Below are 230686 nucleotides of genomic sequence, written 5' to 3' on the forward strand. Positions count from 1 at the left end.
AAGGTGACGTGGAAGCCCAGCGAACTCATGGCTGTAGCCAAGTCTCAAGTCGGCTACAGGGAGCCGAGCTATCGCAACAACAAGTACAACGACTGGATCAACGGCAACAACGCCTGGTGCCAGGTCTATGTGGCGTGGGTATTCGAAAAGGCTGGCTACCCCGAGTATGTCCCCAAAGAGAAGGCCTTCTCCAACGCGTTTCTCAAGGCAGACGACGTCGGCAAGTACAGCACCTACGTCGGCAAGCTCAACTCCGCCGGCGTCCTTGACCAGAACGTGAGCCTCGGTGACCTCAAGCAGGGCTATGTGGCCCTGATTGACTGGGGAGGCGGCCACGGGACGTCACACACTGGCATCGTGGACCGCGTTGACGGCAATGGCGCCTGGTTCTATGAGGGAAACACCACCGCTGGAAACGGGAATCCGGCTCCCGGGGTATTCCATCGCTGGCGCCCGTTGTCCTACATCAAGGCCGTCTACGACCCTCGCGACTATTACGACGCCACGCATTAGGGGGCGTGCTCACGAAGTGGTGCAGCGGCTAGGCCGACTGTGCGTCGTAGTCTCCGCGGTCGTATGCGATCCGAACGAGTTCGCGTAGTACCGACTCGTCGAGGTCGCTGAGTCGATTGGCGTAGACACAACCCACACCGAGCGTGTGGCGTCCCAGTTGCTCGAGGTGAGCTTCGGCATCGGCCGAATCCTGGAGTCCATATAGAGACAGCTTGGCTTTGCGGGGTGAGAATCCGACCTTGAGGGTGTCTCCCTCGCGCCCGGTTGCGTAGCGATAGTGCAACGTACCGAAGCCGATCATGCTTGGTCCCCACATGACCCCCTGCTCTCCAGTGACGTCACGCATCAATTCCAAGAGCGCGAATCCTTCCTCACGTCGCCTTTCAGGCTCGACGCCTGCAACGAAGTCCTCGACGGGAACGCTAGTGGGTTGAGTCTTGTTCGCCATCTCAACAGCCTATGCCCTTCGCCACCTGACGGCGCGGCTCCTGGCGCGGGTGCTAACGTCGCAGGCAGTGGGCAAGCGAGTTCGATGGGCGGAGATGCGTGGCACCTAAGCGAAAGCACCAAAAGGAAGAGTCGACGTCCAAGGTTGGCGCGGCACTCGGCGACAGCCTGCGTGGTCGTTTTGATCGCAAGACACTGAAGCAGGACGCCTCCGCGGGGACGGTGCTCGGAATCGAGAGCATCCCCGACGGGCTAGCGAATGGAATTCTTGCGGGCGTCAATCCCATGGCTGGGCTGTACGCGTATATCTTCGGGCTCGCAGGTGGCGCATTCTTCACCGGCTCAGCATTCATGGCCGTAGGCGTCACCGGAGCGATGGCACTCGTAGTCGGCGATACCGACCTTGGTCGTTATGAGGACCCCACTCGCGCAATGTTTACCCTGACATTGCTGGTGGGCGTGGTCATGATCGTTGCTGGTGTGCTCAAGCTGGGCAAATTGGTGCGCTTTGTTCCCACCGCAGTGATGACGGGATTCGTTGCCGCCGTCGGTATCAACATCATGCTCGGTCAACTCGGCAACCTCACGGGCTACGAGCCTGACGAGGGCGGACGCATTCTCAATACCTTGGCCACCTTCCGCCACCTGTTCGATATCAACCTGTGGACCACCGTGGTGGGAGTCGCCACCATCGCGCTGATCGTCGTGCTGAACAAGACGCGCCTGGGAGCCTTAGGAATGGTGGTTGCCGTCGCTCTCGGCACGCTCCTGGCGTTTGGCTTTGATCATTTCCTGAGCGCGGAGGTGGCGACGGTTAGCGACATTGCTGATATTGAGCCCGGCCTGCCTTTCATCGGTGTGCCGGACTTTGGTGCCGTGATTACGCTCATCGTGCCGGCGATGTCACTCGCATTTGTGGGACTGATTCAAGGCGCTGCCGTGACGGCAAGCGTCTCACGGCACGGGTCCGGCCCGCGACGCATGTCGAAGGACTTCATTGGGCAGGGCGCAGGAAACGTGGTGTCCGGTCTCTTTCAGGGTATGCCTGTCGGCGCCTCGATGTCTGGTTCCACTCTGGTGGCGAAGTCGGGGGCGAGATCCCGGACGGCGCTACTCGTCGCATCGGCGGTGATGGCCGCAGCCGTCATCTTCTTTTCCAAGGTGGTGGGTGTGGTGGCCATGCCTGCCCTCGCTGCGCTGCTCATAGTGGTGGGCTGGAGCGCTGTAAAGCCGGAGAAGGTTCGCTCGGTGTTGAAGACGGGTACGTTCCAGACGACGCTCATGGGCATCACCTTTGTGTTGACGCTGGTGATCCCGTTGCAATTCGCGGTTCTCGTGGGTGTCGCGCTAGGGCTAGTGCTGTTTGTCGCTCAGGCGTCAAACAAGCTTGTCGTGCGCCAACTCAACATTCAGGACGACGACTCCATTCGTGAATCCGTACCGGTCGCGACGCTCGAGGCTCACGACGTGGTGGTGTTGCAGCCGTACGGAAGTCTGTTCTTCGCGAGTGCGCCCACCTTTGAGCAGCAGCTGCCCAAAATCACGCGGGCCAGCGAAGGGGCCGTGGTGATCGTACGGCTGCGAGGCGTGGATGAACTCGGGCTATCGCTGATCAGCGTGCTGCGTCGCTACGCGGCGCGACTCATGGCAAACGGGGGCACGCTGAAGTTGGTCATCAGCAGCCAGCACGCCTTGCGACAGCTTGATCGGGAAGGCATTCCGGAGCTCATTGGTGAGGGAAATGTGTACATGGGCGGCGAGTGGCTGGCGAAGACCACCATCCAGGCGTTCCGGGATGCCGTGGCGGCTCAAAGGCCGCCAGACGACTCGGATGAGTGAGGGACGTGTGTGTATTGGCTGGCGACAGTTCCGGACGACGGATGCTACGGCCAGATATGCCCGGAAAGTGTCACGGATAGGGTGCCAGGCACGGTAACATTGGTGACCGTGCCCACCACGGTGGGGACAAGCCACGGGCTGTGGCGCAGCTTGGTAGCGCACCTGACTGGGGGTCAGGGGGTCGCAGGTTCAAATCCTGTCAGCCCGACGTTTTGAAAAGGGACCGCCTCGTGTGGTCCCTTTTCTATTCCCCCAGGCAAACTCCTATACGCCAGTGTGACCTCTGGCGGTTCCTTTCTTCAAGTGCCTGGAACCAATGGACGGTTGGGCTTCTCCATCGACATCGGAATGCCATTGATTCTGGATGTCAGGAATGGTGCGAGTTTCGGCATTGGAAATCACGTTGCCCCCACATCGGATGTCAGTGCCAACGCGTACCTTGCGGGTATGCCTACTCCGAGAACCTACTCCAGTGAGGATCTGAAAACCGCAATTGCAGATTCCGCATCATGGCGCGGTGTGTTGAGGACATTGGGTCTTCTCTCAACTTCGTCTGGAGCGATGCTTTCGGTCCGCCAACGCGCCGACACATTGGGGATAAGTTGCGCCCATTTTCGCGGGCAGCGTCGGTGGAGCGATGCGCAACTTCGGGAAGCCGTAGCCAAGGGCAATACGTGGCCCGATGTGCGAAACCGACTTGGGCTAGCAGGTACGAGGGATCTCGCCGCTATCAAAGGTCACGCCCTGAGGTTGGGATTGGAAACTCGTCACCTTGAACCGATACTAAGAACGCCGAATGTCAGGACGATGAACTCACCCCTGGACAATCTCGATCGTGCGGGGTCGCTACTTGCCGCCTCGTGGTTTACGTTGTGTGGATTTGATGTTGCTTGGCCGCTCGAGCCATGTAGATATGACCTAATTGTTTCGATGGAGTCCGAAGCACGCCGTGTGCAGGTTAAGACCACGACTACCAGAGTAGGTAATACATGGAAGGCCTACCTGTCCACTTCCGGTGAAACGCGGCGGCTCTACGACCCCGACGAGATCGATGATTTCTTTGTCGTAGATGGCGATATGAATTTCTACTTCATTCCCGTCGCGGCGGTTGGCGGCCTATATGCCATTCATCTACGTGCATACGATGAATACCGTGTAGAAAAATGACGGAACACACGCAGTCATCGATGTGACGTATACGGAGCGAAAGTGGTGCCCGGCGTCAGCAAGGGCCGTGCTCAGTTTCGCGAAATGATGCAACACCGGATACGCCTCGTCGTGGGTAGAGTTGCCCGACTCCTTGTCGGCTGGCGCTGTCCTTCCCCTTGTCGCAATTGACTGCCGAGATCCTAGCGCCGCGTCGAGACCGTCACTGTGAACTTGGCGTTGCGAGCAACCTGCTGCGTCGGTCCCACGATTCGTTCGAGTTGACGCCGGTAGTTGAGCGACGAATTCCACACACACCAGAGCTGGCCACCTGGTCGCAGAACCCGTGCGGCATCGGCGAACAGCCGAGGAGCGAGAAGGTCGGTCATGGCAGCCCCGGAGTGAAACGGCGGGTTGAGCGCAATGAGGGAGGCACTGGCGGAGGCTCTCGTGGTAAGCGCGTCGTCCTGCCAGACCTCGACGCGAGCGTCGATGCCATTGGCGGTCATCGTCGCGCGAGCGGATTTGACCGCGGTGGCTGACTGGTCGCACGCGTAGACGTGGAAATTCGGATGCCGCGTCGCCAACCAAGCGCCGACAATTCCTGTTCCGCATGCGAGGTCGATGAGCGGATCATTGGCCGTCCCTCCCTCGAGATGCTCGGGGAGAGTGTCCAGCAGCAACCGCGTGCCGATGTCTAAGTGAGCGCCAGCAAACACGCCGCCAAATGCCCGCACCTCGAGACCCTCGACCCGGGCTGCCGCAGGCTCTGGATCGCGCCCATTGTGTGGCTCGCGTGCCAGCAGCACGCGGGACTTCTGACGGGCGTGGGTGATGTCCAACTTCCCAAAGAACTCACTCAGAATCGTATTCATCGACAGCGACATGTGTTTGAGCCGGCCCCCGGCAATCACCACCACCGCCGGATCCGCATGCGCTGCGATGAGGCCGGCAATGTCTCGGAGTCCATCGAGTGACCGGGGCAGTCGCAACAGGACGATTCGCGCACCGCGCACGAGGTCCGCCTCCAGGGGGAGCGCGCGGTAGTTGTCCGAGAGTCCGGTGCGCTCGGCGTTGGCGGCGAGCGCGCGTTCCCCGTTGAGAGCGTCGATATGTACGCGAACTCCGGTCGCTCCAGCGAAGGCCGCACCGATGGTGAGGGCCCCATAGGCGTCACCGATCACGACGACATCGCCGGACTGCGCGGAAGCGCGCGCTCCTGCCGATTCATCCAGAATCAAGCGGTCTGCAGCGTCGACGGCGACCAGCCCAGGAGCTTCGACGTCGGGCCATCGCCGAAGTTCGTTCAATACGGCACTTGTAGCGCTCACGGCATCAGACCATGGACGAAGCACCGGACCCTCGCCCGCCCGCGGTGCCCGGCGCACGCGCCAAGGTCTTGCCAATGATGTCCGGACATGATGGAAAGCCTATCCTCGCGTGACCACGCCAACTACGGTCCCGACGACGCCCAGATCTCGTTAAAAGCCACAGCGCGCCCAAGAATGTTCTCGGCAGCACGATGTCCCGACATCATTGCGCCAGTGACCGTCGCAGGGTCGTCGGTCCAGGTGGCTTCGCCAGCAAGGTGTAGTACTCCGCCGATTGGCGTTGCAAGAACATCGTGGTCATCTGTTGACGAACCCACCGTCATGTAGGCGTAGGAGCCTCGCGCGAACGGGTCGGCGTGCCAGTCGGTGATGGTCACACTCGTTGGTTTGGTGGCGAGGTCGCCGAAGAGCCGGCGCAATTGTGTCATCACTGAATCGACAACACTTTGCTCGTCCCACCCGCGCGTCTCGGTGGCGCCGCGTCCCGCGGCAAACGTCATCAACGTAGGCGTTCCGTGCAGACGCGTGAGGTCGTACCAGGAGTGCCACCAGCGCCCCTGGGGGCCCTGCTGACGGATGGCATACACGTCGTCGTCCCAGAACTTCTTGGGGAACCGCAAGAACACCTTCTCGAAGTCATTCATCGCGAGACGACTCAAGGCACCAGCGACCGGTTCGGGTAGCGGTGGTTCGATGGCGAACTCGGCGGATTGAAGGACTCCCACCGGGACCGTCACCACGGCTTGCGCCGCCACCAACCGACCTCGATTGGTGGAGGTGACCACGCCATGGCCCGACCACTCGACGCGTGAGACGATGTGCTCAAGCCGCACATCAAGCCCCTCGGCAAGGCTCTCAGGAAGAGCGTCATAGCCGTCGGGGAACACCACCTCGTCGCCCTCAATCTGGTCGTCGTCCAGACCGTGGGCGGCAAGGTCCTCGATTCGCGCACCGTACTGTTCTTCTGAACGGTGTTCGAGGTACTCGCGCACTCGCTGCACACGGTCCTCCGACCAGCCAAAGGTCGCTAGCGCCTCATCAGTGACGTCTCGATAGGAGGCATCGACGGCCGATGCTGCGATCACGTCCACGAGGGCGGCGTCGAGCGCACGAATATCCTCCACGAAGTTCAGTTGAGCGGCGTCGTCCAGCCTGACCCCGTCAGGTCCGTAGTAGGCGATGGGTCGACTGTCAGCCTGGCAGCCCCCGACGGTGAATTCGACGGTACGCATACCGCAGGCTTCTGCTGCCGCGGCGACGGGGGAGTCGGCAATTCCGTGGATCCACGACGCCCCCAGATCGGTGACCAAGCCGTTGGCGCGCTCGGTGCGCACCCGACCACCTACATGATCGCGGGCCTCAAGCACGACGACGCGGTGGCCTGCCTTCGTGAGTAGGCGCGCTGCGGTCAGTCCCGCCACCCCGGCGCCAATGACGAGGGTGTCGTAGCGATCCATGGCTCAACCTCCACTGTTGTGCGCACTAGCGCGCACCCTGAGACTACCGATTTGTGCACCGCTTGGTCCGAATCTAGCCATGGCGATGGGTTGGGTTCGATTGACGTCGCTCGCCCTCGCACACGTCACCTTCTTGAACATGCGTCCTTCTCCCGTTGTCGTCTCTGAAAGGATGAGGGAATGGGTAACCCAGAAGAGAGCGGTGGTGCGAAGCGGTGGCCCGCGCCCGGCACTCGAGTGGTGGTGCGCTATTTGATCGATACTGGCCAGGCGACCGATGCACTCGGAGAACTGCTGAGTGCTGACGAGCACACGGTCGTGATTGACGGAGTGCGCGGCGTCGAGCGGATCGCGGTGGCGGACATCGTCGCGGCCAAAAGGGTTCCACCGCCGCCGATGCGGCGGCCGCAGCAGATGTAACGCGTTCCATGGTGGTCAATAGCGCGCAGGCCAGTACCTGGGTATTGCTAGAGTCAGTAGCGAACCCTCGCCGAACGGTCGTGGAACGTGACGAGGTCGCCGTCCTTGAGTTGATAGCCACGCCGGAGTTCAGGCGCTCCGTTGACGAGCACGTCGCCGTCCACAATGACTTCCTTGGCGTTGGCGCCCGAGTCGATCAGGCTGGCCAGCTTCAGGAATTGCCCGAGCCGAATAACGTCGCCGTCGATGTGAACGTCCTCGACAGAATCATGTGTAGTCATTTCTGAATGCTAACGGTCCTCACCGCAGCGCATGATCTAGAACGCGTTCTGTAGTTCGCAGATGACGTCGGCGTTGACTTCGCTCCCGTCCTCGAGGACACCCGCAAAGCGCACCTCGACGATGTCGCGGCTTCCGTCTGTGCCTCGAGGGCCCTGTTCTGTCATGGTGACGATCTCGCCTTTGGCTGGCGTATCCACTCCCGCCGCGCCCACGAGGTCACGGAACCTGAAGCTTTCCTCGTTGATCGCCACATAGTTCATGGCGATGTCCTCGTGCGCTTTGACGTTGTCGATGGCGATAATCGCCGAGATGTCGCCCTCATTGAGGTTGCCAACGTCCTTCTTGCCGTGCTCGCGGCTGATCTCACAGTCGCCCGTGAAGTCGGTGAACTCGGCTCCGTTGACGTACAGGGTGGCGTTGCCGACGTCGTCGGGGCTCGGTCCTCCTGCGTCGGGGGCCTCGTCAGTGCCGTCATCACTGAGACCCTCGTCCGTCGGGTCTGCCTCCAGCGTGTTGGAGTCCTCCGCGATGGCATCGGTCGCACTGCTGTCGGCCGGACTGGACGGCTGCTCGACCGAACTTGTCGACTCATCGCCTGAGGAAGGCGAGCAAGCACCCAAGGTTGCGGCGAGGGACAAGGCGACCACGGCAGCACGTGATCTGCGCGCCCATGAATGCGGGTTGCTACTGATGGCGGAGTGAGGAATTGTCATGTCATCCAGGTTGCCCACGGCCGCACGGGTCCCGCAATACGCCTTTTGGCGTAGGCGCCCGAGTAGTGTGGAAAGGCATGGGGCTGAGCGACGACGACGCACGAGCAGTGTTGCGTGCCGCCGGGCGTTTGACCGAGTACCCGGTCCTGGGATTTGCCGAGGTTCTCGAGACCCTACGTGAAGTGATCGCCTGCGACAGTGCGTCCTTCAACGACATGGTCTTGGCTACTCGCGATTTTCGGTATGTGATCGTTCCCGCCGCAGACGCTGCGCTTGCGACGCGCCTCAAACCCCAATACGACAAGTACTTCCACGAGCATCCGCTGATCGCGGCCGCAAACTCAACCCATGGACTTGGGGCGATACGGTTCAGCGATATCCCCGGCGGGGCGGACATCACCACCACTGACCTATACCGATACTTCTACGGCCCCTTCAACGTGCGATTCCAGTTGGTCGTCGAACTTCCGTCACCGCCCGATGTTGTGGTCGGCTACGCCCTCAATCGGAGCGAAGGAGGGGGAGAGTTCAGCGACCGCGATGTTTCGGTCATGAACGCTCTTAGCGGACACCTGGCCATGCACCATCGATCGGTGCTCGACGGCGAACGCGCACGGCTCGTCGACGCGGAGATGGACCGCTACGCCTGGGCCGTGGTCTCGGTGCGCTCGGATGGAGTGGTCGAGGCCTCATCGTCCATGGTGTTGAAGGCCGGTACCCGAGTCCCAGACACCCTCCTAACGATAGTCGTCGACAAGGGGACAACGCCGGGGGTGGAGTCGCGACATGAGGTGATGATCGGGTCTCAGCGCTGGCAATGCATCGTTCACCCGGTTCGACTTGGCCCGACCGTTTTGCTTTTACGCAAGCAGCAGGACGTGGCCGCAGATTCCGAGGTCCTCATGAGGGAGGGTCTCACTCGGCGCCAAGCGGACGTCGTGATTGCCCTCGCTCGTACTGGCGGTTCGAACAATGAACTCGGCCGCGAACTGGGCATGTCCGAGGCGACCGTCAAGAAGCATCTCGAGGGGATCTTCCGGATTCTTCGTGTGACGAGCCGAGCGGCAGTGGTCCTCCGGCTACGCGAACTCAGTGGCACTACGCTGAAGCAATGAGCCTCAGTTCCGTGTTGAATTCGGTGCCGCGCACTATCCGCACGCTCGCCGCCACCGGCCACCCTGAGGGATATCACGGGGGCTACCAGCGCGGTAGCCAGTTCTTTGAGGGCTGGTACGTCAAGCTCATTTCCGCGGACAGGAGCGCGCGCATTGCCATCATCCCCGGGGTCTTTCTGGGCGAGCACGACGAGGCCTTTGTTCAGGTGCTTGACGGCGTCACCGGACGGTCCTGGTACGAGGCGTACGACGCACAGGAATTCAGTGGCGCTACCAAGTCGTTCGATGTGAATGTTGCAGGAAACGCTTTCAGCGACAGGGGAGTAGAGGTCAACCTCCCGCTCTCGAGCCTCCACGGGAGCGTGAGGTTCACGTCGCCGATGGATCCCTGGCCGGTGACCGCAGCCTCTCCCGGAATCATGGGACGCTACGGATGGGTGCCGGTGATGGAGTGCTATCACGGGCTGGTCTCGTTTGGGCACGACCTGGCAGGTTCTCTCACGCTCGATGGTGTGGAGCAGACATTCGACGGTGGCCTCGGATACATCGAGAAGGACTGGGGTCGCGCGTTTCCGGCGGGCTATGTGTGGATGCAGACCAACCACTTCCAGATGCGGGGCGTGAGCCTGTCCGCGTCCATTGCGCTGATTCCTTGGGGTCGCAGTCGGTTTCGGGGGTTCATCGTGGGACTGCGCATGCCGGGCCGGGACGGTACCCCCGTCTTGCACCGCTTCGCAACATACACGGGCGCGGAGACCACGCGGCTGAACGTGGACGATGAGTTGGTGACATGGACCTTGCGAAACATTCAGGGTGCGGAGCTGCGCATTCGAGCCGAGCGCCGCCGGGGCGGCCTATTGCACGCGCCCACGCGTACCAAGATGCATCGCCGGGTAGAGGAAACACTCGATGGACGGGTCCATGTCGAACTGGTGAACCCCGCTGGACGCACGGTTTTTGAGGACGTAGGCGAGGCCGCCGGACTAGAGGTCCATGGCGACATCTCTGACCTCATCGCAATGTCCTAGCCCCCAGCCAAGCGCACTCAAGATGTCATTCGATCTCGGCAAGCAGAGCCTTGAGTGAGGCTCGTGTGGACTCCAGCTCTTCGAGCGACTTCATCTTGCTCACGGTGACCGTTACGACGGAATTGTCTCCGCGGGAGCCGACGTCCACGCCTATGGCCCGGCCGTCGTCCAACTTTCCACGCCAACGCCGCCATTTGGCAGTGCTCGAGGTCGTAGGGGTCTGAGTAAGGCCCCGCCCAGCCACAGTCGCTTTCTCGTCGACGTGTCTCATCCACGCGGCAAGTGCGTCGTCGAGTGACCCGGGAAGGGTGCGAGATGCAGACACCTCGAACGTGCCGTCCGCGCGCTGGCCCGGGACGCGACGCCCGATCTCTTGCTCGTAGGCCACAGCGACGCCTTGGCTCCACCATTCGCGGTTGCCTGTCACGGGCGGCATGAATTCCTGGGCGGCGGTGGCTAGTTGGCTGTGATTCAGTTCGCGTCCGCCCAATGAGTTGAGGTGCGTCACCCATTGTGCCCAGGTCAAGCCCGTGGCCTTCGCGATGGCGTCAGTGTTCATGGCCTTGGTCATTTTTCGATGCTAGTGGAACGGCTCTCATTCGAGTCGTCAGTCTCCGCTACAGCCACGATGCGATTCACCATGCCGCTAAAGATGAGGCCGTGGAACGGCAGCATCGTCAACCAGTAGAGGCGACCGGAGAGCCCCCGCGGAAAGAAGACGGCCCGCTGCCAGTATTCGGAGCCCTCCTCGGTGGGCCGCACCCCGAGTTCAAGCCACGCCTTGCCCGGCACGCGCATCTCGGCGCGAAGCCTGAGCAATTTCCCGGGGTCGGCGACCTCGACACGCCACACGTCGACGACGTCACCCACAGTAAGTCGCGAGTAGGTTCGACGCCCTCGCTTGGAGCCCACGCCGCCCGCCACACGGTCGATGAGCCCACGCGACGCCCATAGCACTGAAGCCGAGTACCACCCGGTAGCCCCGCCAATCTGGGAGATGACGCGCCACACCGCGGCCGGTTCCGCGGACGTCCTCTTATGGCGCTCGTCCTTAAAGACGGTGCGGCCAGCCCAGTCGGGGTCGCTCGGCATGGGATCGCTGGGAACCCCAGAAATTCGCGCGTCCAGCGAACTCGTCTCGACCTGATCAATCTCGATACGGCCCAGCGCCAGGCGCACGGACTCGAGATACCCCGTGAGCCCATCGGGCGGGAGAGGGACCAGGCCGTCGATCGCATCGTCCTTCACCACGCACGAGTGCAATAGCGACTCCACGAGCGGCATCGCGAGCGCGCGAGGCACAGGCGTCACTAGTCCAACCCAGTGAGACGCGAGCCAGGGAGTCATCACGGGCAGGGCGGCGATGTGGCGCTGTGGAAGTCCCGCCTCGCGCGCGTAGCCATTCATCATCTCCGAATAGCGGAGGACGTCCGGCCCACCGATGTCATATACGCCGTTGACCTCGCCCTCGGCTCTCGCGGCACCCAGCAGGTAGTGGAGGACGTCGCGCACTGCGATGGGCTGGATGTGGTTCCGCACCCATTTTGGGGCTGGCATGAAGGGCAACACCTCGGTGAGGTGGCGAATCATCTCGAACGAGGCCGAACCGGAGCCAATGACTACACCCGCCTGGAGCACGATGGTCGGCACGGCGGTGGCGAGCAGGATGTCGCCTACCTCCTTGCGCGACTCGAGGTGCGCAGCAAGCTGGACCCCGTCCGGGTGGAGACCACCGAGGTAGATGATGCGGCTGACATCATTCGTGCGTGCGCTGCGCGCAACGTTCAGAGCGATCGTGCGGTCAAGTCTTCCGTAGTCGTGCCCGGCGGTCATGGAATGCACAAGGTAGTAGACGATAGCGACGCCGGCCATGGCCGTGTCCATGGCGTCGGCGTCCGCCGCGTCGCCATCGACGACGTCCACATCATCTCCCCAGGGAAGTGCCTTGACACGCCGGCTGTTTCGCGACAGTGCGCGTACTCGGTAGCCGCCGGCCAGGAGGCGCGGCACGAGCCTGCCTCCGATGTAGCCGGTGGCGCCCAGAACCAGCACGAGCGGAGCGTCGCCGTTGGCCAAGGGTTGGGCTCGTAGCGATTCCTCGGACCCCAGCGGACTACTGAACTCGTCAGCCGTTGGCGCATCGTCGATGTTGCTACTCACCGGTGGGCTCCCGTCTCGCTTGCGTCAGAGAATCTGCGCGCTTAGGTCAACAGAATCGCCCGAGAGGTCATTCCTTGCGCTTCAACCGAGATCCCACCGCACGTGCACCACCCGTTGCCGCCCCCTTGATGGCCGACCCGGTGCGCTTCACCGTTCTGAGCGCGCGGGCCTCGTCAGGAATGCCATCGCCGGTGGTGTCAACAGCGCGGAATACACCGGCCACATCCGTGGCCTTGCCCCACGACGCCTCTCCAAAGTCTGCCGCCTTGTTCTTCGCGGATTGCAAAGCCTTCACCGCGCGAGACGGCTCAACCGAACCCGGCGCGGGCTTGTGGAAATCGACCAGCCCAGAAGGGAAGTCGGTGGGTGGCGCAGGGAAGGCCACGCGGGCTGCCTTCACCACGTCGCTGCCGAACTTGAAACTCGCAAGACCGCCGGCGGCGGCGCCGATGCCAAAAGGAATGACCTTGCCCAACGTGCCGGCTCCGAACCGGGCACCCGCGGTGAGCGCCTCGCGCGCGATCACCGTTGCGACGGGCACGAGGGCTGAATCCGGGAGTTGCTGAGTGAGGACCTTGCCCCAGCCCTCAGGGAGTACCTGCGCCACCGTACCGTCGGCCGCTGTGCGGGCCTGGGTAATGACGCCGGCTCCGGACGCTTGAAGCACGATCTTCGACAGCTGGCTCTGCGACTTCTCTCCCAGCATCACGCCGAGAATGAGTGGTCGGGTGCGCTCGATGTCGCTCACCTCGGTTCCATGGAGTTCTGCGACGGCGAGGACGTACAGCGCCGATGCCTCATAGAAGAACACGAGGTCGGCGACGCCAAGTCCAAGGGCGACGGGAATGCCCACCACGGGGATGGCGGCCGATGCGCCGACACCAGTGCTGGCAACGGTCACGGTGGCGACGTAGCGGCGGTCGAGTTCCTTGAGTATCTGTGAGGGCGTCGCGTGGGGCTTGTCTCGCCTGACCGACTTCAGGTACTCGAGGACGACGGGGCGTTGCACCGCAATCGCCTTGTACAACCGCGACTGGAAGTCGCCCGTGTCCACCGCGCCATCTGGATTATCGGCGACAGCAGCGAGCACGAGCTCCTCGTCCGAGGAAGTGGAGGGTGGTTGATCGGTGGGCATTGGGGCTCCGTTGAGGCTCATGGTCGAGGCAGCAAGTAGTCATTAGTGACTCCAAGCAAGAGTAACGAACAACACCCTTGATCACCGTGATGTGGGCTGTTGTCGCAGGTATTTGCCAAACCACAATCTGCCAGGGGTTTGAGGCTACGTCGGAGCGGGCCCGATGCTATCGTGAATGAACGCCGCTCGCAGTTGTGCTCGTTGCGTGGGTCTTAAGCCCGCTTCATGCACTCCGGCACCTTCTTCGTTGAGGGCGGCCCAAACGACGAGCTGAGGGGTAGAGAAATGGGATTCATTAAGGCCTTCGCGGGTGCCATCGGCGGCACGTTTGCAGACCAGTGGAAGGACTTCCTAGTCCCGCCGTCTGGGCTCGCTCCGACCGCGGCGATCTTCCCGGCGGTGGCGCAAGGCCAGAATGCAGGCCGAGGATCGAACACCAAGGGCTCCGAGCACATCATCACAAACGGCAGCCGCATTGTGGTCCCCGAAGGCTATGGACTGGTGACGTTCCAGGATGGGGCTTTGACCGGCTTTATCGGCGAGCCCGGCGGCTTCATCTTCACGAGCGAGGACCAGAACGCGCAGTCAATGTTTGCGGGCGACGGCATTATCAGTCCCACGGTCAAGACGTCCTGGGAGCGCTTCAAGTTTGGTGGCCAGCTTGCGTCGCAACAACTCGCGTTCTATGTGAACCTCAAGGAGATCCCCAACAACCGTTTCGGAACGCAGTCCGAGATCTATTGGGACGACGCCTACCTAGGCACCCAGGTGGGAGCGATTACGCGAGGCAGCTATTCGCTGAAGATTGTGGACCCCATCCTGCTCGTGAAGAACTTCGTGCCACTTACGTACTTGAGTTACGACGCCAAGGTCTTCGACTTTTCCGACCTCGACAACGACGCGGCGAGCCAACTGTTCAACGAGGTTGTGGGGTCGCTCGCGGCCGCATTCTCGTACTACACCAACGACCCCAGCAAGGGAAACCGGATTGCCAAGATCCAGGGCGACGCGATTGGTTTCGCTCAGTCGCTGAGTGCGGCGGTAGACGACGGCTATCAGTGGACGACAGACCGCGGTCTCACCATCGCAAAGGTAGCGCTTCAGTCCATTGAGTACGACGAGGACACCCGTGCATTGCTGAGCGACGTGAAGAAGGCCGACGCGCTGGGCGGCGCACGCGGCAATTCGTTTATGCAGCAAGCGGCTGCGCGCGGCTTCGAGGCCGCTGGCTCCAACGAGGGCGGTGCCGGCGGGGGAGCAGGAATGGCCTTCCTGGGCATGGGCATGAACGCTGCCGGCGGCGCTGCCGGTGGGCTCCAGCAACCCGCAAACCCCGCTCCTCAGACTCCCGCCGCCCCAGCAGCAGCGGCAGCGGCCGCGCCTGCTGCCGACGACCCCATGGCCAAACTCAAGCAATACAAGGACATGCTCGACAACGGCCTGATCACCGAGGCAGATTACGACGCCGCCAAGGCCAAAGTTCTCGGCCTGTAGGTCGGGATCCCCATGGAGAATCCCGACCCAATGTCGCGCGCGGCCGAGCAGGAACCGGTGGGCCCCGTTCCTCCGTCGGCGCCTGATGTAGCTGCCCCGTCGAGTCCCGCGGCCGACGCTGTCGACGGAAGTCCCCAAGGTTTCGACATTCCTGTCCTTGAGCCTGATGATGACGCTCCGCGCGTGATCCAGACGGACGAGGGTGCATCGGACGGCCTTGCCAAGTGTTCGCGATGCGGTGCGACAGAGATTTCTCTTAATGTCGCTACGGGAAACCTTCGCTGCAATTTCTGCCGTTTCGAGTGGTCAGCGCAGAGCGCTGCCGACGCCTTCGATCTCAATGGTGACATTGGGAAGCTCGCCGGCGTCACCATGGGTTCCGGATCTAGCGACATTGTGCCTTCCACCGATGAGGTGATGACCTTTAAATGCAGCGCCTGCGGTGCGGAGGTACTCATCGACACTGCGAGTAGCACACAGGCCCGTTGTCACTGGTGTCGCAACACGTTGTCGATGAACCAGCAGGTGCCCAACGGCGCCGTACCTGACATGATTCTGCCCTTTAAGGTGGCGAAGGAAACTGCCATCGCCAGCATCAACAAGTTTGTTCAGAAGCGCAGATTCTTTGCGCATCCGCTTTTCCGTGCTGAGTTCACTCCGGAGAATGTCATGGGCGTCTATCTCCCGTACATGGTGGTCGACATCAATGCTCATGCGCGCCTCAGCGGTGAGGGGGAGCACCAGACACGGTCATACACGGTCAAGGTGGGAGATAGCCAGCAGACCAGGTACGACGCGGATCTGTATGACGTAGTCCGCGATTTCGACGTCCACGTTAGCGACCTCACCGTCGAGTCGTCTAGTGAACGCCTGGATCAAATCACCTCCCAGAACGCCAACAACATCATCAACACGATTATGCCGTTCGATGTCGAAAACGCGGTGCGTTACGACTCGAACTATATGAAGGGCTTCACCTCAGAACGCCGCGACAGTAACCTTGACGAATTGTCGCCGATCGCGTTCACGCAGGCGGAGGACATCACACGCCACCGGGTGAATAGCACGCTCACTTTTTACGACCGCGGTGTGCGCTGGACCCAGCAAGACGTCGATGTACGCGGCCAACGTTGGGTTTCCGCCTATCTTCCCGTGTGGCTCTACAGCTACCAACAACGCAAGTCCAACGGCAGCACCTTCCTGCACTACGTTGCGGTGAATGCCCGGACCGGTGAGACGATGGGCAGCGTACCCATCCACCAAGGAAAGTTGCTCCTGGTCTCCGGGGGCGTCGAGGTGGCCGGGATCATCGCCGCAATCGTCCTCACTGCGTTAGGAATCTGATGACTACTTCAGCCATCGTGACGGCGGTTCACGACCAGGTACTCGCGTCGGGCGGTTCGTCCGGTGACGACGGCGGCTTTGTCGGTTTCATCTTCTTGCTGTCGGGATTCGCGTTTTACGCACTCATGTACTTCAGGTATCGCAACGCCGACAAGCGACACCGACATGAGAGTGAGACGGAGGCAACGTTGCTCAACATGAAGGCGGAGGACACCTTCGTTCGCTCAAAGACGGGAATGTCCAACCGCACGATGAATGGAGCAAACAGCCATGAGGTGCGCGGTGCCCGTAAAAAGTTCTTCTGAATCCATCACCCCCCGCGTGCTTCCCGCACTGAATCGAGCCCACCGAGACCACCGGGAGGACATGACGGGAGGTGTCTCCTCGGCGTATCCGATACTCGCCGAGGTGGATCCCGAGGTATTCGGGGCGGCCGTTGTGGAAGTGAGTGGCCAGGTCGCTGAGACCGGTGACTGCGCGGTTGGTTTCCCGATCATGAGCTGTTCCAAGCCGTTTGTCTTTGCCCTTGTCGCACAGGCGCGTGGTCTCGAGCAGTTGCGCGCTCGAGTGGGTTTCAATGCCACGGGATTGCCCTTTGGCTCCGCCGCGGCGGTCGAGCGCGACCCGTCCTCTCGAACCAATCCGATGGTGAACTCGGGCGCGCTGGCCACCATTGCGATGACCCCGGGGTCGACAGTCGACGAGCAATGGGAACGCATCGTCAATTCGCTGTCGGGATTCGCGGGTAGGAGCCTCGTGATTCATCCAGAAGTCCATCTCGCTGTGTCGAGTTCCAACTACCGCAATCGTGCACTCTCCCATCTGCTTGCCACTCGTGGCGCACTCACGGGGAATCCCGACGACGCGACGGAGCTCTACACCCGCGCGAGTTGCCTCGACGTCACCGCTCGTGATCTCGCCGTCATGGGGGCGACCCTCGCCAATAGCGGGATCAACCCCCTGACAGGGATGCGCGTCGTAGAGGAGGGCATCGCCAGGGCGAGCGTCGCGGTGATGACCACGGCAGGCCTCTATGAGACGACGGGTGACTGGCTGATTGACGTGGGCTTGCCTGCGAAAAGCGGAATCGGTGGAGGCATCGTGACGGTAGCGCCGGGCACGTTGGGCCTTGGAAGCTACGCGCCCCGCCTCGATGCCGCTGGCACGAGCGTCAAGGGCGCAAAGCTCGCCCAGAGCCTCGCGCGCGACCTACGCCTCGACATCTTCTCCGCCTAGCAACAACACTAGAGCGCATCGGCGAATGTGAACTAGGCCGAAATCTCGCTCTCGTCGCGAGACGCAATGAACGCTGCTACGCAGCGGCGGATCTCAGCCTCCGAGTGTGCCGCGGAGAGCTGCACGCGGATCCGTGCTTTACCTGTGGGGACCACGGGGTAGGAGAAGGCCACCACATAGATGCCGTGGTCGAGCATTTTGTCCGCCACGCGTGCGGCGAGCGACGCGTCGCCGAACATCACCGGAATAATGGCGTGCTCACCATCCAGTAGGTCGAATCCGGCCTCCGCCATGAGCGATCGGAACAGTGTCGCGTTGTCCATAAGCTTGGTGCGCAGGTCGCCGCTGTGCTCGATGAGGTCCAGCGCCACCAGCGTGGCGGCAGCGACCGCCGGCGCGACGGTGTTGGAGAACAGGTACGGGCGGGCTCGTTGGCGCAGCATCGCGACGATCTCTTTGTGCGCGGCGACATAGCCTCCAGAGGCGCCGCCGAGAGCCTTGCCAAAGGTCCCCGTGTAGATGTCTACTCGATCCGACACTCCCATGAGTTCGGGAGTGCCGCGACCGTGGTCGCCCATGAAACCCACGGCGTGGGAGTCGTCCACGAGGACCAGTGCGCCATACGCCTCCGCCAAGTCACAGATGCCCGGCAAGGGCGCGAGGTAGCCGTCCATCGAGAAGACGCCGTCGGTCACGATGATGCGCTGACGGGCGCCCGATGCTGCCTTGAGTTGTTCCTCGAGGTCACCTAGGTCGCGGTTCTTGTAACGCAGACGCTGCGCCTTGCACAGCCGGATGCCATCGATCAGCGACGCATGGTTGAGCTCATCGGAGATGATCGCGTCCTCGGGGCCGAAGAGGGACTCGAACACGCCACCATTCGCATCGAAGCAGGACGAGAACAGGATGGTGTCCTCGGTGCCGAGGAATGCGGAAACGCGGGCCTCTAGTTCGATGTGTAGGTCCTGTGTTCCACAAATGAATCTGACGCTCGCAAGGCCGAAGCCCCAGTCATCCATGCCCTTCTTTGCCGCGTCGACGAGCCGTGGGTCGTTCGCGAGACCCAAGTAGTTGTTTGCGCAGAAGTTCAGGACCTCCTCGCCCCCTGCTGCCACAACTGACGATTGGGGTCCGCTCAGCGGGCGCTCGCCCTTGAGTGTGCCGGCTGCCTGAATCTCGTCGAGCGCTGTCTGCAACTGTGCCTGCATCGTTCCGTACATGGGGTGTCCTTTCCCGGTCCGGCGTTAGCCCGGAGCCTCGGTCCAATCGAGTACTACCTTGCCGGCAGAGGCCGTGCGTGCGACTGCAAATCCCTGCTCCCACTCGCTCACGGGGAGGCGGTGGGTGATGACCGTGTCGAGCGCAACGCGCAGGTCTGCGCTCGACTGCAGCATGGCGCTCATGGCGTTCCACGTCTCGAACATCTCGCGACCGTAGATGCCCGAGATGGTGAGCATGTGCGTGACGACCTTGGCCCAGTCGACATTGATCGGCTCGGACGCCAGGCCAAGCATGGCAACGCGGCCCCCGTGAGTGAGATTCTCGATCATCTCTGGCAGTGCGGTGGGATGTCCACTCATCTCCAAGCCCACGTCGAAGCCCTCGCGCATGCCCAACATTTCCTGAGCATCGGCGATTTTGTAGTGCGAGACGTTTAAGGCGAGATCGGCTCCAACGATGCGTGCCAGTTTAAGTCGAGGCTCGGACACATCCGTAACGACCACAAATCGGGCACCGATGTGACGGACCACGGCGGCGGCCATGAGGCCGATGGGGCCCGCGCCGGAGATGAGGACATCCTCGCCCACAAGGGGGAACTTCAGTGCGGTGTGGACCGCGTTTCCAAGGGGGTCGAAGACGGCCGCGTGGTCGAGATTCATGCCGTCTGGGTGGACCCACACGTTCGATTCGGGGAGCACTACGTACTCCGCGAAGGCGCCATTGCGGTTGACGCCAAGGCCTGAGGTGCGGTTGCACATCTGCCGGCGTCCCGCGCGACAATTGCGGCACGTACCGCAGACAATGTGGCCCTCACCGGAGACGATCGCCCCCACGTGGACGTCACGTACCGCGGAGCCCACGGCTACGACCTCACCGCTGAACTCGTGCCCCGGCACAATCGGCGGCACTAGCGTTGACGCCGCCCATGCATCCCAGGACTCAATGTGCAGGTCGGTGCCGCAGATACCTGTGCGCAGGACCCGAATGGTGACGTCCGCATCGCCCGCATTCGGCTCTGGCACGTCTGCGAGTTCGAGCCCTGGGCCCGAGGTCGCTTTGAGCAGTGCGCGCATGTCGCCTCTCGTGTCGCAATCGATGCACAATCCCACCGGATTGATTGGCTCCGGAACTGAGTGCAGGTCTGCTCTCGAGTCTATCGACGCGTGAGTGACACAGTCCGAGTGGAACGATGAAGTTGGCACGTCTTGGCCACGATATTGTCGAGGTCACGCTACATGTGAAGGAGTCGTCATGCCGGTACTCGCGATTGTTGGAGCTGGGCCTGGACTGGGTGCGGCAGTGGCACGCCGTTTTGGACGCGAGGGGTATGCGGTCGCGCTCATCTCGCGCGACCATGCCAAGCTCGACGGCCTCGCATCAGAACTTGCTGAACGTGGTGTCACGGCCCGAGGCTACGCCGCCGATGTGCTGGAACCGGAGGCGCTCGAGGACGCTCTTGCGCAAGCGGCCAACGAGCTGGGTCCTATCGACGTTCTGCAGTACAGCCCGCTGCCCGCCCGCACATATCTCAAGCCGGTCCTCGACCTCACGCCAGAGCTCGGGGGGGAGGCATTGCAGTTCTCCGCCCTCGGGCTGATTCGCGCGGTCCGTGCCGTCCTTCCCGCCATGAGAGCGGCGGGCCGGGGCAGCATCGTCCTCATTAACGGCGGAACCTCCATTCAGTCCCGCCCGGACTTTTCCGGTACGTCCGTGGCCTTCCCCGCGGAGACCGCCTACGGCGAGATGCTTCACGCGGCCCTTGAAGAAGAGGGGATTGGCGTGCACCAACTGGTCATCCCTGGAGGTATCCCCAAGCTCCAGTTGCCCAACGGCATTGACGATGTCGCCGACAGGATTTGGCACTTGCGGGATACGCCGGCGGACTTCCGCACCATGCTGATTCCACTGGAGGACGGCCGCGAGTAGAGGTTCGAGTTTGGACTAGCGCATTGGGCATGAGCGATATATCGTTGAGTATCGTTCACAACCGACACGGGAGGTCATCATGAGTGGATCGTTCAAGACCAGCAGTTTCGACCCCAGCAAGGGCGCTGAGAGCATGTGGCAGGCAATGGATCAGTTGCGTTCGCAGTTTGAGAAGCGCGTCGGCACGCGGATGGGACGCGGAGACGTGCGCGTCTCCGTACTCGCGCTGCTCAAGGAAGAGCCGATGCACGGCTACCAGATCATTCGCGAGATTGAAGAACGCACCGAGGGAAGCTGGAAGCCCAGTGCAGGATCGGTCTATCCGACACTCCAGCTGCTCGCCGACGAGGGGCTGATCACCGCCGCGGAGTCCAACGGACGGAAGACGTACACGCTGACCGACGCGGGGCGTGAGGAGGCAGAGGGCGCGGACGCGACCCCACCGTGGGAGGCCACTGGGTCTCGTGATCTTCATGCCATGGGAGAGCTCCCCAAGGCAGGTATCAATCTCGCCCAGGCCGCCGCTCAGGTAGGCCGTCAGGGCACTCCTGAGCAGGTGAAGGAAGCGGCAAGCGTCCTCGACGAGACGCGCCGCCGCATGTACGCCATCCTCGCCCAGGACTAGCGGGTTGACGCCAGCTCCGCCACGTCCGGCCCCGGAATACGCCGGGGCCGGCAACACGCGCGCCCGCTACCGGCGCATTATGAGGTTCGCATCCTGGAACCTCGCGGTGACATGGTGGTACGAAATCCTGTTGACGCGCATTGGCCTGTCAAGGGTCGCTGAACGGACTCGGGCCGCTCGCATGCAGCGCGTCGCCCAGCGGTTCCACGCGCTGGCGGTGGACCTCGGTGGCCTGATGATCAAGGTCGGTCAGTACATGTCGTCACGACTTGACGTCTTGCCGCCTCAAATCACGGAAGAACTCGCGGGCCTGCAGGACGAGGTGCCGCCGGTGCCGTTCGAGTACATTCGCGAACTTGCCGAAGCTGAGCTCGGGGTGCCGCTGGATCGTGCTTTCGCCCACGTTGAGGAGACGCCCGTTGCCGCCGCATCCCTGGGCCAGGCTCATCGGGCACGTCTCAGTCCTCTGGACGCTGCGGACACGGGACTTTCACAGGTCATCGTCAAGGTTCAGCGCCCGGGCATTGACGCCATCGTGGACGTCGACCTTGCCGCATTGCGCAAGGTGGGTGGCTGGCTGAGTCGGCTTCGGGCGGTGAACCGCAGGGTCGACCTGCCCGCACTGATTGAAGAGTTTGCACGTACGAGTCGCGAGGAAATCAACTATCTTCACGAGGCCGCGAACGCTGAGCGCTTCGCCGAAGCATTCGAGGGGGACGAGCGGGTATCGGTGCCCGCAATTGCGTGGGAGCGAACCTCGAGGCGAGTGTTGACCCTCGAGGATGTGACCGCCATCAAGATTTCGGACCTGTCTGGGCTGCGTGCCGCGGGAATAGACCCCGCCGAGGTCGCACACGACTTTGCCGAGGTCATGTATGACCAACTCTTTGGCAATGGGTTCTTTCACGCCGACCCACACCCCGGAAACGTCTTCGTCACGCCAACGCCCGATGCGCCGGGCGAGCGTTCCTGGAGGCTAACCTTCATTGACTTCGGCATGATGGGCGAGCTGCCGAACAGCACCCGCGGGGGACTACGTCAACTTCTCATCGCCGCTGCCACCAGGGATGGCAAGGGCCTGGTCCAGGCCGGCCGCGACCTGGGCGTGCTGTTGCCATCCGCCGATACCGTCGAGCTGGAACGTGTCCTCAAGGAACTGTTTGCACGCTTTGGAGGAATGGGTTTTGCCGAACTGCGCGACGTCGACCCCAATGACTTTAGGGAATTCGCGGTGCAGTTCAACGATGTGGTGCGAACGCTTCCCATCCAATTGCCGGGGCACTTCCTGCTAGTGGGGCGGGCGATGTCGCTCACCTCGGGCGTCTGCAGCACACTAAATCCCGCGTACAACCTGTGGGATTCCGTGGAGCCCTACGCGGCTCAGTTGTTGCGCGAGGAGAGCAGCAACGTCGTCAAGGACTTCGGCAAGGACGCACTCGAGATGGCCACCGTCGTCTGGGGCCTGCCCAACAAGGTTGACGGGCTGGTGTCCAAGATTGACGAGGGTCGACTCGCCATCACCATGCCCCAGCTTGAGCGGCGCATGGAGCGTCTAGAAAACACTGCGCGCCAAGTGATGTCCGGATTGCTGTTCGCGGCACTGCTGTTCACCGGCGCGACCCTCAGACACGATGACCCGTTCCTCGGCAACCTGCTGATGATCGTGTCGGTGCTGCCACTAATGCACGCACTGTTCTCTGGCCGGCGCAGGCGATAGACGATAGACGATCATGGCGGTAGATTCTCGCTTATGACGATGCCGACACAACCATATGTGAGGCCGTTGGTGAGTCTGCCGGTGTTCCGCGATGCATCGGGTGCGGTAGTTGACTACGGAAGTCGATGGGGCATGGCTGGGCCGCCCGAGGATAGCCTTTCCGTGACCTCCCACCTGGAGCGATTCGCGCCGTTGCACTCAATTGCTGATGCACTGATCACCCACCTCACGACGCGGTACGACGCGGTCGCCGATGAGTCTGCCTCCTACGCAGCGGATCTTCTCAATGAACAAGAAGGCGTCACTAGAGCAGTTCGGGTCACTCCGATGGCCGCTGATGCGGCTGGGGTCACGTTTGTGTTCACCTCATTTCCAGGGGTCATTGTGCATGCTGGCGTGCTCCAGGACTTGAGGTTCCCCGACTGCGACTGCGACGCATGCGACGAGTCTGGGGTCGATCAAGCGGGGGAGTTGGAGTGGCAGGTGCTGGCTGTTGCTGCAGGCGGCTTCCGCGAGACGGTGACGTCGAGGCCACGAGCGACGTACACCATGGATCTTAAGTACCCAGGTGGTTCCTTGGGGTCCCACGGTGGACGGCTGTCCGTATACCCCAAGGATAGGGTTCGCGCGGCCAGGGATGCGCTCAAGGGTTTGGCGGATGGCTGGCAGCCCTGGCCAGAACGCGCGCCAAGGCAGTGACATGACCAAGGCGCCCATCGAGGAGTTCATCGTTGCCGACGCGGACGCGTGGCGCGAGTGGCTCGACAGGAACGAGACAGCATCGGACGGCGTGTGGCTGGTGCTGGCAAAGAAGGGCACCGCAAGGCCTACGTCGCTCCGCTACGACCAAGCGCTCGACGAGGCACTGTGCAGTGGCTGGATTGATGGACAGAAGCGTAGCCGTGACGCTCACACCTTCCTGCAACGCTTCACTCCGCGACGCAAGTCGTCGATGTGGTCCCAACGCAACATTGGTATCGTCGCCAGGCTGACTGATCAGGGCCGCATGCGTGCGCAGGGTCAGGCGGAGATCGATCGTGCCAAGTCGGATGGCCGATGGGATCGTGCGTACGCAGGGCAGGCAACAGCGGAGGTGCCGCCTGATCTCACTGCAGCGCTCTCGTCCTCACCAACCGCAGCCGCGGCATTTGCTGCGCTTTCGAAGGCGGAGCGCTACCACCACATCATTCAGGTGGCCACGGCGACGACGCCCACCACACGTGCCCGACGCATTAACAAGAGCATTCGAGCACTTGAGGAGTCGCGGCCAAAGGATCTTGAATAGCGTTCGCACGGTATGTACGGCACGTAGCGTGCGACGATGAGGACATGAACCGCGACGTGAATTCTGAACTTGTCTTGGACGTGACGTCGACAGCCGACATTGTGCTGTCTGTCGCTTGCGCTGATGTGGAGCTGTCCGGCGGTTCCGAGGAACTGATAGTGGAGCTGGACGGCGAGTCGCTACCGACATTGGAACTGCAGGATCGCCACAGCACCCGGCTGCACAGGCTCACCACGGGGCCGGGGGAATTAAAGATCCGCTACTCCGCGAATATTCCTCGCCGTGTAGAGCCGGAGTCGGTCGACGAGGCGGACATCATCCGCTACCTGCGTCCCAGCCGATACTGTGAGTCGGACTCGTTGGGACCTACCGCATTCGCAACCTTTGCTGACCTCAGCGGGAGCCAGTTGCTGGAGGCCGTGGGCTCCTGGGTGGGGACCAAACTCTTCTATGTGTCGGGCTCCAGCCTGCCAACCGACGGCGCGGTGCGCACCCTCTTGGCGCGCGAAGGTGTTTGCCGAGACTTCGCCCACCTGTGCATCGGGCTGTTGCGGGCGATGAATGTCCCCGCGCGCCTTGCCTCGGTGTACGCACCGGGACTGAGCCCCATGGACTTTCACGCCGTATGCGAGGCGCATGTCGATGGGCGATGGCTCGTTGTTGATCCCACCACACTCGCTCCTCGATCGTCCATGGTGCGCATCGCGACTGGGCGGGATGCCGCGGACACCGCGTTTCTTACCGTACTGAGTGGGACGCTTGACCTCGAGTCGCTCAGCGTCACGGCGGTCGTGGACGATCTTCCGTACGACGATGTTCGCGAGGCCGTTCAGCTCGGGTAGGACGACGTGCTAGTCCTGCTCGAGGATCTCCTGCGCGGAATCCTCGTCACCGTCAAGAGTTTCGAACGCGTTCGTGATGGGCTCAAGCAAGGTGGGAGCCTCAGGGGCAACAAAGCGTCCAACCTCGGGCGCGACGTACTCGAGGTGCCACGACTCGGGGAGTGAACCTCCGGGTCGGGCCCAAGCGGGGTGAACCCATCCGAATTTCGCACCGTTCGCCGTCAGCCATGCAGCGGACTCGGGATAGAGATCAACAGCCATGCCCCAGCCGTGATTGGACGTACCGGGAGGGGCAGCCATATGACCCTTGCGTGCCTTGGTAATCACCTGCGACTGGTAGGTGCGGTAGGAGTCGGTCATCCTGAGGTGCGCGCCGGTCTCGGCGAAGTACGCCTCGTCAGCTGCATCCAGCGCAGCCGCGGCGTCACACTGGAGCGAATGCTCAGTAGCGAACGAGACTGCGCAGAGGGAATTGCTTGCTAGGCGACCGTTGGCGCCCACCGTACCCGCGGGAGTCCCAGTCCAACCATTGCTCCGGCTTGCGACAAATTCAAGATTCTGTTGCGTGTGCTCATCCAGCGCGGTCGTGAGCTCTTCCTCGTACTCGTCGGTGCGCTGATCGTTGATCCGCTGGCGTCGTTCGTTCTCCGCGTCGACCCAAGCCTGGTGTGATGTGCTGGCCTTGTCGAGCGAAACGTCGAGGCTGTTGGCTGCACTGGTGATGCGTGCGAGCGCCTTCGTCGCTGCTTCTGGATCGGTACGGTCAATCGTTCCCGACTCCGTGGCGACCTCGGTGAGCTCCTCGATGCTCGTGCGAACTGCTGTCAGCGTCGTGCCGTCATCGACTTGCAAACCCACGGCGCTGAGAATTCCGGTTGCGGACTCGGTGGAGGCCGTGACGTTTTCGATCGCGGCGTCGAGGTCCTTGATGGTGAGGACGAGGTTTGCTTGAGCGGCGACATCCTCCACCGCGGCGGCGTTCGCCTCGACGTCTTCGAGCGCCGCATCGAGAGCATCGCTCACTTCGGTGAGCTTTGCCGTGGCGTCACGCGCCGAGTCGATGTCCTTCACCTCCCCAGCGAGCACCTTCTCGACGTCCTTGTCCTCGACCACTGATACGAGTTCCTCATCGGCGACGGGGGTAGATTCTTCGGCGGCTGGCTGAGGGGTGGTCGGCAGCAACGTGGGAGCCTTGGCCACGGCCGTGGGTGTCACTTTGATGGGCTCGGCTGCTACCTCAACGGCATTCTCGCTAGCGACGGTAATCGCGTCGCTCGAGGCAATCGAGAGCGACGTGGCGGCATTCTGGACCCGCGCATCGTGCGCTACAGGGGCTGCTGAGGTGGCGACATCCTGGGCCCGTGTGAGTGAAGCCTCAAGGGCCTGGCGCTTGTCGTCGACCTCTCGAGCTGCGGCAAAAGCCTGGCCGACGGCCCGATGACGTTCAATGCTGTGGGCGCCATCGGTGCTCGCGTAGCCGGCTCCAAAGCACGCGAGCGCAACACTAGCGACAACAACGTGGGACTTGCGAAAGGGATTACTCATAGATCTCAGAACTCTCGGGGCAGGGAGACGCTCAACGGCGCGATGTAGTCGCGCGTGCGGGTTGAGATGCGGCTATCAAAGGCGCGGTGTCGCTGCGGTGGCTCTAGGCAGCCATCGTGACTGCGCGCGCTGCCCTAATGTGTCCGCACGCCTCCCGAAAGTGGGTTCGAGCGCGCGACACAAGACAAATGCGACATTTCTACAACGCACGAGGGGGGTGAGATGTTCCTTCCCTCATGGGAGGGGGCCGGCTACATCCATTTCCTTCGCTTGAACACCCAGTACAAAACGCTGGCAAAGCCGAGCATCATCGCGAGCGCTAGCGGATAGCCCAACAGCCAGTTGAGTTCCGGCATATGAGTAAAGTTCATGCCATACACGGCGGCGATCAGGGTGGGGGCGAACAGGATGGCGGCCCAGCCCGAGATCTTCTTCATGTCCTCGTTTTGCCGCTGACCGACCAACGTTGCGTTCACCGCGAGGATCTGCGTGAGCGACTCTCGCAGTTCAATCACTTCGGTGTCCACGCGCGCGAGGTGGTCGGACAGGTCGCCAAGGTACGCCTGCAGGTCACCAGTGACATGAAACTTCTTGTAGCCACCCGTGAGGGTCGCGACCACGCCATTGAGTGAGGAGATCGCCTGCTTGAGGTCGATGACCTCCTGGCTCAGGCGATAGATGCGCTCCGCGGCGGCGGCGTCGCCGCTGAACACCTGACGTTCGATTTGGTCCTTGTCTACCGCGAGCCCCTCAAGTACGGGGACGAAGCCATCGACGATGCTGTCGAGGAGGCGGTATGCCACGGCGGCCGGCCCCAGACGCAACATGCTCGGATCCGATAGCAGGTTTCCCGCACGTACGTTTGGCGAGAGTTGGGCGTCGATGTCGAGCGAGGTGATGTCGGTCCCGCCAATCCATCGACCGTCCTGACAGATCACCACGACGGCGTTCTCGCGGAGCAGTACGTGAAACTCCGCGAACTCAACGATCTCGTCCTCGTCGATGTACCAGGCGGAGCGCGCTACGAGGAACACAACATCGTCGTAGCGTTCGATCTTGGGGCGCTGCCTGCCCTTGATCAAATCCTCGACCAGTAGGGGGTGCAGTCCCCAGGTGGCGGCGAGCTCGTCAATGGTGGCCTGTGCGGGCTCTGCGTAGAGCAGCATCGACATTCGATTGGGGGAGCCGTTCGCAAAGTTCAGGGCATCCTCGACGCTGGCATGGTCCGGCGCTCGTGACACCTCACCGTCCTCAACATATCGGGCGAGACGCAGGACGTCCTTGGGAGTCGGGGAGCTGGGGGCGCTGTGGTCGCTGGGGCGGCGTAGGCCGATGTGAGGGCGGTAGAGCTTTCGTCGCGTAGCCATTCGCGGTCTCCGAACGTCGTAGGTGCTGATGGCCAGCCTATGGCACACGTCTTGAGGAGAGGGAAACTCTACGCGTGCAACGAAAAGCACGGCTAGCTGTCCGTCCCAAGGTGCCCGGCAGCCTCGCGAAGTGCCGTCACGACCACCCTGATGGCGGGGTCGACGAGCGACGACTCACGCATTGCGGTGAACACGGTGCGTGTGGGGGCTTGCGGAAGAGAGTGGAGCAGGAGTGCTGGATCTGCGTCAGTGAGCATCAGATCCGGTAGCAGCGCCACCGCCTCTCCTGCCCTCACCAGAGCGACATGAGCTTGCAGGTCAGCGGTGACGAAGCGTACGTCAGGTTCGAACCCGGCGATTCGGCACTGTTGCTCGGCGAAGTGACGCGACGCTGCGCCGTGTGGCTCCATCACCCAAGGAGTCGCCGCACATGATCGTATGGTGGATCCCTCGTGAACCAGGGGAGTGGCGAGACGAACAGCATCAGCCACGAGGGTGTCTCGTACCAGTCCGGCGTAGTGAGGGGCCGAGTGGTGTGGGTACTCCTCGGCAACCACGAGGTCGAAGTCGCGGGCCCACGTGTCCTCCAGCGCCTGCGCCGGCTCGCTCTGGGTGACCTGCACACGCAGGTCGGGTGCGACACGCCGCACATTGCCGAGGGCGAGTGGTAGCAGGGCCAGCGCTGCCGACTGGAACACGGCGAGTCGGACGGTGCCTGTCAGATGGGCTTCCGCCCCGCGGACCGCGGATTGCGCGCGCTCCAACGCTGACAAAACCTCGTCCGCCGATGCTGCGAGACTTTCGCCCGCCGGCGTCAGGATGAGTTTGCGTCCCACACGTCGGGTCAGTGCTGCGCCCGCGGCACGTTCGAGGGTGGTGAGTTGCTGGGAGACGGCCGATGACGTGTAGCCGAGGGCGTCTGCGGTGGCCGCGATGGTGCCGCGGCGGGCAAATTCACGCAGCGTCCTCAGTTGGTTCGCATCGAGCATCATTTAGTTAAGCACAACTTAATGAAATTGTGCAGATAGAGGAACTGGTGCTGTGCAATGAAGAGGTGGACACTGGGGAAATGACCACTTCACACATGAAGTCAGTCGGGCCCAACGTCGTGCCCGACTCACCCAGCGACCAGGCCACGGCCGATGCTGCCGTCGCGCAGGTACGTACGTGGCTCGACGCTGCCCATCGTGAACGGCAACGCCCCGCGGCGAAGATCATGGCGCAGGCGCTCTCCTCACCGGGTGGACTCCGCTACTTGACCGAGGTGGTGGACGGGGTCGTGCGCCCTGAGGACCTCCGGGTGGCTGCGCGGGAATTGGTGCGTGCGAGCAAGGAGGCCAAACTCCACCTTCCGGGCGGCATGGCGTTCCTCACCAAGATCGGCGCAGTAGCCGCGCGGATCGCGCCCGTGCTCACCGTCCGCATCGCCCGCCGCTTCATTCGGGCGCTGGTGGGACACCTGGTGGTCGACGCCACGCCAGCGAAGCTGTCGGGGAACTTGCAAAAGCTCCGTTCGGACGGCGTTCACCTCAACGTGAATTTGCTGGGCGAGGCCGTGCTCGGCAAGAAGGAAGCGCTCAAGCGCGTAGTCGCGACACGTGACCTCATTCGCAACCCCGATGTTGACTATGTGTCCATCAAGGTTTCCGCGGCTATCGCGCCCCACTCGCCGTGGGCATCGGAGGAAGCCGTCGACCCCATCGTCGCTACTCTCACGCCGCTGTACGAGGCCGCGCTCGAGAACCACAACACATTCGTCAACCTCGACATGGAGGAGTACCGGGACCTGGATCTCACGGTTTCCGTCTTCGAAAAGCTCATGCTGACGGAACGCTTCATGCAGTTGAGCGCCGGAATTGTCATCCAGGCCTACTTGCCTGAGTCCAGCATGGCGCTGGAACGCGTACAGCACCTCGCGGAAACCCGAGTGGCCGCGGGCGGACAACCACTCCGCGTGCGCATCGTCAAGGGCGCGAATCTCTCGATGGAGCGGGTTGAATCGGAGGTACGCGACTGGCCATTGGCGACATGGGGCACCAAGATGGAGTCAGATGCCCAGTACAAGCGACTCCTGGACCGAGCGCTGACGCCTCAGCGCACCCGCGCTCTCAAGGTAGGCATCGCGGGTCACAATTTGTTTGACATTGCGCTGGCGTGGTCGCGCGCGCAGGAACGCGGCGTCATGGACGACGTCCAGTTCGAAATGCTGTTGGGAATGGGCGAGCACGTGGCCACCGCTGTCAGCGCGGACGTCGGCACATTGCGCCTGTACACGCCCGTGGTGAACCCGCGCGACTTTGACGTCGCGCTCGCCTATCTGGTGCGTCGCCTGGAAGAGGTGGCGAATCCGCAGAATTTCCTGTCGCGCCTCGCGACGATGTCGAGCAGCAAGGAGCACTTTGACCGCGAGGAGCAGGCCTTCCGCGCTTCGTACGTCTCCTCCCTCAAGCCGCAGAGTGTAGAGACGCGCCGCGACGTCGAATCTCAGGCCATCACCGGGGCAGGGTTCGTCAACACGCCGGACCAGGACCCTGCTCGCTCCGCTATACGCGCCTGCGGACGAAAGATTCTGCGTGCTGCGCAAACGTCGCAGGCGGGCGAAGCGTCATTGAACGAGGCCCACCTTGAGGAGCCCGAGCCGCTCGATCGGGTGATTTCCGCGGCACATGCCGCCGGCGTTCGCTGGGGTGCGGTGCCGGCGTCCGACCGTGCCGACCTTCTTGAAAGTATCGCGGACCAATTGGAACTGCATCGGCACGATTTGATGGAGGTGATGGCATCCGAGGCTGGAAAGACGCTCGATCAGTCCGATCCCGAGGTCTCGGAGGCCATCGACTTTGCTCGGTACTACGCCGCACGGGCACGCGAACTCGACGCCATGGTGGGTGTCGCCGCAGTACCGCGACCCCTCACACTCGTCACACCGCCGTGGAACTTCCCCGTAGCGATTCCGGCGGGATCGGTATTGGCCTCGCTCGCAGCGGGATCGGCGGTCATCCTGAAGCCTGCCCGCGAGTCACGTCGTTGCGGGGCGGTACTTGCCGAGGCGATGTGGGCGGCAGGGGTGCCCAAGGACCTGCTCACGCTGATGACGATCAACACCCGCAAGATTGGGGATGATCTGCTCACGGACGGACGCATCGACCAGGTCATCTTGACCGGTGGGTTTGAGACAGCCGAGTTGTTCCTCAGCAAGCGCCCGGACATGAGGTTGCATGCCGAGACGTCGGGCAAGAACGTGCTCATCGTCACCCCGAGCGCGGACCTTGACTTAGCAGCGAAGGATCTGGTGGCATCCGCGTTTGGCCACGCTGGCCAGAAGTGCTCGGCGGCCTCGGTCGCGATACTGGTGGGTTCCGTTGCCGAATCACGCCGGTTTCACGATCAACTGCTCGATGCAGTCAATTCGCTGCACGTAGCCCGCTCGACGGAGATCACCGCACAGATGGGTCCCGTCATCAGCGAGCCGACGGACAAGTTGCTGCGTGGGCTCACGGAGCTCGAGGGAGATGAGTCGTGGTGGGTCGAGCCTCGACGCCTCGCCGATGCTTTGTGGACCCCTGGTATTCGGGGCTGGGTTGAGCCGGGCTCCTTCATGCACACGGTTGAGTGTTTCGGCCCGGTGTTGGGGATGATGCGTGCCGACACCCTTGACGATGCCATTGATCTGGTGAATCAGATCGACTACGGCCTCACGTCCGGTATCCACACGTTGGAGGAGGCGGAGATTCGCCGCTGGATGTCGGGAATCCAAGCCGGCAACCTGTACGTCAATCGGGGCACCACTGGTGCCATCGTCCAGCGCCAGCCCTTCGGCGGTTGGAAGCGATCCGTGGTCGGTCCCACCGTCAAGGCGGGCGGACCTCACTACGTGCAGACGCTGACCGGATGGGCGCCGACCGATGCGGGCGCACCGAGCTCCCCGGCAGTGCCTATTGGTGTGGCTCCGCTGGTTGAGCTGGCGGGACAGCCCTGGGTGCGCAGGGGAGCGGAATTGGATGCCGCAGCATGGGCGGAGCGCTTTGGAATCGGACACGACCCCACGGGCCTCGTGAGCGAACGAAACGTTCTTCGCTACCTGCCGGCACCGACCGTGATTCGTTGGGACGGCGAGGATGTCGCGCGCCTGGCTCGGGTTGCGGCGGCATCCGTAGCGGCCGGAGTAGCCACCGAGGTCTCGGTCGCGACGAACGTCGATGGCGAGGTCACGCGGGCCCTCACCGCGGTGCACGTGCCCATTGTCGTCGAGGAGGCATCATCGCTGGCCGATCGTGTCGCCGCGGTACCGGGGGGTCGCGTCCGAACCATTGGAGCTGTCGAGAGCGAGCTGCGCGGACGACCCGACGTCGCTGTCTTCGACACCCCAGTCAGTGCGAATTCCGAACTCGAGATGATGCCATTTCTGAGAGAGCAGGCCATCTCCATGACGGCGCATCGCTACGGAACGCCCTTCGCTCCCGCGGAGACGATTGGTGATGAACTGGTAGCGCGCCTCTAAGTGCAGCGGCGGGCATGACCCTGCTCAACGTCGGCGACAATGGTGGTGGCGGCCTCAACCATGGTCGCCATCCGCACCAACGCCTGGAGCAGCATCCGTGTCAGCAGTCGTAGAAGCACCGCGCGCCGAGAAGCACGCCCTCTGGGAAGACGCACTGGCCATTCCCAGTGGCGCCTTTCTCATGGCGTTTGGCCTGTTCCTGCTAGGTCAGATCGGCGGCGTCTCGGGTGGCGTCGCCGGGGTCGCGATCCTTGGTAGTTACTGGACTCACTGGTCCTTCGGCTTGATCTATTTTGTGCTCAACATCCCGTTCTTCGTGCTCGCCATCTGGCGGATGGGGTGGCTGTTTACCTCGAAGACGATCATCACGGTCGCACTGATCTCGGTATTCGAATGGGTTCACGAGCATTTTCTGGATGTGAGCGCCATCAACCCGCTGTACGCGAGCGTCTTCGCTGGCCTGGCCGTGGGCGTAGGCATGATCATGATCTTCCGTCACGGAGCATCGGCCGGGGGATTCGGCATTGTCGCCGCCTATCTCCAGGAACGGAAGGGTATTCGGGCGGGGTATACGCAGGGCGCCTTCGATGTCGTCGTGGTGCTCGCGGCGCTATCCACGGTTTCGCCGTACCTCCTGTTTGTTTCGATTATCGGAGCGGTCTTTCTGAACCTGATCCTCGCGATCAACCATCGCCCCGGTCGCTACTTTGGCTAATGGCGGTCCCGGGGAATCCGTGTGCGAGTGGTGAGCGATGGCGCCCTTTCTACCACCTGGTAAGTGCGGTATCGTTGAAGCGCTCACCGTCGCGCGCTGTCCTTCAGATGTCTCCATTTAGATCGGTGTCGCATGTCCACACTTAGCCCGGCCCGCACCAAGCTCGCGCTCTTCGCGCTTGCATTGGGTGGCTTTGGCATCGGCACCACTGAGTTCGTGGCGATGGGACTGCTACCCAATATTGCGGCGGACTTGCTCCCCGGACTCAATTCGGTGGACCCGGAGGCCGCGATAGCGCAGTCCGGAGCGGTGATCTCTGCCTACGCGCTCGGCGTGGTGGTGGGTGCGCCCACGATCGCCGCGTTCTCGGCACGATTCCCTCGCAAGCGACTGCTCACCGTTCTCGCTATCGCGTTCACGCTGGCGACGGTGGCTTCCGCTTTGGCGCCCACCTTCACCACGGTCCTGGCCGCGCGTTTCCTCGCGGGTCTTCCTCACGGCGCGTACTTTGGCGTGGCCGCCTTGGTTGCGGCGAGCATCATGGGGCCCGGCAAGCGAGGCCAGGCTGTGGCGTTCGTGCTGTCGGGCCTGACCATCTCCAACGTGATCGGTGTCCCCGCCATCACTTTCCTCGGTCAGCACACCAACTGGCGTGTCGCGTACCTGGCCGTGGCTGCGATCTTCGCGCTGACGACGCTTGCGATTCTGTGGTTCCTGCCCTGGCAGCAGGGAGACCCCAGCGCGACCGTGCGTCGCGAGTTGGGTGCCTTCAAGAGGCCCGCCGTCTGGCTTGCCCTCCTGACGGGTGCACTCGGTTTCGGGGGTTTCTTCGCCGTCTACACCTACGTCTCGCCGCTGGTCACCGAAGTTACCGGCGCGAGCGAGTCCTTCGTGCCCATCGCTCTCATTACGCTCGGACTCGGCATGACCCTGGGTAATTTCATCGGCGGACGGCTCGCGGACCGCGGCGCGATGCGCGCGGTCTTTATCCTGTTCGGCGCACTCGCTGCGGCCATGACGGTACTCATCCTGACCGTTCACGGAGTGGCGGGCCTGCTCATGGGAGTATTCCTGGTTGGTGGCGCTGCGGCAGCGCTGTCGCCAGCCATTCAGACCCGCCTCATGGATGTTGCGGGGGACAGCCAAACCATCGCCGCGGCGGTCAACCACTCGTCCCTGAACCTCGGCAACAGCCTGGGCGCATTCTTGGGGGGCGTCGTGATCGCCGCGGGATGGGGCTACGTTGCTCCGGCCTGGCTGGGGCTCGCGCTCTGCGTTCCAGGCGTGCTCTGCGCACTGGCCGGCTGGGCGATCACCAGAAATCGCCCCATCGAACCACACGCCCACTCCGTCGAGGAGAATGCGGACCTGCAGATGGGTGCGAGCGCGTAGTTTTCCCTGGCCTCCGCTATTCGGCGGTGGCGTCCGCGTCCAGATCCTTGAGCGCGCGCCGTAGCACCTTGCCCACGTTGGTCTTGGGCAACTCATCCACGAACACGATCTGGTGTGGTCGCTTGTAGCCGGCAAGGCGCTTCTTGAGGAACTTGCGCAGCTCGTCCGCCGTCAGCGAGTCGTCACGCTTGACGACGTAGAGCTTAGGAACCTCGCCAGCATGCTCATCCGGCACGCCGGTGGCACCGGCTTCCGACACCTTGGGGTGCACCATGGCGGCGTCCTCGAGTTCACCCGGGAAGACGTTGAATCCGGAAACGACGATGATTTCCTTCTTGCGATCGACAATACGCAGGAAGCCGTCCTCGTCCATGGTTGCGATGTCACCTGTGAGGAGCCACCCACCGTCAAAGAGCACGTTGGCGGACTCTTTGGGGTTGTTCCAGTACCCGCTCATGACCTGCGGTCCGAGCACAGCAAGCTCGCCCGGCTCACCAGGCTCAACGTCCTGGTGGTCCTCGTCGACGATTCTCACGTCAGTAGAAGGCAACGGGATGCCGATGGTACCGATACGCGGCGGTATGTGGGTGGGGTTGACGGCGACAACGGGCGACGCCTCCGTGAGGCCGTAGCCCTCGGTGATGTCCTTGCCGGTGATCTTCTTCCACCGTTCACCGACTGACGAGCGCAGCGCCATGCCGCCGGCGACGGTAATGCGCAGACCGCTGTGGTCGTCCTTCGCAAAGTCCTCGTTGTCCATGAGCGCCGCAGCAAGAGTGCTGACCAGCATCAATCCGTCGGGCTTGGACTTGTGGATGGTCTTGACGAAGCCCTTGAGGTCGCGCGGGTTGGTGACGAGGACGTTATGCGCCCCAAAGCGATAGAAGCCAATCGCATTCACGGTGAGAGCGAACACGTGATAGAGCGGCAACGCGGCGATGATGACGGGCTGCTTCTCCTCACCGAGCGTGTTGCGAATCTGCCCCATGAACTGTTCCTGATTGTTCAGCAGATTCCAATGCGACAGAATCGCGGCCTTGGTGCCGCCGGTCGTCCCGCCCGTGTACTGCAACAGCGCAGTGTCACCGGGCGTCAACTCGGGATCCTTCCACGTTGCGGCGGCGCCCTGCTTGAGCGCTGTCACGAACGAGACCGCATTGGGGATCGAATATTTGCGGACCATGTGCTTGATCTTGTCGGCGGCAAAGTTGATGATCGCGCGCTTGGGCTGCGACAGCATGTCGGCGGCATCCGTGATCACGACGTGCTCGAGCGACGAACCTTCGAGCAGTTCCTCGACCTTGAATGCGAAGTTGGAGAGCACCACGATGGCGCGCGGCTGCGCGTCGTGGACGGCCTCCTTGAGTTCCGTGACCGTGTACAGCGGGTTAGCGTTAACGACGATCAATCCCGCACGCAACGCGCCGTAAAACGCGACGGGGAACTGCATGAGGTTGGGCATCTGGATGACGATGCGATCGCCCTTGACGAGGCCGAGTTCGGTCTGGAGAAAGGCGGCGAAGTCCGTTGCAAGGCGATCAACGTCGTTGAAGGTGAGTTTGCCGCCCAGGTTGGAGAAGGCGGTCTTGTCTCCGTGGTGCTTTGCCGCGTTGCGGACCATGTCGCTCAGCGATCGCTCCTCGACCGACGGAATGACGGCAGGCACAGCATCGGGGTAGTACTTGAACCACGGTCGGTCCTCGCCGCCCACCGGGTCGGCGGAGGGGAGCGGGGCGTTGGCGCTAGCAGTCATTGTCATCCTCGTTGATGGGTCGCTTGTATGGGAACAATGATGCTGGTCATTGCCCCTCTGGCACAACTAGGGCGCGCCGGTGACGCCCATCAGCAGGTGGGCCTTGCTTCCGTCTCGGTTGGTGACGGCGGCGTCGTATCCCTGCTCGGTAGCCGAGGTGGCAAAGCCGACGGTGCCAGGCAGCAAGATGGGGCGCAGGAAGCTCACGGAGGTCTCGTATGCCTCCGGTAGGCGGCCCTCGAGCGCCGCCAGCGCGCGGGCGTGCGTCCACATTCCGTGAATGATGGGCCGCGCGAATCCGAAGGCCTTGGCGGCAACCGTGCTGGTGTGAATCGGGTTCGGGTCGTGCGAGACCTTGCGGTAGCGCCGTCCCAGATCCTTGGCCAGTCGCCACTTGGCTTGCGGCTGGAGGGGCTCGAAACTCTGGCGTTCCACGTCCTCTACCTCTCCGGGGGCGCTCATACCAGTCGCTAGGTATGTGCTCGTGCCGTCCCACACTGTCTCGTCGCCCACGCGGACCTGACCGATCAGGTCAATCATTGCGCCCCGCTTGTGAGGACGCAGGTTGTCAATGTGCACACGCACCTGCAATTTCTCCTCGAGTCCGACCGGGCGGTGCAGCGTCATCGAGTTGCTGACGTGCACCGCGCCCACCAGCTTGATTGAGGAGTCCGGAGCACCCAACAGGTGGACGTGCAACGGGAACGTGAGGACGTGGAGCCAGGTGGGCGGCACGGTGTCCCGTAGCGTGAATCCACAGACGCGGTTGTATTCGGCGAGTCGAGCGAGGTCCTGCCGCTGGTTGTCGACGACGGCGACCTGCCGCGGGATTTTGGCCGCCTTGGCACGGCTCGGAACCAGCGCGCGCGCGAAAGCAGTCCCCATCGAGGGCAACTCGTCGAGATGTTGCTCGCGCCGCTCCATTAGGCACCCACCAAGTTTTGTCCGCACACGCGGATCACCTGTCCATTGACACCGGCCGATGCTGGGTCCAGGAGGTAGCCGATGGCCTCGGCCACGTCCTCGGGCTGGCCCCCTTGGCTCAACGAGTTGCTCCGACGGAAGATCTCTCGCTGGATGAACGGGATGCGTGCCGTCATGGCCGTTTCGATGAAGCCGGGGGCCACGGCGTTCGCCGTGATGCCACGGCTGGCGAGATCCGGAGCCATGGCCTCGACGAGGCCCGTCACTCCGGCCTTCGACGCGGCGTAGTTGGTCTGACCCTTGTTTCCGGCGAGCCCGGAGGTGGACGCGATACCCACGATGCGCCCGCCATCCTCGACCGAGCCAGGGATAGCAGGATCAAGCAACACCTCATTCATGCGAATCTGTGCAGCGAGGTTGACGTCCAGCACCGAACCCCAGCGATCGGCGTCTGTGTTCACGAGCATTTTGTCTCGCGTGATTCCTGCGCAGTGCACGACGCCGTAAATCCTCTCGCCGCGCCGAGCGACGTGTTCCGCGATGGCTGCCCCGGCATCGTCCGCAGTGATGTCGAGTTGCAGAGCGGTTCCGCCGACCTCGTTGGCCACCTCAGCGAGCGACTCGCCGGCGGCGGGAATGTCGACGCCCACGATCGTGGCACCGTCACGGGCAAGGATGCGAGCAATAGATGCACCAATGCCTCGTGCGGCTCCCGTGACGACGACGACGCGGTCCTGAAGTGGCTTCTCAATGAGCTCATCGATGCCGGAGGAGGCGTCGCTGACATGCCACGTCTGCCCGTCCACGAAGGCGGACCGACCCTGCAGCACAAAGCCCAGGGTAGAGACCAGGTTGCTTGCCGACGCATCTGCGGCGACGTAAACCAAGTTGGACGTGGCCCCGCGGCGCAGTTCTTTCCCGACAGTCCGGTTGATCCCGTCCAATGCGCGGGTGACCGACTTGGCTTCCCAGTCGCCCGATGCTTCACGAGCGACAATCACGATGCGCCCCGATCCCTCAAGGGCCCGAACGGCGGGACGGAGCACCGCACGCAGGTCCTCGAGGCCGACGATGGTCGTCAGGTCCATCGCGTCGATGACGAGCGCCCCAATGCGCGATCCGTACCCGGGTGGGGAGTCGGCCGGAGCATCGACGATCGGGTCGGAGGATTCCAGACCCAACAGGTCTAGAGTGTCGGCCACCAGCGTCGATGCACCGAGCGGCGCGAGCACCACGGTGCCGTCGGGCCACGTGCGACCACGCCGGAGCTGGGGAGGATCCGCCAGGCCGGCTCGGGTAGAGACCGCGTGACCAACGGGGGAGTAGAAGAGCTTCTCGAGCGCGCCCATCACACTGCCTCCAGAATCGCGACGACGCCTTGTCCACCGGCGGCACACACCGAGACCAGCCCGCGCTTGCCTGGGCCAAGGTCGTGGAGCATCTTCGCGAGGCTCGGGACGATGCGGGCGCCGGTGGCGGCGAAGGGGTGTCCCACGGCGAGCGAGGAGCCCATCGTGTTCAACTTGGAACGGTCGAGGGTGCCAATGGCGCCGTTGAGACCGAGGCTGGTGCAGTATTCCTCCGATTCCCAGGCCTTGAGTGTGGCCAGGACGGTGGATGCGAACGCTTCGTGGATCTCGACCAGGTCGAAGTCCTCGATCGTGAGACCGTTCCGCTCGAGCATGTGACCAACCGCCCCTACTGGAGCGAGGAGCAGGTCCTCACCCGCGGGGTGGTCTACCGCGGCAACGTTGGCGTCCACGAACTTCGCCAGTACGGGCAGATGATTGTCCCGGGCCCATTGCTCGCTACCCAGCAGCACGGTGGCGGCGCCGTCCGACAGGGCGGTGGAGTTCCCAGCCGTCATGGTGCCGTCGGGTCCGCCGAAGGCGGGCTTGAGCTTGGCGAGCTTCTCGACCGAGGTGTCGGGGCGAAGGATGGAGTCCTTTGCGACTCCCAGGTAGGGGGTCACTAGGTCATCGAAGAATCCCGCATCCCAGGCAGCAGCAAGCGAGTGGTGAGATGCCGCGGCGAGCTCATCCTGAGCCTCCCGAGTGACCTCCCACCGCTTGGTGGTGAGCGCCTGGTGCTCACCCATGGACAGCCCCGTGCGCGGCTCGTTGACGCCTGGTGCGAGCGGCTTGAGGTGACTCGGGCGGATGCGTGCAAGGGCCTTGAGCCGCTCACCCGTCGAGCGGGCGGCGTTCGCGGCCAAGAGCGCCTTGCGCAGCGGTTCGCTGACAGTGATGGGGGCGTCGGACGCCGAGTCGGCACCACCCGCGATTCCCGAGTCGATTTGGCCGAGCGAGATCTTGTTCGCGATGTATATGGTCGCCTCGAGTCCAGTACCGCAGGCCTGCTGCAGGTCGCACGCGGGCGTGGTGGGTGCAAGTGACGAGCTCAGCACCGCCTCACGGGTGAGGTTGAAGTCACGGGGGTGCTTGAGGACTGCACCGGCCGCCACTTCTCCGAGTTGCATGCCGCTCAGCCCGTAGCGAGCGGCGAGGCCATCAATTGCGGATGTCAGTAGGTCGTGGCTCGCGGCCTGTGCGTAGGGCCCTCCCGCCTTGGCGAACGGGGTGCGGTTGCCACCTACGATGACGGCGTTGCTGTTCATCATGCCTCCATTGGCTTGTGAATCGAGTGAAGGGACAGCTCGTGAACATGTCTCCGATACTCACGGTAGCAGATACTCAGAGTATCGGTTAAGGTGTGAACATGACTGAAGACGGTCGGAACACTCGCTGGGATGCCCACCGCATCTCACGGCGCCAGGAATTGGTGTCGCATGCCTTGCGTGCCATTCGGGTGAATGGCGCGGGCGTGGGCATGGACGAGATTGCTGCGCGAGCAGGCACATCGAAAACCGTTTTTTACAGGCATTTTGGCGACCGTGCCGGCCTTTATGAGGCTGTGGTGGAATCGGTTCACGACTACATTGAACAGGGCCTCACGACGGCAATCGCTGAACACGAGCCCGAGAACCTGGACCACCTAGCTTCGACACTTGCCGATGCCTATTTGCTGTTGGTGGAGCGTGATCCCCACATCTACCGCTTCGTCATGAATGGCCCGACTCCCGGTACCAGTTCCGCGGATCCGCTGGGTTCCATGCCCATGCGAATTGGAGACTTTGTCGGTGGAGTAATTCTGGCCAGCCCTGGTGCCGCTGGAGTGAGCGTGGAGTGCGCCGCAACCTGGGGTCACGGACTCGTGGGCTTCATCCGGGCCGTGGCCGACAGGTGGATGGACTCCGCACAACGCGAACCCCGCGACCTGGTGGTCGACCACATTTCACGGCTTTTCGCGCCGGCGTTCGCCGGTGCCATGGCCACACCCTGAATTCAGCACAACTAAGGAGCAACAATGACGTTGACCGATGAGAGCCGACCCGTGAAGAACGAGGAACGACTCACCACACTTGGCGCGTCACTGCGCCGCGCCCTCGACGGCCAGTTTGCCGACGTCCGGGCCATGAACAGAGAGAGTTTTCCGGCCGAGGATTTGCTGCGTGATCCGGAGGCCGACATCGAGACCTCCCGCGAGTGGACCCTTAACCGGCTGCGTTACCTGAATGACAACGGTCTCGGTTCGGTGGGAGTGCCTTCTGGCGCCAACACGGTGTCCGACCCGCTCTCCGCCGTCATGGCGTTCGAAATTTTGAGCCATGGCGACCTGTCGGTGACGATCAAGTCAGGGGTGCAATTCGGCTTGTTCGGTGGTGCGGTCACCAACCTCGGAACCGCCTGGCACCACGAGACCTATCTGCCAGATATCACGTCCATGAAGCTGTTGGGCGGCTTCGCCATGACCGAACTTGGCCACGGCAGCGACGTTGCGAGCCTGGAGACGACCATCACGTACCTCCCCGAGACGGATGAGTACGAGATCAACTCGCCGACGCCAACCGCGGCGAAGGCTTACATCGGAAACGTAGCGCGCGACGGCCGTATGGTCGCCCTGTTCGGACAGCTGCACGTAGGTAGCGAGTCTCAGGGCGTGCACACCATCCTGGTGCCGATTCGCGACGAGGATGGCTCAGTCCTGCCGGGCATCACGATCGGCGACCAGGGGCACAAGGGAGGTCTCATGGGCGTCGACAACGGCACCATCCTCTTTGATCACATTCGCGTCCCGCGCCGCATGCTGCTGGACCGCTACGGAGGCGTTGACGAGGCGGGAAACTACGTCTCGACAATTGAGAATCCCAACCGTCGGTTCTTCACGATGCTCGGAACGCTGGTTCGAGGACGCGTCTGCATCGGCGCCGGAGGCGGCATCGCCGCCCGCCGGGGACTATCGACCGCCACGCGCTACGCGCTCAAGCGCCGCCAGTTCCCTGAGGCAGGGCGCCCCGGTGGCGTGTTGCTCCTGGACTACCTGGTGCACCAGCGTCGACTGTTGCCACGCATCGCCCGTAGTTACGCGCTTGGCTTCGCGCAAAACGAACTCACGCAGATGCTCGTCCACATTCAGAGTGGAGGCGAACACACGGAGCGGGATCAGCGGGAGCTCGAGTCCCGCGCGGCCGGACTGAAGGCCGTGACCACCCGCTTCGCGAATGAGACGATGCAGGAGGCACGCGAGGCGTGTGGCGGTTCCGGCTACCTCAGCGAGAATCATCTCACCGACCTCCGGGCCGACGTGGATGTGTTCGCTACCTTCGAGGGTGACAACACGGTGTTGATGCAACTCGTGACCAAGTCGCTGCTGTCCGACTACAAGCGGGCCTGGGGAGAGCTGGACCGTAGTGGCGTGGTGCGCGAGACCGGCCGCGTCGTGAGCGAGACCATGATGGAGCGCACCGCCGCGTCGGTCATGTTGGATAAGCTCGCCGCCTCCGCGCGACGCAAGCCTGATGAGACCAGTGTCATAGATTCGTCGTGGCACGCGCTGATGTTCGAGGAGCGAGAGCGCCACTCGCTGGAGTCGCTGGCACGCCGCTTCAAGGCCGCGTCGCAAGAGAAGGGAGACTCCTTCGAGTCGTTCAATGCCCTAGGCGATCACGTCCAGTTCGTGGCGCGTGCACACATGGAGCGGGTCGCACTCGAGGCCTTCGTCGCCGGAATTGATGCCTGCCAGGACGACGACGCGAAGCAGGTCCTTCACCACCTGTGTACACTCTTCGCCTTGACGAGCATCGAACAGGACCGCGCCTGGTACCTCGAGCACAACCGCATCAGCGGCTCCAAGGCCAAAGCCATTGGCGGCCAGATTAGCGAGATGTGCCGCAAGCTACGCCCCAACGCCCTTGCCATCGTCGAGGGCATGGGAATTCCTGAGGAGTGGCTACACGCCGCAATTCTTGACGACTAGACACCGATGGGCCCGGAGCTCTCCGGCCACGGGCCCATCGGTGTGTGCGTCGTTCGCCGCACCAGTGCGGTTGTGGATCTAGTCCTTGTCGTGTCGGGGCCTACGCGGCGCGCGCTTGTCGTAGTTGCCCTTGTTCGAGTCCCGGTTCAAGGTCCCGCCGCTGTGGGCTCCGCCACCTGAGTGGTGGGAGCCGCGATCGACCTTGAGGTCGATGAGGATGCCGCTGATGCGCGTCTTTTGGAGCTTTCGGAACGTGTCCTGCGACAAGTGAGAGGGCAGGTCAACCAGCGAGAAATTGGGGTGGATCTTGATCGCGCCAAAGTCGCTTCGGCCCAAGCCACCCTCATTGGCGATGGCACCGACAATCTGACGTGGTTCAACCTTGTGTCGCTTGCCCACCGCGATGCGATACGTCGCCATCGGACCAGAAGGCGGTCGACGGTCGTTGCTGCGAGAACCGCGTCCGGTGCCTGATGCAGAATCGCGGGGGCCACCCTTGCCCACAGGACGTTGGTCGAATTCCTGCTTGCGGGGTTCCGCCGCGGGATCAATCAGCAGGGGAGTGTCGCCCTGAGCCATCACGGCAAGCGCCGCGGCGACGTCCGCCTCTGGGACGTCATGGTGTTCGACGTAGTGGTTGATGATGTCGCGGAACTTCGAGATGCGGTCCTGCTGCTGAAGCGCAGCTGAGATCGAGTCGTCGAAGCGCGTCAGCCGAGTGGCGTTGACGTCTTCCGCGGTGGGCAAGTGCATCTGGGTGAGCGGCTGGCGTGTGGCCCGTTCGATGGAACTCAACATCCGGCGTTCGCGTGGCGTGACAAAGCTGATGGCATCACCGGTGCGGCCCGCGCGACCCGTTCGTCCCACGCGATGCACGTATGACTGCGTGTCGATGGGTAGGTCAAAGTTCACTACGTGACTGATCCGGTCGACGTCGAGTCCGCGAGCAGCCACGTCGGTGGCAACCAGGATGTCGAGCTTGCCGTCCTTGAGTTGCTTGATGGTTTTCTCACGCTGTGCCTGCACAATGTCGCCATTGATAGCGGATGCACCGTATCCGCGCGCTCGAAGCTTCTCTGCCACGACGACGGTGTCGTTCTTGGTACGAGTAAAGACGATCATCGCCTCGAAGTTCTCGACCTCAAGGATGCGGGTGAGCGCATCGACCTTCTGTGGGAACCCGACGATGAGGTACCGCTGGGTGATGGTGGCGGAGGTGGTGGTCTTGTCCTTGATGGTGACCTCTGCGGGGTCATTCAAGTACTTGGCAGAAAGGCGGCGGATTTGGGATGGCATGGTCGCTGAGAACAGGGCGACCTGCTTGCTGTCTGGCGTGGACGCGAGAATCGTCTCGACGTCCTCGGCAAAGCCCATCTTGAGCATCTCGTCGGCTTCGTCGAGCACCAAGTACTTGAGCTCGGACAGGTCAAGAGTGCCCTTGTCGAGGTGATCCATGATGCGACCGGGGGTACCGACCACGATGTGCACACCGCGACGCAGCGCGGACAATTGCACGCCGTATCCCTGACCTCCGTAGACGGGGAGGATGTGCACTCCAGCGCTGTGACCAGCGTAAGACTCGAAGGCCTCGCAGACTTGTAGCGCCAGTTCACGCGTGGGGGCGAGGACGAGCGCCTGAGGCTTCTTCTGCGCCCGGTCGAGGCGGTCCAGGATTGGCAGTGCAAAAGCCGCCGTCTTGCCCGTTCCGGTCTGCGCGAGTCCGATGACGTCGCGGCCCTCGAGGAGGTGCGGAATGGTTGATGCCTGAATGGCAGATGGAGTCTCGTAACCGACGCTCTTCAGGGCCTTCAGGACTGCGTCGCCCAGGCCCAAATCGGCGAACGTGACTGCATCGGGGGCTTCAACGGGGCTATCAGGGCTCGCATTATCGGAAGTAGGCATAGGTATACGGTAGTTCGTTCTGCCCGCGGCCGGAGACCTACACCCAACACATCGCGACTATCGAGCCTGTGGGAGGCTCTTCTCATGACTCATGTGCCTCCTCCGCTGGACCCGAATCGCGACCCGGGAGACGCTTGGGTCGAGGCTCCGACGGGTGAGCGGTACTGGGGTCGATTTGGGGCGGCGGGACTGCTTGCGGTCGACGACGAACGCGGCGTCCTGATGCAACACCGGGCGCTGTGGAGCCATCACGGCGGCACCTGGGGCATTCCCGGGGGTGCACTGCACGAAGGGGAACGGGCTATTCAGGGAGCTTTGCGCGAGGCAGGCGAGGAGGCGGGAGTGCCGGCCGATGCTGTGCGGCCCTACGCCACGATTGTCCTCGATCGCGGGGTCTGGATCTACACCACGGTGCTGGCTCGCGTCACGCGATCCTTCACGCCTGTAGCTGGAGACGCAGAATCTCTGGACCTGTCGTGGGTGCCAATTCCCGAGGTGGCCCAGCTCACACTGCACCCCGCCTTCGCTTCGGCTTGGCCCGTGCTGTCGACGCTCGTCGCCGCACGGCCGGTACTTATCGTCGATGGGGCGAACGTGGTCGGTTCAGTACCCGATGGCTGGTGGCATCATCGGCGCCTAGCTGCGGCGGACCTGGTCACGCGACTGGCTGCTCTCGCACGCACTGGAATCTCCGGTCGGGATCTCTCGCTACCCGGCTCACGCTGGTTCTTGGACACGACGGTGGTGCTGGAGGGAAAGGCTCGGGGCGTCGCTCCCGAAGGCTCAGTGAGCGTCATCGATGCGGACGGGTCGGGTGACGACAGCATTGTCGCTCTCGCTGCAGAGTTCGTACGTACGGGTGCGACCGTCACCGTCGTCACCAGCGACACAAGCCTTGCACGACGCGTGGGTGAGGAAGGGGCGACCGTAAGGGGAAGCGGTTGGCTGCTGTCCCTGATGGATTAATCCGAAGTGTGACGCTCGGCACAGTGGTTGTAGACAAATCACCTGGTGCCCGTAATCTCTAAGCGTGTTTGACATCGAGACTTTGCGATTCACCCTGGGGGTGCTGTCCTGCCTTGTCTTGGTGCTGTTTTACGCGGGCGTCTATCGCCCCACCAGGTCGTCGTTCGCTGGCTGGTGGTCACTCGCGCTCCTCAGTTCAGCTGTCAGCCCCGCACTTTTGCTACTCAATGGCACTGATGCGCAGGTCATTGCGAATCCGCTCTCGAGCTTGATCACGACGGTGGGTGGTGCGTCAGTGTGGTTCGCCACACGATCCGTGCGCGGCCTGGCCCCTGTGCCATGGGTGGTCTATGTGACCCCCGCACTCGTCTTTGTCGTCGCAATGTTTGAGGACCCCGCGACCAACCGCTGGGCAGGCAATGGCACGCTCTACTTCCTGATGGGACTCTTCTTTTCACTCGGAGCTCGTGAGATGTGGCTCGCATGGAAGGCTCGACGACTGTCACCGGATTGGGACCACGATGGCGAGGCGCGTGTGGCTCTCATTGTGAGTGCGCTGGCGGCGAGCGTTTTGGCCACGTTTTACGTGTGGCGTTTCATTCTCTACGTGACGCTGGGTCATGAGCATCCACTCTTCGAAACCACGGTGGGCGGTGGGCCCACCGCCGTCGTGTTGATGGTTTCGCTCATGGCCGTGACATTCTCGGCAGCAGCACTGGGATACGACGAGCAAACCCGTGAACTTCGCCGCCGTGTGGCACTCGATGACCTCACGGGCCTACTCGCACGCTCCGCGTTCTTTGAGCGCGCGTCGGTTGCCATTGCGAAGCAGCGGTCCGACGACCACCCGCGTGTCCTTGTGGTCGCAGATCTCGATCACTTCAAGGTCATCAATGATACGTATGGACACGCGGCAGGGGATCGGGCTCTCGAGCTCTTCGCGTCAGTCGTCCGCATCGAACTCGAACCGAGTGAGCTGGCGGGGCGCCTTGGAGGCGAGGAGTTCGCACTATTGTTGTGCGTCGACTCTGAGGAAGAGGCCCGGTCGCGGCTCCACCACCTAGGAGCCAAGTATCTCAAGATGGGCGGCGCAGCTGAGGTACATGTGCCCACCGTCAGCTTCGGTGTGGCGTCGACCGCAGTAGGCTCACCAATAGAGATGACGTTGGCGCAGGCGGATCGAGCGATGTACCAGGCAAAGGCGGCTGGGCGCAATCGTGTGGTTATTTCCGCGACACCCTAGGTAAGGAGAGCTGGTTTTGAGCAACTGGCGTACGGTGCTGGCGCGACTGCCGCAGCGAATCTGGTTCCGGCTCGCGGTGTTCACCGTGATTGCCGTGGCTCTGGCTTTGTTTGCGGGCATTGCCGGTCCCTACCTCCCGGACGCCGTTTCCGTGGAGTTTGGGCAGGACTCCGTAGAGAACATCCTGCAGATTCTCGCGACGTCGATGCTTGCCGTCACCACCTTCTCCTTGACCGCGATGGTGTCCGCCTACGCGTCCGCCGCGGCACGAGGCACGCCTCGCGCCACCCAGTTGCTGATCGCCGATCGCACCTCCCAGAACGCACTGTCGAGTTTCTTGGGCTCGTTTGTCTTCGCGATCGTCGGGATCGTCGCGCTATCTACCGGGTACTACGGTGAGCAGGGCCGGGTCATTCTGTACTTTGGCACGCTCGTCGTCATTGCGGTGGTGGTGGGTACGCTCATGCAGTGGATCAGCCATCTCACCGGCTTTGGCCGCATGGCGGATGTCATTGATCGGGTGGAAATGGCCGCATCCGATGCTGCGTGTGAGTACGCTCGCCACCCTCGGCTCGGCGGCGCGGCCGACGTCGATATCCCCGGTGGCGCAATCGCCGTTGCCTCCACCCGGGTGGGTTGTTTGACAGGCATCTCCATGAGCGTGTTGCAGTCCGTTGCCGAGGAAGCGAATCTCCGACTCCATGTGGCTACCATGCCGGGGGTAGCCGTCGACTATGGAACCGTCCTCGCCTTCGTCGAGGGTTCGCTCACCGACGAGTCACGTGAGCGAATCACGGGTGCGTTCCGGGTCGAGAACCACCGCACCTACGAGCAGGATCCTCGCCTGGGATTCGTGGCCCTGGCGGAAATTGCCAGCCGCGCGCTGTCTCCGTCGACGAACGACCCTGGTACGGCAGTTGAGGTTCTCAACGCCATACAGCGCGTCTTCACCCAGGTACTGACCACTGACGCAATAGCTGAGGTGAAGTATTCGCGGGTTCATGTGCCCGTGACGGCATTCGCTGATCTCGTCGAGGATGCCTTCCGACCTATTGCACGGGACGGTGCGCCCATGGTGGAGGTCGATCTACGGCTGCAGAGTGTGCTCGAGGCACTCGTCCGTATCGCGTCCCCAGCTGAGCGAGAGGCACTTGTCGCGACATCGCATGATGCCGAAACTCGCGCCATCGCGGCACTATCTGCCGCCGCAGATGCCGACTTGGTGCGCAAGCAATCAGCTCAGGCGCGCCGGGAGTAGGTTCGCGCCTACGACGTGGCCTGCTCGGCAGGTAGTGCGGCCTCGATAGCAGCAATGACCTCTGGAGCATCCGGCTTAGTTTTGGGGCGAAAGCGTGAGACCGTGCCGTCCGGAGCCACCACAAACTTCTCGAAGTTCCACTTAATTTTGCCAGCCTTACCGTCCGCATCGGCATGGGCCGTGAGCTCTTCATACAGCGGGTGGCGATGGCGGCCATTGACCTTGATGGTCTCGAACATCGGGAACGTGACTCCCCAGGTAGTCGAGCAGTACTCCTGAATGGCATCGGTGGAACCGAGTTCCTGGTGGAACTGATTGCTGGGGAAGCCCAGCACAGTGAACCCTCGGTCTTCGTAGGTCTTCTGAAGCTCCTCGAGCTGCTCATACTGCGGAGAGAGTCCGCAACGAGAGGCGACATTCACGATGAGTAGCGCCTTGCCGCTGTAGGCGCCAAGCGTGGTGGCAGTGCCGTCAATGGTGGTTAGTTGAATGTGGGCGAGTGCAGTGTCGTGGCTCATGGACCGTTAAACACCGCGCAGTGGCAATGTGTTCCGCCGCGCACTAACGAGGGCCAAGAAACTACCAAGCGGACGGCGCGTAGTCCTTGAGGAAAATTCCGAACAGATCCTCGCCTGCTTCGCCCCGTACCACTGGGTCGTACACACGGGCGGCGCCATCGACCAAGTCGAGCGGAGCGTGGAAGCCCTCTTCGGCAAGTCGAACCTTGGTGGGGTGGGGACGCTCGTCCGTAATCCACCCCGTGTCAACACTCGTCATCAGAATGGAATCGGTCTCGAACATCTCGCGAGCGCTGGTGCGCGTCAGCATGTTCACGGCTGCTTTAGCCATGTTGGTGTGGGGATGGCCAGGACCCTTATAGCCGCGGGCAAAGACCCCTTCCATCGCCGAAACGTTGACGACGTAACTGCGACCGGACCCGTGCTCGCGGGACGCCCGCGCCGCCGCGGCCATCTGCGGCCTGAGCCGATTGATGAGAATGAAGGGTGCGGTGCTATTGCACAGCTGCACCTCGAGTAGCTCGAGCGCATCCACGTTGCCCACGGCCTGAACCCAGGAATTGACGTCGTGGAGATCGGGCACCAGCCCACCCGCATCAATGGCGCTACCGTCGGCGAGCTTCTCAAGCGAAGACGACCCAGGAGCGAGCGCCAGTGAGGTGAGGCGACGGGCATTCTCTGAGGCGGTCGCCGCATCGGCCGACCGTGCCTGACGTGACGCGGAATCCTCATTCCCAGCTTCACCGGCACGATCCTGTCGTTCGACGGAGGGACGACCAACCTCGGCGGAGTGCGCGGAGGCGAGCAGGGGATGGGCGGCAACAGATTCCTCGAGCGCATGAGGGTGGACGTCACTCGCGTGCCCGAATGTGAGCATGGCGGGGCCACGGCCCTCGGGCCACAGGTTGGGCTCCACGGGAACCGACTCAGCATCCGCGAGGGGCGCGTAGGAGCCGGGGGAGCGCCGTACCGTCTGCGCGGCATTGTTGATCAGGATGTCGAGCGGCCCTTGCGCGGCCACTGCGTCCGCGAGTGAAACTACCTGGGACGGATCACGGAGGTCGATTCCAACTACGGTGAGGCGGTGCAGCCAATCACTGGAATCGACCATCGCAGCAAAGCGCCGGACAGCGTCTCGGGGGAAACGTGTGGTGATGGTGGTGTGGGCACCGTCTCGCAGAAGGCGTAGCGCGATGTGCATGCCGATCTTCGCGCGCCCTCCGGTGAGCAGCGCACGCTTGCCACGCAGGTCGGTGCGGGCCTCACGCTTGGCGTGGCCCGTCGCCGCGCACGTGGGGCAGAGCTGGTGATAAAAGGCATCGACCACGGTGTATTTCTGCTTGCAGATATAGCAGGGACGCGCCTTGGCGAAGGTGCCCGCGGTGGCCGCCTGCGAAGAAGCCGTGAGCGTCAGTCCTCTGGTCTCGTCGTCAATCCGGTCCGCCGCACCCGTAGCAGTGGCCGCAACGACGGCGTTGTCCGCTGCCGTGATGGCCGCACGTTTTTCGCTGCGACGGTTCTGCTTGACGGCCTTGATCATACGTGCGGTGGCGTGACGCACCGCGACAAAGTCCTCGTGTTCCTCATCAACCTGATTGAGGCTAGCGAGGACCCGCAACGTAGTCGCGAGATCATCGGGATCAATCGCACTGCCGTTCGCCCTCACGTCGCCGGGAACGTTTGAGGGGGCGTCGTTGTTGGAAGCGTTAGGGTCGTTGGGCACGTGGCAGAGCCTACATTCACGACGGCACCAGTTTCACGACAGCATCAGTTTGCCGGCACGACATGTCAGTAATCACAAGACAAAGGGAGAGCATCATGGCAGTCTCAAGCAAGGCCCACACCACCTGGTCGGGAGACCTTCCCAGCGGTTCGGGACACACGTCACTTGCGTCCTCGGGCGTAGCCGACTTTGATATCAACTGGAACTCGCGTTCCGCGGGCGGTGGCAGCGCTGTCACCCCTGAGGAACTTCTTGCTGCCGCACATTCCTCCTGCTTCGCCATGGCTCTGTCGCACGCTCTCGGCGAGAATGGCACTCCTCCCACCGACCTGGCGGTCGACGCCGAGGTAGTTTTTGTTCCTGGCGAGGGAGTGAAGTCGAGCGCCCTGACCTTGGTTGCCACCGTCCCCGGGCTCTCCGCCGAGGAGTTCGCAAAGTTCGCGGACGATGCCAAAGACGGCTGCCCCGTCTCGCAGGCTCTCGCTGGCATCGACATTTCGCTCGAAAGCGTGACCTTCAACTAAGCAACGCACCACTCCGCAGGTCACTGGCTCACTCCGCTAGGTTGTAGCGATGACCGCACCTGTGGGGCGAACACGCCGCATCTTGGCACGCTCCGGGGCGTCCGGCTTCTTGCTGGGCGCCTCGTTCGTGTGGCGCGGCTTCCGCTCCTGGTCATCCCATCCCCGCCTCATGGCGTGGGGGCTGCTGCCCGGCGCGATTGCCTTTCTCTTCGTCGCAAGTCTCGTCGTAGCCGTTGCGTTCCAGGCGGACGATGCGGCAGGTTGGATCCTGGACAGGACAGTTGCGGGCGTCACGGGCCCCGTCGCCACTGTGCTGTCTGCGCTCCTCGCCATTGCTATCTTTGGCGGCACCGTGATCGCGGCGTTCTATACGTTCACCGCGTTCACGCTGTTTATTGGTCAGCCCTTCTTCGAGCGCATCTCACGTCATCTGGATGCTGAGATGGGAGAGCCCCAGGTCGTTGCCGAGGAGCCGTGGTGGCGCGCGACGCTGCGGGGGCTAGCCGAGGCAGCGGGGCTGCTCACCCTCACCGCGGTGCTGGCGATCGGGCTCTTCCTCGTGAGCCTTGTTCCGGTCGCCGGATCCGTCGCGTCCTTCACGCTAGGCGCGATCCTGGGAGGCTGGTTCCTGTCGCTGGAACTCACGGCCTACGCACTTTCTCGACGAGGAGTCGTCACTCTACGTCAACGGCGGCGCCAGCTCGCCTCCCAGCGGGCGGTATCGGTGGGCTTTGGCACCACCGTATTCCTGCTGTTTCTGCTGCCCTTCGGGGCTATAGCGACGATGCCGGCGGCAAGCGCTGGAGCCACCCTCTTATCGCGCCGCCTCATGGGCGAAGCAGACACGTCCGGTGAGCCTGCCAGTACGGGGGAACTTGAGCGACACTCGGACAATCTGCAAATCGCTGGCGACGACGACCACTCAAACAGTTAGTGCAAACGCTGCATGATGTGCTTGGCCATTGCTCGTCCGGCCCGGTTGGCGCCAATGGTGCTGGCTTGGGGGCCGTATCCAGCAAGGAACAGGCCAGGGTGGTCCGCGGACTCACCGTCGCTGACAACGATGCCTCCTCGACTCGTGTTCAACGCCAGGGGGTCGAGGTGATCGAGTTCCGCGTCGAATCCCGCAGCCCACACCACCGCGTCAAGAGGAATATGAGCACCGTTAGTTGTGATGGCGCCGTCCGACACGAGCCGCGCGAACATGGGTCGACGGACAAGCACCCCACGCTCGTCAAGCCGGCGCACCATGGCGTTGCGCGGCAACCCGGTCGAGCCTGCGATGCTCGGTAGTCGACGCCCAGCCCTCGCTGCCTCGTCCTGCCGCCGCACTGCAGCCTTGCCGCGGTCTTGACTCAGGTCTGGGCCCTCGTCAGTGAAGGCGGGCTCGCGTCGGGTAAACCACTCGGTGTGGGCTCCCACGGCAGAGAGCTCGTCAAGAAAGCCCAGCGCAGACGTACCCGCACCCACGATTGCCACGCGTTGACCCGCGAAGTCGTGTGCGTCCGAGTATTCGGGAGTGGTCACCTGCCGCCCCGAGAAGACGTCCCGCCCGGCGACAGCCGGAATACGCGGCCGACGCCAAGTGCCCGAGGCATTAACGACCACGGCGCTCCGGTAGCGCCGCATCTGCTCCTCCGTGCGAACGGTGACGAGGAAACCACGGGGAGCCTCAACATCGGCCGTGGTCAAGGCAGTGGCCGCAGAGGTGACGGCAACGACGGTGGCAGGGCGCAGCACCTCAAGGCCGAAATGCCGCTCGTACGCGGCGTAGTACTCGCGCACCACCTCGCGCGCAGGTTGGTCGCGCGGAGCGGAGGCGAAGGACAACCCCGCTTCGCTCATTCCTGGCAGATCATGAATCTTGTGAGTGTCGCCCACGCGCAAGGCACTCCACCGATGTTGCCACGCTCCACCGGTGCTCGGGCCCCGGTCGACAACGAGGACATCCACGCCAGGGAGTAGGCCAAGGCGCGTCAGGTGGTAGGCGGTGGAAAGTCCCGCCTGGCCCGCACCAATTATGACCACCTGGGTGTCACCAGGTTCAACGGTTGGCACGAGCGGCGACGCCGGGTTGGTAGGCACGCTAGCCAAACGCTGCGTCGACCTGAGGCTTCACGCGGGTGCCCAAGAGTTCGATGGCGGTCATCACGTCGGAGTGTGGAAGTCCCGCCCAGTCCATCTGCATCACATAGCGGTCGGCCCCGGTGAGCTGCCCAACGGAGATCAGGCGTTGCGCAATTTCGTCAGGTGACCCCGCAAAGATCATGGCAGCACCGTCCACCATCCGGTCGTAGTCCGCCCGGCTAGGCACGGACCAGCCCCGCGAAACCGCGCCCCACTCCATGGCCTGTTTCCAGAAAGGATAGAAGGAGTTCTTGGCGTCCTGCGAACGTTCCGCGATGAGACCGATGGCGGTCATCGTGACGTGTTGGGAGGACTCCGGGTGTCCACTCTGGACCGATGCGCGGCGGTAGAGATCGACGAGCGGCGCGAAGCGTTCAGGTTCGCCTCCGATGATCGCGTACACCACGGGTGCACCCAGAGCTCCTGCTCTCACCGACGACTGCGGGTTGCCACCCGTGCCAATGGACACGCGCAGATGCGCCCCATAGGGGCGGGGGAGTACCAACGCATTGTTCAGGTCGCTTCGGAAGCGCCCTTTCCATGTGATGGGCGATTCCTGATTGAGTTGCAACAGCAGCTGGATCTTCTCGTCGTACAGGGCCTCGTAGTCATTGAGCGACGCGCCAAAGAGCGGGTAACTTTCCGTGAATGAGCCACGGCCAGCCATGATCTCAGCGCGACCCTCGCTGAGCTGATCCAGCGTCGTGAATTGCTGGAAAAGTCGGACGGGATCCTCGGTGCTCAGCACGGTGACCGCGGTGCCCAAGGTAATGCGCTCCGTCAGCGACGATGCCGCGGCAAGGACGGTTCCCGGGTTGGAGATCGCGTAGCCATCGAGGTGATGTTCGCCGAGCCCATAGAAGTCGAGGCCCACCTGCTCTGCCAACTGGATGCGTTCAAGCTGCTCCTTCAGGCCCTGCGCAACAGGGACGCGAGTGCCAGACTCTCTATCGAGCCGAAGATCCCCAAAACTCATGACACCGAGTTGCATATCGAGTGATCCTCTCGTTGGGCGGGTGCTCTCGCGACGCTACCTCACTGCCGGAATGCCCGGACGACCCAAAATGTTGACGTTTATATGGCAACGAATGCTCAGTCCTTGTATTCCCCCGTGCGCACCGAATCATCCTCAGCCTCTGACCCCTCGTTGCAGGCGGATCCACCATCGCACCTGACGAATGAGGCCGAGGCCCGAACTGTTGCGATTTTTGGTGCCGGACGCGTAGGAACGGCACTGGCGCGCGTGCTGGTCGACGCAAAATACGATGTGCGAGTGGTGGGCTCTGGGCCCGCGAGTGGCATTGACCTCATTGTGAGCGTGATGGCTCCCGGTGCGGTGGCCATGGATGCCGCCGCCGCCGTGACTGGGGCCGACATCGTCGTCCTGGCCGTCCCCCTTCACAGGATCGACTCGGTCGAATTCGCGTTGCTGCAGGACAAAGTGGTGGTGGATGTCATGAACTATTGGGAACCCATCGATGGTTCGCTCCCTGACTTCGCCGGTGTTCAGGCAACGTCGCCGGTGGTGTCGGATCTTCTTGCGGGTGCTCGGGTAGTGAAGGCGTTCAATCACATTGGCTACCACGACATCGCGACGGACAGTCGGGAAACGGGACATCCCGAGCGTCGCGCACTTGCCGTCGCCGGCGACCACGATGAAGCGGTCGCCTTGGTGCTTGAAATGGTCCACCGTGTGGGCTTTGATGCCGTCTACGCCGGAAGCCTTGCACAATCCGGTCTGCTCGAAGCCGGCGGACCGATCTTTGGCGTACGTCTTGACCGCGCCGAACTCGAACGCCACGTCACTCAGGACGCCCCTGCTCGTCGCTAAAGTAATGGGGTGAGCGAGCACCCTAACCACCTACCCAAGCGCCTGACTCGGTGGGCTGAAGCGTTCCGGCTCGACTACGGCGGAGTGCTCATTGGCCTGGTATTTCTGGCACTGTCGCTCACGCCGTCACTATTGCCGCGACCGCAGGTGGCTCAGGGAGTCATTTCCGGATTGAGTTTTGCGCTCGGCTACGGAGTGGGAGTGCTGCTTTGGTATGTGCTGCGACGGTTGATCTCGTGGCGCGACCCCGCCCTGGCGCGATGGGGGTGGCCGGTGCTTGGCATCGTGATTGTGACGGGTGCCGTGATTCTGGCACCGTTCGTGGTGGCATGGCAGAACGGAATTCGCACGACGGTGGGATTGCCCACCATTACCGGATACTCGTGGTTCCTCCTCCTCGTCGTGGCCTTCGGTATCGCAGTGATTGCCATCGCATTCGGCCGTGGGCTGCGCCTGGCCTATCAGGCGGCGGAACGGCGCAGCGGCCCACTGGTGCGCCGCGTCGCGGGTGACGAGGCCCGTGAGCACGAGCGCGGCGTCAACGTCGCAACGGACGCAACCTCATTGGCCGTGGTGGTGCTGATCGTCGCGGTCGTGTTGTGGGGCGTGGCCGCGGTGGGGCTGCAATTTTTGGACCGTGGCTGGAGCGAGTCGAACGCGCACCCAGACCCCGACCTGACAGCGCCTACGTCGTCACTGCGCTCTGGTGGGCCGGGCAGTCTGGTGCGTTGGGATGAGCTTGGCTTTGCCGGATCGGAGATCGTCGCGAGCGGACCGGATGCGGAGGCCATCGAGGCATTGACCAACCAGAGCGCAAAGGAACCGATTCGGGTCTACGTGGGTCTGGAGTCAGCGCCTACCTATGCAGAGCGTGCCGCGATAGCGGTCAATGAACTGCAACATACGGGAGCGGCCGACCGATCGGTTTTGGTTGTCGCAGGCACGACGGGTACCGGCTGGCTTGACCCCCAGGCCATTGACTCTGTCGAATATCTTCACGGTGGTGATACCGCGCTAGTCGCGCTGCAGTACGACGACAAACCGAGTTGGCGTAGTCGCGTGTTCAACCCTGAAGAAGCGGCCGAAGGGGCAAGTGCCCAATTCTATTCCGTGTACGCGTGGTGGAGCGGGTTACCCGTCGATCATCGCCCCGCACTGGTCGTTTACGGACTCAGCCTTGGGTCGTATGCCATGCAGTCAGCGTTCCCCGATCTCGAGACGCTGCTCGCGCGCTCGGACGGTGCCGTGTTTGCGGGAACCCCCGCACGCACCGGTCTTTGGGATGGGCTCACCGCACGGCGCGATCCGGGTAGCCCAGTCACGCTCCCCACTCTTGACCACGGCCGTCAGGCGAGGTGGTTCTCCGACCCTGCCGACTTCACCAATGCCACGGGGGAGTGGGATTCCCCGCGAGTGGCCTATCTGCAACACGGCAACGATCCAGTCGTGTGGTTGAGCGGCTCCATCTTCTGGCAGCGCCCTGAATGGCTTGAGGACGGTCAGCGATCACCCGTCGTCTCACCCGACATGCATTGGATACCCGTCGTCACGGGGCTGCAGGCGCTGATCGACTTCACCATGGGCACCGCCGTGCCAGACGACTCCGGTCATAAATACGGATCGTTGACACTCGAAGCCTGGATCGCGGTGACGGGCGATGGAGGACTCAGCGACCAATCCCTGAGTGCTATCCGCGCGACGATCGCAAGTTACGACTCCCTACCGCCCGTCGACCAGTAGTCGCCAAGACCCCCAGACCATTGGGGGAAGCTCGCCGTCCGCTGGATGGGTTTCGCCGGGTGGCTGCACCCTCAATTTGTCGCGACGTGGGCTGGTAGAGATGCCATTTTCGGCAACGTGTTGGTCACGGCAAGGTCACGGAGAGGTCACGATTTCTGGCCCCTCAGGGCATCCAGTGCGGCATGACTCGGCGGAGGTGGGTATTTGTTGCAGCGCCGAACGCAAGAAATTGCGTCGTTTGTGTAGGGTCGTTTCTATGGCCGGAAGACTTGCAGATGTAGCCGCCAAAGTTGGCGTGAGTGAAGCGACCGTGAGCCGCGTGCTTAACGGGAAAGCGGGCGTGAGTGAAGCCACGCGTGAGGCGGTGCTCACGGCACTAGACGTGCTCGGATATGAGCGACCGAGCAAGCTCCGAGGCGAACGCGCTCGCCTGGTTGGTCTGGTCCTGCCGGAGCTTCAGAACCCGATCTTTCCCGCCTTCGCCGAGGTGGTGAGCGGGGCGCTTGCCCAGAACGGATACACGCCGGTGCTCTGCACGCAAACGTCCGGCGGCATCGGCGAGGCGGAATATGTCGAACTTCTCCTGAGCCAGCAGGTCTCGGGAATCGTCTTCGCGGGCGGGCTGTACTCGCAAGCCGATGCGCCTCATGAGCACTATGACCGGCTGCGGGAACTCAACCTGCCGACCGTCCTCGTGAGCGCGCCCGACGCGGGCATCGACTTTCCAACCGTGAGCGCCGATGACGCGGTCGCCATGGAGCAGGCATGGAATCACCTTGTCCAACTGGGCCACCGCAACATCGGACTCGTCCTCGGGCCGGCCGACCATATCCCCTCGCGACGCAAGCGATCGGCCGCGAACAAGATGGCGGCGCGCACGGGGATCGCACTTCCCGAGGCCCACGTGGAGTACTCGCAGTACTCGCTTGAGGCCGGCCAGGCTGCGACCTCGCGGCTCGTGGGTCGCGGGGTGACAGCCGTGATCTGCGCATCGGATCCCATCGCACTCGGGGCGATTCGTGCGGTGCGCCGCGCGGGCCTTGAGGTGCCCGACGACGTGTCGATCATCGGCTACGACGACTCGGCGCTCATGCCAAGTGTGGATCCGCCCCTCACCACGGTGCGCCAACCCATCGACTCGATGGGCCGAATGGTCGTCGACCTGCTGGTGCGCCAGATCGCGGGAAACGCGGCGCCGTCAGACGAGTACTTCTTCGAGCCCGAGTTGGTGGTGCGCAACACCACCGGCCGTGCAAGAACCACGTAAATTCACGCAACGCAAGAAAGTTTCTTACTTACTGTCGAGTTCTTGCATTTACATAGTTCTGTCGTTACGTTCTTCCCACAGGCGCCACCGTGGTCGCCAGTGAGAGAAGGAAGCGACAACTCGAGTGGACCAGAATCTCCTCGCCGCCGTTGAAGGCGGTCACGACAAACTGGCGTCTTTGAGCTCCGGCGAGAACGTCCTTTCTCCCAGCACCGAAGATCCGCTGTGGTGGCGCCACGCAGTCATCTATCAGGTCTACGTGCGTAGCTTCGCTGATGGAAACGGCGACGGGACTGGGGACATTGCTGGCCTAAGAAGCCGCCTGCCGTACCTCGCCGCGCTCGGCATCGATGCGATCTGGATTACCCCGTGGTACGCGTCGCCATTGGCGGATGGCGGCTACGACGTCAGCGACTACCGCGCTATTCACCCCGACTTTGGCACCATCGAAGAGGCCGAGTTGCTGATCGCTGAGGGCCTCGAATTGGGGATTCGCACCATCATCGACGTGGTGCCCAATCACCTCAGTGACCAGCATGCCTGGTTCAAGGAAGCCCTTGCCGCCGGACCCGGATCGCCCGAGCGCGAACGGTTCTGGTTTGTCGACTCCGAGGACATCCCGAACCATTGGGTGTCTCCGTTCGATGGCGAGACCTGGACCCAGACCACCAACGAGGACGGCACTCCCGGACAGTGGTACCTCCATCTGTTCACGCCGGAACAGCCCGACGTCAACTGGAATCACCCAGACGTCCGCAAGGAGTACGAGGACGTCCTCAAGTTCTGGTTCGACAGGGGCGTGGGGGGCGTCCGCATCGACTCGGCCGCACTGTTGATCAAGGACCCGGAGCTTTCCGAGGTCGTGGGTGAGCCAGCTGCGGGGGAGCACCCCTGGCAGGATCGCGACGAACTGCACGAGGTCTACGCGTCGTGGCGCGCCATCGCCGACAGCTACCCCGGAGCTCGCGCATTGGTGGGGGAGCTGTGGCTGCCGGATGTTGAGCGCTTTGTGCAGTACATGCGACCCAACGAGCTACACACCGCGTTCAACTTTGACTTCATGTCACGGCAGTGGAGCGCCCAGCAGGTTCGCGAATCCATTGACATGACCCTCAACGCCCACGAACCGGTAGGAGCCCCCTCGACCTGGGTGCTCTCCAATCACGACGTCACGCGGCCCGTGACCCGGCTAGGACGCGAAGACTCGACGTTCTCGTTCCTCACCAAGGAGTTCAACACTCCCACGGACCTCGAACTTGGAACGCGCCGCTCCCGGGCAGCGGCACTACTTACCGCAGCGCTGCCAGGGTCGCTCTACATCTACCAGGGTGACGAACTCGGACTTCCTGAGGTGGAGAACATTCCCCGCAACAAGATCGATGACCCGATGCACTTCAAGTCCGGCGGCACCAAGCCGGGGCGTGACGGCTGCCGTGTTCCACTGCCCTGGACGCGCGAGGGCTCGTCTTACGGCTTTGGTGAGGACGGTGCATCGTCCGCTTGGCTTCCGCAGCCGCACGGATGGGCGAACCTCTCCGTCGAGGCTCAACTCGAGGACGACAACTCCATGCTGGCCCTCTACACGAGGGCGATCAAGATTCGGCACGAGAGCGCAGACCTGCGCGAAGGCGGCTTCACCTGGCTCACGTCTGAGCCCGGTGTGGTGGCCTTCCGCCGCGGCGAGTCGCTCACGTGCATCACAAACTTCGCTGATCAACCCGTGCGACTGCCTGACGGCGCAAGGGTGCTTTTGGTTAGCGATGAGCTCGTCGACGGCGAGTTACCTCAAGATGCCACCGCCTGGCTCGCCGCCAAGTGAGACACATGTGGAACGCGAGACAACAACCAATGAAGGGGAAGACAATGAAGTCACTCAATAAAGTGGTCACGGTTGGCGCCGTTGCCGCACTGGCGGTCACCATGACCGCATGCTCATCAGACGACAGCCCGGAACCGTCGACGAGTGCAACGGACGCAACGACGTCCAGCGCAACTGCCGACGCAATGGAGCCCGTCACCATCAAGGTGGTCAGCCTTATTCCTGGATCCGACCAGGCTGCGTTCGACGCGTTCGACGCCCAGGTCGCACAGTTCGAGGGCCTCTACCCGAACATCACGGTGGAGTCGGAAGAGTACGAATGGACCGGTCCAACGTTCGCAGCGCAGCTCGCAGGTGGCACGCTTCCCGACGTCTACACCATTCCGTTCACGGACGGCCTGACGCTGCTCGCCAACGGCCAGCTCGCAAACATCACCTCTCAGGTGAGCGAACTGCCTTACGCGAACGACTTCAACCCGAACGTGCTCGCACAGGTGCAGGACGCCAATGGTGACGTGTTCGGCCTCCCGACCGCTGCCTACGGATCCGCACTGCACTACAACCGCGCATTGTTTACCGAGGCGGGCTTGGACCCGGACCAGCCGCCGACCACCTGGGACGAGGTGCGTGAGGACGCCAAGGCGATCTCCGACAAGACCGGCAACACCGGCTTTGCGCAGATGGCCGCCAGCAACACTGGTGGATGGCAGCTGACCGTTGCGACCTATGCGCGTGGCGGACGGATGCAGACCGAGGACGCCGACGGCAAGATCGCCGTCACCGCCGACAACGACGCCACCAAGGCGGCTCTGGACTACTTCCACCAGCTGCGCTGGGAGGACGACTCCATGGGCTCTGACTTCCTGCTTGATTGGGGAACCATCAACCAGGCATTCGGCGCTGGCCAGGTGGGTATGTACACCTCTGGTTCCGACATCTACACCAACCTGATCCAGGCGCAGGGAATGAACCCTGACGACTACGGCGCGACGGTTATCCCGCTCGAGGGCGACGACTCCGGAACGCTGGGAGGCGGCACCATTGCTGCCGTCAACGTCAAGGCTTCGCCCGAGGTTCAGAACGCCGCGGTGAAGTGGATCGACTTCTACTACATGCAGAAGCTCGTCGACCAGGATGCCGCCGTTCTCGACGCGAAGACTCTCTCCGAGTCAGACCAGGCTGTGGGAGTGCCAGCACTTCCAATCTTCTCCAAGGAACTGTTCGACCAGTCCCGCGAGTGGGTTGCCGACTACATCAATGTTGACCAGGATCACGTCAGCTACTTCAACGACGCGATCTTCGACCAGGCCGTGGTGCCCGAGCCCAAGGCTCACACTCAGGAGCTGTATGCGGCTCTTGACACGGTCGTCCAGTCGGTACTGACCGACGAGAACGCTGACACCGATGCGCTGCTGAAGGATGTCAATGTTCAAATCCAGGCGTTGATCGACGCCGACGCTTAATCTGGTGCCCGTCTTGCCGGCGGCACGCGAGTGTCGCCGGCAAGAACCACCCGAAAGGACCAACCAGCACCATGGCAATTCAGACGACGGAGTCTCAACCCACGTCACTCGTGCGACGCACCAGGCTGAAGTTGAGCAACGGCGGATTCTCCACCTTCATCTTCTTCATTCCGCTGATCGTCATCTTCGGCGTCTTCTCGTGGTGGCCCATTATCCAATCCGGGATCATGAGCTTCCAGGAGACAAACCTTGTCACCACCTCGTGGGTGGGCTTCGATAACTTCTACCAGGTCCTCAACGACCCGCTGCTGTGGAAGGCGATCAAGAACACCATTTACTTCGCGGTGCTTGCTTTGATCTTCGGCTATCCAGTGCCACTGATTGCCGCGGTACTGATGAGCGAGGTGCGCAGGGCCAAGGGCTTCTTCACCGTCCTTGCCTACCTCCCTGTGGTGGTGCCTCCGGTCGTGGCGGTGCTGTTGTGGAAGTTCTTCTACGATGCGTCACCCACCGGTGTGTTCAACACCATCCTTGGCTGGGTGGGAATCCCACCTCAGCCATGGATTCAGGACCAGGCCACTGCAATGCCGTCACTGGTACTTGCCGCCACCTGGGCCGCCGCGGGTGGAACCATCATCATCTACCTGGCCGCGCTCACGAGCGTGCCGCCGGACCTGTACGACGCCGCCGAAGTTGATGGTGCTGGGATCTGGCGAAAGGTCTGGCACGTCACGATGCCTCAGCTCCGCAACGTGCTGTTCATTACCCTCATCCTGCAGATCATTGGCACGGCGCAGGTGTTTCTCGAACCGTTCCTCTTTACGGGAGGCGGGCCAGCGAATGCCACCCTCACCGTTCTCCTCTTAATTTATCGATACGCATTCCAGAACTCCTTGGGCGGCGACTACGGTGCCGCGACCGCGTTGAGCACGATGCTTGCGATCTTCCTGGCGTTGATGTCTATCGGATACTTCAAACTGACAAGTCGATGGAGTGACTCATGAGTACGAGCACGCAGCAGTCGGGCATCGAAGGCGCGGAGGATCTCTTCATCGAGGAACTCGCAGCCGAGAAGACTCGCCCCAAAAAGCGCAAGAAGGACACGCTCTTCGACGCGAACCAGCGCGGGCTGATCTCGTCCACCGAGTGGAAGCAGCCGCGAGTGCGTCGTTGGATGCGCGTGGTCAATGTCTTCTTGCTGTCGACCCTGCTGGTGGTGGGCTTGGGGCCCATCCTGTGGTTGGGTAAGGCGGCCATCACACCGACGCAGGACACGTTACGCACGCCGATGGCTTTGTTCCCGAACGGTATGGACTGGTACAACCTCTACCAGGCCTGGTTCGAGGTGGACATCTCGCAGCAGTTCATGAACACCATCTACTTGGCTATTGGTTCCTGGGCCGTGCAGATGACCGTGGCGACTACGGCCGGATTTGCGCTCGGCGTGCTCAAGCCTCGCTATTACAAGGTGTTCTATTCGCTGGTGCTCGCGACACTGTTTGTCCCTTCGGTCGTGCTCTTGGTGCCTCTGTATCTCACCATCCTGAATCCGCCCCTGATCGGCACGTCGCTCATCAATACGTTCTGGGCGGTATGGCTGCCCGCGGGAGCGAGCGCGTTCAACGTTGTACTGATTGCCCGCTTCATGGGAAATCTGCCGGGGGAGATCTTCGAGGCCGCCCGGATGGATGGCGCCGGGCCCTTCCGCTTGTTCTGGTCGATTGCGCTACCGATGTCCAAGCCGATCGTGGGTGTGGTGTCCGTGTTCGCGGTGCTCGCTGCGTGGAAGGACTTCCTGTGGCCGCTGCTGGTGTTGCCAAACCCGGACCTGCAACCGCTGTCGGTACGCCTGCCCTCCCTGGAGCAAGCGATTGAGAAGGACGTCTACCTCGCGGCCCTCGCCATTAGTACGGTGATTCCAATCCTCGTGTTCATCGTCTTCCAGCGATTGATCCTCCGCGGTGCTGGACTGGGTGGTGCACTCAAGGGATAGCGTTGGTGGTGGACGAGGGCGGGCTGGCCGTAAGGTGTGCGCATGCGCTCGTTGTCTACAGTGATTCAGAATTCCGGCCTCACCAATGCCTAGTGCCGCGCAGTGGAACGAACGCTACGCGGCCCAGCCGGTGTGGTCTGGCGAGGTGAACCCCACCCTCGAGGCCCTGGCAGGGCTTCTCGAGAACGGCTCCGCGCTGGACGTGGGGTGTGGCGAGGGAGCCGATGCGGTGTGGCTCGCGGCACACGGCTGGCGAGTACGAGGGGTTGACTTCTCACGCGAGGCCCTCGCGCGGGCCGTGGATGCTGCGACGCGCGAGGATGTGGCTCATCGCTGCGAATGGATCCAGGCTGACCTCAGTGTGTGGACCACGAACCGTTCCTACGAACTTGTGACCTGCCACTTCCTCCACGAGGAAGCGGCGGTGCGTGGGAGAGCCTGGCGCAGCGCCGCAGCCGCGGTCGCACCAGGTGGCACGCTGCTCATTGTGGGGCACTCACCGGACGAGGACGAGAGTCTGCCCGGGCCCCCGAATGCTGTCCGTTTCTCCGAGGAGGAGATTGTCGCGGAGCTTGGGCTGTCATCGGAGTGGAACGTCGAGGTGGAAACGAGGACTCGTGACGGGATTGCGGTCGTGCCGGATGGAACCCGCATACCACCGGCGCGTCGCGACGTCGTGCTCACTGCCACGCGTATTCAGAAGTAGACCTTCCCAGAAGGGCACGGCGCCTTCGGAACCGACCGGTCTCAATGCGGTCGGCAGCACAACACCCTGAATTGTGTCTCTCGTCGCGCGACAGTGGTGGATAAAGACGTAGCCTGGAAGTACCAACCGAGGTTAAGGAGTGCGCCATGACCGACACGAATGCCACCGAGACGCGTCGCTACCACTTCGAGCAGATCCGGGCGCGTGAACTCGCTCGGGGCGCAAGCGAGGACGAAGCCACCCGTATTGCCACGAATACCGTCGACACAGTGATGGAAAAGGCCGCCAACTCCCAGAAGTAGTCCCACCGGCCCCGGACGCCAGCACGAACGTTGCTGTGGTGGCTCTAGACTCGGCGTGTGACGACACCAATGCCAGACGCAGAGCCTACTGACACCGCAGGTAGCGACGGGCGGGGGGCGACGAGTTCGGACAGCCAAAGTGCTTCCACGAAATCAGTCGCGCCAGCAGAGGCGCTGAGCGACGCCGTCTGGACCATCCCCAATGCAATCTCCGCTCTGCGCATCGTACTCATCGTTGTCTTTACGGTCTTGTTGGCGACGCACCACGACGCGTGGGCCATCGCCGCGCTGGCAGTAGCGGGAATCAGTGACTTTCTTGATGGGTTCCTAGCACGTCGCTGGAACCAGGTCACCAAGCTTGGCCGAGTGCTCGACCCAGCTGCCGACCGCATCCTCACCGTGGCGGTCGTTATCGGTCTAGCACTTCGCGGCATCGTCCCGTGGTGGCTTGTCGCCATCCTGCTGTTGCGCGACGTTGTTGTCGGTGTCGCGCTGGCGCTCGGCAAGAGGCGTGGCGTCCACACCCCGCAGGTGACTTTTCTGGGCAAACTAGCGACTCTGCTGCTGTATTTCGCCCTCCCCATTGCCTACTTTGGTTACGAGCGATGGGACATCGTCCACACGCTCGCCATTGTTCTCGCCGTGATTGCAGCGGCTCTGTACTGGTGGGCCGGTATGGGATACGTCGCCGACGTGCGCAAACGAGTACACGCCCTCACCGCCAATCCCTAGCAAATCGGGCGACCATTTTGTGACTCTTAGTTGCTGGTAGGTCGTAGACTGGTGAGACGGATCGACGCACACTGCGCACGGCACGAGGAGGCACCATGACGTACGACGAATCACCGGCCGAACGGACTATGTCCCTCGACGCCCAGATGCCCTTTGACGATAATCCGCCCGCGCGCCTCTCCGCACAGGATCAGGCCGCAGTTGACGCTCTCGATCACGACAATGCGCTACTCATCGTCCACCACGGCCCCAACCAGGGCGCACGATTCCTACTCGACGTGGACGTCACCACCGCGGGCCGCTCAGTGTCGGGCGACATCTTCCTCGACGACGTCACCGTGAGCCGCGAGCACGTGCAGTTCATCCGCAACGGTGGCGAGTTCTCGGTGAAGGACTCGGGCTCGCTGAACGGCACCTATGTGAACCGCGAAAGCGTGTCCGAGCGTGTGCTGCGCGCGGGCGATGAGGTGCAGATTGGCAAGTATCGCCTGACCTTCTACCCGGGCTCGGCCAAGTAGTTCACGAACCAGTAGGCTGGCGAAATGGCTGAGCTCCGAGCGATCGCATCACCAGAGCCGGACCCTTCTCGCATCACACCCCTTGCTGATGTCGGTTCGGACGAGACGCTTGAAGGCACCTGGCCTCACGCTCTATCCCACGAGCCGATGCTGCGGGTCAGTGACGTACTCGCCCAGGTTCAGGCGGAGTTTCCTGCGCTCAGCACGTCCAAACTGAGGTTTCTGGACAACAACGGCCTGGTGACACCCTTCAGAACCAACTCGGGTTACCGCCAGTATTCACCCGCGGATGTGGAACGGCTGCGCTTCGTTCTGCGTCAACAGCGCGATCAGTACCAGCCACTGGGTGTGATCGCGGGCCACCTCGAGGCCCTGGACTCCGGCCGCATGCGCATGGCTGTCGCGCCACGCGCCGTCGGTGACGAGGAGGACCAATATCTAGGCTCCGGCGACTTTGCCGCCAGCGCAGGCGTGGACACTGACCTGATCGAGCGATTGGACGATGCTGGACTGCTATCGCAGTCCGTACCTGGGCGCTACGACCGCTGCTGGCTGCCGCTGGCAACCGCAGCCCAGGCGTACCTGAGCGGTGGGGGAGACTTGCGCACCCTGAAGTCGCTCGTCACGTCCGCGCGACGGGAAGCCGACAGGGCCGATGCGGTGGCTCAGCCGGACAAGATGCGTGGTCGAGCGGGTGCGGCGGAGGACGCCGCCAATGAGTTTGCGGAGGCCTCCATCGCGGTATTTTCCGCTTCTGTTCGGGGCCACGTGAGCCGATAGACCTGACAGACGTCAAGCAATTGCGACACGCGGTACCGTGAAGGTGCAATGTCGTTGACCTGAGTGCCTACCGGCAATAACGTTGAACCCAAGGTTGAAAGACGAACGAGGAGGCGAGATGACCGACGACAACGGCCACGAGCTGACCTCAGTGCGCGAGCAGGCGAGTGGCGCCGATCAGGGCATCCTGTTTGACGACGGTCTTACGCACCTTGACGAGAATGCCGGCTACCGCGGGCCTACGGCGTGCAACGCTGCCGGGATCACCTACCGTCAACTCGACTACTGGGCCCGCACGGGACTGGTTGAACCCACCGTACGCAGCGCGACCGGGTCAGGAACGCAGCGTCTGTATGGCTTCCGCGACATTCTGGTGTTGCGGGTAGTCAAGCGCCTGCTCGACTCGGGCGTCTCACTGCAGCAGATTCGTAGTGCGGTCGAGCACTTGCGTGAGCGAGGAGTCGAGGACCTCTCGCGCATTACTTTGATGTCTGATGGCGCCTCGGTTTACGAATGTACCTCGGACGACCAGGTCATCGACCTTGTCCAGGGCGGCCAAGGAGTGTTTGGTATCGCGCTGGGCAAAGTGTGGCGTGAACTCGAAGGGTCGCTCGCCACCCTTCCGGCGGACCGCGGCCAGGCTCCCGATGCGGACGCCCCCGACGTCGTTGACGAACTCGCCGAGCGTCGCGCTCGACGCACCAACGCAAGCTAGCCCCAGCATCGGCCGCGGGTTGTCCCCGTCGCCGCGCACTTTTTACCTCTGTGGGGCGCGCGAAAGTGTGACTCCCAGACGAAACCTGGCAAGATAAAGCCAACGTCGAAGGGAAGTCAATGTTCTCCAAGGTCCTGGTTGCTAACCGTGCCGAAATTGCCGTGCGTGCATTCCGCGCAGCGGTCGAGTTGGGATCGAAGACGGTCGCCGTCTTCCCGCACGAGGACCGGATGTCCGAGCACCGTCTCAAGGCCGACGAGGCCTATCAAATTGGCGACGAGGGGCACCCCGTCAAGGCATACCTCGACGCCGACGAGATGGTGCGCGTCGCGAAGCTCGCCGGCGCGGACGCCATCTACCCCGGCTACGGCTTCCTCAGTGAGAACGTTGAGTTTGCGACCAAGTGCCGCGAGGCCGGGCTGACCTTTATTGGTCCGCCGCCCGAGGTGCTCGACAATGCGGGCGACAAGGTCGCGGCACTCAAGGCCGCGAAGTCTGCCGGAGTTCCCGTGCTGGACTCCTCGGAACCTTCGCAGGACAAGGACTTCCTGATCTCCGAGGCCGACAGGATTGGTTTTCCGATCTTCGTGAAGGCCGTCGCCGGCGGTGGTGGGCGCGGAATGCGTCGCGTCGAGAGTCGCGAGGAACTGCCGGAGCTGATGTCCGCCGCGATGCGTGAGGCAGACAACGCTTTCGGCGACCCCACGGTATTCCTAGAGCAGGCGGTCCTCGCTCCGCGGCACATTGAGGTGCAAATCCTCGCCGACAACGAGGGCAACGTCGTTCACCTATTCGAGCGCGACTGCTCGGTGCAGCGTCGACACCAGAAAGTCATCGAGATCGCTCCGGCCCCGAACCTGGCCCCGGAGATTCGCGATGCCCTCTGCCGCGACGCCGTGAAATTCGCGAAGTCCATCGGCTATATCAACGCCGGAACCGTCGAGTTCCTGGTGGACACCGAGGGTGAACGTGCCGGACAACACGTGTTCATCGAGATGAACCCGCGCATCCAGGTGGAGCACACGGTGACCGAGGAGGTCACCGACATCGACCTCGTGAGCGCCCAGATGCGGATTGCGTCGGGGGAGACCCTGGAGCAGATCGGCATTCGCCAGGATGACGTGCGGGTCAACGGCTACGCCGTACAGACGCGTATCACCACCGAGGATCCTTCCAATGGCTTCCAGCCCGACACGGGCCGAATCGTCGCCTACCGGTCGCCGGGCGGTGCGGGCATCCGCCTCGATGGCGCGACCGGCATGGCTGGCAACTCGATCTCGGGCCATTTCGACTCGATGCTCGTCAAGCTCACGTGCCGTGGCCGCGATTTCGACACTGCTGTGCGTCGCGCGTCACGTGCACTCGCCGAATTCCGTATCCGCGGCGTCACGAGCAACATCCGCTTCCTGCAGGCGGTGCTCGCAGACCCCGACTTCCAGGCCGGGGGAGTGCCGACGTCGTTTATCGACAAGCGCCCACACCTGCTCGAACTCGCCGAAAGTAAGGACCGCTCAACCAAGCTGCTGCAGTTCCTTGGCGACGTCACGGTCAACAAGCCCAATGGTGAGCACGCCGACGAGTTCGTTCGCCCCGCGGACAAACTGCCCTCCATCGACCTCGACGCTGAGCCGCCTACGGGTTCCCGTCAGCGTCTGTTGGAACTTGGTCCGGAGGGCTTCGGCAAGGCACTGCGCGACCAGAAGGCGCTAGCCGTCACCGAGACCACCATGCGCGACGCTCACCAGTCGCTGCTCGCCACCCGTGTGCGCACGTACGACCTGCTTGCCGCCGCCGGTCATGTCTCGCGCATGACTCCCGAGTTGCTGTCGATGGAGGCCTGGGGCGGTGCGACATACGACGTCGCCATGCGCTTTCTCTCTGAGGACCCGTGGCTGCGACTGGCGAACCTGCGCGAGGCTATGCCGAACATCGCCATCCAGATGCTTCTGCGCGGGCGCAACACCGTGGGCTACACGCCGTACCCCGACGAGGTCGCGCACGCATTCGTGCAGGAGGCAACTGAGACGGGCATCGACATCTTCCGCATCTTTGATGCGCTCAACGACGTCGAGCAGATGCGCCCTGCCATTGAGGCGGTCCGCGAGACCGGTCAGGCGGTCGCCGAGGCGACCCTTTGCTACACCGGCAATATGATCAGCCCGGACGAGGATCTCTATACTCTCGACTACTACCTCAAGTTAGCCGACTCACTTGTTGATGCTGGAGCACACATCCTCGCGCTCAAGGACATGGCGGGTCTACTGCGTCCCGCTGCGGCGTACACGTTGGTCTCCGCGCTACGCGAGCGTTTCGACGTTCCCGTTCACCTGCACACGCACGACAGCGCGGGCGGTCAGATCGGCACACTGCTCGCGGCGGCTGAGGCCGGGGTTGACGCGGTCGACGTAGCGAATGCGGCCATGGCCGGAACGACGTCTCAGCCGCCGATGAGTGCGTTGATCGCAGCGCTCGAGCACACCACTCGGGACACCGGCATCTCACTCAAGGCTGCCCAGGACATGGAGCCCTACTGGGAGTCCGTCCGCCACCTGTACGCGCCCTTCGAGTCCGGACTGCCGGGCCCCACAGGCCGCGTGTACATGCACGAGATTCCTGGCGGTCAGCTCTCCAACCTCCGCCAGCAGGCCATCTCTCTTGGCCTCGCCGACCGGTTCGAGCAGATCGAAGACATGTACTCGGCGGCGGACAAGATCCTCGGTCGCCTTGTGAAGGTCACCCCGTCCTCCAAGGTCGTCGGAGACCTGGCACTCCACCTGGTCGCGAACGACGCCGACCCCGTGGACTTCGCCGAGAACCCCGACAAGTACGACCTGCCCGACTCGGTGGTGGGCTTCCTGTCCGGCGAACTCGGCACTCCTCCCGGTGGGTGGCCCGAGCCCTTCCGCACTAAGGCGCTGCAGGGACGCACTTTCGAGCCCAAGTCGCCGGTTCTCACCGACGACGACAAGGACAAGCTTGCCCAGTCGGGTGAGGTACGCCGCCGCAGGCTCAACCACCTGCTGTTCCCCGGACCGGCCAAGGAGTTTGACGCCGCCATCGAGAAGTATGGCGACATCTCGGTCATCGACACCTTCCACTATCTGTACGGCATCAGCTCAGACAGCGAGGAGGAGGTCACCATCGACCTCGGCCCGGGTGTTCGAATGATCACATCTCTGGAGGCGTTGGGCGAGCCCGACGATCACGGCGAGCGCACCGCGATGTTCAACTACAACGGCTCGATTCGACCCGTACAGGTGCGCGACGAATTCGCTTCAGTTGACGTGGTGGCACGCGAGAAGGCCGATACCAACGTCGACGGATCGATCGGCTCGCCATTCTCCGGTGCCGTCACTGCCTCGGTCGAGGTGGGCTCCGAGGTTGCCGCTGGTGCCACGGTTGCCGTCATTGAGGCGATGAAGATGGAATCCTCCATCACCACGCCCATCGCGGGCAAGGTGGCGCGCATCGCCATTAGCGGCACCGAGACGCTGTCCGGCGGGGACCTCGTCGTGGTGGTCGAGTAGCGGGTCCTGACGCACCCCTCACCTTGAACCGAAAGCGCGCCTCCAGGTGGGAGGCGCGCTTTCGTCGTCCTACGCGTCGTCCCTGACCTGGCTATGGATGCGGTAGGGCCGGTGGCTCTGGCTCGCTTCGTCAATGTAGAGGTAAGCGTGCTCCCGCCCATCCGACTGACGCTGTCGCGGCCTCGGCCGCCAAAACGATCGCATCGTCGATGGATGAGCCCAACGCCAAAGCCGCCGCGAGGGCACCGACGAACGTGTCGCCAGCGCCGGTGGTGTCGACCACCGTGGGCGCCTGTGGCGCAGCGTGATAGCGGGCTCCCTCGCCGTCCGCTACCACCGAGCCTGCGCTGCCAAGGGTGACGACCACGGATCGCGAGCCGTACCGATTGAGCAGAGATCGTGCGAGCGCAAGGTGCTCGAGCGGAGGGTTCGCCTGGTCAAGGAGTTCAGCCGCCTCGTGTTCGTTCACCACGAGGGGGTCCGCCATGGCCATCGCAGAGGCGGAAAGTTCGACGACGGGACCGTTGTTGATCACCAGGCGCGCGCCCACACGTTCGGCATATCCGCTGAGATCGTTGATCGCCTCTGCGCCCACCTCAGTTTGTGCGACCACAAGCGTGGGTGGTGAGACGGATTCGAGCTTTGCCGTGGAAACCTGTGCGTTGGCGCCCGTGGCCACGACGATGGAGTTCTGACCTTCGTCGCTCACCGTGATGTAGGCCCGGCCGGTGGGAACACCGGGCACCCGCGCAATCATCGTGGTATCCACACCCGCAGCCCCAAGCGCGGCAAGAGCGGACTGACCTGCGGCATCGTCGCCAACAGCTCCCGCCATCTGGACGGTGACGGCAGCGCCATGGGCAGTCGCTGCGGCGCAAGCCTGATTGGCTCCTTTACCTCCCTGGAATGTATCCAGGGATGACGCAATCACGGTCTCGCCGGGGAGCGGGTGACGTGTCACACGGGCGACCTCGTCCTGGTTGATGCCACCGACGACGAGAATCTGCGGTACGACTGTCACGAGAGCATCCTCCTTCGGATGAGATGTCAGTTCTGCTGGTGATGAGGCATCTTGACAATGGAATCTGCCACCATGGCCGCACCGGTGGGGCAGTGGAGTCAGGTGCAATCCTCAAAAGCATGGCGCGACACATCCACGTGGATCTGCGCGTGACCCGCGTACTCGTGAGCTTCGTCGAGGTCATCCGAGGCGAGGGTGAGGGACGCCCAGCCGAACACTCGTTGCGGGTGACTCGCTAGGGCGGGCATCGTGTTCTTCGTGGGTGTCCACGCGTCAACCGCCGCCAATGCCTGAGCCCAACGACCCTGAGGATCCTCCCAGGAGCCACCCAGTACGTCGGCCTCGACGCAGGCGCTCACCGGGGGAGTCTGCGCGAGTCCGGGCTCACCAGCGAGTCCCGGGAGCAGACCCTCGTCCACCGCACCGTTGATCTTGCCGTCGCCATCGGCGTCACCGTAGTTGGGGCCATCCGTGCCAACCACCAGGTTGAGCGCAGTTTCGGCAGCCGCGCGCGCCTCAGCGATTGATCCTGCGTCGCGCCACACCGCCACGGCGGTCTCGATGTCGTCAATGCGTTCGATCGCCGCTTGATTGCCGACACCGGGGGAGTTACTCGCCGGGCTCACCTGGGGATCGACATTGGCAGGGCCGCACGCGCAAAGGAGCGCGATCAATGACAATGCTCCGGCCGATGCGATGACGAGGCGTTCCATGGAGTCCACCCTACGCGTCTGGTGGCTGGTTCCAGAGAGGCCACCTTCCGGGACGAAAGTCCCCGTGACCCGTGCGCGGGCGGCGAGACAATCAAGGGACAGAAAGAGGTGTCCTCATGAAGGTATTGGTAGCGGTAGGTTCCAAGTACGGTTCGACTCGCGAGATCGCGCAGGTGATCGGCGCGGAAATCCAGTCCACCGGTTTCGACGTTGACGTAGAAGACGCCTGCGACGTGCTCTCAGTAGACGCGTACGACGCCATCATCGTGGGTAGCGCGGTGTACGGCGGGCTCTGGCGCCGTGACGCGTCGGCACTGATCCGGCAGCACGCCGACGCTCTCAAGAGGCGGGATGTCTGGATGTTCTCTACCGGAATTCGAGAACTCAAGGAACCCGGCTACGCGACGGGGGAGTCGGAACAACTGGCTAGTCTCGTCGGTGCGCAGGAACACGAAACCTTCCCGGGTGCAATTGACTACGATCGGCTCAACGTTGGAGAACGTGCCGTCATGCACGCCATTAACCCGCCACTTGGTGATCACCGCGATTTCTCAGCGGCACGCGACTGGGCTCACGGCATCGGCGTGAAGCTGCTGTATTTGGCGCTGGCGTAGTAGCTTCCCACGGTCCCGCGATCCTGGTCATGTCCACGGGGCAGGAGCTGCGCTCGCACGTCCTCGACGAAATGACATAATGTCAATTATCGGCGTTACGCACGTCAGGCTCTCTGAGTGTCGCCTGAGGCGCCCGCGCCATCACCAAGCGCCCCCGACAACGCCCTGAGACCGCTCAGTAACATCGTGCGGTCCTGCTCGGACAAAGGCTCGAGCATCGTGCGTTCGTTCTCGATGTGCGCGACGTGCGCTGCGTCAAAGACCTGTCGGCCCGCATCGGTCAGTTTCACGTGCACTACACGCTTGTCGTCCTCGTCACGGCGACGCGTGACAAAGCCGCGTTGCTCAAGCTTGGTGATGCGGTGCGTGGTCGTACCCGAGGTGATCATCATGGATCGATCCAGGGCTCCAGGAGTGAGCTCGTATGGAGCGCCTGAACGCACGAGCGTCGCCATGACGTCGAACTCCCATGACTGAAGGTCGTACTCGGCAAAGACGGCATCCAGACGCACCTGCAACAACGCGGCAAGCCTGGACACCCGTCCAATGATCGCCATTGGACTCACGTCGAGATCCGGGCGTTCTAGTGCCCACTGGGCCAGATACCCGTCGACCGCATCCGGTGCGACAGACACCAGATCCCTATTCCTCGTCACTACTCTCACCCCGATCTGCCTGCACACCCGAATATCTCTTGACATCAAGATAACATCGACGTAGCCTAGCCGCAATAGTTATCTTGACATCAAGAGATTGGCACATCATGGCATCGAACCGCAGCTTGCTCGCCACCACGGCGATCGCGCCTGCCCTGTGGGGCACGACCTACTTGGTCACCACCGAGTTCCTGCCGCCGGATCGTCCCTTCCTCGCGGGCACGCTCAGAGCACTGCCGGCCGGGCTTATTTTGCTCGCCTTCACCCGCACGCTCCCCCGCAACGACTGGTGGTGGAAGGCGCTCGTGCTTGGCACCCTCAACATCGGCGCCTTCTTCGCCTTCCTGTTCATCTCTGCCTACCGGCTCCCCGGGGGCGTCTCCGCGACGCTCGGGGCCGTGAATCCCATTATTGCCACACTGCTGGCCATGGTCATCCTTCACGAGGCCGTGCGCCGCAATGCCATCATTGCTGCGCTGTTGGGAATTGCCGGGGTGGGAATGCTGGTGCTCTCCCCCGCCGCGCAGCTCGACACCATAGGAGTCATCGCCGGACTCCTTGGCGGCACGTCGACCGCACTGGGCGTGGTGCTCACCAAGCGCTGGGGCCGTCCGGTGCCGCTCCTCACGTTTACCGCCTGGCAACTCGTGGCGGGTGGATTGGTGCTCCTCATTCCCACCCTCGCCTTCGAGGGCCTGCCGGATGCCCTCAGCGTCGGGAATCTCGCGGGCTACGTATGGCTCGCCATCGCGGGCGCGGTCGTCTCGTACCTGCTGTGGTTCCGTGGAATTCTGGCGCTACCGGCCTCGAAGGTCGTCATTCTCACCTTCTTCGCGCCCCTGGTGGCGACGATGCTGGGCGTGGTCGTGCTACACGAGTCACTGTCGCCCGTGCAGTGGGCGGGTGCGGGCGTGATTCTGTTCTCCGTGTGGCTCGGCAGCCGCAAAGGAAATGTCACTACCTCGGATGACTACCCGCAGGAGCCACCGGTGGCGGGAGCGTCACCGGACCGACCGTCGGCCACACCTGTCGCGAAGCCAACCCCAACTGAGGCCAGGGTGGGCAGCGCCACAGGCTGAGGACTCTGAGCTGTGCCGCCACAGCACGATTCCGCGACACCGTCTCCCGGAGTCTCGCCCATGTCCGTGTTGCACACGCCCGTCGCTGGCAGATTGAGCTGAACCAGGTCTGCACTCGCCCGGTCACCGGCCAACGCCGCAGCAATCGAACGCACCTGCTCGTATCCTGTAGCGAGCAAGAACGTCGGCGCGCGCCCGTACGACTTCATGCCGGCCAGGTAGAAACCGTCGTCCGGGTGGCGCAAGAGCGCCTCTCCGTGGGGCGATACCGTGCCACACGAGTGGAGATTCGGGTCGATAAGGGACGCGAGACCAGTGGGCGACTCCACCACGGCATCCAGGTCGAGCCGTACTTCCCGCAGCATGTCGAGGTCGGGACGGAACCCGGTCGCATTGACGATCACATCCACCTCAAGGTCGAGGTCGCCGGCGCGCGTCGAGCCCACCACCCGCACCGAGTGCGAACCCGCCACGAGCTGCTCGATCGACACGTGCTTGATGAGAGCGACATCCCCGGCATCGGCGGCCGCTTGGAGACGGGTGCCGAGTAGCCCGCGGGCGGGCAGTTCATCGTCCGCTCCCCCGCCGGTCAGTCGCCGGGTCGATCCGCCTCGAATGGCCCACGTGACCGAGGTGCCCTCCTCTGACTCGCCGAGTTCGAGGAGTTGTAGGAGCGTATTGGCGGCCGAATGTCCCATCCCCACCACGAGTGTGCGCTTGCCGGCAAAGCGGGTGCGATCACGGCCGAGGACATCGGGAAGGGGACCTGCGACAAACGCGGCGGCGTCGCTTTCGCCGTGCGCCGGCATGCCGCTTGCCCCGAGAGGGTTGGAGGTCGTGAATGTGCCTGAGCAGTCGATGACGGCCCGCGCACGAATGTCCTCGACTCGCCCATCAGTGTTCAGCGTCCGAACACGATAGCCGCGCCGCTCGCGTCCCAGGGAACGAGTCTTGTCAGCGCCATCTCGAGCGACCGCCAGTACCCGCCCTCCAGTGCGCAACCGCGACGAGATCTGGGCCGTCGCGGCCAGCGGCGCAACGTAGTCGCGCACCAGCTCAGCTCCTGTCGGTAGTGCATCGTCGGCGGGCGCCGTCCATCCGGTCGCGCTCAGCAGGCGGCTGGCAGCGGCGTCGATGTTGTACTGCCATGGGGAGAACATCCGCACATGCCCCCACTGGCTGACCGCGGAGCCTGCAGACTCCCCCGCCTCCAGCACTAGGGGTTCGAGGTCCCGCTCGAGAAGGTGGGAGGCTGCCGCCAGTCCGATCGGTCCTGCACCGATAACGACTACTGGCAATTCTTCGCGCTCATTCGCCTGCATGTGATCCCCTATATTGACAGTCATCAATGCTGCGTTTCACCCCACCATATAACGTCTTGCAGCTGCCAGGTTCCACCAGACAGGACGCGGCGGGTTGATCACTCGTTCGCACACTGGCCCCACGCACCGCTACAGTGGCAGAAGCAGGGGTCATGCAGCTTTTGACGTGGCCAGTAGGTCCTCCGGGCGCCTTTGCGGCGCAACTTGACCCAGCATCGGCCGATGCTTTGGTCCCGACCATCGAATCAGGGAACAAAGCACGCTCCGCGCACGTTCCCGTAACGAGTGGGCACACCCCAGCCCACACTCTTGGAGGCTGACATGGCTGATCGCGCACTTCGCGGCATGCGACTGGGAACCCAGTCGATGGAAACCGCAGCAAACGCCGAACTCGCGGCTCGCACCGAACACAAGTACGACTGCCCGAACGGCCACATCGTCACGATGCCGTTCTCCGTTGAGGCAGACGTCCCGCTGTCGTGGGAGTGCCACTGCGGCGCCCTCGCACTTCTACGTGACGGCGCTCAGCCCGAGGACAAGGACGTGAAGACAGCACGCACCCACTGGGACATGCTGCTCGAACGTCGCACCATCCCCGAGCTTGAAGAACTTCTCGAGGAGCGTCTGGAGCTCCTCCGCGCTGGCCGCAGGGGCTAGTACCCGAACGGAACCGGACCTCTCGGCAGCGAGCAGAGTCTGGACAGCGCAGTCCACAATAGCGGCGCCTCACTACCCCCCTGGTGAGGCGCCGTTTTTGCGCCCAAACACTCCCGTGACCTGCTCCCAACGCCGCTGCGCACCCCACTGGGTGACCTTAACGAGCGCCTCGCGAATGATGTCGCCGCTCATCTTTGAGGTGCCGAACTCTCGCTCCACAAACTCGATGGGTACCTCACGGACCGTGCCGCCGCTACGAATGACGCGCCAGCACATGTCGACTTGAAAGCAATAGCCCTGCGACTCGACCGACGCCAGGTCCAGGGCGCGCAGGGCATCCGCCGTGTAGGCGCGGTAGCCAGCTGTCGCGTCCTTGACGCCGATGCCTAGGGCAAGTCCCACGTAGGTGTTGGCTCCCGTCGAGAGCCACTTGCGTCGCGTGGGCCAATTCACCACCGAGCCGCCAGGTACCCAGCGCGAACCAATCACCAGGCTGTAGTCACCGGCGTGCTCCAGCAGGCTGGGCAATTGCTTGGCCTGGTGAGAACCGTCCGCGTCCATCTCGACCAGCACGTCGTAGTCCCTCTCAAGACCCCATGCGAATCCCGCCAAGTAGGCCGCGCCCAGGCCCTGCTTGGAAGCGCGGTGGAGCACGAACACGTGGTCGTCGTCCTCGGCGCGCTGGTCCGCCCACTCGCCCGTGCCATCCGGGGAGCCATCGTCCACTACCAGGATGTCTACCTCGGGTGACGCCTTGCGCACGCCATCAATCTGGATGGGTAATGACTCGCGCTCATTGAACGTGGGAATGATCACCACGGTCTTGGCTACCACTCGTACCTCTTGGCGAGCCGTCCTCGCACCGCGAACAGCAGGATGAACCACGGGACGATGAGGAAGCCCCAGTGTATGACCGGCCCAAAACGAACCGCGGGGGTGATCTCAGTACGCAGTGCGACATCCGCATACATCTGCTCGGCCGTGAACAGTCCGGTCTCCTGGAGCACGCGGCCCCGCGGATCGATCACTGCACTCACTCCTACTGTCGAGTCTTGAATGGTGACGCGCCCCGTCTCGATCGCGCGCAGGCGGGCCATCGCCAACTGCTGGGTGCTCTCAGCGGTGAACCCAAAGGACGCGTTGTTGGTCTGAACGATGAGCAGTTCGGCGCCGTCCGCCACCGCATCGCGCACGATTTGGTCATAGGCCACCTCGAAACAAATCACGGTGCCGATGCGTACTTCCTCATTCCGACTGGCGATCGGCACATCCATCGTGGCTACACCGACCCCGGGGATCACGTCCTGTGTGACGCGGTCGACCTCAGCGGAGAAAATGCGCGCGATGTCACGGATCGGGATGTACTCCGCAAATGGTGCTGGACGCTGCTTGCTGTAGGTATCGAGCACGTCGCCGTTGGTGCTCCACAGCACCGAGGTGTTGTACCGCCCCTCGACGGGTGTGTAGTCGACGGTACCGAACAGCAGCGGCGCGTTGGCGATCTGGGCGGCCTGCGTGACGTCGGCGGCGCTCTCGGCATCCCCACGCGGGTCGACGTCGACGGCATTCTCGGGCCACACCAAGAGGTCAATGGGTCCCGGATCCGATGCCACAAGAGCCTCGGTACCGGCGAGATGGTTCTGCGTCACTAGCCGTGCTTGGCTGAAGCTATCGAGGCCGTTGTTCGGGACGTCACCTTGGATGATTCCCAACGCAATCGTCCCGTTCTGTGGCTGGATATTGATGGGGAGTTGGATGCCTCCAAAGAGCGCCGCGACCGCGACAAAGAGCGCGATGGCGGCCGGAAGTGCGCGGCGCAGGATCAGGAACTCGATGACGAGCGCGATCAGCACGCCGATCAGGACTGCAATGAAACTGGCGAGGGGCACGCCGCCCAGCCACGCGAACCGAGCCGTGGGCGAGTCAGCGAGGGCATGGGCGATGCGGCCCCAGGGGAAGCCGCCAAACGGCAACATCGACCGAAGTTGTTCCACCGCGACCCACAGTGCTGCGAACGCGGGGGCCATCGCCCACTGTCGCTCGTCGAACATCCCCGACCGGCGCACGTGCGCCCAGGCCATGCCGAACAGCGCGAAGGCCAGAGCTTCGGCAATAGTCAGCGCGATCCACGGGATGGGTCCTACCGCCACGAAGGCCCACCACAGCAACGGCGCCAAGAAGACGATGCCGAACGCCCATCCCAGCAGGAATCCGCCCCAGGCAGTTGCTCCGCGCAACGCGAACCACAACACGGCGATGGAGACAAACGCGAGGGGCCAGATGCCAAAGTCCGGAAATGCCAGGGTCATCAAAATGCCGGCAACAACCGCGGCGATGAGGTTCCTGAACTTAGACACCACGCAAGCCTAAACGAGGGCATGGTGGGCTTATGACCGGCACGACAGCCGAGACCAAACCGAGACAGCGACCAGCGACGCTAGTACGCGACCACTCCCCTGCGCATCCCATCGATCGCGGTTCGCGCACGGCCCTGAACTACCTCGTTGGGCGCCACTTGTGCCACCTGATCGAGAATGTCGATCACCTGCTTGCACCACCGCACCATATCCCCCGGGGCCGTATCGGTCCCCTTGAGCGCGGCCGCCAGGCTCTTTCCCTGCGCCCACGCGTGGATGGCGCCCACAATTCCCCAGTGAGGCGCGTTCAGTTCGGGCAGGTGGTGGCCACCCTGGAGGTCGTCGACCCGCGACCACACGCGCACAGTCTCATTGAGCGCTGTGCCCAGCACACCATGCGGTCCACCCGGAATCGTGGGGGTGCGGTTTTCGTCCTCGCGCCGTCCGTTGTAGAGCAACGTGGACACTGCCGCCGCGAGGGCGGGTGGGGTGAGGTCGTTCCACACTCCTAGGCGCAGGCACTCGGACATGACGAGATCGTTTTCCGAGTAGAGGGTACGCATCATGAACCCTGCCTCGGTCACGGAGATCTCTGTCCCGGTGCCTTCGACGTAGCCAAGATCACCCAGGACGGCGAGGCGGCGATCAAAGATGCGGGCGATTGAGCCGGTTGCGCGAGAGATCTCGTTCGCAATCTTGTCCTTGTCGCGCAGCGTGCGGAAGTAGCGCTCGGCCCACCGGGCATGCGACTCACGGTCGGGACAGTGATGACAGGGGTGTGCGCGCATCTTGCGGCGCAATGCCTCGGTTTCGCGCTCCAGCCCGCCCGCGTCAGCGATCCCTTGACGCTTTGCCTTCTTGTGGGCATTGAGATCAAACGTGGGCTTGGCGTTGACAACTACCTGAGCGAGTTCGCTTCGGCTGCGCGCGTTTCGCGAGTCGAACTTCTTAGGCACCGGAACCACACCGGCAATGTCGAGACCATGGTGAAGCTCGGACAGTGCAAGACGGAAAATTCGGCCCTGGTCGGTGACGACCGTGGGGCGGGGGGCCGAGGCATCGGCGTCAGGGATAACCACCACGGCAAGTCCCGCGCGGCGACCCCCGCCAATCTTGACCACATCGCCGCGACGCAGAGCCGACAGCGTGTCCGCCGTGGCCTCCCGCATCGCCGCCTTGACCTGCTTGGCGCTGCCCTTCTGGGCGCGCGCAATCTTTTCGCGCAGTGCCGCATACTCCATGAAATTGCCCTTGGAGCACGTGACGGCGTCCTTGTAGCCGGCCAGCGTGGCGTCGAGATCCTTGGCGCGTCGCGCCTTGCCCACCACGCCCTGATCGGCCTGGTACTGCGCGAAAGACATCTCCAGCACCTCACGCGAGCGTTCCACTCCCAAGGAAGACAGCAGATTGATGGTCATGTTGTAGGACGGCTGGAACGAACTGATCAGCGGATACGTGCGCCGCGAGGCCAAGCGACCCAACTGGGCGGCGTCAAAGCCGGGGTGCTCGACCACCACCGCGTGTCCTTCCACGTCGATGCCGCGGCGACCGGCTCGACCCGTGAGCTGGGTGTACTCCCCCGCCGTGAGATCCTTGTGGCCCTTGCCGTCCCACTTCACGAGCTTCTCGAGCACCACGGACCGTGCGGGCATGTTGATGCCCAACGCCAGGGTCTCCGTTGCGTACACGACCTTGATCAGGCCGGCCCCGAAGAGTTCCTCCACCACCTCTTTGAAGAGCGGAATCATGCCCGCATGGTGCGCGGCTATACCCGCCTCCAGATGGTCGCGCCAATGATCGAACTGCAGTGCGCCCAGGTCCTCGGTGGGGATGCCCGCACACCGCTCGTCAATGATGTCCGCGATACGGCGGCGCTGGTGCTCGTCTGTCAGCACGAGGCCCGAGCGACGCACCTGATCCACCGCGTCCTCGCATCCCGCGCGAGAGAACACAAAGACGATCGCAGGCAGCAGCGCCTGTTGGTCGAGTACGTCGACCACGGCGAACCGCGGTGGGCTACGGCGACCACGAGGCTTGGAGTCGCCGCCGCCCGGTCGGTGCCCTCCGGACCGGTGCTGATTGCGTCCGTGCCGGCCTTGGTTGAAGCTGCTGCGGCTGTCGCGGGTACGGTCGCGGCGGGTGATCGCCTCGATCTCTGGGTTCAGCGCGGGCGTGGGTCCCGGATTCTGCGGGTCGACTCCCGGGGAGTACAGGTCAAAGATCCCTTCACGCATCATCACGTGGGGCCACAGCGGCACGGGGCGCCGCTCTGACACGATGACGCGGGTGTCGCCGCGCACCTCGTGAAGCCAGGCCCCAAACTCCTCGGCATTGGACACGGTGGCGGAGAGCGCGACGATCGATGTGCGCTCATTGAGGTGGATGATGACTTCTTCCCACACCGAGCCGCGGAAGCGGTCTGCCAAGTAGTGAACCTCGTCCAGCACCACCACGCCCAGGCGATCGAGGGTTCGGGAACCGGCATAGATCATGTTGCGCAGCACCTCCGTGGTCATCACCACGATGTCCGCCTCGGAGTTGATCGACGTGTCTCCGGTCAGCAGCCCCACGTTCTCCGCTCCGTAGACCGCGCGCAGATCCTGGAACTTCTGATTGCTGAGCGCCTTGATGGGCGTGGTGTAGAACGCCTTCTCCCCCTGGTCGAACGCGTGTCGCAGCGCATACTCGCCCACGATGGTCTTGCCGGCTCCGGTGGGAGCCGCCACCAGCACGGAGTGACCGTCCGCGACGACCTCGCACGCCTCGCGCTGAAAGTCGTCAAGCGGGAACTTCAGTGACTGAATGAAGAGTTCGAGGTCACCGCGCTTGGTGCGCGCCTTGGCAGCGGCGTACCTCTCCGCGGGTGATGGTTCGCTGGCGTGTGAGGAGCCGCCGTCCGCTGGAGGTGTCATGCCACTCAGGCTACTTGGCTAGCGTGGCGCCCAGAACGCGCAACGCCCTGGGCGCCACGGTGACGGTCATGGGTGCTCGGCCCACCTGCTCGCCGTCGGCAAAGGCGGGCGGTAGTGCGGCTCCGTCGCCACCCTCAGCGTCCCCCAAGGGAGTGATCTCGATGGTGGAGGCCGGGATGACTCGGATCCGCTCGTCTGCCAGGTGTGAACCGTCGTACAACTTGGGAAAGAGCTTCAGAATGGAGCGTCGGCTCAGCGGCTCCGCTATCACGAGTTCCAGCTTGCCGTCGTTGAGCACCGAGTCCGGTGACACCTTGAGGCCGCCGCCGAACACGGTGCCATTGGCGACCGCGATGAGAGTGCAACGCTGGGTCCACTCCGTGCCGTCGACCTTGATCCGTACGCCGTACGGCTTGAAGCGCGGTAGTTCACGCAGTGTCGCTACCTTGTATTTGAGCGGTCCGCGCGGATACGTGAGATTTGACCCATAGGCCGCGATTGCGGCGTCTATTCCTGCGGACAGTACCGCAATGAAGTACCGCGGTTTGGAGGGGTGGTCGACGGTAGCGCCGGTGATCACGCCCAGGTCTATGCGCGCAATGTGCCCCGAGAGTCCCTCGTCGATTCGCCGCACTGACGCCTCGATGTCATGGATGGGAAGTCCCAGGCTCTGCGCAGCATCGTTTCCCGAACCGGCCGCGACAATGCCGAGAGGTAGCGTGCGGCCGCCGCAGACCTGAATGCCGAGGTGAACCATGCCGTCTCCACCCACCACCACCAGGGCGTCGAGACCCCGCCGATGCTCCATGGCCGCCTCGTACGATGCCGCCCAACTTCCCCGGGACAGATCACGGATCTGATGCCCGTGAGCCGACAGGGCGGTCAGCGCCTCCGAGCCCCACCGGGCACCGCGCCCTGATCCCGCGGTGGGGTTGGTGATGACGCCGATGCGGCTCATGCGTCGGACGTGTGCCCGGAGCTGGCCTTCTCTGCGCTGGCGACCTTGGCCCGCCTGGAGCGCTCGCGCAACGCGCCCACTCCGATGGCGCCAAAGTAGAGACCGCACATGGGCAGGGCCATGATGATCATGGTCACAGCATCGGGCGTGGGTGTCATGACGGCCGCGAAGACAAAGATGCCCATCACTGCCCAGCGCCAACCCTTCAGCCACGTGCGCGAGCTGACCGTGCCGGCCCAGGTGAGCGCGACCATAATGACGGGGAACACGAACGCAAAGCCAAACGCCAGCACCAAGCGCATGGCGAAGGTCATGAACATCTGAGCGTTGAGCAGGTTCGCGGTGTTCTCGGGACGGAAGTCGGTAAGGATCTGCACCGCGTGCGGGAAAACCCACCAGGCCAGGGCCACACCGCCCAGGAATAACGGAACAGCGGCGCCGAGGAACGCTCCGGTGTAGCCGCGCTCCTTGCGGTTCAGGCCGGGCGACACGAACGCCCACAGCTGGTAGAGCCACCAGGGCGAGCTTGCCACCACCCCGATCACAACCGAGACCTTAATCTGCATGTCCAGCGCCGTTGCTAGGCCCTCAAAGTTGATGGAGACCAGGCCATTGCCCTCCTCGGCGGCGGCGAGTACCGGTGCCTGGAGAGCCTCGAACACGGGCGTGTAGAAGAACCAACCGGCCACGGTAAAGACGGCTACGCCAATGGCGACCAGGATGATGCGCTTGCGAAACTCCGCGAGGTGCTCCCGCAGCGGCATCCGCGCGTCGGGGTTTTGCTTCCGGCGCGCAGGCTTACTTGCCACGCGCCTCGGTGTCGCCGTTGTGCGACGTCGAGTTCGGGTGGACCTCAGTAGTCGAGGTATTTGCCGCGTCGTTGGTGGTCTGCGCGCTCGTCGGAGGCGTCGTCGACGATGCGGAGTTGGTGGTGTTCTGGTTCGCCTGCGACGCGCCCGAGGGCTCGTCGTCCTCATTGGTGAGCGACTTCGCCTCGTCCTTGAGGATGTGCAGGGACTTACCGATGGACCGCGCCAGTTCCGGAAGCTTGGGCGCCCCAAACAACAGCAGAACGACTACGAGCAGGACAACGATGTGCCAGCCCTTCAATGCACCCATGATGAACTCCCTTTAATGTCGTTGAGACAGTCTAACCGGCGACGGTGGCCAGGACAGCATCCGCGTGTTGCGCGAGTGCCGCCCTCACCGACTCGGGCTCAACCGTGCGCAAGTACGGCGCGATGGCCAGCAGCCGGTCAGCCACCCAGTCGACATCGACGACGTCAAAGGTCGCTCGCACGTCGTCGCCCACATCTTCAATCTGAACACCGGGCAGGTCCTCGAGCACCCAGCGCGATCCCCTGGCGGCCACCACCGTCGCCTCGAACTGCGAGACCAACGTGAAGCCGCTAGCGTCCGCGGGCGGAGCCACGACCTCCTCGTCACGGACTTCCACGCCCACGATGCGGCCGATGCGCAGCGTCCGATAATCCTGAGCCCGGCGGCAGAAACACTCCACGTAGGCGACTCCATCGATCGCCACCAGGCGGTGAGGCTCGATGGTTCGCGCGGTGCGGTGGTCTGCGGCATCGACGTACTCGACGTCGACCACGCGCCCACGTGTCACAGCATCCTGGAGCGACCCGGTGATCTCGTGGTCGACGTCCGCAACGGGCTGCACGACCACTGGATCGTCCGCGCCCAGCATCTCGCCAATTTTGTCCCGAGCGCTGGTGGCAACCGCCGGGGCGGCGCCAGACGCGATCATGCTAGCCAGTGCTCCCACCAGGGCGACGCCCTCGCGTGTGCTGAGCCTGACCTGGGTGACGCCCTGACTGTCGATGATGGCCGCGACGTCCTGGTCGTACAGGTAGCTGTCGAAGTCGATGAGGTCGCCACCCGCATAGCCGGGTAGGCCCGAGGCCCACAGCGCGTTGATGTCCTTGCGGATGGTCTCCACGCTGACATCGAACTTTGCCGCGAGGTCGGCAAACGGCGCTTCACCCTCGTCCTGGACGTACGTCATGATTCCCAGCAGTCGTGTTAACCGCGGTAGCGCCTTCTCAGCCACGGGCCACCTCCAGCGCTTTGCGTGCGTAGTCGACGACCGAGGCCGCCAGCGCCTCAGGCATGATCACCTTTGCCGCGCCGCGCAGGGAGAGGACCTCGTCGCGCAACAGGTCGAGGTGCTCGTAGTGCACCTTAAAGAGCTCCCACTGACCGGGCGCGTGTTCGTTGGCCAGCTCCGTCGCGGTCACACCGATGGAGGCGGACTCGACTGCGATCTCCCGAGCGGCAGCGGTGTCAAGCGCCGTGCCCCTCGCCCGGAGTGCGTACCCGGATTCGGGTCGCAGGGCGATAATGGCGTCCCCACCGACGGCGTCGCTGAAGATGGAGTCGGGAACAACCTCGGGGCGTTCGAAGGCCCCCGGCTCGCCCACCACCTTGATCTGTCCGTGGACGCGGCTCACGCGATACGTGCGGGTCTCGTTCTTGTCGATGTCAAGGCCCACGAGGTACTCCGTGCCGCCCCGCACCAGTAGACGCCACGGCTGGACGTTGCGAATCGCGCTGCCTGAGGTTACCGAGGTGTAGTGGAAGCGGACGCACTGCCGCTCGTGGATCGCGTCGACGAAGGCAGACGTCGCGTCGCGTGACGACGTGGACAGCGCAGCCCACGGCATCGGCTCGGTGACCTGATGTGGCGTATGAGAGGCGAGCTTGGTCAAACCCAAACGTGCGTCGTCCCCGAGCGTGGCACCCTGCCAGTACTCGGCGGCCAATGCGAGCACGGCGATCTCAGCAGCGGTGAGGTCGAGAGCGGGCATTGCCGCATCCGCCGCAACGATCTTGTAGCCGATGTCCGCTCCGTCGAGCGGGTCCGTCACCGTGCTCAGCGGCACCCCGAGCTCACGGAGGGCCTTCTTGTCACGCTCGAACATGCGCTCGAACGCATCGTCCGAGCTCTTAGCCTCTGCAGCACTGGCGCCGTGAGGACGCGGTGAATAGCCCGCCACGGTGTTCCTGATCTCGTCACGAGTCATGCGGCGAGGCGCATTCGTGAGGGCGATGATCAGGTTCAGGAGGCGTTCCGCCGCGTCCGCCTGGGCCACGACTAGACCCGCACCGCGAGGAGTTCGGTGGCAAGAATTGCACGAGCGCCGGCCGCATACAGCTGATCCATGATCTGGTTCATCTCCACGCGGGGAACCATGACGCGCACCGCGTGCCAGTCCTTGCCGTGCAGGGGCGTGACGGTCGGCCCCTCAGCGCCGGGCGAGACGGCGATCGCGGCATCCAGCTTCTCGTTAGGCACGTCGTAGTCCACCAGGATGAACTGGCGAGCCATCAGCACTCCGCGTAGACGGCCGGTAAGTACCGCGATGTCGTCCTCGGTCGCATCGGCGCCTCGAATCAAGATGGCCTCGGACTTGAGCAACGGCTCACCAAAGATTTCCAGGCCGGCGGCGCGCAACGTAGTGCCCGTGGAGACCACATCGGCCACCACATCAGCAACCCCCAGGCGGACGGAGGACTCGACGGCGCCGTCCAGGCGGACCACCTTGGCCTCGACACCAAAGGACTTGAGGTGATTCTTGACCAAGTGCGGGTACGACGTCGCGACCCGCTTGCCCTGAATCTGCTCGATGTCGGTGATCTCACCGGCGGGCGCCGCGTAGCGGAACGTCGAGCCACCAAATCCGAGTTCAAGAGTCTCGACGGCCTTGGCGGCGCTGTCGAGCAGCAGGTCACGGCCAGTAATACCAGCGTGAACGGTGCCGGCGCCCACATAGACGGCGACGTCACGCGGGCGCAGGAAGAAGAACTCGACCTCATTGCGGTGGTCAACCAACACGAGCTCGCGGGGGTCGCGACGCTGCTTGTAGCCGGCCTCCTTGAGAAGCTGACAGGCCGGGTCGGACAGTGACCCCTTATTGGGGACGGCGATGCGAAGCACGGATCTCCTTATGGATGCGGAAAGTTAAAGGTAGCGGCCCACGTCTTCGAGCGTGAGTCCGCGCGCGATCATCATGACCTGCGCGTGATAGAGCAACTGCGAGATCTCTTCGGCACATTCCGCGTCAGTCTCGTATTCGGCGGCCATCCAGGCCTCCGCGGCCTCTTCGACCAGCTTCTTGCCGATGGCATGCACCCCGCCGTCGAGAAGCGTCACGGTGCCGGAGCCCTCGGGACGTTCCACGGACTTGGCGGTGAGTTCAGCGAAGAGTTCGTCAAAGGTTTTCACAACGACAGCCTAGGGCAGGCGGCGGCGCGTGCGCGAACAACCAGCCGTCAGAGTCGCCTTCTCTCCGCGCCAAGCGACGTCCGCACCCTCAATCGGGTACCCGAAACGCGATGTGTGCTTAAGCTGCCTCAGCTGTCACGAAGAATGCGAGCCGTCGACAGCGCCGCCTCGACGGCCTCGGCTCCCTTATCCTCGTCGGACTCAGGCAAGCCGGCCCTGGACAGCGCCTGCTCGTCGTTGTCGACGGTCAGAATGCCGAAGCCCACGGGGGTCATGTGCGTGCGTGCCACATCGTTGAGCCCCAGCGTCACCGCCTGGCAGACGTACTCAAAGTGAGGGGTCGATCCGCGCACGACGACGCCGAGCGCGGCAATCGCGTCCACTCCCTCACGCGCGATCTTTTCGGCGACGACGGTGAGTTCGAACGCGCCCGCCACGCGCGTGAGGCGATACGTGGCGCCGGCCTTCTCGGCGGCCCGGATCGCGCCCGCGACCAGTCCATCCATGACCGCCGTGTGCCACTGCGACGCGACGATCTCGATGTGCAGACCTTGTCCGTCCACCGCGATGGTGGGTGCTCCCTCGCCGCTCATGATGGTTCTCCTTGACGTGTATTGAGTAGGATCGCGCCTCAAAAAGCGCTTAAGAGTTGTCGCCCAGCAGGTGTCCCATGCGAGCCACCTTGGTGCTGCGGTAAAACGCATTCTCGGGCGTCGCCCCCACGTGATGTGGCACGCGCTCAGCGACCTCGATGCCCGAGGCGCGCATTCCCTCGACCTTGGCCGGGTTGTTCGTCAGCAGGCGAATGCTCGTCAGCCCCAGGTCCGCAAGAATCGCGGCAGCCGCCCCGTATTCACGCCGATCCACGGGCAATCCCAGGTCGGTATTGGCGTCCACGGTGTCTCGGCCCTCATCTTGGAGCGCGTACGCCTGGATTTTTGCCAAGATCCCGATGCCGCGGCCTTCGTGCCCTCGCAGGTACACGACCGCGCCTCCCTCGTTGACGATGCGCTCGATCGCGTGGTCCAACTGAGGGCCGCAGTCGCAGCGCAGAGAGCCGAAGGCGTCTCCCGTCAGGCACTCTGAATGCACCCGCACCAATGGCGTGATGCCGTCACGGTTGGGCGCGATTAAGGCGACGTGCTCGTCACCCGTGCGTGCGTCGCGGTAGCCACGGATAGCAACGCGCCCGTGCACGGTCGGCAGCGAGGACTCGCCCTCAAAGACCACGCGATGGGGGGCCGGCTCAATGGCGAGCGGCTCGTCGCCCTTGGCCTTGCGATACGCGATCAGGTCGGCGATGGTCATCAGCACCAGCCCCTCGCGATTAGCGACCTCGGACGCGTCACCCAACCGCATCATCGTGCCGTCGTCGTTGACCATCTCGGCGATGACGCCCACGGGTTCCAGTCCCGCGAGACGGCACAGGTCCACGGCGGCCTCCGTGTGGCCGGGACGATGCAGCACTCCCCCGGCTACTGCGCGCAGCGGCAGCACGTGGCCGGGCCGGATGACAGATTCGGGTGTCGCGTCGGGCTCGGCGAGCACCTGCAGCGTGCGCAGGCGATCGGCCGCGGAGATACCCGTGGTGACGCCGCTCGCGGCGTCGACGGACACCGTGTAGGCCGTGCGTCGCGGATCCTGGCTGCTCGGAACCATGAGGGGAAGATTGAGGGCGTCGGCCTTGGGCCCCGGCATCGGCGCGCAGAGGTAGCCGCTTGAGTGGCGGATGCCCCACGCGACCCACTCCACCGTGGTGGTCTGAGCGGCCATGATGAAGTCGGCTTCGTTTTCGCGGTGTCGCGAGTCCGCCACCAGCACAGGCCGGCCCTGGCGGAGCTGCTCCAGAGCGGTCTCGACGAGCGCTATCGGGTCCTCGGTCTCGCAGTCCGGATCGCTCTCCATCGCGAGCAAGTCCTCGGCATCGGAGTTGACGTGCGGGGTGTCATTCATGAGCGGGCGCCGATCATGGATTCCACGTACTTGGCGATGACATCCACCTCGACGTTCACGACCATTCCTACCTCGGCGTCACCAAACGTGGTGTCAGCAAGCGTCGTGGGGATGAGCGACACCGTGGCACGATTTCCCTCGAGCGCTGCCACCGTGAGCGAGACTCCGTTGAGCGCGATGGAACCCTTGGAAACCACATAGCGCAGAATCGACTCGGGAATCTCAAACGTGAGGTCGTCCCAGTCTGGCTGCGAGTCGCGTGCCACGAGGGTGGCAGTCGCGTCAACGTGACCCTGCATGAGGTGTCCACCAAGGCGCCCGTCGACGCGCATCGCACGCTCGATGTTGACTCGCTGGCCCACCTTGATGTCGCCGAGCGACGTGGTTTCGCGCGTAATACGCATCACGTCGCCGATCCACTCGTCTGCGGTGTGCTTGGCGACGGTCAGGCAGACGCCGTCCACGGCGATCGACTCACCGTGCTGGAGGTCGCCGTCCAAGCCCGGCGAGCTGACGGAAATCTGCGACTGGTCGCCAAGTTCGGTCACGGCTGTGATGGTGCCGACTGACTCGACAATCCCGGTAAACATCAGATTCCTTTCGCCACGTGTGCGATGACAAGCGTATCCGCGCCCAACTGGCGCGTTGACACGTCCTGCCCCCTCAACGCCCCATGCATCGTCGAGATTCCCAAGTCGCCCACGGCCGACGTGCCCGCCCCGAGTATCGCTGGCGCAATGTACGCGTGAATCTCGTCCACCAATCCGGCCGACAGGAACGCGGTGGTGATCGCCGCCCCGCCTTCGATCAGCGCCACCCGCGCCTCGCGATCATGCAGCTCGGCCAGGACCTCGGCGGGGTCATGCGTGCCCATCGCCACCGCGTTGTCGTCGCGCCATACCTTTCTGCCCGAGGTGTCGCGCAACCCCATCACTACGCGCAACGGTTGATGTCCTACCTCTGACCCATCCACACGTGCCGACAGCGACGGGTTGTCGGTGAGGACCGTTCCGGTTCCAACCACAATCGCGTCGACCTCCGCGCGAACCGAATGCGCGTGCTCGCGAGCCTCGTCCCCCGTGATCCACACGCTCGTGCCGTCCACGGCCGCCGTTCGTCCGTCCAGGGTCGCGGCCCATTTGGCGATCACATACGGGCGGCCGATGCCGATGCTGGCCAACCATCGCGCGTTCAGTTCAGCGGCACCCGCGTGGGGGGCAAAGACCGCGTCGATGCCCCGGTCGCGGAGGACCTGTCCGCCACCCGCGGCCTCGGGGTTCGGGTCCTCGACCGCGTAGCGCACCGTGGAGATACCTGCATTGGTGAGAGCGTCGGTGCACGGTCCCGTGCGGCCGGTGTGCGAACACGGCTCTAGCGTCACGTAGGCGGTCGCGCCGGAGACATCGTTGCCGCGCGTCTCGGCATCGGACAAGGCGGCAGGTTCGGCGTGCGGGGTGCCGGCGCCCTGATGCCAGCCCTCCCCCAAGACGAGGCCCGATGCATCGGTGATGACGCAGCCGACCCGCGGGTTGGGCCCGTGGGCCGGACCGCGGGCGGCAAGTTCCACCGCCCGGTCGAGTGCCTGGGAGGGACCAAGGGTCGCGTGCCGCGTGGGGTCGGTCCCCGGTTGCTCAATGATGGTGCGCTCCGGAGCCGCCGTTCGTGGGTGCACCATGAATGGTCTCGGGCCCTTGAGCGACCTCACGCAGGGAAGCGATCGCGGCGGCGCGGTCGTCGGAACCGTAGACGGCAGAGCCAGCCACCAACACGTCCGCGCCCGCGGACGTCACGCTGTGAGCAGTCGCGGGAGCAATGCCGCCGTCCACCTGGATCCAAGGTGCGATGGCGAGTGAGCCGTCCGCTACGCCGCGGTCGACGGCCGCACGGATTGCCTCAATCTTGGGAAGCATCTCGGGCATGAAGGCTTGGCCGCCGAAGCCGGGCTCCACCGTCATGACCAGCACCATGTCGAACTCCTTGAGATCGTCGAGGATCTCGGAGGCATCGGTGCCGGGCTTGAGGGCGACAGAGGCCCGCACCCCTAGGGCGCGGAGGTCCCGCGCGATCGCCACTGGATTCTTCGCCGCCTCGTAGTGAAAGGTCACGGATGCGGCGCCGGCCTCGGCATAGCGGGCTGCCCAGTGGTCCGGATTCTCGATCATCAGGTGCGTGTCCACCGGCAATGAGGACACCTGCGCGATGCGCTCCACGATGGGCAGGCCCAGAGTGAGGTTTGGCACAAAGTGGGCGTCCATCACGTCGACGTGCAGGAGGTCGGCGGTTGACACCGCCGCAATGTCGCGTTCGAGGTTCGCAAAGTCTGCGGACAGGATGCTGGGAGCAATCTGGATAGCCATGCTTCGAGCCTACTGCCTGTCGCGTTCGTCGCCTGAGGGCGCCTGCACTACCCGAGGGGCTTGCGCAGCAGCGCCAGGAACATGGCGTCGGTGCCGTGCGCGTGAGTCCACATCTGGACGTGCGGGCCGGCTCCCCATTCGTGGGGCTCGAGCGCGGTAACCGCGGCGACCGCGTCGCGGGCATCCACTTGCTCGAGGCCAGCGTGGATCAGCACGGAGTCGACCACCTCGCGGGTCTCCGCGAGAACTGGCGAGCAGGTCACGTAGGCGATAACACCGCCGGGACGCACCAGCCGCACGGCTGACGACAGCAACTGGTGCTGCAACTCGGCCAGTTCCGCTAAGTCCTCGGGACTGCGGCGCCAGCGCGACTCCGGTCTCCGGCGCAGCGCACCCAGACCGGTGCAGGGCGCGTCGAGGAGGACGCGATCGTACGAGCCGTCGGCACCCCAGGTGCGTCCGTCTCCCACGTGGACGTCCACCACGCCGCGCGGCAGTGCGCGCGTGGACTGACGGACCAGCTTGGCCCGGTGCTTGTGAAGTTCGAGGGCGTCAACCGTGGCGCCATACTCGGCGGCCAGGGCTCCAAGCAGCGCGGTCTTGCCGCCGGGGCCGGAGCACATGTCGAGCCAGCGCTCACCTTCCGTCACGTCCTGAGCCGCCACCATCGCGGTGGCTACCACCTGGCTGCCCTCGTCCTGCACCGCGACGGTGCCGTCGAGCACGCCCGCAATGGCGCCGGGGTCGCCGCCGTTGAGCGCCACACCATACGGGGAGAGTTCAGTCACCTCGGCATCGCCGATGCTGTCGACCACGTCGTAGGGGTCGGCAAGTCCCGGGCGTGCCACAAGAGTCACGCGAGCCGGGGTGTTGTTGACTGACAGCAGCTCCTCGAGCTCGTGACCGCGCCCGTCTGCCTGCAGGGACGCGGCGAGGGCGTCAACGATCCAGGCGGGGTGCGAGTAGCGCTTGCCGAGCGCGGGCAACGTGGTGCCAGGAGCGACCACGTCCAACCAGGCCTCGGGTTCGCGCTCGGTCACGCGGCGCATGACGGCGTTGGTGAACTTGGCGGCGCCCACGTTCGACTGCGCCTTCACCTGTGCCACGGTCTCGGACACGGCGGCGTGTGGGGGCACGCGCATGGCCAGCACCTGGTGCGTTCCCATCCATAGGGCCGCACGGACGTCCACGTCGAGCTCGGCCGGGGCGCGCTTGGATGCCACAGCGATGACCTCGTCGTAGAGGCCCTGCATGCGCAGCGTGCCGTAGGCCAGTTCCGTGGCGAATGCTGCGTCGCGTCCGCTCAGTCCCGCGTCGCGCAGGATCGACGGCATCACGAGGTTGGCGTACGCGTCGTCACGCGTCACCGTCAGGATGCATTCGTACGCTGCCGAGCGCGCCCTGTCGTTGGTCAGCGTCACGCCATGATTGCGGGCGGCGGCATAGCTGTCCCGCGTAGCGGTCGAGGCTACGTCACCACTATCCGCTTCGCCATACTCCGCCTCGTCATAGGCTGAATTGCCGTATCCCGCGCCATTCATGTCGTTGGTCATGACTCTCCCAAGATTGCAGCATCGTCTAGCCGGGCGCCGCGCCACCAGTCCGCCGCGCGCATCGGCTTCTTCCCGGCCGGAGCGATCCACGTCAGCGCAACGGGATGCGTGCCGGTGCCGACCACCACCGCATCCGCGAACTCCTTGCGCATCGCTGCGATCGCGTCTGAGTCGTCGGGCTGCGGCTCGCCGGCGCCCAGACGTACCTGGCCGGGAACGGTGGCGGGAGCGTCGGGAACCAGGGTGACGGGACCCAGTTTGGCCACCGAGCCATCGGGCAACGTGGTCCATGCCCCAGGAGCGGGCGTGCAGCCACGAATCTGGCGATCAACCACGTGAGCGGCGAGTTCCCAACGCACGTACGCGTCCTCGCGAGTGAGCTTATGAGCGTAGCTGACACCATCGGGTGACTGCGCGACGGGGCCCGCCTGCCCGGTGCCGAGTGCCGTCAGTGACTGCACCATCAGCGGCGCACCGGAGACGCCCAGGCGGTCCAGCAGGTCACCGCTGGTATCGGTGGGGCGCACACGCTCCGTCATGGTGCCGATGACAGGTCCGGTGTCGAGTCCCTCCTCGATGATGAAGGTGCTGGCGCCGCTAATCTCGTCGCCCGCCATGATGGCGCGCTGGACCGGTGCGGCTCCGCGCCACTCGGGGAGCAAAGAGAAATGCAGGTTGACCCACGCGATTCGTACGACGTCGAGAAGCGCCGGCTTGAGGATCTGGCCGTAAGCCACCACTGCCGCGGCATCCGCCTCGTACGAGGCAATCTCCTCGATGACCTCCGGCGCCGAGGCCTTCTCGGGTGTCAGCACCGGCAGTCCGTGCTCGAGCGCTGCCACTTTGACGGGGCTCGGGTGCAGGGTCTTGCCGCGCTTGCCCCTAGCATCCGGCTGGGTCAGTACCGCCACCACCTCGTGCTCGCTCGCAAGCAGTGCCTCGAGGGTCGGGACCGCGATGTGGGGGGTGCCGGCAAAGATCAGACGCATGTGCCCATCGTAGGCGGGAGGCGGGCAGCCCACCGACAGATCGCCCTGGCTTCAGCACTGTTAAAGCAACCGTGCCGAGCCCGCCTACCCGCGCCTCGTGCCATGCACATCAGCGAGGTCTACCGCTCCGATGTGCCATCGCACGGCGGTTTAGACCTCGAGTGGCCCGTCCACGCGCAGCCTCAATTCACCGTCGCCGGACTTGGACAGTTCCACTTGCACGGACCTGACGGCGTCGACGGTTGCGGCGGTCACTCGGCGCGACATCAGCAGCGTCACTCCGTCCCGTGAGGGAACAACGGTGATGTCCGGATGGCGCTCGATGCGTTCGCCCTCGACCGCGACACTGAGAGCAAGGGTGAGTGCCGCGTCGTCACCAGTGATCGCGAGTGTGCGCCGTGCGGGCGGCAGGCCGAGCCCGGCTCGCTCAGTGTAGGCATCACGGGCAGCGTCGCCGGGTGTCCAGGACACGATTGCCTGTCGCACGGCATCCGGAAGGTCGCCGACCAGGGTGACCGCTCCCCCGCGCTCCCGGGATCGCACCAATGCCGCCGTATTGAGCCACCATCGAATCGCCTGCAGTTCCGCGCCCAGTCCGCCCGATGCTGGGACATCCGCCCCCACCACCACCAGATGCGCGTAGCCGCCCGCCACGGCGGGCAGCGCGCCGGGGGTCGCGACCACGAGGCCCTCGGTGATCTCATCGTCCGGCAGGGTTCCCACGGCAGCCGCGGAGACATGCACAGGTGTGCCCTTCGCCATCGCCGTGACCTGCTCGGCGATGCGCTCGACACCTTGACGCGCCTGTTTAACGGCGCGCGAGTGACATTCCGTGCAGTGCCAGTCGACCTGCACGGTGGCGCAATCCACGCATACCAGGGACGCGGACACGTGGGACTGACTCAGGGAACCCTCGCACTCGCGGCACTGCGCCCAGGTGCCGCAGGTGGCACACGTCACGGCGCGAACGTAGCCGGTGCGGGGCACCACAATCGCGACGGGACCCCGGGGCAGTGCCTTCGTGACCGCCCTCCACGCACTGCCCGGCATCCAGTGCCAGCCCGACCCTCCCTCGGCCTCCCGACGCTCCGCGGTCAGAACATCGACAATGGGGGTACCGGCGCGCACGACGGCACGATCCGAGCGCAGCAACTCGGCCCACCCGTGCGCGACCAGGGCCATCGCGTCGACACCCGGCGCATAGGCGCCCAACAGTGCGCCGGCGCCGTTGAATTCCACCCGCATGGCGGCGAGCGTGCGGGCGTTGGGGTACGGCGCGTGAGGATCATCGAAGACGGACGATGCATCGTCCCAGATGGTGACGAGTCCCAGCTCGGGCACGGGTTGCGTCACGGCGGTACGAGTGCCGACCACGAGGCCGACGCGGCCGTGCATAGCGGCGAGGTAGGCCGCGTAGCGAGGCGTCGCGCCCTCGTCGGAATCGAGAACCACAAAGTGACCACCTGAGCGGGCGGTCCAGCGAGTAAGCCCGGTGTCGACGAGAGCCGCCTCGACACGCTTGACCGCGCGGGCATCGGGCACCACCACAATCGCGCTCAGCCCCTTGGCGGCGACCTCCACCGAGGCGGCGAGCAGGGCGGCGGCGGGGATCGACGACGGAGCCTCGGATTCGGGCACGGCCTCCCACACCACGCGCGCGCCGGCTGCCACCTGCGCAAAATCAAGCCCGGCCGCCTCAGCCGCTCCACGCAAGGTGGCGGCTGCCTCCACGAATGCACTCTTGCTGAATTGCTCCTCACCCCAGTCACGCGCCTCAACACTCGCGACGCGAGGCGGAGCCATCAGGCGCAGGACATCCCACAGCGAGCCGCCGTAACGGCGGGCCACACCACGCGCGAATTCGAGGGAGTCGGCCGTGTACGAAGGAGAGGCCGCGGCAGAGTTCAACGGCGCAAGCGTTCCCGCAAAGTCTGACGTGTCCGCAACCGCCACCACCACCGCGTTGATGAGGCGGCCCGCGAAGCGCACGCGCACCCGGGTACCGATCTGCACGACGCCGTCGAGTTTGCTTGGAATCGCGTAGTCGAACGGCCTATCCAGGTGCGGCAGGGCGCTGTCGATGCATACCGTCGCCACCTTGAGCGGCGGCCCCTCGGGGGCGACTCTTGCCGCGCCGCGCTTGTCGCTCACACGCGTGGAGGCACCGACTCCTGGTGCGGGCGCGATGGGCGCGGCGAACAGTGCGCCGTCCTCTTCTACACCTTCGGGGACCCTGCCATGGACCCCACCGACACGAGAAAGGTCAGCGGCGGCGCGTGACGTACCCGCCGCCCGGCCATGTGACCCCTCAGATGCCATGGTGCCTATTGTGCCTCCTACTTAACGCGCGGCGCTGACCAACGCGGCAGCGCGGTCGGTGCGCTCCCACGTGAAATCAGGCAGCTCGCGCCCAAAGTGACCGTAGGCGGCCGTCTGCCGGTAGATGGGACGCTGCAGGTCGAGATCCGCGATGATCGCCTGCGGGCGCAAGTCAAAGACCTCACGAATCGCGCGTTCAATGGCGGCTTCCTCGACTGTTGCCGTGCCAAAGGTCTCCACGTACAGACCCACCGGGTGTGCGGTACCGATCGCGTACGCGACCTGTACCTCGCATCGGGCGGCAAGACCCGCAGCTACGACATTCTTCGCCACCCAGCGCATCGCGTAGGTCGCCGAACGGTCAACCTTTGAGGGGTCCTTGCCCGAGAAGGCGCCGCCACCGTGCCGCGCCATGCCCCCGTACGTGTCAACGATGATCTTCCGACCGGTGAGGCCAGCATCGCCCTTGGGGCCGCCGATCTCAAAGATGCCGGTGGGGTTGATCAGCGACCTGTGCCCGGACGCGTCCAGGTCGTAACCCGCGAGCACCGGCCCGATCACCGCCTCCTCGATCGCTCCGCGCAGTGCCGTCATGCTCATTCCCTCAGCGTGCTGGCTCGACAGCACTACCGTGTCCACGGACACGGCCTTGTCACCGTCGTAACCAATGGTGACCTGCGCCTTGCCATCGGGGCGTAGCCCCTCGACGGTGCCGTCGCGACGCACCTGCGCGAGGCGCTGGGTGAGGCGATGCGCGATCGAGATCGGTAGCGGCATCAACTCGGGGGTGTCCTGGCACGCATAGCCGAACATCAGGCCCTGGTCACCGGCGCCCAGCTGCTTCTCATCGACGTCCGTCGCCGAGCCAACCCCGAGCCAGATGTCCGGCGATTGCTCGCCGATAGACACCGAGATACCGCACGAATCGCCATCAAAGCCCACCTTGGACGACGTGTAGCCGATGTCGTTGACGACGCCTCGGATGGTGCCGGGAATGTCGACGTAGGCCTCGGTCGTGACCTCTCCGGCAACGTGTACGAGCCCGGTGGTGACCATCGTCTCTACTGCGACGCGGGAGAGGGGATCCTGGCGAAGCATCTCGTCGAGGATCGCGTCGCTCACCTGGTCACAGACCTTGTCGGGGTGACCCTCGGTCACGGATTCGGACGTGAACAGGCGCAGATTTGTCATGCCGGTAAGCATAGCCAAAGCCACTGACGGCACTTCCGCACGGGCCGCATCAACGGAGTGCCACTCCGCGCGGACTTCCGGCGCGCAACGTGCGTACCCCCGATCGCACCGGACCCGGTGCAGTTGTGCTCCGTGCGCGGCACCATTGTCGATCGCGGACGTCGTGAGCGGTCGGGGTGGAGCGTGACCGCGGTGCGGTTCTTCAGGAACGCATGGAGACGATGCGGTCGAGGATTGCGTGCGCGACGGCGAGCTTGGATCCGCTCGCCTCGGCCACCGCCTCGCCGTTCACATCCAGCATCGTCACGGTGTTGGGGACATCGCCGAACCCCTGTCCCCCGCCCACCGCGTTAAGCACCAGCAGGTTCGCGCCCTTTCGACGCGCCTTCGCAGCACCATGCTCGAGTACGCTCGCCGTGCTGTCGCCAGTCTCCGCCGCGAAGCCCACGACGGTCTGGCGTGCCGGGCGCTCGGCAACCAGCGCAGCGAGGATGTCCTCGGTAGGAACCAACTCCAGCGTCAGCCCGGCCTGGTCAGCTGTCGCGTCACCAGTCTTCTTGATCTTGGTCGCGCTCACCTCGCGAGGGCGAAAGTCCGCGACTGCGGCGGCCATGATCACGACGTCGGCGTCCTTCGCGGCGTCCTTCACCGCCTCTGCCAACTCCGCGGAAGTCTCCACGTCCACGCGGACGATGCCCTCGCCAGACGGCAGCACCACGTTGGCTGCCACGAGGGTGACGTTCGCGCCGCGGTCGGCCGCGGCCTGAGCCAAGGCGAGGCCCTGGTGTCCGCTGGACCTATTTCCGAGGTAGCGCACGGCGTCCACGGGCTCGTGCGTGCCGCCGGCACTGATGACCACGCTGACACCCGCCAGGTCTCCCCACCCGGCGTCACTTGCACGAGAGCCAGCCCCAGCATCGTCCGCTTGGGTGGTTGCCACCGGCAACCCGCGTCCCTCGGCGACGGCGTAGAGCGCGGCAACCAAGTCGTCGGGCTCGGGCAGGCGCCCGGGTCCGGAGTCGGCGCCGGTGAGGCGGCCAACGGCCGGATCGATCACGTGGACCCCGTGCTCGCGCAGCGTGGCCACGTTGGCCTGGGTTGCCGCGTTCTGCCACATCTCCGTGTGCATGGCGGGCGCTACGACCACCGGCGCCTGCGTGGCGAGCAGTGCGTTGCCCAGCAGATCTTTGGCGCTGCCATGAGCCATCGACGCAAGGAAGTCGGCCGTCGCGGGTGCCACCAGCACGATGTCTGCTCGTTGCCCTAGCCGCACGTGTGCGACGGAGGGGACGTCCTCGAAGGTTTCGGTGGGCGCGGGGTGCCCGGACAGGGCCTCCCACGTTGCTCGACCCACAAAGTTAAGCGAGGCGGCGGTGGGGACGACGCGCACCGAGTGCCCGTCCTCGCGCAACTGGCGCAAAACGATCGCAACCTTGTAGGCGGCGATGCCGCCCGTCACGCCCAGGAGGACGCGCAATGTGACCTATGTTGGGTGGGGCTAACGCTTTACGCGTCGTCGCCCAGCACCAACAGCGAGCCTTCGTTGATCTCGCGGAGTGCGACGGAAAGAGGCTTGTCGGTCGAGTCTGCCTCGACCAGCGGGCCAACGTTCTCAAAGTGACCCTCGCCGAGTGCCTCGTAGTACGAGTTGATCTGGCGTGCACGCTTGGAGCTGTAGATCACCAGGGCGTACTTGGAGTCGACCTTCTCGAGCAGTTCGTCGATGGGCGGGTTGGTGATTCCGATGGGATTGGCAATCGTTCCGGCCATGGTTACTCCAATGCTTAAGGGGTTTGCTTGGGTGAGCGTAGGCTCAAACTTCCACTATCTTACCGTGAAGGCAGGACCAGGCGCTCCAGGGCCTCGGCCGCGTCCATCACATTGTCATTCACGATGACCTTGTCGAACTCGCCTTGGGCGGCAATCTCCTCGCGTGCGGTCGCGAGGCGGCGCTCGCGTTCTCGCTCATCCTCCGTGCCTCGGCCGACGAGTCGGTCAACCAACACGTCGAAGGACGGCGGCGCGATGAACACTTGTAGTGCCTCCGGCATCGACTCACGCACCTGGCGCGCGCCCTGCAGGTCGATCTCCAGGATGCACGGCGTGCCGTCGGACAGGCGATCCTCGACAGGGCCACGCGGTGTCCCGTACCGATGGCCGCCAAAGACCGTGGCCCATTCCAGCAATTCACCCGTCTCGACCATGCGAGTGAACTCGTCGTCGCTCACGAAAAAGTAATGCTGACCGTCGACCTCGCCGGGCCGCGGCCCGCGTGTGGTCGCTGAAACGGATAGCCACACGTCCGGGTGGCGGTCGCGAAGGGCGCGAACCACCGTGCCCTTGCCTACCCCGCTGGGACCGGCAAGAACCACGAGTCGGTTCACCGACTCTCGCGTTCCAAGAGAGCCTCGACCTGATGGGTGCCGAGTCCACGTACACGCCGCGCGGCGGAGATTCCGATCTCCTCCATCGTGGTGGTCGCACGCTTCGGTCCCACGCCGGGCAGGCACTGCAAAAGATCATGGACGCGAATGCCCGCGAGGGCGTCGTCCGCCTTGGCCCGTGAGATCGCCTTCTCAAGCGTCATCTCTCCGCGCGAAAGCTCTTCTTTGAAAACGCGTCGCGCGGAACGCACGGCGGTCGCCTTCACGAGTGCCGCTGCTCGCTGTTCGTCGCTGAGCTCTGGAGTAGCCACTGTGTCTCCTTCTACTAGAACCGGTTGTCGCAATGCATTACGACGGGGTTTGCAGGAGTGATTGAGCTTCGGTCGATGCCGAGTCAATGGCTTCGACCAACCTGTCAACCGACGGTCCTGCCTGCAAGACGCCCCGTGATTGATTGACGAGTACGCACCGCCGTGCGTTCCCGAACACCTGCTCAAGTTCTGCAGGCCCCGCTCCTTGTGCGCCCACACCGGGTGCCAAGATCGGCCCATTGAGAGCCGATAAATCTATGCCGAGGTCCGTCACTGCGGACCCGACCGTCGCCCCAATAACCAAGCCGATGCTGCCCAATGGCTCAGCCCCAGCGTTGAGCTCGGCGGCGGCGGCGGTGACGGCCGCGGCAACGGCCACGCCGTCCGCCGAGGTCGCGTGTTGCACGGTGTGTCCCTCGGCATTAGAGGTCAGCGCGAGCACAAAGACGCCCTTACCGTGCTTCGCCGCGAGGTCAAAGGCCGGCTGAAGTGACCCCACACCCAAATAGGGCGAGAGCGTCACGGAGTCGGCCTCGAAGGGAGCGCCAGGCGCCAGGAACGCCTCGGCGTATGCCTGCATTGTCGAGCCGATGTCTCCCCGCTTGGCGTCGAGAACGCTCAGCAGTCCCTGCTCGCGGCAGCGTCCCAGCAGATTCTCAAGGACACCCATTCCCCGCGACCCGTGCCGTTCAAAGAAGGCGGCGTTCGGCTTCACTGCGGCAGCACGCCCGGTGGCCGCGTCAATGACCGCGTCGGCAAACAACTGCAGCGAGTCGGCGTTGTCTGGCAGCCCCCACGCTTCGAGCAGACCCGGGTGCGGGTCGATGCCCACACATAGCGGCCCGTGCTCGTCCATCGCCAGCGCCAGTCGGGAGCCAAAGGTCACCGCAGTCTCCTCCACAGGTCGTCGCCAAAATCACTCTATGTAGGCATACTACCTGCGATGACTCGCGCGTGTGCGGTCGCAAGAGACTGACGTTTGCGTACTGTTACCGCGCTGCGGTCAGCTCCGCACGTGTGGGAGGCTGTGCCCCGCGCCGGCCAACGGTAATGGCCGCCGCCGTGACACAGTCAACCAACAGATCCCGGGCCTGCTCCTCGGTCAGTTCGCCCACGGTGCCACGCGAACTGTCGCAGGTGAACGCCAGCCACCCAGCAATGAGCGCGGACATGAACGAATCACCCGCGCCCACGGTGTCGACGACGTCGACCGTGCGCGCGGGCACAAAGACTTGGCCAAACGTGCCCAATGCCCAAGCTCCGTCGGAACCGAGCGTGACCACCACGAGACTCGGTCCGAGGGCGAGCCAGCGAGAGGCCACCTTCACGGGATCCTCCCCCGGCTCGATCCACGCGATGTCCTCGTCGCTCGCCTTGACCACGTCCGCCCGGCTCAGGCACCTGCGAACGCTGTGGAGCGCAGCCTCGCGATCGTGAATCAGTCCGGGCCGGATGTTTGGGTCAAAACTCATCGATGCCACCAGGGGGCCTTCGATTGCCGACGCGATGGCGTCGGCACCGGGTTGCATGACGGCCGCAATCGAGCCGGCGTGGAGATGAAGCGGCCCGTGTGTAGCAATCGCATCGTCAAGCGCTGCATCGCTCAGGTTCCAGGCGATCTCAAAGCGATACGAGGCCGCGCCGCCGGTGCCGATCGTCGCGGTCGCCGTCGAGGTGGGGGTCGCGGTGTCGACCGCGACGATGTCCGCGCCCGCGGACTCAAGGTGGGCCCGAATGGTCTCCCCGGCATCGTCTGGTGCTAAATGGGTAACGAAGGTTGGCCGCAGCCCCAGGCGGGCGAGTCCCACGGCCACGTTTGCTGGGCTGCCGCCCGGGACGGCCGCCACGTGTCCTGCGGTGTCACTGACGATATCCAGTAACGACTCACCAACGACGAGGACGTTCACGACAGTTCCTCGTCATCCGTGGCCACTGCGGGCGTGCGGTCAACGCTCAGGTCGACGCCGCGGGCCAGCGCCGTAGCAAACGACGGCGCGAGCGGCACGTCGGGCCATAGCGCGGCTTGATACGCGTGATACGTGTCCGGCTTGCCGGGCCATACTGAAGCGGCCGGAACATTGCGCGAATCGAGTTCGTGATGCCACGATCCGAACTCAGCGTCGACGAGGAATTCGTCCACAAAGCGCCACCAACTCTCGGCGTCGTCCGCGTAGCGTTGCTCACCCGTTGCAATGGCGAGCGCATGTGCCGCCGCAATCGCCTCGGCGGCGACCCAATGCATGCGTTCGCGCACCACCGGCCTCCCGTCCCAGTCTGTGGTGTACACAAACCCCAGCTCGCCGTCCGCGTTCCAACCATCGGTGACGGCTCGCCCGTACAACGTGCGGGCACCCGCCATCAACCCCGGGGGCGCGTTGTCGCCAAGCGTCGCGTCGACCGACAAAAAGAGACGGGCCCATTCCAAGCCGTGGCCCACCGTCGCTCCGTACGGTCGGAAGGGGTCGGCAGGGATATTACGGTGATGCTCGAGCATCGGATGCCAGGCCTCGTCAAAGTGCTCGGGGATGCGCCAGTCATTGGACTCCGCCCACGACAGTACACGCGCGGCGATGCGTCCCGCGCGCTCGTGCCAGATGCCGTCGCCGGTGGCGTCTCCCGCAGCGAGGTAGGCCTCCACCGTGTGCATGTTGGCATTGACACCCCGGTACGTCTCCAGGGTCAACCAGTCGCGGTCCCATTCCTCGACGGAGAGACCCTGCTCCTCATCCCAAAACCTGCTCTCGCTTACCTGCAGCGCGCGCTTGAGAAGCGCTCGTGCACCGTCGGCGCCAGCGAGCAGGGCGGACGATGCCGCCAGGACAACGAATGCGTGCCCGTAGGCCTGCTTCGCGGTATTGACGGGGCCCGCGGCGTCGACAGCTGCCCACCAGCCGCCGTACTCCTGATCTTCGAAGACACTGCTCAGCGTGCGCACGCCGTGGTCGACCAGTGTGCGGAGCTCCCGGTAATCCGGGCCGCCGTCCTCGGGTTGTTCATTCGCGAGCACGCCGAGCGCCGCGATGTGGGTCATGCGGCACGTAATCCACAGTTCCTCGGGCTTGTCCTGCACTACCTTTCCGCGCTCGTCAAGCCAGCCAAAGCCGCGATCGGTCCTGGCGGCCCGGGTGAACCTCAGTAGGTCTGACCGCTGCTTGGCGCGCTCGCGTATCCGCTGTTCCGGCCTCACCGTGGCATCACCAGAGCAGTGCCGGCGAACAGCAGGCTGCGCCACTCGTAAGTGGCGAGTGTGGTGCCCCCCAGTCGACTCACCGTGAAAGTCGCGGACTCACCAGGAAGAAGAGTGAGTAACTGCCGATCCACCCGCACGCCCTCAAGCGCGGAATGCGTCTCCGCCAGGAGCGAGAGGTCACGAATCAGGTCGTCGGCCACCACCGTCACGCGCACGGCGCCCGATGCTGCGTCCGGATTAACCTGCACGCTGGCCAATGATGCGGCCGGGTGCTCGAGCGCATCGTCGGCCACCAGCCATCGCACGGCGCGCTTGTCCTCGACGTCCACCACCACCGCAACTGCTCCCGAAGGCACCCGCGACGGCGCCACCTCGGCGTGACCGTCGGCCACCACATGCAGTCCGATGCGCTCGTCGAGCAACACCTCGCCGCGTTCAGTGACGGCGCGTACTCGGGCCATCGCCTCCCACGTCTGCGGCACGTCATTGACTACCGTCAGCGCGTGCGGCGACGTTGGCGATGACGCGACGATGGCGCGGGACGCCATGATCTGCGCCGAGGCGTACCATCCCAGCTTGCGTGCGCCGGTGACGTCCACGACCGCCCAGGACAACGCGGGCCAGCAGTCGTTCAACTGCCACCACAGGGTGCCGGAACATGGCTCGTGCAGGGAGCGGAAGCGCCCGATGGAGGCCCGTATGGCGCGTGCCTGCATGAGTTGAGTCGCGAAGTACCAGCCACGCCCGTCCGTGGGAAGGTGAGCCACGTGATCTGCGATGCCACGAGCGAGCCCCGCCTTGCCTTCGGGGTGCTTCTGGAGACGCTGGAGTCGCGGATCGTCACCACTAGTCGGCTCTGATCCCAATGCGCGGATCAGTGTGTGCCACGAGGCGGGGGCCTGCCAACCAAACTCGGAGGCGAATCGCGAGGTCTTCTCCTCGAACGCGGTGTAATCGAGTTGATTCCACGTGTCCCAGTGGTGAGTGGTCCCCTGCGTCGGGTCGTTCGGGTGCACACCGTCGTCCGGCGAGAACGGAGATCCGGGGATGTAAGGCCGTTGCGGGTCGAGTTCGGCGAGCGCAGCGGGAATGACCTCGTGATACAGGTGGGCGCCCCAGGCGCCATCCTCCCCCAAGGTCTCCTTCCAACCCCAGTCTTCGAAGCCCCAGAGATTCTCGTTGCAGCCGCACCACAGCGCCAGCGACGCGTGGTGGCCGACGCGCCTGACGGCATCGGCCACCTCGCACTGGACCCGCGTCACCTGCGCGTCATCTTCTGCGTACGCCGCACAAGCGAACGAGAAGTCCTGCCACACCAGTACACCGGCCTCGTCGCAAGCCTCAAAGAAGTCCCGGGACTCGACGACGCCTCCACCCCAGATGCGCAACATGTTGGCGCCCGTGTCCACCGCCTCCTGAACCAGTTCGCGGGTACGCTCTCGCGTCACTCGCTCCGGCAGAACGTCAGCAGGAATCCAGTTGAACCCGCGCGCCCAGACGCGCGATCCGTTCACGTGTACTTCGAAGGAGCGCCCGATGTCGTCCTCATCTTGCACCAATGAGACGTGGCGAAAACCCACCCGACGATGCGTCGAGTCCAGTTCCGCTCCCGAGTCGTCAACCACTGCAATGTGCACGTCGTAGAGCGGCTGCTCACCACGGTCCACCACGTCCCAGCGACGGGCTTGGGGCACCTGGAGGTCAAACTCGAGGTGGCCGTGGGCAAGGTCAAACCGCTGCGACGCGAGAGCCTCGCCCCCACCCGTGGGGACCACGGTGGCAACCACAGCATCGGCCGCCCCGTCGATGTCCAGACGCGCGCTTAGCGACGCGCCGTTACTCCAGTCGGTCGTGAGAAGAAGCTGGCCGATGGAGGCCTGACGAAGGCGCGTGACCGTCGCCGCGCGCCACAGGCCGGCAGTGATGGTGGTGGGACCCCAGTCCCATCCGAATGAGCAGGCCATCTTGCGCACCTGGTTGAACGGGATCTCGTACATGTCAGCACGAGGCAACGGATCGGACGCCTCGAGCGCGTTCGCGACCGGAAGCACAGGATGGAACTCGACCTCCACGCTCCACTCCTTGCCCGCAGAGACGGCGGGGATAGCGGCGGAGTCGCCGGTGTCGTCGGAGGACGGGTGCGCGGGGTGTGCGTCGTCCGTGAGTTCGATGCTCCAGGCATGAAACATGTCGTCGGTCTCGAGAACGGAGTTGCCGTCCACGCGCACCGTGGCCAGCGTGTCAACGCCCTCGAAATCGATTGTCACGTGGGCGCCATCACCCAGGCGCGGAACAGAGGTTCGGTAGATCCATGTGCAATGGGTCGCCCATGCGACGTCCTCCTCAAGACCGTCGACGGTGACGTCCGACGCGAGTCCGGCCTCAATCAGGGTGCCCAGGACGCTGCCTGGCACCGTGGCGGGAATGCCCTCTGTCAAGGCCGCAGCCACACCGGCGGGAGCGGACTCGGAGTCGGCACCCAGGAACAACCGCCAGTTCGTCAACGCCTCGCGAGTGGTCGCACTACTATCGCGCGTCACTTGGTCGCCCCCTGCGTAAACCCGCTGTAGATGAACCTCTGCAGCAGGACGAAGATGATCAGGGTGGGGATGATCACGATGATCACACCCGCGGCTATGACCTCCCAGTGGGCACCAAACGGACCCGTGAAGCGGAACAGAGAGGTCGAGATGACGCCCAGGTCCCGCGAGGGCATATATAAGAACGGTATATAGAACTCGTTGTAGGCCGCGAACCCCTTGATGATCACCACCGTCGCGATAGCGGGCTTGAGCAGCGGGAAGATGATCTGCCAGAAGATCCGGAACGGTCCTGCGCCCTCGAGCTTGGCGGCCTCGTCAAGTTCACGTGGCACGGCCCGGATGAACTGCAGGAAGATGTAAATCGAGACGATGTCGGTGCCCATGAAGAGCACGATGGCCGCCCAGCGCGTGTTGTAAAGGCCAAGGTTATTTACGACCTGGAACGTAGCGACCTGCGTGGTCACAGCGGGCACGAGCACCGCGAACAGGAAGACTCCCACCACGACTTTGCGGAAGCGGAACTCGAAGCGGTCGATCGCATAGGCGGTCATGGCACCGATGATCACGGTGCCGGTGATCGACACCAACAGAATGATGCCGGTGTTGAAGAACGCATGCAGCATGCCGCCCTTGGTGAACGCCTCGACATAATTCTCGAAGCCGAAGCTTTCAGGCAGGTCGAACGGTCCCGACTGTTGGAACTCGCGTGACGTCTTGAAAGACGCCATCACGATGGTGACCAGGGGCAGCAGCGTCACGAGTGACGCCACGATCAGGGTGAGGTACTTGAGCCCTCCAAAAGTTGCGCTTTTCACGTCAGGTTCACCTTCTCGTCGGGCACAAGTCTCCTTTGGATCCACGTGATGAGCAGGACGATGAGCAGCAGGATCACGGCCATGGCAGACGCGAGTCCCACCTTGTTGAACTTGAACGCCATGTTGATGGTTTGGATGACAAAGGTCATGGATCCGTTGGCACCGCCAGTCATGATGTACGGGATCTCAAACACCGCGAGCGAACCGGAGATCGCCAGAATCATCGACAGCCCCACGATGGGCCGGATGCTCGGCAGGATGATGTATCGGAACTGCTGCCACTTCCCGGCGCCGTCAAGGGACGACGCCTCATAGAGGGAAGGATTCACGGACTGGATGGCCCCCAGGAAGAGCACAAAGTTGAGGCCCATGTAGCGCCACACCGAGGTGCCGGACAGTGAGAAGTTGATGAGGTCGGGGTTGCCGAGCCATTGCTGCTGGAACTGTTCGAGTCCAAGCGCGGCGAGGGAGGCGTCGAGGGTGCCGCCGGGCCGGAAGAAGTAGAGGAACGTGAAGCCGATGGCCACGCCGTTGATGAGGTACGGGAAGAACAGGATGCCTTTGAACAGGTTCTTGAACCGGGTGTTGAAGGACAGGATGGTCGCGAAGTACAGCGCGAGGCCCATCTGTACGAACGAGGCCACAAAGTAGTACAGGCTCACGAGGAAGACACGGAACAGCTCCGGTCGCGTGAAGAACTCAATGTAGTTGCCGAGCCCCACGTACTCCTTGTCCTTGCTGAGTCCGTTCCATTCGGTAAACGAGTACCAGATCATGTTTCCGACGGGAAGCAGAGTGAACAGGCAAAGAAAGATCAGGGGGACGATCAGGAACAACCACGGTGTTGCCCCCTGGAGGAACCGCTGACGGCCGCTTCGCGCGTCGCGCGCCGCGCGCACCGCGTGAGGGCGCACCGGAGTGCTAAAGAATGACATGACTTCTCCGACGTGAGGTGGATGGAGGGGAAGACGTCGCTCGCCCCGGCGGAGTCTCCACCGGGGCGGGCGACATCTGACTAGCCTTCGACGCTAGCGCGGGCCTCGGCCCACTTGGAGTTCAGGTCGTCGAAGATGTCCTGCTTGGTCTCGTCACGAGCGCCGCGTGCGGCGTCGACGATGCGCTGACGGTAGTCAGGGCTCCAGAGACCGATCTCGGCGGCGTTGTCGATGTCGCTGACCAAGCTTTCCTTGCCGGCTGGCGGCGGGGTGAGCTCGATGTACTCGACACCAGCGGCGTCAAAGTCCTTCAGCGTGTCAGGCGTCGGTCCGTCGAGGCGAGGCGAGATTCCACCCTGATCGGTGGCGTATCCGGACTCGTCAGCGAACCAGTCGATCCAGGCACGTGCCGCGGCCTTGTTCTCCGAGTGAACGTTGATGCCGTTCTTGTAGTCACCACTGATCACCGAGTGGAAGGTGCCGTCAACCTGGTTGGGGAAGGGCATGTAGCCGATGTCTGCCGCGTCATCCGCAGCGGCCTGCATCTGCACAATGGCCCATGATCCGAGCGCCATGGCTCCGATCTTGCCCGTGCCGAGGTCCGTCTTTGACTGCTCCCAGTTGGTGGTGGTGGGGTCTTCCTCAATGTTGCCAGCGGCTGCCGCATCGAAGATCAGCGAGTCGATGATGTAGTGATCCATGCCCTCGCTCCACGGGGCGTCCGTGTCGGCGAGCTCGTTGACGGCGTTCGCGTTCGCGGTCACCCCTCCGCGGTCGGACTCCCACTGCGTGAGCGGCCAGCCGTCGGCGTAGTTGGTGTAGAGGGGCGTCGCGTCGGTGTTGTCGGCGATCATCTGGAGATCCTTCTGGAACTCCTCGGGCGTGGTCGGGTCCTCGGTGATACCTGCGTCTGACCAGACCTTCTTGTTGTAGACGAGGCCGTTGGCGTTACCGGTGATGGCGATGCCGTAGGACTGTCCGTCGTAGTTCGCCTCCGAGCCGATGAAGCGGTAGGTCTGAGAGAGTTCGTCGACCGAACCGAGCGGCTCAAAGAAGTCCGGGTAGTCGCTCGCGTTTACCGAGTTCGGAATGAGCAGCACGTCGCCGTAGTCGTCGGTGCTCATGCGGGTCGCAACTTCGCCCTCGTAGTCGGTGATGGCCTCGAACTTGACCTCAACGTCTGGGTACTTCGCCTCAAACGCCGACTTATAGTCAGCGAACACCGTGTCGACAAGGTCGGTGCGGTTTGTCAGGACCGTGATCTCGCCGGCAACCTCGGCCATGGCCGAGTCGCTGGTCGTTGAGGATGACTCCGGTGCTGGCGTGTTGCTGCCGTCTCCGTTGTCGCTACTGCCGCTGCACGCTGCGAGCGTGAACGCCAAGCTGGTGGTGGCCGCAACCATGGCGGCTGTGCGCATCTTCATTGATGTAACCCCTTCAGGATTTTTGCTATTTCCGCAGCGTGATCGCCACAGTGCCGCAGTGCGACTGAATATGACTTTAACGATTAAGTGATGCCATCACAACCCATGGTGGCCAGTTTCGGCATCGTGTTACTTAATCGTTATAGTAGACCGCACCTTCCCCGCACACATGGAAGACTCGCCGGGCAATCTCTGCCCCGTATATCTGGAGTTTCGGACCGAGCGCGTGGCGGCCACGTGTGAGTGAGCACTCCGATCATCGGTCACGAGCCCCTGGTGACTGGCGAGTATTGCGAGGACTTACAACTCGTGGCACTTGGCCACGCTGCCCCGTGGAGACAGATGCGGACGTCTGTCAGCGTGGAGCGGGCCCTAGCGTGCCGCGGTCAACGAGGCGGGCCACCGAGGAACGCACCGACTTCACCTCGGCAGACCCGTTCACCACGTTGAGCAGCATCGTCGCGGCATCCGCCCCATAGGCGGACACGTCTCGGCTCAGGGCGCTGAGCGCGGGGACTGTCAACTCACACAGCGGCGAATCGTCCCAGGCCAGGACCGACAGTTGACCCGGAACCTCAACCCCCCTGCCCGTCGCGGCCCTGACCGCTCCGATGGCGGTGAGGTCGTTGTCAAAGACCATGGCGGTGGGCGGATTCGCCCCGTCAAGGAGCTGGTGACACGCTGCCGTGCCGGCCGCGACGGAATAGTCGGTGTTGACTTCGGCCACCACTTGGATGCCTAGCCGCTCGCCGGCGCGTGCCATCGCGTCACTACGCACGTGGGTGTGGACGAATCGCTCAGGACCGGCGATGTGAGCCACCCGCTTGTGCCCCAGTTCCGCGAGGCGTTCCATGGCGGCATTTGCCGCGGCGGCGTCGTCGCTACCAACTGCGGGCAATCCATCGGAGAATGCGGGGTCGCCGACAACCACCACGGGCAGGCCAATCTCGTTGATGATCGGCAGTCGTTGGTCGTCGATTGCGAGGTCGGTGACGAAGATGCCGTCGACCCGGCGAGCGGACCACCACTCCCGATAGGTCTGCAGCTCGCGCTCCGGGTCAGGGGTGACCTGCAGAAGCAGCGCATAGCCCCGCGCGGAGATCACCTTCTCAATACCAGCGACGAAGGACATGAAGAACGGCTCAATACCCAGGACGTCGGGCTCGCGCGTGATCACCAGCCCGAGGGTTGCGGTGCCACCACCCCGCAGGGCCCTTGCCGCGGTGCTGGGAACCCAGCCCACCTCGCGTGCCACCTCAAGAATGCGCTTGCGAGTCTCGTCCGAAACCCCGGGGCGCCCGTTGAGGGCGTACGAGACGGCTCCAGCGGACACGCCGCTTTGCTTGGCGATTTCCGCAATGGTCGGCCGACTGGGCGGCTTGCGCATCGCCATGCTTTTCTCACTTCCGTTTCGAGGACACCGGGCGGATCGCCCTGCACGACACGCTTCATTGCCGTCGCGTCACTCCATGTGTTGCCTATAGTGTGTCACTACTCAATCGATTAAGCATACGAAGGGTTCCTCCCATGTCGCTGACCGACACTCCTCTTTCCGCCAAGCGCCCGTTGCCGGCCGTTCCGTTCCACGCCATGACATGGGGGTGGACTGGCGTCCGCGGCTCGTGGACGACGCCCCAGGCCGCAGCATCACTTGACGCCATGATGGAGGTGAAGCCCAACTGGGTGGTACTCGCCTACGCGGCGCTGCAGGACACCGCGCAGTCGACCACCATCAACTGGCGTGACCAGCCCTCGCTGACAGACGACGAGATCCGTGCCGGGGTGTCCGCCGCCCGTGAGCGCGGCCTGCTGGTCTGCCTCAAGCCCACCGTCAATGTCGCGGATGGCACCTGGCGCGCCCACATCGGGTTTTTCGACAAGGACGCGCCCGGCGAGCCCACGTGGAACGAGTGGTTCGACAGCTACGACGAGTACATCCTGCACCACGCCGCTCTTGCTGAGGAATTGGGAGCCGATCTGTTCAGCATTGGCTGCGAGATGGTACGCGCAGATACTCGCGAGGACCGTTGGCGCAGCCTGGCCGCTCGCGTGCGCGAGGTGTATTCCGGTCCGATCACGTACAACTGCGACAAGTACCAGGAAGAGAATGTCACCTGGTGGGACGCCGTGGACATCATCAGCTCGTCCGGCTACTACCCCACGGGCGACTGGGACGCGCAACTCGCGCGGATCAAGTCGGTGGTGGATGCGCACGGGCAGGAGTTCGTGTTCCTGGAGGCGGGCTGCCCCAGTCGCGACACCTCGCCGGCGCGACCCAACGACTGGGCTCTCGCAGGTGAGCCCAGCGAGCAGGCTCAGGCCGACTATCTCGAAGAGATGCTGGCCGCCATCGATGAGACCGACTGGGTGCTGGGCGTCGCGCTGTGGGACTGGCCCCCAGCTCTCTATTCACTCAGCGAGGCAGCGTCCAACGACGACTATTGCATGTACGGCAAAAAGGGCGCCGAGGTAGTCGCGCGGCACTTCACACGTTGAACGAACGGTGCCGGCAAGGTCTTCCCTCGCCGGCACCGCACGTCGACGTCTCGTTAACTGGTCGCGACCGCCGGCGCCTGAGCCTCTTGCAGGCTCATGACCTCGAAGGTGCCGTGCTGAATGACCTCGATCGCCTGCACCGCCGCTGACAGCTGCTGCGTGGTGGTGATGATCGCGGCATCGGCCGCCGTGGCCGCCGCACGAATCTCGTATCCGTCAGCACGTGCGCCCTGACCCGAGGGCGTGTTGACCACCAGGTTCACCTCGCCGTCGTTGATCAGATCCACGATGGTGGGCTCGCCGGCTTCTCCCCTGCCCTCGGAGTGCTTGCGCACCACGGTGGCGGGGATGCCATTGCGACCCAGCACCTGCGCGGTGCCGGCGGTCGCCAGGATCTCAAAGCCGAGCTGGTGCAGGCGGGCGATCGGGAAGGTGATGGAGCGCTTGTCACGGTCCGCCACGGACACGAACGCCTTGCCGCCGGTGGGCAGTCCACCGATGGCCGCGGCCTGCGACTTGGCGAAGGCCAGCGGGAAGGTCGCATCGAAGCCCATGACCTCGCCCGTCGACCGCATTTCCGGGCCGAGCACCGAGTCGACGACCAGGCCCTCGTGGGTGCGGAAACGACGGAACGGCAGCACAGCTTCCTTGACGGCGATGCGCTGAGACATGTCGATGTGCGCGGCGTCGAGTTCGGGTAGCACGCCGTCGGCCTTGAGGTCCGCAATCGAGGTGCCCGCCATGAGCAATGCAGCAGCCTTGGCAAGCGGCACGCCGGTGGCCTTCGCCACGAACGGCACCGTACGGCTGGCACGCGGGTTGGCTTCAAGAACATACAGGACGTCCGATGCGAGGGCGTACTGGACATTCATGAGCCCCCTCACGCCGATGCCTTCGGCCAGCAGCTCCGTGGAGCGGCGGATGCGCACGAGTTCCTCGGCGGACAGGGTCACGGGGGGCAACACGCACGCCGAGTCGCCGGAGTGGATGCCGGCCTCCTCGATGTGCTCCATGACGCCACCCAGGAACAGCTGCTCGCCGTCGTAGAGCGCGTCCACGTCGATCTCGATCGCGTCGTCGAGGAAGCGGTCCACTAGTAGCGGAGCGTCGGTGGCGTGGTCGCCCACCTCGGCCATGCGGGTGCCGTAGTCCTCGAGCTGAGCGCGGTCGTAGACGATCTCCATGCCGCGGCCGCCCAGCACATACGAGGGACGCACCAGCACGGGGTAGGAAATGCGCTCGGCAATCTCGATGGCCTGGTCGATGCCGTGAGCGGTTCCGTACGCAGGTGCGGGTAGCTCGGCGGCGTCCAGGACGCGGCCAAAGGCCGCGCGGTCCTCCGCGTTGTCGATCGCCTCGGGCGACGTGCCAAGAATCGGCACCCCGGCATCGGCTAGTCGCTGTGCGAGACTCAGCGGCGTCTGCCCGCCCAGCTGGACGAACATGCCCTTGACCGGTCCCGCGGCGACCTCGGCCTGGTAGACGGCCATGACGTCCTCGAACGTGAGCGGCTCAAAGTAGAGCCGGTTCGCGGTGTCGTAGTCGGTCGAGACCGTCTCCGGGTTGCAGTTGACCATGATGGTCTCGTAGCGGTCCTTGAGCGCCAGTGCGGCGTGGACGCACGAGTAGTCGAACTCGATTCCCTGCCCGATGCGGTTGGGTCCGGAGCCCAGGATGATGACGGCCTCGCGCTCGCGCGTGGCCACCTCGTTCTCCGAGTCGTAGGACGAGTAGTAGTACGGCGTGGTGGCGTCGAATTCGGCGGCGCAGGTGTCCACCGTCTTGTAGACGGGCTGCACGCCCAGCTCGGCGCGGGCCGCAAAGACGTCCTCAACCTTGAGACCACGCAGCTGCGCGATCTGCTCATCTGCCAGGCCGTTCTCCTTGGCCCGGCGCAGCACGGCGGCGTTGAGTTCGGGAGCCGATGCGGTCTCGTTGGCGATCTCGTTCATCAACAGGATCTGGTCGAGGAACCACGGGTCGACCTTGCATGCGTCGAAGACCTGGTCGAGCGTCGCGTGGCCGGCACGCACGGTACGCAGCGCCTGCTGGATCTGAACCATGCGCGCCTCGGTGGGGATGGAGATCTGCTCGAGCAGCGCGTCAAAGTCCGCGCCGGTCGGGAAGTCACCCTTCCAGTGGAAGTTGACGCCCTTCTTGTCGATCGAGCGCAGCGCCTTGCCGAGTGCCTCGGTGAAGTTGCGACCGATGCTCATGGCCTCACCCACCGACTTCATGGTGGTGGTGAGGACGGGATCCGCGGCCGGGAACTTCTCGAAGGCGAAGCGGGGCACCTTGACCACGATGTAATCAAGAGTGGGCTCGAAGCTCGCGGGGGTAGAGCCCGTGATGTCGTTAGGAATCTCATCGAGCGTGTAGCCGATGGCCAGGCGGGCCGCGATCTTGGCGATCGGGAAACCCGTGGCCTTGGAGGCTAGTGCGGAGGACCGTGAGACGCGCGGGTTCATCTCGATGACAATGAGGCGACCGGTGGCGGGGTCAACGGCGAACTGCACGTTGCATCCACCGGTGTCGACGCCCACCTCGCGAATGATCGCGATGCCCACGTCGCGCATGCGCTGGTACTCGCGGTCGGTCAGCGTCAATGCGGGGGCCACGGTGATGGAGTCGCCGGTGTGCACGCCCACAGGGTCCACGTTTTCGATCGAGCAGACCACCACCACGTTGTCGTGGTGGTCGCGCATGAGCTCGAGCTCGTATTCCTTCCAGCCCAGGATGGACTCCTCGAGGAGCACCTCGGTGGTCGGCGAGTAGTGCAGGCCCGCCCCGCCGATGCGGCGCAGGTCGGCCTCGTCGTACGCGAAGCCGGAACCTAGTCCGCCCATGGTGAAGGACGGGCGCACGACGACGGGGTACTTGAGGTCCTCGGCGGCGGCGAGCAACTCGTCCATGGAGTTGCAGATGCGCGAGCGGGCGCTCTCCGCGCCACAACGCTCGACGACGCCCTTGAAGAGCTCGCGGTCCTCGCCCAGGTTGATGGACGCGATGTTGGCGCCGATCAGCTCGACGTTGTACTTGTCCAGGATGCCGGCCTCGTCGAGAGCAATGGCCGCGTTGAGCGCGGTCTGGCCGCCCAGCGTCGGCAGGATCGCGTCGGGGCGCTCCTTCGCGATGATGGTCTCGATCACCTCAGTGGTGATGGGCTCCACGTAGGTCGCGTCGGCAAACTCGGGGTCGGTCATGATGGTGGCCGGGTTGGAGTTCACCAGAATGACGCGGATGCCCTCGGCCTTCAGTACGCGGCAGGCCTGGGTACCCGAGTAGTCAAACTCGCACGCCTGTCCGATCACGATGGGGCCAGAGCCGATGACCAGGACGGACTTAATATCTTCGCGGCGTGGCATTAGTTGCGCGCTCCGTTCTTGGCCGCGTCTTTGGCGCTGGCCATCAGGTCGACAAAACGATCAAAGAGGTAGGCCGCATCGTGCGGGCCGGCGGCAGCCTCCGGGTGGTACTGGACGGAGAAGGCGGGGATGTCGAGGCACTCGAGACCCTCGACCACGTCGTCGTTGAGGCACACGTGGCTCACACGTACGCGGCCGTAACCCGAGGGCGACTGCGAGTCGCGGTCGGTGGGCGCATCGACGGCGAAGCCGTGGTTGTGCGCGGTGATCTCCACCTTGCGGGTCCTGCGGTCCATCACGGGCTGGTTGATGCCGCGGTGGCCGAACGCCAGCTTGTAGGTCCCGTACCCGAGCGCGCGGCCCAGGATCTGGTTGCCGAAGCAGATGCCGAAGAAGGGCACGTCCGCGTCGAGGATCTCGCGCAGCGTGGTGACGGCGCGATCGGCGGCACTGGGGTCGCCCGGTCCGTTGGAGAAGAACACTCCGTCGGGCTGCTTGGCAAGGATGTCAGCGGCGGACATGGTCGACGGGACCACGGTCACACGGATGCCACGCTGCGCCATCATCTCGGGAGTCATGGCCTTGATGCCGAGGTCGACGGCCACGACGTCGGCGATGCGGTCGGTGCCCTCAGGAGGCTCGACCACGTACTCGTCCATCACGGACACGGCATCGGCCAGGTGGGCGCCGACCATGGACTCGGCGGACTTCACTCGGCCCAGCAGCTCCTCCGCGGTAGCGGCGTCCGAGCCAGCAGTGGCACGCGAACCTGCCGCGGCATCGGCGTTGTAGCCGGCCTTCAGCGCGTCGCCGGAAAAGATGCCGGCGCGCATCACGCCTGCGGTGCGCAGCATGCGGGTGAGTTGGCGGGTGTCGATGCCGGAGATGCCCACGACACCCTGGGCCTCGAGGTCCTCGTCGAGCGTGCGCTGTGCGCGCCAGTTGGAGGGCTTGCGGGCGGGGTCGCGCACCACATATCCGGCCACCCAGATCTTGCGGGACTCGTTGTCCTCGTCGTTCATACCGGTGTTGCCGATGTGCGGCGCCGTCATGGTGACGATCTGACGGTGGTAGCTGGGGTCGGTGAGAGTCTCCTGGTAACCGGTCATGCCGGTGTTGAAGACGATTTCGCCCAGAGTCTGGCCCGAGGCACCGTAGGTGCGACCCTCGAGGGTCTGGCCGTCCTCAAGGACGAGCACCGCCCGGTTGTCGGCATCGGTCATCGCCGTGTCATTCATGCGAACATCCCTTCAAAGCGAGAGTCAAGGTAGGTGGGCGTGCCGCGCAGGAAGGTCGCGACGGCGCGCCCCGGCAGCTCGACGCCGCCGAAGGGTGAGTTGTTGCTGCGGCTCGACGTGGCCGCGGGGTCCACCGTGTACGCGGCATCGGGGTCTACGAGCGTGATGTTCGCGGGCTCCCCCTCGGCCACGGCACGGCCGTGGTCGGCTTCAATGCGGCCGATGCGCGAGGGCAGTGCGGACATGCGGTTCGCCACCTCCGCCCAGGACAGGCGGCCGGTGTCGACCATGGTCTTCTGAACGATGCCGAGAGCGGTCTCGAGGCCGATCATGCCCATGGCGGCGGAGCCCCACTCGCAGTCCTTGTCCTCGTCCGGGTGCGGCGCGTGGTCGGTAGCGACGATGTCGATGGTGCCGTCGGCGAGTCCCTCGCGGACCGCGTCCACGTCCTCCTGCGTGCGCAGGGGCGGGTTGACCTTGAAGCGCGGGTCGTAGCCGCGCACGGACTCGTCGGTGAGGAGCAGGTGGTGCGGCATGACCTCGGCGGTCACGTCGATACCCTCGGCCTTGGCCCAGCGCAGGATCTTGACGGAGCCGGCGGTGGAGACGTGACAGATGTGAACGCGTGAGCCCACGTGCTTCGCGAGGAGCACGTCGCGGGCGATAATCGACTCCTCGGCGACGGCGGGCCAGCCCGCCAGGCCGAGGTCCGCAGAGACGACGCCTTCGTGCATCTGCGCCCCCTCGGTCAGGCGCGGGTCCTGCGCGTGCTGTGCGACCACTCCGTCGAACGTCTTGACGTATTCGAGCGCGCGCCGCATGACCACGGGATCGTGGACGCACTTGCCGTCGTCGCTGAACACGCGGACGCGCGCCTTGGACATCGCCATGGCGCCCATCTCGGACAGCTGCGTGCCGCCCAGGCCCACGGTGACGGCTCCGACGGGATAGACGTCGACCAGGCCGACCTCCTTGCCGCGGCTCCACACCTGCTCCACCACACCTGCGGTGTCGGCGGTGGGGGTGGTGTTGGCCATGGCGAGGACGGCGGTGAATCCCCCGCGTGCTGCGGAACGGGAGCCCGACTCGATGGTCTCGGCGTCCTCGCGGCCCGGCTCGCGAAGGTGCGTGTGCAGGTCCACGAGGCCGGGGAGTGCGACGAGGCCGCTGGCGTCGATACGCACGGCGCCGTCGGGGATCTCGGCGTCGGTCAGCGGGGTCTCCGAGCCGCGTACCAGCGTGATCTGGCCATTCTCGACGACGATGCTTGACTCGGCCTCGCCCAGCAGCGCGGCGTTCTCGATGACAAAACTCTGGGCAGTGTGGGACGGGCTCATGCGCCGCCCTCCTCTCCGGCTAGAAGCAAGTACAGGGAGGCCATGCGCACGGCGACGCCGTTGCTGACCTGTTCGACGATGACCGAGCGCGGACTATCCGCCGCCTCGGCGGTAATTTCCAACCCGCGGTTCATGGGCCCGGGGTGCATGACGATGGCGTGGTCGGGCAGACGCCGCATGCGGTCGCCGTCCAAACCGAACAGGCGGGTGTACTCCTGGGGGCTGGGGAAGAACGAGTTGCCGCCGCCGCTCATGCGCTCGCGCTGGACCCGGAGCATCATGATGGCGTCCAGGTCGTACTTGTCGAGCGCGGCGTCGAGGCCGTGCACCACATCGACCGGCCACGTCTCGATACCGACAGGCACCAGCGTGGGCGGAGAGATCAGCACGACCTTGGCGCCCAGCGTGTTGAGCAGGGCCACGTTGGAACGCGCGACGCGCGAGTGCAGGACGTCTCCCACGAGGCCGATGGTGAGGCCGGCGAGGTCATTTCCCGTCGCGGTTTCGACGTGCGCACCAGGGCCTTCGGCCGCGCCGATGAGGTGCTTGCGCATCGTGTACGCGTCCAGCAGGGCCTGGGTGGGGTGCTGGTGGGTGCCGTCTCCCGCGTTCAGGACCGCGCCGTGCATCCAGCCGGACCCGGCCAGGCGTTCGGCCGCGCCGGACGCCCAGTGGCGGATGACCACGGCATCGGCGCCCATGGCCTGCAGCGTGAGCGCGGTGTCCTTGAGGGACTCGCCCTTGGAGACACTCGAGCCCTTGGCCGAGAAGTTGATGACGTCGGCGCTGAGTCGCTTGGCGGCCGCCTCGAAGCTGATGCGCGTGCGGGTCGAGTCCTCGAAGAAGAGGTTGACCACGGTCTTGCCGCGCAGCGTGGGGAGCTTGCGAATCTCGCGCTCCTGGGTGGCGGCCATCTGCTCGGCGGTGTCGAGGATGCGGATGGCGTCCTCGCGGGACAGGTCGGAGGTGCTCAGCAGGTGCTTCATGCGGTCGCTCCCCCGTTCTCGCTGGCGTGACCACTGTTGCTGGTATCGCCGGAGTCGCCGGGCTTGCCGCCGCTCAGGATGACGGCATCCTCGCCATCGGTCTCGGTCAGGAGGACACTCACCCGCTCGGTGCGTGCGGTTGGGATGTTCTTGCCCACAAAGTCGGCGCGAATGGGCAGCTCGCGGTGGCCTCGGTCGACCAGGACAGCGAGCTGCACGCCGCGGGGGCGGCCCTCGTCCTTGACTGCATCGAGCGCAGCTCGAATGGTGCGGCCCGTGTGGAAGACGTCGTCTACCAGGACCACCACGGCATTGTCGATGCCGGCGCTCGGGAGCGTCGTGGTGCCCAAATTGCGGGTGGGGTGCTTCGCAAGGTCGTCGCGATACATGGTGATGTCGAGAGATCCGCAGCGAGCATCGGCGTCGAATGACGGCTCGACCTCGGCGATGCGCGCCGCGAGGCGGTGCGCCAATGGCAGTCCGCGAGTGGGGATGCCCAGCAACACCAGGTTATCGGCTCCGCCATTACGCTCGAGGATCTCGTGTGCGATTCGTGTCAACGCCCGTGAAATATCGGGCGCGCCCAGAATGGTCCCAGTCATCTGGTGACCTCCTTCCCCGCCTCACAGGACGGTACTTAAAGGATGTCTATCGGCTCGCGGCTGGGTGAGCTACGGGCGTCAAATTGCTTCTCGCTACTGTACCGGAGATCAGTCCTGCAGGTGTGTAGGTTCCGGTGCCTCGGCAGCGTCTTTTGCGCCGGATTTTGCCGTGTCGGTCGTCGCGGCATCGGCCGTCGAAGCTACTTCAGCCCCATCAGCCTCGCTGGGTACATCAGCCTCAGTTGCCGAGGCTGACTTTTCTGCCGCCGCGAACTGCTCTGCGTCGCGCATGGGCACCAGTGTCGCTTCGTCGTCAGCGAGTAGGCGCTCGGCCCACTCCTTGGCCAGGGCGTCGGATAGGCCCGAGTCGGCGAAGTCGGCATCCGCGTCTGGCTCGTCGGAGTCATCCTCCGCGCCAGCGCCCGTCGCACCACTTGTGGCGTCATCGACGGGGCTCGAGATGGGATCGGCGAGCAGCGAGTCGAAGATCGCGGCGCCATCGGCGCTCTCGACCTCGTCATCGTCGGTGGCACTGGCCGCGCTACCGGCGGAGGCGTGGGACAACGCGGGGGCGTCCTTCGCAATGGTCGACAGCAGGCCGTTGACGAACTTCGCGGAGTCGTCGGTAGAGAGCTGCGTCGCCAGGGTCACGGCCTCGTCGATCGCGACCGAGGTGGGCACGTCGTCGTTGCAGAGAATCTCCCAGGTGGCGATGCGCAGCAGCGCGCGGTCGACTCCGGGCATGCGCGCCATGGTCCACTTGGGCGACGCGTCCTGGATGATCGCGTTGATCTCGACCCAGCGGGATACGACACCGCGCACAATCTCCACCGAGTATGCCGGCAGGGGCGTCTCGCGCCCTGACAGCAGGATGCGCTGGTCGAGCGTAGAGGAGACGTTGTAGCCACGCTGGTCCGCCTCGAAGAGTACGTCCAGGGCGCGCTTGCGTGCCTTGGTACGGGCTCCCACTAGTCGTTCACGCGGGAAAGGTATGCACCGCTACGGGTGTCGACCTTAACCTTGGTGCCAACGTTGAGGAACAGCGGGACCTGGATCTCGCGACCGGTCTCGAGCGTCGCGGGCTTGGTGCCACCCGAGGAGCGGTCACCCTGCAGGCCGGGCTCGGTGTAGGTGACCTCGAGGACCACCGACATGGGGAGCTCGACGAAGATCGGGTTGCCGTTGTTCGAGCCGATCTGTGCCTTCTCGTTCTCGAGCAGGAAGTCCTTGGCGTCTCCCATGATCTCGGGGCTGACGGGAACCTGGTCAAAGGTGTCGGGGTCCATGAAGATGTAGTTGGCACCGTCGTTGTACAGGTACTGCATGTCGCGGCGGTCGACGGTCTCGAACTCGACCTTCGCTCCGGCGTTGTAGGTCTTATCGACCACCTTGCCGCTGAGGACGTTCTTCATCTTGGTGCGGACAAAGGCGCCGCCCTTGCCGGGCTTCACGTGCTGGAAGTCGGTGATGGTCCAAAGCTGACCGTCGATCTTGAGCACGGAGCCGTTCTTGATGTCGTTTGAGGTAGCCACGAGTGTCGTCCTTGCAGTACTTGGTTGCGTGAAGGTGTTCTGAGGTTCAGAAGTCCGTTGGCGATTCTACCGGACGCAGGGCGGGGCTCCCCCATTGCGCACACCGTCTGGGCGATGGGCGTTGAGGGGCGTCAGTCGGAGTCGGCGGATCAGTGCACCCGTGCGGCGATTGCCTCAAGAGCCAGCCGGTACGAATCCGCGCCGAAGCCTGCGATCGTGCCGGTCGCCACTCCCGAGATGACCGACGTGTGACGGAACTCCTCGCGAGCCGCGGGGTTGGTCAGGTGAATCTCGATCAGCTCCTGTCCAGCCGCCGGCACTAGCGCACAGGCATCGCGAAGCGCGTAGGAGTAGTGAGTGAAGGCAGCCGGGTTGATGACCACGTGCCAACCCTCGTCCACGGACTCGTGCAACCAGTGCACTAGGTCCGACTCGTCGTCGCTCTGACGGACGGTCACCTCGAGGCCGAGGTCACTTCCCCACTGCATCGACTGCGCCACGACCTCGTCGTGGGTGGTGTCGCCGTACTTTTCTGGCTCACGCGAGCCGAGTCTTCCCAGGTTGGGGCCGTTGATGACGAGGACTGTGCTCATGCGGGTCAGCCTACTAGGACGGACTCCAATGCTGGTGTTGCTAGGCCGCTAACGCTAGGTGCGCCTTGCCTCCGATACGTTCGGGTTGCCTTCGCCCATCGACTGGGGCCGGCTGGAACCACACTTGCCCCTCACGAATATCGATCCCCCACCCATCGCGGTGGATTCGGTGGTGACATGACGTGCATAAAAGTACGCCGTTACTCAGGTCCGTTCGGCCGTCGTGCTTGGCCCACCAGTCAATGTGATGCGCCTGGCAGAACGATGGTGGCGCATGACACCAACTACACCCTCCGTCGCGTTCGGCGAGCGCGAGACGCTGGGCCCTGGTGAAGAATCTGTCGTGTTTCCCTACGTCAAGAGGCAGGCTGTCGCCACCCATCACCATTGGTACCACTTGAGCGTCCGCGGCCATTGTCCGCAAAGTTCCTACCGAGATGGGGCCACGGACTTGGTCGCATTCGCCCAGGGCAAGGTCATCCTCGAGGTCTTTCACGTCCATGCGGAGCACCACAGTGGTCTTCACGCCAGACGTGGGCTTGTCGCAGTCGAGGCCGTGCTGCGCGAGGGACACAAGTGCATCGATGCGGATCTGGCCTGCCGTTCGCTCATCACTCAGCGCGGCGGCTCGCGCCCGGCATCGCTCTGCCGCAGATAGGCGGCCGAGTCCCCGTCCCTCACCAGCCACAACGTCTTCGCCCTCGTCGAGACCCTCGTCAACAATGTCGTTTCCGTCGGCCTTGGGAGTCTGCCGTCGCTGTTGGAACGCCCAGCGTACCTGCGCCTCAACCCACGCCTTCAGTGGCGCGGCGGAGGCGGCATCTAGCTTTGCCGTGAGCACGGTCATGCCGTCCGCGTCTTCGGTGAAGAAGAGGGTGCGCTCTTCACGTTGCCTTTGCTCACGCGCCGCCACATCCTTGGGGGACAACCACGCCCGTTCACGATCGCAGGCCCTTCGCAGCTCCCTGATCGACAGTTCCTGGGCCTTGTCGACAAGGCGGCGCTCGTACTCGCGGAGTTCCGCATGGGCAAGGCGTTGAGCTTCGGCCTGCTGATTCGATTCACTGTCGAGGCTCCCACCCAGAGCAGTCGCGTCAAACTCCAACACTTGATCACCGGCGCCGTCTGGCTCAGATCCAGCTGGGGTGTGTTCACCTGCATGCCCGTCACTATTGGTTTCACCATCCGTCGCCTTACGGAGCTTCACCAGCGCGTTGGAGCGAAGTACCGGCTCGATTGCGTTGAGCGTCTTGGCCACCAGCGCGGCCGCCTCACTCCCAATAGCGCCTGCTGCCACCGTTGTGGTCAAATACGGGTGCTTCTCTACAAGAACGAATCGCCGCGCGTTCTCGTCGCCACGTGATGACGAACCATCGCGATAACCCGCGCCTTGATCCCCGGCATCCAGCTCGGAACAATCACCCGTTGGAGGGGCCTCGCCAACGCCCGCATGATCCGGCGGAGCTTCTCCCCCAGAACCCGGATCGCCCATACCAAACGAAAAGTCAGGATCCCCAGTCAAACCATCCAGATGTGCTGAGCCACCGCCACCCGGAGCGACTCCAGACTCAAGCGTGTCACCGTCAGGAACGTATTCCTCCACCCTCACGGCAAGAGCCTTGCCCACATCCATCAGTCGCTTCGCGTCGTAAGTAGAAGAGCCAAGAAGCTTTGCGAGCATCTCCTGCGGGGTCGAGAAGCCCTCGCGTCGAGACAACCCAGCAACACCGAGCTCCGGAGCGCATCGGCTTCCAAACTCCCCCGCCACGTCAATCACGAGCGCATCAAGGGACCGGCGAACCTTTCCCAGCGCGACGATGACGTCGTGCAACTGAGCCGGAGCGAAGTCCGCGCTCTCCACGCCGTCGAACTGGCTCACAGCAGCCAGTTCGCGAACGAGGAGTTCCGTGGAAAAGGTCATGACTACAGTCAATCACCGGGGTCTGACAAACACCATCAACACGCATCAAACAGTGGAAAAGCTCTTCCTGCAGAATCCTGTGGACATCAGTCGCAGCACCACCATCCGCACCAGCCGAAGTCAAACAACTCGCAAACGCTGCACGTGCGAGAGGCGTCGCCGTACGCGTGGCAGCGCGTGAACCCAAGCCCTACCGCGAAACGTCGTCGTACGCGTGGCAGCGCGTGAACCCCAGCCCTACCGCGAAACGTCGTCGTACGCCTGGCAGCGCGCGAACCCCAGCCCTACCGCGAAACAGCGTCGTAGGCGGCAATCAGCAACGTCGGATCCGGCCCCTCGAACCGCACCGGATTCCCAATGCCCTGCAGGATCACAAACCGCAGCATGTCCCCGCGCGTCTTCTTGTCACGCTTCATCGCGAGGTGCAGTGCATCCCAGCGCCCGCCTGCATATGTGACCGGCAAACCCAGCGCGGACAGCAGCGAACGATGCCGCTCCACTTCAGCTTCGGTCAACTTGCCGGCAAGCCCGGCGAGCTCGGCCGCGTAGACCATGCCCACGGACACCGCCGCGCCGTGACGCCACTGGTACCGCTCGGTGTACTCGATCGCGTGTGCGAATGTGTGCCCATAATTCAGGATCTCACGCAGGTGCGATTCCTTGAGATCCGCGCTCACCACGTCAGCCTTGACCTGCACCGCGCGCCGGATCAGTTCCACGAGAACAGGCACAGCGGCCGGGTCCAACGATCCATCACCAGCGGCCGATGCCCCGGAAACCCCAGCGCCCGTCTCACCACCGGCGCGCGAACCATCCTGCGCGTCCACAGACCGCAAGAGATCGATATTGGCCTCGGTCAGCGTCAGAATCTCCAGGTCGCGGATAAACCCGACCTTCACCACCTCGGCCATCCCGGCCACCAGGTCATTGCGCGGCAGCGTCGACAGGAACGACACGTCGCACCACACCGACAGCGGCTCGTGGAACGCGCCCACCAGGTTCTTGCCCTCGGTGATGTTGATGCCGGTCTTTCCTCCGACGGCGGCATCGACCATCGCCAACAAGGTGGTGGGAATCTGAATCACACCCACGCCCCGCAGCCACGACGCCGCCACGAAACCCGCGAGGTCCGTCACCGCCCCGCCGCCGAGCGCCATTACTACGTCGGTGCGCGTGAACTCGCTCTTGCCCAACACTCCCCAGGCAAAGGCGGCGACCTCGGCGGTCTTGCCAGCCTCAGCATCGGGAACCTCGACTAGCACGCCCAGGCGCCCGGACTCATCGATGAGCCGCTTCAGGTAGTCGGCCTTGCGCTGCAACGGCTGCGAGTGCACCACCAGCACGCGCGCGGCCTCCGCGGGAACCGAGGCGACGGCCTCTTCGAGCAGATCCGTCCCCACTGTCACGTCGTAGGGCGCGGCGCCGGTCACTGCGATGACGTGGCGAAGGTCTGAGTCGGTCATTCGGTCGGTTCCGTTCCCGCAATCTCGTGCGCGATGCGCTTGGCATTCAGGTGATCCGTGCTGACAGTCCGGGTCGCGAGGCGCTCATAGATGGGCCTACGCTCCGCCATCAGCGTGGACCATTGGCGCCGCGGATTGCCCACCAGCAGCGGGCGCGCATTGTTCAGCCCCACGCGTGGCGCTGCGGCGGACAGTGACACGTCGAGGAAGATCACGTCTCCCCCGGCCTCGGCATACTGCGTGAGCAGCTCCTGCGTGGACTCGTCGAGGATCGCTCCCCCGCCCAACGACAACACTCCCCGGTGCTCGGCCAGCGCAGTGGCCACCGCGGCGACCTCGAGCGCACGGAACGCCTCTTCGCCGTCGTCCAGGAAAATGTCCGAGATTGACTTGCCCGACGTACGCACGATGTCGTCGTCGGTATCGCGGCGCTGCACATCCCACTCGCGGGCCAGGCCCTTCGCGACGGTGCTCTTGCCGGAGCCGGGTGGACCAATCAGGACCGCTCGCGGTCCCACGGCCGATGCTGCGGCTGGCTTTGCCCCAGCACCACCGGCCGATGCCGGGGCTGCCTTCGCGCTCGGTGGCGCCTGGGCGACCAGCGGGTGCTTGGGCGGTTCGGGCTTGGGATGCACCGGCGTCGGCTGGCCATCCGTGGGCTGTGCGTCCCCTGAGTCAGGCATCAGCGCAGCGTGTCGGGAATCGCGGCGACGTAGCTCTCGATGTTCCTGCGCACCTCGGCGACGGAATCCCCGCCAAACTTCTCCGCCACAGCATCGGCGAGCGTTAAGGCAACCATCGCCTGGGCGACCACGGCGGCGGGGGCCACCGCACAGACGTCCGAGCGCTGGTGAATGGCCTTGGCGGCCTCGCCGGTGGCGGTGTCGATGGTGTCGAGCGCACGGGGCACGGTACTGATGGGCTTCATCGCGGCGCGCACGGTCAGCGGCGCGCCGTTGGTCATTCCACCCTCGACGCCACCGGCGCGGTTGGTCCGACGCGTCACGCCGTTGTCGCTGTACTCAATCTCGTCGTGGGCCTGCGAGCCACGGCGACCGGCGGTGCGGAAACCGTCGCCAACCTCGACCGCCTTGATGGCCTGGATGCCCATGAGTGCGCCTGCCAGGCGCGAGTCCAGGCGGCGGTCCCAGTGCACGTGCGAGCCCAAGCCAACGGGAAGGCCGTAGGCCACCACCTCGACCACGCCACCCATGGTGTCTCCGTCCTGCTGGCACGCATCGATCTCCTCGACCATGCGAGCCGAGGTCTCCTCGTGGAAGCAGCGGATCGGATCGGCGTCGAGCTTAGGCGTGGCACCAGCCGGCGGCAACGGTGCGTCCTCGGGAACCGAGATGGGACCGACCTGCACGGTGTGGCTGACCAGCTCGATGCCGGCGACCTGGCGCAGGAACGACTCGGCCACGGTTCCGAGGGCGACGCGGGCAGCCGTCTCGCGGGCCGATGCTCGTTCCAGCACCGGACGGGCGTCGTCAAAGCCGTACTTGGTCATGCCCGACAGGTCGGCGTGACCCGGGCGTGGGCGCGTCAGGCTTGCGGCGCGCGCGCCCTTCAGCTCCTCAGGATCCACGGGGTCCGCGGACATCACGGTCTCCCACTTGGGCCACTCGGTGTTGCCCACCATGATGGCGACGGGGCCACCCTGGCTGAGCCCGTGACGGACGCCTCCCAGGAACGTCACCTGGTCCTTTTCGAACGACATGCGCGCGCCGCGGCCGTAGCCAAGGCGGCGGCGAGCCAGCGCGTCCTGGACCTCGGCGGTAGTGATCTCCACTCCGGCGGGAAGTCCCTCGAGGGTGCCCACCAATGCGGGGCCGTGCGATTCTCCTGCGGTGAGCCATCTAAGCATGGGCTTCATTCTGCCATGCAAAAGCCGGGCCCCCAGCAGGGACCCGGCTTCGCGTTGGGCTTGTCTCGTTGCTCGGCTTGCCTAGCGGGTAGGCGGCGTGAGCGGGTTGTCGGTGGACTGAGGTAGAGGGACCTCTTCCTCGGCCAGTTCGCCGTCCTCAGCATCGGCCTGATTCTCCGATCCCACGAGGACGAAGGTCTCACCGGCCATCTCTGCTGTCACCAAGTCGGTGGGGTCTCCCGAGGCTTCCTCCTCGGCAGGACCGTCTCCGCTGTCTGCGGCCAACGTCACTGACGTCAGCAGCACAATGCGATTGGTTCCCGTCTGCAAGTCGTTGACTGCACTGAGCACGTCGTTGTACTTGCCCGTGATCGTCATGCCGACGTCAATCGAGTACAGACCCTGGACTCCGGCTGCCGCGGGAGGCGTGTCCGTGGCTCCCTCAGCCCCGGGCTCAGGTGAGGGACTAGCGACCGGCGCCGTGGTCTCGACGTTGGTCTCCTCCTCGGCCGCGGCATCGTCGGCAGCCTGAGTAACCTCAAGCGGCTCGGCGGTGCTGAACGTCAGACTCGTGATGATGACATCGTTCTTCTCCGCGACATCAGCGAACAGTCGCTGCAAATCGGCGTACCGCTGGCGAGTGGTGATGCCCTCCTGGAGCTCCGCCAACTGCGCCTCGTAGATCTCGATGTCCTCAAACTGCTTGCGCAACTTGTTGACTTCAATCTCCGTGTTGGCGTTCATGTCTTCCTGGGCCTGCGCGGCGTCATTGGTCTCGGAAGCCGAGGCCAACATGGGTGAGGCAAGCAGGAACCAGAAGGCGGCCAGCAAGATCACGACGACCAAGATGGTGCCGACAGTCCACTGGCGGGCTGCGTTCATTGTCTTCATGGTCTCTAGCCTTCATCCGTAGTGTCAGTGGCGGAATCGTCTGCAGCAGCATCGTCCGTGGCCGCCGCGTCTTCCGCAGGCTCGTCGTCTGGGAAGGTGCGGTTCGCTAGTGCCTCCGACGTCACCTGCACGGTCGCTGAGACCGCATACGTCACGTTGCCTTCCTCGTCCTTGAGCTCGGAGCTCTGGAGGTTCGCATCCACCAAGCCGGGTACGGACTCGAGAGTGTCGATCCACTCCGAGGCGACGGGCAGCGTGGGCGACGTAGCCTCGAAGGTGATCACTCCAATGGCGTCCTCGGTCAGTTCGTCGACACCGACCACCAGGTCGGCACCCGGACCAATCGACGCCACGCTGATGGAGTCAATGGTGACGCCCTCGGGCAACACTGCGGCCAGCGCGTACACGTAGCTGGTCCAGTTGACTTCATTGGCCAGCACGAACGAGCGAGACTCCCGCACGTCGGAGATGTCCTTGATCACCTGAATAACTGGCGAGTACTTCTTCTTCTCCAGCGTGAGTTGGTCGGCGCGCGCCAACGCTTCCTCATTGCGAGCATCAGCGCTGGAGTTGAGCAGGAACAGCGCACCGTAGGCCAGCACGCACACCAGTACGGCGGCAACGATGGTCCACAGAGTGCGTCGCTTGACGATGACGAGTTCGCGCTGATTGGTGACCTCTGCGGGGAGCAGGTTCACCTGGGGGCGGTCGGGAAGGCCGAGTTTGCCAGTCTTGCCCTGGGTGGGTCCCAGGAGCGGTGTCACCGCGGCGTGCGGCGTGTCTTGGGTCACGGTGCTCATGCTGCTACTCCCAGTCCTAGACCGATGGTCATCGCCATGGTCCCCTCACGTCCGCGGAAGGCATCCGCCCCGCCGACCTTGCGTCCCATGCTCACGCCCTCGAGGGGGTTGCCCAGCAGTGCGCGAGTGCGCGTCGCCGAGGCGATGGTCTGACCCAGCCCGGGCATCGTCGCGCCACCACCCGTCAGTACGACGACCTGGACGGGCGCGGTGGGGTTGTTCTGGGCGTAGAAGCCAATAGAGCTACGGATTCCCTCAAGCAGCGTGCGGGTTGCGTCGCCGAACGGCCCAGCCGCCGATGCGTACTCGGGTGCGTTCACCGCGTTCAGTCCCTGCGTGCGCAGGATCTGACCGGCGTCTTGGAGTCCCATTCCCGTGGAGCGCGCGAGGGTTTCAGTGAGGTTTTCCGCTCCGGTGGACAGCACGCGCACAAAGCGTGGCACGGCATCGGTGGTCACCACGACGGTGGTGATGCGGGCGCCGATATCCACCAGCGCGGTGGTGCCCTGGGCGAGTGCGCCGCGGGCCATGGACCTCACCAGCGCAAAGCCACAGAGGTCAATAGAGACGGGCTTGAGGCCGGCGGACTCGACGGCGCGCACGTTGGTCATCACGCCTTCCTTCCAGGCGGCGACGAGCAACCCTTCCCAGGAGACGCCAAGTTCCGACTGTGTCTCGTACGTGGGCAGGAAGCTCATGACGGCCTCGTCGGCAGGCATCGGCAGCGACTCCTGAACCTGGAACGGTAGCGACGCCTGCAACTCCGCGTAGGGCATTTTCGCGAGGGTCATGGGGCGAACAGCCACTCGCTGGTTCCCCACACCCAAGATGACGTCCTTGGTGCTGAAGTCGCCCTGGGCCCACAGCGACTTGATCGCCTGGGTAACCGCGAGTTGGTCGACCACTTCACCGTCACGCACCGCGTTGGGGGGAAGCGACTGCTCGGCGTAGCGCACCAGTTCGACGTCGCCGCCCTGCGCGCTCGAGGTCACCTCTGCTGCACGCACCGCGGTGGCACCGATGTCGAGCCCTACGGAATTTGTCTTCTTAGCCACGACTTGTCTCCTCGTGAGTGGTTTGCGCCAACGTCCTTAAGACAATCGGCAAACTGCGTTCAAATCTTGATTGTTCGGTCATGTGAACATCCCCGTGTAGGCGTTCCACAGAGACTGGCCCCAGGCCACTCCTATGGCGGCTCCCACGATCATCCATGGCCCAAAGGGGATTCCACCCTTGCGCTTGACCCGACCGGTGGCCAGCAAGATGACGCCCACCACCCCGCCGACAAGGAATGCGGCAAAGCTGCCTACCACCAGCGGACCCCAGCCCAACCACCCCAGCGCAATGCCCAGGACGCCGGCGAGCTTCACGTCGCCGAACCCCATTCCTCCCGGGTAGAGAATTGCGGCCAGGAAGTAGAAGGCAAAGAGCGACGCTCCACCGATGGCGGCTCTCGCAAGTGGCCACCAGTCCCCCGTGACTGCCGACTGGGCGATAAGGAGCACCGCCAGCACGACATAGGCAGGAAGCACGATCACGTTGGGCAGCCGATGCACGTCCAGGTCGATGGCCGTCAGCGCCACACCAATCGCGGCAAGGTACGCGAAGGCCACGAACTCGAGTCCTAGCCCAAACTGCCACAGCACCAACACAAACAGCACGCCCGTGAGGAGTTCGATCAGCGGATAACGGGCAGAGATTCTGGCCTTGCAGTCGCGGCACTTGCCACCCAGAATCAGCCACGACAGCACCGGAATGTTGTCCCGGCTGCGAATCTGGTGACCACACGACGGGCACGCACTGGGGGGAAAGCGAATCGACTCGTCGCGCGGGACGCGCCACACCACCACGTTGAGAAACGAGCCCACGACCAGGCCGAGCAAGGCGACCAGAACGTACGTTCCCCACCATTGCCCTACCTCCGCGAGAACATCGCCGGTCATCCGGCGTCCGTGCCGGGTACCTCGGCAAAGTCACCGAGCGAGGCACCGACGGGGTTCTCTGGCACGTTCCACTTTTGGTTGTCCGAGCCGTCGCATGTCACGACGACGATGGACGTCCACTGTGGCTCATAGGCGGTCTTGGGTCCGTCGGCGGACAAGCACTTGCCGTTGTTGTCGCGGAATGTGTAGGCCAGGTCCTCGTCGTTCGAGAAACCGGTACGAATCCATTCGGTATTGCCTGACGAGCAGTCCTTGTTGCCGCTGCCGTTCACGAAGCGGGGGAAGAGCGCCGATGCATTGCCGCCGGGCGGGTCCGGTCGCGCCTGGGTGCGGTACGTGGCGGTGGTGTTCAGACAGTACGTGTTGCCGGCGCTCGGGATCACCGTAATCTTGGTCGTCACCGATTCAGTGCCGAGAGGCGGCTCGTCGTAGTACCACTTGTGGTTCCAGAGGAACCCTCCGTTGCCGGCCGGGTCCTGCTTGCAGGGGTAGGCGATCATGAAGTTCGCGTTGATGTTCGCGCGCGTCACGTCCAGGCAGCGACCGTAGAGGTTGAAGTTTACGACCTGCTTGGTGTCGTACGAGGCGTTTCCCTTGCCGACCGCGGGCAGCGGGGTTAGCGAACGGAATCCGGACGAGGTAGAGACGGAAAGCCGGTCGCCGTTGTCGACGTTGCTGTCCTCGTTGACAATGAAGCTGTTGATCTGCGAGGTGTTGGCTGCGTTCTGGCCCTTCCAGGTGTAGTCACCGGTCCACGCCCATCGCTGTCCGAGCGGGTCCTGGGCCGTTGTGGTGCACGGCTGCAAGGTGACAGGATTGCCACCGCCACCACTGGAGGCGCGACCTGTAATACACAGCGGGATCTTGCCGTCCAGAGATGTAGCGCTGAGGTGCAGCATGTAGTCGTCTGCCCAGGTCCACGAGTTGAGTTCGCTCTGGTCCTGGCAGTAGGTGGAGGTCGCTGGGCGGTAACGGATGTTCGAACCGGCCGCTGCCGCCGTCGCCACCAGGCAGAACGCACTATCCGTGTCGAGGATCATGCCGCCGCTGATGCGCTTGGTAGTGAGCTGGAACGTGTAGGCCGACTCCACGATGCGGTCGGCGCGCCCTACCTGAGACGTCGATGTGGCATCAAACCCCTCGGAGGTGATCATCGCGTACTTGGGGACGGACCGCACTCCCCCGTTGATACCGGTTCCGGTGTAGCAGGTCAACGCGTTGCTGTTTCGCCAGGTGACATCCTCGTCAACGGGGTCGGTGAGGAAGTACTGGACCTTGGCCTCGTAGCTGGTCTCGCCTCCGGTGCCATCAACCGTGCCGTTGACCTTGCAAGGGAGCTTGTGAATGTCACCGGCGGGTGCACCGGTGCCGTCCGGGGACGTGGCGTTGCGCAACTGGGAGGCCGCGGCATCGATCCCTGCCTGCGCGGCGGAGAGCGTGCGGCTGTTCTTCTCCGCGTGGAGCGTGGGGTTCACTTGTGACGTCACGACGGCAAGCACGATAATGGCGAGCACGGTCATCACCATCATGAGCATCATGACGGAAAGCATGGCGAAGCCCTCGTCGTGACGGATCCGCTTCATGCGTGCATTGGCGAGCGCGCGGCTCATCGCGGTCATAGCAGTGGTTCTCGTGGTCAACTGTTTCATGGCCTCTGCGCCCCTCCTACCAGGCACACCTGGGTTCCGCTTGGGTCGTTCGACACCGATTCGGCCGAGGAGTTCCTCGCGACCATATACACGTCCAACTGGCTACCCGCATCGACCTTGTTGTTGCTCAATCCCGCGTCCAGGTAGACATCGAGGCCCTGCCGGAGGAACACCTTGGAACCCGTGGGACCCGCACGGTGCAAGGCAAACGGCTGCTCGTCGGCTTTTGTGAGATCGTTCTGCAGGTCGGTGACGAACGTGGACCAGCCGGTGAGGTCTGCGTCGGTGCCGGGCGTCCAGGTGCGGCGCTGCAACTCGTTGCTCGCCGTGACGTAGCGCCATTGCACGCAGAGTTCCTCGCCGTGGATGGCCGTGGCGGGCACCTGGTACTCCACGTAGATGTTGCCGCCGGACGTACCGGGCGCATTGATCGCGTCCGCGTACCGAAGCTCCTTGTCCATGCTCTGGAACGTCTTTCGCAACTGCGACGCCGTGTCCCCCACTACCTGGGCGCTGACGGCCTGGTTGGACATGGAGACTGTCGCGGCCAGTGAAACCACGAGCACCATGGTGAAGATGCCCATGGCCACAATCAGCTCGACAACCGACACGCCGCTGTCGTCTCCCCGTGTCGTCTCATTGCGAAGTGCAAGCGTTCGACTCACCACGCGCCTCATCAGTTGACCCTCACCGTCACGGTGGCTGTCGACGAAGTCAGAACGGGGCTACCGGACGTCGTCTCCAGCTTGTAAGTGAAGCGGCAGAAACCTGAGCGGTTTTGATTCGACGTGCTCAGTTCAATCGAACCGCCGTTCGCCACCGGGTTCCGCAACGAGTTGCAACTACCACTGATCGTCGTGATTCCGCTCAGGGACGTCACTCGGACGCCGGTCGTGGGGCTGCCCAATTCAGAAGGAGTCAACGTCCTGCTGTCGTTTCGCCCAATGGTGGTGCTTGCACCACTCGCCACCGGCGCTGTGGGTGCTGGGGGTGGCTCCGTGATTTCAATCGTCATGATGCCGGTGTTCACACTATCGTTGCCCCCCGCGGACACCACGGAGTACTCGAGCTCGTATGGACCCAGATCACCCGGTTGGGTGAGGAACTCGAGGATCTCTCCAGTTCCAAGCGCACCCGTGTCATTGCCGGTGCCGTCAAGGCGCACCAGCAGGTCGTCGTCGACGGCGGGGCCGTCGGCACGGTGGATCGTGATGGTGGTGTCTGGGGTGTTCCCCGTGAGGTCCTGCCAGTCAATGGGGTTCCACGTGTCCGTTGAGGTTGCTTCCAGATCAACTGTCACGTCTGGTACGAACAAGGGCACCGCACGCGTCGTCACGGTGACAGATCCGGCCTCTGCACTCGGGAATCGCAGTCCACCGGGGGCGGTCGTGTCGTCCACCAGGTAGTAGTAGAACGTCGTCGAGACGCCATCAGTCGCGGGTGCCGCGAACTGAACATCGCCGCCCGAGGTCGTGATGCCGTTGTTGCTGAGATTGATTGCGTCCTGATTCCGGGCTGCCGTTGTCGCCGCGCTCACGTCCTCGGTACTGAACATGTCAACATTGCGGTCCCACACCGGCACGACGGAGGTGAAGCGAGTACTGGAAATGTTGTCGACGCCAAGGTCGTTGGCGAGCATTTCCGGGTTGAGTGTTACCGAGGTCCCGGGCTCCACGAAGATGGTGTCAGCCGTGGCGACGGGAAGGATGTGCACCTGGACGGTGGCGGGATCAGCGGAAATCTCACCGGACGAGCCCTGCACCTTGTACGTAAAGCTCACGGTGCCCGACTTGGTGGTGTCGCCGGGTGGGGTGAAGAACACGCTGTTGATGCTCGACCCACTACCGACGCTCACCGAGCCAAATGCCGGGGTCGTAGAGCCGAGGCTCACGATGGGGCTGACGCTGCCCGAGGCGTTGTACTCAACGGAGTCGTTCAGCACCACCGCAAAGGGAGTCGCGGGTGAGCCCGCGGAAATACTCACCTCGTCGTCGTAGGCAAAGGGCTTGACGGCGGTGTTCCAGGTCGCGTCCTCGCTTGGGTCAATCAGCGAGCTCATGCGATAGCTGTTCTCACCGGCCGATGCAGCACCCTCGTCCCAGCGCACGACTACCCTCGCGCGGTACATCTCCACATAGTCGGTCGATGACGGGCCGCCGGGGTTGGTGGCAGTACAGTTCTGGTCGACCACGGAGGCAGAGCGTTGGCGATAGCACTTGCCTATCAACGTGTCGATCGTAAACTCTTGGTTGTCCACGGTCTGCGTGGTGCGCACCGGGACCCACTGCTTGTCCGGGGTCAGCCCACCCTCGGGGTCCCAGGCAATGGTCATGTCGGCGGTGTCCGACGGCTCGAGGGCGGTCGCATCATTCCAGACTGCCTTGACGGCTGTCTCGGACCGGCCCTTGATGACACCGCTCGTGCCTACCGCGTTCACCGGACCGCCGGAGACGGAGCGCGCGACGTCCATCGCGCCACTCGCGAGGCTGACGGCGGCCTGATTGCGCTGCAAGTGCGCGGTGGTCTTGACGCCGTGGATAAACAGTGCGAGGGCACCCATCGCGATGAGGCCCAGGAGGAAGAGCGCCCAAATGACCTCGACGAGCGTGAACCCGGAGTCGGCGCCGGAGGTCGACTCGGTAGCGTCGCTACTTGCTTGCGTGGTGTCCACCGTTCTCCCTCCAAGACTGGATCTTTGGGGCCGTGGCCCCGTGAAACTGATTTGGTGATTCTGCGTTGTCGGTGTGGTGGAAGAGGACCTATGTCCTCTTCCACCACACCAAAAACGTTAAGTTAGCTACGAACCGCACATCTAGAACGTAGCCAACAACGGTCCTTAAGAACCTTCGGGGCTTAGGCCACCATTTGCGCTGTCGTATGTAAACGTAAGGCCAGTGCCATCGTCCGGGTTCGTTCCGGTCACGACAAAGGAATCAGTGTTGTTCGTGTAGGTGTAGTCATTACCATCGTTTGACATCGTCACATCTACACCGTCGATGTCCATCGGCTGCGTGGTCAGGTCCACATCGGCCTCGGCGGGGTACGCCTGGTTGTCGACGTAGGAGCTCTCTAGTTCCGTGGCGATGGTGCGCAAGTCGGACTTGATGCCGGTGTCGACGGCCTTCTTGCGCTGGTTGAGGAACACTGGGATGGCGATGGCGGCGAGAATGCCGATGATGATGATGACGACGAGGAGCTCGATAAGGGTAAAGCCCTTTTCTCCCTCTTCCTTTGCTGCCAAGTGCTTCTGAATGCGAGCGATCATGCTCATATCCTTTCGTTTACTGAATCTAGGGGTTGAGATGCCATCAGACTCATATGAACCCTGATGACGGTGGTGCAGGCTCCCATCCATGTAGATGGAGAACCTTCTCTACTTGCGTAGAAATCTATGGAGTTGTGTCATGCGGAACAGAAGCCGCTAGGAAATCTGGTCGTAGATCGAGAACATGGGCAAGTACATCGTGATGACCATGCCACCCACGATGATGCCGACGAACAGGATCATGATGGGCTCAATCAGGCTGGTGAGCTGCTCGGTGGTGGACTCGATTTCCTGGTCGTAGAAGTCCGCGATCTTGGACAGCATCGTGTCCAGCGCGCCGGTATCCTCACCCACGGCCATCATCTGCGCGACCATGGGCGGAAATACCGCACTGTTCACCATCGGCGACGTCAGCGACTTGCCTCGACGCACCGACTCGGCGATGTCGTTAGTCGCCCGCTCGATCACGATATTGCCACTGGCCTCTCCCACAATGTCGAGCGCCTGCAGGATCGGCACGCCGGAGGCGAGCATGGCGCTGAGGTTGCGGGAGAAGCGCGCCAGCGCGATCTTCTTATTCAACGCGCCGAACACGGGCAGCTTGAGCTTGATGGGATCCAGGCGCTCACGCACCCAGCGGTCGTTCTTGTGGCTGCGCCACCAGAAGGCGAAGACCACAATCAGGATGATGATCGGGACAATCGCGATCTTCAGCCATCCCGACAGATTGATCATGAACTGTGTGGGCGCGGGAAGCGCCGCCCCCATGTCCTCGAACATCTTTGCGAACACCGGGATGATGAAGAGCAGCATGAAGACGGATGCCAGCACAGCGACTACGAGAACCACCACGGGGTACGCCATCGCGGACTTCACCTTGGCACGAAGCTTGACCTCGTCCTCGAACGTCTGAGCCAGGGACTCCAGGGTCTCATCCAGGAAGCCGCCCACCTCGCCGGCCTTCACCATATTGATCATGATGGGCGGGAACACCTTGGGATGCTTGGAGATGGCGCCGGAGAACGAGCGGCCGGTTTCCACGTCGCTGCGAACCTCGCCGAGGACCTTGGCCAAGGCCTTGTTGTCCGTCTGCTCCACCAGGATGGTGAGCGCGCGCAGCAGCGACAGACCCGCGCTGATCATCGTGGCCATCTGGCGCGACATGATCGCGACGTCCTTCAGCCCGATCTTCTCGCCCATACCGGGAATCTTGATCTCTTTATTGAGACCACTACCTCCAGCAGGAACCACGGACAAAGGCGTAAGTCCCCCGGCACGGAGCCGTGCACCGACGGCCTGCTCGGAGGGACCCTCGATGGTGCTCGTGATGGTCTTGCCGCTAATGTCGCGGGCGGTGTAGGTGAACTGCTTGGTTGCCATGGCTTAGTTACCGAACCTTCCCGCGAGACGGTTGAATTCCTCGGGCGAGTGGCAGGCCTCGATAGCGACGTCGTAGGGAACCTTGCCGGACTTGACGAGCTCCGCGAGGTGCTGGTCCATGGACTGCATGCCCTGGGCGGAACCGGCCTGCAACGCGGTGTAGATCTGGTGGGTCTTGCCCTCACGGATCAGGTTACGAATAGCCGGCGTCGCCATCATGACCTCGACGGCCACGGCGCGGCCGGGGCCGTCTCCACGACGCAGCAGGGTCTGGCAGACGACTCCCTGGATGGCGGTGGCCAGCTGGGTGCGGATCTGGCCCTGCTGGTCGCCCGGGAAGACGTCGATCATGCGGTCGATGGTCTGCGCGGCGTCCTGCGTGTGCAGCGTGGCGAACACCAAGTGACCGGTCTCGGCTGCGGTGAGCGCAACCTGGATGGTCTCGAGGTCGCGAAGCTCACCGATCAGGATGATGTCCGGGTCCTGGCGCAGCACGTGACGCAGGGCGTTGCCGAACGAGTGCGTGTCCGCGCCCACCTCGCGCTGGTTCACCAGCGAACGCTTGTGAGTGTGGAGGAACTCGATGGGGTCCTCGACGGTCATGATGTGCGAGGCACGCTGGCGGTTCGCGAGGTCAATCAGCGACGCGAGTGTGGTCGACTTACCCGAGCCGGTCGGGCCGGTTACCAGCACCAGACCGCGAGGCAGGTCCGCGAAGCGTCCTACCACCTCGGGGATACCGAGCGTCTCGAGCGGCTTGATCTCATACGGGATGAGGCGGAAGACCGCTCCCACGGCGTCGCGCTGCTTGTACATGTTGACGCGGAAGCGAGCCTCGCCGGGAATGGCACGCGAGAAGTCCAGCTCGAGCTTCTCCTCGAACCGCTCGCGCTGAGCCTGAGTGATCAGCGAGTAGAGCGAACGCTGCAGGCTCTCAGGGTTGAGCTTGCCGTAGTCAGCGAGGGGCGTGAGTTTGCCGTCGAGACGGATGACCGGAGGCGATCCTGCCGTCAGGTGAAGGTCGGAGGCACCAACGGCGGCCATCTGGCGCAACGCGTGGATGACGTCGAGGTCATCGGCGTGAGCGTCCTGCGCCGACCCCACCCGCTTGCCGGGCACTCCCGCGGTGGGCGGCGACTGACGCTGCGGTGCGGCCTGCTGAGCTGCGGGCGCGGACTGAGGCGCCGCCTGCTGAGGCGCCGCGGGAACCTGACCCGCTGGTCGAGCCTGAACGGGAGCCTGCATCGGCGGGCCGGAAGGCGTCTGTGACGCTGAAGGCACGTGCATGGGTGCACGGGGTGGCGTCTGCGAGATCGGCTGGCGCTGGACGGCCGGAGCGTGCTGAGCCAAGGGCTGGCCCTGCGGTGCGGGAGGCATCTGAGCCGGGGCCTGCATCGGCGGACGGGCGGGCACCTGAGCCGCCACCGGAACCGGCGGAGCGAGGGGTGCGGCGGGCGTCTGCGGTACGGGGGGTGCGACGGGGGCAGGCTGCGCAGCCATCGGCTCGAATGATTCCGGATTAAATGCGGTCATCGTACTTCTCCCCTGGTACTGGGCACGGTCGCCACCTGTATCGGCACGAACTGAACGTTCCTAAACATGCGCGCGATCACTTCGCCACCCGCAGCAGTTCCTCGACGGACGTGCTGCCTTCGAGCACCTTGACCCAGCCGTCGTGAAGCAACGTCTCCATGCCGCCTTCCATGGCCGCCGTAGCGATCTCGGCCGAGGACGCGTGAGCCACAGCAAGTCGTTCAATGTTCTCGTCGACCGTCATGATCTCGTGCAACGCGATGCGACCCCGGTACCCCGTGTTCGAGCAACGCGCGCAACCCTCGGGCTGGTTGATGGTGGGCGCCGGCTGCGACATGTCCCAGCCAAAGCGCTCACACTCGGCTTCGGTAGCCGTGTAGGGCGACATGCAGTGCTCGCACAGGCGACGCGCGAGTCGCTGAGCGACCACGCAGTCCACCGCGGAGCCCACCAGGAACGGCTCGATGCCCATCTCGATGAGGCGCGTGATGGCAGACGGAGCATCGTTCGTGTGAAGCGTGGACAGCACCAAGTGACCGGTAAGTGCGGCTTCGATGGCGATCTGCGCGGTCTCGTGGTCACGGATCTCACCGAGCAGCACCACGTCGGGGTCGGCGCGCAGGATGGATCGCAACGCGGCCGCGAAGGTCAGGCCGGCCTTGACGTTCACCTGCACCTGGTTGATGCCGGGAATGCGGTACTCGACCGGGTCCTCAACCGTGATGACGTTGATCTCCGGGCGGGACACCTGGTTGAGCGTCGCGTACAGCGTGGTCGACTTACCGGAACCCGTGGGGCCGGTGACCAGGATCATGCCGTAGGGCTTGGTGTACGTTTTGCGGTACGCCTCGTAGTTGCTCTCACGCAGGCCAAGGTCCGCAAGGTCCAGGGTCGCGGTGGAGTTGTCGAGAATACGCATGACGATCTTCTCGCCCCACACCGTGGGCAGCGACGCGACACGGAGGTCGATCTTGCGTCCCTGGTGACGAACCGACATACGGCCGTCCTGAGGCTTGCGGCGCTCGGCAATGTCGATGTCGCTCATGATCTTGACGCGGCTGATGATGCCGTTCTGTGAGGCCTTGGCCACGTGCTGCATCTCGTGGAGCACGCCGTCAATGCGGTAGCGCACGCGCATCTCGGTCTCGCCGGGTTCGATGTGAATATCCGAGGCGCGGTCCTGGATGGCCTGAGTGACCAGCAGGTCGACGAAGCGCACGAGCGGTGCGTCATCCTCAACTGCAGCGCCCAGGTCGACCTCTTCGACGTCCTGGTCCTCGCTGATCTCGCCCTGCAGGTTGGACAGTTCGTCGTCGGAGCGGCAGAAGCGGTCGATCGCAGTGAGCACGTCGTCGTACGCCGACACCACGGGGATGATCTCCATGCCGGTGATTTGGCGGACGTCGTCGAGTGCCACCACGTTGCCGGGGTTGGACATCGCGACCTTGAGCACATCGCCGTCGATCTGAATGGGAAGAATCGTGTGGCGCCGGCAGACGGTGTCGGGGATCTTGGCAACCGCGATGCGGTCCACGGGGAAGTCGCCGAGCTCGACGTACTCCATGCCCACCTGTGCTGCGAGGGCGCGCACCAACTGTGCCTCGGAGATCAGGCCGATCTCGACGAGGGTACGACCGAGCGACTGGCCGCGTTGCTGCTGCTCGCCAATCGCGTCCATCAACTGGTCTTCTGTAAGGACACCGTCCTCAAGCAGAATGGAACCAAGCTGCTTCACTAGCACTCCCTCAGCGCTGTGACGCCTCGCGCACACGGACGTATCCGTGTCTACAAACGTCACTGTCGTAACTAAATCTCAAACTTCATTGTCAAAGGTCTCAAGTGTTACTCGTGGCCCAAAGAATTCATCGGCACCCTTGTAAAGATTCCTTAGGATGCGCCCAAATCAAGACCACGTCAAGCGTGCCCCCTTTTGGGGGGTACGAATAGGAAACTACCACCCAAAATGCCTCGCAGGAACGCTGGTGTTACTAATTCAACACGGCGTTAAGTGCCTGTAACATTTGGCCGATGGGGGCTTCCTTGCCCGTCATCAAACGCACCTGCTCTCCGGCCTGGTGGGCGAGCATCCGCTCTCCGCCAACGCGTACTCCGCCGAGTTCCGCCCACCGCGCGCCTAGCGGCGTCACGAGCGGGTGGTAGATCACGTCAAGCAAGACGGCAGACGATGCCACGGCGGCTATCCGTCCGGCCAACGTCTCCCCAGCATCGGCTGGGATGGTGGACACCGCCACCTCGGCATCGGCTAGAAAGTCCTGTGCCGTGTCGAGGTTCACGAAACGCGGCGCGACGCCCATCTTGGTGGCTGCACGCATCAGTCCGCCGGCCCTGGCTCGGTCTCGCACGGCGACGACAGGCGCGGTGACGCCGATTTGGCCGAGCGCCGCCATCGCCGATGTTGCGGTCGCTCCCCCGCCGACGATCACGCCGTGGGTGGCCCGGGTGAGGCCGCCCTCGCGCAGCGCGGCGACGATGCCGTACACGTCCGTGTTGGCGCCCACCAGGTGGCGGCCCGCTCCCGTGGTCTGGATCAGCACCGTGTTGACTGCACCCACGAGCTTGGCCATGGGCTCCACGAAGTCCATGTGGCGCACGGCCTCGACCTTGAGCGGCATGGTCAGGGACAGTCCCGCCCACTCGTCGCCCAGGGCGCCCACAAAGTCGTCGAACTGAGGCTCGGTGACGTCGTGCGAGTCGTAGAACCAATCAAGGCCCAGCGCCTCGTACGCCGCGTTGTGGAGCACCGGCGACAGCGAATGTGCAATCGGGTGGCCCAGGACCGCGGCGCGGCGAGTCGTCACTGTCTCCTGCTAGCGGGGTGACTAGTTCGCGTCGGGCTCGGGCGACGGGCTCGCAGATTCCTCGGCGTTCTCCTGGACCCACTTCTGCAGAATCTTGACGTTCTTCTGGTGCTCCTCGAAGGTCGTCGCGTAGGCGGTCTCGCCACTGTTCAGGTTGACCGTCACGAAGAACAGGTTGTCCGAGGGCTCGGGGTTGACTGCTGCAGCAATGGACGCCGCACCGGGACCGGCGATCGGACCCGGAGGAAGGCCGGTGAACTTGTACGTGTTGTACGGAGAGTCGGAGTCGCGCTCCTCGTCGGACGTAAACACACCCTTGGTGGGCGACACGTACTTCACGGTGGAGTCGAACTCGAGCTTCATGTCCTTGTCGAGGCGGTTGTACACCACCTCGGCAATCTTGGGACGGTCCTCGTCGAGCTTGGCCTCGCGCTCCACGAGGGAGGCGACGGTCAAAATCCGCTCGCGATCCTCAGGGGCAACGCCCTGGTTGTCGAGCTCCTGAATGGTGGTCTGGACCATCTTGGACAACACATCAGTAGGAGTGACACCCGGATTGAACTCATAGGTCGAGGGGAACAACCAACCCTCGAGGTTGCCTTCGGCCTCCTCAGGGAGACCAATCGCGGTGGTGTTCTTGGCCGCTTCCTCAACGTCCGCCTTGGAGTACTCGGTCAGCGCGGCGATCTTCTCGTAGTACGCCTCAACGCGCAGGCCCTCCGGCACCGTGATGGTGCGCAGGTCGCGGTTGTCGGGGTCGAGCAGGCTCTGAAGTGCGAAGGACGCCTTCATCTCCTTGTGCATGAAGTAGTAGCCGGGGACGATTCCCGAGGATGCGGAGTCGGTGTTCCACTCACGCACAAATGCCTGTGGGGAGGCCACCACGCCGGCGTCAAAGAGCGCCTGAGCCATGTCCGTTCCGGTGTCACCCGGGTTGATGACCACCTGGACTACACCCTGACCCGCGCCGTCGTAGTCGGCGATCTCGGTGCTCTCAGCGGGGCTCAGCGTCTGCGCGAAGTTCCACGCGATGTTCGCACCAATAGCGAAGATTACCAGCCCAAATGCGGAAGCGATGAGGGTCCACTTGCGACGCGTGGCACGACGCTGCTTGCGTTGCAAGCGGCGCATGTCCAGCGACGTAGTAGTCGTGGATTCGGCTTCAAACAGGTCAGTCACTTATTTCCCCTCGGGCGGAACTTCACTGGTTACCATACCCAGTTTTCCGTTTTTTTCGGTGTCTAATGCGCTCTCAAGGATCACCACGGCGGCCGCCTGGTCGATGACCTGGCGCTGCTTCTTGGAGTTCCTGCCGGCACTTCGCATCGCTGCCGATGCGGTTGCCGTGGAGAATCGCTCGTCTATCAAACGAACCGGCGCCGGGGTTAGTTCCGCGAGCTCCGCGGCAAAGACCCTGGCATCCGCGGCACTTGAACCCTCTTCACCGGAAAGCTTGCGGGGCAATCCGACAAACACGTGGACGGTCTCGCGTTCCGCGATGAGAGCCGCTACCTCCGCGGCTGCCGTGGGAGTGCGTTGCACCGTGCCGACGGGGAACGCCATGCGGCCCTCAGGGTCGCTTGAGGCAACCCCGACACGCACGGTGCCCACGTCTATGGCCCAGCGCGCCCCGCGAGGGAGGTTCTCCCCCGCGGTCGCACCGTCCGTCGTCGACTCAGTCATACACGCCCCGGGCTAGCGGGTGCGCACCGCCTCGGTCACGGCGGTGAGAGCGTCGCCAATCTTGCTGGCATCCTGGCCGCCTCCCTGCGCGAGGTCGGGCTTGCCGCCACCGCCACCACCCAGGACCGCCGATGCCGTCTTGACCAGGTTTCCGGCCTTCAGTCCGGCGTCGCGCGCCGCCTCGTTGGTCGCGATCATGATCTGCGGACGGCCGTCGATGTCCGCGGCGACAGCCACGACAGCGGGGTCGCCTTCGCCGAGGCGAGCACGCACGTCGGTCACGATGGTGCGGAGGTCGTCAGCATCGGCCGCGTTGACGGACTGGTGCGCGATGACGCGCACTCCCCCGGCATCCTGCGCGGAGTCCACCAACGTCGCCGCCACCTGCTGCATCGCCTGCTGGCGGTAGCCGGTGAGCTGCTTCTCGGCCTCGGCCACGCGCTCGAGCAGCTTCTCGACACGAGACTTGAGCTCGTTCGGCTGCACCTTGAGCGTGGTGGTGAGTTCGCTCACCAGCGCCCGTTCTGCGGCGAGCTTCTGGAAGGCCTCGAGGCCAACGAACGCCTCGACGCGTCGCGAGCCGGAGCCCACGGAGGACTCCGACGTGACCGCCACGAGGCCCACCTGACTCGAGTGCTCCACGTGCGTTCCACCACAGAGCTCACGGGACCATTCGCCGCCGATCTCGACCACGCGTACTTCCTGGTCGTACGTCTCGCCGAACAGGGCGACGGCGCCCCACTTCTTCGCCTCGGGCAACGTCATGTACTGCGCGCTGACGCCCAGGTCCGAGCGGATGGCACGGTTGGTGACTTCCTCGATCTCGCTACGGGTCTCCGCGCTGAGCGCCGAGGGCCAGCTGAAGTCCAGGCGCAGGTAACCGGGCTTGTTGTACGAGCCCGACTGCAGCGCCTGCGGTCCAAGAACCTCGCGCAGTGCGGCGTGGACAAGGTGCGTTCCCGAGTGCGCCTGACGTGCGCCTGTGCGCCACTCCTGGTCCACCTGGGCCGAGACCTCGTCACCGACGGCGATCTCCCCCTCGGTGACGTTGACGGTGTGGACCACAAGTCCCTTGATGGGGCGCTGGACGTCGAGGACGTCCAAGGTGCCGCCCTGGGACTGGATCACCCCAGCATCGGCTTCCTGTCCTCCGGACTCCGCGTAGAACGGGGTCTGAGGAAGAACGACCTCAACCGTGTCGCCAGCGACCGCCACCGGCACGGTCTTGCCGTCCTTAAGGATCGCCTGGATCTGGGTGGCGGTCACGAGCTCGTCGTAACCCTTGAACTCGGTTCCGCGCTCGTCCTTGATGCCGTGGTAGACGGCCGTGTCAGCGTGGCCGCCCTTCTTCGCCTTGGAGTCCGCGCGGGCGCGCTCCTTCTGCTCCTGCATGAGCTCACGGAACTTCGCCTCGTCCACCTGTACGCCCTGCTCGGACGCCATCTCGAGGGTGATGTCGATGGGGAAGCCATAGGTATCGTGCAGTGCGAACGCGTCCTTACCGGACAGGACCGTGCCGCCAGCCTTCTTGGTGTCCGCCACCGCGGTGTCGAAGATGGTGGTGCCGGACACGAGGGTGCGACGGAACGCGTCCTCCTCGTTGTAGGCGACCGCCTCGATGCGCGGGAACTCGGCGTCGAGGTGCGGGTAGGACAGCTTCATGGCGTCGTAAGAGACGGGCAGGAGGTCGGGCAGCGCATGGCCGTCCACGCCCATGAGGCGCATGGCGCGCACCGTGCGGCGGAGCAGGCGGCGAAGAACATAGCCGCGACCCTCGTTGCCAGGCTTGATGCCGTCATCGATGAGCATGAGGGACGAGCGGACGTGGTCGGCGACAATCCGCATGCGGATGTCGTTCTCCTCGCTCGATCCGTACGCGATGCCCGTCATTTCCTCGGCCTTCTGGATGACCGGGAAGACCTCGTCGATCTCGTACATGTTGTTGACGCCCTGCGTGAGGTACGCGATGCGCTCAAGACCAGCACCAGTGTCGATGCACTTCTTGTCGAGTTCGTGAATGAGCTCGTAGTCCTTGGGGTGGCCGCTGGTGGGCGTCGCTCCGCGCAGGTACTGGTCGAACACCAGGTTCCACAGCTCGAGGTAGCGGTCGCCGCCGGGGTCCACCGTGCCGCCCTCGGCTTCCGGGCCAAACTCGGGGCCGCGGTCGTAGTGCCACTCGGCGCAGGGGCCGGCGGGGCCGGGCTGGCCGGTGTCCCAGAAGTTCTCAAAGCGCGTGAGCTTGACGATGTGCTCTGCGGGAACGCCGATATTGCGCAGCGCCGAGTGCGCCTCCTGGTCGCCGTCCCAGGTGGTGACCCACAGGCGCTCGGGGTCGAGGCCAAACTTGCCGTCGTCCTCGGAACCCGTCAGCAGGTCCCACGCGTAGTCGATCGCACCTTCCTTGAAGTAGTCACCGAAGGAGAAGTTGCCCATCATCTGGAAGAACGTGCCGTGACGAGTGGTCTTGCCGACCTCCTCGATGTCCTTGGTGCGGATGCACTTCTGGACCGACGCGATGCGCGGGTACTGCGACTCTTCCGTGCCGATGATGTACGGAATGAAGGGGACCATGCCGGCGACGGTAAACAGCAGGCTGGGATCCGGGGAGACCAGCGACGTGCTGGGCGCGATGTGATGGTCCTTGCTGGCGTAGTAATCGACCCAACGCTGGCGGATATCGGCAGTGCGCATCTTGGTGGTTCTCCTCGGGGGTTAAACAACGATACGCACTGCCCAGGGACAGTGCGTATCGAGGTGTGACAGTCGCTCCTGGGCTGGTGAACAGCCTAGTTGTTCTGTCGCTATATGTAGTTCTAATGGTGCGAGTTACGCGTGTTTCTTAACGTGCGTAGAACTCAACGACCAGCTGCACTTCGCAGGTCACGGGGACCTCGGCGCGCTTGGGGCGACGCGACAGCTTGGAGGAGAGCTTCTCGAGCGAGACGTCCAGGTAATCCGGGACCTCGGGAAGCACATCGCGGTGCGCGCCAGCGGCGGCAGCCATGTAGGGCTCCATCGTGACGGCCTTGGGCTTGACCTGAATGGTCTGGCCGGGCTTCACTCGGAAGGACGGGCGGTCGACGATCTGGCCATCAACCATGATGTGGCGGTGCAGAACCGACTGGCGTGCCTGCAGGATGGTGCGGGCGAAGCCCGAGCGCAGGACGAGCGCGTCAAGACGCATCTCGAGCAGCTCGACGAATGCCTCACCAGTCAGACCGTTTTCCTTGCGAGCTTCCTCGAAGACACGGGTCATCTGCTTCTCGCGCAGGCCGTACTGGGCGCGCAAACGCTGCTTCTCACGAAGACGAACGGCGTAGTCGCTTTCCTTACGACGAGCGGTGCGGCCGTGCTCACCCGGGGGGTAAGGGCGCTTCTCGAAGTGCTTGACGGCCTTGGGGGTCAGGGCGATGCCCAGGGCGCGTGACAGGCGTACCTGTCGGCGCGCGCGCTGTACTGAAGTCAAAATTAATCCTTAAGAGTGATGAACGCGCTGTCTGAGTCGTGGTGACGCAGGCGTGTTCGTTTGCCATACATATATGTGAGTTTTCGCGGGGACAGCAGCCAACCGCCCGCGAGGGCTTCGTCAATGGTAGCAAACTCTGGGCTTCAGCGGCTTCAACGCCACACCCCCCCTCACCCTCCACCTCAGCACCCTCCACCTATTGGTCCGATTGCGCACGGATCCGGAGGTACTCGCGCGCTATTGGTCCGTATTGGCACTGTGCTCGTGGGCGCGACCGGAGTCGCTTTCGGCGCCGCCGGTTCAGATTAGACCAACAACAAGCACACCCGAGTCCATACGTGCCGAATCGAACCAATAGGCAGCGCACGTGCCGAAAGCCACTACGTGTCTCTACCGAGCATGCTGCGGATGATGTCGCGACTCTAGGAAATTCTGCTCCTCAGCCAAGCTAGAAGCGGGCAAGCAACTCTACCTTTTTCGCCGCAAACTCTTCATCAGTAAGAACGCCAGCGTCGCGCAGCGATGCGAGTTTAGTGAGTTGCTCAGCAACATCCGATTGCCCGTTCGCGGGCGCAGTTGGAGCTCCATCATTTGCACGTGGAGGAATTCTGTCCTTGATGATCCCCGAGATAAGTGAGAAGGCCTGTTCCGACACCGTCGGGTTTTGTGTCTGGCGAGCGACTTCCTCGGTCGCAACCTTAATAGGCTCTGCGGGAACAGCGCGTAGTCCCTCGAGTACTAGCTCAAGGTGCTTGAACATGTTGTCGGGGAGCTTAATCAGCGACTTCTTGGCGTCGGTCCAGTCAATGCGAACGATATGCGATGGACCCATTGAGTCCATTGACGCACCAACAGCGGCCGATGCAGCCTTGCCAAACGTACCGGGGAGAACCGCGCCCGCAACCGCTGTGCCGACTGCGCGCATGGCATTCTTTTGATTCTCTGGGGCAACTTCGTCCCACTCCGCCACGTTTTCGGGGCCCAACTTGCGCCACTTCAGTCCTGTCTGCACGACGACCTTCCCGCCTTTCGAAGCCGTCACCGTACTGTTCAGGAAGTCGCCACCGACTACGCGTCCGTAATTCGCCATGGCGACACTCTACTGCTGCTTTTCGGCAGCGCCAGCAGTGGGCCTATTTGTCTCGCCCCAGCATCGTCCGAATGATGTTGAGCCGCTCTGCCACGGCCCGCTCGTAGCCATGATCCGTGGGCCGGTAGTAGCGCTCCCCCGCCAGCGACTCGGGGAGATACGTCTGATTGGCCACGCCGTGGTCGGCATCGTGTGAGTACGTGTAGCCCTTGCCGTGGCCTACCCGCTCGGCACCCGCGTAGTGTGCGTCACGCAAGTGGTCGGGGACAACTCCCGCCCTGCCAGCACGGACGTCCGCGATCGCCGCATCGATGGCGTTGTACGAACGGTTGGACTTAGGTGCGAGGGCCAAATAGGTAGTTGCCTCGGCGAGGGGAATCCTGCCCTCGGGCATGCCAATGAAGCTCACCGCATCGGCTGCCGCCTGGGCAATGACCAGTCCCTGCGGGTCCGCCATGCCGATGTCCTCGGCCGCCAGGACGACGAGACGGCGTGCAATAAAGCGCGGATCCTCCCCCGCGACGACCATGCGCGCCAGGTAGTGCAAGGCAGCGTCAACGTCGGAGCCCCGGACTGATTTGATGAACGCACTGATGACGTCGTAATGCTGGTCGCCCGATTTGTCGTAGGCGACGAGCGCGGTGTCCATGGTGCGCTCGGTGATCTCAGCAGTGATGACCTTGTCCGCGCGAGCCGCGGCGTCAGCAACTGCTTCCAGAAGCGTGAGCGCCTTGCGGGCATCGGCGCCGGCGACGCGGACGATGTGTGCGCGCGCCTCGTCCTCGATGGTGATCTTGCCGTCGAGCCCACGTTCATCCTCGAGGGCCCGAGTGATGAGGTCGTCGATGTCGGAGCCCGCGAGGGGTTGGAGCACCAGAAGAAGGCTGCGGCTGAGGAGCGGTCCAACCACGGAGAAGCTGGGGTTCTCGGTAGTCGCTCCGACGAGCGTAATCCAGCGATTCTCCACCGCCGGCAGCAGCGAGTCCTGCTGACTGCGGGTGAAGCGATGAATCTCGTCGATAAACATGACAGTCTCGCGCTCGCCTGTCGCGATGCGGCGCTTGCTGTCCTCGATCACTGCGCGAACGTCCTTGACGCCCGCCGTCACTGCCGAGAGTTCCACAAAGCGGCGCTTGCCTGCGACGAGATACGCGAGGGTGGTCTTGCCGGTGCCGGGCGGACCCCAGAGAATGACGGAGGTAGCCGGGGCGTCGTCGCCGATGAGGCGGACCAGCGGGCTGTTTTCGTTTAGTAGGTGCGCCTGGCCAACGACCTCGTTGAGTTCGCGCGGGCGCATGCGGACGGCAAGCGGCGCGTTGTCGCCGGGGGTTGGTACGCCACTGCCAGTGCGGTGCGCCGACTCGAACAGATCCATGGCTTCAGCCTATGCGCGGCGCGGGGGTGGTCGGTGCGAATCGCTTTATCCACACCCTCACCTTTCAGACTGCGCCAGTTGGTGGACTTCGCTATGGTCGTGGGCATGGATGTGAAGAACATGGCCAAGGCGCTTGCGACCGGCAGCGCGATTGCCGTGTTTGCCCTAGGGATCGCTGGGTGTGGCGGGTCCGACCCGATCACCACCTACACGCCGACTCCCACTGCGGTCACGTCGCCTAGTGAGAGCGGCTCGCCATCCGCATCCGCCAGCCCCTCAGCCTCTCCGACAGCCGATGCTGCGGGCCTCACCGACGAAGAATTGCTCGAGATCTTGCCCGAGAACGCGGAACGATCAGACCTTCAAGGTGCTGTCGTCACCGCCGAGTTCTTCATTCAAGAGTTTCCGAAGATGTTCGCGACCGGTGACACCGCAGTCTGGGATGCGCTGTCATTGCCTGGTTGCGACTTCTGCGAGAGCGGCCGTGCCAACGCGCTTCGCTATAGCGACGACGGCTGGATCGTGACGGGTGGGGAAGTCACTCATGCCCCAGAGATTACTGAAGCGAATCTACAAGACGACGGCTCGGTGGTAGTCCTCTACCCAGCTATTGAGGCAGAGATACTTGCGACCGCGCCCGGAGAACCGGAGCGGAGCGTCAAGCCCAAAAGCTACCTCAACTACTACATACTTTTGAAGTCCGACGGGCTCATCTGGCGAGTAATCGACGTAGATGTCGAAGAGGCGTGAGATGCGTCTCAAATTCGCCGCCATTTTGTTCGGAGCGTTGGTTGCCATCATGGGGCTGTTTTCAACCTCTGCCAACGCTCAATATGACGAGAACGGATTTGGCGCTCAGGCCCAAACACAGGAGCATTCATACGCTGTCGGCGCGTTCCGTAACGGAAAGAAACATCCATTTCGCTCTACGGAATTTGCTTCCACCGGCACTGCCGATGCTCCCTTGAAGGAGTATCTGAGGTTCCCTGCCTGCAACCGGCCAAACTATGACCCGAACGTCTCTCCCCGGTGCGAAGGCGACGTTGCAATTGCGCAACCGTGTCCGGATGGAACGCTCGCCCAAGAACCGCTCTTCTCGCGAACTCAACAAGCAGATGGCACCTGGTCCCGTTGGCAGATGCTGTCCTGGTACGTCTGCGCCGACAACACCGACGCCCTACTCGCAGCGATCCAGCACGAGTGGGCGACGCTCACCCCCACACCTACGGACGCGAAGTTGCAGCCGGACACCGCGTGGGTCTACGCAAACGTCCCCACCATCGCCCTCGCCGACGACACCCCCGTAGTCCACAACGCCAACCTCCTGGGCGAGAACGTCCAGATCCGGGCAACGCCGTCGAACTTCACCTGGTCCTGGGGCGATGGCGAAACCACCGTCACCGACGACCCTGGTTCGCCCTACCCCAACCCCACGCTGACTCACACCTACGCACACCACAAGGGCGAGGTCATGGTGACACTCGGCACAAGTTGGAACGGCCAGTACCGCATCGGCAACGGCCAATGGGTCGACTTCGGTACGGCGATCACTAGCGAGTCACCACCGATCACCATCGAGGTGCGCACCCCTCATTCGCAATTGGTGGCCTGCGACCTCAACGGCGACTGCCGCTAGCGAGTCGCAGATAACCGCCACCTGCGACCCACCACCTGCAAGCGACTACCTGGTGCGCTTGCGCTTCTCGCGGACGCGCACCGACACCTGAATGGGCGTGCCCTCAAAGCCGAATGTCTCGCGAAGGCGACGCTCGATGAACCGACGGTACTGCGGGTCCAGAAAGCCACTGGTGAAGATGACAAAGCGAGGCGGACGCGTGGAGGCCTGCGTCGCGAACAGAATCTTGGGCTGCTTGCCCGACCGCACCGGGTGAGGGTGCTCGGCAACCAGTTCACCAAGGAAGGAGTTCAGCTTGCCAGTCGAGATCCGCTGATCCCAGCTCGACAGCGCAAGGTCAAGCGATGGAACGAGCCGGTTGGTGTGCCAGCCGGTCAATGCCGAGAGGTTCACGCGCGGTGCCCAGGACAACTGCACCAGGTCCTTCTCGATCGAGCGCTCCAACAGGAACCGCTCGTCCTCTCCGACCAGGTCCCACTTGTTGAACACCAGCACCAACGCACGGCCGGCATCCACGACCTGGGTGATCACACGCAGGTCCTGATCGCTCAGCGGCTCAGAAGCATCCAACAACACCAGGGCCACCTCGGCACGCGAGATCGCGGCCCCGGTGCGCAGCGAGGCGTAGAAGTCCGCACCCTTGGACATGTGAACGCGGCGGCGGATACCGGCAGTGTCCACCAGCGTCCACTTGCGCTCACCAAACTCTACAATCTCGTCAACCGGGTCACGCGTGGTGCCAGCCAACTCGTTGACCACCACCCGCTCCTCGCCAGCGAGCTTGTTCAACAGCGAGCTCTTGCCAACGTTGGGACGGCCCACCAGCGCGACGCGACGGGGCGCATCGGGGTCGATGTCGACCTGCGGCATCTCCTGCGGTAGCGAGGCAACTGCGGCGTCGAGCAGATCTCCTGTTCCACGGCCGTGCAGCGCGGAGACTGGCCACGGCTCCCCGAGGCCGAGGTTCCACAGTGCGGCGGCCTCGAGTTCACCCTGCGGGCCATCCACCTTGTTGGCGCAAAGCACCACGGGCTTCTTGGCCGCGCGCAGCAACTTGACGACGTGCTCGTCGGTCGCGGTGGCTCCCACGGTCGCGTCCACCACAAAGATGATCGAGTCGGCCATATCGATGGCGACTTCGGCGTGCTGCGCGACGGTGAGGTCCAGGCCTGCGACCTTCGCCTCCCAGCCGCCGGTGTCCATCAGCATGAAGTCGGTGCCAGCCCATTCGGCGGGGTACGACACGCGGTCGCGAGTGACGCCCGGCATGTCCTCGACCACCGCAAGGCGCTTGCCGATGATGCGGTTGACCAGGGTCGACTTCCCCACGTTCGGCCGGCCGATGATCGCGATGGTCGGCAACTGAGCCTCGGTCTCGGCCTCAGCATCGGCGTCGAGCGTCGCAAAGTCCTCTTCAGAGAGGTCGTAGGCCTCGAGACCGGCACGCAGCGCGTGCTCGCGGATCTCGTCCATCGACTCCTCGGGGTCAGAGTCTCGCGGCGCCGGAACGGCGTCGTCTCCCCTGCCACCCACGGGCGCCGAACTCAGCCCGGAAAAGTACTCGTCATCGAACGCATCGCCTGCGTCAGGGTTGCCGCCCTGCTGGTCGTCGCTCATGCGTTCTCCTTTGGTGCGGAACTGCCACCACCCTGAGGGCGGCTCCGTTCCGGGGTATCGGTGGGAAGTTTAAGATCTGTGGTGGCAAGCGCTGCCGTGACCTGCCGGCGCAATGCCGCGGCCACCTCGCTCTCGGCCCAAGACTGCTTCGCGCGCCCCTTCAACTCCGGGGGCGCCTCCAACACAACGGGCTCGCCAAACTCCACGAGGATACGCCTTCTAGGGCGCGGCCACACATTCACGCTCTCGCCAGTGTGCCGGGTGCCGATCAATGCGGTGGGCACAATGGGTGCGCCGGACTGTAGCGCGAGCCATGCCGCACCGCCGTGAACCGAGTCCGCGGACCCAGCGCCACGCGTGCCCTCGGGGAACACGCCCACCACACCGCCGCGCCGCAACACAGCAAGCCCCTGCGCCAGGGCCGTGCGTCCGGCGCCCTCGACCTTGATCTGGCTCGCACCCTTGAGCAGCGGCCCAATGGGCCCCGTGAACATGTGGTCAGAGATGAGAAAGTGCGAGCCGCGAGGAATCACGCCGTGGATGACCGGGCCGTCAATGAAGCCCAGGTGATTGGCCACGACGATCGCCGCGCCCTCGGAGGGAACGTTGTCCTTGCCACGCACGGTGGTTGCCCACAGCCCGCGCGCGAGACCGCGTCCGACCCACCGCGACCAGCGGGGACCCCACTCACTGGGGGCATCCTTGCCGCTCACGACTGAACCTCGTGGGCTAGCGCGATAACGGCGTTCACCGCCTCATCGATGGTCAGATCCGTCGTATCCAGGGTGACCACACCATCGGCCGCGGTCTGGAAGTTCACCACGGTGGCATCCTTCTTGTCCCGTCCCAGCACTGCTTCGCGGACAGTCGCCACGTCGGCGCCCTCACCGGCCCGGCGCGCCACGCGCACCTCGTCGTCGGCGGTCATCAGGACGCGCAGCTCAGCATCGGGCGCGATCACGGTGGTGATGTCGCGACCCTCGGCGACGATGCCCTTGCCCCCGGAGAAACCGCCGGTGCGCTCCCCCGCGATCACCTCGCGCTGGAAGCGGCCAAGCGCAGCGCGCGCGTCAAGGTTGGTCGCTACGCGCGACACCGAGAGAGCGACCTCGTCCGTGCGGATCATCGCGGACACGTCCTCGCCCTCGAGCGTGAAGCGTGGATTGTTGGGGTCAAGAATCAGCTCGACGTTCATGGTCTCGATCATCGCGGTGACGTCCGAGTGGTTGTCGAAGCTCACGCCCTCGCGCATGCACCACACGGTCGCCACGCGGTACGTCGCACCGGTGTCGAAGTAGGCCAGACCTAGGCGGCGCGCCACCTCGCGCGAGACCGTCGATTTGCCGGTACCCGCGGGCCCGTCGATCGCGATGACAATTCCACTCATGACGCTGCAATCTCCCAGTTCTTGTCGCTCAAAATCTCAGTCAACTCCTTGGCCCGCGCGCTCACGACGTACAGCGTGGTCAGACCCACGGGCTGGCGCGGCGAGTGCTCGATCGCGATGTCCTCGACGTTGACACCCACAGCCTCGACGTCGCCCAGGAGCCGCAGCAGCTGCCCGGGCGTATCGGGCACGATGACCGTGACGGCGGTGTAGTCACGCTGAGCCCCGCCATGCTTGCCGGGGATGCGCGCAACCTCGATGCGTCCGCGCTCGATCAGGTCCGTGAGGGCCTCGCCGATGTCGTCCGCCTCCTTGACATCCTCGAGGTCGCCGATGATGTGGTCGAGTGTCGCCACGAGTGCGTGGTGGTTCATGCGCGCAATGTCCGCCCACATGCCCGACTCCGACGCGGCGATACGGGTGACGTCGCGCAGGCCCTGCCCGGCAAGCGCCACGTCCGCGGGACTCAGCGTGCCCAGCGCGGCAGCAACCGCCGACGCCGCCACTTGGGGCGCGTGCGACACTCGCGCAACCGCGGCATCGTGCGCCTCGGAGTCCATGACCACCACGTCGCACTGCAAGGCGGCGGGCAGCTGCTTCACCCGCGCGAGAGCCTCCTGGGTACTGCCGTTGGGGCAGATCACCCACGGCCGCGCCTTGAACAGGTCTCCCTGTGCGCCCAGTCCTCCAGAAACCTCGCGCCCCGCCATCGGGTGGGAACCGACGTACCGATCGCCGTGACCGGAATCGTGCGCGGCCTTAGCAATGGGCGCCTTAACGCTCGCCACATCCGTGACCGTGGCATCGGGCCAGTGTTCAAGCGCAAAACTCACGACGGCCGATGCTGCGGAGGGCGGCACGGCGACCACGACGAGTTCGGGATTCAAGTCAGTCGAGGGACGGCTACCAGCGCCGATGCTCTGGGCAAGGCGGGCGGCGTCCGCATCGTTGTCATCGATGGTCACTGACCAGCCCTCGGCGACCAGGCCGATGCCGATGCTCGCCCCAATCAGCCCCGCGCCGATGATGTGGGTCGAGGGGGTAACCGCCGGCTGAGGAATCGACATGACGCCTTACTGCGCGAGATCGCGGCGCAGTGCCACGGCATCGTGAAGGTAAATGTGCTGGACGTCATCGCGCGGCGTCTCGAGGTGAGCGTGCATCATCACGCGGACAACCAGGGGCAACGCACCCGGCACGGCCATCTCCTGCGCGCACATCAGCGGTACGGCGCCCAGGTCGATCGCGCGGGCAGCGGCGGCCGGAAAGTCGCTAACAATGTCCGGGGTGCAGGTGAAGAAGACCGAGATCAGGGCGTCGGTGTCGAGAGAGTTGGCCTCGAGCATCGCCAGCACCAGTTCCTGGGTGCGCTCGTGCAGATGGTCGCGTTCATCTGCGGTCAGCGTGGTGGCGCCGCGAATAGCCCGGATTGTCATGGGCCTATCGTATCGGGCACGTGCCGACAGTTCGCACGGGTTGTCGTGCTAGAGCCCTGCCACATTCATGAGCGCGCCCACGTCCTCGCGGCCCAACTCACGAACCTCGCCCGGCGCGAGCGTGCCGAGTCGGATGGGGCCGAACTGCGTGCGCACCAACTCGAGCACCGGGAAGCCGGCGGTGGCGAACATGCGCCGAACAATGCGGTTGCGCCCCTCGTGTAGCTCAACTTGGACGAGCGAACTGTCCTTGCCGGTGTCGAGGACCACACAGTCGGTGACGCGCACGGGTCCGTCGTCGAGGTCCACCCCGGCGCGCAGGGTGGTGCAGATCGACTTGGGCACGACTCCCTCGACCTTGGCGACGTACACCTTGGATACGCCGTGCGTGGGGTGCGCGAGACGGTTGGCGAGGTCGCCATTGTTGGTGAGCAACAGCACGCCGGTGGTCTCGGAGTCCAGGCGGCCCACGTGAAAGAGTCGCTCGGTGTAGTTGCTGACGTACTGGTCGAGCGCGGGGCGGCCTTGCGGGTCGCTCATGGTCGACACGACGCCGCTGGGCTTGTTGAGCACCACGGTGATGTTGGAGTCGTCGACGGAGATGCGCTTGCCGTCCACCTCGATGACCACCTCGTCGGGGTTGATGCGTACGCCCAACTGGTCCACGACATCGCCGTTGACCTTGACCCGGCCAGCTTCGATGAAGTCCTCGCACTTGCGGCGTGAGCCGACGCCTGCCGAGGCGAGCACCTTCTGCAGGCGAATGCCCTCCGGGCGGTGAATCTCAAGCTCCACTAGCGTGCCTCTCCATCAACGTCGGACAATTCTGGCAAGTAGGGCGCGAGCGGCGGCAACTCATCGAGAGACGCAACGCCCATGCGTTCCAGGAACTCAGTCGATGTGCCGTACTGGACGGCGCCGCCGATCTCACCCACCTCGGTGATCAGTCCTCGAGCACTCAGCGTCTTCATCACGGAGTCAACGTTCACCCCGCGAATCTGAGACACCTGGCCTCGAGTCACCGGTTGACGATACGCCACCACGGCCAAAGTTTCGAGCGCCGCCTGAGACAGCCGTGCGCTCTGACCGTCCACGACGAACGCACCCACCACATCGGCGTACAGCCTGGAGCTGTACATGCGCCATCGGCCGTCCACGTCGCGGAGCTCGAATCCACGGGGTGCGGAGGCGTCGGCATACTCGTCGCGAAGCGTGTGCAACGCGGCGAGCACCTGATCTTCCGGCTCACCGATGGCCGCCGCGAGGTCCGCTGGCGCCACCGGCTCGTCGACCACCATCAGGATGGCCTCAAGCGCTCCGCGGAGGTTCACGTCAAGCGTCACGTCAGTCATTCTCACTCCCCTGGTGCGGCGATGGTGCCACACCCACATCGTCGCCTGCACCTACCTGATCATCGTCGAACTCATCCGACACATCCACGGGCGCGTCGGAGCCGGTCCACCGCACGGTCAGCTCGCCGAGGGAGCGCATCTGGTCGAACGCCACCACAGACTCGCGAAACAGCTCGAGCAGCGCCAGGAACCGAGCGACCACCACGTTGACGTGGTCCGCGTCCTGCACGAGTGCGCGGAAGGACATCACCTTGTCGCGCTGAAGTCTGTTCGTGATCACGGCTGCCTGCTCACGGACGCTCACCGCAGGGTTGTGCAGGTGGGCCAGGCTGACCCCGGCATCGGCCGCCTTGGGTTGTAGCGCGTGCGCCGCGAGGCGAGCCAGGTCGTCCGGAGTGACTCGCCACACCAACTCCGGTAGCAGCATCGCGAAGTGCGGCTCGAGTGGCACGTCGCGCGGTACTCGACGCGGGCTCTCGAACGCTTCGCCGAGCGAGCCGGCAACCTTCTTGAAGGCGCGGTACTGCAGTAGGCGCGCGAACAAGAGGTCGCGGGCCTCCAACAATTCGAGATCTTCGCGGTCGTCCACCTCGCCCTGAGGCAACAGCCGTGCCGCCTTGAGGTCCAGCAACGTTGCCGCGACCACCAGGAACTCCGACGCCTGGGACAGGTCCCATTCACCCTCGTGCGTACGCACGGTGACCAGGAAGTCGTCGGTGACCGTTGCGAGTGCCACCTCGGTGATCTCCATCTGGTGCTTGGCAATCAGCGACAGCAGCAGGTCAAACGGGCCATCGAAGTTGTCGAGGTGAACCTCAAAGCCCTGAGGCGAGGGCGTGGCGGCGGTGGCCTCGGCGGTCACGTTACGCAGCGACCCCGCGCACCACGAGCTCGCACGCGAGCTGACGGTAAGCCTTGGCACCCGCGTGCGTGGGCGCAAAGGTAGTGATGGGCTCGGAGGCAACCGAGGCATCGGGGAACTTCACCGTGCGGTGAATCATGGTCTCGGTGACCTTGTCACCAAAGGCCTCGCGGACTCGTTCCACGACCTCCTGCGAGTGCAGTGTGCGGGCGTCGTACATGGTGGGCACGATCGCGTCCATCGTCAGGCGCGGGTTCAACCGGTCCTGAACCTTGGTCACGGTGTCGACGAGTAGCGCGACACCGCGCATCGCGAAGTACTCGCTCGCGAGTGGGATCAGCACGCCGTGCGCCGCCACCAAGGCGTTCACGGTGAGCAGACCCAGCGACGGCTGGCAGTCGATCAGAATCACGTCATAGTCATCCTCGACGCTTCGCAGTGCGCGCGCGAGGGCGCTCTCGCGGGCGACCTCGCTGACCAACTGCACCTCGGCGGCGCTGAGGTCGATGTTGGCGGGCAGCAGGTCGAGGTTCTCGAAGTCCGTCTCCATGATCACGTCACGCGTGGGGACGTCGTTGCGCATGAGCAGGTCGTACACCGTGGTGTCGAGTTCGTGAGAGTTAATTCCGAGCCCGGCGGAGGCAGCGCCCTGGGGATCAAAGTCCACCAGTAACACCTTGCGTCCGTACTCAGCGAGGGCCGCCGCCAGGTTGACTGAAGTGGTCGTCTTACCGACGCCGCCCTTCTGATTACACAGGGCCACGATGCGTGCGGGGCCGTGGCTCGACAACGGCGCAGGTTCGGGGAAGTCAGTCACATAGGTCACATTACCGTTTTGCGTGCGACTGGTTCGCCTGGCGCGCGGACAACTGCCGCGACCTGCTACCGGGCGCGCGGATGGGCAGCGGCGTAGACCTCTCTCAGGGTGTCCCGCGTGACCATCGTGTAGATCTGTGTGGTCGTGACCGATGCGTGTCCCAGCAGTTCCTGAACCACCCGAATATCCGCTCCACCGGTGAGCAAGTGCGTCGCGAACGAGTGCCTCAGCGTGTGCGGGGAGACGTTGTCCACGCCGGCCCGCTCTGCCGTGTCCTTGAGGATGGCCCAGGCGCTCTGGCGTGACAACCTCGTCCCCCTGGTATTGAGAAACACGGCCGGCGTGCCCTTGCCCTTGGAGGCGAAGCCGGCGCGCCCGCGGACCAGGTACGCCTCGAGGCGCCGTGCCGCGTAGCTGCCGATGGGAACCACGCGCTCCTTGCGACCCTTGCCCCGCAGCAACACTGACTCCTCCCCCGGCTCGAGCACCAGGTCGTCGACGTCGAGCCCCACGGCCTCAGAGATGCGCGCACCCGTGGCATACACGAGCTCGAGCAACGCGGCGTCGCGCAGGGGGCCGGCTCCGTCTCCCGTCGCGGCAACCTCCAGGATCGCGGCCACCTGATCGGTCGAGATCGCCTTGGGAAGTCGCTTGGGAATGGCGCGCGGCTTCACCTCCACCGACACGTCGGCCAGCACCCACTGCTCCATCAGCGCGAAGCGATGCAGTCCCCGCACAGCCACGATGGTGCGGGAAGACGATGCTGGGGAGAGGGCGGGGCGGCCGTCGTCGCCGGTTCCGATCGCCTCGGCAAAAGCCGCTACGTCGGAGCGTTTGACGTCCACGAGCGACGCAATGTCGCGATCATCCAGGAACGCCACGTAGCGGCTGAGGTCGCGGCGATACGCGGCAACCGTGTTGACGCTCAGGCCGCGCTCAACCGTGACGTGCGCCAGGTAGGCGTCGCGCTGGTCGGCAAGTCCTCGCGGAGCCTGGACCATTTACGGGCGGCGGCTCATCAGCTGGGCCAGACCGTCCACGCATTGGGAAGGAAGGGGTCCACCAAAATGGCGGCGAACACCACCGTCAGGTACATGATCGAGTCACGGAACAGCCGCATCTCGTGCAGCTTGTCCTTGCCGGCAGCCGAGCGGCGGTACAGACGAATGCATCCGGCCGTGAACCATGCGCCCGCGGCCACGGCGATGATCGCGTAGACCCAGGTCATCGAGGCCAGCGGAACCAGCACCACAGTGGCCAGCACCATCGCCACTGCGTAAGCGACCATCTCGACGGCGACGTGCTTGCTCGACGCGACCACGGGCAGCATCGGGACCTCGGCCGCAGCGTATTCCTTCTTGAACTTCATGGACAACGGCCAGTAGTGCGGCGGCGTCCATAGGAAGATGATCATGAACAGCACAAAGGGCGTCCAGGACAGGGACTGAGTGACGGCGGCCCACCCGATCAGCACCGGCATGCACCCGGCGGCACCGCCCCACACGATGTTTTGCGAGGTGCGACGCTTCAACACCATGGTGTAGATCACGGCGTATCCAAAGATGGCCACCACTGACAGCGCCGCGGCGAGCGGCGAGTCCACCACCAACCAGAACCAGAGCGTGGACAAGACCGCAAGGACCCAGCCAAAGATTAGTGCAGCGCGCGGTGTCACCGCGCCGGTCACCAGTGGACGATTCTGGGTGCGCTTCATGATCGCGTCGATGTCGCGGTCGATGTACATGTTGAACGTGTTGGCACTTCCGGCCGACAGCGAGCCGCCAATCAGGGTGGCGATCATCAACCAGGTGCCTGGCCAGCCATCGGCGGCGAGGACCATGGTCGGAAGCGTCGTGACCAGGAGCAATTCGATGATGCGCGGCTTGGTCAGCGCAACGTACGGGGCCATACGGCGGGTCAACTGACGCCAGCGGGGTGCGGTTGACGCGGGTGCGCCAGCAATGTCAGTTGAAGCGGTGGGCATGGAGCAATCTTAACGCTGGATACCCGTTCCCAGTGCCCCCGTGCTCCCGCTAAGGTAGACAAGGAAAAAGCCCCGTCAAAAACACCTTGGAGATATCTGTGACCATCAACTGGACAGACCAGGATCACCGCGCGGTGGATACACTCCGCGTCCTCGCCGCCGATGCAGTGGAAAAGGTTGGCAGCGGCCACCCCGGAACTGCGATTTCCCTGGCGCCCGCCGCGTACTTGCTCTTCCAGAACGTCATGAGGCACGACCCGTCGGACTCCAAGTGGATCGGCCGCGACCGCTTTGTGCTGTCCTGTGGTCACTCGTCCATCACGCTCTACCTGCAGCTCTTTGCCTCCGGATACGACCTCAACATGGACGACATCAAGTCGCTGCGCGTCGCTGGTTCGCGCACCCCTGGTCACCCCGAGGTGGGCCACACCGATGGCGTCGAGACCACCACCGGTCCTCTCGGCCAGGGCCTCGCCACCGCGGTTGGCATGGCCATGGCAGCCCGTCGTGAGCGCGGGCTCTTCGACCCCGAGGCCCCCGCCGGCGAGTCCCCCTTCGACCACCACATCTTTGTGGTCGCATCGGACGGCGACATGCAGGAGGGCATCACCTCCGAAGCGTCCTCGCTCGCTGGCACCCAGGAGCTGGGCAACCTGATCGTCATCTGGGACGACAACAACATCTCTATCGAGGACAACACCGACATCGCCTTCACCGAGGACGTGGCCTCTCGCTACGCCGCCTACGGCTGGGACACGCATCACGTGAACTGGAAGGCGACGGGCGAATACAAGGAGGACGTCGGCGCCCTCGCCGATGCAATTGCCGCGGCCAAGGCCGAGACCGGCAAGCCATCCTTCATTCGCCTCAGCACCATCATCGGCTGGCCTTCGCCCAACAAGCAGGGCACCGGCGGAATCCACGGCTCCAAGCTGGGCGCGGACGAACTGGCGGGCCTCAAGGAGGTCCTCGGCTTCGACACCGAGAAGCACTTCGACGTCGAGCCTGAGATCCTCGCTCACATGCGTGAGGTCAAGGACCGCGGCCAGGCAGCCCACTCTGAATGGAACGGTGCCTTCGCTCGTTGGCAGGCCGAGAACCCCGAGCGCGCGGCACTGCTCGCACGCACCAGCGCCGGCGAGTTCCCCGAGAACTGGACCGACGCCCTTCCGGTGTTCGAGGCAGGCAAGGGTGTCGCTACCCGCGCAGCGTCGGGCTCCGTCCTCAACGCCCTCGCACCCGTGTTGCCCGAGCTGTGGGGTGGCTCCGCCGACCTCGCCGGCTCCAACAACACCACCATGAAGGGCGAGCCTTCGTTCCTTCCCGTCGAGCGCTCCACCGAGGCCTTCGCCGGCAACCCCTACGGCCGCACGCTGCACTTCGGCATCCGAGAGCACGCCATGGGCGCCATTCTCAACGGAATCGTGCAGCACGGCCCCACCCGCGCTTACGGCGGCACGTTCATGCAGTTCTCGGACTACATGCGCGGCGCAGTCCGCCTGGGCGCCCTGATGAAGGCCCCCAGCATCTTTGTGTGGACGCACGACAGCATCGGCCTCGGCGAGGACGGCCCCACGCACCAGCCCATCGAGCACCTGGCCGCACTGCGTGCGATCCCGGGTCTCGCGGTGGTCCGTCCCGCGGACGCGAACGAGACCTCCTTCGCCTGGCGTGGAATCCTCGAGCGCAACGACGGCCCCGCCGGCATCGTGCTCACGCGTCAGGGCGTACCCACGTTCGACCGTGACGGCGAGTTCACCTCGGCAGAGGGCGTCCTCAAGGGTGGCTACACGCTGCTCGACACGGACGGCGAGCCCGACGTCATCCTGATCGGTACCGGTTCCGAAGTCCAGTACGCCGTTGGCGCACGTGACCTGCTTGCGGCCGAGGGCATCAAGGCGCGCGTCGTGTCGCTGCCCTGCCTCGAGTGGTTCAACCAGCAGTCGGCTGAGTACCGCGAGTCGGTTATTCCGTCCGGAGTCAAGGCTCGCGTGTCGGTGGAGGCCGGCGTCGCTCAGGGCTGGCGCGAGCTGGTCGGCGACGCAGGACGCATCGTCTCCCTCGAGCACTACGGTGCCTCCGCTGACGCCAACTTCCTCTTCGAGGAGTACGGCTTCACGGCTGACAACGTGGCCGCTCACGCCCGCGAGAGCATCGCCGCGGCCAAGTGAGCGAATTCCTCAGCACCTGGGTAGGTGTGGACGACGCGGCCCACGTGGCAGTCACCGTTTCCGGTGATGCCGCGCGGGCCGCGTCGCGCCTGAGTGAGGAACTAGTGGCGGATCGCGTCGCCTCCAGGATTGCCGCCAAGGACTCCACGCTTTGGGGACCCGACGCGGAGGCAGAGGCTCAGGTTCGCCTGGGGTGGACCGACCTCCACGTTTCTGCACGCGAGATCCTGCCGCAGCTTGAGGCCCTGGTGGGCAACGCCAGTGACGAGGGCAAGACACACGTCGTGCTCGCGGGCATGGGCGGATCGTCATTGGGCCCCGAGGTGATCTGTGCGACGTACGGCGTCCCGCTGATCACGCTGGACTCGACCGACCCCGACCAGGTGCGCGCGGCGCTGGGAGGCGACCTCGACGAGACCATCCTGGTGGTGTCCTCCAAGTCCGGCGGAACCGTCGAGACCGACTCGCAGCGGCGGATCTTCGAAGAGGCGTTTGAGGCCGCCGGCCTCGACCCGCGCCAACACATCGTGATCGTCACGGCCCCCGATTCTCCGCTTCATCAGCAGGCCGTCACTGCCGGCTACCGGGCCATCTTCCTCGCCGACCCCAATGTGGGCGGACGGTTCTCGGTGCTCAGCGCCTTCGGCCTCGTGCCATCGGCCCTCGCCGGGGTCCCCGTCGCCGAACTGTTGGACGAGGCGGAAGCTGTCGCGGTATCGTTCGCTGAGGACGACGCCGCCAACCCGGCACTCGTGCTGGGCGCGGCCATCGCCGGGTCAGACCGCAACACATTGGTCTTTACGGATGAGGGATCCACGCTGGTCGGTTTCGCTGACTGGGCCGAGCAACTCATCGCGGAGTCTAGCGGCAAGGACGGCGTCGGCATCCTGCCGGTCGTCGCCGAGACTGGTGCACCCGAGGCCCTCGCCGAGGACGTCATCGACGTGCGACTCGTCGCACTTGCGGCCGATGGTGACGCTGAGGGCCACCAGATCGTTACCGGCGGCACACTGGGCGGACAGTTCCTGCTGTGGGAGTACGCGACCGCGATTGCCGGACGCGTGCTCGGCATCGACCCGTTCAACCAGCCCAACGTAGAGTCGGCCAAAGCCGCGACTCGCGCGCTGCTGGACGCCCTGCCCGAACCCGAGGCTCCCGCCTTTGTCGACGACGGCATCGAAGTGCGTGGCACTGTCGGGCTCTTGGACGGGATCACCTCCGTCGAGGGCGCGATTGCCGCGCTCTACGAGCAGCTCGAGCCCCGCGGCTACGTCGCGGTGATGGCCTACCTCAACCGCGAGGGCCACCCGGCGCTTCCGTCGGTTCGTCACGCCATCGCGGAGCGCACGGGCAGGCCCACCACCTTTGGGTGGGGTCCGCGGTTCCTGCACTCCACCGGACAGCTTCACAAGGGCGGCAGCCCCGTGGGCGTCTTCCTGCAGATCACCGGCACGTTCGCCGGTGACCTCGACATTCCCGCGCGTCCGTTCTCGTTCGCGCAACTGATCTCAGCCCAGGCGGCAGGTGACGCCACCGTGCTCGCCGAGCACGACCGTCCCGTCCTGCGCCTCAACCTCACCGATGCATCGCACGTGGCTCGTGTGGCCGCGCTGCTCGAAGGGAAGAACTAAGTGAATAATCCCCTCCGCGATCCTAGGGATCGCCGACTTCCGCGCATCGCCGGCTCGTGTGGCCTCGTGATGTTCGGCGTGACTGGCGACCTGGCTCGCAAGAAGCTCATGCCAGCCGTCTACGACCTGGCCAACCGCGGCCTCCTCCCCCCCGCGTTCGCCCTCACCGGCTTTGCACGACGCGAGTGGGACCGCGAGGACTTCCAGCAGGTGGTCCACGACTCGGTCAAGCAGTACGCCCGTACCCCGTTCCGCGAGGAGACCTGGAAGCAGCTCTCTGAGGGCATCCGGTTTGTGCAGGGCACGTTCGACGACCCTGAGGCGTTCAACACGCTCCGCGAGACTGTCGAGGACCTCGACCGTGAGCGCGGCACCGGGGGCAACCACGCCTTCTATCTGTCGATCCCGCCGTCCGCCTTCCCGCAGGTGGTGCGCCAACTACGCGACTCCGGGCTGTCCGCCCCCAAAGAGGACACGTGGCGCCGCGTGGTCATCGAGAAGCCGTTCGGTCACGACCTCGAGTCCGCGAACGAACTCAACGACGTGGTCTCCGAGGTGTTCCCCCCCGACTCCGTCTTCCGCATCGACCACTACCTGGGCAAGGAGACGGTACAGAACCTGCTGGCACTGCGCTTCGCCAACCAGCTGTTCGAGCCCATCTGGAACTCTCAGTACATCGACCACGTGCAGATCACCATGGCCGAAGACATCGGCATCGGCGGCCGCGCCGGGTACTACGACGGCATTGGTGCCGCACGCGACGTGATCCAGAACCACCTTCTCCAACTCATGGCTCTCACCGCCATGGAAGAGCCCGCAACGTTCGAGGCCGCGGACCTTCGCACTGAAAAGGAGAAGGTGCTCCGCGCCGCCAAGCTGCCCGAGGACCTGGGCGAGAACACCGCACGCGGTCAGTACGCCGCCGGATGGCGCGGCGGCGAGCAGGTGGGTGGATTCCTCGATGAGGACGGCATCGCGGAGGATTCGGGCACCGAGACCTACGCCGCGATTCGCGTGGATATCCCCAACCGGCGCTGGGCTGGCACGCCGTTCTACCTGCGAGCCGGCAAGCGCCTTGGACGGCGTGTCACCGAGATCGCGCTGGTCTTCAAGAAGGCACCGAGCCCCTACTTTCAGCAGGTCGAGGGCTCCGACGTCGGCAACAACGCCCTCGTGATTCGCGTGCAACCCGATGAGGGCGTGACGCTGCGCTTTGGCTCCAAGGTGCCCGGCGCCGCGATGGAGGTGCGCGACGTCACGATGGACTTCGCGTATGGCAACGCGTTCACCGAGAGCTCACCCGAGGCCTACGAGCGCCTCATTCTGGACGTGCTGCTGGGCGACCCGCCGCTGTTCCCCCGCCACGAGGAGGTTGCCCTGTCCTGGCAGATCCTCGACCCGATTACGTCATTCTGGGCCACCCAGGGGCAGCCGGAGCAGTACCGTTCCGGCACCTGGGGTCCCACCAGCGCCGACGCAATGCTCGCGCGCGACGGCCGCGTCTGGAGGCGCCCATGATCATCCCATTGCCACACACCACGACGGGCGAGATCAACCGTCAGATCATCGACTCACGCAAGGAAGGCGGAGCGTTTGCGCTCGGTCGCGTCATGACGCTGGTGATCGACGCCACCGGAGCGAACGCGGACTACGCCATCGATACCGCGAATGTCGCCTCGCGTGAACACCCCTGCCGCATCATCGTGATGGCCCCCCAGGACGGCGACGAGAACCGACTTGATGCCGAGATCCGCGTGGGCGGTGACGCCGGTGCGTCCGAGGTCATCGTGTTGCGCCCCTCGGGCGAACAGGTCAATCACGCCGACACCTTGGTGACTCCCCTGCTACTTCCCGATGCGCCCATCGTGGCTTGGTGGCCCGCGGGCGTACCCGCCAATGCCTCGGAGACCGGGATTGGCAAGATGGCCCAACGCCGCATCACGGACACCAAGGGTGAGGACAACCCCGGCGACACGCTGTGCACGCTGTCCGCGAATTACCGGCACGGTGACACCGACCTTGCGTGGACCCGCGTCACCCGCTGGCGCGCTCTGCTGGCAGCGGCCCTCGAGCAAGTGGCCGACCGCGCGGTGTCCAAGGCGCGCATCCATGGCGACACCAACAGCGCCTCCATCCTGCTACTGGGCGCCTGGCTACAGCGCAACCTTGACTGCGAGATCGAACTCACGTACGACGACAAGGTCGCTGGTATCCAGCACATTGTGCTCGAGACGCCGTCTGGCGAGATTGGCATCTTCCGCCCGGATGGCCACAACGCGACACTGACGCAACCCGGACAGCCGGAGCACGTCATCGCGCTTCCCGCCCGGAACCTCGGGGACTGCCTCGCCGAGGAGCTTCGCCGCCTCGACGCCGATCTGGTCTATGGCGAGGTTCTCGCGTCGTACAAGGAATACCGATGAAGCGCCGCGTCGTCGTCCTTCCTGACGCCGATGCTGTCGCTCAGACCGCCGCGGCGCGCTTCCTCACTGCCATAGCGGACGCGCTGACCGTCCAGGACCGCGCGCATGTGGTGGTGACTGGCGGCACCGTGGGCATCGCGACCCTGGCCGCGATTGCCGAGTCGCCGTTGCGGGACAGCATCGACTGGACGTCGGTTCACGTGTGGTGGGGAGACGAACGCTTCGTTGCAGCCGGTGACCCCGACCGCAACGAGGGCCAAGCTCAGGGTGCACTGCTGAGCCACGTGCCGCTTCCCGAGGACAACATCCACCGCATGGGAAACTCGGACGAGTTCTCGTCCGCAGAGGCGGCCGCGGCGGCGTATCACGGTGAGATTGCCGACCACGGCAACCCACAGTGGGACGTGCTCATGCTCGGACTCGGACCCGATGGCCACGTCGCCTCGCTGTTCCCGCAGCACGCGGGCTTCACGCAGGCGGCAGCAAGCGTTATCGCGGTGCACGACTCCCCCAAGCCCCCGCCCACGCGGGTGAGCCTAGGTTTGAGCGCCATCACGCGCGCACGCCAGGTGTGGGTGGTCGCTGCCGGCGAGGGCAAGGCCGAGGCGGTTCGCGACTGCCTCGCAGGCAACACGTCGTATCCCGGCGCAGTGGTGCACGGCACCGAAGGCACGCTGTGGCTGGTCGACGCGGCCGCTGCAGCCAAGGCCTGACAACAGCCCCGACGCACACGAAGCCGCCGACGACCTTGTGGTCGTGGGCGGCTTCTGACGTTGAGGTGCTAGAGCCGCGCCTTGATGGTGTCCACAATCTCTTCGATGCGGAACTCGTCAGGCTTGGAGTAGATCACGTCGCCGTCGGCACGGAACGTGTACACGCCCTTGTTGCCAGGCTTGAGCGTCACTGCGTCGATCTGCTCGCCGAACGTGCTCAGAATGGTCTTTTGCGCATCGGACGCCTTGTCCAGGTAGCCGCACGGCACGCAGTATTCAATCTCGATGTTCATGTTGTACTCCCTTCATTGGGGCAACCACACCGGTTGCCCATTGATTCCGGTATGCCAGAAATGACGAAGCCGCCCGGCCGGGCCTACCTGCGTCACTGTGGTGACGGACAAGCGGCCCGGGGGCGGCATCGTGCTGGCAAGACTAGAAAGCGTTGCCGGTGACGTTACTCACCGACGGCAACCTGGCCGCGACGAACCTTGAGCGCGTCGAGTGCCTCATCGAGTAGGGCCTCACCCTCGGACTCGGTGCGACGCTCCTTCACGTACGCGAGATGCGTCTTGTACGGCTCGTTGCGGATGGGCTCCGGCGGGTTATCCGCGTCGAGCCCAGCGGGCAACCCACACTTGGGGCAGTCCCACTCCACGGGAATCTCCTGATCCTCACCGATGGCAAAACTCGGTGAGTTCACGTGACCCCGCGCGCAGTAGTACGTCACGGTTTGACGAGGGGCGGACTCGCCGCGCTCGTCCTCGCCCATGGGTCCCGCGCCTACGCGAGACCCTCGAATTGCGCTACCACCTGCCATGGTAAGCCCCCTTTAAACCTGGAAACGGGTGATGAGACCCAGAAGTACGATCACAACGAACCAAGTGATGGCGACGCCCCACGTAATACGCGTGAGGTTACGCTCACCTACAGCCGAGGACTGCACGCCGGATGCAAGTCCGCCTCCGAACATGTCGGTGATACCGCCACCACGACCCCGGTGTACGAGCACGAGGCCGATGAGCAGCAGGCTGGTGACAGCGAGCAACACCCACAGGATGTCATTCAGGATGTCCACAATTCTCCTTGATAGTAATGATCGTGTACCAGGATACGCGACGAAGGTCGCGTAGTGAATTCGCTACAGGCCGACCTGGTGTGCACGGAAACGGGCAATCTTCGCAAACTCCTCGGGATCGAGGCTTGCACCGCCCACGAGGGCGCCGTCCACATCGGGCTTGTCCATGATCGAGGCGATGTTCGACGACTTCACCGAACCGCCGTAGAGCACGCGAACGCCATCGGCAAGTTCCGCGCTGTACAGCTCGGTCAGACGGGCACGAATCGCGCCGCAGACTTCCTGCGCGTCCTCAGGGGTCGCTACCTCACCGGTGCCGATGGCCCAGACAGGCTCGTAGGCGATGACGATCTCCTTGGCGCGGTCAGCTTCGAGTCCTTCGAGCGCGCCATCGATCTGGGCGAGCGTGAACTCGACCTGCTTGCCTTCCTTGCGGACGTCGAGACCCTCCCCTACGCACAGGATCGGCACGATGCCGTTGTCGTAGGCCGCGCCAACCTTGGCGGCGAGGAGCTCGTTCGACTCACGGTGGTGCTCGCGACGCTCCGAGTGGCCCACGGCCACGTAGTCGCAACCGAGCTTGGCGAGCTGCGAGCCCGCGACCTCGCCGGTGAAAGCACCGGAGACGTTTGCCGAGATGTCCTGGGCGCCGTACTTGATGTCAAGCTTGTCGGCGTCGACCAGCGTCTGCACCGAACGCAGCGAGGTGAACGACGGCAGCACGGCTACCTCAACCTCGTTGAAGTCGTGCTTAGCGTCGCGCAAAAGCCACGCGAGCTTCTGCACGGTGTGTGTCGCCTCGAGGTGGTCGAGGTTGAGCTTCCAGTTGCCTGCAATGAGCGGGGTACGTGCCATGGTGTTATGCCTCCAGTACGGCGAGGCCCGGGAGGACCTTGCCTTCGAGCAGTTCGAGCGACGCGCCGCCGCCAGTGGAAATGTGACCGAATCCGGCCTCGTCGAAGCCGAGTCGACGGACGGCAGCTGCCGAGTCGCCTCCGCCCACGACTGAGAACCCGTCCGCGTCGATCATGGCCTGAGCCACGGCCTTAGTGCCGCCGGCGAAGGCCTCGAACTCGAATACGCCCATGGGGCCGTTCCAGACGATGGTCTTCGCGTCGGCAATCTTGGACGCGAACAGTTCTGCCGAGTCCGGGCCGATGTCGAGGCCGATGCTGTCGGCGGGAATTGCGTCCGCTGCGACAACCTTGTGGTCGGCGTCGGCGGCGAATGCCGCGGCTGCCTCGATGTCCGTGGGAAGGACGATCTCGACGCCGTTGGCCTCCGCGGTCGCGAGGTAGCCCTTGACGGTCTCGATCTGGTCCTCCTCGAGCAACGAATTGCCCACGCCGTAGCCCTTGGCCGCGAGGAAGGTGAACACCATTCCTCCTCCGATGAGCAGGCGGTCGGCCTTGCCCAACAGGTTGGCGATGACGCCGAGCTTGTCGGAGACCTTGGAGCCGCCGAGCACCACGACGTACGGGCGCGCGGGCTCGTTGACCGCACGGCTGAGGGACTCGACCTCGTTCTGCACCAGCGTGCCGGCGGCCGCGGGCAGGACCTTCGCCAGGTCGTAGACCGACGCCTGCTTGCGGTGGACGACGCCAAAGCCGTCGGACACGAACGCATCGGCAAGCTTGGCGAGTTCGGTTGCGAGTTCCTCGCGCTCGGCGTCGACCTTGGAGGTCTCGCGGGCGTCGAAACGCACGTTCTCAAGCATGACGACGTCGCCGGACTTCGCGGCGGCAACCACGGCGGCAGCGGACTCGCCCACGAGGTCATCGGCGAGTGTCACGGGCTGCTCGAGCAGTTCCGACAGTCGCGCGGCAGCGGGAGCGAGGGAAAACTTGGCGTCGGGAGTGCCACCGGGGCGGCCGAGGTGCGCCATGACGATGACTGCGGCACCGGCGTCAAGCAGGCGCTTGATGGTGGGAACGGAGGCGCGCACGCGGCCGTCGTCGGTGATGGTGGTGCCATCGAGCGGCACATTGAGGTCTGAGCGCACGAGTACGCGCTTGCCGGTGAGGTCACCGAGCGATTCGATCGTCTTCATCTGTCTTCCTTCAGTTCGAGAAAATCAGGAGCCCGGCGCGCGGGGTGTGCAGCGCGGGCGAGGTCATGCGAGGCGAGCATTGGCCCTGACGTAGCAACGTCCGCACACGCGATGCGTGTACGGACGTTGCTGCAGTCACGGGAGTTAGATGCGCTCGCCGACGTAGACCGTGAGGTCCACGAGGCGGTTGGAGTAGCCCCACTCGTTGTCGTACCAGGAGACAACCTTGACCTGGTCGCCAATAACCTTGGTGAGGCCAGCGTCGAAGATCGACGATGCGGGGTCGGTCTCGATGTCCTTGGAGACGATGGGGTCCTCGGTGTACACCAGGAAGCCCTTCATCGAACCTTCGGCAGCCTTCTTGACGATCTCGTTGATCTCCTCAACCGACGTCTCGCGCGATGCGGTGAAGGTGAGGTCCGTTGCCGAGCCGGTGGGCACGGGCACGCGAAGTGCGTAACCATCGAGCTTGCCAGCGAGCTCCGGAAGAACGAGCGCAACAGCCTTAGCCGCACCGGTCGAAGTGGGGACGATGTTGAGCGCTGCTGCACGCGAGCGACGAAGGTCGCTGTGGGGTGCGTCCTGCAGGTTCTGGTCCGCGGTGTACGCGTGGATCGTGGTCATGAGGCCACGCTCAATGCCGATGCCGTCGTTGAGTGCCTTGGCCAGCGGCGCGAGGCAGTTCGTGGTGCACGAGGCGTTCGAGATGATGTGGTGGTTCTCGGGGTCGTAGTCCTCGTGGTTCACACCCATGACGAAGGTGGCATCGTTGTTCTTCGCGGGAGCGGAGATGATGACCTTCTTGGCGCCGGCGTCGATGTGTGCCTTGGCCTTGGTGCCGTCCGTGAAGAATCCGGTTGACTCGATGACGACGTCTGCGCCAAGGTCAGCCCACTTGAGGTCTGCGGGGTTGCGCTCCGCCGAAGCGTGGAACGTCTTGCCGTCAACCGTGATCGAGTCCTCGGTGTGCGTCACCTCGACGCCAATGCGACCCAGGATGGAGTCGTACTTGAGGAGGTGCGCGAGAGTCGCGTTGTCGGTGAGGTCGTTGATGCCAACGACCTCGATGTCCGCGCCTGACGCGAGAATCGCGCGGAAGTAGTTACGTCCAATACGGCCAAAGCCGTTAATACCGACCTTAATGGTCACTTTTTTCTCCTCGGCTCGCGCCGATGCCCGGCGCGGTTGTTGGTAGATGCTTGCGCACCACTACGTGCGCTGGGGCCGGAACGATCCCTGGCCACTGCCTTCTACCCTACTACTACCCAGACGCACGATGCACGCGACTTAGGTCCCGAGTTGACCGCTACCGGTCGAGTTCGAGCAGCTGCTCCGCGATACCGGCCTCGGTGTCCGGGATGCCCAGATCTTCGGCCTTCTTGTCGGCCGTGGCGAGCAGGCGGCGGATACGGCCGGCGACCGCATCCTTGGTGAGCTGAGGGTCGGCCATCTTGCCGAGCTCCTCGAGCGACGCTTCCTTATTGGCGAGGCGCAGCTGGCCGGCCTCACGCAGGTGATCGGGGACCTCGTCGCCCAAGATCTCGAACGCGCGCTCGACTCGGGCGCCGGCCGCGACGGCCGCCTGGGCGGAGCGGCGCAGGTTGGCGTCGTCAAAGTTTGCGAGGCGATTGGCGGTGCCGCGTACCTCGCGGCGCGTGCGCTTCTGCTCCCAGTCGAGCACCGAATCGTGGGCACCGAGACGGGCGAGTAGGGCGGAGATGGCGTCGCCGTCGCGGATGACCACGCGGTCAACGCCGCGCACCTCGCGCGACTTTGCTGAGATGCCCAAACGACGAGCGGCGCCCACCAGCGCCAACGCTGCCTCCGGGCCGGGCGAGGTCACCTCGAGCGCGGAGGACCGACCGGGCTCCGTCAGGGAGCCATGCGCAAGAAACGCGCCACGCCAGGCGGCGATGGTGTCGTCCAGGGAACCAGCGACGACGTGCGGGGGCAGTCCACGGACAGGGCGTCCGCGGTGGTCAAGGAGACCCGTCTGACGGGCGAGGGACTCGCCCTCCTTCACGACGCGCACCACGTAGCGGTTGCCCTTCTTCAGGGCACCGCCCTGGACCACGATGATTTCGCTGCCGAGGCCATAGACCTCGTGAATAAAGGTACGGAGGCGGCGTGCTCCAATGGCGGTGTCGAGCTCCGCCTCAATCACGATGCGACCCGACACGATGTGCAATCCGCCGGCGAACCTCAGGGTGGAGGCGATCTCAGCTTTTCTCGCCGACACCTTCTCCGTGGGTACGCGTGCGAGTTCGTCCTTCACCTGTGCCGTCAGAGCCATGCGCTTATCTTGCCACTCAATGCCGTTGTTCGGGGACGCTTCCGGCCAATCGTGAGAGCAAGCCCTGATAAACGCCGCGCAAAAGTTCTGGGTCATGTCGCGCATTGGCGCCGTCCAGCGCTACATCGGCGGAGACAAGTTCAGCGCCCCACGCCGTCAGTTCGGCACGCAACTCGGCGTCGTCGCTGTGACCGGTGTCTGCCACGACCATCGCTGGGCGGAAGTCCGGCACCAACTCGCGCATGGCACGGATGTCGTCCACCCGGTCGGTTCCCGCGGTCTCAATGTCTTCGTGAGCCAGATTGAGCGTCACCACCGTGCGGCTCGCCGCCCCATGTAACGCCCGGGAAACGTCCGGCACCAGGAAGTGCGTGAGGACCGAGGTGTACCAACTACCGGGACCGAGCACCACCATGTCCGCCTCGGTGATGGCGGCGACCGTCGCGTGGGGTACCGACGGTCGCTCGGGTTCCACTCGGAAACCACGAATCCGACCTGGAGCCGAGGCAACCTCGGCCTGGCCGCGCACCTCAACCACCCCATCGGCTTGCTCCACCATGGCGACAATCTCCAGCGGCACGTCCGCCTGAGGCAGCACCCTGCCTCGGGCGCGCAACAACCGAGCGACCCAGTCCAGGCCATCGACCGCCGAGCCGGTGTGTTCCCACAGCGAGGCGATGAGCAGGTTGCCGAGCGCATGGCCGTCAAGTGGCCCGTCCGACTCGAATCGTGACTGCAGCACGTCGCGCCAGGTACGACCCCACTCGGTGTCCTCACACAACGCGCTCAACGCCATCCGCAGGTCACCGGGAGGCAGGACACCGAGCTCAGAGCGCAGGCGCCCCGATGATCCACCGTCGTCGGCAACGGTCACGATTGCGGTGAGCGACGGGCTCAGGTCGCGGAGCGCAGTCAGGGTCGCGTAGAGGCCATGGCCACCGCCGAGAGCGACAATGCTCGGATCCGGATTCATGTCGTGAGGTGGTCCCGGTCGGTGGGGCGGTCACGGTGGGTGGTGCGCACGGAATAGCCGAGCTCTCTCAACGCGTCGCTGAGAGCCTCTGCCATCGCTACGGAACGGTGCTTGCCGCCCGTGCAGCCGACGCCGATGGTCACGTCGCTCTTATCGTTGGCGCGGTAGCGATTGAGAGCAATGTCGATCACGTTGGCGTAGCCATCGAGGAAGGCCTGAGCGCCGTCGTCCGACAGCACGTGGTCGCGCACGGCCGGGTCGAGGCCCGTGAGTGGCCGCAATTCGGGATTCCAGTGCGGGTTGAGCAGGAAGCGCACGTCGGCGATGAAGTCGGCATCGGCCGGAATGCCGTTCTTGAAGCCAAAGGACAACACGTTCACGTGAATGCGAGGCGTCTCTGCCGCCACCTCCTCGGTCACCCTGTCGCGCAACTGATGCACGTTGAGGGTCGAGGTGTCGATGACGTTGTCTGCGCGCTCGCGCACGTTAGCCAGCTGGGTCCGCTCGCGCGCAATCCCTTCCAGGATGGTGCCATCCTGCTGGAGCGGGTGTCGGCGACGCGCCTCTTCGTAGCGCGAGACCAGGGTGTGGTCCGAGGCGTCGAGGAAGATCAACGTGACGGGCACGTCGCGCGCCTCCAGGTCGTCCATCACGGCCTCGAGGTCCTGGAAGAACTCGCCGCCGCGCACGTCGACCACCGCAGCCAGCTTGCGTCCCGAGTCGCGACCCACCATCGTCACCAGGTTGGCAAGCATCTGTGGCGGCAGGTTGTCGACCACATACCAGCCCAGATCCGCGAGCACAGCGGCCGCACGGGTGCGTCCAGCGCCCGACATTCCCGTCAGGATCATGACCTCGGGCTTCGAGTGGGGGGCCTCGACGTCGGGTTTACGAATACCCGACGGATAGGTCTCAGAAACGGGTTCGTTGGTCATACGACAAGCATGCCACCCTAGGAGCGCAATGCGGTATAGACCTGCGCCGCAGTCCCGGATCCAATCCCCGGCACCAGCGCAATCTGTTCCGGCGACGCCTCCTTGAGCTTCGCAAGGGACCCAAAGTGCCGGATCAGCGCCTTGGAGCGCGTGGGCCCCACTCCGGGAATCTCATCCACGGCAGATGCCTGCATCGCCTTGCCTCGCTTGCGCCGATGGTTCTTGATCGCGAACCGGTGAGCCTCGTCGCGCACTCGCTGCAACAGGTACAGCGCCTCGGACCCGCGCGGCAGAATCACGGGGAACGGGTCGCCGTGAATCCACACCTCCTCGAGGCGCTTCGCGAGTCCCACGAGCATGACGTCCACAATGCCGAGCTCCTGCAGCACCTCCGCGGCAGAGTTGACCTGCGGCAGGCCACCGTCCACCACCACCAGCTGCGGCGGGTAGGCGAATCGTGCGGTCTCGCGTTCCTCGGGAGGCAGTTGAGACTCCTCGAGGTACCGACTGAACCTGCGCCGCAATACTTCCTTCATCGCCGCGGTGTCGTCCGTCGCATCGGCGATGGAGAACTGGCGGTACTGCGCCTTGCGTGGCAACGCGTCCTCGAACACCACCATCGAGCCCACCTGGTTGGTGCCGGACGTGTGGGAGATGTCGTAGCACTCGATCCGCAGTGGTGCATCGGCCATGCCGATTGCGCTCTGCAGCTCCTGCAGTGCCGCCGAGCGGGTCGTGAGGTCGGAGGCCCGCTTCAGCCGATGCTGGTCCAGTACCTGTTGGGCGTTCTGGTGGCCGGTGGTCGCCAATTCGGCCTTCTTGCCACGCGACGCCACGCGGATGGCCACACGCGCTCCGCGCACCCCGGAGAGCCACTCACTGACGCTGTCGGCCATCTCAGGAATGGCGGGCACCAGAATCTCGGTGGGGATATCCTCCGCAACCGCGGATCCGTAGGCCTCCTGAATGAGTTGCGCGACCATGCCCGGAGTCTCGAGGGGCTCGGGCTTATCCACGACCCAGCCACGCTCCCCCGCGATGCGTCCGTCGCGTACGTGGAACACGTGGGCCGCCGCCTCCATGTCGTCGTCCACCAGGCTGAAGATGTCGGCGGTGGTGCCGGCGGGAAGCACCACCGCGTTGCGCTCCAGGACAGCATTGAGGGCACGGAGTCGGTCGCGCGCCCGCGCTGCACCCTCATAGTCCTGCTTCGCGGACGCCGTCTCCATGGCGGCGGTGAGGTCCCGCATCATCGTCTTGGCATCGCCACCGAGCACGGCACAGACTCGCTCCGCCAGCGCCCGGTGATCCTCGACGCTGATGCGACCCACGCACGGCGCAGAACACTTGTCGATGTACCCGAGCAGGCACGGGCGCCCCTGCCGCTCGGCCTTCTTGAACACCCCGCTAGCGCATGTGCGCACCGGCAGCGCCGTCAGCAGCGTATCCACCGTTTCGCGAATCGCCCACGCCTTCGCGTACGGGCCAAAGTAGCGGACCCCGGGCTTGCGGTCGCCACGCATCACCTGGATGCGCGGGTACTTCTCGTTCAGCGTCACCGCGAGGTACGGGTAGGACTTGTCGTCCTTGAACACCACGTTGAAGCGTGGGTCGTACTGCTTGATCCAGGTGTGCTCGAGGATCAACGCCTCGACCTCGGATCGCACGACTGTCCATTCGACCGATGCCGCGGTCGTCACCATCAGCCGCGTGCGCGGGTGCAACGCAAACAGGTCCTGAAAATAGTTGCTGAGGCGCGCACGCAGGTTCTTGGCCTTGCCGACGTACACCACCCGCCCATGCGGATCGCGAAAGCGATACACGCCCGGGTTGGTGGGGATACTGCCCGGTGCGGGGCGGTAGTCGGCCGGATTCGTCACGCGTTCAGATTAGGCCGTGACCGCGACGCCGAGCGACTCGGCGAGGAACCCACCCGTGTGGCTCGCCGCGACGGCGGCCACCTGCTCCGGCGTCCCCTCGGCGACCACGAGGCCACCGCCGGATCCACCCTCCGGCCCCATGTCAATGACCCAGTCGGCGGACTTGATGACGTCCAGGTTGTGCTCGATCACGATGACGGTGTTGCCCTTATCGACCAGCCCCTGCAGGACGCCCAGCAACTTGCGGACATCCTCGAAGTGCAGGCCCGTCGTGGGCTCATCGAGGACGTATACGGTGCGACCCGTGGACCGCCGTTGCAGCTCGGATGCCAGCTTGACGCGCTGCGCCTCACCGCCGGACAGCGTGGGCGCTGGCTGACCGAGGCGCACATAGCCCAGTCCAACCTCCACCAGCGTCGTCAGGTGCCGCGAGATCGTGGGGATCGCCTCGAAGAAGTTCGCCGCCTCCTCGATGGGCATGTCCAGGACATCGGCCACGTTCTTCCCCTTGAAGTGCACCTCCAGGGTCTCGCGGTTGTACCGAGCCCCCTTGCACACCTCGCAGGGCACGTAGACGTCGGGCAGGAAGTTCATCTCGATCTTCAGCGTGCCGTCGCCCGAGCACGCCTCGCAGCGGCCGCCCTTGACGTTGAACGAGAAGCGACCGGGGCCGTAGCCGCGTACCTTCGCCTCCTGAGTGTCCGCGAACAGCTTGCGCACCTTGTCCCACACCCCGGTGTAGGTCGCGGGGTTCGAGCGCGGCGTGCGGCCAATGGGCCCTTGGTCCACGTGCACGATCTTGTCGAGCTGGTCGGTGCCGAGGATGCGCGTGTGGCGTCCGGCTACCTGACGTGCGCCGTTGAGCGTGTTCGCGAGCGACGTGTACAGGATGGCGTTGACGAGCGTCGACTTACCCGAGCCGGAGACGCCAGTGACCGCAGTAAAGACGCCGAGCGGGAACGACACCTCGATGTCCTGCAGGTTGTTCTCGCGGGCGCCGATGACGGTGACGTGACGATCGGGGTCAACCTCGCGGCGTTCGGCGGGAGCCTCGATCCTCATCCTGCCGGAGACGTACGCCCCCGTGATGGACTTTTCGTTCGTGAGCAGGTCTTCATAGGTGCCCGCGTGGACCACCTCTCCCCCGTGCTCGCCGGCGCCCGGGCCGATGTCGACAATCCAATCAGCGACACGGATGGTGTCCTCGTCGTGCTCGACCACGATCAGCGTGTTGCCGAGGTCGCGTAGGCGAGTCAGCGTCTCGATCAGGCGCCGGTTGTCGCGTTGGTGCAGGCCGATGCTCGGCTCGTCCAGCACGTACAACACACCGACCAGCCCAGAGCCAATCTGCGTCGCAAGCCGGATGCGCTGCGCCTCGCCACCCGACAGCGTGCCGGCGGCGCGGGCCATGGTCAGGTAGTCGAGGCCCACGTCGAGCAGGAAGCCCAACCTGGCATCGATCTCCTTGAGCACCTGGACGGCGATCTGGCGGCCACGCTCGTCGAGGTCGGCCTTGAGGAGGAAGTCACGCGCGTCGGCGATAGACAGGTTGCAGACGTCGGCAATGGACAGTCCGCCAATGGTGACAGCGAGAACTTCTGGCTTGAGGCGTGAACCCGCGCACGTGGGGCAGGGCACCTCGCGCATGTAATTCTCGTACTTCTCGCGCGAGAACTCGGACTCGGTCTGGGAGTGCAGACGCTCGATCCACGTGATGGCGCCCTCGAACCCGGTGGTGTACTGCCGCTCACGGCCGTAGCGATTACGGAACTTGACGTGCACCTCGTAGTCCTTGCCCACGAGGATTGACTCCTGCACCTCCTTGGACAGGCTCTCCCATGGCACGTCCATGTCGAAGTCGAGATCTTGGGCCAGCGCGTTGAGCATGCGCGAGAAGTACTCCGTAGCCATGCTCGACCACGGCGCCACGGCACCCTGGTTCAGGCTGAGTCCCGGATCCGGGACCACCAGGTCGCGGTCCACCTCCAGCTTGATGCCAATGCCGGAGCACTCGGGGCACGCGCCGTAGGGGGCGTTGAACGAGAATGTCCTGGGCTCCATCTCCTCCAGCGTGAGCACGTGATCGTTGGGGCATGCGCGCTTCTCGCTGTAGCGACGTGGCTCGATTTCGCTGTCCACGGGGTCGATGATCACCAGGCCATCCGCAATGCGCAGCGCTGTCTCGACCGAGTCGGTCAGGCGCTGACGCACGCCGTCGCGAGCCACGAGGCGGTCCACCACTACCTCGATGTCGTGCTTGAGTTTCTTCTCGAGCTCGGGTGGCTCGGTGAGCTGAATGGTCTCACCATCCACACGGGCGCGGGCGAAGCCCTGCTGCTGGAGGTCGTCGAACAGTTCGGAGTACTCGCCCTTGCGGCCACGGATGACGGGCGCGAGTACCTGGTAGCGCGTTCCCTCGGGCATCGTGAGCACGGAGTCCACGATCTGCTGGGGAGTCTGAGCCTGAATGCGCTCGCCACACTTGGGGCAGTGCTGGGTACCGACGCGCGCATAGAGCAGGCGTAGGTAGTCGTAGATCTCCGTGATGGTGCCGACCGTCGAGCGCGGGTTGCGGTTGGTCGACTTCTGGTCGATCGACACTGCGGGCGAGAGACCCTCGATAAAGTCCACGTCCGGCTTGTCCATCTGGCCCAGGAATTGACGCGCGTAGGCCGACAGCGACTCGACGTAGCGACGCTGCCCCTCCGCGAAGATGGTGTCGAAGGCAAGCGACGACTTGCCCGAGCCGCTGAGCCCACTGAAGACGATCAGTGAGTCGCGAGGCAGGTCGAGGTCTACGCCTTTGAGATTGTGTTCGCGCGCTCCGCGCACCAGGATCCGGTCATTCACACGCCTATGCTACGTGGGAAATGCGTCGAACATGTGTTCGAACGCGCCGATGTCGCCAATAGTTTGCGATTTGTTCCGCGGCGGTGCCACGCACCACAATGAGGCCATGACGAACTACATGGTCGAGTACACCTATACCGACGACGCCGCCAGCCGCGACGCGATCCGCCCCGAGCACCGCGCGTACCTAGACTCGTTAGTCGGTACCGGTCAGATGCTGGCCTATGGCCGCTTTGGCGAGGACGGTCCCGCCGGCGCGCTGCTGCTGGTGGCCGCCGCATCGGCCGCCGAGGTCGAGTCCCTACTCGCCGAGGATCCGTTCGTGAAGAACGGCATAGTGGGCTCGCACCGCGTACGTGAGTGGATCAACACCTGGGGCGCAGTGCCCCGCTAGCGGTTCCCCGCTCGGCGACGAGCTACTTTTTTGAGCCATCCGGCGTCTCGCCGTCCCCGGACGTAGCCTCGGTCACGCGCGACTGATCCCCGTCCGCCAGGTGCCGCAACTCCTCGCCGCCCTCAGCCGCCTCGAGTTCAGCGTCAAGCGCCTTCTTATTTCTGGTCGCGATGAGGCTGGCCACGGTGGCGATAGTCAGCGTCGCCAGAATGACGATCAACGACGTCGAGGTGGAGATTACCGGCGCCCAGTCGAAGGGCTCGCCGCCGTTGAGCCACGAGACCGAGTTGCTGTGGAGCGCCTCAAGCACCAGCTTGACGCCAATGAAGGCGAGGATCGCTGCCAGGCCATAGTGCAGATAGACCAGGCGCTGCAATAGGCCGTCGACCAGGAAGAACAGTTGACGCAGTCCCAGCAAGGCGAAGGCGTTCGCCGTGAAGACAATGTACGGGTCCTTGGTGAGGCCGAAGATCGCGGGAATTGAGTCGAGCGCAAACAGCACATCGGTGGTTCCGAGGGCGAGCACCACTATCAACAGCGGCGTAATCATCCGCTTGCCAGCCTCGCGTACCGTCATACGACCGCCACGGTAGCCGTCGGTCACGGGCATGATCTTGCGCACGCCGCGTATCAGCGCGCTCTCCTTGTACTCCGGATGCGCGGCATCCTCGCTGTCCTCGCGCACCAAACCAATCGCGGTGTAGACCAGGAAGGCACCGAAGATGTAGAACGTCCATGAGAAGTGCTCGATGGCGGCTGCGCCGGCCCAGATGAAGAGGCCACGCAAGATCAGCGCGATGGCGATGCCGATCAGCAGCACCTTGGGACGGTACTTGGGTGGCACGGCGAACCGCGTCATGATCACGAGGAACACGAACAGGTTGTCGACGGACAGCGACTTCTCCGTCACATAGCCTGCAAAGTACTCGCCCGCGTGGAAGTCGTCCCACCAGAAGTGCATGCTCGCACCAAACAGCAGGGCAAGCCCAATGTAGAACAACGACCAGAACACCGACTCGCGGAACGTGGGCACGTGGGGACGCCGAATCACGACGATGAAGTCGAATGCGAAGAGGGCGACGATGAGCCCAATGGTCGCGGTCCACACAATTGTCTCGTTCACCCGGCAATACTACGGGTGCGCCCCGTGAGACGGTGCCAAGCGAGCCGTGCATTTACCCACTCGTGGCGACCTTCCGTCAGCCAGCGTCGAGCATGTGGCGCAGTTCCTTCTTCAGTTCGCCAATCTCGTCGCGCAGCCGCGCAGCGATCTCGAATTGAAGGTTCGCTGCCGATTCGTGCATTTGCTCCGAGAGTTCCTCGATGAGTCCGGTCAGTTCCGCAGCGGGGCGCTGCGCGTTGGACACCTCGCGAGTTGAGGCCTTGGCGCCACCCTTCTTTGCCTGAGCCGCGAGGTCGAGCGTCTTCACGGTGTCCGCGTCCTCGCGCGCGAGCATCTCCGTGATGTCACCGATGCGTTTGCGCAGGGGTGTGGGGTCGATGCCGTTGTCGAGGTTGTATTGCACCTGACGCTCGCGCCGGCGAGTGGTCTCGTCGATGGCCTTGGCCATGGAGTCGGTGATCCGGTCCGCGTACATGTGCACCTCGCCGGAGACGTTACGGGCGGCACGGCCGATGGTCTGAATGAGTGATGTACCCGAGCGCAGGAAGCCCTCCTTGTCGGCGTCCAAAATGCTCACTAGAGACACCTCGGGAAGGTCCAGGCCCTCGCGCAACAGGTTGATGCCCACCAGCACGTCGAAGCGCCCCATGCGAAGTTCGCGCAGTAGCTCGACGCGCCTCAGGGTGTCGACATCCGAGTGCAGGTATTCCACGCGGATGTCGCGATCGCTCAGGAATTCCGTGAGGTCCTCCGCCATCTTCTTGGTCAGCGTGGTGACGAGCACGCGTTCGTCGCGCTCGACGCGCACCCGAATCTGCTCGAGCAGGTCGTCTATCTGTCCCTCGGTGGGCTTGACCACGATCTGCGGGTCGACGAGCCCGGTGGGGCGAATGATCTGCTCGACCACACCATCGGCCCGTTCCAACTCGTACTTTCCCGGCGTGGCCGACAAGTAGACGGTCTGGCCCACCCGCTCCTGAAATTCCGCCCACTTGAGCGGCCGGTTGTCCATCGCGGAGGGCAGGCGGAAACCGTGTTCGACCAGGGTGCGCTTGCGCGAGGCGTCGCCCTCGAACATCGCGCCGATCTGCGGCACGGTGACGTGTGACTCGTCGAGCACCAGCAGGAAGTCGTCCGGAAAGTAGTCGAGCAGCGTGTGCGGGGGCGTTCCGGGGGCGCGTTGTTCCATGTGACTCGAGTAGTTCTCAATGCCGGAGCAGGTGCCCACGGAGCGCATCATCTCGAGGTCAAACGTGGTGCGCATCTTCAGTCGTTGCGCCTCGAGCAACTTGTTCTGACTCTCCATCTCCTGCAGCCGCTCGCCGAGTTCCTGCTCGATGGTCGAGATCGCGCGGTTCATGCGGTCTTGACTCGCCACGTAGTGCGACGCCGGGAAGATATGAACCTGGTCGCGCTGTGCGACCTTCTCGCCCGTGAGTGGGTGCAGGGTGTACAGCGCCTCCACCTCGTCGCCGAACATCTCGATGCGGATGGCGAGCTCCTCGTACACCGGGATGATCTCAATGGTGTCGCCACGCACGCGGAAGGTGCCGCGCGTAAAGGCCAGGTCGTTGCGCGCGTACTGGTTCGCCACGAAATTCCGCAACAACTTGTCTCGGTCAAAGACGTCACCCACGGCCAGCGTCACCATGCCATCGATGTACTCCTCGGGGGTGCCAAGGCCGTAGATGCAGGACACCGACGAGACCACGATCACGTCACGGCGGGTCAGGAGCGAGTTGGTCGCCGAATACCGTAGTCGCTCCACCTCCTCATTGATCGAGGAGTCCTTCTCGATGAAGGTGTCCGTCTGAGGGACGTACGCCTCGGGCTGGTAGTAGTCGTAGTAGCTAACGAAGTACTCGACGGCGTTGTTGGGCAACAGTTCGCGGAATTCAGTGGCAAGCTGGGCGGCGAGCGTCTTGTTGTGAGCCATCACTAGCGTGGGTCGCTGCAGCTTCTCCACTAGCCAAGCTGTCGTCGCCGATTTTCCGGTACCAGTGGCACCCAGCAGCACCACGTCTTGCTCCCCCGCCTGAATGCGGCTAGCGAGATCCTCGATGGCCTTGGGCTGGTCGCCGGAGGGCTTGTATTCCGAGATCACCTCGAAGGGCGCCTCAGAGCGGCGTAGGTCAGAGTCAGTCATGCCTCAACGCTACGCCCCGGGTGTGACACGACGGGACACACCAGCCGCTACTGAGGGACGTGAATAGCCCAGAACTCGTCCACCTGGGCGCGCAATTGCTCCCGTGTTCCACTTCCGTCAAAGACGAAGTCGGCCACCGCCGCACGTTCCTCATCGGTCGCCTGCGAGTCGATGCGCGCCTGAGCGTGGTCGTGGAGCATGCTCCGAGTCTCCATGAGGCGCTTGAGGCGCACCTCGACGGGGGCCGCCACGGTCACGACCAACCCAAAGGCGCCGCCCTGGCCGGTCTCCACCAGCAGCGGAATGTCGTGCACCACGACCGCCTCGCCCGCCGCGCGGGCCTGCTTGTCCATCGCGGCGGCCATGGCCTCGATATACGGATGCACGATGCCGTTGAGTCGCTCGCGCGCCCGGTTGTCGCCAAAGATGAGCTTGCCGAGGGCCTCGCGGTCGAGCTCGCCGCGCACCACCACCTGGTCTCCAAAAGCGTGGACGATCTCCACGAGGGCAGCCGAGCCGGGCTCCACCACTCGACGCGACAGCACGTCGTGGTCAACGACGTGTGCACCGAGTTCGCCCAGGCGCTCGGCCACCACTGACTTGCCTGCGGCGATTCCGCCCGTGAGTCCGATGCGAAGCATGCGGGCAGTCTGGCACCTCACCCAGTTCCACGGCAAGACTGTGTGGCGCATTCCCCACGCGCTCGAGCCCCGGAATGCAAGAACGGCCCCCACCGCGAGGTGAGGGCCGTTCTTAGGTTAAGCGTTGGACTAGTTGCCCGTGAGCTTCTCGCGCAGTGCCGCGAGGCGCTCGTCCGATGCCAGCGTGCCGGCGTCCGACGAGGACTCCTCGTCCTGCGACGAGTAGGACGTGGGTCCGTCGTTCTTGGGGCCACGCTTCTTGGCTGCGGCGGCAACAGGAGCTGCCGTCTCTGCCTCGATGGCGGCTGCGTCCTGCTTGGCAACGAATGCCTTGTGCAGTTCCCAGCGCTCGTGTGCCTTGGCGTAGTCGGCCTCCCAGGCTTCGCGCTGCTCGTCGAAGCCTTCCTGCCACTCCTGCGTCTCGGCGTCGAAGCCCTCGGGGTACTTGTAGTTACCCGCTGCGTCGTACTCGGCGGTCATTCCGTACAGTGCGGGATCGAAGTCCTCACCGTTCGGGTCGACACCCTCGTTGGCCTGCTTGATGGACAGCGAGATGCGGCGACGCTCGAGGTCGATGTCGATGATCTTGACGAAGACGTCCTCGTCAGCCGACACGACCTGCTCGGGCAGCTCCACGTGGCGCGTGGCCAGCTCGGAGATGTGCACCAGGCCCTCGATGCCCTCGAACACGCGCACGAAGGCGCCGAAGGGAACCAGCTTGGTGACCTTGCCGGGAACGATCTGGCCGATCGCGTGGGTGCGTGCGTACACGGCCCACGGGTCTTCCTGCGTTGCCTTGAGCGACAGCGAGACACGCTCGCGGTCCATGTCGATGTCGAGAACCTCGACGTCAACTTCCTGGCCCACGGAGACGACCTCGTTGGGGTGGTCGATGTGCTTCCAGGACAGCTCGGAGACGTGCACGAGGCCGTCCACGCCACCCAGGTCCACGAAGGCACCAAAGTTGACGATGGAGGAGACGACACCCTTGCGCTGCTGGCCGGGAGCCAGTGCGGTGAGGAACGTCGAGCGCACCTCGGACTGCGTCTGCTCAAGGAAGGCACGGCGCGACAGGACCACGTTGTTGCGGTTCTTGTCGAGCTCGATGATCTTGGCCTCGATCTGCTGACCGATGTAGGGCGCGAGGTCGCGCACACGGCGCATCTCGACGAGCGAGGCGGGAAGGAAGCCGCGGAGGCCGATGTCCACGATGAGGCCACCCTTGACGACCTCGATCACGGAACCGGTCACGATGCCGTCCTCTTCCTTGACCTTCTCGATGCTGCCCCACGCACGCTCGTACTGTGCGCGCTTCTTGGACAGGATGAGACGGCCTTCCTTGTCCTCCTTGGTGAGAACGAGGGCCTCGATGGTGTCGCCAAGGTTCACGACCTCATCGGGGTTGGCGTCGTGACGGATCGACAGCTCGCGGGAAGGGATCACGCCTTCGGTCTTGTAACCGATGTCGAGGAGAACCTCGTCGCGGTCGACCTTAACGATGATGCCCTCGACGAGGTCACCGTCATCAAAGTTCTTGATCGTTGCGTCAATCGCGGCGAGGAAGTCTTCACTCGAGCCAATGTCGTTGACGGTAATGACGGTTTCTTCGGGGGTGGAGACGGACATGTAGTAGTTAACTCCGATATAGGTAGATTAAACGGATGGAATGGACATGACTCAGGGCAGGACGCACTGGGCCATCGACTATGGTATCCCGGCAAGCCCAAACGGCACAATGCGCGCGCACAATCGTGACCTGCGCGTTACGTCCAGACCGCCCCACACCCATGCCGGCGGACGATGCTGGCTCGCCGGGGAATCCGTCAAACCGTGTCGCTACAACCCGATCGCGGTGTCGAGTAGGTCGTCGGACACGAACTTGGTCTTGCCGGCCATGACCTTGAACGGGCGCATCTGCACCTGCTCGCCGCGCAACGCAGTGAAGACACCCGTATTACCCTCGACCGCCGCATCGATCGCCGCGACGCCAAACCGGGTCGCGAGCAGACGGTCGGTGGGCGTGGGCACGCCCCCACGTTGCGTGTAACCCAGCACGGTGAGGCGCGTGGCAAACCCGGTGGCCTCCTCGATGGCCTGAGTGATCTGGGCCCCGATCTGTCCTGCGATGGGGTTGCCCTTGGCGTCGAGGGTCTCGGACGGCTTCCACGACGACCCCTCGGCCGGTACGGCACCCTCAGCCACAGCGACGATGGAGAAGTTGCGGTGGCGGTGACGGTGGCGGATCTTCTTGACGATGTCGTCGATGTCGAAGGGTCGCTCGGGCGCCAGGATGATGTCGGCGCCACCGGCGACGCCAGCGGCGACAGCGATCCAGCCAGCGTGACGGCCCATGAGTTCCACCACCATGACCCGGTTGTGAGACTCGGCGGTGGAGTGGAGGCGGTCGATCGCCTCGGTCGCGATGGACACCGCAGTGTCAAAGCCGATGGAGGAGTCGGTCCCGACCACGTCGTTGTCGATGGTCTTAGGGATGCCGATGACCGGCACGCCTGCATTGTGGACCTTGGACGCCGCGCGCAGAGTGCCGTCGCCGCCAATGCAGATCAACGCGTCGAGGTTCTCACTCTGCGCAGTCTCGATGACGGCCTCAATTCCGCCCTCGACCTTGTGGGGGTGACAGCGCGCGGTGCCAAGCATGGTGCCGCCGGCGACCAGGATGCCGCTGACGTCTTCGCGGCTCATCGGCTGTGCGTCGCCGTCGATGACGCCCTGCCAACCATTGTGGAAGCCCATGATCGACACGCCGTGCTCGGCGGTTCCCCGCTTCACTACCGCTCGGATGGCTGCATTCAGCCCTGGGCAATCACCGCCACCGGTGAGGAGTCCAATACGCATGTGTCCAGCCTAGTTGCACTCGAAGGGGTCAGTGTCGCACCAAAGTCCTAGTGCCCGGCGGTGCGCCAGTTCTCGCCAACTCCCACATTCACGTCGAGCGGCACCGTGAGCTCCGCGGCGCCGTGCATCTCGTCGCGCAGGATCTTCTCCACCGCATCGGCCTCTCCCGTTGCGGCCTCGATCACGAGTTCGTCATGCACCTGAAGGAGCATGCGCGATTCCAGGCCCTCGGCCCGCAGCCGCGACTCTACTCCCAGCATGGCCCGCTTGATGAGGTCCGCGGCGCTGCCTTGAATGGGTGCATTGAGGGCCACACGCTCGGCGATATCGCGACGCTGACGGTTGCTCGAGGTGAGGTCGGGCAGGTAGCGCTTGCGACCAAAGATGGTTTCCGTATAGCCGTCCTTGCGGGCCTGCTCCACGACGGACTTGAGGTAGTCGCGCACGGCACCGAATCGAGAGAAGTAGTCGTCCATGAGCGCCTGCGCCTCGCCCACCGGCAGCTTCAGCTGGCGCGAGAGTCCAAAGGCGGAGAGCCCGTAGGCAAGCCCATAGGACATGGCCTTGACATGCCCGCGCATCTCGGGCGTCACGTCCTCGGGCTTCACGCCATAGACGCGCGAGCCCACAAACCGGTGCAGGTCCTCGCCGCCCTTGAAGGCCTCGATCAGAGCGCCGTCGCCGGACAGGTGCGCCATGATGCGCATCTCGATCTGGCTGTAGTCGGCGGTCACGAGCGTGTCGCATCCCTCGCCCACTACGAAGGCCTCGCGGATACGGTGCCCCTCCGGCGTGCGGATGGGAATGTTCTGCAGGTTGGGGTCCTTGGAGCTCAGGCGGCCCGTGGACGCGACCGTCTGGCTAAACGTCGTGTGAATGCGGCCATCGGAACGCACCGAGGCCGCGAGCCCGTCGATGATCTGCGCCAACTTGGTGGAGTCACGGTGAGCCAACAGCGCCTCGAGGAACGGGTGGGGGTTCTTCTCATTGAGTTCCGCGAGCGACGCGGCATCGGTCGTGTAGCCGGTCTTGATCTTTTTAGTCTTGGGCATCTCTAACTGGTCGAACAGCACTTCTTGAAGCTGCTTGGGCGACCCTAGATTGACCTCGCGACCGCCGATGGCCTCGTAGGCAGCATCGGCCGCCTGTCCAGCCCGGCCGCGTGCCTGGTCGCTGAGCGACTGCAGGTGTTCGCCGTCGATCGCGATGCCTGCGTTCTCCATCGTGGACAGCACCGCAATGAGCGGCACTTCCATGTCTCGGTACAGGTCCCCCATGCCGCGTTCCTCGACCTGCGCCTCCAGATCGAGAGCCAACGCCCCCACTACGGAGGCGCGCTCCGCCGCGGAGTGTGCCGCCGAGCTCTCCAGGCCCAAGTCGAGTTCGTCGCCCGCTGCGCCCGAGCCGATGCTCTGACTCAGGAAGCGCTGCGCCACATCCTCGAGTGAGAATCCGCGCTGGTCGGCATTGACGAGGAACGCCGCGATCTGGGTGTCGCCTACCACGCCTTCTAGGTCGAATCCGCGAGCCTTGAGCGCGTGCCACGCGTCCTTGGCTCCGTGAAGCACCTTGGGGATGTCCGCATCGGAGAGCCACGCGCTCAGCAACTTGTCCTCCGCCGGGCTCAGCGCCGTCAGATCGATGGCCCAGGCCGTGCCCGGTGCATGGCACACACCAATGGCCCACGCGTCGGCATCGGCGCCGAGTTTGCCTTCCACATATATATAGGCACGAGCGGCCGATGCGGTGGCGGCCTCGACGGCCTTCTCGCTCACCACTTCCACAACATCGGACGATGCTGGTTCGGCGAGGGCGCCCGGGTCACCATCCGCGACCAAGGGCAATAGCTTGTCGCGCAGCGTCTTGAACTGGAGCGCGTCGCACACCTCGTGGATGGCCGTGGCATCGGCGCCACCGTACGCGAGGTCGGCAACCGTGAGCGGCAAATCCAGGTCTGTGACGAGGTGATTGAGTTCGCGGTTGAGCTTGACGTTGTCCAGGTGGGCACGCAGCGACTCCCCCGCCTTGCCCGGCACGTCCTCGGCGCGGTCCAGGATCTCGGGTAGCGAGCCGTACGTATTGATCCACTTCGCGGCGGTCTTGGGGCCCACGCCCGGCACACCGGGAAGGTTGTCGCTGGTCTCGCCTACGAGCGCGGCGAGCTCCGGGTACTGGTGTGGAAGCAGGCCATACTTTTCCTGCACCGCCGGCGGCGTGTACTTGACTAGGTCCGACACGCCCTTGCGGGGGTAGAGCAGGGTGACGTTCTCGTTGACCAGCTGAATCGTGTCCCGGTCGCCGGAGACCACCAGAACTGTCATCCCAGCATCGGCGCCCTGCTTCGCGTACGTGGCCAGGACATCGTCCGCTTCGAAATTCTCTTTGTCGACCACCTCGATGCGTAGCGCGGCGAGCATCTCGCGCAGTAACGGTACCTGGGGGGAAAACTCGGGCGGCGTCTCATCACGGGTGCCCTTGTAGGACGGGAGCCGCTCAGTGCGGAAGGTGCCGCCAGGCAGATCGAATGCGACCGCGATGTGAGTGGGCTTGTTGTCCTTGATCAGCGTCGCGAGCATCGTCGTGAAGCCGTACACCGCGTTGGTCGGCACCCCCGTCGATGTCGCGAAGTTCTCGACCGGAAGCCCGAAGAACGCGCGGAACGCCATCGAGAAGCCGTCGATTAGGAGCAGGGTGCCATTGTTAGATTCACTCACAGGTGACAACCTATCCCCATGAATGAATCGATGCTTGCGGCACTCCAGAACATGCCCAAAGACAATCTGATCACCCGAATGGGAATCGAGTTCCTGTCCATCACGGCGGACGAGGCGGTGGGGACTATGCCCGTTGAGGGCAACGTGCAGCCCTACGGGCTCTTGCATGGCGGGGCGTCCGCCGTCTTGGCCGAGACGTTGGGCTCGATGGCGGCCATGGCACACGCCGGTGAGGGGCGAATGGCGGTGGGTGTCGACCTTAATATCACTCACCATCGCTCAGTTCGTAATGGAATCGTGACCGGAACCGCGACAGCATTACATCGTGGGCGTACCACCGCGACATACGCGATAAACGTGACAGACCAGGACAATCACAATCTCGCAACGGCCCGACTCACCTGCGTGGTGAAAACATTGCCGTAACAACTGTGGTCTATGTTGGAAGCAACCCAGACGAGGAGGACTAGGTGCGGAACGCCAACCATGCGGGGCAAAAAGCCCGCCACTTTCCGCTGCGTATAGCCCTGTTATCTACATTGACGGTGGCTGCAATCACCGTGATATCGGCAGTGCCAGCGCAGGCTTCACAACTAGCTACTGAGGTAGCGGACACGTCCGGAGGGACCGAGACAAACCTCCTCCTACAGAACCTTTTGAACGGAATCACGTTCGGCCTCTTGCTGGCCCTCGCCTCCGTTGGACTCTCCCTGATTTACGCCACCACGGGACTGAGTAACTTCGCACACGGCGAGCAGGTCACCTTTGGTGCCGCCGCCGCGTTCGCCGCAGTCACCGCCGGCGCCCCGCTACTGCTAGCGGCCGTGATCGCCGTCGCCGCGGGTGGTGCGTCAGGCTGGCTCCAAGACACTGTGCTGTGGTCTCAACTGAGAAAGCGGCGCATCGCGCCAATGCAGCAGATGATCGTGTCGATCGGGCTCGCTTTGGCTGCCGTCAACCTGCTGCAGATCTGGATGGGCGCACAGCGTGTTCGCCTCTCCACGTCAATCGAGGTGCGGTACGAGTTCGGTCCCGTCTCCATCGGTCCGCAGACCATGATCTCGATGGCCGTCTGTATCGTCGCACTTGGCGCCGTGGGCTTCTTCCTGCAGCGCACCCGCCTGGGGCGCGCCACCCGCGCCGTGTCGGATAACCCGGCCCTGGCATCGGCGACCGGTATCTCCGTGAACCGAGTCATCCGCATCGTGTGGATCATGTCCGGCTCGCTCGCCGCCCTCGGTGGCGTGCTGCTCGCGCTGTACGAAAACACGTCGGACTTTAGCGCCGGTGCTCGCATCCTGCTGCTCATGTTCGCCGCGGTGACGCTCGGTGGCCTCGGTCACCCGTTCGGCGCACTCGTAGGCTCGCTCGTCGTCGGCGTCGTAGCCGAGGTCTCGACCGTGTTCCTCCCCACGCCGGACCTCAAGTACGCGATCGTGATGGGCATGCTCATCCTGACGCTGCTGGTGCGACCACAAGGATTGCTCGGCCGAAAGGAAAGGGTGGGCTGACATGGACATCAACGACATTCTGCAGATCATCGTCTCGCCCACGACGGCAGCATTCGCGCTCGCCGCAATCGGGCTCAACTTCCACTACGGACTCACCGGCCTGCTCAACATGGGTCAGGCGGGCTTCATGCTCATCGGCATGTACGGCTACGCGATCACCGTCTCTCAGGGTGGATCGATGTGGCTCGGCATTCTCATCTCCTTCGTCGGAGCCATTCTGTTCGCGCTGTTCCTCGGTTGGCCAACACTGCGACTTCGCGGTGACTATCTAGCCATCGTGACCATCGCTGCCGCGGAAATGGTCCGACTCATCGGCCGCTCGCAGTGGCTCAAGGAGTGGACCGGCGGTAACACCGGGCTTCGAGGCAATCAGTTCAAGGGACCCTTTGAGAACCTCTCGCCCTTCCAGCCGGCGCGGATCGTCGAGATCGGCCCATTCAGCTTCCACACCACGATCTGGTGGCTCATGTTGGTGGGCTGGGTGGCTGTCGCCGTGGCGGCCGGCCTGTTCTGGCGTCTCAACAAGAGCCCCTGGGGCCGTGTGCTCAAGGGAGTCCGCGAGGACGAGGACGCCGTGCGTTCGCTAGGTAAGAGCGTGTACTCGTTCAAGATGCAGGCACTGATCATCGGTGGTGTTCTTGGTGCCGCGGGTGGTGTGATCTGGGCTCACGGCAACGCCGTTCAGCCTGACTCTATGGGTCGTGTCACCACGTTCTGGATCTGGACCATGCTGCTCCTGGGTGGTGCGGCCACGGTGCTCGGACCGATTCTCGGTTCGGTGCTGTTCTGGGCCATGTTCGTGTTCATCAAGCAACTCGCGCCGCTGGTGCTCCCGAACCTCGCACCGCAGCAAATTGAGCCGCTCGCACTGGCATTCGTCGGTATCGGACTGATTCTGTTGATTGTCTTTAGACCACAAGGAATTCTCGGAGACAAGAGGGAGATATCACTCAATGTCTGACACGAAACCAAACCTATTTGAAGGCGTCGAGGCCACGCCGGGTGCGGCTAAGCCCGACCCGATCATCGTCGCCGATGGCATCACGCGCCAGTTCGGTGGTCTGACCGCTGTCGACGTCAAGCACTTTGAGGCGCAGCGTCACGCAATCACCGCGCTCATTGGGCCCAACGGTGCCGGTAAGTCGACGTTCTTCAACCTGTTGACGAGCTTCGACACCCCGAACTCGGGATCCGCGCAGTTCAACGCTGTCGAACCCGGTATGCCCGACTCCGACGTGCGCACCATTGATCTGGGCGGCATGTCCTCGGCCAACGTCGCGCGTGCCGGAATGGTCCGTACCTTCCAACTCACCAAGGCACTCAACCGCATGTCGGTCATGGAGAATATGCGACTCGGCGCACAGCACCAGTCAGGTGAGAACGTGCTGAACGCGATGCTCGCTCCCCTGTGGCGCAAACGGGAGCAGGAGATCACCGAGCAGGCGGAGTCGCTGCTGGAGCGCTTCAAGCTGCTCGACAAGCAGGACGACTACGCAGGTTCGCTCTCCGGCGGCCAGCGCAAGCTCCTCGAAATGGCGCGGGCGCTCATGTCCAAGCCGTCGATGATCATGCTCGACGAGCCCATGGCCGGAGTGAACCCCGCGTTGACCGAGAGCCTGCTGGACCACATTGTTGGGCTCAAGGAAGATGGCGTGACCGTGCTGTTTGTTGAGCACGACATGCACATGGTGCGACGCATCTCTGACTGGGTCGTGGTGATGGCCGAGGGCAAGATCATTGCCGAAGGTGACCCGCATGAGGTGATGGCCAACCAGGCGGTGCAGGACGCTTACCTGGGTAGCCACCACGACACCAACCTGTTCGAGGAGCGATAGTGACTGACCCGCAGACCATTATTTCCGCAGATCACCTCATTGCCGGGTACCTGCCCGGCGTTGACATCCTCAACGGATGCTCAATGGACGTCAAGGACGGCGAACTCATCGGCGTGATCGGCCCCAACGGTGCCGGCAAGTCGACGTTCCTCAAGGCCCTATTTGGCCTGGTACCCGTTCGCGAGGGCAAGGTCCAGCTTCGCGGTGAGGACATCACGAACCTCAAGGCGGACAAGCTCGTTCAGCGTGGAATCGGGTTCGTCCCGCAGACCGAGAACGTGTTCCCCACGCTGTCAATCGAGGAGAACCTCGAGATGGGCGCCTACCAGGCTCCCAAGACCTACAAGTCCCAGCGGGCGAAGATGTACGACCTCTTCCCCGTCCTGGGTAAGCGTCGCAATCAGCAGGCGGGTTCGCTGTCAGGTGGTGAACGCCAGATGGTAGCCATGGCGCGCGCCCTCATGATGGACCCCAGCGTGTTGTTGCTCGATGAGCCGAGTGCTGGCCTCTCCCCTGACCGCCAGGACGAGACGTTCGTGCGTACGCGCGACATCAACCGTACCGGTGTCACCGTGATCATGGTGGAGCAGAACGCACGTCGCTGCCTTCAGATCTGTGACCGCGGCTACGTGTTGGACCAAGGCACGAGTGCCTATACGGCGACCGGCCAGGAACTCCTCGCGGACCCCAAGGTCATCGAGTTGTACCTCGGTACTCTGGGCGCGGACAAGGATGACGAGGACGACGCTGACGCTAGCGCCGCTCCCGAAGCCACCCCGGAGAAGTCCGAGTAGCAGTCAGTATCTGATTCAGGTCAGCCGCGGTGCCCCCTCAAGGGCGCCGCGGCTTTCTTGTTGTTGGTGGTGGCTGACATGAGTCGGCTGGCCCTGGCGGCGCGGCCGGTGTGCACTGTGCTGAGGGTGCAGCCGGTGTCCCCTGTGCTTTCCGTGCATCCAGTCTGAACTTTGCTGGCGCGGTGCGGCCGGCGTGCCCTCCGCTTGCGGCGCGTAACTAGAGTGGCGCACTACGCGCCTGCGGGCTGCCTCGGCTGGCAGCTACTGCACCTCACGACACTTCGCCCTCGCCTGGTGGTCCAAATCGGCCCAACAGGGCGTGACAGCGGCTCTCAGCGTGCCATATCGGACCAATACGGGGTCAGTGCCGCTGGGTGGTGGGCTCGGTGGTGGGCTGGGTGGCTGGGCGGGCTGGGGTGGCTGGGTGGCTGGGTGTGGCACGACGCAAAGAAGCCCCCAGCCTTGCGGCTGGGGGCTTCTCTATGGAGCGTGTACGAGGTGGTGGGGCTTACGCCTCACCCTCCTGTGCACTCTGCCACTCAATGGTGTTGTCATTGAGGTACTTGTAGATGCCGATGAAGGCACTCGACGGGTCGTTCTGGTCGTTCAGCGGACCTGAACCTGCCACCGTCTTGTAGTTGATCTCCTGGCCGTCCTGCAGAAGTGCGAGGCAGTCAGCGTAGGTGGAGCACTCGTCTCCACCAGTAGCACCGGTCACAGCTGCGAGGTTCTCCTGAACCGTCGTGCCGTCAGTGCCCTGACCCTTCTCAGCTGCGAGAGCAACAAGAATCGTTGCGTCGTACGACTCGGGGCCGTACGCGAACGAGTCAAGCGGCTCGGGTGCGACCGAGTTGAGGCGCTCCTTGAAGGCGTCATCGGGGAATGCACCGGGAATCGTTCCCTGTGCGCCCTCGAGCACACCTGGGTCGAAGTCGCCGGAGTAGTCCGCGGTGTTGCCGTCCGTCATGTAGACGGCGCTCATGTCGGTCCAACCGGCACCAACGAGCTCAGGAATGATCTGCTTGGTCTGGTCGAACGCGATGACCACGATCGAGTCAGGGTCTGCTGCCAGCACTGCCTGAACGTCCGAGGAGAAGTTCGATGCCTTGGGGTCAAACTCGTCTCCGGGGTTACCGTAAACGAGTTCTGCGCCCTGAGGCTCAACCGTCTCCTTGATGACGTCGCGCAGCGACGTGCCGTAGTCCTCGTTGAAGACCAGCACACCGATCTTCGTGTGACCGTCATTGACGATCAGGTTACCGAGCACGTTGCCCTGTACCGTGTCCGGCGGTGCCACGCGGAAGTAGAACGGTGAGTAGCCCGACAGCGCCGTCGAGGTGTTGGCCGGCGAGATCATCACGGTGGATGCCTTGGCGATCGTGTCAACGACGTTGAGCGACACGGTGGACGAGGCCGCACCGACGATGGCTGCTGCGCCATCACCGAGGAGCTTGTCTACCGAGGTGCTTGCAATGGTGGGGTTGTCTGCGTCAGACGAGTCCGTGTGCTCGACACGAACGTCCTGGCCCATCACGCCACCGGCTTCGTTGATCTCCTGGATAGCGAGGTCAACACCGGCGATCTCGGGCGGGCCGAGGTACGCAAGGCTTCCGGTGATCGGAAGCAGCGAGCCGATAAGCAGGCCGTCACCGGATGCTGCGGGCGAGTCACTCGAGTCCATTGAACCCGTTGCTGAGCCCGAAGGCTCCGGGTCGCTACTTGACGAGCAAGCAGCCAAGGCCAGCGCGCCAACGGCCACTACGGACGCTCCGCGGGCGATGGTTTTCCATCGTGCCATGTTGTTCCCTCCAACTCGATGGGGCGAGCCCCATCGTTCGATTACCACGAGGACGGTCCTCGTGTGCAATACCTCGACGTTACCGCTTAAATATTTCGAATTGGGGTCCCGTTCATCACAATTTCGTGACCTCTTGCGGGGAATACCTGGGTGATTTACTTCTTGCCCATCTGATCTATCACCGCTTCTGCCACTTCTTTCATGGTCAGGCGGCGGTCCATCGACGTCTTTTGGATCCACCGGAAGGACTCAGGCTCATTGAGCTTCATGGTCTCCATCAGCAGTCCCTTGGCACGCTCAACGAGCTTGCGTGTCTGCATGCGCTCGTTGATGTCCGCGATCTCGTTCTCGAGAGCGCGGATCTCCACGAACCTCGAGGCAGCGATCTCCACGGCGGGCAGGAGGTCAGCCGGGGTGAAGGGCTTCACCACGTAGGCCATAGCACCTGCGTCCCGGGCACGCTCGACTAGTTCAGTCTGCGAGAACGCGGTGAGCAACACGACCGGCGCCAAGCGCTCTTGAGCGATGTGCTCAGCGGCAGTGATGCCATCCATGACGGGCATCTTGATGTCCATCACGATGACGTCAGGCTTGAGCTCCTTGGCGAGGGCCACGGCTTCTTCGCCATTGGCCGCCTCGCCTACGACGTCGTATCCTCCTTCGCGGAGGGTCTCGACGATGTCCATACGGATCAGGGCTTCGTCCTCGGCCACGATGGCACGGCGCTTCTTAGCGCCAGTCGTAGCGGCGGATTCTTGAGTGTTGTTGTCAGAAGTTTCGGTCACAAGCGCTAGCCTAGTGTGCGCGCCCCGATAGCCCAACTGGCAGAGGCATACGGCTCAAACCCGTACCAGTGTGGGTTCGAATCCCACTCGGGGCACATGGCGTGAGTTTGACGCTTGAGAGGCCCGTTCGCCGGAGGCACTTGCCACCAGCGAACGGGCCTTTCGTGTCTCATTTGGCCGAACGCGTAATGCTAGCCACGGTGCCTCGCACCCGCGATACTTGAGCCATGGTCAAATCAAATGCGAAGCGCACGAACGACACCAAGCGCCACATCGCCCTCGTGGCCCACGACAACAAGAAGGTTGACCTGCTCGAGTGGGCGGGATTTAACGTTGGCACGCTGTCGCAGCATCACATCTACGCCACCGGAACCACGGGCACGATGCTGGAGTACGAGTTGGGCCTCAAGGTCACCCGTTTTCTCTCCGGGCCAGTCGGTGGCGACCAGCAGATCGGCGCGAAAATCGCAGAGGGAGGCATCGACACCCTGTTCTTCTTCTGGGATCCACTAGAGGCCCAGCCACACGACCCCGACGTCAAAGCCCTGCTTCGCATCGGCGCAGTGTGGAACATCCCCATGGCCTCAAACATGGCCACCGCGGACTTTCTCATCTCGTCACCGCTGTTCGGCGAACCGTACGACCGCACGGTCCCTGATCTAGGTGACCGTGACTGGTCGGCGATGCGCACGTCGGACTGATCTCGCTGGCAGTCACATCGCTACCTTCCTGGGCTCAGGATGAAATTACGCCAACGTGGTGTTGATACGTACGTAGGCATCTGAGAGCACACAGGAGGAATCGTGACGACCACCGACAGCACTCCCCCGATGGATCCCACCTCATCGGAAGCGACCGAGACGCAACTCGCCCACGCGTCAGCCCAAGGTGAGGCGTACCGCCGGGCGTTGGACTACATGGCGAACGACATCGCTCACGACGGCGGCAAGCGGGCCGCAGGCGACTACATCGTCGCGTATGCGATCGAGGAAGCCGAGGGCATGTACGCCCTCGAGGACGGCAAACTCGTCTGGCACAACCCCGGCAATTCCAACGCTCACGTCGAAGTCGCGATCCAGGATGGCGCCGACGGCCGCTTTGTTCCAGCGCTAGACGTCACCGCCACGCTGGTCACGCCCAGCGGCCAAGAATTGGGCCCTCACCGTCAAGAGTTCGTCTGGCATCCCATGCTGTATCACTATGCACGCAACTGGGAAGTGCCCGAGGACGGCGAGTACACCCTACGCGTCCACATCGAGCCGGCCGCGTTCATGAGGCACGACGAGATCAACGGGCGCCGATACGCGGAGGCCGTCGATGTCGAATTCACCAGCGTCAAGATCAAGCGCGGCTCCGAGCCGGTCGAACCTCCCGCATAACCCGCGCACACACCACTAACCACGACAAAGCCCGCCACCGTCCGAGGACGGGGCGGGCTTTGTGATGGGCGAGTGACCGCTAGGCGCGGACCTGGCCTACCTTGTGCACGAAGATCGAGTTCGTGGTGCCGGGGATCCCGACCGGGGTACCCGAGACGACAACGACGTAGTCGCCGTCAACTGCCTTACCGGACTCCTTAAGGAAGGTGTCCACGAGGCTCACCATCGCGTCAGTGTCCTCCACCTTGGCGACCAACTCGGCGTCAATGCCCCAGCTGAGCGCGAGCATCTTCTGAGTGTGAGCATCGGGCGTGAACGCCAGCATCGGCACCGTGGGGCGCAGACGCGACATACGAAGCGCAGAATCGCCTGACTGCGTGAACGTGACGATGTACTTCACATCCAGCGTGTCCGCGATCTCGGCAGCGGCGTGCGTGATGGACCCGCCACGAGTCTTGGGCGTGGTGAGGAACGGCGCGATACGGTTCGAGCCCTTCTCCTCCGTGTTCTGGATGATACGGGCCATCGTCTCGACCGTGATGATGGGGTATTCGCCCACTGAGGTCTCGCCGGACAGCATGACCGCGTCGGCGCCATCAAGCACCGCGTTAGCGCAGTCCGAGGTCTCGGCGCGGGTCGGGACCGGCGAGGAGATCATGGACTCGAGCACCTGCGTGGCGACGATGACGGGCTTCGCCTGGGCGCGAGCAAGCTCGATGGCACGCTTCTGAATCAGCGGCACCTCTTCGAGAGGCATCTCGACGCCGAGGTCTCCACGGGCAACCATGATCCCGTCAAACGCGTCGACGATCTCCGCGAGGTTTTCGATGGCCTGCGGCTTCTCCACCTTGGCGACGACCGGAAGGGTCTTGCCCTCCTCGGCCATAATGCGCGCGCAGTCCTCGTAGTCCTTGGCGGAACGCACGAACGATAGGGCGATGTAGTCAGCACCCAACTTGAGGGCCCAGCGCAAGTCCTCCTCGTCCTTTTCGGACAATGCAGGCACCGACACGGCGACGCCGGGAAGGTTGATGCCCTTGTTGTTCGACACGTTTCCTGGAACGACGACCTTGGTGACGACATCGGTCTCGGTAACCGACGTGACCTCAAGGCGCACCTTGCCGTCATCGATCAGCAGCGAGTCTCCGATGTTGCAGTCCGCGGGTAGACCCTTGAACGTGGTACCGCAGATGTCCTTGGTGCCCTCCACATCACGCGTGGTGATGGTGAAGACGTCATCGATCTCGAGCATGTGGGGGCCGTCGGCGAAGCGCTCGAGGCGAATCTTGGGGCCCTGAAGGTCGACGAGTACCGCGACGTTGCGTCCGGCCTCTTCTGCTGCCTGGCGAACGTTGCGATACACCGCCTCGTGAACGGAGAAGTCTCCGTGGCTGCGGTTGAGGCGCGCGACGTCCATCCCTGCCGCGACCAGTGCTCGCATCTGCTCAATGGACTCGGTAGCGGGACCAATCGTGCAGACAATCTTTGCGTTTCGCATGTTCTCCAACCTAGGTGTTAAGCGCGGAGCGCGACCGTGCGCGCCGTCACAGGTGCCGGAAGCTCGGTGCTTCCAGTCAAGTATTCATCAATTGCGGCCGCCGCGGCGCGGCCTTCGGCAATTGCCCACACGATGAGCGAGGCGCCACGGCCGGCGTCACCCGCTACAAACACGCCTGGCGTGCTCGTTGCATAAGCATCATCGCGTTGAATCTGCCGACGATCCGTGATTGACACATCCGCCTGGCTGGCGAGGGCATCAGTCTCTGGACCGGTAAAGCCCATGGCGATCAGCACCAGATCCGCGGGGATCTCGTGCTCGGTACCGGCCTTGGGTGTGCGTGACCCATCCGCGTTGTAGAGGGTCTCGGCAACCTTCAGGGCCACGACGTGCCCTTCTTCATTGCCAACGAATTCGACGGTAGACGCGAGGTACTTGCGCTCGCCGCCCTCCTCGTGGCTCGACGACACCTCAAACACACGAGGATCGACGGGCCAAGGCTCATTCACCGCGCGCTGGAGCGGTGGCTGCTTACCAATCGCGAGGGTAGTCACGGAGGCAGCCCCCTGACGAAGCGCCGTGCCAATGCAGTCCGAGCCCGTGTCACCGCCACCAATGACGATGACGTGCTTGTCCTTGGCGGTGACCTGGTCGACAACCTCGTCACCCGCGGCGACCTTGTTGCCTTGAATCAGGTAGGGCATCGCAAAGTGGATGCCGTCGAGGTCACGGCCGGGAAGTGGCAATTCGCGCGGAACCGGCGCGCCCGTCGCAACGAGCACGGCGTCGTAGCGCGCGCGCAGTGCGTCCCAAGTGATGTCCTTGCCAATTTCGACGTTGACCCGAAAACGAGTGCCCTCGGCACGCATCTGGTCGAGGCGGCGCGTGATGTGCCGCTTCTCCAGTTTGAAGTCCGGGACGCCGTATTGCAGGAGGCCGCCGATGCGGTCGTCCTTCTCGTACACGGCCACGGTGTGGCCGGCGCGGGTGAGTTGCTGCGCGGCAGCCAAGCCTGCGGAGCCTGAGCCGACGACGGCGATGGTCTTGCCCGTCTGGCGCTGTGGAACGTGCGGGCCCAGGTAGCCGAGTTCGAACGCCTTGTCGACGATCGACACCTCAATGTTCTTGATAGTGACGGCCGGCTGGTTGATGCCGAGCACACACGACGTCTCGCACGGTGCGGGGCAGATACGCCCAGTGAACTCAGGGAAGTTGTTGGTGGCGTGCAGTCGATCGCTCGCGTCCAGCCACTGACCTTGGCGCACCAAGTCATTCCATTCGGGAATGAGGTTGCCCAGCGGGCAGCCCTGGTGGCAGAACGGTACGCCGCAGTCCATGCAACGCGTCGCCTGGCGACGCAGCACGGTCTCGTCCTTGCCCAGTTCGTCCTTGACGTCGTTCCAGTCAAGAAGGCGCACCTCGACAGGGCGACTCGGCGGGAGCTCGCGCTCCCGGAACTTCATGAATCCGCGTGGATCACCCACTGGTCACCTCCAAGAAGTCGGCCCAGGCTCCCGGTGCGTGCAGATCGCCACCGGATTCCTCGAGCTCGGCAAGCGCGTCACGTACCCGCGCGAATTGAGCGGGAAGTACGCGCGTGAAGCGTTGCACGTTGTCCTCCCAATGAGCGAGCAGATCGCGTGCGAGCGGAGACTCGGTCTCCGCCGCGTGACGCTCGACGAGAGCGCGCACTAGCGTCACGTCCTCGGGGTCGAGCGGGCTCAGGGTGAGCTCGCTCGCGGCCAGGGCATCCGCATTCACGCGCTGTTCGCGGAGGTCGAGGACGTACGCGGTTCCACCGGACATACCGGCGCCCAAGTTACGGCCGGTGCGACCAAGGATGACCGCGGTTCCGCCGGTCATGTATTCGAGCGCGTGGTCGCCCACACCCTCGACGACCGCGACGGCACCGGAGTTGCGCACCAGGAAGCGTTCGCCCACCTGGCCGCGCAGGAACAGTTCTCCGCCCGTCGAGCCGTACCCGATGACGTTTCCGGCAATCACGTCGTGGCTGTCGTCGAGCATCGCCTCGCGAGCAGGACGGACCACGATGCGGCCGCCGCTGAGCCCCTTACCGACGTAGTCGTTGGCATCGCCGTTCAGTCGCAGTGTGATCCCGCGTGGAATGAACGCTCCGAAGGACTGTCCGGCCGATCCGGTGAAGTTCACCTGAATGGTGTCGTTCTCAAGCCCAGCACCGCGGTATCGGCGAGTGACCTCGTAGCCCAGCATCGTGCCGACGGTGCGGTTGACGTTGCGAATGTCCTTGGTGATGGTGACGGACTCGCCGCGTTCCAGCGCGGGCTGCGCTTCCGCGATGAGCTCGTTGTCGAGCGCGCGGTCAAGACCGTGATCCTGCGTGGTCGAGTTGATCAGTGCGCTACCCGCCGGAGGGACTGCGAGAATGCGCGTGAGGTCAAGCCCCTGCGCCTTCCAGTGGTCGATTGCGGCCCGGGTCTCGAGCACCTCGACGTGACCCACGGCCTCGGCGATCGTACGGAATCCCAACTGTGCGAGGTTCTCACGCACCTGCTCGGCGATGAACTCCATGAAGTTCACCACGTGGTCCGCCTGACCCGTATAGCGGTCTCGCAACTCAGGGTTCTGCGTCGCGACGCCCACGGGACACGTGTCGAGGTGGCAGGCGCGCATCATGATGCAGCCCGTCACGATCAGTGGCGCAGTCGCGAAGCCGAACTCCTCGGCCCCCAGCAGCGCCGCGATCATGACGTCGCGCCCCGTCTTCATCTGACCGTCTACCTGGACCACGATGCGATCCCTGAGGTCGTTCATGACGAGCGTCTGTTGAGTGTCGGCCAGGCCAATTTCCCACGGGGCACCCGCGTGCTTGAGCGAGTTGAGCGGGCTGGCGCCCGTCCCCCCGTCTTGGCCGGAGATAAGAACCACATCGGACTTGCACTTGGCGACGCCTGCCGCGATGGTGCCCACGCCTACCTCGGACACCAGCTTGGTGTGAATCCGTGCCTTGGGGTTGGCGTTCTTGGCGTCGTGGATCAGCTGCTTCAGATCCTCGATCGAGTAGATGTCGTGGTGCGGCGGCGGGGAGATGAGCCCCACGCCGGGCGTGGAGTGACGCGTCTGCGCCACCCACGGGTAAACCTTGTTAGCTGGCAGCTGCCCACCCTCGCCGGGCTTGGCACCCTGCGCGAGCTTGATCTGAATGTCCTCTGCGTTCACCAGGTACTCGCTGGTCACGCCAAAGCGACCGGAGGCAATCTGCTTGATGGCGCTGCGGCGTTCGGGGTCGTACAGGCGCTCGACGGACTCACCGCCCTCGCCCGTGTTCGACTTGCCGCCGATCCGGTTCATGGCGACGGCCAACGTCGAGTGGGCCTCCTCGGAGATAGACCCATAGGACATCGCACCGGTGCTGAAGCGCTTGACGATCTCGCTGACGGGCTCGACCTCGTCGATCGGGATCGACTGTCGGTCTGCCTTGTACTCGAACAGTCCACGCAGGGTCATGGCTCGCTTGGCCTGGTTGTCGACGCGGTCCGTGTACTCGCGGAACACGTCGTACTTACGCGTGGCTGTGGCGTGCTGCAGCTTGAATACCGTGTGCGGGTCGAAGAGGTGCTCTTCACCGTCGCGACGCCACTGGTATTCGCCGCCGGTGTTCAGACGTGCGTGAACAGGCAATTCGCCCGATGCTGGGTAGGCGTCCGCGTGCCGGGCGGCCACTTCTGAGGCAATGACATCGATGCCGACGCCATCAATCTGGCTAGGAGTGCCGGCGAAGTGACGTGCCACAAACTCACGCGACAGACCAACCGCCTCGAACACCTGTGCGCCGCGGTACGACGCAATCGTGGAAATGCCCATCTTGGACATGATCTTGAGGACGCCCTTGCCGAGCGCCTTAATCAAATTGGCGGTGGCCTGTTGCGGGGTGGTGTCCTCGAGGTAGCCCCGTGAGGCGAGATCCTCAACGGTCTCCATCGCCAGGTACGGGTTGACCGCGGCACAGCCGTAGCCGACCAGCAGCGCAACGTGGTGAACCTCACGCACGTCACCGGCCTCAGCCAGCAGGGACACCTGCGTGCGCGAGTGGTGGCGCACCAGGTGGTGGTGAACGGCCGACACGAGCAGCAACGACGGGATGGGCGCCAGGTCCTGGTTGGAGTCACGGTCGGACAGGATGATGAAGGACACCCCGTCCTCGACGGCCTGGTCGACCTCGGCGAAGATTTCCGACAGGCGCGCCTCGAGACGGTTGCCCCCCTCGGCGACGCGGTACAGACCGCGAATCTTGCGCGAGGAGAACACTCCACGCAGCGTGGGGTCCATGTCGATGTGTTCAATCTTGGACAGCTCGTCATTGTCGAGCACGGGGAAGTCCAGGATGACCTTGCGGGCGTGTGCGGGAGTGGCTTCGAGCAGGTTCGGCTCGGGGCCGATGGCGCCACCGATCGCGGTGACGATGTGCTCACGAATCGAGTCCAGCGGCGGGTTGGTCACCTGCGCAAACATCTGCGTGAAGTAGTCGAAGAGCAAGCGCGGGCGCGTCGACAGCACCGCGATGGGGGTGTCCGTCCCCATGGCGCCGATGGGCTCCATGGCGTTCTGGGCCATCGGGGTCAGGAGGATCTTGACTTCCTCCTCGGTGTAACCGAAGGCACGCTGACGGCGCTTGACCGATGCGCGGGAGTGCGAGATGTGCTCGCGCTCGGGCACGTTGGCCAAGCGAACGGCGTTCTCCTCGACCCACTTCTCGTATTCGTGCTCGGCGGCGAGCTGAGACTTAATCTCCTCGTCCTCAACGATGCGGCCCGCGGCGGTGTCGACCAGCAGCATGCGCCCCGGCTGAAGACGGCCCTTGCGAACCACCTTGGCGGGGTCGATGTCGAGTAGGCCCGCCTCGGAGCCCGCGATGACCATGCCATCGTCCGTGACCCAGAACCGTCCGGGTCGTAGTCCGTTGCGGTCGAGCGTCGCACCGATCAGCGTGCCGTCAGTGAAGTGCAGTGCGGCGGGGCCGTCCCACGCTTCCATGAGCGTCGAGTGGTACTCGTAGAACGCGCGACGTGCCGGGTCCATCTCGGAGTTGTTCTGCCAGGCCTCGGGCATCATCATCAGCACCGCGTGAGGCAGCGAGCGGCCGCCCAAGTGCAGGAGCTCGAGCACCTCGTCGAAAGACGCGGTGTCCGAGGCAGACGGCGTACACACCGGCATGAGGTCGGACATCTCGCCCAGCACGTCTGACTTGAGCATTCCTTCACGGGCGCTCATCCAGTTGCGGTTTCCCTGGACGGTGTTGATCTCGCCGTTGTGGGCGATGTTGCGTAGCGGCTGCGCGAGCGGCCACGACGGGAAGGTGTTCGTGGAGAAGCGCGAGTGGACCAGCGCCAACTCCGAGGCGAATCGCTCATCGGTGACGTCCGGGAACACCTTTTCCAACTGATAGGTGGTCAGCATTCCCTTGTAGGTCAGGGTCCGCGAGGACAGCGACGCAAAGAACGGGCCGCTGTTCTTCTCCGCACGCTTGCGCACCCGGTACACGCGACGGTCCAGGTCGACGCCCTCGAGTCCCTCCGCGGAGACAAAAACCTGACGGAAGGTGGGCATCGATTCCCGGGCCGAGGGGCCGAGGGAGTCAGGGTTGACGGGTACATCGCGCCAGCCCAGCACCTGGGCGTTCTCTTGACCGGCGGCAGCTTCGAAGGTGGCCATTTCCTGGTCCTCGACGCCCGGTGTGAGGAACGCGATTCCCACGGCGTACTTACCCTGCTCGGGAAGGTCAAAGCCAACGACGTCACGTAGGAATGCGTCGGGAACCTGGGTGAGGATGCCGGCACCGTCGCCAGTCTCGACCTCAGCACCCACGGCACCGCGGTGCTCGAGGTTCTTGAGTGCGGTCAGGCCAGCCTCGACGATGTCCCTGCCGGGCTTGCCTCGCAGCGTCGCCACAAAGGCAACGCCACACGCATCGTGCTCGAACGCAGGGTCATACAACCCGTTGGTGGGCTGATTGGCGCCAAGATACCCGGCCATTGCACCGTCCTTAATTGTTCGCGACCGCAACCGCGAATTCATTGATTTCGGGGCGCCGTCGACCCGGCTTACACACGGGTAAACAGACTACCGTGTGTTGGGCAAGGAATGGAATCCGTCAGGCCTTATCTTCTTTGCCGTCGGAGTCGCTCCCGCCCTTTTGACCCAATTCGTCACCATCGCCGGCAGGAATTGTCCCCGCCGTCGAGTGCTCCGTCGTGTCCTCAACCTGACCGTCACCTGGGGTGACGCCACGCGTTCCCTCGGAAACTTCATCGGGCGTGGTGACTCGTGGAGCCGCCAATTGAGACCGTGGAACGCGTTCGGATAGTCGGGCTTGCGCGCGCCCCAACATCACGAATGCGATCAGGGCTCCGAGCAACACGAGGATCGAGACCCATACATTCACGCGGAGGCCAGCAATGTGGACGGCCTCGTCGATGCGCACGTTCTCGATCCACAGGCGGCCGGTGGTGTACACCACCACGTAGAGCCAGAACACCCGTCCACCGCGCAGGTCCCACTTCTTGTCCAGATAGATGATCAACGCGGCGCCAGCGAGGTTCCACAGCAGTTCATACAGGAACGTGGGGTGGAAGGTGGCGAACTGCTCGTAGCCCTCGGGGCGAAATGCGGGGTCAATCTCGAGTCCCCACGGCAGCGACGTGGGCGCGCCAAAGAGCTCCTGATTGAAATAGTTGCCGAGGCGGCCGATGGCCTGCGCGATCAGTACCGCGGGCGCGGCTGCGTCGAGGAAGGCCGTGAAAGAAGCTCCCGCGCGTCGGGCACCGATGTAGGCACCGAGGGCGCCGAGTGCCACAGCACCCCAGATGCCCAGGCCGCCATTCCAAATCTCGAACGCCTTCCACGGATTTCCACCCTCGCCAAAGTACGCGGCCGGAGAGGAGATCACGTGGTAAATGCGGCCACCGATGATGCCGAACGGAATAGCCCAGATGGCGATCGATCCCACAGCGTCGGGGTCTCCCCCGCGCTCCACCCAGCGGCGTGTGGTCAACCACAACGCAACAAAGATGCCGATCAGGATCATGATCGCGTACATGTGTACCGTCAGCGGACCGAGTGAGAGCGAACTCCACTCCGGCGGCGGACTAGGAATGCTCGCGTGCATTAGGCGTTGCCCCTCACACCGGCCGCAAGTTCCGCCACCTTGAGGCGGAGCGCGTCGAGACCGGCTTCTATGTCGTCGTTGTCGGCGAGGCAGCGCACCAGCGCGGTCCCCACAATCACGCCATCTGCGTAGGCCGCGATCTGCGCGGCATGCGCGCCCGTCGAGACCCCGACGCCCACGCATACATTCACGGCGCCCGCCTCCCGCGCCTCGCTCACGACGCGCTCGCCGGCGCCTCCCACGGCTGCGCGTTCGCCGGTGACACCCATCAGTGGCGTCGCGTACACAAAGCCCCGTGACGCCTGGGCGGTCAGGTGCATGCGCTCGCGGGTCGTCGACGGCGCCACCAGAAAAATAGTGTCCAGGTCGTGGGCACGTGCCGCGGCAACCCAGTCCTCCCCGGCATCGGGCGTGAGGTCCGGCGTGATGACGCCGGCGCCACCGGCCTCAACCACATCCGCGGCGAATTGGTCGAGACCGTGCTGGAGCATCGGGTTGAAGTAGGACATCACCACTGGGACGGCCCCGGCGTCAGCGACCGCGCGCACGGCCTTAAAGGTGTCGGCCATGCGCACGCCGCGCTCGAGCGCGTGCGCTACGGCGAGCTGGATGACCGAGCCGTCAAGCACGGGGTCCGAGTACGGCGGACCAATCTCCACGATGTCAGCCCCCGCCTCGACCATGGCAACCATGGCTCTGATGGAGCTGTCCACGTCGGGATAGCCCACGGGAAGGTAACCCACGAGTGCGGCGCGGCCCTCGGCGCGACATGCGTCTAGGCGGTCCGTCAATGCGCTCACTCGACTCCCCCTGTTGCGGCTGCGTCGGCGGTGCCCTCGCTGGGGAGCATGTCGAACCAACGAGCCGCCTGCTCGACGTCCTTGTCACCTCGGCCGGATAGCGTCACGAGAATCGTGGCCTCGGACCCGAGCTCCTTGCCAAGCTTGATCGCCCCGGCGAGCGCATGCGAGGACTCGATGGCCGGCAGGATGCCCTCGGTGCGGCTCAGCAGGCGGAAGGCCTCCATCGCGTCAGCATCCGTGACCGGCCAGTACTCCGCACGGCCGATGTCTGCCAGCCAGGCATGCTCGGGGCCTACGCCCGGGTAGTCGAGGCCGGCAGAGATGGAGTGGGAGGGCATCGTCTGGCCCTCCTTGTCCTGCAAAATGTACGAACGTGACCCGTGCAGCACGCCGGGACGACCACCCGTCAGCGTGGCGGCGTGACGGTCCGTCTCCACGCCGTCGCCCGCAGCCTCGCAACCGATGAGGCGCACGTTGGCGTCATCGAGGAACGCGTCGAACGAGCCGATCGCGTTAGATCCGCCGCCTACACACGCGAGAACCGCGTGCGGCAGGCCACCCAGGGAAAGCATCTGCTCGCGAGCCTCGACGGAGATCACACGCTGGAAGTCGCGCACCATGGCCGGGAACGGGTGTGGGCCCGCAGCGGTCCCAAACACGTAATTGGTGGTCTCGACGTTCGCGACCCAGTCGCGGAATGCCTCGTTGATTGCATCTCGCAGGGTGCGTGTTCCTGTCGTGACGGGAACGACCTCGGCGCCCAGCAGCCGCATGCGAGCGACATTGAGCGCCTGTCGCTCGGTGTCCTCCTCGCCCATATAGATCACGCACTCGAGATCCATGAGCGCCGCCGCTGTGGCCGTAGCGACGCCGTGCTGACCGGCTCCGGTTTCTGCGATCACGCGCGTCTTGCCGATGCGCTTGGTGAGCAGCGCCTGGCCAAGCACGTTGTTGATCTTGTGTGAACCCGTGTGGTTGAGGTCTTCGCGCTTGAGAAAGATGCGCGCTCCGCCGGCGTGCTGCGCAAATCGCGGCACCTCGGTGACGATGCTGGGACGGCCCGTGTAGTCCCGTGCCAGGCGGATCAGTTCCGCCTCGAACGACGGGTCGACTCGTGCCTTGTCATAGACGTCAGTGAGTTCATCGAGCGCCGCAATGAGAGCCTCGGGCACAAACCGGCCACCGAACTCACCAAAAAACGGTCCCGGCGCCGACTGCAGCGACGATGCTGCCGACGGTCCTTCGGTCACGGGCGCACCGCTCGTAGTGCCGGGTGCGAGCCCGCGGCAACCATTTCCGCGACTGCCTGACGAGGGTTGTTGTCCTTGACGAGCGCTTCCCCGACGAGCACCGCATCGGCGCCCATGCGTGCGTACTCGACCACGTCATGGGAATCACGAATGCCAGACTCCGCGATGCGCAGGATGCCATCAGGGATGGTGGGTGCGACGCGGGCGAACGTATCGCGGTCCACCTCGAGAGTGCGCAAGTTGCGGGCGTTGACCCCGACCACGCGGGCGCCCGCGTCGGTGGCACGCTTGACTTCGAGTTCGTCGTGTACCTCGACCAACGCGCACATGCCGAGCGAGTGAACGCGCTCGATCAGGCTCTCGAGAGCCATCTGCTCGAGAGCTGCGACGATCAGGAGTACTACGTCGGCGCCATGTGCGCGCGCCTCCCATACCTGGTACGGGGTGACGACGAAGTCCTTGCGAAGAATGGGGATGTCAACCTTGCGACGTACGTCGTCGAGGTCCGCGAGCGAGCCGCCAAAGCGACGTTGCTCGGTGAGTACGGAGATGACTGACGCGCCGCCAGCCTCGTACTCGGTCGCGAGGGCCGCGGGGTCAGTGATGTCCGCGAGATCACCCTTTGACGGGCTCGACCGCTTTACCTCCGCGATGACCGCGACGGCCTCCTGCGCGAGCATCTGGCGTGCATCCAGCGCACCCGGAAGCCGGGCAGCGCGAGCCTTCAGCGCCTCCATTGACGTCTGCTCTTGGCGAACCGCTAAGTCCTCCTTGACGCCAGCGACAATGCTGTCAAGAACGTTCATGAATCCACCCTTCCCCTGGCAACCATCGTACCGGCGTCAGCGTGCGCAAATGACCGTTGCCAGAGGTCCTACCGTGCTCCACACTCAGGGCGCGAGTAGCGGGCCAAACATCGGAATGTTCCGGGCCACGGTGAATGCCAGGATGCCGCCGAGCAGGAGCCAGATCGCCCATGCGGGTGCCAACCGCCGGCGCGGGGGTCGCCCTAGAGTCGCCGCCAACCAGCCTCCCCAACGCCACAACAGATAGGGCACCGCGACCACGACCAGGATGTTCATTCCAAGCGCCCCCACGAGGTCGCCGTGCGCGAGGCTGTGAAGCGCCCTCAGCGACCCGCACCCTGGGCACCAGAAGCCGGTGATGAACAGTGACGGGCATGTGGGGTAGTGACCGGCTTCGTGAGGGTCGACCGTCGCCACCAGCGCGACCGCACCTAGCGCAGTCACGCCAACCGCCACCGGACGCCAGTAGGGCGCGGCGCGCGTCGCCACGTGGGTGAGGTGTTCGGTCAGCGTGGTGAGCACGGCTAGAACTGAGAGAAGGATCCCGTGGTCGTGGCAAGGCCGGACGCCACGTAGATGACCCCGACGACAACACCAACGATCGCGGACACTGTCGCCCACTTCTTCGCAGCGGCGGAGGACGCGTACGCGCCTGCGAAGTCACCGCCCGCCCACTTGGAATTGACCTCCGCGGCCTTGATGATGGACACGATGCCAAACGGAAGGCAGCACAGAATGGTCGTCAGTATTGCCCACACCAGGTAGTTGTTTGGCGGCGTCCCAAAGTTGGGCTGCATGCCGCCATACTCGCCATATCCCCCGTTGCCCGGCGGAAGACCGCCAGGGGGCGGCGGGTAGGAGCCATTGGGGGGTGGTGGAATCGCGGACACATCATCTCCTCAGTAGTGCAGTCCTCGCCATGCTTGACGGCATGGTTGACGCGTGGCGTACGCATCGAGAACGCGTGGCAATACTGTAGCGATATCTGCCGCGGACCAGCGCCGATGCGCGTTTGTCCACTACAGAATGGAGGCTAGGGCGCTAGCCAAGGCTCAAGGGCCGGGATGTTCCGCAGCACCCAGAAGATGCCGAGGAACGCTGGGAGAGCCCACCCGGCTGCGGTAGACAATCTGAACCGAGGGACGCGGACACCGGCTGCCGCTAGCGTCCACCATGCCATCCCAGCGATGATCAGCGGGATGATCACCAGCACGACAACCGGATTCATGCCCATCGCGGCAGCAAAATCACCGCGCAGCAGGTCGTGCGTGGCGCGCAGGCCACCGCACCCGGGACACCAATGTCCTGTGACGGCGAGGATCGGGCAATCGGGAAAGAATCCCTGCCGATACGGGTTCGCTAACGCGGTGTACACGGCCCCTGCCGCCAGCACGGAAGACACCGCAATGGGCCCCGCGAGCCGATGCTTCAGCACCCTGCTCGCGGCGGCCAATTGCGGTGAATCCACGGCTGCCACCGGAGAACTACTAGGAGTTGAACGCGGCGACGTTAAGGACGAGGACGAAGGTGATCCAAATCGTTCCGAGAACCGCACCGATGATGCCCAGGATGAAGCCGATCTGTCCCAGGTTGCCATTGGTTGCTAGCCCCTGTGCCTGAGCTTCCTTGGACTTCTTTCCCAAGATGATCGCGGGGATACCTGCCAGTAGTCCGCAGCACACCAGGGACACGATGCCGAGCACCAAGGCCCAGATTCCGAGTGAGTTCTTCTCCTCGCCCGGGTTTACTCCAGGGGTGCCCATCGGCACGCCGGAGTTGGGCGGAGGGGGTGGGGGTACTGCGGTCATCGCTATCTCCTCTGATAGGGCTGCTGCACGCGACTGCCGCGTACGGGAACTACCCTAGCGACTGGCCGTGGCCGAGCGCGCGCAATACCCCACCCGCGATGGAGCCGATGATGGCAATCGCTCCACCGACCCACAGCAGGGGCGCAAACGAGATTGCGAAGCCGATGCTCATGAGTAGCGCCCCGACCGCGATCGACGCATTCGTTACCCAAGCGGCCATGGTGCGGCCGTGATTATGAGGTGCGACGTCCGGAAGGTCCTGCGGCTCGAGGTGAATGCTCGACATGTGTACTCCTTGGCTTAGGTTCTCTGCGGGACAGTCTAGCGGCGGCCGGCGGGCCTGAGTCGGGAGGCGAGGTTGACGGCGCGCACCATGGCTGCCGCCTTGTGCTGCGTCTCCTGCTCCTCCGTCTCGGGGACGGAGTCTGCGACAACTCCAGCCCCTGCTTGCACGTGAGCGACGCCGTCCTTGATCAACGCCGTACGAATCGCGATGGCGAGGTCCATGTTGCCGGCAAAGTCGAAGTAGCCGGCGGCGCCGCCGTAGTAGCCGCGGCGAGCTGGCTCGAACTGGTCGATGAGGGCAATCGCGCGCGGCTTGGGTGCGCCCGACAACGTGCCGGCAGGGAACGTCGCGGTCAGCGCATCCAGCGGGCCGTATTGTGGTTCGAGTTTGCCCACGACAGTCGAGCAGATGTGCATGATGTGGCTGTACTTGTTCACCTGCATGAAGTCCACGACCTCGACCGATGTGGGCTCGCACACCTTGACCAGGTCGTTGCGCGAGAGATCAACCAGCATCACGTGCTCCGCGATTTCCTTGGGGTCGGCGAGAAGTTCCTCTTGAAGCGCCTTGTCCTGTTCGGGGGTACCGCCGCGTGGACGAGACCCTGCGATCGGGAAGGTGGTGACCGCACGGTTGTGGACGGTCACGAGCGACTCCGGGCTGGCGCCAACCACGGCGAATTGACGCCCCTGGGCGTCCTCGAGCTCGAAGTAGTACATGTATGGGCTGGGATTGATGGTGCGTAGCACGCGGTAGACGTCAAGCGGCGAGGCCTTGCACTCCACATCGAAGCGCTGAGATGGCACCACCTGGAACACCTCGCCCTCGCGGATGGCGTCCTTGGCGGCCTCGACGGCCTTCTCGTAGTCCCACGACTCGGACCGCCGGTTGATGCGCGGCGCCACGTCCTCTTCCGCCACCACCGACAACTCTCCCGCCTGCGCACCCTGCAGATCGAGCTGCATGGCGTCCAGTCGGTCGACGGCCGCGTCGTACGCCGCCTCGATTCCACTCTGCTGAGCGTCGGCATTTACTGCATTGGCGATCAGCCAGACGGAGCCGTCGTAATGATCAATGGCGGCAATGTCCGTCGCGAGGCACAGCAGCGCGTCTGGCACATCAAGATCACTGACCGCATTGTGCGGAAGCGTGGGCTCCCACTGGCGGACGATGTCCCAGCCCATCACGCCCACGAGTCCACCGGTCAGCGGTGGCAGCCCTGGAATCGCCTCGGACTTGAGTTCGTCGAGCGCGAGCTGAATGCTCGCCAACGGCGCACCGTCGGCGAGGCCCACGGGCACATCGCCCGTCCACCGGGCCTCGTCACCGTCAATGGTGAGCGCCGCACGCGAGCGCACTCCCACAAAGGAGAACCGTCCGCGCGAGCCGTCGGGCTCGGCGGACTCAAGAATAAAGGTGCCGGCGCGTGCCTGAGCGAGCGCGCGGTAGACGGCGACGGGGGTCAACCCGTCGGCGAGGATGCGGCGAGCCACTGGGACGACGCGGTGGGTCGCACCGAGGTCGACAAACTCGGGCAACGACGGCCAGGTCTGGCCCCAATCGAGTGACACTGGTGCGGGTGCGTCGCTCATGACTGTGCTCCCACCACGGCGCCAAGGTCGCCGCCGGCCTCGAAGCACGTGCGGGTACCTGTGTGGCACGCGGGCCCGTGCTGGTCCACCTTCAACAGGATCGCGTCGCCGTCACAGTCGAGCTCTGCCGACTTGACCCACTGCGAGTGACCTGACGTGTCGCCCTTGCGCCACAGTTCTTGACGGGATCGGCTCCAGTAGACCGCGCGACCGGTAGTCAGTGTCTCTGCGAGCGCCTCGTCGTTCATCCAGGCGACCATCAGGACCTCGCCGGTGTCGTGCTGCTGCACAACGGCGCAGACGAGTCCGGCGGGGTCGCGCTTGAGGCGTGTTGCGATGCTGGGGTCCAAGGGCATGCGCTTATCTTTCCATGTCCCGGGCGAAATCAGTCACGCGTTTGCGAGACCCACGCGGCGTACAACTCCGCGTAGATGCCGCCAGCGTTGACGAGCTCCCGGTGCGGGCCCACCTCGACCAGTTCGCCGTGCTCCATGACGCCCACGATGTCGGCGCGCTCTGCCGTCGAGAGCCGGTGTGCGATCACGACCGCAGTGCGCCCCCGCATCAGACCCTCGAGGGCGCGCGAGATGCGCACCTCGGTGGCGGGATCGACCGCAGAGGTGGCCTCGTCGAGGATGAGCAGGTCCGGGTCACGCAGATACGCACGGGCGATGGAGATGAACTGGCGCTCCCCTGCCGACATCAGTTCGCCGCGTGGACCCACTGGAGTATCGATGCCCAGGGGAAGCGTCGCGAGCCAGGCCTCCAGCCCCAGGGACTCAAAGGCTGCCAAGGCGCGTTGCTCGAGGTCCTCGGCCGTGGCATCGGGCCGTGCATAGGCAAGGTTGGAGCGAATGGTGCCGTCAAAGAGGAAGCCCTCCTGGGGCACCACGGCCACCGAGCGCCGCAGCGAGTCCATCGGCACGTCGCGCACGTCCACGCCGCCCACGCGAATGACACCCTCCGTGGGGTCGAAGAAGCGCGACATGAGCCGGGCTAGTGACGTCTTTCCCGAGCCGGTCTGCCCGACGAGTGCGATGCGCTTGCCTGCCGGGACGTTCAAGTCGACGCCCTTGAGAACCTCGGGACCGCCGGGGTACGTCAGTCGTACCCCGGAGATATCGAGCTCCCCGTGACCATGCGGAATGTCGGTGCCGTCCGCTCCGGGGTCGGCCACCGTCACCTCGGCATCGACCAGTTCGAGGACGCGGCGCCAGCCCACCATCGCGCGCTGCATCTCCGCGAGCATCTCGATGATCCACATCAGCGGACCGGAGAACATGTAGACGAGGAAGGCGTATGCCACCACGGTGCCGACACTGAGGTCGCCGCGCAGTCCCAGTCCGGTCCCGACGATGAGCGCGAGCCCCGTCGCGAGCGACTGCCCGAGCACGGTCGAGGAGAACGTGAAGGCGGCCACCCGCGAGGCACGACGCTCGGAGCGCAAAATCGAGTCAATCTCGCCGTGCAACTGGTCACGCATACGCTGCTGGGCGCCGTAGGAGCGAATGGTGGAGACGCCCACGATCTGCTCCGAGGTGCGGCCGAGCAGGTCGCCCATCTGTTCGCGTACCCACTGGAAGGCCTGACGAACTCGGGGCTGGATCCACAGCAGGGATAACGCCATCGGGGTGAAGGCCAGCAACACCACTAGCGACAACTGCCACGAGTAGGCGACCATCACACAGAAAACCACGACGGATTCGAGCGCGGCGATGATCATGGCCGCGCCGGTCCACTGCATCAGGTCTCGCATCGTCTCTACGTCGCCGGTCACGCGCGACACGTAGCGGCCGCGCTGTTCCTCGTTCTGTGTCAGAACTGACAGCTCGTGGACCTTCTTGAAGGCGCGCACGCGCAACGTCGCGAGTCCGGCCTCGGCAGCTGTCACCATGCGCGTGCGTACGCGCCACGCGAGAATGGAGCCGATGATTAACACCACGGCACCAGCGATGGCGTAGCGGACCACCAGCGTGGTGTCGACCCCGCCCTCAGCCAGGAGTCCCTCGTCCGTGATGCGTTGCATCAGGAAGGGTACGGCGGCACGACCCATCGCGGCGATGGTCGCCAATGCCAGTGTGACTCCGAGGCCCACGCGGAACTCGGGGCTGACCGACAGCCCCTGCTTGAAGGTCGAGGCTAGACGTGGCGCCTTGGCGATCTTGGGTCTGCGCTGCTTGGGCTTCGATGAAGATTGAGGCATGTCTGACTGCGGCGAATCCGTCATCCGACGTACCCCCGGTCCTGAGCGGCCTGGCGCTGCGAGTCTTCCTCGTATGCCAACACCAGTGAACGGTAGCCTCCGTCACGCTCGATCAGGTCGGAGTGCGACCCGGAATCCACGACCCTGCCAGCCTCGACGTGCACCACGTGATCGGCGAGCAAGATGGACGCAAGTCGGTACGCGATGATCAGCACCGTGGGGCCGCGACCGTCCGCGCCCAGTCCACGCAGAATCTGCTGTTCAACGCGCGGGTCGACGGCCGACGTTGCGTCGTCGAGCACCAGGACGCGGGGCTCGCGCACGAGTGCACGGGCGAGCGCGAGTCGCTGGCGCTGGCCTCCCGACAGGTTCATGCCGCGTTCGGCGAGTACTGCGTCGAGAGGTTCGACGCCCTCACGTGCCAGTTTTTCAATCACATCGGTGACGTTCGCTTGGCGGAGGGCTTCCCACACTTGCTCGTCCGAGAAGGACTCGCCCAACGTCACGTTCTCGCGCACTGTTCCTGAGAAGACGAACGCCGACTGTGGCACTAAAGCGACGTGGTCACCCAGCGCAGCAATGGTCGACAGATCGGTGTCGTCGAGCCGAATCTCGCCCTCAGTAGGTCGGGCGAGGCGCGTGGCGGCGAGGGCAACGGTGCTCTTTCCAGAGCCCGTCGCGCCGACCAACGCGGTAATGGTGCCCGGCTCGAGGGTGAGCGACACGTCTCGCAGGATCACCGCGAGGTTGCCATCGCCGTCGTCGGCACCAATGTCCGTGCCGTCAAAGACCATGCGTCCCGCTCCGGCCGATGCGACGGTCACCGTGCCGGGCTCGTCAACCTCCGTTGCTGCCTTGGCGATCTCTCCCACGCGACGGAAGGCGACGAGCGCCTGAGGCATCTGGCCCAGCAGCCAACCGAGACCGCGAATCGGCACGGCGAGCAGCGTCACCAGGTAAATGGCGGAGACGACGTTGCCGACGCTGACGGCTCCCGCCTCCGCACGGTAGGCGCCCACAATCATGAGCGCGACGGACCCCAGCGGCACCACCACATCCATCATGGGCTCGAACCACGCCGATGTCTTTCCCACGCGGGTGTCGGCGTCGCGCAGCGCATTGGCCGCGGCCGCGAAGCGCTTGGCCTCGATGTCCTCGGCACCCAGAGCCTTCACCACCGTGCCGCCTTCGAAGCTCTCGTGGGCGATCGTCGACACCTCGGAACGCAGGCTTTGGCCCTTGTCCCAGCGTGGGGTGATGATGCGCTCGTACGCGACGTTGATGAGGAAAATCACCGGGACGACGGCCAGCCCAGTGAGTGCGAGCCATGGGTCCATGATCCACATCGAGTACCCAGCGGCGAACATCATCACGAACGAGCCGAGGGTGAACGCAAAGGGATGCAGGGTGTCGGTCGCCGTCTCGGAGTCCGACGACATCGCGGACAGCAACCGGCCCGAGGGATTTGCGCGGTGCCAGCCGAGCGGCAACGCTGCCAGAGCATCGGCGATGACCCTGCGGTGACGGGCGCCTACGCCGGCGACCGCGCCACCCTGGACCGCACGGCGAACGCCCACAAGGACGGCGTTGACGATGCCGATGGCGAGGAATGCGCCGCCGGCGAGCAGGATTGCCACCTTGGGATCTTGCGAGAACTCACCCCACGAGCCCTTGATGGGATCGCCGGCGATTCCCGGGATGACCACGTCGTCGGTGATCTCGCCCAGCAGCGTGCCGAAAAGTACCGTCAAGAGGCTGAACGCGGCGGCCGCCGCGACAGCCGTGCCGAAGCGCCACGGCTCAGTCTTGATGGCGTGCTTGAGGAGACCGAGCGCACGTCGGGTAAATGAGCCGTGAAGGTCGTAATCCTTGGCGGCGTCCCCGGCGGCGCGGGTCACCGCACCTCAATTCCGGCGCGGCGCATGTGTTCCTTGACCTCGGCGATCGTCAGCTGGCCAAAGTGGAACACGCTCGCGGCGAGTACGGCGTCGGCCCCCGCGTGAACGGCGTCGACAAAGTCGTCGGGTCGGCCGGCACCGCCGGACGCAATCAGGGGCACGGACACCACGTCGCGCACCTCCTTAATCATCTGCAGGTCGAAGCCGTCGTTGGTGCCGTCCGCATCCATCGAGTTCAGCAGAATCTCTCCTGCGCCCAACGTCGCGACGCGCTCGGCCCACTGCACGGCATCGATGCCGGTGCCGACCCGTCCACCGTGAGTGGTGACCTCGTAGCCGGACTCCGTACGGGTATCGCCCTGGACCCGGCGCGCGTCGACGGACAGCACCAATACCTGGCTGCCGAAACGCTGCGCAATCTCGCTGATGAGTTCCGGCCTCGCGATGGCGGCGGTATTAACGCCTACCTTGTCCGCGCCGGCCCGCAGCAGCTTGTCGACGTCATCGGGGCTACGCACGCCGCCGCCTACCGTCAGTGGGACGAAGACCTGTTCCGCGGTGCGACGCACCACGTCGTACGTGGTCTCACGGGATCCAGAGGATGCGGTGACGTCGAGGAAGGTGAGTTCGTCGGCGCCCGATGCGCCATAGGTTGCGGCGAGTTCGACGGGGTCGCCAGCATCGCGCAAGTTCTCGAAATTGACGCCCTTCACTACGCGACCGGCGTCGACGTCGAGGCAGGGAATGATGCGAATTGATACAGCCATTAGTTCCCCGGATTCCACACGTCGAGCACGTCAACAACGAAGACCAGCGTACCCATGTCCGGGTAGCCCGACTCCGGTGGCACCACAATCTCGACTTGTGATCCGGCCTCGACGTCGATGAGCGCCTGATCCCAGCCCGCGATGACCTGGCCTACGCCGATCTGGGTCTCAAACGGGGCGTTCTCGGACGGCCACGAAGTCTCGAAGATGTCACCAGACTCCCAGGATTTCTCCTCGTTCTTGCCCGCGTCCCAGTGCACGCCCACGTAGTTGACCGTGACGAACGAGCCAGAGGTGATCTGTGGGCCCGTCCCCTGGATCAGAACCGCCGACGTCACGTCGGCCGGGGGGTCATCATCGGGAATAGTGATGGTCGGCTCTCCGGTGGAGCTCAGCGTGACCGCGGGCATGTCGGGGTTGATGACGCTATTGGTTCCCTGCGCCCGGATGGGCAGGACGTCGACCACGATCGCGACAGGAGGCTTGCCCTCGTCGTCAATGCCGGCGGGCGAGACCTGCAAAATGCGCGCGCCGACGTTGACAGTCTTGAGAACCTCGTAGAGGTCGTCACCCACGACCTCGGGTGCGAGGAGGAACGAGCGCGGCAGACCGTCGTACGTGTTGATCAGCTGCGTGTGGTCCTGAAGCGACTCACCGTAGATGTCCAGCAGCAACGGCTGGCCCTCCTGCAACGGTTCGCCCTCGCCCTCCCACTCGACGCGATACTCGGGCTTGGGATACGCGAGTCCGGGGACGAAGTCCAGAGTGGGCGCGAGCGAATCTGACGAGCCGATGGCGATGGCCTCAATCTGCCCAGTTGCCGATGCCGTGGCCGACGGATCCTCCGAGGAGGTCGACGAGCACCCTACGAGCGCCAGTGAGGCGGCAAGGGTCAAGGCAACAAGGCGGCGCATGCGCGTCCTTTCCGGGGGGTAAGCGTTTATTCTACTGGCGCTGCGGGCGCACCAAGCATCCCCAACAGAACGTTTACGCGTTCGTCCTCGTTCCTGAACGGATCCTTCAGGAGCACGGTACGACCGTCGCTACCAGTGATCTTGAGGTGCACCCAGTCCACGGTGAAGTCGCGGCCGGCGGCCAGAGCCGCGGACACGAACAATCCGCGCAGGCGCGCCCGCGTGGTCGCGGGGGCGTTGGTGACGGCGTCGTCGATCTGCTCGTCAGTGATGATGCGCCGTACGAGACCCTGGCTCTGCAACCGGTAGAACAGGCCACGCTCGGGCGAGATGTCGTGGAACGCCATCTCCAGGCGCGCGAGGCGCGGGTCGTCCAGTTCGCACTTGAGCTTGCGCTGGTAACGCATGACTACTCGGTGCTTGATGGCCCAGTCCAACTCGGTCTCCACCAGCGTGAAGTCCTGAGTGCGCACGGCGTCGATCCCACGCTGCCACAAGTCCAGGATGGATTCCACCTCGGCGGTGGGAGTGATGATCCCGCCCACATGCGCGCGTACCGCGTCGAGATACGTCTGCTGGAGTTGTACCGCTGTCAGGTGCCGTCCGTCGGTGAGTTCAACCGTGGCCTGACCGGTGAGGTCGTGGGCGATGTCGCGAATCGCCTGCATCTCATGCGCGAGTGCCAACTGAGGGAAGTCCGCGCGGGCCTCCACAATGCGCAGCACCAGGTCGGTCGCGCCCACCTTCAACAACGCGGTGGGCTCGGCCATCGTGGAGTCGCCCACGATGATGTGCATGCGGCGATACAGCTCGGCGTTGGCGTGTGGCTCGTCGCGCGTGTTGATCATGGGACGCGAGCGCGTGGTGGCCGAGCTCATCCCCTCCCACATGTGATCCGCGCGAGGCGAGAATGAGAAGTGCGCGCCCTGGGGTGTGCGCGTGATGCAGCCGGCGCCGGTCACGATTTGGCGCGAGATCAGAAACGGCAGCAGATTCGACGCGAAGGCCCTGAAGTCCGAGCGCCGGCGAACCAGGTAGTTCTCGTGGCAGCCGTAGCTGTTGCCGGCCGAGTCCACGTTGTTCTTGTACAAGTGAATGGTGCCGTCGATGCCCGCGGCTCGCAGGCGCTCCTCGCCCCCGGCAATGAGGTTGTGCACGATGCGCTCGCCGGCCTTGTCGGCCGCGATCAGGTCTGTCAGCGAGTCGCATTCTGCGGTCGCGTACTCGGGGTGCGCGCCCACGTCGATGTACAGGCGCGATGCGTTGGGCAGGAACACATTGGACGAGCGGCCCCACTGAACCACAGAGTGGAACAGATGACCCGCTACCTCCTCGGGCGTGACCGAGCGCGACGTCGCGGAGTCGAGGTGCAGGCCGAATTCTGTCTCGAGCCCAAAGATTCTGCGGGCGGGGTCAACGTCTAGGGGCGCGGGGATATCCGTGGAGATCATGGCCGATGCGGAGCCCGGAGGGGCTACTCGCCACCCTTTTGCACAAAGGAGCGCACGAACTGCTCAGCATTGACCTGCAGCGAGCCGTCGATCTCGTCGAGCAGGTCGTCGAGCGCGTCGGTGTTCGCGGCCTGCGTGGGCGCAGCGGGTGCGTCGGGGACGTCGTCCTCGTGGGACTGGCTGGATGAGTGAGTCTGAGGCATGTCCCGAGTCTATCCCCCGATCAGGGAGTCGAGGAGGGGGTGCGTGGTGGCGAGGGGGTCGTCCAGATGGACCACTTCGAGGTCACCGTGCGTGGTCTCACGGTCGAGGACCACAGAGGACCAGCCGGCCGCGTCGAGCAGGTCCGGCCGCGCGGCCACCATGTCGCCTCGCAGGCGCGCCCTGGTGTCGCGGGGTGCGGTGCGCATCGCCGCGGCAACGTCCTCGTCAGTGACCACCCGCTCGAATGATCCGGCCCGCTCGAGGCGTGCTGCGAGTCCCGTGCCAAGTTGACTCCACTGCACGTCCGCGGCTGCGAGGCGAGCATCGTCCCAGGGCAGGTCCTGCACCTCTCCCCGCTCGTCGACGGGGGCGTACTTGGATCGCATCCGGCCCAATAGCTGCAGTTTTGCCACCCACTCCACCTCACGGGCGGCGCTAAAGATGTCGCGGTCCAGCAGGTCGAGCACGCTCTCCCACCGGGTGATGACGTACGCGTCCGTGGCGCTCGCGACGTAGGTGCGGCAGATTTCCAGCAGGGCGCGCTGAATCTGCAGCGCCGTCGCCTTGTCGCCCGAGGCCAGGACAAATGGCGCGCGCAGCGTCAGGTCTCGCGACACGGTCTGAACGTCGCTCACGGGCTCGCGAAGTTCGCAGGCACCCAGGCGCGTGTCCCTCGCCTCGATGGCCGCGAGCACCAGCGCTGTAGTGCCGGTCTTGAGCAGGATGGGGATGTCCATGCAGTTGGCATCGCCGATGATCACGTGCAGGCGGCGCCACCTGCTGCGCTCCGCGTGCGGCTCGTCACGGGTGTTGATGATGGGACGACGCAGCGTGGTCTCCAGTCCCACCTCCGCCTCCATGTAGTCGGCGCGCTGAGACATCTGGAAGCCAGCGCCCTCGCCACGCTGGCCGATCCCGACGCGGCCGGCACCCGTGAAGATCTGGCGGGTCACCAGGTGTGGGGTCAGGTACTTGATGACGTCGTCAAAGTCGGTGTCACGGCGGATCAGGAAGTTCTCGTGAGTGCCGTAGCTCGCACCCTTGCCGTCCACGTTGTTCTTGTACAGCGCGACTCGCTCGTCCTCCTCGCGCTCGTACTCGACCGTGGCCGCGAGCGCGATCGCATCGCCGGCGCGGTCCCACAGCACGGCGTCGCGCGCGTTGGTGACCTCGGGGCCCGAGTACTCGGGGTGGGCGTGGTCCACGTAGAAGCGCGCGCCGTTGGCCAGCACCGCGTTGAGGTGCGCGGGGTCCTCCCACGAGCCGCGTCGCCTGCGCAGCGTCACCGCCTGCTCAGCCTCGTCGTACTCCGTGGCGTCGGTGAGCATGTCCGAGGTTGCGGAAGCTCGCGAGCGCCGCATACCGCGCTGGTCCTGCAACGGGTCCTCGCCGCCGTAGTCCCACCGGGTGGTGGACTGACCGGCCCACGCGCGGCAGGCCTGGACGAGCCGCGAGGACATCAGGATGGGGTTGGCGCCGGAGCGGTCCGGGTTGGTGATGCCGTACTCGGTCTCGATGCCCATGACCCGTGCGGCATCGCTCTCACCTGCCGCTTCTTCCATCCCCACGGATTACTCCCCCGCCAACGAACCGGCTGCCACGGCACGTGCCTCGACCAGCTCCTGGTCGCACGCCTCGCGCAGGTGGGCCGCGGTGATGCCCCGCTCGCCGCCGGAGATCAGCGACTTGATGGCCCCCGTCTTCGCGCGGTCTACGACGTTGCGGATCAGCGCGCCCGAGACGTACTCGGGGGTGTCCGCGTGGGCGAATAGCGTGTCGACCGCCACGGCATTGAGCGCGCGGGCGGTCGCCACCGCATCGTCGCCGTGCTGGGCGAGTTCGCTGGGCGCCATCGGCACCGATGCGGTCAGGTACTTGCTGAAGATATCGGCGGCGGACGCGGGGCCGGGACGCGAGACCTCGATCTTCACGTCCAGGCGGCCGGGACGCAGGATGGCCGGGTCGATCATGTCCTCGCGGTTGGACGCGCCAATCACGATCACGTTGCTGAGCGACTCGACGCCGTCCAGTTCGGTGAGCAGCTGCGGGACGATGGTGGTCTCCATGTCGGAACTCACACCCGAGCCGCGGGAGCGGAACAGCGCATCCATCTCGTCGAAGAACACCACCACGGGGGCGCCGGAGGACGCCTTGGAGCGAGCGCGCTCGAAAATGGTGCGGATGTAGCGCTCAGTTTCGCCCACGTACTTGTTGAGCAGTTCCGGCCCCTTGACGGACAGGAAGTACGAGCGGTCCGCGCCCACGGCCTCGCCGAGCGAGTGCGCGACCGCCTTCGCGATCAACGTCTTGCCGCAGCCGGGAGGACCGTACAGCAGCAGACCACGCGGCGGGCGTAGGTCGTGCTCGACATACAGCTCGGGGTGACGAATGGGTAGCTCGATCGCGTCGCGGATACGCTCGATCTGCGAGCCGAGGCCACCGATTGCGCGGTAGTCGACGTCCGGCACTTCCTCGAGCATGAGCGCCTCGACGCCGCTGCGGTCTACCTTCTCCGACGCGAAGCCGGTGCGCGGGTCGATGATGACGGTGTCACCCTCAGACACGCGCGCATGGGCGTCGCCGCCGATCATGATCACTACGCGCTCGTCCTCGCCGCGCGAGACCACGAGCACCCGGTCAGCATCGATGACCTCGCGCACGATCGCGGCCTGACCGGCACGCTCCGCCTCCGCGGTGCCGACCACCACCATCATGGCGTTGAGAAGCACCTCATCGCCCGGCTCCAGGTCTTTGTCCAGCGACGGCAAGACGGTGACCCGCATGCGGCGCCCACTCGACACGATGTCGGCGTGCTCACCCGCCCACTGCACGAACGTGGCGAACGTCTGCGGCGGCGCCGATGCCTCGGCGAGCTTGACCTTCATCTCGCCCAGCTGGTCACGCGCCAGGGTCAGCAGGCGCTGCAGTTCCCGGTTCTGACGCTCGACGGTCGCGAGCTTGTCCTGTCCCTCTGCCACCATCAGCTGTCCTCCCCTGCCGTCGCCGCCTCGGCATCGGCCGCAATGGTGGTGTCTGTCGTGGGTGTCGCGTCGAGCGCGCCGCGACGCACCTTGCGGATCTTCTTCTCGCTTACGGGACGCTCGCCCAGGTCCTCGGGCGTCCATTCGGCGTCCGCGGTGGGGTACGCGCCCTTGGCGGGTCGGCGATGGCGCAACGGGGCGTCCACGCCGGGAGCCATGCGACGGGCGGTCATCAGGAAGCCGGTGTGGCCGATCATGCGGTGATCGGGCCGCACGGACAAACCCTCGAGGTGCCAGGTGCGCAGCAGGTTCTCCCACGCGTGCGGCTCGGTGAAACCGCCGTGGTCGCGCAGGTCCTCCGCGAGACGAGACATCTGAGTGGCCGTCGCGACGTAGGCGAGGAACACGCCGCCGGGGGCGAGAGCATCGGCCGCGGCGTCGATGTTTTCCCACGGCGCGAGCATGTCCAGGATGACACGGTCCACGGTGCCCGGTTCGGCAACCAGTGCCACCTGGTCCGCGAAGTCGCCGATCTCCAGGCGCCACGCCGGGTGCGGGCCGCCAAAGTGGGACTCGACGTTGGCGCGGGCGATGTCTGCGAAGTCCGCGCGACGCTCGATCGAGATCAGCTCTCCGCCGTCGCCCACGGCGCGCAGGAGCGACATGGTGAGCGCGCCGGAACCCACGCCTGCCTCGACCACGCGTGCGCCCGGGTAAATGTCCGCCATCTGAATGATCTGGCCGGCATCCTTGGGGTAGATCACGGCAGCGCCGCGCGGCATGGACAGCACGAGGTCGCTCAGCAAGGGTCGCAGCACCAGGTAGTCCACCCCCGCGGTGTTGCGAATCACGGTGCCCTCGGGCTGGCCGATCAGGTCATCGTGCGTGAACTGGCCGCGGTGCGTGTGAAAGGTCTTGCCCGCGTCGAGGGTGATGGTGTGGTGGCGTCCCTTGGCATCGGTCAACTGGACGCGGTCGCCTACGCAGAGGGGTCCGCGGCGCTGGTCGGCGCCGGTGGGCGCTGAGGTCGGTGAAGTCATGCGCCCAGTCTAGGGCGCGTTACTGCAGGGCTCCCTGCACGTCCTGGGCTCGCACGACGCCGATGACGTGGCCATGTTCCACGACCGCCCACACCTCGGTCTTGCCCCACCACTGCTGCAGGAAGTTGACGAACTCGCGGCCGTGCAGGTCTGGGCTCATCTCCGCACCCCGCGGCATCGGCATGGTGACGGACTGCAAGTGAGTGTGCGCGCGCTCGGACTCCGGCACGGCGTCGATCAGTGACACCGGGAAGTGACCGGCAGGGGCGCGGTCCGCTGCGAGCACGACGACCTCGAGGGCGCCGGCACGGGCGGCGAGCTGGGCTGCCTCGTGAACGGTGGCGGCGAACGGGATGGGGACGGCGGTCACCATCAGCGACCGTGCGCCGATGCTCTCCACGCGGGTCATGGTGGTGGCCACCTTGAGCGCATTCGATGCTGCTGGCCACAGCAGACCGAAGATCAGGACAGCCCACAGCATGCTGAAAATGCTGGGCGTGGAGCCACGCAGGAACGGCACTCCGATGGCGAAGACCACGACGCCGATGGCGACCACGCGGCCGGCCCAGGCGGCCACAATCGTGCCGCGGTTGCGGTTCTTCGTTGCACCCCAGACGATGGCCTCGAGCACGCGGCCGCCATCCATGGGGATGCCCGGGAGGGCGTTGAAGGCGGCGAGCAGCAGGTTGGCCCACACCACCCACCACAGCGCGGCTCCCAGCAGGCCACCCGGCGTGGTCGCCTGCAGAGCGGCGGCGACGACGCCGGCGATGACCACGTTGGCGGCGGGACCCGCGAGCGAGACCACGCCGTTGACGAGCGGGGTGAGGTTGCGCGAGTCGAATGACGTGTGCCCGCCCCACAGGGTGAGGACGATCTCGTGAACGTCTCTCTTGAACGCGCGCGCCGCGATGGCGTGCGCGACCTCGTGCAGAAACACGGACACGATGAGCGCGGCGGCCAGGATCAGCCCGATGGTGAACCCGCGGCGGGTGATGCCGTCCTCGGATGAGCTCAGCAGGAAGGCGAGAAGCACCAACATGATGAGGGTCGACGGCTGGACGACGACGCGGGCTCCGAGCACACGACCGAAGGAGATTCCGCGAGTGCCTTGATTCTGATCTGCCATGTGTCCACCGTAGATGGTCGCGGGGGTGATGCCTTTCGCTGGTTGTCACCGGGCCGTCCTACTGTGGTCACATGAGTGACACCGCGAAATCTTCCGGCGCCGATGACCCCGTGACCGTGACCACCCCCGTCAAGTCCGGGCGTGGCCGGGGCCCGCGCAAGCCTGCACTTTCACCCTCGCGCGCCGGCGACTTCCGCCAGTGCCCGCTGATGTTCCGCCTGCGCCTGGTCGACAAGGTGCCGGAGCCGCCCTCTCCTGCGGCCACTCTGGGAACGCTGGTGCACGCCGTCCTCGAGGACCTTTACGACCTTCCCGCGGGCGAACGCACCCTCGTTGCGGCCTCCGCCATGGTGGAGCCCAAGTGGCAGGAGATGCTCGCCAAGCAGCCCGACCTCGCGGGCCTGCACGAGGACGATGCCGCACTCAGGACCTGGTTCGGGACGGGCAATGAGCGACTCGCGAACTACTTTCGACTCGAGAATCCGCAGCGGCTTGAGCCTGCCGCCCGCGAGGAATTTGTTGAGTTTCAGCTCGAGGATGGGCCCCTGCTGCGCGGCTTCATCGACCGCGTCGACATTGCGCCCGACGGCGCCATTCGGCTCATCGACTACAAGACCGGCAAGAAGCCGCTGCCGCAGTACTCCACGAAGGAACAGTTTCAGATGCGGTTCTACGCGCTGCTCGTGGAGCGTCTGCGCGGTCGCCGCCCCGCGCTGCTGCAGCTGCTGTTCCTGCGTGATGGCGGCACCATCGAGTTGCGCCCGGACGCCGGCGACCTGGAGAAGGTGGAGTTCGAGATCCGTGAGTTGTGGAACGACATCTCCGCCGCGGCTCGGGCAGGCCAGTTCAGGCCCAAGAAATCCAAGCTGTGCGGCTGGTGCAATTTCCAAGAGCTATGTCCGGAGTTTGGTGGCACGCCTCCCCCGCTGGATCCTGCCGCGGTGGAGCGCTCGCTTGGCGTCAAGGTCGACGTTGCAGACTGACGCTAGTTGTCGGAACCGAGATCGTCGATGGTGCGGCCGCCGGCAATCTTGGACAGTTCATCGAGGCCGATGCCGTCGAGGCTGCGCACGCGGCTGAGGCCCGGGCGCGCGTCAGTCAACGGCGTGAGACGCCTGACCGCGATCGTGTGGGCGCCCGAGGCGAGGGCCGCGGCGACGCCCGCCGGTGAGTCCTCGATCGCCACACAGTCGGCAATCGACACGCCCAGTCGCTCCGCCGCGAGCAGGAACGACTCGGGGTGTGGCTTGCCATGCGTGACCTCGTCGCCGGTCACCACGGCTGCGAAAGCATCGGGAATGCGGGTGATTGCCGCCGTCGCGAGGGACGAATAGGACATGGTCACCAGGGCGCACGGTATGCCGGCACCCACCACGAGGTCCAGCAGCGTGCGGGCATCCTGCTGCCAAGGGGTATGGGCGCGCACCTCGTCGGTGACCCGGCGCAGCAGGTAGCCGATGATGTCCTCGACGCTCATGTCGACGCCGTGCTCCTGCAGGACCTGGGCGGACAGTGTCAGCGGGTTACCGACCAACTGCAAACCGTCTGCGTCCGTCCACTCGACACCGAACCGCGAGGCGAGCTCTCTTTCCGCGCCAATCCAGTACGGCTCAGAGTCTATGAGGGTGCCGTCCATATCCCAGAGGACGGCGGCAGGGCGCATAGGTGAAGAGTTCATAGGAGGTTAAGTCTAGGCTGGGCGCATGAGTAGCGAGAATGACCCTTTGACGCTTGGTCGCAACGAGTCGATCATGATCGCCGCCTTCGAGGGCTGGAACGATGCCGGGTCGGCGGCCTCTGCCGCCCTGGACCACCTCGTCCAAGGGTGGAACGCCGGCGAATACGCGACCCTGGACTCCGAGAAATACCATGATTTCCAGGTCAATCGGCCGACGATCTCGCGGTTGCCGTCGGGAGATCGGGTGGTGTCGTGGCCCGGCACTATCCTCTCCACCACGTCTGGTCCTTGGGAGTCGGACCGCAAGCTTGCGCTCGTGCGAGGAATCGAGCCGTCCATGCGGTGGCGCGGCTTCGCGGGCGAGATACTGGACCATGCGGCGGACCTGGGGGTGACGACGCTGATCACCTGCGGCGCACTGTTGGTCGACGCTCCTCACACTCGCCCCTTGCCCACGTTTGTCACCAGCGAGGACGCCGAGGCACGGCAGCGCTTCGACCTCGAGCGCTCCGACTACGACGGACCCACCGGCATCCTGGGAGTGCTCGGTCACGAGGCAAGCCTGCGCGGGATTCGGGTGCTGTCGATGTGGGTGGGAATCCCCCACTACGTGGGTCACCCGCCCAGCCCCAAGGGCACCATGGCGCTCCTGGGTCAGCTGGAGCGCTTCATCGGCGAGCCGATCGACCTCGCCGACCTGCCGTACGAGGCCGAGGCCTGGCAGCGCGGCGCGGATGAACTCTCCGAGGAGGACGAGGAAGTCGCCGAGCACGTCAAGCAGCTCGAGGAGTTGATGGACGAGACCAGCCTTCCCGAGGCATCTGGCGAGGCCATTGCCGCCGAGTTCGAGCAGTTCCTGCGCCGTCGCGACGGCGGGCCCAACAAGTAGTTCCGAGTCGGCTAGGTCGCCGCGATGGTGCCGGTGGCGAGGAGCGCCACGATGACCGCCGCGAATCCCAGCCGGTAAATCACGAACGGCATGAACGAGTGGTTCGTGATGAGCCTGAGGAACCACACGATCACGATGTATCCCACAACGAAGGCCACCACGGCCGCCAAGATGGTGTTGGCCCAGCCCACTCCGCCCGTCTCGGTAATCTCCTGATAGTTGCTGGCGGCCTGGTAGAACCCCGATCCGAGGACGGCGGGAATGGCCAACAGGAACGAATACCGCGCTGCCGCCTCGCGGGTGAGGCCTAGGAACAGGGCCATCGAGATGGTGCCGCCCGAGCGTGAGACACCCGGGATGAGCGCGGCCGCCTGCGCGAGGCCAAGCAGCACAGCATCCTTGCCGGTGAGTTCGGTCAGCTCACGCTTCTTGGCTCCAACCTTGTCTGCCCAGCCCAGTACCAGGCCAAAGAGCGCGAGGGTGATGGCGGTGAGGTAGAGATTGCGCAGGGTGGTCTCGATGGCGTCTTGGAACAGCAAGCCGAGCACCACGATGGGGAATGAGCCGATGATGACCCACCACCCCAGCCGGGCATCGGGGCTGTGGGCGCCGAAGCGGGCTCGGCGATCCGCGCCGTCCTTGCCGCGAAGCGCATTGATCCACGCGGAGATGATCCGCACAATGTCCTTGCGGAAGTACAGCAGTACGGCCGCCTCGGTGCCGATCTGGATGATGGCGGTGAACGCCGCGCCGGGGTCGCCACCGCTAGGCAGCAGCGGACCGATGGCCCGAACGTGCGCGCTGGAGGAGATCGGCAAGAACTCCGTGAGGCCCTGGACGATTCCGAGGACGATCGATTCCCACCAATTCATAATCGCAACAGTAATACCCGCGCGCCGCCTACAGCCGTCGCCACGCGCGCGGTAAGTTCGCACTCATGCAGCGCAATCGAGTCGGAACCAGCGGCCTTGAGGTGTCAGAGCTCGCGCTCGGCACCATGACCTGGAGCCGCGACACGAATGCGGATGAGGCGGGCGGCCAGCTCGACGCGTTCCTTAACGCGGGCGGCACCCTGGTGGATACTGCGGCCTCGTACGCGGAGGGCGGCTCCGAGGCGCTCATCGGCGCGATGCTGGGAGGCACCGTGGCACGCCGCGACCTTCAGATCTGCACCAAGGCGGGCATCCGCCGGACCGCATCGGGCGGCTTTGTGGACGCGTCGCGCGACACGATGCTCGACACCCTGGACGAGTCGCTCGCACGCATGGGCACCGACCACGTGGACCTGTGGCTCGTGCACGCCTACGATTCCCGCACGCCGCTCGAGGAGACGCTGCACGCCCTCGAGATCGCAGTCAACTCCGGCCGCGCGCGCTACGTTGGGGTCTCCAACTTCCCCGGCTGGGCCACCGCCCGGATCGGCACCTTGGCGACGGGACGTCCATCCATCGCCGCCACCCAGGTCGAGTACTCGCTCCTTCAACGCGGCATCGAGCGCGAGGTAGTGCCCGCTGCTGCTGACATCGGCATGGGCGTCATGGCCTGGTCACCCCTGGGTCGAGGCGTCCTCACCGGCAAGTACCGCTCATCGATCCCTGCCGACTCGCGGGCCGCCTCCGAGCACCTCGCCGGTTTCGTGGATCCCTATCTCAACGACCACTCCACGACGGTCGTCGAGGCCTTGGCCACCGCCGCCGAAGGACTTGGCGCGACCGCACAGGAACTTGCGCTCGGATGGGTGCTCGCGCAGCCGCACATTGCCACCGCCGTCGTGGGGGCACGCACCGCGGAGCAGCTGGAGCTGTCGCTCAACGCGACCCGCAACCGTGTTCCCGCAGCAATAGTCGACGTGCTGGACGAGGTCACGGCTCCACCGTTGGGATACCCGGAACGACGTTAGGCGCGAGCCGCAAGGGCCCGCAGGATGGGGAGGTGATTGAGGTGCACACCCTCCCCCGTGCCGTGCGCTACCTCAGGTCGAACTCGTCGAGGTCGTCATCTAGGTCGTCTTCGTCTTCCTCGGCATGGGGATCGATCGCCTCGTCATCGTCGCCGGTGACGTCCTCGTCATCTTCCTCATCGTCGTACTGGTCGTCATCCTCAAGCACGAGTGGCAGCGACTCGGCGAACTCGACGTCGAGCGCCTCCTCGTATGCCTCGAAGGCCTCCGCCACGGCATCGTATGCATCGTCGGCTGCGGCATCGACCGGGCTACGCCGGGTCGCGACGGCGTCCAGGTGTGTCTCCAACGCTGCGACCAGGAGTCGCAGAGCCTCGCGCGCTTGTGTGCTCATGGTTATGACGGTACCCGCGGAACCGATTAAATGGGAGGGATGATGAAAGAACCTTCAACTCGCACGGACGCCCACGTGGTGTCGCCACGCCGCTCAGGCGAGTCGCCCAACCGCCATTTTGAGTGGCGTGTGGTCGACATTGCTCGGGATGTCTCCTACTCCGAGGCGCGCGGCATCCTCACCGAACAGGCCGAATACGGCCAATGGGAGCTCGCGCGGTCGGTGCTGTACGAAGGGGGCGCCCGCCGTGTCTGGCTAAGACGCCGGGTGATGAGGCTGCAGCGCACCGATGCCTTCTAACGCCGACGCAGCGGGTGGTCTAGCAGTCCTTCAGGAACGTGGTGAGCACGCGCTCGCCAAAGTGCAGGCTTTCCACCGGGATGCGCTCGTCGATGCCGTGGAAGAGCGACGGGAAGTCGAGGTCCTCGGGTAGCTGGAGAGGCGCAAAGCCGTAGCCGGCGATGCCGATGGCCGCGAGATGCTTATTGTCGGTGCCCCCCATGAGCGCGTAGGGCAACACGGGCGCGTCTGGGTCCTCGACACCGAGCGCCGCGATCATCTTGTCTACGAGCGGTACATCGAACGGCACCTCCAGTGAGCGCTCGGTGATGTAGTTCTCGACCTTGACGTGCGTGCCGGCGAGCTCCTCGATGGTGCGCAGGACGCTCTCCTGGTGGCCCGGGAGATAACGGGTGTCGACGAAGCCCATCGCGGTATCCGGAATCACGTTCGTCTTGTAACCGGCGTCCATCATGGTGGGGTTCGAGGTGTTGCGGACGGTCGCAGCGATCATGCGCGCGTTCGCGCCGAGCCCGTCGATTAGTTTGGCCACGCACTCCTCGGTGGGCTCGAACTCGACGTCGGTGAGCTCTGCAACGCCGCGAAGCAGCTGCTCAACGGTGGGAGACATCTCGAGCGGCCACTCGTATTGCCCGATGCGCGCCAGGGCTCCAGCGAGGTGCGTCACCGCGTTGTCGCCATGAATCAGGCTGCCGTGACCCTGCTGGCCGTCGGCGACCAGGCGCAGCCACTGGATTCCCTTCTCGGCTGTCTGCACCAGGTAGGCGCGGCGACCGTTCACGTAGGTGGAGAAGCCTCCGACCTCGCTGATGGCCTCGCTGGCACCGCGGAAGTCCTCGGGGTGGTTCTCCACCATCCATTTGGCTCCACGCGCTCCGCCGTGCTCCTCATCGGCGAAGAACGCGATGACGATGTCGCGGGCGGGCTTAATGCCGGCGTCGATCATGTTGGCGACGGAAGCCAGGATCATGGCATCCATATTCTTCATGTCCACGGCGCCGCGGCCCCAGACCATGCCGTCCTTGATCTCCGCACCAAAGGGATCGACCGACCAGTCGTCCGCAAAGGCGGGCACTACGTCCAGGTGGCCGTGAACGACGAGCGGCGGGCGGCTGCGGTCCGCGCCCTCCCAGAGGCAGGTCAGCGAGGCGCGGCCGGGCTCCGACTCTCGAATGGTGGGCTCCAGCCCAAGGTCCGTCAGGAAGGCCGCGACGTAGTCTGCGGCCTCTCGTTCCCCCGGCCCGTCCTCGTCACCGTAATTCGAGGTGTCGATGCGGATCAGGTCTTGGCAGATGCGAACGACGTCGCGCGAGGCAGTCATGTATCCAGGCTAACGCCGCCATGGAACGGCGAAGGACTCGAGCCAGAGCGGCTCGGGTCCTTCGCGAGAGGTCCTCGTGGTGCGGTCAGAAAATACTGACGCCACCAGGTCCTACTAGCAGTCCGACAATGAT

209 protein-coding genes and 2 tRNA genes (1 of these 211 cut by a window edge) are annotated in these 230686 nt (G+C 64.3%); 65 read left to right on the plus strand and 146 right to left on the minus strand.

Annotation, left to right across the window (positions count from 1 at the left end; translation table 11 throughout):
• Positions 1 to 513: C40 family peptidase (locus AOP73_RS10370; protein ID WP_152650647.1), on the plus strand; the 513-nt coding region annotated here is incomplete at its 5' end.
• A gap of 28 nt (positions 514 to 541) precedes the next feature.
• Here the strand turns inward: AOP73_RS10370 and AOP73_RS10375 are convergent.
• On the minus strand, positions 542 to 961 hold the full coding sequence (locus AOP73_RS10375) for a DUF1801 domain-containing protein (protein WP_061965731.1): 420 nt from the start codon (positions 959 to 961) through the stop codon (positions 542 to 544).
• Positions 962 to 1059: 98 nt separating this feature from the next.
• Here AOP73_RS10375 and AOP73_RS10380 point away from each other — a divergent pair, with 98 nt between their 5' ends.
• The 3 genes from AOP73_RS10380 to AOP73_RS11920 all read left to right on the plus strand — a co-directional run bounded on the left by AOP73_RS10380 (position 1060) and on the right by AOP73_RS11920 (position 3966).
• Entirely contained in the window at positions 1060 to 2799 is a 1740-nt protein-coding gene (locus tag AOP73_RS10380) for a SulP family inorganic anion transporter (RefSeq protein ID WP_084626814.1), read from the plus strand.
• A gap of 134 nt (positions 2800 to 2933) precedes the next feature.
• Positions 2934 to 3007 (plus strand) — tRNA-Pro (locus AOP73_RS10385).
• Between the two features lie 68 nt (positions 3008 to 3075).
• Entirely contained in the window at positions 3076 to 3966 is an 891-nt protein-coding gene (locus AOP73_RS11920; RefSeq protein ID WP_236683584.1) for a group I intron-associated PD-(D/E)XK endonuclease, read from the plus strand.
• Between the two features lie 182 nt (positions 3967 to 4148).
• Here AOP73_RS11920 and AOP73_RS10395 read toward each other — a convergent pair whose 3' ends face one another.
• Both AOP73_RS10395 and AOP73_RS10400 read right to left on the minus strand, forming a co-directional pair.
• Complete coding sequence (locus tag AOP73_RS10395; RefSeq protein ID WP_061965735.1) at positions 4149 to 5276, minus strand: class I SAM-dependent methyltransferase; 1128 nt, start codon at positions 5274 to 5276, stop codon at positions 4149 to 4151.
• Positions 5277 to 5398: 122 nt separating this feature from the next.
• Entirely contained in the window at positions 5399 to 6733 is a 1335-nt protein-coding gene (locus AOP73_RS10400; RefSeq protein WP_061965737.1) for a flavin monoamine oxidase family protein, read from the minus strand.
• Between the two features lie 180 nt (positions 6734 to 6913).
• Between AOP73_RS10400 and AOP73_RS10405 the strand changes: the two genes are divergently transcribed.
• A complete protein-coding gene (locus tag AOP73_RS10405; RefSeq protein ID WP_061965739.1) occupies positions 6914 to 7153 on the plus strand; it encodes a putative acetyltransferase in 240 nt (79 codons plus the stop codon).
• 53 nt (positions 7154 to 7206) lie between these two features.
• Here AOP73_RS10405 and AOP73_RS10410 read toward each other — a convergent pair whose 3' ends face one another.
• Positions 7207 to 7434, minus strand: a complete 228-nt coding sequence (locus AOP73_RS10410; protein ID WP_061965741.1) for an RNA-binding S4 domain-containing protein — start codon at positions 7432 to 7434, stop codon at positions 7207 to 7209.
• 36 nt (positions 7435 to 7470) lie between these two features.
• Entirely contained in the window at positions 7471 to 8148 is a 678-nt protein-coding gene (locus AOP73_RS10415) for a hypothetical protein (RefSeq protein WP_152650649.1), read from the minus strand.
• Between the two features lie 77 nt (positions 8149 to 8225).
• On the opposite strand from AOP73_RS10415, the gene AOP73_RS10420 reads away from it, so the two are divergent.
• Positions 8226 to 9263, plus strand: coding sequence for a helix-turn-helix transcriptional regulator (locus AOP73_RS10420; RefSeq protein WP_061965745.1), 1038 nt, complete (start codon positions 8226 to 8228; stop codon positions 9261 to 9263).
• Positions 9260 to 10291 carry a tocopherol cyclase family protein gene (locus AOP73_RS10425; RefSeq protein ID WP_084626815.1) on the plus strand — a complete coding sequence of 344 codons (1032 nt, stop codon included), beginning with the start codon at positions 9260 to 9262 and terminating at the stop codon, positions 10289 to 10291. The genes AOP73_RS10420 and AOP73_RS10425 overlap by 4 nt, the downstream gene beginning before the upstream one ends.
• A 25-nt stretch (positions 10292 to 10316) precedes the next feature.
• Here AOP73_RS10425 and AOP73_RS10430 read toward each other — a convergent pair whose 3' ends face one another.
• The 3 genes from AOP73_RS10430 to AOP73_RS10440 all read right to left on the minus strand — a co-directional run bounded on the left by AOP73_RS10430 (position 10317) and on the right by AOP73_RS10440 (position 13586).
• Positions 10317 to 10862: a hypothetical protein gene (locus tag AOP73_RS10430; RefSeq protein WP_061965747.1), complete on the minus strand. Its 546-nt coding sequence runs from the start codon at positions 10860 to 10862 to the stop codon at positions 10317 to 10319.
• A complete protein-coding gene (locus tag AOP73_RS10435; protein ID WP_084626816.1) occupies positions 10859 to 12451 on the minus strand; it encodes an SDR family oxidoreductase in 1593 nt (530 codons plus the stop codon). The genes AOP73_RS10430 and AOP73_RS10435 overlap by 4 nt, the downstream gene beginning before the upstream one ends.
• A gap of 67 nt (positions 12452 to 12518) precedes the next feature.
• On the minus strand, positions 12519 to 13586 hold the full coding sequence (locus AOP73_RS10440) for a hypothetical protein (RefSeq protein ID WP_061965748.1): 1068 nt from the start codon (positions 13584 to 13586) through the stop codon (positions 12519 to 12521).
• Positions 13587 to 13871: 285 nt separating this feature from the next.
• Here AOP73_RS10440 and AOP73_RS10445 point away from each other — a divergent pair, with 285 nt between their 5' ends.
• From AOP73_RS10445 to glsA, 4 genes are all read left to right on the plus strand, one after another.
• Positions 13872 to 15080, plus strand: a complete 1209-nt coding sequence (locus tag AOP73_RS10445) for an SPFH domain-containing protein (RefSeq protein WP_061965750.1) — start codon at positions 13872 to 13874, stop codon at positions 15078 to 15080.
• Positions 15081 to 15092: 12 nt separating this feature from the next.
• Entirely contained in the window at positions 15093 to 16424 is a 1332-nt protein-coding gene (locus AOP73_RS10450; protein ID WP_236683585.1) for a TFIIB-type zinc ribbon-containing protein, read from the plus strand.
• The gene (locus AOP73_RS10455; protein WP_061965754.1) at positions 16424 to 16729 is read left to right on the plus strand and encodes a hypothetical protein; all 306 of its coding nucleotides are present in this window, start codon (positions 16424 to 16426) and stop codon (positions 16727 to 16729) included. The genes AOP73_RS10450 and AOP73_RS10455 overlap by 1 nt, the downstream gene beginning before the upstream one ends.
• A 61-nt stretch (positions 16730 to 16790) precedes the next feature.
• Entirely contained in the window at positions 16791 to 17660 is an 870-nt protein-coding gene (gene glsA, locus AOP73_RS10460; protein WP_061965756.1) for a glutaminase A, read from the plus strand.
• 32 nt (positions 17661 to 17692) lie between these two features.
• Here glsA and AOP73_RS10465 read toward each other — a convergent pair whose 3' ends face one another.
• Positions 17693 to 18880 (minus strand): glycine C-acetyltransferase, encoded by a 1188-nt coding sequence (locus AOP73_RS10465; protein WP_061965758.1) that lies wholly within the window; start codon positions 18878 to 18880, stop codon positions 17693 to 17695.
• Positions 18881 to 18904: 24 nt separating this feature from the next.
• The gene (gene tdh, locus AOP73_RS10470; protein WP_061965760.1) at positions 18905 to 19954 is read right to left on the minus strand and encodes an L-threonine 3-dehydrogenase; all 1050 of its coding nucleotides are present in this window, start codon (positions 19952 to 19954) and stop codon (positions 18905 to 18907) included.
• 178 nt (positions 19955 to 20132) lie between these two features.
• On the opposite strand from tdh, the gene AOP73_RS10475 reads away from it, so the two are divergent.
• The 6 genes from AOP73_RS10475 to AOP73_RS10500 all read left to right on the plus strand — a co-directional run bounded on the left by AOP73_RS10475 (position 20133) and on the right by AOP73_RS10500 (position 25276).
• Positions 20133 to 20807 carry an SDR family NAD(P)-dependent oxidoreductase gene (locus AOP73_RS10475; RefSeq protein ID WP_061965762.1) on the plus strand — a complete coding sequence of 225 codons (675 nt, stop codon included), beginning with the start codon at positions 20133 to 20135 and terminating at the stop codon, positions 20805 to 20807.
• 79 nt (positions 20808 to 20886) lie between these two features.
• A complete protein-coding gene (locus AOP73_RS10480) occupies positions 20887 to 21432 on the plus strand; it encodes a PadR family transcriptional regulator (RefSeq protein WP_061965764.1) in 546 nt (181 codons plus the stop codon).
• A gap of 79 nt (positions 21433 to 21511) precedes the next feature.
• Complete coding sequence (locus AOP73_RS10485; RefSeq protein WP_084626818.1) at positions 21512 to 23149, plus strand: ABC1 kinase family protein; 1638 nt, start codon at positions 21512 to 21514, stop codon at positions 23147 to 23149.
• Positions 23150 to 23188: 39 nt separating this feature from the next.
• Positions 23189 to 23848, plus strand: a complete 660-nt coding sequence (locus tag AOP73_RS10490) for a DUF6226 family protein (RefSeq protein WP_152650650.1) — start codon at positions 23189 to 23191, stop codon at positions 23846 to 23848.
• Position 23849: 1 nt separating this feature from the next.
• Positions 23850 to 24434 carry a YdeI/OmpD-associated family protein gene (locus tag AOP73_RS10495; protein ID WP_061965770.1) on the plus strand — a complete coding sequence of 195 codons (585 nt, stop codon included), beginning with the start codon at positions 23850 to 23852 and terminating at the stop codon, positions 24432 to 24434.
• 44 nt (positions 24435 to 24478) lie between these two features.
• Positions 24479 to 25276, plus strand: coding sequence for a transglutaminase-like domain-containing protein (locus AOP73_RS10500; protein WP_061965772.1), 798 nt, complete (start codon positions 24479 to 24481; stop codon positions 25274 to 25276).
• A gap of 9 nt (positions 25277 to 25285) precedes the next feature.
• Here AOP73_RS10500 and AOP73_RS10505 read toward each other — a convergent pair whose 3' ends face one another.
• The 3 genes from AOP73_RS10505 to AOP73_RS10515 form a co-directional block, all read right to left on the minus strand.
• Positions 25286 to 26821, minus strand: coding sequence for a M15 family metallopeptidase (locus tag AOP73_RS10505; RefSeq protein ID WP_061965774.1), 1536 nt, complete (start codon positions 26819 to 26821; stop codon positions 25286 to 25288).
• Positions 26822 to 27072: 251 nt separating this feature from the next.
• Positions 27073 to 28188, minus strand: a complete 1116-nt coding sequence (locus AOP73_RS10510) for a magnesium and cobalt transport protein CorA (protein WP_084626819.1) — start codon at positions 28186 to 28188, stop codon at positions 27073 to 27075.
• A 92-nt stretch (positions 28189 to 28280) separates the two neighbouring features.
• The gene (locus tag AOP73_RS10515; RefSeq protein ID WP_061966167.1) at positions 28281 to 29177 is read right to left on the minus strand and encodes a LysR family transcriptional regulator; all 897 of its coding nucleotides are present in this window, start codon (positions 29175 to 29177) and stop codon (positions 28281 to 28283) included.
• 80 nt (positions 29178 to 29257) lie between these two features.
• Between AOP73_RS10515 and AOP73_RS10520 the strand changes: the two genes are divergently transcribed.
• The 3 genes from AOP73_RS10520 (at position 29258) to AOP73_RS10530 (ending at position 34793) form a co-directional block, all read left to right on the plus strand.
• Complete coding sequence (locus tag AOP73_RS10520; RefSeq protein WP_061966169.1) at positions 29258 to 32686, plus strand: proline dehydrogenase family protein; 3429 nt, start codon at positions 29258 to 29260, stop codon at positions 32684 to 32686.
• Between the two features lie 97 nt (positions 32687 to 32783).
• Positions 32784 to 33401 carry a YitT family protein gene (locus AOP73_RS10525; RefSeq protein WP_061965776.1) on the plus strand — a complete coding sequence of 206 codons (618 nt, stop codon included), beginning with the start codon at positions 32784 to 32786 and terminating at the stop codon, positions 33399 to 33401.
• A 132-nt stretch (positions 33402 to 33533) separates the two neighbouring features.
• Positions 33534 to 34793, plus strand: coding sequence for an MFS transporter (locus AOP73_RS10530; RefSeq protein WP_061965778.1), 1260 nt, complete (start codon positions 33534 to 33536; stop codon positions 34791 to 34793).
• A gap of 16 nt (positions 34794 to 34809) precedes the next feature.
• Here AOP73_RS10530 and AOP73_RS10535 read toward each other — a convergent pair whose 3' ends face one another.
• The 4 genes from AOP73_RS10535 to AOP73_RS10550 form a co-directional block, all read right to left on the minus strand.
• A complete protein-coding gene (locus AOP73_RS10535) occupies positions 34810 to 36546 on the minus strand; it encodes an AMP-binding protein (protein ID WP_061965780.1) in 1737 nt (578 codons plus the stop codon).
• A gap of 66 nt (positions 36547 to 36612) precedes the next feature.
• The gene (locus AOP73_RS10540; protein WP_061965782.1) at positions 36613 to 37470 is read right to left on the minus strand and encodes a MaoC family dehydratase; all 858 of its coding nucleotides are present in this window, start codon (positions 37468 to 37470) and stop codon (positions 36613 to 36615) included.
• Positions 37470 to 38819, minus strand: coding sequence for a 3-oxoacyl-ACP reductase (locus AOP73_RS10545; RefSeq protein WP_061965784.1), 1350 nt, complete (start codon positions 38817 to 38819; stop codon positions 37470 to 37472). The genes AOP73_RS10540 and AOP73_RS10545 overlap by 1 nt, the downstream gene beginning before the upstream one ends.
• Positions 38819 to 40090 carry an acetyl-CoA C-acetyltransferase gene (locus tag AOP73_RS10550; protein ID WP_061965786.1) on the minus strand — a complete coding sequence of 424 codons (1272 nt, stop codon included), beginning with the start codon at positions 40088 to 40090 and terminating at the stop codon, positions 38819 to 38821. Before AOP73_RS10550 ends, AOP73_RS10545 begins: the two co-directional genes overlap by 1 nt.
• Positions 40091 to 40188: 98 nt before the next feature.
• Between AOP73_RS10550 and AOP73_RS10555 the strand changes: the two genes are divergently transcribed.
• Together AOP73_RS10555 and AOP73_RS10560 are read left to right on the plus strand one after the other, a co-directional pair.
• On the plus strand, positions 40189 to 40812 hold the full coding sequence (locus AOP73_RS10555) for a TetR/AcrR family transcriptional regulator (RefSeq protein WP_061965788.1): 624 nt from the start codon (positions 40189 to 40191) through the stop codon (positions 40810 to 40812).
• A 24-nt stretch (positions 40813 to 40836) separates the two neighbouring features.
• Positions 40837 to 42786 carry an acyl-CoA dehydrogenase family protein gene (locus tag AOP73_RS10560; RefSeq protein ID WP_061965790.1) on the plus strand — a complete coding sequence of 650 codons (1950 nt, stop codon included), beginning with the start codon at positions 40837 to 40839 and terminating at the stop codon, positions 42784 to 42786.
• Between the two features lie 78 nt (positions 42787 to 42864).
• Here AOP73_RS10560 and AOP73_RS10565 read toward each other — a convergent pair whose 3' ends face one another.
• Positions 42865 to 44688 carry a DEAD/DEAH box helicase gene (locus tag AOP73_RS10565; RefSeq protein WP_061965792.1) on the minus strand — a complete coding sequence of 608 codons (1824 nt, stop codon included), beginning with the start codon at positions 44686 to 44688 and terminating at the stop codon, positions 42865 to 42867.
• An 84-nt stretch (positions 44689 to 44772) separates the two neighbouring features.
• Between AOP73_RS10565 and AOP73_RS10570 the strand changes: the two genes are divergently transcribed.
• The 3 genes from AOP73_RS10570 (at position 44773) to AOP73_RS10580 (ending at position 48155) form a co-directional block, all read left to right on the plus strand.
• The gene (locus AOP73_RS10570) at positions 44773 to 45654 is read left to right on the plus strand and encodes an NUDIX domain-containing protein (RefSeq protein ID WP_061965794.1); all 882 of its coding nucleotides are present in this window, start codon (positions 44773 to 44775) and stop codon (positions 45652 to 45654) included.
• A gap of 64 nt (positions 45655 to 45718) precedes the next feature.
• Positions 45719 to 46897, plus strand: coding sequence for a GGDEF domain-containing protein (locus AOP73_RS10575; RefSeq protein ID WP_061965796.1), 1179 nt, complete (start codon positions 45719 to 45721; stop codon positions 46895 to 46897).
• A gap of 16 nt (positions 46898 to 46913) precedes the next feature.
• Positions 46914 to 48155, plus strand: coding sequence for a DUF2254 domain-containing protein (locus tag AOP73_RS10580; protein WP_061965798.1), 1242 nt, complete (start codon positions 46914 to 46916; stop codon positions 48153 to 48155).
• Positions 48156 to 48163: 8 nt separating this feature from the next.
• Here AOP73_RS10580 and AOP73_RS10585 read toward each other — a convergent pair whose 3' ends face one another.
• On the minus strand, positions 48164 to 48673 hold the full coding sequence (locus AOP73_RS10585) for a glutathione peroxidase (protein ID WP_061965800.1): 510 nt from the start codon (positions 48671 to 48673) through the stop codon (positions 48164 to 48166).
• A 61-nt stretch (positions 48674 to 48734) separates the two neighbouring features.
• On the minus strand, positions 48735 to 50339 hold the full coding sequence (locus AOP73_RS10590; protein ID WP_061966171.1) for an SDR family NAD(P)-dependent oxidoreductase: 1605 nt from the start codon (positions 50337 to 50339) through the stop codon (positions 48735 to 48737).
• Positions 50340 to 50491: 152 nt separating this feature from the next.
• Between AOP73_RS10590 and AOP73_RS10595 the strand changes: the two genes are divergently transcribed.
• Both AOP73_RS10595 and AOP73_RS10600 read left to right on the plus strand, forming a co-directional pair.
• Positions 50492 to 50920 carry an OsmC family peroxiredoxin gene (locus tag AOP73_RS10595; RefSeq protein ID WP_061965802.1) on the plus strand — a complete coding sequence of 143 codons (429 nt, stop codon included), beginning with the start codon at positions 50492 to 50494 and terminating at the stop codon, positions 50918 to 50920.
• Between the two features lie 49 nt (positions 50921 to 50969).
• Positions 50970 to 51854, plus strand: coding sequence for an EI24 domain-containing protein (locus tag AOP73_RS10600; protein WP_061965804.1), 885 nt, complete (start codon positions 50970 to 50972; stop codon positions 51852 to 51854).
• Here AOP73_RS10600 and AOP73_RS10605 read toward each other — a convergent pair.
• Together AOP73_RS10605 and AOP73_RS10610 are read right to left on the minus strand one after the other, a co-directional pair.
• Positions 51851 to 53005: a flavin-containing monooxygenase gene (locus AOP73_RS10605; RefSeq protein ID WP_084626822.1), complete on the minus strand. Its 1155-nt coding sequence runs from the start codon at positions 53003 to 53005 to the stop codon at positions 51851 to 51853. The genes AOP73_RS10600 and AOP73_RS10605 overlap by 4 nt on opposite strands.
• A 1-nt stretch (position 53006) precedes the next feature.
• Complete coding sequence (locus tag AOP73_RS10610; RefSeq protein ID WP_061965805.1) at positions 53007 to 54038, minus strand: LLM class flavin-dependent oxidoreductase; 1032 nt, start codon at positions 54036 to 54038, stop codon at positions 53007 to 53009.
• 120 nt (positions 54039 to 54158) lie between these two features.
• On the opposite strand from AOP73_RS10610, the gene AOP73_RS10615 reads away from it, so the two are divergent.
• The 14 genes from AOP73_RS10615 to AOP73_RS10675 all read left to right on the plus strand — a co-directional run bounded on the left by AOP73_RS10615 (position 54159) and on the right by AOP73_RS10675 (position 70440).
• The gene (locus AOP73_RS10615) at positions 54159 to 54878 is read left to right on the plus strand and encodes an NADPH-dependent F420 reductase (RefSeq protein ID WP_160295470.1); all 720 of its coding nucleotides are present in this window, start codon (positions 54159 to 54161) and stop codon (positions 54876 to 54878) included.
• Positions 54879 to 54887: 9 nt separating this feature from the next.
• Positions 54888 to 56618 (plus strand): alpha/beta hydrolase, encoded by a 1731-nt coding sequence (locus tag AOP73_RS10620; protein WP_061965807.1) that lies wholly within the window; start codon positions 54888 to 54890, stop codon positions 56616 to 56618.
• 256 nt (positions 56619 to 56874) lie between these two features.
• Complete coding sequence (locus AOP73_RS10625) at positions 56875 to 57885, plus strand: LacI family DNA-binding transcriptional regulator (protein WP_084626824.1); 1011 nt, start codon at positions 56875 to 56877, stop codon at positions 57883 to 57885.
• A gap of 178 nt (positions 57886 to 58063) precedes the next feature.
• Positions 58064 to 59704: a glycoside hydrolase family 13 protein gene (locus AOP73_RS10630; RefSeq protein ID WP_061966179.1), complete on the plus strand. Its 1641-nt coding sequence runs from the start codon at positions 58064 to 58066 to the stop codon at positions 59702 to 59704.
• A gap of 44 nt (positions 59705 to 59748) precedes the next feature.
• The gene (locus AOP73_RS10635) at positions 59749 to 61167 is read left to right on the plus strand and encodes an ABC transporter substrate-binding protein (RefSeq protein ID WP_061965809.1); all 1419 of its coding nucleotides are present in this window, start codon (positions 59749 to 59751) and stop codon (positions 61165 to 61167) included.
• Between the two features lie 71 nt (positions 61168 to 61238).
• Positions 61239 to 62171 (plus strand): carbohydrate ABC transporter permease, encoded by a 933-nt coding sequence (locus AOP73_RS10640; protein ID WP_084626825.1) that lies wholly within the window; start codon positions 61239 to 61241, stop codon positions 62169 to 62171.
• Complete coding sequence (locus tag AOP73_RS10645; protein WP_061965811.1) at positions 62168 to 63160, plus strand: carbohydrate ABC transporter permease; 993 nt, start codon at positions 62168 to 62170, stop codon at positions 63158 to 63160. Before AOP73_RS10640 ends, AOP73_RS10645 begins: the two co-directional genes overlap by 4 nt.
• Positions 63161 to 63245: 85 nt before the next feature.
• Positions 63246 to 63866: a class I SAM-dependent methyltransferase gene (locus tag AOP73_RS10650; protein WP_061965813.1), complete on the plus strand. Its 621-nt coding sequence runs from the start codon at positions 63246 to 63248 to the stop codon at positions 63864 to 63866.
• A gap of 146 nt (positions 63867 to 64012) precedes the next feature.
• Positions 64013 to 64168 (plus strand): hypothetical protein, encoded by a 156-nt coding sequence (locus AOP73_RS12045; RefSeq protein ID WP_160295471.1) that lies wholly within the window; start codon positions 64013 to 64015, stop codon positions 64166 to 64168.
• A 57-nt stretch (positions 64169 to 64225) separates the two neighbouring features.
• Positions 64226 to 64900: a CDP-alcohol phosphatidyltransferase family protein gene (locus AOP73_RS10655; protein WP_152650652.1), complete on the plus strand. Its 675-nt coding sequence runs from the start codon at positions 64226 to 64228 to the stop codon at positions 64898 to 64900.
• A gap of 95 nt (positions 64901 to 64995) precedes the next feature.
• Complete coding sequence (locus AOP73_RS10660; protein ID WP_061965818.1) at positions 64996 to 65418, plus strand: FHA domain-containing protein; 423 nt, start codon at positions 64996 to 64998, stop codon at positions 65416 to 65418.
• A 24-nt stretch (positions 65419 to 65442) separates the two neighbouring features.
• The gene (gene ftsR / locus AOP73_RS10665) at positions 65443 to 66198 is read left to right on the plus strand and encodes a transcriptional regulator FtsR (protein WP_061965820.1); all 756 of its coding nucleotides are present in this window, start codon (positions 65443 to 65445) and stop codon (positions 66196 to 66198) included.
• 118 nt (positions 66199 to 66316) lie between these two features.
• The gene (locus AOP73_RS10670) at positions 66317 to 66913 is read left to right on the plus strand and encodes a MerR family transcriptional regulator (protein WP_061965822.1); all 597 of its coding nucleotides are present in this window, start codon (positions 66317 to 66319) and stop codon (positions 66911 to 66913) included.
• Between the two features lie 119 nt (positions 66914 to 67032).
• Positions 67033 to 70440: a pyruvate carboxylase gene (locus AOP73_RS10675; RefSeq protein WP_061965825.1), complete on the plus strand. Its 3408-nt coding sequence runs from the start codon at positions 67033 to 67035 to the stop codon at positions 70438 to 70440.
• 130 nt (positions 70441 to 70570) lie between these two features.
• On the opposite strand, the gene AOP73_RS10680 is transcribed toward AOP73_RS10675, so the two are convergent.
• Together AOP73_RS10680 and AOP73_RS10685 are read right to left on the minus strand one after the other, a co-directional pair.
• Positions 70571 to 71461 (minus strand): PfkB family carbohydrate kinase, encoded by an 891-nt coding sequence (locus AOP73_RS10680; RefSeq protein ID WP_061965827.1) that lies wholly within the window; start codon positions 71459 to 71461, stop codon positions 70571 to 70573.
• A 98-nt stretch (positions 71462 to 71559) separates the two neighbouring features.
• Positions 71560 to 72174, minus strand: coding sequence for a hypothetical protein (locus AOP73_RS10685; RefSeq protein WP_152650653.1), 615 nt, complete (start codon positions 72172 to 72174; stop codon positions 71560 to 71562).
• A gap of 116 nt (positions 72175 to 72290) precedes the next feature.
• On the opposite strand from AOP73_RS10685, the gene AOP73_RS10690 reads away from it, so the two are divergent.
• Positions 72291 to 72788: a flavodoxin domain-containing protein gene (locus AOP73_RS10690; protein WP_061965831.1), complete on the plus strand. Its 498-nt coding sequence runs from the start codon at positions 72291 to 72293 to the stop codon at positions 72786 to 72788.
• Positions 72789 to 72892: 104 nt separating this feature from the next.
• Here the strand turns inward: AOP73_RS10690 and AOP73_RS10695 are convergent, their stop codons facing one another.
• Positions 72893 to 73423, minus strand: a complete 531-nt coding sequence (locus AOP73_RS10695; RefSeq protein WP_061965833.1) for a MarR family winged helix-turn-helix transcriptional regulator — start codon at positions 73421 to 73423, stop codon at positions 72893 to 72895.
• Positions 73424 to 73551: 128 nt separating this feature from the next.
• Here AOP73_RS10695 and AOP73_RS10700 point away from each other — a divergent pair, with 128 nt between their 5' ends.
• Positions 73552 to 74523 carry an EamA family transporter gene (locus tag AOP73_RS10700; protein ID WP_061965835.1) on the plus strand — a complete coding sequence of 324 codons (972 nt, stop codon included), beginning with the start codon at positions 73552 to 73554 and terminating at the stop codon, positions 74521 to 74523.
• Here the strand turns inward: AOP73_RS10700 and AOP73_RS11810 are convergent.
• Complete coding sequence (locus AOP73_RS11810; RefSeq protein WP_236683587.1) at positions 74415 to 75869, minus strand: FAD-dependent oxidoreductase; 1455 nt, start codon at positions 75867 to 75869, stop codon at positions 74415 to 74417. The genes AOP73_RS10700 and AOP73_RS11810 overlap by 109 nt on opposite strands.
• Positions 75870 to 76166: 297 nt before the next feature.
• On the opposite strand from AOP73_RS11810, the gene AOP73_RS10710 reads away from it, so the two are divergent.
• Positions 76167 to 76502, plus strand: coding sequence for an RNA polymerase-binding protein RbpA (locus AOP73_RS10710; protein ID WP_061965839.1), 336 nt, complete (start codon positions 76167 to 76169; stop codon positions 76500 to 76502).
• 72 nt (positions 76503 to 76574) lie between these two features.
• On the opposite strand, the gene AOP73_RS10715 is transcribed toward AOP73_RS10710, so the two are convergent.
• The 31 genes from AOP73_RS10715 to AOP73_RS10865 all read right to left on the minus strand — a co-directional run bounded on the left by AOP73_RS10715 (position 76575) and on the right by AOP73_RS10865 (position 110332).
• Positions 76575 to 77336, minus strand: coding sequence for a polyprenol monophosphomannose synthase (locus tag AOP73_RS10715; protein WP_061965841.1), 762 nt, complete (start codon positions 77334 to 77336; stop codon positions 76575 to 76577).
• Entirely contained in the window at positions 77330 to 78859 is a 1530-nt protein-coding gene (lnt, locus tag AOP73_RS10720) for an apolipoprotein N-acyltransferase (RefSeq protein ID WP_152650654.1), read from the minus strand. Before lnt ends, AOP73_RS10715 begins: the two co-directional genes overlap by 7 nt.
• A gap of 80 nt (positions 78860 to 78939) precedes the next feature.
• Positions 78940 to 81771, minus strand: coding sequence for a DEAD/DEAH box helicase (locus tag AOP73_RS10725; protein ID WP_061965846.1), 2832 nt, complete (start codon positions 81769 to 81771; stop codon positions 78940 to 78942).
• Positions 81772 to 81781: 10 nt separating this feature from the next.
• Complete coding sequence (locus tag AOP73_RS10730) at positions 81782 to 82729, minus strand: diacylglycerol/lipid kinase family protein (protein ID WP_061965848.1); 948 nt, start codon at positions 82727 to 82729, stop codon at positions 81782 to 81784.
• A complete protein-coding gene (gene tatC, locus AOP73_RS10735; RefSeq protein WP_236683588.1) occupies positions 82726 to 83538 on the minus strand; it encodes a twin-arginine translocase subunit TatC in 813 nt (270 codons plus the stop codon). The genes AOP73_RS10730 and tatC overlap by 4 nt, the downstream gene beginning before the upstream one ends.
• Complete coding sequence (gene tatA, locus AOP73_RS10740) at positions 83528 to 83848, minus strand: Sec-independent protein translocase subunit TatA (RefSeq protein WP_084626829.1); 321 nt, start codon at positions 83846 to 83848, stop codon at positions 83528 to 83530. Before tatA ends, tatC begins: the two co-directional genes overlap by 11 nt.
• Before the next feature lie 31 nt (positions 83849 to 83879).
• Positions 83880 to 84800 (minus strand): helix-turn-helix transcriptional regulator, encoded by a 921-nt coding sequence (locus AOP73_RS10745; protein WP_152650655.1) that lies wholly within the window; start codon positions 84798 to 84800, stop codon positions 83880 to 83882.
• Positions 84793 to 85842, minus strand: a complete 1050-nt coding sequence (locus AOP73_RS10750; protein WP_061965854.1) for a helix-turn-helix transcriptional regulator — start codon at positions 85840 to 85842, stop codon at positions 84793 to 84795. Before AOP73_RS10750 ends, AOP73_RS10745 begins: the two co-directional genes overlap by 8 nt.
• Before the next feature lie 2 nt (positions 85843 to 85844).
• Positions 85845 to 86687 carry an ATP phosphoribosyltransferase gene (gene hisG, locus AOP73_RS10755; RefSeq protein WP_061965855.1) on the minus strand — a complete coding sequence of 281 codons (843 nt, stop codon included), beginning with the start codon at positions 86685 to 86687 and terminating at the stop codon, positions 85845 to 85847.
• Positions 86688 to 86711: 24 nt separating this feature from the next.
• Entirely contained in the window at positions 86712 to 86975 is a 264-nt protein-coding gene (locus AOP73_RS10760) for a phosphoribosyl-ATP diphosphatase (RefSeq protein WP_061965857.1), read from the minus strand.
• Positions 86976 to 87103: 128 nt separating this feature from the next.
• Positions 87104 to 87568, minus strand: coding sequence for a 6,7-dimethyl-8-ribityllumazine synthase (gene ribH, locus AOP73_RS10765; RefSeq protein ID WP_061965859.1), 465 nt, complete (start codon positions 87566 to 87568; stop codon positions 87104 to 87106).
• 49 nt (positions 87569 to 87617) lie between these two features.
• Positions 87618 to 88880, minus strand: a complete 1263-nt coding sequence (ribA, locus tag AOP73_RS10770; protein ID WP_084626854.1) for a GTP cyclohydrolase II — start codon at positions 88878 to 88880, stop codon at positions 87618 to 87620.
• 44 nt (positions 88881 to 88924) lie between these two features.
• The gene (locus AOP73_RS10775) at positions 88925 to 89518 is read right to left on the minus strand and encodes a riboflavin synthase (protein WP_061965862.1); all 594 of its coding nucleotides are present in this window, start codon (positions 89516 to 89518) and stop codon (positions 88925 to 88927) included.
• The gene (gene ribD, locus AOP73_RS10780) at positions 89518 to 90603 is read right to left on the minus strand and encodes a bifunctional diaminohydroxyphosphoribosylaminopyrimidine deaminase/5-amino-6-(5-phosphoribosylamino)uracil reductase RibD (RefSeq protein WP_084626830.1); all 1086 of its coding nucleotides are present in this window, start codon (positions 90601 to 90603) and stop codon (positions 89518 to 89520) included. Before ribD ends, AOP73_RS10775 begins: the two co-directional genes overlap by 1 nt.
• Positions 90560 to 91285 (minus strand): ribulose-phosphate 3-epimerase, encoded by a 726-nt coding sequence (rpe, locus tag AOP73_RS10785; RefSeq protein WP_061965864.1) that lies wholly within the window; start codon positions 91283 to 91285, stop codon positions 90560 to 90562. Before rpe ends, ribD begins: the two co-directional genes overlap by 44 nt.
• Before the next feature lie 47 nt (positions 91286 to 91332).
• Positions 91333 to 92838, minus strand: coding sequence for an RsmB/NOP family class I SAM-dependent RNA methyltransferase (locus tag AOP73_RS10790; RefSeq protein WP_236683589.1), 1506 nt, complete (start codon positions 92836 to 92838; stop codon positions 91333 to 91335).
• Positions 92835 to 93827 (minus strand): methionyl-tRNA formyltransferase, encoded by a 993-nt coding sequence (gene fmt / locus AOP73_RS10795; protein ID WP_061965866.1) that lies wholly within the window; start codon positions 93825 to 93827, stop codon positions 92835 to 92837. Before fmt ends, AOP73_RS10790 begins: the two co-directional genes overlap by 4 nt.
• Positions 93828 to 93977: 150 nt before the next feature.
• The gene (locus AOP73_RS10800; protein ID WP_061965868.1) at positions 93978 to 96146 is read right to left on the minus strand and encodes a primosomal protein N' family DNA-binding protein; all 2169 of its coding nucleotides are present in this window, start codon (positions 96144 to 96146) and stop codon (positions 93978 to 93980) included.
• 21 nt (positions 96147 to 96167) lie between these two features.
• On the minus strand, positions 96168 to 97337 hold the full coding sequence (metK, locus tag AOP73_RS10805; protein WP_061966189.1) for a methionine adenosyltransferase: 1170 nt from the start codon (positions 97335 to 97337) through the stop codon (positions 96168 to 96170).
• Between the two features lie 202 nt (positions 97338 to 97539).
• Positions 97540 to 98814 carry a bifunctional phosphopantothenoylcysteine decarboxylase/phosphopantothenate synthase gene (locus AOP73_RS10810; protein WP_061965870.1) on the minus strand — a complete coding sequence of 425 codons (1275 nt, stop codon included), beginning with the start codon at positions 98812 to 98814 and terminating at the stop codon, positions 97540 to 97542.
• Positions 98815 to 98843: 29 nt separating this feature from the next.
• Positions 98844 to 99107, minus strand: coding sequence for a DNA-directed RNA polymerase subunit omega (gene rpoZ / locus AOP73_RS10815; protein WP_061965872.1), 264 nt, complete (start codon positions 99105 to 99107; stop codon positions 98844 to 98846).
• 59 nt (positions 99108 to 99166) lie between these two features.
• Entirely contained in the window at positions 99167 to 99721 is a 555-nt protein-coding gene (gene gmk / locus AOP73_RS10820; RefSeq protein ID WP_061965874.1) for a guanylate kinase, read from the minus strand.
• Entirely contained in the window at positions 99718 to 100032 is a 315-nt protein-coding gene (gene mihF / locus AOP73_RS10825) for an integration host factor, actinobacterial type (RefSeq protein ID WP_061965876.1), read from the minus strand. The genes gmk and mihF overlap by 4 nt, the downstream gene beginning before the upstream one ends.
• 37 nt (positions 100033 to 100069) lie before the next feature.
• Positions 100070 to 100918 (minus strand): orotidine-5'-phosphate decarboxylase, encoded by an 849-nt coding sequence (pyrF, locus tag AOP73_RS10830; RefSeq protein WP_061966192.1) that lies wholly within the window; start codon positions 100916 to 100918, stop codon positions 100070 to 100072.
• A gap of 103 nt (positions 100919 to 101021) precedes the next feature.
• The gene (locus tag AOP73_RS10835; RefSeq protein ID WP_061965878.1) at positions 101022 to 101939 is read right to left on the minus strand and encodes a carbohydrate kinase family protein; all 918 of its coding nucleotides are present in this window, start codon (positions 101937 to 101939) and stop codon (positions 101022 to 101024) included.
• Positions 101936 to 103219 (minus strand): AGE family epimerase/isomerase, encoded by a 1284-nt coding sequence (locus AOP73_RS10840; RefSeq protein WP_061965880.1) that lies wholly within the window; start codon positions 103217 to 103219, stop codon positions 101936 to 101938. Before AOP73_RS10840 ends, AOP73_RS10835 begins: the two co-directional genes overlap by 4 nt.
• On the minus strand, positions 103216 to 105762 hold the full coding sequence (locus AOP73_RS10845) for a glycoside hydrolase family 2 protein (RefSeq protein WP_061965882.1): 2547 nt from the start codon (positions 105760 to 105762) through the stop codon (positions 103216 to 103218). Before AOP73_RS10845 ends, AOP73_RS10840 begins: the two co-directional genes overlap by 4 nt.
• Positions 105759 to 106580 (minus strand): carbohydrate ABC transporter permease, encoded by an 822-nt coding sequence (locus tag AOP73_RS10850; protein ID WP_061965884.1) that lies wholly within the window; start codon positions 106578 to 106580, stop codon positions 105759 to 105761. Before AOP73_RS10850 ends, AOP73_RS10845 begins: the two co-directional genes overlap by 4 nt.
• Positions 106577 to 107515, minus strand: coding sequence for a carbohydrate ABC transporter permease (locus AOP73_RS10855; protein ID WP_061965886.1), 939 nt, complete (start codon positions 107513 to 107515; stop codon positions 106577 to 106579). The genes AOP73_RS10850 and AOP73_RS10855 overlap by 4 nt, the downstream gene beginning before the upstream one ends.
• An 80-nt stretch (positions 107516 to 107595) precedes the next feature.
• A complete protein-coding gene (locus AOP73_RS10860; RefSeq protein ID WP_061965888.1) occupies positions 107596 to 108939 on the minus strand; it encodes an ABC transporter substrate-binding protein in 1344 nt (447 codons plus the stop codon).
• A gap of 355 nt (positions 108940 to 109294) precedes the next feature.
• Positions 109295 to 110332 carry a LacI family DNA-binding transcriptional regulator gene (locus AOP73_RS10865; RefSeq protein WP_152650656.1) on the minus strand — a complete coding sequence of 346 codons (1038 nt, stop codon included), beginning with the start codon at positions 110330 to 110332 and terminating at the stop codon, positions 109295 to 109297.
• Between the two features lie 134 nt (positions 110333 to 110466).
• On the opposite strand from AOP73_RS10865, the gene AOP73_RS10870 reads away from it, so the two are divergent.
• Positions 110467 to 111435: a glycoside hydrolase family 113 gene (locus AOP73_RS10870; RefSeq protein WP_369345528.1), complete on the plus strand. Its 969-nt coding sequence runs from the start codon at positions 110467 to 110469 to the stop codon at positions 111433 to 111435.
• A gap of 53 nt (positions 111436 to 111488) precedes the next feature.
• On the opposite strand, the gene carB is transcribed toward AOP73_RS10870, so the two are convergent.
• From carB to AOP73_RS11020, 30 genes are all read right to left on the minus strand, one after another.
• Positions 111489 to 114800, minus strand: coding sequence for a carbamoyl-phosphate synthase large subunit (gene carB / locus AOP73_RS10875; protein ID WP_061965890.1), 3312 nt, complete (start codon positions 114798 to 114800; stop codon positions 111489 to 111491).
• The gene (gene carA / locus AOP73_RS10880; protein WP_236683590.1) at positions 114800 to 116038 is read right to left on the minus strand and encodes a glutamine-hydrolyzing carbamoyl-phosphate synthase small subunit; all 1239 of its coding nucleotides are present in this window, start codon (positions 116036 to 116038) and stop codon (positions 114800 to 114802) included. Before carA ends, carB begins: the two co-directional genes overlap by 1 nt.
• Positions 116035 to 117375, minus strand: a complete 1341-nt coding sequence (locus tag AOP73_RS10885) for a dihydroorotase (protein WP_061965892.1) — start codon at positions 117373 to 117375, stop codon at positions 116035 to 116037. The genes carA and AOP73_RS10885 overlap by 4 nt, the downstream gene beginning before the upstream one ends.
• Positions 117372 to 118361: an aspartate carbamoyltransferase catalytic subunit gene (locus AOP73_RS10890; RefSeq protein ID WP_061965894.1), complete on the minus strand. Its 990-nt coding sequence runs from the start codon at positions 118359 to 118361 to the stop codon at positions 117372 to 117374. The genes AOP73_RS10885 and AOP73_RS10890 overlap by 4 nt, the downstream gene beginning before the upstream one ends.
• Positions 118358 to 118963: a bifunctional pyr operon transcriptional regulator/uracil phosphoribosyltransferase PyrR gene (gene pyrR, locus AOP73_RS10895; protein WP_084626832.1), complete on the minus strand. Its 606-nt coding sequence runs from the start codon at positions 118961 to 118963 to the stop codon at positions 118358 to 118360. The genes AOP73_RS10890 and pyrR overlap by 4 nt, the downstream gene beginning before the upstream one ends.
• Positions 118964 to 119071: 108 nt before the next feature.
• On the minus strand, positions 119072 to 119932 hold the full coding sequence (nusB, locus tag AOP73_RS12275) for a transcription antitermination factor NusB (protein ID WP_084626833.1): 861 nt from the start codon (positions 119930 to 119932) through the stop codon (positions 119072 to 119074).
• The gene (gene efp, locus AOP73_RS10905) at positions 119932 to 120495 is read right to left on the minus strand and encodes an elongation factor P (protein WP_061965896.1); all 564 of its coding nucleotides are present in this window, start codon (positions 120493 to 120495) and stop codon (positions 119932 to 119934) included. Before efp ends, nusB begins: the two co-directional genes overlap by 1 nt.
• A 149-nt stretch (positions 120496 to 120644) precedes the next feature.
• On the minus strand, positions 120645 to 121088 hold the full coding sequence (gene aroQ, locus AOP73_RS10910) for a type II 3-dehydroquinate dehydratase (RefSeq protein ID WP_061965898.1): 444 nt from the start codon (positions 121086 to 121088) through the stop codon (positions 120645 to 120647).
• 40 nt (positions 121089 to 121128) lie between these two features.
• Positions 121129 to 123009 (minus strand): HNH endonuclease, encoded by a 1881-nt coding sequence (locus tag AOP73_RS10915; protein WP_061965901.1) that lies wholly within the window; start codon positions 123007 to 123009, stop codon positions 121129 to 121131.
• A 284-nt stretch (positions 123010 to 123293) separates the two neighbouring features.
• Positions 123294 to 124472: a 3-dehydroquinate synthase gene (gene aroB, locus AOP73_RS11925; RefSeq protein ID WP_061965903.1), complete on the minus strand. Its 1179-nt coding sequence runs from the start codon at positions 124470 to 124472 to the stop codon at positions 123294 to 123296.
• Positions 124469 to 125155 carry a shikimate kinase gene (locus AOP73_RS11930; protein ID WP_152650657.1) on the minus strand — a complete coding sequence of 229 codons (687 nt, stop codon included), beginning with the start codon at positions 125153 to 125155 and terminating at the stop codon, positions 124469 to 124471. Before AOP73_RS11930 ends, aroB begins: the two co-directional genes overlap by 4 nt.
• Positions 125155 to 126339: a chorismate synthase gene (gene aroC / locus AOP73_RS10930; RefSeq protein WP_061965905.1), complete on the minus strand. Its 1185-nt coding sequence runs from the start codon at positions 126337 to 126339 to the stop codon at positions 125155 to 125157. Before aroC ends, AOP73_RS11930 begins: the two co-directional genes overlap by 1 nt.
• 81 nt (positions 126340 to 126420) lie before the next feature.
• On the minus strand, positions 126421 to 127230 hold the full coding sequence (locus tag AOP73_RS10935) for a hypothetical protein (protein WP_152650658.1): 810 nt from the start codon (positions 127228 to 127230) through the stop codon (positions 126421 to 126423).
• A 5-nt stretch (positions 127231 to 127235) separates the two neighbouring features.
• A complete protein-coding gene (locus AOP73_RS10940) occupies positions 127236 to 128030 on the minus strand; it encodes a PilN domain-containing protein (protein ID WP_061965909.1) in 795 nt (264 codons plus the stop codon).
• On the minus strand, positions 128027 to 129085 hold the full coding sequence (gene pilM / locus AOP73_RS10945) for a type IV pilus assembly protein PilM (protein WP_061965911.1): 1059 nt from the start codon (positions 129083 to 129085) through the stop codon (positions 128027 to 128029). Before pilM ends, AOP73_RS10940 begins: the two co-directional genes overlap by 4 nt.
• A gap of 78 nt (positions 129086 to 129163) precedes the next feature.
• Positions 129164 to 129973: a prepilin peptidase gene (locus AOP73_RS10950; protein WP_061965913.1), complete on the minus strand. Its 810-nt coding sequence runs from the start codon at positions 129971 to 129973 to the stop codon at positions 129164 to 129166.
• Positions 129970 to 131592 (minus strand): RICIN domain-containing protein, encoded by a 1623-nt coding sequence (locus tag AOP73_RS10955; protein ID WP_061965915.1) that lies wholly within the window; start codon positions 131590 to 131592, stop codon positions 129970 to 129972. The genes AOP73_RS10950 and AOP73_RS10955 overlap by 4 nt, the downstream gene beginning before the upstream one ends.
• 26 nt (positions 131593 to 131618) lie before the next feature.
• A complete protein-coding gene (locus tag AOP73_RS10960; RefSeq protein WP_152650660.1) occupies positions 131619 to 132287 on the minus strand; it encodes a PulJ/GspJ family protein in 669 nt (222 codons plus the stop codon).
• Positions 132288 to 132298: 11 nt separating this feature from the next.
• Positions 132299 to 134293: a type IV pilus modification PilV family protein gene (locus tag AOP73_RS10965; RefSeq protein ID WP_061965919.1), complete on the minus strand. Its 1995-nt coding sequence runs from the start codon at positions 134291 to 134293 to the stop codon at positions 132299 to 132301.
• Positions 134294 to 134458: 165 nt separating this feature from the next.
• Complete coding sequence (locus tag AOP73_RS12250) at positions 134459 to 134887, minus strand: prepilin-type N-terminal cleavage/methylation domain-containing protein (RefSeq protein WP_084626835.1); 429 nt, start codon at positions 134885 to 134887, stop codon at positions 134459 to 134461.
• A 156-nt stretch (positions 134888 to 135043) separates the two neighbouring features.
• Positions 135044 to 136267: a type II secretion system F family protein gene (locus AOP73_RS10975; RefSeq protein WP_061965921.1), complete on the minus strand. Its 1224-nt coding sequence runs from the start codon at positions 136265 to 136267 to the stop codon at positions 135044 to 135046.
• 3 nt (positions 136268 to 136270) lie between these two features.
• A complete protein-coding gene (locus AOP73_RS10980; protein ID WP_236683591.1) occupies positions 136271 to 137800 on the minus strand; it encodes a type IV pilus twitching motility protein PilT in 1530 nt (509 codons plus the stop codon).
• A 76-nt stretch (positions 137801 to 137876) separates the two neighbouring features.
• Positions 137877 to 139535 carry a GspE/PulE family protein gene (locus tag AOP73_RS10985; protein WP_061965923.1) on the minus strand — a complete coding sequence of 553 codons (1659 nt, stop codon included), beginning with the start codon at positions 139533 to 139535 and terminating at the stop codon, positions 137877 to 137879.
• A 253-nt stretch (positions 139536 to 139788) separates the two neighbouring features.
• A complete protein-coding gene (locus AOP73_RS10990) occupies positions 139789 to 140619 on the minus strand; it encodes a shikimate dehydrogenase (protein ID WP_061965925.1) in 831 nt (276 codons plus the stop codon).
• A gap of 21 nt (positions 140620 to 140640) precedes the next feature.
• Positions 140641 to 141798, minus strand: a complete 1158-nt coding sequence (gene mltG, locus AOP73_RS10995; protein ID WP_061965927.1) for an endolytic transglycosylase MltG — start codon at positions 141796 to 141798, stop codon at positions 140641 to 140643.
• Positions 141799 to 142302: a Holliday junction resolvase RuvX gene (ruvX, locus tag AOP73_RS11000; RefSeq protein WP_061965929.1), complete on the minus strand. Its 504-nt coding sequence runs from the start codon at positions 142300 to 142302 to the stop codon at positions 141799 to 141801.
• Positions 142303 to 142314: 12 nt separating this feature from the next.
• The gene (gene alaS, locus AOP73_RS11005) at positions 142315 to 144993 is read right to left on the minus strand and encodes an alanine--tRNA ligase (protein WP_061965931.1); all 2679 of its coding nucleotides are present in this window, start codon (positions 144991 to 144993) and stop codon (positions 142315 to 142317) included.
• A gap of 148 nt (positions 144994 to 145141) precedes the next feature.
• Entirely contained in the window at positions 145142 to 145768 is a 627-nt protein-coding gene (gene rpsD / locus AOP73_RS11010; RefSeq protein WP_061965933.1) for a 30S ribosomal protein S4, read from the minus strand.
• Positions 145769 to 146216: 448 nt separating this feature from the next.
• Positions 146217 to 146858, minus strand: coding sequence for an SHOCT domain-containing protein (locus AOP73_RS12230; RefSeq protein ID WP_061965935.1), 642 nt, complete (start codon positions 146856 to 146858; stop codon positions 146217 to 146219).
• A gap of 43 nt (positions 146859 to 146901) precedes the next feature.
• Positions 146902 to 148233, minus strand: coding sequence for a replication-associated recombination protein A (locus tag AOP73_RS11020; RefSeq protein WP_061965937.1), 1332 nt, complete (start codon positions 148231 to 148233; stop codon positions 146902 to 146904).
• Between the two features lie 81 nt (positions 148234 to 148314).
• On the opposite strand from AOP73_RS11020, the gene AOP73_RS11025 reads away from it, so the two are divergent.
• Complete coding sequence (locus tag AOP73_RS11025; protein WP_236683597.1) at positions 148315 to 148983, plus strand: DUF6318 family protein; 669 nt, start codon at positions 148315 to 148317, stop codon at positions 148981 to 148983.
• A 388-nt stretch (positions 148984 to 149371) separates the two neighbouring features.
• Positions 149372 to 149869: a hypothetical protein gene (locus tag AOP73_RS11940; protein WP_152650662.1), complete on the plus strand. Its 498-nt coding sequence runs from the start codon at positions 149372 to 149374 to the stop codon at positions 149867 to 149869.
• 45 nt (positions 149870 to 149914) lie between these two features.
• Here the strand turns inward: AOP73_RS11940 and der are convergent, their stop codons facing one another.
• From der to AOP73_RS11085, 11 genes are read right to left on the minus strand one after another with little or no spacing between them, the layout of a single operon-like run.
• On the minus strand, positions 149915 to 151486 hold the full coding sequence (der, locus tag AOP73_RS11035) for a ribosome biogenesis GTPase Der (protein ID WP_084626836.1): 1572 nt from the start codon (positions 151484 to 151486) through the stop codon (positions 149915 to 149917).
• Positions 151483 to 152199, minus strand: coding sequence for a lysophospholipid acyltransferase family protein (locus AOP73_RS11040; RefSeq protein WP_061965943.1), 717 nt, complete (start codon positions 152197 to 152199; stop codon positions 151483 to 151485). The genes der and AOP73_RS11040 overlap by 4 nt, the downstream gene beginning before the upstream one ends.
• Positions 152196 to 152873: a (d)CMP kinase gene (gene cmk, locus AOP73_RS11045; protein ID WP_061965944.1), complete on the minus strand. Its 678-nt coding sequence runs from the start codon at positions 152871 to 152873 to the stop codon at positions 152196 to 152198. The genes AOP73_RS11040 and cmk overlap by 4 nt, the downstream gene beginning before the upstream one ends.
• Complete coding sequence (locus tag AOP73_RS11050; protein WP_061965946.1) at positions 152870 to 153940, minus strand: prephenate dehydrogenase; 1071 nt, start codon at positions 153938 to 153940, stop codon at positions 152870 to 152872. The genes cmk and AOP73_RS11050 overlap by 4 nt, the downstream gene beginning before the upstream one ends.
• 6 nt (positions 153941 to 153946) lie before the next feature.
• Entirely contained in the window at positions 153947 to 154309 is a 363-nt protein-coding gene (gene aroH, locus AOP73_RS11055; RefSeq protein ID WP_061965948.1) for a chorismate mutase, read from the minus strand.
• A gap of 48 nt (positions 154310 to 154357) precedes the next feature.
• Complete coding sequence (locus tag AOP73_RS11060) at positions 154358 to 155104, minus strand: pseudouridine synthase (RefSeq protein ID WP_061965950.1); 747 nt, start codon at positions 155102 to 155104, stop codon at positions 154358 to 154360.
• Complete coding sequence (gene scpB / locus AOP73_RS11065; protein WP_061965952.1) at positions 155104 to 155661, minus strand: SMC-Scp complex subunit ScpB; 558 nt, start codon at positions 155659 to 155661, stop codon at positions 155104 to 155106. The genes AOP73_RS11060 and scpB overlap by 1 nt, the downstream gene beginning before the upstream one ends.
• On the minus strand, positions 155654 to 156523 hold the full coding sequence (locus AOP73_RS11070) for a segregation and condensation protein A (RefSeq protein WP_061965954.1): 870 nt from the start codon (positions 156521 to 156523) through the stop codon (positions 155654 to 155656). Before AOP73_RS11070 ends, scpB begins: the two co-directional genes overlap by 8 nt.
• A 1-nt stretch (position 156524) precedes the next feature.
• Positions 156525 to 157349, minus strand: coding sequence for a ParA family protein (locus tag AOP73_RS11075; RefSeq protein ID WP_061965957.1), 825 nt, complete (start codon positions 157347 to 157349; stop codon positions 156525 to 156527).
• Positions 157350 to 157405: 56 nt separating this feature from the next.
• The gene (locus AOP73_RS11080; protein WP_061965959.1) at positions 157406 to 158341 is read right to left on the minus strand and encodes a site-specific tyrosine recombinase XerD; all 936 of its coding nucleotides are present in this window, start codon (positions 158339 to 158341) and stop codon (positions 157406 to 157408) included.
• 17 nt (positions 158342 to 158358) lie between these two features.
• Positions 158359 to 159324, minus strand: coding sequence for a heme o synthase (locus AOP73_RS11085; protein WP_061965961.1), 966 nt, complete (start codon positions 159322 to 159324; stop codon positions 158359 to 158361).
• A 98-nt stretch (positions 159325 to 159422) separates the two neighbouring features.
• Between AOP73_RS11085 and tkt the strand changes: the two genes are divergently transcribed.
• The 5 genes from tkt to pgl are packed head-to-tail and all read left to right on the plus strand — an operon-like array spanning position 159423 to position 166262.
• The gene (gene tkt, locus AOP73_RS11090) at positions 159423 to 161495 is read left to right on the plus strand and encodes a transketolase (protein WP_236683592.1); all 2073 of its coding nucleotides are present in this window, start codon (positions 159423 to 159425) and stop codon (positions 161493 to 161495) included.
• Positions 161492 to 163126 (plus strand): phosphoglucose isomerase-related protein, encoded by a 1635-nt coding sequence (locus AOP73_RS11095; protein ID WP_236683593.1) that lies wholly within the window; start codon positions 161492 to 161494, stop codon positions 163124 to 163126. Before tkt ends, AOP73_RS11095 begins: the two co-directional genes overlap by 4 nt.
• On the plus strand, positions 163127 to 164644 hold the full coding sequence (gene zwf, locus AOP73_RS11100) for a glucose-6-phosphate dehydrogenase (protein WP_061965965.1): 1518 nt from the start codon (positions 163127 to 163129) through the stop codon (positions 164642 to 164644).
• Positions 164641 to 165549 carry a glucose-6-phosphate dehydrogenase assembly protein OpcA gene (locus tag AOP73_RS11105; protein ID WP_061965967.1) on the plus strand — a complete coding sequence of 303 codons (909 nt, stop codon included), beginning with the start codon at positions 164641 to 164643 and terminating at the stop codon, positions 165547 to 165549. Before zwf ends, AOP73_RS11105 begins: the two co-directional genes overlap by 4 nt.
• Positions 165546 to 166262: a 6-phosphogluconolactonase gene (pgl, locus tag AOP73_RS11110; protein ID WP_061965969.1), complete on the plus strand. Its 717-nt coding sequence runs from the start codon at positions 165546 to 165548 to the stop codon at positions 166260 to 166262. Before AOP73_RS11105 ends, pgl begins: the two co-directional genes overlap by 4 nt.
• 68 nt (positions 166263 to 166330) lie before the next feature.
• Here the strand turns inward: pgl and AOP73_RS11115 are convergent, their stop codons facing one another.
• From AOP73_RS11115 to uvrA, 11 genes are all read right to left on the minus strand, one after another.
• Complete coding sequence (locus AOP73_RS11115) at positions 166331 to 166555, minus strand: SelT/SelW/SelH family protein (RefSeq protein WP_061965971.1); 225 nt, start codon at positions 166553 to 166555, stop codon at positions 166331 to 166333.
• A gap of 164 nt (positions 166556 to 166719) precedes the next feature.
• Positions 166720 to 167082 (minus strand): RNA polymerase-binding protein RbpA, encoded by a 363-nt coding sequence (locus AOP73_RS11120; RefSeq protein ID WP_061965973.1) that lies wholly within the window; start codon positions 167080 to 167082, stop codon positions 166720 to 166722.
• A gap of 12 nt (positions 167083 to 167094) precedes the next feature.
• Positions 167095 to 167340, minus strand: a complete 246-nt coding sequence (gene secG / locus AOP73_RS11125; protein ID WP_061965975.1) for a preprotein translocase subunit SecG — start codon at positions 167338 to 167340, stop codon at positions 167095 to 167097.
• A gap of 63 nt (positions 167341 to 167403) precedes the next feature.
• Positions 167404 to 168195 (minus strand): triose-phosphate isomerase, encoded by a 792-nt coding sequence (gene tpiA / locus AOP73_RS11130; protein WP_061965979.1) that lies wholly within the window; start codon positions 168193 to 168195, stop codon positions 167404 to 167406.
• Between the two features lie 4 nt (positions 168196 to 168199).
• On the minus strand, positions 168200 to 169390 hold the full coding sequence (locus tag AOP73_RS11135) for a phosphoglycerate kinase (RefSeq protein WP_061965981.1): 1191 nt from the start codon (positions 169388 to 169390) through the stop codon (positions 168200 to 168202).
• 144 nt (positions 169391 to 169534) lie between these two features.
• Positions 169535 to 170539 carry a type I glyceraldehyde-3-phosphate dehydrogenase gene (gene gap, locus AOP73_RS11140; RefSeq protein WP_061965983.1) on the minus strand — a complete coding sequence of 335 codons (1005 nt, stop codon included), beginning with the start codon at positions 170537 to 170539 and terminating at the stop codon, positions 169535 to 169537.
• Positions 170540 to 170696: 157 nt separating this feature from the next.
• Positions 170697 to 171683, minus strand: coding sequence for a DNA-binding protein WhiA (gene whiA, locus AOP73_RS11145; protein ID WP_061965985.1), 987 nt, complete (start codon positions 171681 to 171683; stop codon positions 170697 to 170699).
• 16 nt (positions 171684 to 171699) lie between these two features.
• On the minus strand, positions 171700 to 172656 hold the full coding sequence (locus AOP73_RS11150; protein WP_061965987.1) for a gluconeogenesis factor YvcK family protein: 957 nt from the start codon (positions 172654 to 172656) through the stop codon (positions 171700 to 171702).
• Positions 172653 to 173591, minus strand: a complete 939-nt coding sequence (gene rapZ, locus AOP73_RS11155; protein ID WP_061965990.1) for an RNase adapter RapZ — start codon at positions 173589 to 173591, stop codon at positions 172653 to 172655. The genes AOP73_RS11150 and rapZ overlap by 4 nt, the downstream gene beginning before the upstream one ends.
• 17 nt (positions 173592 to 173608) lie before the next feature.
• Positions 173609 to 175471: an excinuclease ABC subunit UvrC gene (gene uvrC, locus AOP73_RS11160; protein ID WP_061965992.1), complete on the minus strand. Its 1863-nt coding sequence runs from the start codon at positions 175469 to 175471 to the stop codon at positions 173609 to 173611.
• A 9-nt stretch (positions 175472 to 175480) separates the two neighbouring features.
• Positions 175481 to 178321, minus strand: coding sequence for an excinuclease ABC subunit UvrA (gene uvrA, locus AOP73_RS11165; RefSeq protein WP_061965994.1), 2841 nt, complete (start codon positions 178319 to 178321; stop codon positions 175481 to 175483).
• A 106-nt stretch (positions 178322 to 178427) separates the two neighbouring features.
• On the opposite strand from uvrA, the gene AOP73_RS11170 reads away from it, so the two are divergent.
• On the plus strand, positions 178428 to 178715 hold the full coding sequence (locus AOP73_RS11170) for a YciI family protein (RefSeq protein WP_061965996.1): 288 nt from the start codon (positions 178428 to 178430) through the stop codon (positions 178713 to 178715).
• Positions 178716 to 178737: 22 nt separating this feature from the next.
• Here AOP73_RS11170 and AOP73_RS11175 read toward each other — a convergent pair whose 3' ends face one another.
• From AOP73_RS11175 to polA, 6 genes are all read right to left on the minus strand, one after another.
• Positions 178738 to 179838: a TerC family protein gene (locus tag AOP73_RS11175; RefSeq protein WP_084626839.1), complete on the minus strand. Its 1101-nt coding sequence runs from the start codon at positions 179836 to 179838 to the stop codon at positions 178738 to 178740.
• Between the two features lie 76 nt (positions 179839 to 179914).
• Positions 179915 to 181984: an excinuclease ABC subunit UvrB gene (gene uvrB / locus AOP73_RS11180; protein ID WP_061965998.1), complete on the minus strand. Its 2070-nt coding sequence runs from the start codon at positions 181982 to 181984 to the stop codon at positions 179915 to 179917.
• 47 nt (positions 181985 to 182031) lie between these two features.
• Positions 182032 to 182625, minus strand: a complete 594-nt coding sequence (gene coaE / locus AOP73_RS11185; protein WP_061966000.1) for a dephospho-CoA kinase — start codon at positions 182623 to 182625, stop codon at positions 182032 to 182034.
• A gap of 129 nt (positions 182626 to 182754) precedes the next feature.
• Positions 182755 to 184251, minus strand: a complete 1497-nt coding sequence (gene rpsA, locus AOP73_RS11190; protein ID WP_061966002.1) for a 30S ribosomal protein S1 — start codon at positions 184249 to 184251, stop codon at positions 182755 to 182757.
• A 210-nt stretch (positions 184252 to 184461) separates the two neighbouring features.
• The gene (locus AOP73_RS11195; RefSeq protein WP_061966004.1) at positions 184462 to 185481 is read right to left on the minus strand and encodes a 6-phosphofructokinase; all 1020 of its coding nucleotides are present in this window, start codon (positions 185479 to 185481) and stop codon (positions 184462 to 184464) included.
• A gap of 47 nt (positions 185482 to 185528) precedes the next feature.
• Positions 185529 to 188195, minus strand: coding sequence for a DNA polymerase I (polA, locus tag AOP73_RS11200; RefSeq protein WP_269078526.1), 2667 nt, complete (start codon positions 188193 to 188195; stop codon positions 185529 to 185531).
• A gap of 18 nt (positions 188196 to 188213) precedes the next feature.
• Between polA and AOP73_RS11205 the strand changes: the two genes are divergently transcribed.
• The 5 genes from AOP73_RS11205 to AOP73_RS11225 all read left to right on the plus strand — a co-directional run bounded on the left by AOP73_RS11205 (position 188214) and on the right by AOP73_RS11225 (position 192335).
• Complete coding sequence (locus AOP73_RS11205; protein WP_201774517.1) at positions 188214 to 188621, plus strand: PaaI family thioesterase; 408 nt, start codon at positions 188214 to 188216, stop codon at positions 188619 to 188621.
• 119 nt (positions 188622 to 188740) lie between these two features.
• Entirely contained in the window at positions 188741 to 189706 is a 966-nt protein-coding gene (locus tag AOP73_RS11210; protein ID WP_160295472.1) for a branched-chain amino acid ABC transporter permease, read from the plus strand.
• 1 nt (position 189707) lies between these two features.
• Entirely contained in the window at positions 189708 to 190667 is a 960-nt protein-coding gene (locus tag AOP73_RS11215; RefSeq protein WP_061966010.1) for a branched-chain amino acid ABC transporter permease, read from the plus strand.
• Entirely contained in the window at positions 190660 to 191541 is an 882-nt protein-coding gene (locus AOP73_RS11220) for an ABC transporter ATP-binding protein (protein WP_061966012.1), read from the plus strand. The genes AOP73_RS11215 and AOP73_RS11220 overlap by 8 nt, the downstream gene beginning before the upstream one ends.
• A complete protein-coding gene (locus AOP73_RS11225; RefSeq protein ID WP_369345530.1) occupies positions 191541 to 192335 on the plus strand; it encodes an ABC transporter ATP-binding protein in 795 nt (264 codons plus the stop codon). Before AOP73_RS11220 ends, AOP73_RS11225 begins: the two co-directional genes overlap by 1 nt.
• A gap of 508 nt (positions 192336 to 192843) precedes the next feature.
• Here AOP73_RS11225 and AOP73_RS11230 read toward each other — a convergent pair.
• Positions 192844 to 194133, minus strand: coding sequence for an ABC transporter substrate-binding protein (locus AOP73_RS11230; RefSeq protein ID WP_061966016.1), 1290 nt, complete (start codon positions 194131 to 194133; stop codon positions 192844 to 192846).
• A gap of 155 nt (positions 194134 to 194288) precedes the next feature.
• Positions 194289 to 194918: an ANTAR domain-containing response regulator gene (locus AOP73_RS11235; protein ID WP_061966018.1), complete on the minus strand. Its 630-nt coding sequence runs from the start codon at positions 194916 to 194918 to the stop codon at positions 194289 to 194291.
• A gap of 21 nt (positions 194919 to 194939) precedes the next feature.
• Here AOP73_RS11235 and AOP73_RS11240 point away from each other — a divergent pair.
• From AOP73_RS11240 to AOP73_RS11250, 3 genes are all read left to right on the plus strand, one after another.
• Positions 194940 to 195013: transfer RNA gene (locus AOP73_RS11240), tRNA-Leu, on the plus strand.
• Positions 195014 to 195145: 132 nt separating this feature from the next.
• A complete protein-coding gene (locus tag AOP73_RS11245) occupies positions 195146 to 195619 on the plus strand; it encodes a methylglyoxal synthase (protein ID WP_061966020.1) in 474 nt (157 codons plus the stop codon).
• A 102-nt stretch (positions 195620 to 195721) separates the two neighbouring features.
• The gene (locus AOP73_RS11250) at positions 195722 to 196297 is read left to right on the plus strand and encodes an iron transporter (RefSeq protein ID WP_061966022.1); all 576 of its coding nucleotides are present in this window, start codon (positions 195722 to 195724) and stop codon (positions 196295 to 196297) included.
• Positions 196298 to 196376: 79 nt separating this feature from the next.
• On the opposite strand, the gene pyk is transcribed toward AOP73_RS11250, so the two are convergent.
• The 24 genes from pyk to AOP73_RS11370 form a co-directional block, all read right to left on the minus strand.
• Positions 196377 to 197795 (minus strand): pyruvate kinase, encoded by a 1419-nt coding sequence (pyk, locus tag AOP73_RS11255; RefSeq protein ID WP_061966024.1) that lies wholly within the window; start codon positions 197793 to 197795, stop codon positions 196377 to 196379.
• 17 nt (positions 197796 to 197812) lie between these two features.
• Positions 197813 to 199279 carry a glutamate synthase subunit beta gene (locus AOP73_RS11260; protein WP_061966026.1) on the minus strand — a complete coding sequence of 489 codons (1467 nt, stop codon included), beginning with the start codon at positions 199277 to 199279 and terminating at the stop codon, positions 197813 to 197815.
• Positions 199272 to 203807 (minus strand): glutamate synthase large subunit, encoded by a 4536-nt coding sequence (gene gltB, locus AOP73_RS11265; protein ID WP_061966028.1) that lies wholly within the window; start codon positions 203805 to 203807, stop codon positions 199272 to 199274. Before gltB ends, AOP73_RS11260 begins: the two co-directional genes overlap by 8 nt.
• A 118-nt stretch (positions 203808 to 203925) precedes the next feature.
• On the minus strand, positions 203926 to 204939 hold the full coding sequence (gene lgt / locus AOP73_RS11270) for a prolipoprotein diacylglyceryl transferase (RefSeq protein ID WP_084626842.1): 1014 nt from the start codon (positions 204937 to 204939) through the stop codon (positions 203926 to 203928).
• A complete protein-coding gene (gene trpA / locus AOP73_RS11275; RefSeq protein ID WP_061966030.1) occupies positions 204939 to 205739 on the minus strand; it encodes a tryptophan synthase subunit alpha in 801 nt (266 codons plus the stop codon). The genes lgt and trpA overlap by 1 nt, the downstream gene beginning before the upstream one ends.
• Positions 205736 to 206992, minus strand: a complete 1257-nt coding sequence (gene trpB / locus AOP73_RS11280; RefSeq protein ID WP_061966032.1) for a tryptophan synthase subunit beta — start codon at positions 206990 to 206992, stop codon at positions 205736 to 205738. The genes trpA and trpB overlap by 4 nt, the downstream gene beginning before the upstream one ends.
• Complete coding sequence (gene trpC, locus AOP73_RS11285; protein ID WP_061966034.1) at positions 206989 to 207798, minus strand: indole-3-glycerol phosphate synthase TrpC; 810 nt, start codon at positions 207796 to 207798, stop codon at positions 206989 to 206991. Before trpC ends, trpB begins: the two co-directional genes overlap by 4 nt.
• Before the next feature lie 84 nt (positions 207799 to 207882).
• Complete coding sequence (locus AOP73_RS11290) at positions 207883 to 208320, minus strand: DUF2752 domain-containing protein (RefSeq protein ID WP_201774518.1); 438 nt, start codon at positions 208318 to 208320, stop codon at positions 207883 to 207885.
• A gap of 2 nt (positions 208321 to 208322) precedes the next feature.
• Entirely contained in the window at positions 208323 to 208688 is a 366-nt protein-coding gene (locus AOP73_RS11295; RefSeq protein WP_236683594.1) for a CD225/dispanin family protein, read from the minus strand.
• 143 nt (positions 208689 to 208831) lie between these two features.
• A complete protein-coding gene (locus tag AOP73_RS11300) occupies positions 208832 to 209275 on the minus strand; it encodes a DUF2752 domain-containing protein (RefSeq protein WP_160295473.1) in 444 nt (147 codons plus the stop codon).
• Positions 209276 to 209285: 10 nt separating this feature from the next.
• Complete coding sequence (locus AOP73_RS11305; protein WP_061966039.1) at positions 209286 to 209606, minus strand: DUF4190 domain-containing protein; 321 nt, start codon at positions 209604 to 209606, stop codon at positions 209286 to 209288.
• A gap of 49 nt (positions 209607 to 209655) precedes the next feature.
• Positions 209656 to 209892 (minus strand): HGxxPAAW family protein, encoded by a 237-nt coding sequence (locus AOP73_RS11310; RefSeq protein ID WP_061966041.1) that lies wholly within the window; start codon positions 209890 to 209892, stop codon positions 209656 to 209658.
• 35 nt (positions 209893 to 209927) lie between these two features.
• On the minus strand, positions 209928 to 211484 hold the full coding sequence (locus AOP73_RS11315) for an anthranilate synthase component I (protein WP_061966043.1): 1557 nt from the start codon (positions 211482 to 211484) through the stop codon (positions 209928 to 209930).
• Complete coding sequence (gene hisI, locus AOP73_RS11320) at positions 211481 to 211840, minus strand: phosphoribosyl-AMP cyclohydrolase (RefSeq protein WP_061966045.1); 360 nt, start codon at positions 211838 to 211840, stop codon at positions 211481 to 211483. The genes AOP73_RS11315 and hisI overlap by 4 nt, the downstream gene beginning before the upstream one ends.
• Before the next feature lie 29 nt (positions 211841 to 211869).
• Positions 211870 to 213687: an ABC transporter ATP-binding protein gene (locus AOP73_RS11325; RefSeq protein ID WP_160295474.1), complete on the minus strand. Its 1818-nt coding sequence runs from the start codon at positions 213685 to 213687 to the stop codon at positions 211870 to 211872.
• A 20-nt stretch (positions 213688 to 213707) separates the two neighbouring features.
• Positions 213708 to 215585 (minus strand): ABC transporter ATP-binding protein, encoded by a 1878-nt coding sequence (locus tag AOP73_RS11330; protein ID WP_061966049.1) that lies wholly within the window; start codon positions 215583 to 215585, stop codon positions 213708 to 213710.
• Complete coding sequence (gene hisF / locus AOP73_RS11335) at positions 215582 to 216352, minus strand: imidazole glycerol phosphate synthase subunit HisF (protein ID WP_061966051.1); 771 nt, start codon at positions 216350 to 216352, stop codon at positions 215582 to 215584. The genes AOP73_RS11330 and hisF overlap by 4 nt, the downstream gene beginning before the upstream one ends.
• Positions 216352 to 217266 (minus strand): FKBP-type peptidyl-prolyl cis-trans isomerase, encoded by a 915-nt coding sequence (locus tag AOP73_RS11340; RefSeq protein WP_061966053.1) that lies wholly within the window; start codon positions 217264 to 217266, stop codon positions 216352 to 216354. Before AOP73_RS11340 ends, hisF begins: the two co-directional genes overlap by 1 nt.
• A gap of 26 nt (positions 217267 to 217292) precedes the next feature.
• Positions 217293 to 218717 carry a Pup--protein ligase gene (gene pafA / locus AOP73_RS11345; protein WP_061966055.1) on the minus strand — a complete coding sequence of 475 codons (1425 nt, stop codon included), beginning with the start codon at positions 218715 to 218717 and terminating at the stop codon, positions 217293 to 217295.
• Positions 218718 to 218740: 23 nt separating this feature from the next.
• Positions 218741 to 218920: a ubiquitin-like protein Pup gene (locus AOP73_RS11350; protein WP_061966058.1), complete on the minus strand. Its 180-nt coding sequence runs from the start codon at positions 218918 to 218920 to the stop codon at positions 218741 to 218743.
• 9 nt (positions 218921 to 218929) lie between these two features.
• Positions 218930 to 220483 carry a depupylase/deamidase Dop gene (gene dop, locus AOP73_RS11355; protein ID WP_061966060.1) on the minus strand — a complete coding sequence of 518 codons (1554 nt, stop codon included), beginning with the start codon at positions 220481 to 220483 and terminating at the stop codon, positions 218930 to 218932.
• Between the two features lie 9 nt (positions 220484 to 220492).
• A complete protein-coding gene (gene arc / locus AOP73_RS11360) occupies positions 220493 to 221902 on the minus strand; it encodes a proteasome ATPase (RefSeq protein ID WP_061966062.1) in 1410 nt (469 codons plus the stop codon).
• Positions 221902 to 222942 carry a tRNA (adenine-N1)-methyltransferase gene (locus AOP73_RS11365; protein ID WP_061966065.1) on the minus strand — a complete coding sequence of 347 codons (1041 nt, stop codon included), beginning with the start codon at positions 222940 to 222942 and terminating at the stop codon, positions 221902 to 221904. The genes arc and AOP73_RS11365 overlap by 1 nt, the downstream gene beginning before the upstream one ends.
• A gap of 19 nt (positions 222943 to 222961) precedes the next feature.
• A complete protein-coding gene (locus AOP73_RS11370; protein WP_061966067.1) occupies positions 222962 to 224071 on the minus strand; it encodes a site-2 protease family protein in 1110 nt (369 codons plus the stop codon).
• A gap of 71 nt (positions 224072 to 224142) precedes the next feature.
• Between AOP73_RS11370 and AOP73_RS11375 the strand changes: the two genes are divergently transcribed.
• Positions 224143 to 225054, plus strand: a complete 912-nt coding sequence (locus AOP73_RS11375) for a RecB family exonuclease (protein ID WP_061966069.1) — start codon at positions 224143 to 224145, stop codon at positions 225052 to 225054.
• A gap of 2 nt (positions 225055 to 225056) precedes the next feature.
• Here AOP73_RS11375 and AOP73_RS11380 read toward each other — a convergent pair whose 3' ends face one another.
• Positions 225057 to 225749, minus strand: a complete 693-nt coding sequence (locus AOP73_RS11380) for an HAD family hydrolase (protein ID WP_061966071.1) — start codon at positions 225747 to 225749, stop codon at positions 225057 to 225059.
• Positions 225750 to 225774: 25 nt separating this feature from the next.
• Between AOP73_RS11380 and AOP73_RS11385 the strand changes: the two genes are divergently transcribed.
• Entirely contained in the window at positions 225775 to 226638 is an 864-nt protein-coding gene (locus AOP73_RS11385) for a PAC2 family protein (RefSeq protein WP_061966073.1), read from the plus strand.
• A gap of 11 nt (positions 226639 to 226649) precedes the next feature.
• Here the strand turns inward: AOP73_RS11385 and AOP73_RS11390 are convergent, their stop codons facing one another.
• Positions 226650 to 227510: an undecaprenyl-diphosphate phosphatase gene (locus AOP73_RS11390; protein WP_061966075.1), complete on the minus strand. Its 861-nt coding sequence runs from the start codon at positions 227508 to 227510 to the stop codon at positions 226650 to 226652.
• Between the two features lie 65 nt (positions 227511 to 227575).
• On the opposite strand from AOP73_RS11390, the gene AOP73_RS11395 reads away from it, so the two are divergent.
• Entirely contained in the window at positions 227576 to 228538 is a 963-nt protein-coding gene (locus AOP73_RS11395) for an aldo/keto reductase (protein WP_061966077.1), read from the plus strand.
• 67 nt (positions 228539 to 228605) lie between these two features.
• Here the strand turns inward: AOP73_RS11395 and AOP73_RS12050 are convergent, their stop codons facing one another.
• Positions 228606 to 228932: a hypothetical protein gene (locus AOP73_RS12050; protein ID WP_061966079.1), complete on the minus strand. Its 327-nt coding sequence runs from the start codon at positions 228930 to 228932 to the stop codon at positions 228606 to 228608.
• A 39-nt stretch (positions 228933 to 228971) separates the two neighbouring features.
• Here AOP73_RS12050 and AOP73_RS11405 point away from each other — a divergent pair, with 39 nt between their 5' ends.
• Positions 228972 to 229232 (plus strand): DUF5703 family protein, encoded by a 261-nt coding sequence (locus AOP73_RS11405; protein WP_369345531.1) that lies wholly within the window; start codon positions 228972 to 228974, stop codon positions 229230 to 229232.
• 19 nt (positions 229233 to 229251) lie between these two features.
• Here AOP73_RS11405 and AOP73_RS11410 read toward each other — a convergent pair whose 3' ends face one another.
• Both AOP73_RS11410 and AOP73_RS12070 read right to left on the minus strand, forming a co-directional pair.
• Positions 229252 to 230553 carry a M20/M25/M40 family metallo-hydrolase gene (locus AOP73_RS11410; protein ID WP_061966081.1) on the minus strand — a complete coding sequence of 434 codons (1302 nt, stop codon included), beginning with the start codon at positions 230551 to 230553 and terminating at the stop codon, positions 229252 to 229254.
• A gap of 85 nt (positions 230554 to 230638) precedes the next feature.
• Positions 230639 to 230686, minus strand: partial view of a GPGG-motif small membrane protein gene (locus AOP73_RS12070; protein ID WP_169746291.1) — the final stretch only. The gene runs 96 nt beyond the window's last position; 48 of the gene's 144 nt are visible here — the last part of the coding sequence; its start codon lies beyond the right edge, outside the window — the gene reads right to left on this strand; its stop codon occupies positions 230639 to 230641.

This window comes from Demequina aurantiaca (genome assembly GCF_000975135.1).
In the GTDB taxonomy this organism is placed as follows: Bacteria; Actinomycetota; Actinomycetes; order Actinomycetales; family Demequinaceae; genus Demequina; species Demequina aurantiaca.

Coding starts and splice junctions, on each gene's coding strand:
- AOP73_RS10375 (WP_061965731.1), bottom strand. CDS start 961: ATGGCGAACAAGACTCAACCCACTAGCGTTCCCGTCGAGGACTTCGTT.
- AOP73_RS10400 (WP_061965737.1), bottom strand. CDS start 6,733: ATGGATCGCTACGACACCCTCGTCATTGGCGCCGGGGTGGCGGGACTG.
- AOP73_RS10405 (WP_061965739.1), top strand. CDS start 6,914: ATGGGTAACCCAGAAGAGAGCGGTGGTGCGAAGCGGTGGCCCGCGCCC.
- AOP73_RS10410 (WP_061965741.1), bottom strand. CDS start 7,434: ATGACTACACATGATTCTGTCGAGGACGTTCACATCGACGGCGACGTT.
- AOP73_RS10415 (WP_152650649.1), bottom strand. CDS start 8,148: ATGACAATTCCTCACTCCGCCATCAGTAGCAACCCGCATTCATGGGCG.
- AOP73_RS10420 (WP_061965745.1), top strand. CDS start 8,226: ATGGGGCTGAGCGACGACGACGCACGAGCAGTGTTGCGTGCCGCCGGG.
- AOP73_RS10425 (WP_084626815.1), top strand. CDS start 9,260: ATGAGCCTCAGTTCCGTGTTGAATTCGGTGCCGCGCACTATCCGCACG.
- AOP73_RS10430 (WP_061965747.1), bottom strand. CDS start 10,862: ATGACCAAGGCCATGAACACTGACGCCATCGCGAAGGCCACGGGCTTG.
- AOP73_RS10440 (WP_061965748.1), bottom strand. CDS start 13,586: ATGCCCACCGATCAACCACCCTCCACTTCCTCGGACGAGGAGCTCGTG.
- AOP73_RS10445 (WP_061965750.1), top strand. CDS start 13,872: ATGGGATTCATTAAGGCCTTCGCGGGTGCCATCGGCGGCACGTTTGCA.
- AOP73_RS10450 (WP_236683585.1), top strand. CDS start 15,093: ATGGAGAATCCCGACCCAATGTCGCGCGCGGCCGAGCAGGAACCGGTG.
- AOP73_RS10455 (WP_061965754.1), top strand. CDS start 16,424: ATGACTACTTCAGCCATCGTGACGGCGGTTCACGACCAGGTACTCGCG.
- glsA (WP_061965756.1), top strand. CDS start 16,791: ATGACGGGAGGTGTCTCCTCGGCGTATCCGATACTCGCCGAGGTGGAT.
- AOP73_RS10465 (WP_061965758.1), bottom strand. CDS start 18,880: ATGTACGGAACGATGCAGGCACAGTTGCAGACAGCGCTCGACGAGATT.
- tdh (WP_061965760.1), bottom strand. CDS start 19,954: ATGCGCGCACTGCTCAAAGCGACCTCGGGCCCAGGGCTCGAACTCGCA.
- AOP73_RS10475 (WP_061965762.1), top strand. CDS start 20,133: ATGCCGGTACTCGCGATTGTTGGAGCTGGGCCTGGACTGGGTGCGGCA.
- AOP73_RS10480 (WP_061965764.1), top strand. CDS start 20,887: ATGAGTGGATCGTTCAAGACCAGCAGTTTCGACCCCAGCAAGGGCGCT.
- AOP73_RS10485 (WP_084626818.1), top strand. CDS start 21,512: ATGAGGTTCGCATCCTGGAACCTCGCGGTGACATGGTGGTACGAAATC.
- AOP73_RS10490 (WP_152650650.1), top strand. CDS start 23,189: ATGCCGACACAACCATATGTGAGGCCGTTGGTGAGTCTGCCGGTGTTC.
- AOP73_RS10495 (WP_061965770.1), top strand. CDS start 23,850: ATGACCAAGGCGCCCATCGAGGAGTTCATCGTTGCCGACGCGGACGCG.
- AOP73_RS10500 (WP_061965772.1), top strand. CDS start 24,479: ATGAACCGCGACGTGAATTCTGAACTTGTCTTGGACGTGACGTCGACA.
- AOP73_RS10505 (WP_061965774.1), bottom strand. CDS start 26,821: ATGAGTAATCCCTTTCGCAAGTCCCACGTTGTTGTCGCTAGTGTTGCG.
- AOP73_RS10510 (WP_084626819.1), bottom strand. CDS start 28,188: ATGGCTACGCGACGAAAGCTCTACCGCCCTCACATCGGCCTACGCCGC.
- AOP73_RS10515 (WP_061966167.1), bottom strand. CDS start 29,177: ATGCTCGATGCGAACCAACTGAGGACGCTGCGTGAATTTGCCCGCCGC.
- AOP73_RS10520 (WP_061966169.1), top strand. CDS start 29,258: ATGACCACTTCACACATGAAGTCAGTCGGGCCCAACGTCGTGCCCGAC.
- AOP73_RS10530 (WP_061965778.1), top strand. CDS start 33,534: ATGTCCACACTTAGCCCGGCCCGCACCAAGCTCGCGCTCTTCGCGCTT.
- AOP73_RS10535 (WP_061965780.1), bottom strand. CDS start 36,546: ATGACTGCTAGCGCCAACGCCCCGCTCCCCTCCGCCGACCCGGTGGGC.
- AOP73_RS10540 (WP_061965782.1), bottom strand. CDS start 37,470: ATGGAGCGGCGCGAGCAACATCTCGACGAGTTGCCCTCGATGGGGACT.
- AOP73_RS10545 (WP_061965784.1), bottom strand. CDS start 38,819: ATGGGCGCGCTCGAGAAGCTCTTCTACTCCCCCGTTGGTCACGCGGTC.
- AOP73_RS10550 (WP_061965786.1), bottom strand. CDS start 40,090: ATGATGAACAGCAACGCCGTCATCGTAGGTGGCAACCGCACCCCGTTC.
- AOP73_RS10555 (WP_061965788.1), top strand. CDS start 40,189: ATGACTGAAGACGGTCGGAACACTCGCTGGGATGCCCACCGCATCTCA.
- AOP73_RS10560 (WP_061965790.1), top strand. CDS start 40,837: ATGACGTTGACCGATGAGAGCCGACCCGTGAAGAACGAGGAACGACTC.
- AOP73_RS10565 (WP_061965792.1), bottom strand. CDS start 44,688: ATGCCTACTTCCGATAATGCGAGCCCTGATAGCCCCGTTGAAGCCCCC.
- AOP73_RS10570 (WP_061965794.1), top strand. CDS start 44,773: ATGACTCATGTGCCTCCTCCGCTGGACCCGAATCGCGACCCGGGAGAC.
- AOP73_RS10585 (WP_061965800.1), bottom strand. CDS start 48,673: ATGAGCCACGACACTGCACTCGCCCACATTCAACTAACCACCATTGAC.
- AOP73_RS10595 (WP_061965802.1), top strand. CDS start 50,492: ATGGCAGTCTCAAGCAAGGCCCACACCACCTGGTCGGGAGACCTTCCC.
- AOP73_RS10600 (WP_061965804.1), top strand. CDS start 50,970: ATGACCGCACCTGTGGGGCGAACACGCCGCATCTTGGCACGCTCCGGG.
- AOP73_RS10610 (WP_061965805.1), bottom strand. CDS start 54,038: ATGCAACTCGGTGTCATGAGTTTTGGGGATCTTCGGCTCGATAGAGAG.
- AOP73_RS10625 (WP_084626824.1), top strand. CDS start 56,875: ATGGCCGGAAGACTTGCAGATGTAGCCGCCAAAGTTGGCGTGAGTGAA.
- AOP73_RS10635 (WP_061965809.1), top strand. CDS start 59,749: ATGAAGTCACTCAATAAAGTGGTCACGGTTGGCGCCGTTGCCGCACTG.
- AOP73_RS10640 (WP_084626825.1), top strand. CDS start 61,239: ATGGCAATTCAGACGACGGAGTCTCAACCCACGTCACTCGTGCGACGC.
- AOP73_RS10645 (WP_061965811.1), top strand. CDS start 62,168: ATGAGTACGAGCACGCAGCAGTCGGGCATCGAAGGCGCGGAGGATCTC.
- AOP73_RS10650 (WP_061965813.1), top strand. CDS start 63,246: ATGCCTAGTGCCGCGCAGTGGAACGAACGCTACGCGGCCCAGCCGGTG.
- AOP73_RS12045 (WP_160295471.1), top strand. CDS start 64,013: ATGACCGACACGAATGCCACCGAGACGCGTCGCTACCACTTCGAGCAG.
- AOP73_RS10660 (WP_061965818.1), top strand. CDS start 64,996: ATGACGTACGACGAATCACCGGCCGAACGGACTATGTCCCTCGACGCC.
- ftsR (WP_061965820.1), top strand. CDS start 65,443: ATGGCTGAGCTCCGAGCGATCGCATCACCAGAGCCGGACCCTTCTCGC.
- AOP73_RS10670 (WP_061965822.1), top strand. CDS start 66,317: ATGACCGACGACAACGGCCACGAGCTGACCTCAGTGCGCGAGCAGGCG.
- AOP73_RS10675 (WP_061965825.1), top strand. CDS start 67,033: ATGTTCTCCAAGGTCCTGGTTGCTAACCGTGCCGAAATTGCCGTGCGT.
- AOP73_RS10685 (WP_152650653.1), bottom strand. CDS start 72,174: ATGGAACGCCTCGTCATCGCATCGGCCGGAGCATTGTCATTGATCGCG.
- AOP73_RS10690 (WP_061965831.1), top strand. CDS start 72,291: ATGAAGGTATTGGTAGCGGTAGGTTCCAAGTACGGTTCGACTCGCGAG.
- AOP73_RS10700 (WP_061965835.1), top strand. CDS start 73,552: ATGGCATCGAACCGCAGCTTGCTCGCCACCACGGCGATCGCGCCTGCC.
- AOP73_RS11810 (WP_236683587.1), bottom strand. CDS start 75,869: ATGACTGTCAATATAGGGGATCACATGCAGGCGAATGAGCGCGAAGAA.
- AOP73_RS10710 (WP_061965839.1), top strand. CDS start 76,167: ATGGCTGATCGCGCACTTCGCGGCATGCGACTGGGAACCCAGTCGATG.
- AOP73_RS10725 (WP_061965846.1), bottom strand. CDS start 81,771: ATGACACCTCCAGCGGACGGCGGCTCCTCACACGCCAGCGAACCATCA.
- AOP73_RS10730 (WP_061965848.1), bottom strand. CDS start 82,729: ATGAGCCGCATCGGCGTCATCACCAACCCCACCGCGGGATCAGGGCGC.
- tatA (WP_084626829.1), bottom strand. CDS start 83,848: ATGGGTGCATTGAAGGGCTGGCACATCGTTGTCCTGCTCGTAGTCGTT.
- ribH (WP_061965859.1), bottom strand. CDS start 87,568: ATGAGCGGCGAGGGAGCACCCACCATCGCGGTGGACGGACAAGGTCTG.
- ribA (WP_084626854.1), bottom strand. CDS start 88,880: ATGGAGAGCGATCCGGACTGCGAGACCGAGGACCCGATAGCGCTCGTC.
- AOP73_RS10775 (WP_061965862.1), bottom strand. CDS start 89,518: ATGTTTACCGGGATTGTCGAGTCAGTCGGCACCATCACAGCCGTGACC.
- ribD (WP_084626830.1), bottom strand. CDS start 90,603: ATGGTGCACCCACGAACGGCGGCTCCGGAGCGCACCATCATTGAGCAA.
- rpe (WP_061965864.1), bottom strand. CDS start 91,285: ATGGCTATCCAGATTGCTCCCAGCATCCTGTCCGCAGACTTTGCGAAC.
- AOP73_RS10790 (WP_236683589.1), bottom strand. CDS start 92,838: ATGACCAACGACATGAATGGCGCGGGATACGGCAATTCAGCCTATGAC.
- fmt (WP_061965866.1), bottom strand. CDS start 93,827: ATGCGTCTGATCTTTGCCGGCACCCCCCACATCGCGGTCCCGACCCTC.
- AOP73_RS10800 (WP_061965868.1), bottom strand. CDS start 96,146: ATGGCATCTGAGGGGTCACATGGCCGGGCGGCGGGTACGTCACGCGCC.
- metK (WP_061966189.1), bottom strand. CDS start 97,337: ATGACAAATCTGCGCCTGTTCACGTCCGAATCCGTGACCGAGGGTCAC.
- rpoZ (WP_061965872.1), bottom strand. CDS start 99,107: ATGGCCGGAACGATTGCCAATCCCATCGGAATCACCAACCCGCCCATC.
- AOP73_RS10855 (WP_061965886.1), bottom strand. CDS start 107,515: ATGTCATTCTTTAGCACTCCGGTGCGCCCTCACGCGGTGCGCGCGGCG.
- AOP73_RS10860 (WP_061965888.1), bottom strand. CDS start 108,939: ATGAAGATGCGCACAGCCGCCATGGTTGCGGCCACCACCAGCTTGGCG.
- AOP73_RS10865 (WP_152650656.1), bottom strand. CDS start 110,332: ATGGCGATGCGCAAGCCGCCCAGTCGGCCGACCATTGCGGAAATCGCC.
- AOP73_RS10870 (WP_369345528.1), top strand. CDS start 110,467: ATGTCGCTGACCGACACTCCTCTTTCCGCCAAGCGCCCGTTGCCGGCC.
- carB (WP_061965890.1), bottom strand. CDS start 114,800: ATGCCACGCCGCGAAGATATTAAGTCCGTCCTGGTCATCGGCTCTGGC.
- carA (WP_236683590.1), bottom strand. CDS start 116,038: ATGAATGACACGGCGATGACCGATGCCGACAACCGGGCGGTGCTCGTC.
- AOP73_RS10885 (WP_061965892.1), bottom strand. CDS start 117,375: ATGAGCCCGTCCCACACTGCCCAGAGTTTTGTCATCGAGAACGCCGCG.
- AOP73_RS10890 (WP_061965894.1), bottom strand. CDS start 118,361: ATGAAGCACCTGCTGAGCACCTCCGACCTGTCCCGCGAGGACGCCATC.
- pyrR (WP_084626832.1), bottom strand. CDS start 118,963: ATGACTGGGACCATTCTGGGCGCGCCCGATATTTCACGGGCGTTGACA.
- aroQ (WP_061965898.1), bottom strand. CDS start 121,088: ATGAGCACAGTCCTCGTCATCAACGGCCCCAACCTGGGAAGACTCGGC.
- AOP73_RS10915 (WP_061965901.1), bottom strand. CDS start 123,009: ATGACCTTTTCCACGGAACTCCTCGTTCGCGAACTGGCTGCTGTGAGC.
- aroB (WP_061965903.1), bottom strand. CDS start 124,472: ATGACCGACTCAGACCTTCGCCACGTCATCGCAGTGACCGGCGCCGCG.
- AOP73_RS11930 (WP_152650657.1), bottom strand. CDS start 125,155: ATGCCTGACTCAGGGGACGCACAGCCCACGGATGGCCAGCCGACGCCG.
- aroC (WP_061965905.1), bottom strand. CDS start 126,339: ATGCTTAGATGGCTCACCGCAGGAGAATCGCACGGCCCCGCATTGGTG.
- AOP73_RS10935 (WP_152650658.1), bottom strand. CDS start 127,230: ATGAAGACAATGAACGCAGCCCGCCAGTGGACTGTCGGCACCATCTTG.
- AOP73_RS10940 (WP_061965909.1), bottom strand. CDS start 128,030: ATGAGCACCGTGACCCAAGACACGCCGCACGCCGCGGTGACACCGCTC.
- AOP73_RS10950 (WP_061965913.1), bottom strand. CDS start 129,973: ATGACCGGCGATGTTCTCGCGGAGGTAGGGCAATGGTGGGGAACGTAC.
- AOP73_RS10955 (WP_061965915.1), bottom strand. CDS start 131,592: ATGACCGCGATGAGCCGCGCGCTCGCCAATGCACGCATGAAGCGGATC.
- AOP73_RS12250 (WP_084626835.1), bottom strand. CDS start 134,887: ATGATCGCTCGCATTCAGAAGCACTTGGCAGCAAAGGAAGAGGGAGAA.
- AOP73_RS10975 (WP_061965921.1), bottom strand. CDS start 136,267: ATGGCAACCAAGCAGTTCACCTACACCGCCCGCGACATTAGCGGCAAG.
- AOP73_RS10980 (WP_236683591.1), bottom strand. CDS start 137,800: ATGACCGCATTTAATCCGGAATCATTCGAGCCGATGGCTGCGCAGCCT.
- ruvX (WP_061965929.1), bottom strand. CDS start 142,302: ATGACTGAGTCGACGACGGACGGTGCGACCGCGGGGGAGAACCTCCCT.
- alaS (WP_061965931.1), bottom strand. CDS start 144,993: ATGCGCACTGCCGATATCCGCCAGCGTTGGGTCGATTACTACGCCAGC.
- AOP73_RS12230 (WP_061965935.1), bottom strand. CDS start 146,858: ATGGCGAATTACGGACGCGTAGTCGGTGGCGACTTCCTGAACAGTACG.
- AOP73_RS11020 (WP_061965937.1), bottom strand. CDS start 148,233: ATGGATCTGTTCGAGTCGGCGCACCGCACTGGCAGTGGCGTACCAACC.
- AOP73_RS11940 (WP_152650662.1), top strand. CDS start 149,372: ATGCTGTCCTGGTACGTCTGCGCCGACAACACCGACGCCCTACTCGCA.
- der (WP_084626836.1), bottom strand. CDS start 151,486: ATGAGCGACGACCAGCAGGGCGGCAACCCTGACGCAGGCGATGCGTTC.
- cmk (WP_061965944.1), bottom strand. CDS start 152,873: ATGAGTGGAATTGTCATCGCGATCGACGGGCCCGCGGGTACCGGCAAA.
- AOP73_RS11050 (WP_061965946.1), bottom strand. CDS start 153,940: ATGTCGATTCCTCAGCCGGCGGTTACCCCCTCGACCCACATCATCGGC.
- aroH (WP_061965948.1), bottom strand. CDS start 154,309: ATGACAATCCGGGCTATTCGCGGCGCCACCACGCTGACCGCAGATGAA.
- scpB (WP_061965952.1), bottom strand. CDS start 155,661: ATGACTGACGTGACGCTTGACGTGAACCTCCGCGGAGCGCTTGAGGCC.
- AOP73_RS11080 (WP_061965959.1), bottom strand. CDS start 158,341: ATGGTCCAGGCTCCGCGAGGACTTGCCGACCAGCGCGACGCCTACCTG.
- AOP73_RS11085 (WP_061965961.1), bottom strand. CDS start 159,324: ATGCCCACCGCTTCAACTGACATTGCTGGCGCACCCGCGTCAACCGCA.
- AOP73_RS11105 (WP_061965967.1), top strand. CDS start 164,641: ATGATCATCCCATTGCCACACACCACGACGGGCGAGATCAACCGTCAG.
- pgl (WP_061965969.1), top strand. CDS start 165,546: ATGAAGCGCCGCGTCGTCGTCCTTCCTGACGCCGATGCTGTCGCTCAG.
- AOP73_RS11115 (WP_061965971.1), bottom strand. CDS start 166,555: ATGAACATCGAGATTGAATACTGCGTGCCGTGCGGCTACCTGGACAAG.
- AOP73_RS11120 (WP_061965973.1), bottom strand. CDS start 167,082: ATGGCAGGTGGTAGCGCAATTCGAGGGTCTCGCGTAGGCGCGGGACCC.
- tpiA (WP_061965979.1), bottom strand. CDS start 168,195: ATGGCACGTACCCCGCTCATTGCAGGCAACTGGAAGCTCAACCTCGAC.
- AOP73_RS11135 (WP_061965981.1), bottom strand. CDS start 169,390: ATGAAGACGATCGAATCGCTCGGTGACCTCACCGGCAAGCGCGTACTC.
- whiA (WP_061965985.1), bottom strand. CDS start 171,683: ATGGCTCTGACGGCACAGGTGAAGGACGAACTCGCACGCGTACCCACG.
- AOP73_RS11150 (WP_061965987.1), bottom strand. CDS start 172,656: ATGAATCCGGATCCGAGCATTGTCGCTCTCGGCGGTGGCCATGGCCTC.
- rapZ (WP_061965990.1), bottom strand. CDS start 173,591: ATGACCAACGAACCCGTTTCTGAGACCTATCCGTCGGGTATTCGTAAA.
- AOP73_RS11170 (WP_061965996.1), top strand. CDS start 178,428: ATGACGAACTACATGGTCGAGTACACCTATACCGACGACGCCGCCAGC.
- uvrB (WP_061965998.1), bottom strand. CDS start 181,984: ATGACTGACTCTGACCTACGCCGCTCTGAGGCGCCCTTCGAGGTGATC.
- coaE (WP_061966000.1), bottom strand. CDS start 182,625: ATGCTTCGCATCGGACTCACGGGCGGAATCGCCGCAGGCAAGTCAGTG.
- rpsA (WP_061966002.1), bottom strand. CDS start 184,251: ATGTCCGTCTCCACCCCCGAAGAAACCGTCATTACCGTCAACGACATT.
- AOP73_RS11195 (WP_061966004.1), bottom strand. CDS start 185,481: ATGCGTATTGGACTCCTCACCGGTGGCGGTGATTGCCCAGGGCTGAAT.
- AOP73_RS11205 (WP_201774517.1), top strand. CDS start 188,214: ATGAATGAATCGATGCTTGCGGCACTCCAGAACATGCCCAAAGACAAT.
- AOP73_RS11215 (WP_061966010.1), top strand. CDS start 189,708: ATGGACATCAACGACATTCTGCAGATCATCGTCTCGCCCACGACGGCA.
- AOP73_RS11220 (WP_061966012.1), top strand. CDS start 190,660: ATGTCTGACACGAAACCAAACCTATTTGAAGGCGTCGAGGCCACGCCG.
- AOP73_RS11230 (WP_061966016.1), bottom strand. CDS start 194,133: ATGGCACGATGGAAAACCATCGCCCGCGGAGCGTCCGTAGTGGCCGTT.
- AOP73_RS11245 (WP_061966020.1), top strand. CDS start 195,146: ATGGTCAAATCAAATGCGAAGCGCACGAACGACACCAAGCGCCACATC.
- pyk (WP_061966024.1), bottom strand. CDS start 197,795: ATGCGAAACGCAAAGATTGTCTGCACGATTGGTCCCGCTACCGAGTCC.
- gltB (WP_061966028.1), bottom strand. CDS start 203,807: ATGGCCGGGTATCTTGGCGCCAATCAGCCCACCAACGGGTTGTATGAC.
- lgt (WP_084626842.1), bottom strand. CDS start 204,939: ATGCACGCGAGCATTCCTAGTCCGCCGCCGGAGTGGAGTTCGCTCTCA.
- trpC (WP_061966034.1), bottom strand. CDS start 207,798: ATGAACGTTCTTGACAGCATTGTCGCTGGCGTCAAGGAGGACTTAGCG.
- AOP73_RS11305 (WP_061966039.1), bottom strand. CDS start 209,606: ATGACCGCAGTACCCCCACCCCCTCCGCCCAACTCCGGCGTGCCGATG.
- AOP73_RS11310 (WP_061966041.1), bottom strand. CDS start 209,892: ATGTCGAGCATTCACCTCGAGCCGCAGGACCTTCCGGACGTCGCACCT.
- AOP73_RS11315 (WP_061966043.1), bottom strand. CDS start 211,484: ATGAGCGACGCACCCGCACCAGTGTCACTCGATTGGGGCCAGACCTGG.
- hisI (WP_061966045.1), bottom strand. CDS start 211,840: ATGCCCTTGGACCCCAGCATCGCAACACGCCTCAAGCGCGACCCCGCC.
- AOP73_RS11325 (WP_160295474.1), bottom strand. CDS start 213,687: ATGCCTCAATCTTCATCGAAGCCCAAGCAGCGCAGACCCAAGATCGCC.
- hisF (WP_061966051.1), bottom strand. CDS start 216,352: ATGGCTGTATCAATTCGCATCATTCCCTGCCTCGACGTCGACGCCGGT.
- AOP73_RS11340 (WP_061966053.1), bottom strand. CDS start 217,266: ATGCGCCGCCTTGTTGCCTTGACCCTTGCCGCCTCACTGGCGCTCGTA.
- pafA (WP_061966055.1), bottom strand. CDS start 218,717: ATGATCTCCACGGATATCCCCGCGCCCCTAGACGTTGACCCCGCCCGC.
- AOP73_RS11350 (WP_061966058.1), bottom strand. CDS start 218,920: ATGCCTCAGACTCACTCATCCAGCCAGTCCCACGAGGACGACGTCCCC.
- dop (WP_061966060.1), bottom strand. CDS start 220,483: ATGGAAGAAGCGGCAGGTGAGAGCGATGCCGCACGGGTCATGGGCATC.
- arc (WP_061966062.1), bottom strand. CDS start 221,902: ATGGTGGCAGAGGGACAGGACAAGCTCGCGACCGTCGAGCGTCAGAAC.
- AOP73_RS11365 (WP_061966065.1), bottom strand. CDS start 222,942: ATGACTTCACCGACCTCAGCGCCCACCGGCGCCGACCAGCGCCGCGGA.
- AOP73_RS11370 (WP_061966067.1), bottom strand. CDS start 224,071: ATGGCAGATCAGAATCAAGGCACTCGCGGAATCTCCTTCGGTCGTGTG.
- AOP73_RS11375 (WP_061966069.1), top strand. CDS start 224,143: ATGAGTGACACCGCGAAATCTTCCGGCGCCGATGACCCCGTGACCGTG.
- AOP73_RS11380 (WP_061966071.1), bottom strand. CDS start 225,749: ATGAACTCTTCACCTATGCGCCCTGCCGCCGTCCTCTGGGATATGGAC.
- AOP73_RS11385 (WP_061966073.1), top strand. CDS start 225,775: ATGAGTAGCGAGAATGACCCTTTGACGCTTGGTCGCAACGAGTCGATC.
- AOP73_RS11390 (WP_061966075.1), bottom strand. CDS start 227,510: ATGAATTGGTGGGAATCGATCGTCCTCGGAATCGTCCAGGGCCTCACG.
- AOP73_RS11395 (WP_061966077.1), top strand. CDS start 227,576: ATGCAGCGCAATCGAGTCGGAACCAGCGGCCTTGAGGTGTCAGAGCTC.
- AOP73_RS12050 (WP_061966079.1), bottom strand. CDS start 228,932: ATGAGCACACAAGCGCGCGAGGCTCTGCGACTCCTGGTCGCAGCGTTG.
- AOP73_RS11405 (WP_369345531.1), top strand. CDS start 228,972: ATGATGAAAGAACCTTCAACTCGCACGGACGCCCACGTGGTGTCGCCA.
- AOP73_RS11410 (WP_061966081.1), bottom strand. CDS start 230,553: ATGACTGCCTCGCGCGACGTCGTTCGCATCTGCCAAGACCTGATCCGC.